The organism is Streptomyces sp. NBC_01591 (genome assembly GCF_035918155.1).
Lineage (GTDB): Bacteria > Actinomycetota > Actinomycetes > Streptomycetales > Streptomycetaceae > Streptomyces.
This window is the reverse complement of the sequence record NZ_CP109327.1, coordinates 5,889,712-6,118,649: the sequence shown is the minus strand read 5'-3', so window position 1 is coordinate 6,118,649 and position 228,938 is coordinate 5,889,712. Positions and strand designations below refer to the sequence as shown.

General features: G+C 70.7%; 202 protein-coding genes, 2 tRNA genes and 6 pseudogenes (2 of these 210 only partly in view). 92 read left to right on the top strand and 118 right to left on the bottom strand.

The genetic code is table 11. The features are described from left to right. The 4 genes from OG978_RS28385 to glgB form a co-directional block, all read left to right on the top strand. Positions 1–1,443, top strand: partial view of an alpha-1,4-glucan--maltose-1-phosphate maltosyltransferase gene (locus OG978_RS28385; protein WP_326767925.1) — the 3' portion only. The gene continues 597 nt to the left of window position 1, outside the view; only the last 1,443 of its 2,040 coding nucleotides appear in the window; its start codon lies off the left edge, out of view; it ends in the stop codon at positions 1,441–1,443. Next, positions 1,440–3,146 carry a maltose alpha-D-glucosyltransferase gene (treS, locus tag OG978_RS28380; RefSeq protein WP_326767924.1) on the top strand — a complete coding sequence of 569 codons (1,707 nt, stop codon included), beginning with the start codon at positions 1,440–1,442 and terminating at the stop codon, positions 3,144–3,146. Before OG978_RS28385 ends, treS begins: the two co-directional genes overlap by 4 nt. Before the next feature lie 241 nt (positions 3,147–3,387). After that, positions 3,388–4,788 carry a maltokinase N-terminal cap-like domain-containing protein gene (locus OG978_RS28375; RefSeq protein WP_326767923.1) on the top strand — a complete coding sequence of 467 codons (1,401 nt, stop codon included), beginning with the start codon at positions 3,388–3,390 and terminating at the stop codon, positions 4,786–4,788. A gap of 66 nt (positions 4,789–4,854) precedes the next feature. After that, the gene (gene glgB, locus OG978_RS28370) at positions 4,855–7,251 is read left to right on the top strand and encodes a 1,4-alpha-glucan branching enzyme (RefSeq protein WP_326767922.1); all 2,397 of its coding nucleotides are present in this window, start codon (positions 4,855–4,857) and stop codon (positions 7,249–7,251) included. 51 nt (positions 7,252–7,302) lie between these two features. Here glgB and OG978_RS48375 read toward each other — a convergent pair whose 3' ends face one another. The 4 genes and pseudogenes from OG978_RS48375 to OG978_RS28355 all read right to left on the bottom strand — a co-directional run. Then, positions 7,303–7,542 (bottom strand): DUF7848 domain-containing protein, encoded by a 240-nt coding sequence (locus OG978_RS48375; protein WP_442817755.1) that lies wholly within the window; start codon positions 7,540–7,542, stop codon positions 7,303–7,305. Next, on the bottom strand, positions 7,539–7,769 hold the full coding sequence (locus OG978_RS28365) for a hypothetical protein (RefSeq protein WP_326767921.1): 231 nt from the start codon (positions 7,767–7,769) through the stop codon (positions 7,539–7,541). The genes OG978_RS48375 and OG978_RS28365 overlap by 4 nt, the downstream gene beginning before the upstream one ends. Positions 7,770–7,863: 94 nt before the next feature. Then, positions 7,864–9,069: pseudogene (locus OG978_RS28360) on the bottom strand (helix-turn-helix domain-containing protein); the annotation flags it as partial. 60 nt (positions 9,070–9,129) lie between these two features. After that, a pseudogene (locus OG978_RS28355) lies at positions 9,130–9,477 on the bottom strand (helix-turn-helix domain-containing protein); the annotation flags it as partial. 231 nt (positions 9,478–9,708) lie between these two features. Here OG978_RS28355 and OG978_RS28350 point away from each other — a divergent pair. Next, positions 9,709–12,393, top strand: a complete 2,685-nt coding sequence (locus OG978_RS28350; RefSeq protein WP_326767920.1) for an NACHT domain-containing protein — start codon at positions 9,709–9,711, stop codon at positions 12,391–12,393. A 118-nt stretch (positions 12,394–12,511) separates the two neighbouring features. On the opposite strand, the gene OG978_RS28345 is transcribed toward OG978_RS28350, so the two are convergent. After that, positions 12,512–12,787 (bottom strand): hypothetical protein, encoded by a 276-nt coding sequence (locus OG978_RS28345; protein ID WP_326767919.1) that lies wholly within the window; start codon positions 12,785–12,787, stop codon positions 12,512–12,514. 168 nt (positions 12,788–12,955) lie between these two features. Here OG978_RS28345 and OG978_RS28340 point away from each other — a divergent pair, with 168 nt between their 5' ends. The 3 genes from OG978_RS28340 to OG978_RS28330 all read left to right on the top strand — a co-directional run bounded on the left by OG978_RS28340 (position 12,956) and on the right by OG978_RS28330 (position 15,901). After that, positions 12,956–13,705, top strand: coding sequence for a transposase family protein (locus tag OG978_RS28340; protein ID WP_326767918.1), 750 nt, complete (start codon positions 12,956–12,958; stop codon positions 13,703–13,705). Positions 13,706–14,145: 440 nt separating this feature from the next. Further along, positions 14,146–15,201 (top strand): MarR family transcriptional regulator, encoded by a 1,056-nt coding sequence (locus OG978_RS28335; RefSeq protein ID WP_326767916.1) that lies wholly within the window; start codon positions 14,146–14,148, stop codon positions 15,199–15,201. 346 nt (positions 15,202–15,547) lie between these two features. Continuing rightward, positions 15,548–15,901, top strand: a complete 354-nt coding sequence (locus tag OG978_RS28330) for a beta/gamma crystallin domain-containing protein (protein ID WP_326767915.1) — start codon at positions 15,548–15,550, stop codon at positions 15,899–15,901. A 182-nt stretch (positions 15,902–16,083) separates the two neighbouring features. Here the strand turns inward: OG978_RS28330 and trxA are convergent, their stop codons facing one another. From trxA to OG978_RS28315, 3 genes are all read right to left on the bottom strand, one after another. Then, positions 16,084–16,425: a thioredoxin gene (gene trxA / locus OG978_RS28325; RefSeq protein ID WP_326767914.1), complete on the bottom strand. Its 342-nt coding sequence runs from the start codon at positions 16,423–16,425 to the stop codon at positions 16,084–16,086. A gap of 3 nt (positions 16,426–16,428) precedes the next feature. Continuing rightward, a complete protein-coding gene (locus OG978_RS28320; protein WP_326767913.1) occupies positions 16,429–16,833 on the bottom strand; it encodes a MerR family transcriptional regulator in 405 nt (134 codons plus the stop codon). Between the two features lie 97 nt (positions 16,834–16,930). Next, complete coding sequence (locus OG978_RS28315; RefSeq protein WP_326767912.1) at positions 16,931–18,289, bottom strand: cation:dicarboxylate symporter family transporter; 1,359 nt, start codon at positions 18,287–18,289, stop codon at positions 16,931–16,933. A 168-nt stretch (positions 18,290–18,457) separates the two neighbouring features. On the opposite strand from OG978_RS28315, the gene OG978_RS28310 reads away from it, so the two are divergent. Together OG978_RS28310 and OG978_RS28305 are read left to right on the top strand one after the other, a co-directional pair. Continuing rightward, positions 18,458–20,161: a sensor histidine kinase gene (locus tag OG978_RS28310; RefSeq protein WP_326767911.1), complete on the top strand. Its 1,704-nt coding sequence runs from the start codon at positions 18,458–18,460 to the stop codon at positions 20,159–20,161. Next, positions 20,158–20,832: a response regulator gene (locus tag OG978_RS28305; RefSeq protein ID WP_326767910.1), complete on the top strand. Its 675-nt coding sequence runs from the start codon at positions 20,158–20,160 to the stop codon at positions 20,830–20,832. The genes OG978_RS28310 and OG978_RS28305 overlap by 4 nt, the downstream gene beginning before the upstream one ends. 80 nt (positions 20,833–20,912) lie before the next feature. Here OG978_RS28305 and OG978_RS28300 read toward each other — a convergent pair whose 3' ends face one another. Continuing rightward, the gene (locus OG978_RS28300) at positions 20,913–22,172 is read right to left on the bottom strand and encodes a vanadium-dependent haloperoxidase (RefSeq protein ID WP_326767909.1); all 1,260 of its coding nucleotides are present in this window, start codon (positions 22,170–22,172) and stop codon (positions 20,913–20,915) included. A gap of 313 nt (positions 22,173–22,485) precedes the next feature. Further along, entirely contained in the window at positions 22,486–23,181 is a 696-nt protein-coding gene (locus OG978_RS28295) for a hypothetical protein (RefSeq protein ID WP_326767908.1), read from the bottom strand. Between the two features lie 503 nt (positions 23,182–23,684). Here OG978_RS28295 and OG978_RS28290 point away from each other — a divergent pair. Both OG978_RS28290 and OG978_RS28285 read left to right on the top strand, forming a co-directional pair. Further along, positions 23,685–24,194: a sigma-70 family RNA polymerase sigma factor gene (locus tag OG978_RS28290; RefSeq protein ID WP_326767907.1), complete on the top strand. Its 510-nt coding sequence runs from the start codon at positions 23,685–23,687 to the stop codon at positions 24,192–24,194. Beyond that, on the top strand, positions 24,191–24,883 hold the full coding sequence (locus tag OG978_RS28285; RefSeq protein ID WP_326767906.1) for an anti-sigma factor family protein: 693 nt from the start codon (positions 24,191–24,193) through the stop codon (positions 24,881–24,883). Before OG978_RS28290 ends, OG978_RS28285 begins: the two co-directional genes overlap by 4 nt. Positions 24,884–25,293: 410 nt before the next feature. Here the strand turns inward: OG978_RS28285 and OG978_RS28280 are convergent, their stop codons facing one another. From OG978_RS28280 to OG978_RS28270, 3 genes are all read right to left on the bottom strand, one after another. Further along, positions 25,294–26,628: a Dyp-type peroxidase gene (locus OG978_RS28280; protein WP_326767905.1), complete on the bottom strand. Its 1,335-nt coding sequence runs from the start codon at positions 26,626–26,628 to the stop codon at positions 25,294–25,296. Positions 26,629–26,648: 20 nt separating this feature from the next. Next, positions 26,649–27,662, bottom strand: a complete 1,014-nt coding sequence (locus tag OG978_RS28275; RefSeq protein ID WP_326767904.1) for a hypothetical protein — start codon at positions 27,660–27,662, stop codon at positions 26,649–26,651. A gap of 65 nt (positions 27,663–27,727) precedes the next feature. Beyond that, on the bottom strand, positions 27,728–28,258 hold the full coding sequence (locus tag OG978_RS28270; protein WP_326767903.1) for a hypothetical protein: 531 nt from the start codon (positions 28,256–28,258) through the stop codon (positions 27,728–27,730). Between the two features lie 278 nt (positions 28,259–28,536). Here OG978_RS28270 and OG978_RS28265 point away from each other — a divergent pair, with 278 nt between their 5' ends. Next, positions 28,537–29,175, top strand: coding sequence for a helix-turn-helix domain-containing protein (locus tag OG978_RS28265; RefSeq protein WP_326770193.1), 639 nt, complete (start codon positions 28,537–28,539; stop codon positions 29,173–29,175). A gap of 52 nt (positions 29,176–29,227) precedes the next feature. Here the strand turns inward: OG978_RS28265 and OG978_RS28260 are convergent, their stop codons facing one another. Together OG978_RS28260 and OG978_RS28255 are read right to left on the bottom strand one after the other, a co-directional pair. Further along, a complete protein-coding gene (locus tag OG978_RS28260) occupies positions 29,228–30,268 on the bottom strand; it encodes a helix-turn-helix domain-containing protein (RefSeq protein WP_326767902.1) in 1,041 nt (346 codons plus the stop codon). A 225-nt stretch (positions 30,269–30,493) separates the two neighbouring features. Next, on the bottom strand, positions 30,494–31,519 hold the full coding sequence (locus tag OG978_RS28255) for an ATP-dependent 6-phosphofructokinase (RefSeq protein WP_266729632.1): 1,026 nt from the start codon (positions 31,517–31,519) through the stop codon (positions 30,494–30,496). A 219-nt stretch (positions 31,520–31,738) separates the two neighbouring features. On the opposite strand from OG978_RS28255, the gene pta reads away from it, so the two are divergent. The 3 genes from pta to pyk all read left to right on the top strand — a co-directional run bounded on the left by pta (position 31,739) and on the right by pyk (position 36,613). After that, positions 31,739–33,811 (top strand): phosphate acetyltransferase, encoded by a 2,073-nt coding sequence (pta, locus tag OG978_RS28250; RefSeq protein ID WP_326767901.1) that lies wholly within the window; start codon positions 31,739–31,741, stop codon positions 33,809–33,811. A gap of 4 nt (positions 33,812–33,815) precedes the next feature. After that, positions 33,816–35,108 carry an acetate kinase gene (locus OG978_RS28245; protein ID WP_326767900.1) on the top strand — a complete coding sequence of 431 codons (1,293 nt, stop codon included), beginning with the start codon at positions 33,816–33,818 and terminating at the stop codon, positions 35,106–35,108. A gap of 74 nt (positions 35,109–35,182) precedes the next feature. Further along, a complete protein-coding gene (pyk, locus tag OG978_RS28240) occupies positions 35,183–36,613 on the top strand; it encodes a pyruvate kinase (protein WP_326767899.1) in 1,431 nt (476 codons plus the stop codon). A 102-nt stretch (positions 36,614–36,715) separates the two neighbouring features. Here pyk and OG978_RS28235 read toward each other — a convergent pair whose 3' ends face one another. The 4 genes from OG978_RS28235 to OG978_RS28220 form a co-directional block, all read right to left on the bottom strand. Then, positions 36,716–37,990 (bottom strand): hypothetical protein, encoded by a 1,275-nt coding sequence (locus tag OG978_RS28235; protein WP_326767898.1) that lies wholly within the window; start codon positions 37,988–37,990, stop codon positions 36,716–36,718. Continuing rightward, positions 37,980–38,546 (bottom strand): DUF6114 domain-containing protein, encoded by a 567-nt coding sequence (locus tag OG978_RS28230; RefSeq protein WP_326767897.1) that lies wholly within the window; start codon positions 38,544–38,546, stop codon positions 37,980–37,982. Before OG978_RS28230 ends, OG978_RS28235 begins: the two co-directional genes overlap by 11 nt. A gap of 95 nt (positions 38,547–38,641) precedes the next feature. Then, positions 38,642–39,283, bottom strand: a complete 642-nt coding sequence (locus OG978_RS28225; RefSeq protein WP_326767896.1) for a DUF6230 family protein — start codon at positions 39,281–39,283, stop codon at positions 38,642–38,644. Between the two features lie 599 nt (positions 39,284–39,882). Continuing rightward, positions 39,883–40,860 (bottom strand): tetratricopeptide repeat protein, encoded by a 978-nt coding sequence (locus OG978_RS28220; RefSeq protein ID WP_326767895.1) that lies wholly within the window; start codon positions 40,858–40,860, stop codon positions 39,883–39,885. A 396-nt stretch (positions 40,861–41,256) separates the two neighbouring features. Here OG978_RS28220 and OG978_RS28215 point away from each other — a divergent pair, with 396 nt between their 5' ends. Continuing rightward, complete coding sequence (locus OG978_RS28215; RefSeq protein WP_442817754.1) at positions 41,257–41,883, top strand: TetR/AcrR family transcriptional regulator; 627 nt, start codon at positions 41,257–41,259, stop codon at positions 41,881–41,883. On the opposite strand, the gene OG978_RS28210 is transcribed toward OG978_RS28215, so the two are convergent. Together OG978_RS28210 and OG978_RS28205 are read right to left on the bottom strand one after the other, a co-directional pair. Then, the gene (locus OG978_RS28210) at positions 41,874–42,893 is read right to left on the bottom strand and encodes a GDP-mannose 4,6-dehydratase (RefSeq protein ID WP_326767894.1); all 1,020 of its coding nucleotides are present in this window, start codon (positions 42,891–42,893) and stop codon (positions 41,874–41,876) included. The genes OG978_RS28215 and OG978_RS28210 overlap by 10 nt on opposite strands. Positions 42,894–42,921: 28 nt before the next feature. Continuing rightward, positions 42,922–44,049 carry a UDP-N-acetylglucosamine--N-acetylmuramyl-(pentapeptide) pyrophosphoryl-undecaprenol N-acetylglucosamine transferase gene (locus OG978_RS28205; RefSeq protein WP_326767893.1) on the bottom strand — a complete coding sequence of 376 codons (1,128 nt, stop codon included), beginning with the start codon at positions 44,047–44,049 and terminating at the stop codon, positions 42,922–42,924. Between the two features lie 64 nt (positions 44,050–44,113). On the opposite strand from OG978_RS28205, the gene OG978_RS28200 reads away from it, so the two are divergent. Next, positions 44,114–44,794 (top strand): response regulator transcription factor, encoded by a 681-nt coding sequence (locus OG978_RS28200; RefSeq protein ID WP_326767892.1) that lies wholly within the window; start codon positions 44,114–44,116, stop codon positions 44,792–44,794. Next, complete coding sequence (locus tag OG978_RS28195; RefSeq protein WP_326767891.1) at positions 44,791–46,245, top strand: sensor histidine kinase; 1,455 nt, start codon at positions 44,791–44,793, stop codon at positions 46,243–46,245. Before OG978_RS28200 ends, OG978_RS28195 begins: the two co-directional genes overlap by 4 nt. Here OG978_RS28195 and OG978_RS28190 read toward each other — a convergent pair. The 4 genes from OG978_RS28190 to OG978_RS28175 all read right to left on the bottom strand — a co-directional run bounded on the left by OG978_RS28190 (position 46,221) and on the right by OG978_RS28175 (position 50,325). Next, positions 46,221–47,921, bottom strand: coding sequence for an acyl-CoA mutase large subunit family protein (locus OG978_RS28190; RefSeq protein ID WP_326767890.1), 1,701 nt, complete (start codon positions 47,919–47,921; stop codon positions 46,221–46,223). The two genes, OG978_RS28195 and OG978_RS28190, sit on opposite strands and share 25 nt — an antisense overlap. A gap of 143 nt (positions 47,922–48,064) precedes the next feature. Beyond that, the gene (locus OG978_RS28185) at positions 48,065–48,397 is read right to left on the bottom strand and encodes a DUF3817 domain-containing protein (protein WP_326767889.1); all 333 of its coding nucleotides are present in this window, start codon (positions 48,395–48,397) and stop codon (positions 48,065–48,067) included. 88 nt (positions 48,398–48,485) lie between these two features. Continuing rightward, a complete protein-coding gene (locus OG978_RS28180) occupies positions 48,486–48,995 on the bottom strand; it encodes a MarR family winged helix-turn-helix transcriptional regulator (protein ID WP_326767888.1) in 510 nt (169 codons plus the stop codon). Between the two features lie 10 nt (positions 48,996–49,005). Beyond that, positions 49,006–50,325: an MFS transporter gene (locus OG978_RS28175; protein WP_326767887.1), complete on the bottom strand. Its 1,320-nt coding sequence runs from the start codon at positions 50,323–50,325 to the stop codon at positions 49,006–49,008. Between the two features lie 77 nt (positions 50,326–50,402). Between OG978_RS28175 and OG978_RS28170 the strand changes: the two genes are divergently transcribed. Then, a complete protein-coding gene (locus OG978_RS28170; RefSeq protein ID WP_326767886.1) occupies positions 50,403–51,401 on the top strand; it encodes an ArsR/SmtB family transcription factor in 999 nt (332 codons plus the stop codon). 55 nt (positions 51,402–51,456) lie between these two features. On the opposite strand, the pseudogene OG978_RS28165 reads toward OG978_RS28170, so the two are convergent. Both OG978_RS28165 and OG978_RS28160 read right to left on the bottom strand, forming a co-directional pair. Continuing rightward, positions 51,457–51,820: pseudogene (locus OG978_RS28165) on the bottom strand (thiamine-binding protein). Further along, a complete protein-coding gene (locus OG978_RS28160) occupies positions 51,817–52,167 on the bottom strand; it encodes a DUF3817 domain-containing protein (RefSeq protein ID WP_093544066.1) in 351 nt (116 codons plus the stop codon). Before OG978_RS28160 ends, OG978_RS28165 begins: the two are co-directional and overlap by 4 nt. Before the next feature lie 279 nt (positions 52,168–52,446). Between OG978_RS28160 and OG978_RS28155 the strand changes: the two genes are divergently transcribed. The 4 genes from OG978_RS28155 to OG978_RS28140 all read left to right on the top strand — a co-directional run bounded on the left by OG978_RS28155 (position 52,447) and on the right by OG978_RS28140 (position 55,092). Beyond that, positions 52,447–53,079, top strand: a complete 633-nt coding sequence (locus tag OG978_RS28155; RefSeq protein ID WP_326770191.1) for an AIM24 family protein — start codon at positions 52,447–52,449, stop codon at positions 53,077–53,079. Then, a complete protein-coding gene (locus OG978_RS28150) occupies positions 53,079–53,729 on the top strand; it encodes an AIM24 family protein (RefSeq protein ID WP_326767885.1) in 651 nt (216 codons plus the stop codon). The genes OG978_RS28155 and OG978_RS28150 overlap by 1 nt, the downstream gene beginning before the upstream one ends. After that, positions 53,726–54,490: an AIM24 family protein gene (locus OG978_RS28145; RefSeq protein ID WP_326767884.1), complete on the top strand. Its 765-nt coding sequence runs from the start codon at positions 53,726–53,728 to the stop codon at positions 54,488–54,490. Before OG978_RS28150 ends, OG978_RS28145 begins: the two co-directional genes overlap by 4 nt. A gap of 125 nt (positions 54,491–54,615) precedes the next feature. Then, complete coding sequence (locus tag OG978_RS28140; protein WP_326767883.1) at positions 54,616–55,092, top strand: MarR family winged helix-turn-helix transcriptional regulator; 477 nt, start codon at positions 54,616–54,618, stop codon at positions 55,090–55,092. Between the two features lie 64 nt (positions 55,093–55,156). Here OG978_RS28140 and OG978_RS28135 read toward each other — a convergent pair whose 3' ends face one another. Continuing rightward, positions 55,157–56,632: a sensor histidine kinase gene (locus OG978_RS28135; RefSeq protein ID WP_326767882.1), complete on the bottom strand. Its 1,476-nt coding sequence runs from the start codon at positions 56,630–56,632 to the stop codon at positions 55,157–55,159. Continuing rightward, positions 56,629–57,291, bottom strand: a complete 663-nt coding sequence (locus OG978_RS28130) for a response regulator transcription factor (protein WP_326767881.1) — start codon at positions 57,289–57,291, stop codon at positions 56,629–56,631. The genes OG978_RS28135 and OG978_RS28130 overlap by 4 nt, the downstream gene beginning before the upstream one ends. A 119-nt stretch (positions 57,292–57,410) precedes the next feature. Between OG978_RS28130 and OG978_RS28125 the strand changes: the two genes are divergently transcribed. Next, a complete protein-coding gene (locus tag OG978_RS28125; RefSeq protein ID WP_326767880.1) occupies positions 57,411–58,028 on the top strand; it encodes a PepSY domain-containing protein in 618 nt (205 codons plus the stop codon). Between the two features lie 20 nt (positions 58,029–58,048). Here OG978_RS28125 and OG978_RS28120 read toward each other — a convergent pair whose 3' ends face one another. The 4 genes from OG978_RS28120 to OG978_RS28105 form a co-directional block, all read right to left on the bottom strand. Next, positions 58,049–60,358: a protein kinase domain-containing protein gene (locus OG978_RS28120; protein ID WP_326767879.1), complete on the bottom strand. Its 2,310-nt coding sequence runs from the start codon at positions 60,356–60,358 to the stop codon at positions 58,049–58,051. 28 nt (positions 60,359–60,386) lie between these two features. Further along, positions 60,387–62,897 carry a protein kinase domain-containing protein gene (locus tag OG978_RS28115; protein WP_326767878.1) on the bottom strand — a complete coding sequence of 837 codons (2,511 nt, stop codon included), beginning with the start codon at positions 62,895–62,897 and terminating at the stop codon, positions 60,387–60,389. Positions 62,898–63,126: 229 nt separating this feature from the next. Continuing rightward, entirely contained in the window at positions 63,127–64,086 is a 960-nt protein-coding gene (gene meaB, locus OG978_RS28110) for a methylmalonyl Co-A mutase-associated GTPase MeaB (protein WP_326767877.1), read from the bottom strand. 61 nt (positions 64,087–64,147) lie between these two features. Next, entirely contained in the window at positions 64,148–65,350 is a 1,203-nt protein-coding gene (locus OG978_RS28105) for an acetyl-CoA C-acetyltransferase (protein WP_326767876.1), read from the bottom strand. Positions 65,351–65,484: 134 nt separating this feature from the next. Between OG978_RS28105 and mce the strand changes: the two genes are divergently transcribed. From mce to OG978_RS28070, 7 genes are all read left to right on the top strand, one after another. Beyond that, positions 65,485–65,913, top strand: a complete 429-nt coding sequence (gene mce / locus OG978_RS28100) for a methylmalonyl-CoA epimerase (protein ID WP_326767875.1) — start codon at positions 65,485–65,487, stop codon at positions 65,911–65,913. Positions 65,914–66,077: 164 nt separating this feature from the next. After that, on the top strand, positions 66,078–69,938 hold the full coding sequence (scy, locus tag OG978_RS28095; RefSeq protein ID WP_326767874.1) for a polarized growth protein Scy: 3,861 nt from the start codon (positions 66,078–66,080) through the stop codon (positions 69,936–69,938). A gap of 184 nt (positions 69,939–70,122) precedes the next feature. After that, on the top strand, positions 70,123–71,061 hold the full coding sequence (locus OG978_RS28090) for a cellulose-binding protein (RefSeq protein WP_317865633.1): 939 nt from the start codon (positions 70,123–70,125) through the stop codon (positions 71,059–71,061). A gap of 107 nt (positions 71,062–71,168) precedes the next feature. Continuing rightward, entirely contained in the window at positions 71,169–72,179 is a 1,011-nt protein-coding gene (locus tag OG978_RS28085) for an ABC transporter ATP-binding protein (RefSeq protein WP_326767873.1), read from the top strand. A 5-nt stretch (positions 72,180–72,184) separates the two neighbouring features. Continuing rightward, complete coding sequence (locus OG978_RS28080; RefSeq protein WP_326767872.1) at positions 72,185–72,964, top strand: ABC transporter permease subunit; 780 nt, start codon at positions 72,185–72,187, stop codon at positions 72,962–72,964. A 177-nt stretch (positions 72,965–73,141) separates the two neighbouring features. Then, positions 73,142–74,269 carry an ABC transporter ATP-binding protein gene (locus tag OG978_RS28075; protein ID WP_326767871.1) on the top strand — a complete coding sequence of 376 codons (1,128 nt, stop codon included), beginning with the start codon at positions 73,142–73,144 and terminating at the stop codon, positions 74,267–74,269. After that, the gene (locus tag OG978_RS28070; RefSeq protein WP_326767870.1) at positions 74,266–75,138 is read left to right on the top strand and encodes an ABC transporter permease subunit; all 873 of its coding nucleotides are present in this window, start codon (positions 74,266–74,268) and stop codon (positions 75,136–75,138) included. The genes OG978_RS28075 and OG978_RS28070 overlap by 4 nt, the downstream gene beginning before the upstream one ends. 21 nt (positions 75,139–75,159) lie before the next feature. Here the strand turns inward: OG978_RS28070 and OG978_RS28065 are convergent, their stop codons facing one another. Continuing rightward, positions 75,160–75,489: an ATP/GTP-binding protein gene (locus tag OG978_RS28065; protein WP_326767869.1), complete on the bottom strand. Its 330-nt coding sequence runs from the start codon at positions 75,487–75,489 to the stop codon at positions 75,160–75,162. A 211-nt stretch (positions 75,490–75,700) separates the two neighbouring features. On the opposite strand from OG978_RS28065, the gene OG978_RS28060 reads away from it, so the two are divergent. Then, positions 75,701–76,744, top strand: a complete 1,044-nt coding sequence (locus OG978_RS28060; protein WP_326767868.1) for an LLM class flavin-dependent oxidoreductase — start codon at positions 75,701–75,703, stop codon at positions 76,742–76,744. Positions 76,745–76,819: 75 nt separating this feature from the next. Here the strand turns inward: OG978_RS28060 and OG978_RS28055 are convergent, their stop codons facing one another. Beyond that, positions 76,820–77,212, bottom strand: a complete 393-nt coding sequence (locus tag OG978_RS28055; RefSeq protein ID WP_326767867.1) for an SCO5389 family protein — start codon at positions 77,210–77,212, stop codon at positions 76,820–76,822. A gap of 270 nt (positions 77,213–77,482) precedes the next feature. Between OG978_RS28055 and nucS the strand changes: the two genes are divergently transcribed. Next, positions 77,483–78,154, top strand: a complete 672-nt coding sequence (gene nucS / locus OG978_RS28050; protein ID WP_148020753.1) for an endonuclease NucS — start codon at positions 77,483–77,485, stop codon at positions 78,152–78,154. Positions 78,155–78,241: 87 nt separating this feature from the next. Here the strand turns inward: nucS and OG978_RS28045 are convergent, their stop codons facing one another. From OG978_RS28045 to OG978_RS28030, 4 genes are all read right to left on the bottom strand, one after another. After that, positions 78,242–80,737 (bottom strand): ATP-binding protein, encoded by a 2,496-nt coding sequence (locus tag OG978_RS28045; protein ID WP_326767866.1) that lies wholly within the window; start codon positions 80,735–80,737, stop codon positions 78,242–78,244. A gap of 216 nt (positions 80,738–80,953) precedes the next feature. After that, entirely contained in the window at positions 80,954–81,277 is a 324-nt protein-coding gene (locus OG978_RS28040) for an STAS domain-containing protein (protein WP_072486732.1), read from the bottom strand. A gap of 236 nt (positions 81,278–81,513) precedes the next feature. Continuing rightward, positions 81,514–82,362: a 3-hydroxyacyl-CoA dehydrogenase family protein gene (locus tag OG978_RS28035; RefSeq protein WP_326767865.1), complete on the bottom strand. Its 849-nt coding sequence runs from the start codon at positions 82,360–82,362 to the stop codon at positions 81,514–81,516. A 165-nt stretch (positions 82,363–82,527) separates the two neighbouring features. Further along, the gene (locus tag OG978_RS28030; protein ID WP_326767864.1) at positions 82,528–83,169 is read right to left on the bottom strand and encodes a TetR/AcrR family transcriptional regulator; all 642 of its coding nucleotides are present in this window, start codon (positions 83,167–83,169) and stop codon (positions 82,528–82,530) included. 83 nt (positions 83,170–83,252) lie between these two features. Between OG978_RS28030 and OG978_RS28025 the strand changes: the two genes are divergently transcribed. From OG978_RS28025 to OG978_RS28015, 3 genes are read left to right on the top strand one after another with little or no spacing between them, the layout of a single operon-like run. Further along, on the top strand, positions 83,253–84,044 hold the full coding sequence (locus OG978_RS28025) for an ABC transporter ATP-binding protein (protein ID WP_326767863.1): 792 nt from the start codon (positions 83,253–83,255) through the stop codon (positions 84,042–84,044). Beyond that, positions 84,044–84,793: an ABC transporter permease gene (locus OG978_RS28020; RefSeq protein ID WP_326767862.1), complete on the top strand. Its 750-nt coding sequence runs from the start codon at positions 84,044–84,046 to the stop codon at positions 84,791–84,793. The genes OG978_RS28025 and OG978_RS28020 overlap by 1 nt, the downstream gene beginning before the upstream one ends. Before the next feature lie 9 nt (positions 84,794–84,802). Next, on the top strand, positions 84,803–85,390 hold the full coding sequence (locus OG978_RS28015) for a cob(I)yrinic acid a,c-diamide adenosyltransferase (RefSeq protein WP_326767861.1): 588 nt from the start codon (positions 84,803–84,805) through the stop codon (positions 85,388–85,390). A gap of 33 nt (positions 85,391–85,423) precedes the next feature. On the opposite strand, the gene OG978_RS28010 is transcribed toward OG978_RS28015, so the two are convergent. Further along, positions 85,424–85,969: a hypothetical protein gene (locus tag OG978_RS28010; protein WP_326767860.1), complete on the bottom strand. Its 546-nt coding sequence runs from the start codon at positions 85,967–85,969 to the stop codon at positions 85,424–85,426. 151 nt (positions 85,970–86,120) lie between these two features. Between OG978_RS28010 and OG978_RS28005 the strand changes: the two genes are divergently transcribed. Next, positions 86,121–87,317: a sensor histidine kinase gene (locus OG978_RS28005; RefSeq protein ID WP_326770190.1), complete on the top strand. Its 1,197-nt coding sequence runs from the start codon at positions 86,121–86,123 to the stop codon at positions 87,315–87,317. Next, a complete protein-coding gene (locus OG978_RS28000) occupies positions 87,314–87,964 on the top strand; it encodes a response regulator transcription factor (RefSeq protein ID WP_326767859.1) in 651 nt (216 codons plus the stop codon). The genes OG978_RS28005 and OG978_RS28000 overlap by 4 nt, the downstream gene beginning before the upstream one ends. A gap of 140 nt (positions 87,965–88,104) precedes the next feature. On the opposite strand, the gene OG978_RS27995 is transcribed toward OG978_RS28000, so the two are convergent. The 26 genes from OG978_RS27995 to OG978_RS27870 all read right to left on the bottom strand — a co-directional run bounded on the left by OG978_RS27995 (position 88,105) and on the right by OG978_RS27870 (position 115,928). Beyond that, a complete protein-coding gene (locus tag OG978_RS27995; RefSeq protein WP_326770189.1) occupies positions 88,105–89,733 on the bottom strand; it encodes a transposase in 1,629 nt (542 codons plus the stop codon). A 292-nt stretch (positions 89,734–90,025) separates the two neighbouring features. Further along, a complete protein-coding gene (locus OG978_RS27990) occupies positions 90,026–90,472 on the bottom strand; it encodes a DUF2550 domain-containing protein (protein WP_326770188.1) in 447 nt (148 codons plus the stop codon). A 141-nt stretch (positions 90,473–90,613) separates the two neighbouring features. Next, complete coding sequence (locus OG978_RS27985; RefSeq protein WP_093898532.1) at positions 90,614–90,988, bottom strand: F0F1 ATP synthase subunit epsilon; 375 nt, start codon at positions 90,986–90,988, stop codon at positions 90,614–90,616. Positions 90,989–91,098: 110 nt separating this feature from the next. Next, on the bottom strand, positions 91,099–92,541 hold the full coding sequence (atpD, locus tag OG978_RS27980; RefSeq protein WP_326767858.1) for a F0F1 ATP synthase subunit beta: 1,443 nt from the start codon (positions 92,539–92,541) through the stop codon (positions 91,099–91,101). Further along, a complete protein-coding gene (locus tag OG978_RS27975) occupies positions 92,541–93,455 on the bottom strand; it encodes a F0F1 ATP synthase subunit gamma (RefSeq protein WP_326767857.1) in 915 nt (304 codons plus the stop codon). Before OG978_RS27975 ends, atpD begins: the two co-directional genes overlap by 1 nt. Before the next feature lie 3 nt (positions 93,456–93,458). Next, positions 93,459–95,030 (bottom strand): F0F1 ATP synthase subunit alpha, encoded by a 1,572-nt coding sequence (atpA, locus tag OG978_RS27970; protein WP_326767856.1) that lies wholly within the window; start codon positions 95,028–95,030, stop codon positions 93,459–93,461. Positions 95,031–95,168: 138 nt separating this feature from the next. Further along, the gene (locus tag OG978_RS27965) at positions 95,169–95,984 is read right to left on the bottom strand and encodes a F0F1 ATP synthase subunit delta (RefSeq protein WP_326767855.1); all 816 of its coding nucleotides are present in this window, start codon (positions 95,982–95,984) and stop codon (positions 95,169–95,171) included. Beyond that, the gene (locus OG978_RS27960; RefSeq protein WP_072483719.1) at positions 95,981–96,526 is read right to left on the bottom strand and encodes a F0F1 ATP synthase subunit B; all 546 of its coding nucleotides are present in this window, start codon (positions 96,524–96,526) and stop codon (positions 95,981–95,983) included. Before OG978_RS27960 ends, OG978_RS27965 begins: the two co-directional genes overlap by 4 nt. A gap of 37 nt (positions 96,527–96,563) precedes the next feature. Beyond that, positions 96,564–96,797, bottom strand: a complete 234-nt coding sequence (locus OG978_RS27955; protein WP_072483720.1) for a F0F1 ATP synthase subunit C — start codon at positions 96,795–96,797, stop codon at positions 96,564–96,566. A 72-nt stretch (positions 96,798–96,869) separates the two neighbouring features. After that, positions 96,870–97,706: a F0F1 ATP synthase subunit A gene (atpB, locus tag OG978_RS27950; RefSeq protein WP_326770187.1), complete on the bottom strand. Its 837-nt coding sequence runs from the start codon at positions 97,704–97,706 to the stop codon at positions 96,870–96,872. Positions 97,707–97,916: 210 nt separating this feature from the next. Further along, positions 97,917–98,354, bottom strand: coding sequence for a hypothetical protein (locus OG978_RS27945; protein WP_326767854.1), 438 nt, complete (start codon positions 98,352–98,354; stop codon positions 97,917–97,919). 262 nt (positions 98,355–98,616) lie between these two features. Next, complete coding sequence (locus tag OG978_RS27940) at positions 98,617–99,990, bottom strand: MraY family glycosyltransferase (protein ID WP_326767853.1); 1,374 nt, start codon at positions 99,988–99,990, stop codon at positions 98,617–98,619. Between the two features lie 120 nt (positions 99,991–100,110). After that, positions 100,111–101,376 carry a serine hydroxymethyltransferase gene (glyA, locus tag OG978_RS27935; RefSeq protein WP_326767852.1) on the bottom strand — a complete coding sequence of 422 codons (1,266 nt, stop codon included), beginning with the start codon at positions 101,374–101,376 and terminating at the stop codon, positions 100,111–100,113. Positions 101,377–101,547: 171 nt separating this feature from the next. Continuing rightward, a complete protein-coding gene (locus tag OG978_RS27930; protein WP_326767851.1) occupies positions 101,548–102,189 on the bottom strand; it encodes an arsenate reductase/protein-tyrosine-phosphatase family protein in 642 nt (213 codons plus the stop codon). Then, positions 102,186–102,833, bottom strand: coding sequence for an L-threonylcarbamoyladenylate synthase (locus tag OG978_RS27925; protein WP_326767850.1), 648 nt, complete (start codon positions 102,831–102,833; stop codon positions 102,186–102,188). The genes OG978_RS27930 and OG978_RS27925 overlap by 4 nt, the downstream gene beginning before the upstream one ends. Positions 102,834–102,897: 64 nt before the next feature. Beyond that, positions 102,898–103,743, bottom strand: a complete 846-nt coding sequence (gene prmC / locus OG978_RS27920) for a peptide chain release factor N(5)-glutamine methyltransferase (protein WP_326767849.1) — start codon at positions 103,741–103,743, stop codon at positions 102,898–102,900. A 40-nt stretch (positions 103,744–103,783) separates the two neighbouring features. Next, positions 103,784–104,860 (bottom strand): peptide chain release factor 1, encoded by a 1,077-nt coding sequence (prfA, locus tag OG978_RS27915; protein ID WP_326770186.1) that lies wholly within the window; start codon positions 104,858–104,860, stop codon positions 103,784–103,786. Between the two features lie 155 nt (positions 104,861–105,015). Continuing rightward, positions 105,016–105,240 (bottom strand): 50S ribosomal protein L31, encoded by a 225-nt coding sequence (rpmE, locus tag OG978_RS27910; RefSeq protein WP_326767848.1) that lies wholly within the window; start codon positions 105,238–105,240, stop codon positions 105,016–105,018. Positions 105,241–105,382: 142 nt separating this feature from the next. Then, positions 105,383–106,486, bottom strand: coding sequence for an LCP family protein (locus tag OG978_RS27905; RefSeq protein WP_326767847.1), 1,104 nt, complete (start codon positions 106,484–106,486; stop codon positions 105,383–105,385). A gap of 375 nt (positions 106,487–106,861) precedes the next feature. Beyond that, the gene (gene rho, locus OG978_RS27900) at positions 106,862–108,898 is read right to left on the bottom strand and encodes a transcription termination factor Rho (RefSeq protein ID WP_326767846.1); all 2,037 of its coding nucleotides are present in this window, start codon (positions 108,896–108,898) and stop codon (positions 106,862–106,864) included. A 384-nt stretch (positions 108,899–109,282) separates the two neighbouring features. Beyond that, on the bottom strand, positions 109,283–110,200 hold the full coding sequence (thrB, locus tag OG978_RS27895) for a homoserine kinase (protein WP_326767845.1): 918 nt from the start codon (positions 110,198–110,200) through the stop codon (positions 109,283–109,285). A 320-nt stretch (positions 110,201–110,520) separates the two neighbouring features. Next, a complete protein-coding gene (gene thrC / locus OG978_RS27890) occupies positions 110,521–111,591 on the bottom strand; it encodes a threonine synthase (RefSeq protein ID WP_326767844.1) in 1,071 nt (356 codons plus the stop codon). 6 nt (positions 111,592–111,597) lie between these two features. Then, positions 111,598–112,947 (bottom strand): homoserine dehydrogenase, encoded by a 1,350-nt coding sequence (locus OG978_RS27885; RefSeq protein ID WP_326767843.1) that lies wholly within the window; start codon positions 112,945–112,947, stop codon positions 111,598–111,600. 95 nt (positions 112,948–113,042) lie between these two features. Beyond that, positions 113,043–114,434: a diaminopimelate decarboxylase gene (gene lysA / locus OG978_RS27880; RefSeq protein ID WP_326767842.1), complete on the bottom strand. Its 1,392-nt coding sequence runs from the start codon at positions 114,432–114,434 to the stop codon at positions 113,043–113,045. A 26-nt stretch (positions 114,435–114,460) separates the two neighbouring features. Continuing rightward, complete coding sequence (nrtL, locus tag OG978_RS27875; RefSeq protein ID WP_326767841.1) at positions 114,461–115,459, bottom strand: ArgS-related anticodon-binding protein NrtL; 999 nt, start codon at positions 115,457–115,459, stop codon at positions 114,461–114,463. Between the two features lie 55 nt (positions 115,460–115,514). Next, the gene (locus OG978_RS27870; protein ID WP_326767840.1) at positions 115,515–115,928 is read right to left on the bottom strand and encodes a response regulator; all 414 of its coding nucleotides are present in this window, start codon (positions 115,926–115,928) and stop codon (positions 115,515–115,517) included. Positions 115,929–116,168: 240 nt separating this feature from the next. Between OG978_RS27870 and OG978_RS27865 the strand changes: the two genes are divergently transcribed. After that, positions 116,169–116,240 (top strand) — tRNA-Arg (locus tag OG978_RS27865). A gap of 214 nt (positions 116,241–116,454) precedes the next feature. Here the strand turns inward: OG978_RS27865 and OG978_RS27860 are convergent. After that, positions 116,455–116,718 carry a hypothetical protein gene (locus OG978_RS27860; RefSeq protein ID WP_326767839.1) on the bottom strand — a complete coding sequence of 88 codons (264 nt, stop codon included), beginning with the start codon at positions 116,716–116,718 and terminating at the stop codon, positions 116,455–116,457. Between OG978_RS27860 and OG978_RS27855 the strand changes: the two genes are divergently transcribed. Next, entirely contained in the window at positions 116,717–116,992 is a 276-nt protein-coding gene (locus OG978_RS27855) for a hypothetical protein (RefSeq protein ID WP_326767838.1), read from the top strand. The two genes, OG978_RS27860 and OG978_RS27855, sit on opposite strands and share 2 nt — an antisense overlap. Before the next feature lie 46 nt (positions 116,993–117,038). Here the strand turns inward: OG978_RS27855 and OG978_RS27850 are convergent, their stop codons facing one another. After that, positions 117,039–117,416 (bottom strand): hypothetical protein, encoded by a 378-nt coding sequence (locus tag OG978_RS27850; RefSeq protein ID WP_326767837.1) that lies wholly within the window; start codon positions 117,414–117,416, stop codon positions 117,039–117,041. 182 nt (positions 117,417–117,598) lie between these two features. Next, complete coding sequence (locus OG978_RS27845) at positions 117,599–118,015, bottom strand: ATP-binding protein (RefSeq protein WP_326767836.1); 417 nt, start codon at positions 118,013–118,015, stop codon at positions 117,599–117,601. Between the two features lie 199 nt (positions 118,016–118,214). Here OG978_RS27845 and OG978_RS27840 point away from each other — a divergent pair, with 199 nt between their 5' ends. The 3 genes from OG978_RS27840 to OG978_RS27830 all read left to right on the top strand — a co-directional run bounded on the left by OG978_RS27840 (position 118,215) and on the right by OG978_RS27830 (position 121,669). After that, positions 118,215–119,099, top strand: coding sequence for a helix-turn-helix domain-containing protein (locus OG978_RS27840; protein ID WP_326767835.1), 885 nt, complete (start codon positions 118,215–118,217; stop codon positions 119,097–119,099). Next, a complete protein-coding gene (locus OG978_RS27835; RefSeq protein WP_326767834.1) occupies positions 119,096–119,302 on the top strand; it encodes a DUF397 domain-containing protein in 207 nt (68 codons plus the stop codon). Before OG978_RS27840 ends, OG978_RS27835 begins: the two co-directional genes overlap by 4 nt. Before the next feature lie 165 nt (positions 119,303–119,467). Continuing rightward, the gene (locus OG978_RS27830) at positions 119,468–121,669 is read left to right on the top strand and encodes an eCIS core domain-containing protein (protein WP_442817753.1); all 2,202 of its coding nucleotides are present in this window, start codon (positions 119,468–119,470) and stop codon (positions 121,667–121,669) included. Between the two features lie 75 nt (positions 121,670–121,744). Here OG978_RS27830 and ku read toward each other — a convergent pair whose 3' ends face one another. Continuing rightward, positions 121,745–122,860: a non-homologous end joining protein Ku gene (gene ku / locus OG978_RS27825; RefSeq protein ID WP_326767833.1), complete on the bottom strand. Its 1,116-nt coding sequence runs from the start codon at positions 122,858–122,860 to the stop codon at positions 121,745–121,747. Positions 122,861–122,921: 61 nt separating this feature from the next. Here ku and ligD point away from each other — a divergent pair, with 61 nt between their 5' ends. The 8 genes from ligD to OG978_RS27785 all read left to right on the top strand — a co-directional run bounded on the left by ligD (position 122,922) and on the right by OG978_RS27785 (position 132,871). Then, positions 122,922–123,818 (top strand): non-homologous end-joining DNA ligase, encoded by an 897-nt coding sequence (gene ligD / locus OG978_RS27820; RefSeq protein WP_326767832.1) that lies wholly within the window; start codon positions 122,922–122,924, stop codon positions 123,816–123,818. Positions 123,819–124,036: 218 nt separating this feature from the next. Beyond that, positions 124,037–126,226, top strand: a complete 2,190-nt coding sequence (locus OG978_RS27815) for a HEAT repeat domain-containing protein (protein ID WP_326767831.1) — start codon at positions 124,037–124,039, stop codon at positions 126,224–126,226. Further along, entirely contained in the window at positions 126,223–126,546 is a 324-nt protein-coding gene (locus OG978_RS27810) for a zinc-ribbon domain-containing protein (RefSeq protein ID WP_326767830.1), read from the top strand. The genes OG978_RS27815 and OG978_RS27810 overlap by 4 nt, the downstream gene beginning before the upstream one ends. Before the next feature lie 154 nt (positions 126,547–126,700). Further along, positions 126,701–127,495, top strand: coding sequence for a hypothetical protein (locus OG978_RS27805; protein ID WP_326767829.1), 795 nt, complete (start codon positions 126,701–126,703; stop codon positions 127,493–127,495). Further along, positions 127,492–128,865: a HAMP domain-containing sensor histidine kinase gene (locus tag OG978_RS27800; RefSeq protein WP_326767828.1), complete on the top strand. Its 1,374-nt coding sequence runs from the start codon at positions 127,492–127,494 to the stop codon at positions 128,863–128,865. The genes OG978_RS27805 and OG978_RS27800 overlap by 4 nt, the downstream gene beginning before the upstream one ends. A 100-nt stretch (positions 128,866–128,965) precedes the next feature. Further along, positions 128,966–130,345 (top strand): FtsW/RodA/SpoVE family cell cycle protein, encoded by a 1,380-nt coding sequence (locus tag OG978_RS27795; RefSeq protein WP_326767827.1) that lies wholly within the window; start codon positions 128,966–128,968, stop codon positions 130,343–130,345. Continuing rightward, positions 130,342–131,799, top strand: a complete 1,458-nt coding sequence (locus OG978_RS27790; RefSeq protein ID WP_326767826.1) for a penicillin-binding transpeptidase domain-containing protein — start codon at positions 130,342–130,344, stop codon at positions 131,797–131,799. Before OG978_RS27795 ends, OG978_RS27790 begins: the two co-directional genes overlap by 4 nt. A 4-nt stretch (positions 131,800–131,803) precedes the next feature. After that, a complete protein-coding gene (locus OG978_RS27785) occupies positions 131,804–132,871 on the top strand; it encodes an amidase (RefSeq protein ID WP_326767825.1) in 1,068 nt (355 codons plus the stop codon). A gap of 101 nt (positions 132,872–132,972) precedes the next feature. On the opposite strand, the gene OG978_RS27780 is transcribed toward OG978_RS27785, so the two are convergent. Next, positions 132,973–134,082 carry a ferritin-like domain-containing protein gene (locus OG978_RS27780; RefSeq protein WP_326767824.1) on the bottom strand — a complete coding sequence of 370 codons (1,110 nt, stop codon included), beginning with the start codon at positions 134,080–134,082 and terminating at the stop codon, positions 132,973–132,975. A 178-nt stretch (positions 134,083–134,260) separates the two neighbouring features. Here OG978_RS27780 and OG978_RS27775 point away from each other — a divergent pair, with 178 nt between their 5' ends. The 5 genes from OG978_RS27775 to OG978_RS27755 all read left to right on the top strand — a co-directional run bounded on the left by OG978_RS27775 (position 134,261) and on the right by OG978_RS27755 (position 140,516). Further along, positions 134,261–135,196 carry an AurF N-oxygenase family protein gene (locus OG978_RS27775; protein WP_326767823.1) on the top strand — a complete coding sequence of 312 codons (936 nt, stop codon included), beginning with the start codon at positions 134,261–134,263 and terminating at the stop codon, positions 135,194–135,196. Between the two features lie 39 nt (positions 135,197–135,235). Further along, positions 135,236–135,988, top strand: coding sequence for a TetR/AcrR family transcriptional regulator (locus tag OG978_RS27770; protein WP_326767822.1), 753 nt, complete (start codon positions 135,236–135,238; stop codon positions 135,986–135,988). A gap of 17 nt (positions 135,989–136,005) precedes the next feature. Then, on the top strand, positions 136,006–136,272 hold the full coding sequence (locus OG978_RS27765) for a hypothetical protein (protein ID WP_326767821.1): 267 nt from the start codon (positions 136,006–136,008) through the stop codon (positions 136,270–136,272). 246 nt (positions 136,273–136,518) lie between these two features. Continuing rightward, on the top strand, positions 136,519–139,176 hold the full coding sequence (locus OG978_RS27760) for an outer membrane protein assembly factor BamB family protein (RefSeq protein WP_326767820.1): 2,658 nt from the start codon (positions 136,519–136,521) through the stop codon (positions 139,174–139,176). Positions 139,177–139,331: 155 nt separating this feature from the next. After that, positions 139,332–140,516, top strand: coding sequence for a C40 family peptidase (locus OG978_RS27755; protein WP_326767819.1), 1,185 nt, complete (start codon positions 139,332–139,334; stop codon positions 140,514–140,516). Positions 140,517–140,588: 72 nt separating this feature from the next. Here OG978_RS27755 and OG978_RS27750 read toward each other — a convergent pair whose 3' ends face one another. Genes OG978_RS27750 through OG978_RS27730 form a run of 5 tightly spaced genes read right to left on the bottom strand, consistent with a single transcriptional unit; the run spans position 140,589 to position 146,280 of the window. Beyond that, positions 140,589–141,836 (bottom strand): styrene monooxygenase/indole monooxygenase family protein, encoded by a 1,248-nt coding sequence (locus OG978_RS27750; protein WP_326767818.1) that lies wholly within the window; start codon positions 141,834–141,836, stop codon positions 140,589–140,591. Positions 141,837–141,859: 23 nt separating this feature from the next. Further along, positions 141,860–142,510, bottom strand: a complete 651-nt coding sequence (locus tag OG978_RS27745; protein WP_326767817.1) for a GTP-binding protein — start codon at positions 142,508–142,510, stop codon at positions 141,860–141,862. Next, on the bottom strand, positions 142,491–142,904 hold the full coding sequence (locus OG978_RS27740) for a DUF742 domain-containing protein (protein WP_326767816.1): 414 nt from the start codon (positions 142,902–142,904) through the stop codon (positions 142,491–142,493). Before OG978_RS27740 ends, OG978_RS27745 begins: the two co-directional genes overlap by 20 nt. After that, positions 142,901–143,380: a roadblock/LC7 domain-containing protein gene (locus OG978_RS27735; RefSeq protein ID WP_326767815.1), complete on the bottom strand. Its 480-nt coding sequence runs from the start codon at positions 143,378–143,380 to the stop codon at positions 142,901–142,903. Before OG978_RS27735 ends, OG978_RS27740 begins: the two co-directional genes overlap by 4 nt. After that, entirely contained in the window at positions 143,377–146,280 is a 2,904-nt protein-coding gene (locus OG978_RS27730; RefSeq protein WP_326767814.1) for a sensor histidine kinase, read from the bottom strand. The genes OG978_RS27735 and OG978_RS27730 overlap by 4 nt, the downstream gene beginning before the upstream one ends. A 365-nt stretch (positions 146,281–146,645) precedes the next feature. On the opposite strand from OG978_RS27730, the gene OG978_RS27725 reads away from it, so the two are divergent. Then, the gene (locus OG978_RS27725; RefSeq protein ID WP_326767813.1) at positions 146,646–147,431 is read left to right on the top strand and encodes a hypothetical protein; all 786 of its coding nucleotides are present in this window, start codon (positions 146,646–146,648) and stop codon (positions 147,429–147,431) included. A gap of 93 nt (positions 147,432–147,524) precedes the next feature. Here OG978_RS27725 and OG978_RS27720 read toward each other — a convergent pair whose 3' ends face one another. After that, positions 147,525–148,007 carry a MarR family winged helix-turn-helix transcriptional regulator gene (locus tag OG978_RS27720; RefSeq protein WP_326767812.1) on the bottom strand — a complete coding sequence of 161 codons (483 nt, stop codon included), beginning with the start codon at positions 148,005–148,007 and terminating at the stop codon, positions 147,525–147,527. 243 nt (positions 148,008–148,250) lie between these two features. Here OG978_RS27720 and OG978_RS27715 point away from each other — a divergent pair, with 243 nt between their 5' ends. Both OG978_RS27715 and OG978_RS27710 read left to right on the top strand, forming a co-directional pair. Then, positions 148,251–149,108 (top strand): lysozyme, encoded by an 858-nt coding sequence (locus tag OG978_RS27715; protein WP_326767811.1) that lies wholly within the window; start codon positions 148,251–148,253, stop codon positions 149,106–149,108. A gap of 215 nt (positions 149,109–149,323) precedes the next feature. Then, positions 149,324–150,082: a polysaccharide deacetylase family protein gene (locus tag OG978_RS27710; protein WP_326770184.1), complete on the top strand. Its 759-nt coding sequence runs from the start codon at positions 149,324–149,326 to the stop codon at positions 150,080–150,082. A gap of 72 nt (positions 150,083–150,154) precedes the next feature. On the opposite strand, the gene lon is transcribed toward OG978_RS27710, so the two are convergent. Then, positions 150,155–152,575, bottom strand: coding sequence for an endopeptidase La (gene lon / locus OG978_RS27705; RefSeq protein ID WP_326767810.1), 2,421 nt, complete (start codon positions 152,573–152,575; stop codon positions 150,155–150,157). A 184-nt stretch (positions 152,576–152,759) separates the two neighbouring features. Between lon and OG978_RS27700 the strand changes: the two genes are divergently transcribed. Next, on the top strand, positions 152,760–153,596 hold the full coding sequence (locus OG978_RS27700) for a nucleotidyltransferase (RefSeq protein WP_326767809.1): 837 nt from the start codon (positions 152,760–152,762) through the stop codon (positions 153,594–153,596). Here the strand turns inward: OG978_RS27700 and OG978_RS27695 are convergent. Next, positions 153,523–154,335, bottom strand: a complete 813-nt coding sequence (locus OG978_RS27695; RefSeq protein ID WP_326767808.1) for a rhomboid-like protein — start codon at positions 154,333–154,335, stop codon at positions 153,523–153,525. The genes OG978_RS27700 and OG978_RS27695 overlap by 74 nt on opposite strands. Before the next feature lie 136 nt (positions 154,336–154,471). Here OG978_RS27695 and OG978_RS27690 point away from each other — a divergent pair, with 136 nt between their 5' ends. The 9 genes from OG978_RS27690 to OG978_RS27650 all read left to right on the top strand — a co-directional run bounded on the left by OG978_RS27690 (position 154,472) and on the right by OG978_RS27650 (position 165,723). Then, the gene (locus OG978_RS27690; protein WP_326767807.1) at positions 154,472–155,077 is read left to right on the top strand and encodes an RNA polymerase sigma factor; all 606 of its coding nucleotides are present in this window, start codon (positions 154,472–154,474) and stop codon (positions 155,075–155,077) included. Beyond that, positions 155,074–156,027 (top strand): zf-HC2 domain-containing protein, encoded by a 954-nt coding sequence (locus tag OG978_RS27685; protein ID WP_326767806.1) that lies wholly within the window; start codon positions 155,074–155,076, stop codon positions 156,025–156,027. Before OG978_RS27690 ends, OG978_RS27685 begins: the two co-directional genes overlap by 4 nt. Positions 156,028–156,037: 10 nt before the next feature. Further along, positions 156,038–156,841 (top strand): ABC transporter ATP-binding protein, encoded by an 804-nt coding sequence (locus OG978_RS27680; RefSeq protein ID WP_326767805.1) that lies wholly within the window; start codon positions 156,038–156,040, stop codon positions 156,839–156,841. Continuing rightward, a complete protein-coding gene (locus OG978_RS27675; protein WP_326767804.1) occupies positions 156,838–158,142 on the top strand; it encodes a hypothetical protein in 1,305 nt (434 codons plus the stop codon). Before OG978_RS27680 ends, OG978_RS27675 begins: the two co-directional genes overlap by 4 nt. Then, complete coding sequence (locus OG978_RS27670; RefSeq protein WP_326767803.1) at positions 158,139–158,762, top strand: hypothetical protein; 624 nt, start codon at positions 158,139–158,141, stop codon at positions 158,760–158,762. The genes OG978_RS27675 and OG978_RS27670 overlap by 4 nt, the downstream gene beginning before the upstream one ends. A 122-nt stretch (positions 158,763–158,884) precedes the next feature. Next, positions 158,885–159,568 (top strand): spermidine synthase, encoded by a 684-nt coding sequence (locus OG978_RS27665; RefSeq protein ID WP_326767802.1) that lies wholly within the window; start codon positions 158,885–158,887, stop codon positions 159,566–159,568. A 223-nt stretch (positions 159,569–159,791) separates the two neighbouring features. Continuing rightward, on the top strand, positions 159,792–160,529 hold the full coding sequence (locus OG978_RS27660) for a response regulator transcription factor (RefSeq protein WP_014154105.1): 738 nt from the start codon (positions 159,792–159,794) through the stop codon (positions 160,527–160,529). Continuing rightward, complete coding sequence (locus OG978_RS27655) at positions 160,526–161,602, top strand: HAMP domain-containing sensor histidine kinase (RefSeq protein ID WP_326767801.1); 1,077 nt, start codon at positions 160,526–160,528, stop codon at positions 161,600–161,602. Before OG978_RS27660 ends, OG978_RS27655 begins: the two co-directional genes overlap by 4 nt. 257 nt (positions 161,603–161,859) lie before the next feature. Beyond that, a complete protein-coding gene (locus OG978_RS27650) occupies positions 161,860–165,723 on the top strand; it encodes a multifunctional oxoglutarate decarboxylase/oxoglutarate dehydrogenase thiamine pyrophosphate-binding subunit/dihydrolipoyllysine-residue succinyltransferase subunit (protein WP_326767800.1) in 3,864 nt (1,287 codons plus the stop codon). 88 nt (positions 165,724–165,811) lie between these two features. On the opposite strand, the gene fxsT (OG978_RS27645) is transcribed toward OG978_RS27650, so the two are convergent. The 13 genes from fxsT (OG978_RS27645) to OG978_RS27585 form a co-directional block, all read right to left on the bottom strand. Next, positions 165,812–169,309 (bottom strand): FxSxx-COOH system tetratricopeptide repeat protein, encoded by a 3,498-nt coding sequence (gene fxsT / locus OG978_RS27645; RefSeq protein WP_326767799.1) that lies wholly within the window; start codon positions 169,307–169,309, stop codon positions 165,812–165,814. Continuing rightward, complete coding sequence (locus OG978_RS27640; protein ID WP_326767798.1) at positions 169,306–170,646, bottom strand: CHAT domain-containing protein; 1,341 nt, start codon at positions 170,644–170,646, stop codon at positions 169,306–169,308. Before OG978_RS27640 ends, fxsT (OG978_RS27645) begins: the two co-directional genes overlap by 4 nt. Next, positions 170,636–172,480 carry a hypothetical protein gene (locus tag OG978_RS27635; protein WP_326767797.1) on the bottom strand — a complete coding sequence of 615 codons (1,845 nt, stop codon included), beginning with the start codon at positions 172,478–172,480 and terminating at the stop codon, positions 170,636–170,638. Before OG978_RS27635 ends, OG978_RS27640 begins: the two co-directional genes overlap by 11 nt. Before the next feature lie 19 nt (positions 172,481–172,499). Beyond that, positions 172,500–173,459, bottom strand: a complete 960-nt coding sequence (locus OG978_RS27630; protein WP_326767796.1) for an ATP-binding protein — start codon at positions 173,457–173,459, stop codon at positions 172,500–172,502. Then, positions 173,456–173,869 (bottom strand): CU044_2847 family protein, encoded by a 414-nt coding sequence (locus OG978_RS27625; RefSeq protein WP_326767795.1) that lies wholly within the window; start codon positions 173,867–173,869, stop codon positions 173,456–173,458. Before OG978_RS27625 ends, OG978_RS27630 begins: the two co-directional genes overlap by 4 nt. An 84-nt stretch (positions 173,870–173,953) precedes the next feature. Continuing rightward, positions 173,954–176,947, bottom strand: a complete 2,994-nt coding sequence (gene fxsT / locus OG978_RS27620) for an FxSxx-COOH system tetratricopeptide repeat protein (protein ID WP_326767794.1) — start codon at positions 176,945–176,947, stop codon at positions 173,954–173,956. Positions 176,948–177,028: 81 nt separating this feature from the next. Continuing rightward, positions 177,029–178,438, bottom strand: a complete 1,410-nt coding sequence (locus tag OG978_RS27615) for an aKG-HExxH-type peptide beta-hydroxylase (protein ID WP_326767793.1) — start codon at positions 178,436–178,438, stop codon at positions 177,029–177,031. Beyond that, positions 178,435–179,586, bottom strand: coding sequence for an FxsB family cyclophane-forming radical SAM/SPASM peptide maturase (locus tag OG978_RS27610; protein WP_326770183.1), 1,152 nt, complete (start codon positions 179,584–179,586; stop codon positions 178,435–178,437). The genes OG978_RS27615 and OG978_RS27610 overlap by 4 nt, the downstream gene beginning before the upstream one ends. A gap of 186 nt (positions 179,587–179,772) precedes the next feature. Then, the gene (gene fxsA / locus OG978_RS27605) at positions 179,773–179,970 is read right to left on the bottom strand and encodes an FxSxx-COOH cyclophane-containing RiPP peptide (protein ID WP_326767792.1); all 198 of its coding nucleotides are present in this window, start codon (positions 179,968–179,970) and stop codon (positions 179,773–179,775) included. 207 nt (positions 179,971–180,177) lie between these two features. Further along, positions 180,178–183,654 (bottom strand): SAV_2336 N-terminal domain-related protein, encoded by a 3,477-nt coding sequence (locus OG978_RS27600; protein ID WP_326767791.1) that lies wholly within the window; start codon positions 183,652–183,654, stop codon positions 180,178–180,180. A gap of 7 nt (positions 183,655–183,661) precedes the next feature. Beyond that, complete coding sequence (locus OG978_RS27595; RefSeq protein WP_326767790.1) at positions 183,662–184,693, bottom strand: AAA family ATPase; 1,032 nt, start codon at positions 184,691–184,693, stop codon at positions 183,662–183,664. 88 nt (positions 184,694–184,781) lie between these two features. Then, positions 184,782–186,788 (bottom strand): VMAP-C domain-containing protein, encoded by a 2,007-nt coding sequence (locus OG978_RS27590; protein ID WP_326767789.1) that lies wholly within the window; start codon positions 186,786–186,788, stop codon positions 184,782–184,784. A 56-nt stretch (positions 186,789–186,844) separates the two neighbouring features. After that, the gene (locus OG978_RS27585) at positions 186,845–187,378 is read right to left on the bottom strand and encodes a CU044_2847 family protein (protein WP_326767788.1); all 534 of its coding nucleotides are present in this window, start codon (positions 187,376–187,378) and stop codon (positions 186,845–186,847) included. Between the two features lie 185 nt (positions 187,379–187,563). On the opposite strand from OG978_RS27585, the gene OG978_RS27580 reads away from it, so the two are divergent. Continuing rightward, on the top strand, positions 187,564–187,746 hold the full coding sequence (locus OG978_RS27580; protein WP_003961784.1) for a DUF6104 family protein: 183 nt from the start codon (positions 187,564–187,566) through the stop codon (positions 187,744–187,746). Here OG978_RS27580 and OG978_RS27575 read toward each other — a convergent pair. Continuing rightward, a pseudogene (locus OG978_RS27575) lies at positions 187,747–188,323 on the bottom strand (hypothetical protein). Between the two features lie 126 nt (positions 188,324–188,449). On the opposite strand from OG978_RS27575, the gene OG978_RS27570 reads away from it, so the two are divergent. After that, the gene (locus OG978_RS27570; RefSeq protein ID WP_326767787.1) at positions 188,450–189,307 is read left to right on the top strand and encodes a DUF4097 family beta strand repeat-containing protein; all 858 of its coding nucleotides are present in this window, start codon (positions 188,450–188,452) and stop codon (positions 189,305–189,307) included. A gap of 1 nt (position 189,308) precedes the next feature. Continuing rightward, positions 189,309–190,292: a PadR family transcriptional regulator gene (locus OG978_RS27565; protein ID WP_326767786.1), complete on the top strand. Its 984-nt coding sequence runs from the start codon at positions 189,309–189,311 to the stop codon at positions 190,290–190,292. Positions 190,293–190,337: 45 nt separating this feature from the next. Here the strand turns inward: OG978_RS27565 and OG978_RS27560 are convergent, their stop codons facing one another. The 5 genes from OG978_RS27560 to OG978_RS27540 form a co-directional block, all read right to left on the bottom strand. After that, the gene (locus tag OG978_RS27560; RefSeq protein ID WP_326767785.1) at positions 190,338–190,916 is read right to left on the bottom strand and encodes a Clp protease N-terminal domain-containing protein; all 579 of its coding nucleotides are present in this window, start codon (positions 190,914–190,916) and stop codon (positions 190,338–190,340) included. Next, positions 190,916–191,125, bottom strand: coding sequence for a sigma factor-like helix-turn-helix DNA-binding protein (locus OG978_RS27555; protein ID WP_014154112.1), 210 nt, complete (start codon positions 191,123–191,125; stop codon positions 190,916–190,918). The genes OG978_RS27560 and OG978_RS27555 overlap by 1 nt, the downstream gene beginning before the upstream one ends. Before the next feature lie 66 nt (positions 191,126–191,191). Further along, positions 191,192–192,604, bottom strand: coding sequence for a cellulase family glycosylhydrolase (locus OG978_RS27550; RefSeq protein WP_326767784.1), 1,413 nt, complete (start codon positions 192,602–192,604; stop codon positions 191,192–191,194). A gap of 32 nt (positions 192,605–192,636) precedes the next feature. After that, positions 192,637–193,602 carry a zinc-binding dehydrogenase gene (locus tag OG978_RS27545; RefSeq protein ID WP_326767783.1) on the bottom strand — a complete coding sequence of 322 codons (966 nt, stop codon included), beginning with the start codon at positions 193,600–193,602 and terminating at the stop codon, positions 192,637–192,639. A gap of 201 nt (positions 193,603–193,803) precedes the next feature. Beyond that, positions 193,804–195,015 carry an NAD(P)-dependent malic enzyme gene (locus OG978_RS27540; RefSeq protein WP_326767782.1) on the bottom strand — a complete coding sequence of 404 codons (1,212 nt, stop codon included), beginning with the start codon at positions 195,013–195,015 and terminating at the stop codon, positions 193,804–193,806. Between the two features lie 521 nt (positions 195,016–195,536). Here OG978_RS27540 and OG978_RS27535 point away from each other — a divergent pair. The 3 genes from OG978_RS27535 to OG978_RS27525 are packed head-to-tail and all read left to right on the top strand — an operon-like array spanning position 195,537 to position 198,231. Further along, positions 195,537–196,487, top strand: coding sequence for an ABC transporter substrate-binding protein (locus OG978_RS27535; RefSeq protein WP_326767781.1), 951 nt, complete (start codon positions 195,537–195,539; stop codon positions 196,485–196,487). A 29-nt stretch (positions 196,488–196,516) separates the two neighbouring features. Further along, positions 196,517–197,467 carry an amino acid ABC transporter permease gene (locus OG978_RS27530; RefSeq protein ID WP_326767780.1) on the top strand — a complete coding sequence of 317 codons (951 nt, stop codon included), beginning with the start codon at positions 196,517–196,519 and terminating at the stop codon, positions 197,465–197,467. Further along, positions 197,464–198,231 (top strand): amino acid ABC transporter ATP-binding protein, encoded by a 768-nt coding sequence (locus OG978_RS27525; protein WP_326767779.1) that lies wholly within the window; start codon positions 197,464–197,466, stop codon positions 198,229–198,231. Before OG978_RS27530 ends, OG978_RS27525 begins: the two co-directional genes overlap by 4 nt. 57 nt (positions 198,232–198,288) lie before the next feature. Here the strand turns inward: OG978_RS27525 and OG978_RS27520 are convergent, their stop codons facing one another. The 3 genes from OG978_RS27520 to OG978_RS27510 form a co-directional block, all read right to left on the bottom strand. Further along, positions 198,289–199,047 carry a hypothetical protein gene (locus OG978_RS27520; protein WP_326767778.1) on the bottom strand — a complete coding sequence of 253 codons (759 nt, stop codon included), beginning with the start codon at positions 199,045–199,047 and terminating at the stop codon, positions 198,289–198,291. Beyond that, positions 199,044–199,532: a SigE family RNA polymerase sigma factor gene (locus OG978_RS27515; RefSeq protein WP_326767777.1), complete on the bottom strand. Its 489-nt coding sequence runs from the start codon at positions 199,530–199,532 to the stop codon at positions 199,044–199,046. The genes OG978_RS27520 and OG978_RS27515 overlap by 4 nt, the downstream gene beginning before the upstream one ends. Positions 199,533–199,678: 146 nt before the next feature. Beyond that, entirely contained in the window at positions 199,679–200,440 is a 762-nt protein-coding gene (locus OG978_RS27510; protein WP_326767776.1) for a class I SAM-dependent methyltransferase, read from the bottom strand. A gap of 89 nt (positions 200,441–200,529) precedes the next feature. On the opposite strand from OG978_RS27510, the gene OG978_RS27505 reads away from it, so the two are divergent. Continuing rightward, positions 200,530–201,159: a CGNR zinc finger domain-containing protein gene (locus OG978_RS27505; protein ID WP_326767775.1), complete on the top strand. Its 630-nt coding sequence runs from the start codon at positions 200,530–200,532 to the stop codon at positions 201,157–201,159. On the opposite strand, the gene sodX is transcribed toward OG978_RS27505, so the two are convergent. Beyond that, positions 201,063–201,521: a nickel-type superoxide dismutase maturation protease gene (gene sodX / locus OG978_RS27500; RefSeq protein WP_326767774.1), complete on the bottom strand. Its 459-nt coding sequence runs from the start codon at positions 201,519–201,521 to the stop codon at positions 201,063–201,065. The genes OG978_RS27505 and sodX overlap by 97 nt on opposite strands. 180 nt (positions 201,522–201,701) lie before the next feature. Here sodX and sodN point away from each other — a divergent pair, with 180 nt between their 5' ends. Beyond that, positions 201,702–202,097 (top strand): superoxide dismutase, Ni, encoded by a 396-nt coding sequence (gene sodN, locus OG978_RS27495; protein WP_072483792.1) that lies wholly within the window; start codon positions 201,702–201,704, stop codon positions 202,095–202,097. A gap of 142 nt (positions 202,098–202,239) precedes the next feature. Here sodN and OG978_RS27490 read toward each other — a convergent pair. Beyond that, positions 202,240–202,356 (bottom strand) — tRNA-OTHER (locus OG978_RS27490). 279 nt (positions 202,357–202,635) lie between these two features. Here OG978_RS27490 and OG978_RS27485 point away from each other — a divergent pair. Further along, positions 202,636–203,115: a VOC family protein gene (locus tag OG978_RS27485; RefSeq protein ID WP_326767773.1), complete on the top strand. Its 480-nt coding sequence runs from the start codon at positions 202,636–202,638 to the stop codon at positions 203,113–203,115. On the opposite strand, the pseudogene OG978_RS27480 reads toward OG978_RS27485, so the two are convergent. Beyond that, positions 203,085–203,570, bottom strand: a pseudogene (locus OG978_RS27480) (MFS transporter); the annotation flags it as partial. The gene OG978_RS27485 and the pseudogene OG978_RS27480 sit on opposite strands and share 31 nt — an antisense overlap. 1 nt (position 203,571) lies before the next feature. Here OG978_RS27480 and OG978_RS27475 point away from each other — a divergent pair. Beyond that, positions 203,572–203,772: pseudogene (locus tag OG978_RS27475) on the top strand (TetR-like C-terminal domain-containing protein); the annotation flags it as partial. A 287-nt stretch (positions 203,773–204,059) separates the two neighbouring features. Here the strand turns inward: OG978_RS27475 and OG978_RS27465 are convergent. The 5 genes from OG978_RS27465 to OG978_RS27445 all read right to left on the bottom strand — a co-directional run bounded on the left by OG978_RS27465 (position 204,060) and on the right by OG978_RS27445 (position 208,266). Beyond that, on the bottom strand, positions 204,060–204,986 hold the full coding sequence (locus tag OG978_RS27465) for an NAD(P)H-binding protein (protein WP_326767772.1): 927 nt from the start codon (positions 204,984–204,986) through the stop codon (positions 204,060–204,062). Then, the gene (locus OG978_RS27460) at positions 204,983–205,342 is read right to left on the bottom strand and encodes a DUF952 domain-containing protein (RefSeq protein WP_326767771.1); all 360 of its coding nucleotides are present in this window, start codon (positions 205,340–205,342) and stop codon (positions 204,983–204,985) included. Before OG978_RS27460 ends, OG978_RS27465 begins: the two co-directional genes overlap by 4 nt. A 9-nt stretch (positions 205,343–205,351) precedes the next feature. Then, the gene (locus OG978_RS27455) at positions 205,352–205,786 is read right to left on the bottom strand and encodes a hypothetical protein (protein ID WP_326767770.1); all 435 of its coding nucleotides are present in this window, start codon (positions 205,784–205,786) and stop codon (positions 205,352–205,354) included. A 433-nt stretch (positions 205,787–206,219) separates the two neighbouring features. Further along, entirely contained in the window at positions 206,220–207,227 is a 1,008-nt protein-coding gene (locus OG978_RS27450; RefSeq protein WP_326770182.1) for a reductase, read from the bottom strand. A gap of 85 nt (positions 207,228–207,312) precedes the next feature. Next, positions 207,313–208,266, bottom strand: a complete 954-nt coding sequence (locus tag OG978_RS27445; RefSeq protein ID WP_326767769.1) for a LysR family transcriptional regulator — start codon at positions 208,264–208,266, stop codon at positions 207,313–207,315. A 244-nt stretch (positions 208,267–208,510) separates the two neighbouring features. Here OG978_RS27445 and snpA point away from each other — a divergent pair, with 244 nt between their 5' ends. Then, positions 208,511–209,188 carry a snapalysin gene (gene snpA / locus OG978_RS27440; RefSeq protein WP_326767768.1) on the top strand — a complete coding sequence of 226 codons (678 nt, stop codon included), beginning with the start codon at positions 208,511–208,513 and terminating at the stop codon, positions 209,186–209,188. 67 nt (positions 209,189–209,255) lie between these two features. Here snpA and OG978_RS27435 read toward each other — a convergent pair whose 3' ends face one another. Beyond that, positions 209,256–210,506, bottom strand: a complete 1,251-nt coding sequence (locus OG978_RS27435) for an MFS transporter (RefSeq protein WP_326767767.1) — start codon at positions 210,504–210,506, stop codon at positions 209,256–209,258. A gap of 149 nt (positions 210,507–210,655) precedes the next feature. On the opposite strand from OG978_RS27435, the gene OG978_RS27430 reads away from it, so the two are divergent. Then, positions 210,656–211,357 carry a FadR/GntR family transcriptional regulator gene (locus OG978_RS27430; protein ID WP_326767766.1) on the top strand — a complete coding sequence of 234 codons (702 nt, stop codon included), beginning with the start codon at positions 210,656–210,658 and terminating at the stop codon, positions 211,355–211,357. Positions 211,358–211,443: 86 nt separating this feature from the next. Here OG978_RS27430 and OG978_RS27425 read toward each other — a convergent pair whose 3' ends face one another. The 3 genes from OG978_RS27425 to OG978_RS27415 form a co-directional block, all read right to left on the bottom strand. Then, on the bottom strand, positions 211,444–212,118 hold the full coding sequence (locus OG978_RS27425; protein ID WP_326767765.1) for a DUF6304 family protein: 675 nt from the start codon (positions 212,116–212,118) through the stop codon (positions 211,444–211,446). A 180-nt stretch (positions 212,119–212,298) separates the two neighbouring features. Continuing rightward, entirely contained in the window at positions 212,299–213,294 is a 996-nt protein-coding gene (locus OG978_RS27420; RefSeq protein WP_326770181.1) for a family 2 encapsulin nanocompartment cargo protein polyprenyl transferase, read from the bottom strand. Positions 213,295–213,535: 241 nt separating this feature from the next. Beyond that, entirely contained in the window at positions 213,536–214,942 is a 1,407-nt protein-coding gene (locus tag OG978_RS27415; RefSeq protein ID WP_326767764.1) for a family 2B encapsulin nanocompartment shell protein, read from the bottom strand. Between the two features lie 177 nt (positions 214,943–215,119). Between OG978_RS27415 and OG978_RS27410 the strand changes: the two genes are divergently transcribed. From OG978_RS27410 to OG978_RS27395, 4 genes are all read left to right on the top strand, one after another. Further along, entirely contained in the window at positions 215,120–215,569 is a 450-nt protein-coding gene (locus OG978_RS27410) for an RrF2 family transcriptional regulator (RefSeq protein ID WP_326767763.1), read from the top strand. Positions 215,570–215,689: 120 nt separating this feature from the next. Then, complete coding sequence (locus OG978_RS27405; protein WP_326767762.1) at positions 215,690–216,886, top strand: globin domain-containing protein; 1,197 nt, start codon at positions 215,690–215,692, stop codon at positions 216,884–216,886. Between the two features lie 136 nt (positions 216,887–217,022). Further along, positions 217,023–217,613 carry an N-acetylmuramoyl-L-alanine amidase gene (locus OG978_RS27400; RefSeq protein WP_326767761.1) on the top strand — a complete coding sequence of 197 codons (591 nt, stop codon included), beginning with the start codon at positions 217,023–217,025 and terminating at the stop codon, positions 217,611–217,613. Positions 217,614–217,646: 33 nt separating this feature from the next. Then, positions 217,647–218,564 (top strand): 1-aminocyclopropane-1-carboxylate deaminase/D-cysteine desulfhydrase, encoded by a 918-nt coding sequence (locus OG978_RS27395; RefSeq protein ID WP_326767760.1) that lies wholly within the window; start codon positions 217,647–217,649, stop codon positions 218,562–218,564. On the opposite strand, the gene OG978_RS27390 is transcribed toward OG978_RS27395, so the two are convergent. Next, complete coding sequence (locus OG978_RS27390) at positions 218,537–220,141, bottom strand: Na+/H+ antiporter (RefSeq protein ID WP_326767759.1); 1,605 nt, start codon at positions 220,139–220,141, stop codon at positions 218,537–218,539. The two genes, OG978_RS27395 and OG978_RS27390, sit on opposite strands and share 28 nt — an antisense overlap. 57 nt (positions 220,142–220,198) lie before the next feature. Between OG978_RS27390 and OG978_RS27385 the strand changes: the two genes are divergently transcribed. From OG978_RS27385 to OG978_RS27375, 3 genes are all read left to right on the top strand, one after another. Next, complete coding sequence (locus OG978_RS27385) at positions 220,199–220,459, top strand: UBP-type zinc finger domain-containing protein (RefSeq protein WP_326767758.1); 261 nt, start codon at positions 220,199–220,201, stop codon at positions 220,457–220,459. 230 nt (positions 220,460–220,689) lie between these two features. Continuing rightward, entirely contained in the window at positions 220,690–221,103 is a 414-nt protein-coding gene (locus OG978_RS27380) for an anti-sigma regulatory factor (RefSeq protein WP_072483809.1), read from the top strand. After that, positions 221,100–222,044 carry an RNA polymerase sigma factor SigF gene (locus tag OG978_RS27375; protein ID WP_442817752.1) on the top strand — a complete coding sequence of 315 codons (945 nt, stop codon included), beginning with the start codon at positions 221,100–221,102 and terminating at the stop codon, positions 222,042–222,044. The genes OG978_RS27380 and OG978_RS27375 overlap by 4 nt, the downstream gene beginning before the upstream one ends. Before the next feature lie 86 nt (positions 222,045–222,130). Here OG978_RS27375 and OG978_RS27370 read toward each other — a convergent pair whose 3' ends face one another. Continuing rightward, positions 222,131–222,586: a hypothetical protein gene (locus OG978_RS27370; RefSeq protein WP_326767756.1), complete on the bottom strand. Its 456-nt coding sequence runs from the start codon at positions 222,584–222,586 to the stop codon at positions 222,131–222,133. A gap of 173 nt (positions 222,587–222,759) precedes the next feature. Here OG978_RS27370 and OG978_RS27365 point away from each other — a divergent pair, with 173 nt between their 5' ends. Together OG978_RS27365 and OG978_RS27360 are read left to right on the top strand one after the other, a co-directional pair. Then, the gene (locus tag OG978_RS27365) at positions 222,760–223,728 is read left to right on the top strand and encodes a diacylglycerol/lipid kinase family protein (protein ID WP_326767755.1); all 969 of its coding nucleotides are present in this window, start codon (positions 222,760–222,762) and stop codon (positions 223,726–223,728) included. Between the two features lie 319 nt (positions 223,729–224,047). Beyond that, entirely contained in the window at positions 224,048–224,305 is a 258-nt protein-coding gene (locus OG978_RS27360) for a WhiB family transcriptional regulator (RefSeq protein WP_003953983.1), read from the top strand. A gap of 208 nt (positions 224,306–224,513) precedes the next feature. On the opposite strand, the gene OG978_RS27355 is transcribed toward OG978_RS27360, so the two are convergent. Continuing rightward, positions 224,514–225,980, bottom strand: coding sequence for a histidine kinase N-terminal domain-containing protein (locus OG978_RS27355; RefSeq protein ID WP_326770180.1), 1,467 nt, complete (start codon positions 225,978–225,980; stop codon positions 224,514–224,516). Between the two features lie 363 nt (positions 225,981–226,343). Then, entirely contained in the window at positions 226,344–227,414 is a 1,071-nt protein-coding gene (locus OG978_RS27350; RefSeq protein ID WP_326767754.1) for an SIS domain-containing protein, read from the bottom strand. Between the two features lie 195 nt (positions 227,415–227,609). On the opposite strand from OG978_RS27350, the gene nagB reads away from it, so the two are divergent. Further along, positions 227,610–228,395, top strand: a complete 786-nt coding sequence (gene nagB / locus OG978_RS27345; RefSeq protein ID WP_326767753.1) for a glucosamine-6-phosphate deaminase — start codon at positions 227,610–227,612, stop codon at positions 228,393–228,395. 119 nt (positions 228,396–228,514) lie between these two features. Here nagB and OG978_RS27340 read toward each other — a convergent pair whose 3' ends face one another. Continuing rightward, positions 228,515–228,938: the 3' end of a glycoside hydrolase family 3 protein gene (locus OG978_RS27340; protein ID WP_326767752.1), read on the bottom strand. Its footprint extends 1,118 nt past the window's final position; the window shows 424 of its 1,542 coding nt (coding positions 1,119–1,542); its start codon lies beyond the right edge, outside the window — the gene reads right to left on this strand; it ends in the stop codon at positions 228,515–228,517.

Genomic DNA, 228,938 nt, shown 5'->3' with positions numbered 1-228,938 from the left:
GAGCTGTTCCCCCGCTCGGAGGGCGCCAGGGTCGAGAAGGCCGGTCCGCCCGCGAAGCGGAAGGGCAGGACGGGGAAGGCGGCGAAGGCGCCGGCGAGGATCATCAGCGGCACCTTCCGCACGGCCGCCGAGCGGCTTCCCGCGGTCGCCGCGATGGGCTTCGACGTGGTCTATCTCCCGCCCATCCACCCCATCGGAACCACCCACCGCAAGGGCCCCAACAACTCGCTCTCCCCCGCCCCCCATGACGTGGGAGTGCCGTGGGCGATCGGCTCGGCCGAGGGCGGTCACGACGCCGTCCATCCCGAGCTCGGCACCCTCGACGACTTCGATCATTTCGTCGCGGCCGCCCGCAATCTGCGCATGGAGATCGCACTCGATTTCGCGCTGCAGTGTTCTCCGGACCACCCCTGGGTGAAGAAACACCCGGAGTGGTTCCACCATCGCGCGGACGGCACGATCGCCTATGCCGAGAATCCGCCGAAGAAATACCAGGACATCTATCCGATCGCCTTCGACAAGGACCTGGGCGGACTGGTCGCCGAGACCGTGCGCATTCTGCGGTTCTGGATGGATCACGGGGTACGGATCTTCCGCGTCGACAATCCGCACACCAAACCGGTGATCTTCTGGGAGAAGGTGATCGCGGACATCAACCGGACCGACCCCGATGTGATCTTCCTGGCCGAGGCATTCACCCGGCCCGCGATGATGAAGACGCTCGCGGCAATCGGTTTCCAGCAGTCCTACACGTATTTCACCTGGCGCAACACCCGGCAGGAAATCACCGAATACGTCACGGAGCTGTCGGGCGAAACCGCTTCCTGCATGCGGCCGAACTTCTTCGTGAACACCCCGGACATCCTGTCCGGCTATCTCCAGGACGGAGGCCGCCCGGCCTTCGAGGCGCGGGCCGTCCTCGCCGCGACGCTCTCCCCTTCCTGGGGTGTGTACGCGGGCTACGAGCTGTGCGAGAACACCCCGGTCCGGCCCGGCAGTGAGGAGTACCTCGACTCGGAGAAGTACGAGATCCGGCCCAGGGACTGGGAGTCGGCGGAGCGCGAGGGCCGTTCGCTGGCCCCGCTCATCACCACGCTCAACCGCGTCAGACGCCGCAACCCGGCGTTGCAGCAGCTGCGCGACGTGCACTTCCACTCCACCGACAACGACGCGTTGATCGCGTACAGCAAGCGTTCGGGGTCGAACACCGTCCTGGTGGTCGTCAACCTCGACCCGCACCACACCCACGAGGCCACGGTCTCGTTGGACATGCCGCGACTCGGCCTCGACCGGCACGATCGCGTGCCGGTGCGCGACGAGCTCACCGGCGATACCTATCACTGGGGCAGGACCTTCTACGTGCGCCTAGAGCCGGGCGTCACGCCCGCGCACGTCGTCGTCCTGCGACCGTCCCCGCCGACCGGAGGGTCACCCACACCATGATCGTCAATGAGCCTGTCCACGACACGTTCGAGGACACCCCGGCCAAGGACCGCGATCCCGACTGGTTCAAGCGCGCCGTCTTCTACGAGGTCCTCGTCAGGTCCTTCCAGGACTCCAACGGCGACGGCATCGGCGACCTCAAGGGCATCACCGCCAAACTGGACTATCTGCAGTGGCTGGGCGTCGACTGCCTCTGGCTGCCGCCGTTCTTCAAGTCGCCGCTGCGCGACGGCGGCTACGACGTCTCCGACTACACCGCCGTGCTCCCGGAGTTCGGCGACCTGGCCGACTTCGTGGAGTTCGTCGACGCCTCGCACCAGCGCGGGATGCGCGTGATCATCGACTTCGTCATGAACCACACGAGCGATCAGCACGACTGGTTCCAGCAGTCCCGCACCGACCCTGAGGGTCCGTACGGCGACTACTACGTCTGGGCCGACGACGACAAGCAGTTCCCGGACGCCCGGATCATCTTCGTGGACACGGAGACGTCCAACTGGACCTTCGACCCGGTGCGCAAGCAGTACTACTGGCACCGGTTCTTCTCGCACCAGCCCGACCTCAACTACGAGAACCCGGCGGTGCAGGAGGAGATCATCTCCGCGCTCCGCTTCTGGCTGGACCTCGGCATCGACGGCTTCCGGGTGGACGCCGTGCCGTATCTCTACCAGCGGGAGGGCACCAACTGCGAGAACCTCCCGGAGACCCACGACTTCCTCAAGCGGGTCCGCAAGGAGATCGACGCGCACTACCCGGACACCGTGCTGCTCGCCGAGGCCAACCAGTGGCCGGAGGACGTCGTCGACTACTTCGGCGAGTACCAGGCCGGCGGCGACGAGTGCCACATGGCGTTCCACTTCCCCGTGATGCCGCGCATCTTCATGGCCGTGCGGCGCGAGAGCCGCTACCCGGTCTCCGAGATCCTGGCGAAGACACCGGCGATCCCGGAGAACTGCCAGTGGGGCATCTTCCTGCGCAACCACGACGAGCTCACCCTCGAAATGGTCACGGACGAAGAGCGCGACTACATGTACGCGGAGTACGCCAAGGATCCGCGCATGCGGGCCAACATCGGCATCCGGCGGCGGCTCGCGCCCCTGCTGGACAACGACCGCAACCAGATCGAGTTGTTCACCGCGCTGCTGCTGTCGCTGCCCGGCTCCCCGATCCTCTACTACGGGGACGAGATCGGGATGGGCGACAACATCTGGCTCGGCGACCGGGACGCCGTACGCACCCCGATGCAGTGGACGCCCGACCGCAACGCCGGTTTCTCCTCCAGCGACCCGGGGCGGCTCTACCTCCCCACCATCATGGATCCGGTCTACGGGTACCAAGTCACCAACGTCGAGGCGTCGATGGCGTCCCCGTCGTCGCTGCTGCACTGGACGCGGCGGATGATCGAGATCCGTAAGCAGAACCCCGCCTTCGGTCTCGGCTCGTACAACGAGCTGCCGTCGTCGAACCCGGCCGTGCTCGCCTTCACTCGTGAGCACGGGGACGATCTCGTGCTGTGCGTGCACAACTTCTCGCGGTTCGCACAGCCGACGGAGCTCGATCTGCGGTCGTTCGACGGGCGTCATCCGGTGGAGCTGATCGGCGGGGTGCGCTTCCCCGCCGTCGGTCATCTGCCCTACCTGCTGACTCTCGCCGGGCACGGTTTCTACTGGTTCCGGCTGCGCAAGGACGCGCCGCCGAGCTGACCGGACGACACAATCCCACCACCGACCGCGGGGCGGTTCCCGCCGCCCCGCACGGGGAGCACCCTCCCCCACATCGCACACGTACGGCCCCCTCCGGGCCCCATCTGGCGTTTCGATCCCATCGAGTCGAGTCCGTACGGACCATCCTGACCCGACACGTCCCGCACAGCCGGACGGCTATTGCCGCAATCCGGGACACTCTTCGCATCCTGTGGTGTGCCCGGGGAAAGGACGCGATGCCATGTCGGAGGCTGCATCCACTCGGGTCGCCCTGGCTGACAGCACAACCCTGCTCCCGTCGCTCGCCCCTCTGCTGCACGAATGGCTGCCCCGGCAGCGGTGGTTCGCGGGCAAGGGGCGGCCGGTCACCGCGTTCTCGCTGGTGTCGGCGACCGAAATACTGCCGGTTGGCACCGATTCCGTCGCCGCCGGAACCGGAACCGGGCTGCTCCATCTGCTGGTCCGGGTCCACCAGCCGTCCACGCCCGCGCAGTCGCCGGACGACTGCTACCAACTGCTGCTCGGCGTACGGGCCGCGCTGCCGCCCCGGCTGGCGCCCGCGCTCATCGGCCATGTGGCCGAAGGGCCGCTGGCCGGCCGCACCGTCTACGAGGGGCTGCACGACCCGCGCCTGGCCGAACTTCTGCTGGAACGATTCCGTACGCCCGGCCCCCTCGGCGCCCTGCGCTTCGACCGGAGCGGTCCGGCCATCGCCGCGGGGCTCGCACCGCGGCTGCTCGAAACCGAGCAGTCCAACACCTCGCTCGTCTACGGCGACGCCTACATCCTCAAGATCTTCCGCCGGATCTTCCCGGGCACCAACCCCGATCTGGAGCTTCCGCTCGCACTCGCGCGCGAGGGCTGCGGGCGGGTGCCCGCCCCCGTCGCCTGGTTCGAGGTCACCACGCCCCGGCCGCTCACCCTCGGCGTACTGCAGCCGTTCCTGAGCGGTGCGGAGGACGGCTGGCAGCTCGCCCTGCGCGCCCTGGCAGAGGGCCGGGACTTCACCGGCGAGGCCCGCGCGCTGGGCCGGGCCACCGCCGAGGTGCACACCGCGCTCGCCGCCGCCCTGCCGACGCCCGCCCTGCACCGCGCCCAGACCGAGCGCCTCGCCGCCTCGATGGTGCGCCGGCTGGAGGTCGCAGCCCAGGCGGTACCGGAGCTCCTGCCGTACGTCCCCGGGCTGCGCACCGCCTTCGACGCGGTGGCCGCGCTGGGGCACCGGGGACGCGACTGGGCGGCCCAGCGGGTGCACGGCGACCTCCATCTCGGCCAGACACTCCGCGCGGCCGACGGTTTCTGGTCGCTGATCGACTTCGAGGGCGAACCGGCCAGACCGCTGCCCGAGCGCCGCCGGCCGCAGCTCCCGGTGCGCGACATCGCCGGGATGCTCCGCTCCTTCGACTACGCGGCCCGCTCGCACCGCCCGTGGAACGCCGACTGGGCGGCCCGCTGCCGGACCGCCTACTGCGAGGGGTACGCCCGCGCCGCAGGCGTCGACCCGCGCAGCGAACCGGAGCTGCTGCGCGCCCATGAGACCGACAAGGCGGTGTACGAGGTGCTGTACGAGGCACGGCACCGGCCCGACTGGCTTCCGGTCCCGATGGCCGCGATCCACCGCCTGGCCGCCGCCGACGACTGACGGCCCGGCACGCGCTCCCGCCCCTCCCTCTCCCCCCCCTCAACACCCTCCGAGGAGGCTGTCCCCGTGACCGCCCGCAAGCCGTCCCGCAAGAAGCCCGCCCCCACCGAGGCCCCCCGAGTCGAGCCACCGGCACCCGACGGGGCGGCTTCCCCCGCGGCCCCGGCCGAGGCGGTGGCGGCATCGCCGTCGCCGGAACCGGCCGCCCCGGCCGGACGGAAGAAGCCGGCGGCCAAGCGGGCCGGCACCGGCAGCCAGGGCGTACGACAGGCCCGCCCCCTCGACGACTGCGACCGGGGCCGGCTGCTCGCCGGTGAGCACCACGCCCCGCACGACCTGCTCGGCGCCCACCCGGTCCGGGGTGGTGTGACCTTCCGGGTGCTGCGCCCGTACGCCCGCTCGGTGACCGTGCTCGCCAAGGGGCTGCGGGCGCAGCTGCACGACGACGGCGACGGCTTCTTCTCCGGGCTGCTGCCGATGCCCGCGCTGCCCGAGTACCGGCTGCTGGTCGCCTACGAGGACAACGAGATCGAGGTGCAGGATCCGTACCGCTTCCTGCCCGCGCTCGGCGATCTCGATCTGCATCTGATCGGCGAGGGGCGGCACGAGGAGCTGTGGACCGCCCTCGGCGCGCAGCCCATGGAGCACCAGGGCGTGGCGGGCACCCGGTTCACCCTCTGGGCACCCAACGCCCGCGGTGTGCGGGTCGTCGGGGACTTCAACTACTGGGACGGCACCGGCTTCCCGATGCGTTCGCTCGGCTCCACCGGGGTGTGGGAACTGTTCCTGCCCGCGATCGGGGAGGGCGCGCTCTACAAGTTCGACGTCTGCCGCCCGGACGGCTCGCACACGCTGCGCGCCGACCCGATGGCCCGGTGCACCGAGGTGCCGCCCGCCAACGCCTCGATCGTGACGGCCTCGCACCACGAATGGCGGGACCAGGAGTGGATGGCGCACCGCGGGGACGTCCCGGTGCACGAGGCGCCGCTGTCCGCCTACGAGGTGCATCTGCCGTCGTGGCGGCCGGGGCTCACCTACCGCCAGCTGGCCTCCCAACTCCCGGCGTACGTAAGGGATCTGGGGTTCACGCATGTGGAGCTGATGCCGATCTCCGAGCACCCCTTCGGCGGCTCCTGGGGGTATCAGGTCACCGGGTTCTACGCCCCGACGTCACGCATGGGCACACCCGACGACTTCCGTTTCCTCGTCGACTCCCTGCACCGGGCCGGGATCGGGGTGATCGTCGACTGGGTGCCCGCGCACTTCCCGCGCGACGACTGGGCGCTGGCGGAGTTCGACGGCCGGCCGCTGTACGAGCACTCGGACCCGTCGCGGGCGGCGCATCCCGACTGGGGCACGCTGGAGTTCGACTTCGGGCGCACCGAGGTGCGCAACTTCCTGGTGGCCAACGCCACTTACTGGTGCGAGGAGTTCCACATCGACGGGCTGCGGGTCGACGCCGTCGCCTCGATGCTCTATCTCGACTACTCGCGCGAGGAGGGCGAGTGGTCCCCGAACGAGCACGGCGGCCGGGAGAATCTGGACGCCGTCGCCTTCCTCCAGGAGATGAACGCCACCGTCTACCGTCGCAATCCGGGTGTCGTGACCATCGCCGAGGAGTCCACCGCCTGGGACGGTGTCACCCGCGCCACCCACCATGTCGGCCCCGGCGGCTTCGGGGGTCTCGGCTTCGGGCTGAAGTGGAACATGGGCTGGATGCACGACTCCCTGGAGTACGTGTCGAAGGAGCCGGTGCACCGCAAATACCACCACAACGAGATGACCTTCTCGATGGTGTACGCGTACAGCGAGAACTACGTCCTGCCGATCTCGCACGACGAGGTGGTGCACGGCAAGCGGTCGCTGGTCTCCAAGATGCCCGGCGACTGGTGGCAGCAGCGCGCCAACCACCGGGCCTACCTCGGCTTCATGTGGGCCCACCCGGGCAAGCAACTCCTGTTCATGGGCCAGGAGTTCGCCCAGGGGGCGGAGTGGTCGGAGGGGCACGGGCCGGACTGGTGGCTGCTCGACCCCTCGTACGCGGCGGAGAGCGACCACCGGGGCGTACGCACCCTGGTGGGCGACCTGAACACGGTGTACGCCGAGACCCCCGCGCTCTGGCAGCGCGACACCGTTCCGGAGGGCTTCGACTGGGTGGACGGCGGGGCGGCCGAGGACAACGTCTTCGCCTTCCTGCGCTACGACGCGCACGGCTCGCCGCTCCTGGCCGTCAGCAACTTCTCCCCGGTGGTGCGGCACGACTACCGGGTGGGGGTGCCGGATGTGCTCGGGGACCGGGTGTCATGGGCGGAGGTCCTCAACACCGACGCCGCGCGGTACGGCGGCAGCGATGTGGGTCATCCCGATCCGCTGAAGCCGCAGCCGGTGGCCGCACACGGCAGGCCCGGCAGCCTGCTGCTGACGCTGCCCCCGCTGGCGACGGTCTGGTTCCGGCCGGTCTGAGCCGGGGCACGGGGCGCGCGGCCCGGAAGTGGTCGCGCGCCCCGCGCCAGATCAAGAGTTCATCCAGGTTCGCCAGGGCCTGGTGGTCAGCTCTCGGTAGGTGCGGTGGGAGGGTTTACGCCCCGAGTGGGAAAGAGCCCAACCTTGCGGGGCGTCCCACTCCTCCGCCGCAGCGGAGGACTCTCCGCAGACAACACACAGCATGGTGTACGTCTGCGGTTCGGCATCCGGCTCCTGATTCGGCGCGAGCGTCCACCGGACGTGCCTCACGATGGCGCGGGGCGCGCTCATGTTCCGCGCCTGGATTCGGCATTGAGGGCAGCGAGGCGAACGGTCAACTCCTGGCGCGAGGAGAGCGCCTCGATGCCGTCCGGCGCGACTTCCCACGACAGTCCGCCGCTGACCGGGCGGAGCTGGATGAGCCCGCCGATGGTGGCCATCACAACACCGAAGCGGTTGCCCTTCAGGTCCTTGACTACCGCCCCGATCCGGGGTTCGGTCTGCTGGTTGTTCGCCATGCCGAAGACGGTACGTGCGGACAATGCACCGAACCAGACACGGAGCATGACACTCTCGCAGCTACCCGACGGAAAGTACCACGCCCCGTAGTTGCTACCCGGCGACGCCCAGGTGGACCGCCATGCCGCGCATGTCCTCGGTGAGGGTCCGCTTCCGGCCGGCCAGGATGTCGCTCATGATGTAGCGGGCCATTTGCTGGTGTTTGAGCCACTCGGGAGAGGCCCGCCTGATGGCGCTCAGCTCGTCCATCGCATCCTGGTGGGCGCCGATCTTCGCGTGGGCTCCGGCGACATCGAGACGGTGCCGGTCCCAGTTGTTCGCGCTCGGACGACCGAGCCTCTTCAGCGCCTTGCGGCTGAGGGCTCCCTCATCGGCCCGGCTGAGCACTCCGCGGGCATCACCGATGAGAGAGAGGTCTTCGATCGTCTTCATCTCTGCCGTGACAGGCCCGAAGGTGGACCAGTGCTCCCTGAAGTCCATGTGCTCGGCGCCCAGGGCCGAGGCTGCAGTCGCAGCCATGCGCCGGGCCTCCTTGGCGATCTCGGGGCGGTTGTTCCGCACAGCTGCGGCGGCTACGCGCTGGCAAAGCTCCCCCCAGACGGCAAGCTGGCCCGGCAAGGCGTTGGACATACGCGGCTCCACCTCGGCGGCCGTGACGGTGGCCAGGTCCTCGGCTTCGTCGAACCTGTCCTGTCGTAGAAGGAGCCAGCCCATGCCGACGACCCCGGTGGCGGCGAGGAGAGTCTGTCCGGTCTCACGGGCATCCCTGATGCCCTGCGAGAGGGCGTAATACGCCATGTCGTAGCGCCGGACCTGAGTGAGGTATTTGCCCGTCAGAAGGAAGGCACTGGCCCTGACGGTGGTGGCCCTCCGCCGCGATTCCCCCGCGTCGCTGAGCACGACGGCGGCCTCGGCGACGCTCAGGATGCCCGGCAAGCGCTTCGCGACGGAGTCGTAGCGGTCGGCTTGGTAAAGGGCATGGGTGTCGCCGATGTCCCGCTGGATGGAAGCCAGGCCGACTCCCCGCCCGGGTTCCACGAAAGTCTCGGACAGTCCGACAGGAGGCATGAGCGCGCGGCGCAGTTCCATGAGGCGGGCGCTGTCGCCTTCGTCTCCACGGACAGGCTCGGGAGCAGCGGTCTCGAAGAGACTGGATGTGGTGGTGCCGAGCGCCCTGGCCAGCATGTGAAGTGTCTCGACCCGCACGCTTCCGCCTTGTTCAGCTTTCCGAACAACACCCAGGGAAAGGCCCGCCTGCTCGGCGAGCTGTTCCTGGCTCAGGCCGACGCGGCGACGGAAGTTACGAATGTTCTCGGGTAGCGGCATGGGTTCACCTCCCTTCCAGAGTACGTCCGTTGGCGAGTAGTCGGCCCGGCCGTCGCCCACGCGGTCGCACTCGGCGAGCGTCCCGTCGAGCAGTACGTACTGCGGTTCGTGCTCGCGCAGGACCTTCAGCAGGCCGGGGGCCCGGGCAGCCAGGAGGTCGATCACTGCGGTGGTGTAGGCATGGGCGGTGCCGACCGAGATACCGAAGCCGGCGGCTATCTGTGCCAGGGTGTCGTGCTTGCGCAGGTACACCAGAGCGACGAGCGCGCGTTGGCGCGGCGGGAGCTTGCAGCGGCGGTCACCCTCGCGGGTGACGATGAGCAGGGCGACCCACTCGACCAGCGAATGAGGCAGGTCGAGTGCGGCAGGACAGAAGACCAACGAGGCACCTGTGCTGATGAGTTGAGACTTCGAACACCTCCCTCAACGGCACGGGTGCCTCGTGCGTTGCGCCCTCGCCGCCGTCACCCCATCGGTGGCCACTCTGAAAACGCTCAATGGCTCAAAAGCGAGCCTTCCCCTCGAATGCGAATTGGCAATTCCGCGCCGACGCGGACTATATGAAACCTCATGATGTGACGGGACCGCTCGCTGCACGATGGGGGAACAAGGATGACCACTGGCAAGTGGTACGGGCTACTCGTGGTTGTGGGGATTGCCGGCGGGGTGGTAGCGGCCCTGACCCTCCACGGGGACAAGATCGGGGTGGCGAGTGCCACCCTCCTGGCTCTCGCTCCCATGTATCTGGCGTGGATGGCTTACCGTCGTGAGCACGCCGGCGCAACCGATCTGGACGCGGCCGCGGACGAACTCGCGGCGGCGGTGGGACCGCAGTGGGAGAAGGAGGCCACCGGCCGCCAGATCAACGATTCGTACACACTGCCGGTGGCGTGGAGCAGCGTCGACGACACCCTGATGGAACCATGGCCCCACCTGGCCGACGTGGCACGCTCCTGGCCGGGTGGCGCGCCGGGTGACCCTGCCGAATGGCCCGCGGATGCTGCCGGTCTGGCGGGGGACGGTGCGCAGATCGGTGACGTATTCTCCCGGCGGATCCCCACGCGCCGGCTGGTCGTTCTCGGTGAACCGGGTTCCGGCAAGACGGTTCTGCTCATCCGGCTGCTGCTGGATCTGATCCAGCGCCGGCAGAGCGGTGACCCCGTGCCGGTGCTGTTCTCCCTGGCTTCATGGGACCCGGTCCAGCCCCTCAACGTATGGATGGTCGAACGGCTGCAGAGCGCATATCCCAACCTGCGCGCGCCGGCATCCCGCTCCAGGTCCGGGCCCAGTCTTGCGCAGTCCCTGCTGGAGGCGGGGCGCATCGTGCCGTTGCTGGACGGCTTCGACGAGCTGCCGCCCGCGCTGCACGCCGTCGCGCTGGACACGCTCAACCGATCCCTGCCCGCACGGCAGGCCGCCGTACTGACCAGCAGGACCGAGCCCTACCGCGCCGCGCTCAACGGGCCGGACGTCACTGTGCGGTTCAACAGCGCCGCCGTGGTCCGGCTGCTTCCGCTGAGTCCCGAGCTGGCCGCCGACTACTTGCAGCGGGGTGGCGGTGCTGCCGACGCCCCGGCCATGGAGCGCTGGCGCAACGTAGCTGCCCAGTTGGGCAGTGGTTCCGCGGTCGGGCAGTCGCTGAGCACCCCGCTCGGCCTGTTCCTTGCGCGAACCAGCTACAACCGCCGCCCTCAGGTCCGCACCTGGACCGCACCCGATCCGGCCCCTCACCCGGACCGGCTCTGCGACACGGCGGTCTACCCCACCCGTGCCGACCTCGACGCCCATCTGTTCAACGCCTATATTCCGGCTGCCTACGGCTGGGACGGCGCCGGTGAGCCCCGCTGGAACGCCGTCGAAGCCGGGCAGTACCTGGGCTTCCTGGCGCGACACCTGGAGGACAACCGCGGCGGCAGCCCGGACCTCGCCTGGTGGGAGCTGCACGAGGCCGTTCCGGCGTTCATCCGCCGGCTCTCAGCAGGGTGCATGGGTGGTCTCGCCATGGCTCTCGGCGGCGGGCTCCTGTACGGCAGTTTCGACCGCGTGCTGATGACATGGCCCATGTACTGGGCCATGTTCACGCTCATGTTCTCCATCCCCGCGACCATGCGTCCTACGCCCCTCGACCCCCGGCGCCCCTGGTCGCTCCGCACCTTCGGGATCGGTCTTGCGTACGCGATCACCTACGGAATCGCGCTCGCCGTTCTGGTCGCGGTAAAAACAGCGCCCGGACGCCTCGACCCGGATGACATCCCGGCCATGGCGGACGTCGAGCTCAACGGCGTGGAACTGGCCAACTTCGGGCTCCTGGCCGGGTTGACGGGCGGGATCCTGTTCGGAGTCATGGTTGCGGTTCCGCTACGGATGCGCCCCACAGCGGCTGCTTCGTCACGACGCCTGTCACCCCGTTTGTTCGGAATCGGAACTATTTATGGGGCCTTCTACGGTTTCGCCGGTGGAATCCTCGCAGCTTTCACAAGTGCATTGTTGCTCTACCTGCAGCCGGGGCGCCCGACGGCAGGTGGTGCTGTCCAGCCCACCGGCATCCCCCTGCTCCTCTTCGCTGTCCTGTACGGAATCGTCCTCAGCCTGGTGTGCGGGATCGCGTACGGAGTGGCATTCGGGATCCCCCGTCGCGTGCACCCACGAACCCCCAACGCAGGTATGCGCCTGTCATTCCGCTCATTTGTCGTCGGGTTCGCCATTGGTTTCGTCCCGTTCCTCGGCCTCTCGTTCCTGCCGGATGCCCCACGTTCGGGAGTGATCATTCTTGGTTGTCTGTGCGGAGTCATCAGCGGGCTCTTCGTCGGACTTGTGGACGGGCTGAGGGTGAGGAAGGCCGACCAGGCATCCGTGGTCGGACCGACAGCACTTCTCGCCCTGGACCGCCGGACCTTTTGGGTGTTCGAGACCGCCGGCGCCACCGTGTGCGGACTGGTATGCGGATTCATGGCCCTGTTCGCGAGCGTGAGCCCGGAGCTATCCGGATCCGAGGCCCTGGAGATCTTCCTGCCGTGGACAGGGTTCGGCACCTTCGTCGGGGTCCTGAGCGGGTTCAAACGCGCGGCCTGGGGAAGGTCGGCCATGGCACGGATCTATCTGGCGTCGAGGCGCCGAGTCCCGTTCCGCTTGATGGCGTTCCTGGAGGACGCGCATGAACGTGGCGTACTGCGCAAGGTCGGGGCGACGTACCAGTTCAGGCACATCGACCTGCAGCGCCACCTTGCGCAGCGACATGCCGCTGTTCCTTCCCCCCGGTCACCACACATCAACACGCCCTCGACAGTGGGGGGCTGACGGCCTGGACCCGATAGGCGGCGTCGCCTTGGTACGGCGCCTCCGTCCGCTCCTTGGAGCGCTGTGCACGGCCCGGCGTCGACGCGGTTGCGAGGAAGCCGCCGGACGCCACAGATGCTTACTGCGTGGTGGTTCCCGCACGCCGGTTGTTCTGGGCGCGTATATCCATCAGGGACACCGCGAGCGCGGCCAGGAGCAGCGGGAAGGCGACTGCGTTCGCGAACTGGGGGGTGCCGGCGGCCCGCAGCAGGCTGGCTGCGAGGGACAGCACGAGAAGGCCGAGGGGGAGGAACCTGCGCCACGTGGGCAGGTCGCTCATTTTCGCGACGTGCACCGAGCACCACAGGGTGACGCCCAGTATGGAGATTCCGATGATGGCGATGACAAACAGCATGAGGTGGTCTCCTGTGCCGGTCTGCGGGGGCGGCCGAGCCTTCGTCGGTCATTGAGCGTTTTCAGAGTGGCCACCGATGGGGTGACGGCGGCGAGGGCGCAACGCACGAGGCACCCGTGCCGTTGAGGGAGGTGTTCGAAGTCTCAACTCATCAGCGCAGGTGCCTCGTTGGCCTTCTGTCCTGCCGCACTCGACCTGCCTCATTCGCTGGTCGAGTGGGTCGCCCTGCTCATCGTCACCCGCGAGGGTAGCCGCCACTGCAAGCTCCCGCCGCGCCAACGCGCGCTCGTCGCTCTGGTGTACCTGCGCAAGCACGACACCCTGGCACAGATAGCCGCCGGCTTCGGTATCTCGGTCGGCACCGCCCATGCCTACACCACCGCAGTGATCGACCTCCTGGCTGCCCGGGCCCCCGGCCTGCTGAAGGTCCTGCGCGAGCACGAACCGCAGTACGTACTGCTCGACGGGACGCTCGCCGAGTGCGACCGCGTGGGCGACGGCCGGGCCGACTACTCGCACAAGCACGGCCGCCACGGCGTGAACGTGCAGGTCGTAACCGATTCAACCGGGCGGGTGCTGTGGATCTCGCCGGCCCTGCCGGGCCGGTGCCATGACCTGACGGCGGCCCGCACTCACCGGATCATCCGGATCTGCGAACGCCAAGGTGTCCCCGTCCTTGCCGACCGCGCCTACCAGGGCGGCGGCCCCTGGGTCACCACCGGGCGCAGACGGCCGCCCGGTGGGCAACTGCCCCCAACACAGCAGACGGTCAACCGGGCGCTGGCCGCATCCCGGGCACCCGTCGAACGCGGCATGGCACAACTGAAGTCCTGGCGCATCTTCCGAAGATCCCGGATCAGCCCCAACCGCATGACGTCAATCGCGAAGGCCGTCCTCACCCTGGAGAGGCAACGCTGAAAACGCTCAGCAAGACATCCATGAAGCATCACGCCCGGGTGGTTGCTGCTTCCAGCTCCGCCGACCGAGACAACGCCACCCCGCGGTCCGGAACCCGAGTTCCGGGCTTCGAGGGTCGGGGTTCGAGCTTCGAGACCGGCTGGTTCACTCTTTCGTGGGTGCGAGGAGGGAGCCGGGACCGGCGCTTGAGCTTCGGGATCCGGGCGTCGAAGTCCGAGGGCCGGGATTCGAGCGCTCTTGGTCAACCGGTAGGTGAAATAAGGGGGTTGAGGAAACCTCCCTGCCCTCCCCGACCCGTCACGGCCAGCAAGTACGACTAACCCGGACCGGCTTGCGGCGCGCTGTCGCGGCTGCTTACGGTGCCCTGGACCAAGCGACCCCGGACGCGGTGTTAGCGCACCGGCCGGGGTCTCACCCCAAGATCGACGGAGACCGATCCTGTGGCTAGTGGGAACTTTAGCCCCGCCCTGCGTACGCCCGCATCCTCGCGCCCGTACGCGAAGGCCAATCCCGGTTACGGCAAGCGATCCGCACCGGACCAACACCCGTCGCGTGCCGACGACTTCGTGCTGCTGCCCGAGCGTGAGCGCTACATCGCCGGGTATGTCGACCATCTGCCCGACGGCGCGGCCATGGACATCAAGTCGCTCGCCAAGAACATCCCCCTGTACGGACAGATGGCCGTCGGCAGCGCCCTCAGGGCGCTGGGAGTGGCCGGTCACCTGCGGCACGCCCAGTGCCGGATCGAGGTGCGCGGCCAGGTCCGCTGGGTCACCCGGACCTTCTGGTCCCGCACCGCCCGCGACAACGAATGGTGGGGCACCTTCCTGGACGCCGAGAACGGCCGAGCCGCCCAGGAGGGGATCGTTTCCCAGCCGCCCCGGGGTCCCGCGGAAGTCCCCGCTCCCCAGACCGAAGCACAACCGCCGGTCCCGGCCCCCGCGCCCCCGGCCGAGCCCGCGGCGCAGCCCGCCTCGTCCGCTCCCGCGCCCGCTCCCGCCGTACCGCAGCAGCGAAACCCCGAACCGGCCCCGGCGCCCCCCTCGCCCGCGTACCTCGCCCTGGCCCAACTGGGCCGAATCGAACCGCGCCTGGCCCTTTCCGCCGCCGACTGCGCCGTTCTGGAGCCCCTGGCCGCCCAGTGGTTCACCCGGGGCGTGGACACCGACTACCTCACCCACGCCCTCACCTCGGGCCTCCCCGCCCAGGTCGGCTCCCCTGTCGGCTTCGTGCGCCGCCGCCTCAACGACAAGATCCCGCCCCACCTGCCCACCGCCCCGACACCGGCCACACCAGGGACCCCCGTCCGCCGTCTGATGGTGGAATGCACCGAGTGCGGCACACCCGGCCCGCCCGAAGCACTCCCCGACGGCCTCTGCCGCACCTGCCGCAAGTCCGGGTCGGGCGCGGCCCCGACAGCCCCCGCCGACCCGACCGCCGAACGTGACATCCACGCACTGGTCGGCAACCTGCGCGACCTGATGAGAGCCCCCTGACGGCCGCCACCGCCACCCACCCCCGGGCCCGGACGACTGGCCGCCGGGCCCGAGCCCGGATCAATACCTGAGCACCACAATTTCGAAACGCCCCTGCGATGCAGTTGCCACCACTCGCGGGAATCGAACCAGAGGTTCGACGTATTAACTGTGTGATTCTTTACCCGAAATCGCAGGTTCATGGCCGCGTCGAGCCCCGGTGCATACGGTCAGGGATTCACGTTCAGGTGATTTCCCTTCGAGGCCCTCCTGGGTGGATGGATCGCTTCGTAAGATGCTTGTTCAGCACCGATGCCCACGATGGCGAAGTGGGCTCTTGGTTCCGCATTCGATTCAAGGGGAAAATATGATCTCAAGAACGAGGAACGTTGTGCGCACCATGGCTGCAGCGCTTGCCGCAGCCGCCGCGTTCACCCTGGCCGGGCTGGCCGGAACCGCTTCCGCCATCGATCACGTCACCTGTAACCCCGACGAGAATTTCTTGAAGATCTGGCCGCACGACGGCAGCGGGCGCGACAGCGTGGACTGCTATGCGAACCGCGGGAAAATCGACTTCGGCGGGTGGTGGGTCGACCAGATCTCCACGGGGAACAACGACGTGAAGTACTACGACGCCAATGGCGATGTAGTGAAAATCGCCCGGTGGTCGAATATTAAATATTCGAATGTACCGAAGGTCGATGCCATCGAAATCCTGTAAGGATTTCTTCCAGGGACGTCTCGAAGTCCCGGTGAGCATATGAGTCCGCAGGCCGTAGCAGGGCATTGAGTCCGCGCCTGCCTGTTATGGACGCAACGGGGCTCCGGTCGAACGGGGTGACCTTCCCAAGTCACCCTGAATCGCCGGAGCCCCTTCGTTCCGGTTCGGGCAGGCTCCCCGCCTCACACCGTCTCGAAAACGTCCTCCAGTTCCTGGAGCAGCCTGCGCTTGGGCCGGGCCCCCACCATGGACTTCACGGGTTCGCCGTTGCGGAAGACCATCAGGGTCGGCGCCGACAGCACCGCGTACCGGCTCGCGACGCCGGGGCTGGTGTCGATGTCCAGCTGGACGACCTCCATGCGCCCGGCCAGTTCGGTGGCGACGGCGCTGAGCACCGGGGCGAGCCGGCGGCAGGGGCCGCACCAGTCGGCGGTGAACTCGACCAGTACGGGAAGGTCCGCCGCGAGTACCTCGGTGTCGAAGGTGGTGTCGGTGACCTCGGCCACGCCCTCTGCATGAATCATCTGTCATCCTCCCAGTTCACAACGTGGTTCCGGACCGCCGGGGAGCGTCGCCCCGGCCTCCAGCTCGGCCCTCGCGAGCTCTGCGCCCACCTGGGCGCGGACCGCCTGGAGCTGCTCGATGAGCGCGTCGAGCTCGCCGACCTTGCGCCGGTACACGGCGAGCGAGGCGGGGCAGGCGTCACCGGCGGGGTGGCCGGCGCGCAGGCACTCGACGAACGGCCGGGTCTCCTCCAGTTCGAACCCGAAGTCCTGCAGGGTCCGGATCTGCTGGACCAGCCGCAGATCGTCCTCGTCGTACGCGCGGTAGCCGTTGTCGGCCCGCCGTGCGGGCAGCAGTCCGCGTGACTCGTAGTACCGCAGGGTCCGCGTGGTCGTCCCGGCCCGTTCGGCCAGCTCACCGATTCGCATGTCCTCGACGGTAGACCTTGACGCTGACGTCAAGGCAAGCGCGAAGGGCCGCCGCGGGAGTTCCCGCGGCGGCCCTTGCGATGGTGCTCCGTGGTGGCTACGCCTTCGCCATCGCGTGCTGCTCGTCGCCGTCGCGCGGCTCCGGGACGTTGTGCGCGTCGGCGTCCTGGTTGAGCATCTGCTCGTTCCACGGGAGCGCGCCGGTCAGGACCTTGTCCACCCGCTCCTTGTCGATCTCCTTGGTCCAGGTGCCGACCAGGACGGTGGCCACCGCGTTGCCCGCAAAGTTCGTCATGGCGCGGGCCTCGCTCATGAAGCGGTCGATGCCGACGATCAGGCCGACGCCGTCGACCAGCCCGGGGCGGTGCGACTGAAGGCCGCCCGCGAGGGTGGCCAGGCCCGCGCCGGTGACTCCGGCGGCGCCCTTCGAGGCGACGATCATGAAGAGCAGCAGCGAGACCTGCTCACCGGCGCTCAGCGGGTCGCCCATCGCGTTGGCGATGAAGAGCGAGGACATCGTGAGGTAGATCGCGGTGCCGTCGAGGTTGAAGGAGTAGCCGGTCGGCACGGTGATGCCGACGACCGGCCTGCTGACCCCGAGGTGCTCCATCTTCGCGATGAGCCGCGGCAGGGCGGACTCGGAGGAGGAGGTGGAGAGGATCAGCAGGAACTCGCGGCCCAGGTACTTCAGCAGAGCGATCAGATTGACCCCGGCGACCAGCCGCAGGATGGTGCCGAGCACCACGAAGACGAAGATCGCGCAGGTGAGGTAGAAGCCGACCATGATGATCGCGAGCGACTTCAGCGCGTCGACGCCGGTCTCGCCGACCACCGCCGCCATCGCGCCGAACGCGCCGACCGGGGCCACCCACATGATCATGGCGAGGATGCGGAAGACGAGGCGCTGGATGTGGCCGATGCCGCGCAGCACCGGCTCACCGGCCGAGCCCATGGCCTGGAGCGCGAAGCCCGCGAGCAGCGCGACGAGCAGGGTCTGGAGCACCTCGCCCTCGGTGAAGGCGGAGACGATCGTCGTCGGGATGATGCCGAGCAGGAAGTCGACGGTGGACTCGCTGGCCCCGGCCGCCTGCTTCTCACCGGCGGCGCGTACGGCTTCGGTGAGGTGGAGGCCCTGGCCGGGCTCCAGGAGATTGCCGACGAGCAGGCCGATGGCGAGCGCGACGGTCGACATCACCAGGAAGTAGCCGAGGGCGAGGCCACCGACCGCGCCGACCTTGGCGGCCTTGCGCACCGAGCCGACGCCCAGCACGATCGTGCAGAAGATGATGGGCGAGATCATCATCTTGATCAGGTTCACGAAGCCGGTGCCGATCGGCTTGAGCTCGACGGCGAAGTCCGGGGCCGCGAAGCCCACGAGGATGCCGAGGCCCACCGCCGCGATCACGGCGAGATACAGATAGTGCGTGCGGTCCCGCTTGGCTGCTGCCACTCCCACGGGGGTTCTCCTCGGCTCGTCCGGGTCACCCCCCGTCCCTGGGGGGTGCAAGGGCTGTCCGGCGGATCCGGGCCGGAAAAAACCCTTGGCGAATATCTCGTTCCCTGTGACGGCGGTCACCGTTGCGTGCATTTCGTTCATTTGTTTTCGGCCAGGCAGACTGTGGGCATGCGTCTCCCCCGCCCCCGTACCCGCCCGCGCAGCCTGGCCGGTCAGCTCTTCGCCATGCAGGTGGTGCTGGTGGCGGCCGTGGTGGCGGGCTGCGCGTTCTTCGCCTACGTCTCCGGCAGCGAGCAGGCGAAGGAGACCGCGACCCGGCAGGTGCGGGCGGCCGCGCTGGCGATCGCCGACTCGCCGTCCGTACGGGAGGCGATCCGTACCCCGGACCCGTCCACCGTGCTGCAGCCGTACGCGGAGCAGGTCCGCAGGGACACCGGGATCACCTTCGTCACGATCATGTCCCCGGACCGGGTCCGCTGGACGCACCCGGACACCGACCGGATCGGCGAGGAGTTCCTCGGGCACACCGCGCAGGCACTGCGCGGCGAGACGTTCACGGAGACGTACACCGGCACGCTCGGCCCCTCGATCCGGGTCGTCACACCGATCCGGGACGGCTCCCGGATCACCGGGCTGGTCAGCGCGGGCATCACGGTCGAACGGGTCTCCTCGCAGGTGCGGGCGCAGCTCGGGGCGCTGGGACTGGCGGCGGGCGGGGCGCTCGCGCTCGGCGGCATCGGCACGTACGTGATCAACGCCCGGCTGCGGCGGCACACGCACGGCATGAACGCCGCCGAGCTGAGCCGGATGCACGACTACCACCAGGCCACGCTGCACGCGGTGCGCGAGGGGCTGCTGATGCTCGACGGGCAGCGACGGATCGCGCTGATCAACGACGCGGGCCGGGAGCTGCTCGGTCTGGAGCCGGGTGCGGTCGGGCGCAGGGTCGCCGAGCTGGATCTGCCCGCGCCGCTGACCGGTGCGCTGCTCGCCTCCGAGGAGCGGGTCGACGAACTGCATCTGACGGCGGACCGGGTGATCGTGGTCAACACCCGTCCGGTGGTGGGCGGGGAGCAGCGCGGCACCGTCGTGACGCTGCGCGATCACACGGAACTCCAGGCGCTGTCCGGTGAGTTGGACTCCGAGCGGGGGTTCACCCAGGCGTTGCGCTCGCAGGCGCACGAGGCGGCGAACCGGCTGCACACCGTGGTCTCGCTGATCGAACTGGGCCGGGCCGACGAGGCGGTGGGCTTCGCCACCGCCGAGCTGGAGCTGGCCCAGGCCCTCACCGACCGGGTGGTGGGAGCGGTCGCCGAGCCGGTGCTGGCCGCACTGCTGCTCGGCAAGGCGGCGCAGGCGAACGAACGGGGGGTGGAGCTGGTGCTCGCGGACGACAGTCTGATCGACGACGGCGACCTGCCGGCCACGCTGCCGCACCGGGACCTGGTGACGATCCTCGGCAATCTGATCGACAACGCGGTGGACGCGGCATCGGAGGCGGTGACCGGCACCCCGGGACCCGGGTCCGTGCCCGCCCAGCGGGGAGCGGGAAGCGGGCGGGCCGCCCGCGCCCGGGTCACCGTCACCGCGCTGGCCGGAGAGGGCGAACTGCTGCTTCGGGTCGCCGACACCGGGGCCGGGATCGATCCGAAGGACGCCGCCGAGGTGTTCGGCCGGGGCTGGACGACGCACGGCGCCGGGCGGGGCATCGGGCTCGCCCTCGTGCAGCAGGCGGTGCACCGCAACGGCGGGACGGTGGCGCTGGACAGCGGCCCGGACGGCGGTGCGGACGGCGGTGCGCGCTTCACGGTGCGGCTGCCGCTGACCGCCGCCGGCCGCACGACGCACACCACGAAGGAGACCACGGCGTGATCCAGGTGCTGGTCGTCGAGGACGACCCCGTCGCCGCGGACGCCCATCGGCTGTACGTGGGCCGCGTCCCCGGATTCACGGTGGCGGCCGTAGCGCATTCGCGTGCGGAGGCAGTGCGGGCGCTGGAGCGTACGCCGGTCGATCTGCTGCTCCTGGACCTGTATCTGCCCGACGGGCACGGTCTGCAGCTGCTGCGCTCGCTGCGTGCGGCCGGACACTCGGCGGATGTCATCGCGGTGACGTCGGCCCGCGATCTGGCGGTGGTCCGGGAGGGGGTGTCGCTCGGGGTCGTCCAGTACGTGCTGAAGCCGTTCACCTTCGCCACCCTGCGCGACCGGCTCGTGCGCTACGCGGAGTTCCGCGCGGCGGCCGGTGAGGCGAGCGGCCAGGACGAGGTGGACCGGGCCCTCGGCGCCCTGCGCGCACCGCAGCCGGCCCGGCTGCCGAAGGGGCTGAGCGGCCCGACTCTGGAGGCCGTCACCCGTGTCGTGCGGGCCGCCCCGGAGGGGGTGACGGCAGCCTCGACCGGGGCGGAGCTGGGCATCTCGCGGATCACCGCGCGCCGCTATCTGGAGCATCTGGTGACGGTGGGGCACGTGGTGCGCAGCCCGCAGTACGGCCAGATCGGGCGTCCGGAGCTGCACTACCGGTGGGTGGCCCGCGACGGCTGACGGACCGACGGCACCCGGGCCCGCGTCCTCGCCGGCTCGACGCGGACGCCGACGCGGACGGCGGTGTTCGCCCGGGCGATTCAGTGCTCCTGGAACAACGACCGGGCGTGGTTCAGGCCGTACCTGGCGACATCGGTACCCAGTCCGACCCCGGCCTCGTCCGCGAGTCGGGTGTGGATGCCCAGCCAGACCCGCGCGTCCATGTTCTCCAGCGTGAGCTGGTGCCATGCGGTGTAGGTGCGGACAACGCCTGGTGCGGTGCCGCTGGTCAGGGTGAACGGGGCCGTGCGCGGTCCTACGAGGGCGGTGAGAACGGTTTCCGCCGCGCCTGCGTAGGTGTTGTGACCGCTGGGGTAGTCCGGGTGCGCCGGAGTGGTGTGCAGTGGGGTCCATGACGGGTCGGCAGGGATCTCGCCGACGCCTGTTCGGATCGCGGTGACGGGGCGCCACAGCGGGTAGGTGTACTTGCTGTCGGAGGTGGCGATCTGGGTGTCCACCAGCGTGGCGTGGGTCAGGGCGACGAGTTCGGCCTGCTTGAGCAGCGGCTGGTGGGAGGTGGCGGCGAGCGCGACGCGAATCGGCTTGGTCCACAGGGCCGGCGAGGAGTCGAACCAGAAGTTGGCCGTGTCGGTCTGCCGCGCGGTGCGCACGGTGCTGTTCAGCTCGCCGAAGTCTCGAACCTCCTTCAGGTCGGTCTGGTACCGCTTGGACGTCGGAGCGGGAGGCGCGGGCAGTCGGAACTGGCCGGCGCTTTTCAGCAGGAAGGGCCGGGCGAACCGGCTGCCGTTCTGGATGGCGGGGGCGAACGCGGGCGGGGTGGGCTGCCAGACGCCTGGCGCGGCCGGTGGCACGGTGAAGGGGGCGTTCACGGCGGCCGCATCGAGGCCGTCTCCCTCGCGGTCGTGCAGGATCTCCAGCGCCTGGCGTTCGCCGGCTGCGGCGCCCAAGGTCTCGGCCGGGCCGTCGGGAGTCTGATCCAGGGTCTGCTGCAGGGCGGCATCCAGCTCCGGGGCACGGGTGGGCACCAGCTCGACCAGGGCGCGGTGCACCGCGGCGGCCAGCGCCGCGTCCTGGTAGTCCCTGCGGTCGACCCCGGACGGCACATGCTGCAGGGCCCGCGCTGCTGCGATCCAACTGATCGCCCAGGTACGGCTGTTGGTCACCGCAGGGAGTGATGATCCGGCCGTCGCGATCGTGTCGGCCGTGGTGTCGTACCAGGCGAGCGCCACGGAGGTGCGGCCGTGCCCGGGCACAGGGGCGGCGACGCTCGGCGCTGCGCCGGAGGCGACCAGCAGTGCCGTGGAGGCCACCAGGGCCGCACGGGTCTTCGGGAAGTTCACGGGAGTAGCTCCTCATGGTGGGGTCGGGCGCCGGATGTCGGTTCGTCCGTCCGGCAGTCATGTGCGACGGGACGTAGAGATTCGAGGGCCTCGCACCGGCCGCAGCAGGTTCCCGGACGAAGCCGAGGGGCCTTGGCCCGGGAACCTGCGGAGCACGGTGCCGTGTCGGACCGGACGCCCTGCCCTCAGGGATGCCGCCGCAGGCAGGAGCGGTCTTTTCGTCGCTCCGTATCATCAGCGCCGGCGCACACACTGCGGCACACGCGCAGGTGTTCACGGGCCCGGCAGCGGCGCCCTCCTGACCTGGCGGGGTTCAGGCGGGGTCGGCGTTGATGTGGAAGGGGACGGTGACGATGTTGGAGGCGACACCCATCAGGTCCAGGTCCTTGGCGCCGATCCTCCCATCGCCGTCGAGGTCCTTCACGACGCCGGGTGCGTCGTTGTAGATGCCGTCGTGGTTGAGGTCGTCGACGACAGCCACGGTCAGGGTGGTGTCGACGTTCTGCCCCACGATGGGGGCGCCGACGATCCAGGTGTCCCACAGTTCGGTCTTGTGCGGGGTGCGGTCGGTGACGCCGGAGAGGTTGAACAGGTTGGCCAGGTTGGTGCCGGGCCCGGAGAAGCCGGGGAGGTTGCTGTTGGTGGTGGAGTCCAGCACGACCAGGCCAGGGATCTTTTCGTCCTGGCCGGTGGAGAACGTGCCTGGGAAGGGGGCGATGTTGTTGTGCGCGGCCGGGCCGGTGAGCTGGAGCCCGTTGTAGCCGGTCTGGGCCAGGGTCTTGCCCCGGAAGGAGAGCTTCAGGTCCACGATCCAGCCCTTGCCCTCCACTCCCGCGTTGTCCCCGCGCTTGGGCGCGACGACCTTCACCTTGACCGGGTGCGTCGCGGCGGAGGCGGACGTGTCCAGGTTCGACGCGTTCGCGCTGGACAGCCCGAAGGCCGTGGCGCCCAGGCCGAGGATCATGGCCGCACTCGCGCCGAGGGCCCAGCCGAGCTTCTTCTTGCTCATGACTTGTTCTCCTGAGTGTTGGGAGGCTTGCGGCCATGTGTACGACCGCCTGCGGCACCCGGTTCAATCCGCAGGTTGAACCGCTCCGGTTCCGTCAGGGCTGCGGGGGAGCGGGATGCCGTCCAGCGCGCCCGTGCCCGTGGTCTCGACGCCGGACCCGTGTCGGCACTCCCGTGCACACCCCTGCTACAAAGTGCGCCGACGGGCCTTCGCTCCGACGAGTGGCGAGAACCTGAGTTCGTCCGCTGTCTTCGGGTGAACCTGAACCCCCAGCTCGTCGTACACGTAGCCGCAAGGGCACACGATCAGTGCCTCAGAACACAAGAAGCCGCATGTCGCAGCCGTCCTCGAAGACGGCGCAGCCGGTGCGGTCATGTATGGAAGTGGGTCGGATGGATCGGATCTGGTTCCGCGCCTCCCCGGGGCGCGGACTGTCCACCGCCTGCAGTACGGGCCCGGCGATGCTCCAAGCGGCCCCAGCCTGCGAGATGAGGACATCGAGCGTGACGCCGGACGAGCAGTTGATGACTGCGTTGTACACCGAGCACCACGATGTGCTGCTCTCCTTCGTGCGCAGGTACGTGCGCAGTCCCGAGCAGGCGGAGGACGTCGTGCAGGAGACGCTGCTGCGGGCGTGGCGCAGCATCGACAAGATCGAGCCACGCCACGTCACCATCCGCTCCTATCTCTTCACGATCGCCCGCAACGTGCTCACCGACGGCTGGCGCGCTGAGCAGCGGCGTCCGGAACCGCTCTACGACGACGAGGCACTCGCGGCTGTACCTTCTGCCGATGATGTGGAGGCGGCGCTGGAGGGGCACGTGATCACCGCAGCGTTGGAACGCTTGTCCAGCGAGCATCGTGATGTGATCCAGGCGCTGTACTTCGAGGGGCTGACCGTCGCCGAGGCCGCGTCACGGCTCACGATCCCGGAGGGAACGGTCAAGTCCCGCGCCTACTACGCCGTACGCAACCTGCGCGCAGCCTTTGAAGAAATGGGAGTTCTGCGGTGAGCACCGACCACGATGACGTGCGCATGCTGATCGGCGCATATGTGCTGGGCGGTCTCAGCGAGACCGACCGCCGCGACCTGGAGTCCCACCTGCCCACGTGCCAGGAATGCCGTGACGAGCTCGCGCGCTCGGCCCCGCTGGCGGGACTGCTCCGCCGTGCCCCGGGCATGTCCGCGCCCCGTCCCCGGGCCGCACGCGAGGCCGGCACCGATGCGGCGGCGCCGGCTTCGCCGGCCGGGCTCGGCCGCCTGCTGGAGCAGGTCCGCGCCGCCGATGTCGCACGCAGGCGCCGGGCTCGTCGGCAGTGGCTGGCACTGGCTGCGGCCCTGATCGTGGTCGCCGGGCTCGGACTGTGGTCGATGCTGCCGCTCCGGCCCTCGACCGGCCCGGCCACGGCCTTCACCTCGGCCGCCGGGTACTCCGTGTCCGGCCGTGCCACGCTCACGGCCAAGCCCTGGGGCACTGCGGTGAGCGTCACCCTGGCCGACCTGCCCGCAGGAGCACCAGGACCCTTCGTCCTCCAGGTCTCCTCGGTGGACGGCCGCAAGGAGCAGGCGGCCACCTGGGCGATCACTCCCAACGGCAGCGCCGCCGTGACGGGGGCGAGTGCCCTGCACCTTCCCGACATCCGGTCCATCTCCGTGATGGACCACGCGGGACGCCTGGTCGCCACGACCCGACCACTCTGACCCACCTCGACCACCATCCCGCGGGCCTGGGTGGCGTTGCGTACTGCGGCGACGCTGCCCATGGCGGTGCGGCGCACCGGCGGGCCCGTGGCCAGCAGTGTGCCGAAGGCGTCGGAGGCGAGGACGAACCCCGCCAGGAGAGTGAGTGAGCCGAACAGTGCACCGATGCCCCGGCCGAGCAGCGGGATGACCACCATGCTGGCGAGCAGAGCCGGCGCCGGCAGCGGGATGTCGGTGAAGACGCTCCGCAGTGCCGGGATGGTGGCCCCCGGACCGGCAGTGAACATGGTGGCCGCGATGAAGATCACGGTGACGGCGTTGAACAAGAGGTGCAGGGCTTCCATGAGATGTGTCCCCTCGGGCGGCCGAGCGCCTCGGCGGGCCGGTGCCACGGCGCGCGTGACCGCATGTCAGTCCGGGAGATCACCGAGCCACCGCAAGGCGTTCAGGCCCGGCAGGAAGCAGTACTCGCCACCGCGGGTGACGACGAACCGCGGCAGTGGGGACAGGCGTCGTCGCAGCGGCCGCCGGGGAACGGTGAAGCCGGTGACGCCGTCGTGGGATCCGGTGACGGGATCTCTGGCGCTGCCCCCGCCGAAGAAGACGCCGTCGTTCATCCACTCGGACTGAACAAATTCGAACTGCCGCCCTGGGTGGGCTCCGATGAACGCGAACATCAGACCGCGGTCGGCCCCGTCGTCCTCCATGACTCCTTCGGGCAGCGGCGGACCGTAGACGGCGCCGCGTCTGATCATGCGGTGCAGCCGCACTTCACCCGCCACCGCCGCGTCGCGGGGATTGGCCCGCCGGATGTGGCAGCCGCTGGGCGTGGCGAATCCCGCCGGATCGTCCCGCGCGTACAGGAAAGTGTTGCGGCGGTGCGGGTCGGCGCCCAGATCGGGGTCGTCGTGCTCCGGGCTGAGTGCCAGCGGTGCCCCGCTGCGCCAGCGTCCCATGATCTTGGCTGCGAGCAGTTCCTCGTCCTCGGGGCTGGTGGCGTTGTCCCGCAGGTAGCGCCGGAACGCGGCGACCCGCTGGTGGAGTTTACGGAAGACCGCGTAGCTGCCGTTACGTCCCAGCACCTCCGGCTGCGGGGTCTGGGTGCCCCCGATCTCGTCCTGGTAGCCGAGCACGAACTCGCCCGCCTTCAAGGGCACCTCCAGCTCGTTCGACCCGGCGATACCGCTGCCCTCCACGGCCGGATGGCTGACGCCGTCGCGGTAGCCGAAATGCTCGGTCTCGGTGGGCAGCGCGTAGCAGTCCTGCCGCCAGATCGCGGTCACCCCGGGAAGCCGGTCGTAAGCAGGGCGGGCTCTGTCGATGGCCGCCTCCAACCGCGTGGCATCAGGGGCGATCGCCGCGAACACCACATGGACATCCGACGTGCCCAATGGCGCTTCCCAGTGCTCGGGGCCACTCTCGCCGACATCACCCAGCGCCTGGGCCCGGGCGGCCATCCCCTGCCGGAACTCCCAGGCGAACGTGTCCAGCGATGCCCGTGGCACACCCAGGACCTCCAGCCCGTGAAAGGTGACCGCGACGCTCACCCATGTCTCCCCCAGGGCACTGACCGCGTCGGCGGCAGGAGTCACCACCGCGCTCGCGCGCCGCATCAGCTCCCGCCCATGCGCCCGGTCATCGACACGGAACACCAGGTAGGTCGCCGTGTAGGGGGTCGGGCGGGGGCTGAGAACCCCGCTCTGAATGTCGTCCAGCTCCAACGCGGCCGGCGTGTGCACGCTCACGGCCTCGCCTCCTTACGGCACTACTTCGTGACGAGGTTCCGCCAGAAATTCCGCAGGCTCTCGTCGCCGCCGAACAACGTACTGAAAATCGTGGAGTCCGCCAGCAGCACATCGCCGGCCCGCTCACCGCTCGGGGGCATCCACAGGAACATGTTGAACTCGGTGTTGCCGGCCTCGATGAACGGATGCGGCCTGGAGGTGTCGACCGGCTGCCGGGCCAGCACACGTATGGCATCCGGCTCGTCGCTCGTCACGGCGTAATGCGGAAGATGCTGGTGGAAGTTGAAGTTCGTCACCCCGTCCAGCCACCCTTTCGTATCCGCATCCCTGACCGCGGAGAACGGGGCAATTCGGTTCGGCGCTTGTACGGCGGGGCGCAGTCCGTAGCGGTTCTCGACAGGTACCCCGAGGCCCTGCATCAGGCCCCGGACATAGCCGGCGAACCGCTGCTGGCGGGGAACCAGGGGATCGCCGTGATGGCGGTACTCCACCTCCCGCACCGTCAGATCGTCCGATGCCCCGACGTCGTGGTGAGGCCCCAGGACCAGGCGGGCGTCCTCCCGCGTGAGGAAAGCCCGCAGTGCCTCGACCTCCCCAGGCCCGGCCTCTTGTCCTGTGATCATGTGATCCAGCCCGAACACGAACAAGGTGTCGGTGTCAGCCAGTACCCGCTCGTCGAGTGGGGTACGGAAACCGGCCTGGTCGATGCGCTGGTACACGGGGACAGCGTGTCCGGAGATCTCCTCGACGAACTGCTGGAACGGCACCCAGGCCCGGAAGAACAACTCCAGTGAGCCGGCGATGCCCTGCTGAAAGTGCAACGGGTCGGACCACTTCGGGTCCTCGTAGGCGGGCCAGGCCACCCGGCGGACCTCGGTCATGGTGGAGAACCGGTTGTCCAACTCGGCCGGATTCCTGCCTGCCTCCGCGGGATAGCTCCACGCGACGTAGATGCTCACCCGTCGCCGGCCAGGTGTGTATTCGCGCGGGAGGTGGTTCTGGTTGTAGGTGCGTGCGGTCTGGATCTCGCTCATCTCGTCTCCGATCCACAACGGCCCCAACCGGACCGGACAGTGGGACGAGCGTGCGGCAGCGGTTCTCACTGCAGTTGGTCGAGCATCTCCGACAGGGCGCTCTTGATCCGCAGTGCCTTCTTGATCTCGTCAGCCGTGACGAACGGATACTCTCCGTACTCGATGAAGCTCGGACAATGGTGTTCGCGCACGAACCTGCCGAACGCCTCGGGGTTGGTCTTCCAGTCCTCGGGGAATCCTTCAAGATTCTCGAAAGCCGTGCTCACCTGCGCCTTACCGAAAAGGGCAATGGCGTCCTCGGTGTACTTGTCGAAATCGGTGTCGAAGATCCCCTGATACATGAAACGGGTGTCGTCGTCGAAGAGCACCCAGCGCAGGTAATGCAACTTCAGCGGCGCCAGAAGGTACGGATCCTTCTCCAGCGCCTCGGCCAGCACGTTGCCGTACTCGCGCATCGCCTCGGCCCGGCCCGGTTTGACCTTCGCGACGATGGTGAACCCGTAGCACGCCGGTGTCTTCGGGAAAACGGGGCCGTACTTGCCCTGTTCGAGGTCTGCTTCCTTGGGGAGGACGGCCGCCTGCGGCTTGATCTCCATCTCTGCTCCTCCCGCCACTACTGACCGGGAACCATCCCTTCCATCGTCCCACCCAGCCACTCGATCCGCCTTGTGAGCAGCACCGTCGTGATCCCGCGCCCCGCGTGCGGGCAGCACCGTCGGCAGCGTTCAGCAATCTTCTAGGACGTTCCTACGAGTTGTGGATATCGGTGGAACACACCGTAGTCATGCCATGTCTTGACTCCTACGGTGGGGCCGTGCACCCCTCCCCGCCGTTCAACGCCCCCGCCGCGCGCCGACTGCGCGAGGCCCTGGGGATGCTTCCCGGCCATGTCGCGTACGGTCTCGGGGCCCAGTACGGGCTCCGGGTCAGCACCGAGACGGTGGTCGCCTGGGAGCGCGGGCTCGCCGTGCCGAGCGAGTACGAACTCAAGGCGCTGGCCGGGGTGTTGTGGTGCTCGCCGGGCGAACTGCTCACCGCCGCACGCACCCTGCGGGAGCACCGGGTGGCCAGGGAGCTGGCCGTGGAGGAGCTGGCGCGGCTGCTGGGTCTGACCGCCTCCGCTTATCTGCGGATGGAGGAGTCGGGGCGCTGGCGCGGCAACGAACGCCAGTCCGCGGCGCTCGCCGAGGTGCTGGGGCTGACGGCCGCCGGGTTCGTGACGGTGTCCGGCCGGGACGAGGAACTGGCGGAGCTGCTGCGCGGCGCGGTGACCACGCGCTGGCAGGCCCATCTGCGGCCGGTGGCGAAGCTGGTGCCGCTGGAGCGCGGGTTCCTCCAGGACGTACTGGAACAACTGCACACCGACTACCAGGCGTTGATGGTGTCGACGCTGAGCTGGAGCAGCACGGGTACGGAACGGGCCGGGGCGACGGGCGACTCGGGACGGGTGTTCCTGGCGGAGATCCTGGAACGGTTCTGGCGGGCGGCGGGGGTGCCGGGGCCGGACGGGTAGAGGCTGTCGGTCACCCGACAGCCTCTACCCGTCCGGCCTCCGTCGTACGTTCTCAGCCGTCGGCGGCATCCGCGGCCACCGGGTCGAAGGAGAACAGGTTCCCCCGGTCCGCTCCGTCGCAGCTCGTCTGCACCATCTTGGCGCCGCGCTCCTTGCCGTTCCCCTCGGCACCGACGCACAGACGGGTGTGGGCGGGCTGGATCCGGTACCCCTCGACGGGGCGGCCCACGGACTCGATCAAGAACACCTCCGCGTCGCCGCGTTTGCCGCACCCCTGGTCCTGCAACCCGGCTCCGGCGTCCCGCATCCCGTCCCAGACGCCGGTGCAGCCCAGGTCGTAGTCCGGGTGATCGGTCACGATCCGCCAGGCGCCGCCGTCCAGCGGCTTGAGGGAGAAACTCGGGATCGTCTCCTCCTCGCACGACACCTGGTACAGCCGCCCGCTGTCACTGCCCCGCTCCTCGGAGAGGCAGAACCCGGAGTGCATGGACCGTATCTGCACCGTCCGCCCCGCCACGGGCCCGGTCGCACGACGGGATTCCGGCCGGTCGTCGTCCCGTACGAGAAGGACGACGGTCACCGCCCCTGCGGCGAGCACGGCCAGTGAGACGACGGCCGCCAGGACGGTCCTGGACCGGCGACGACGGGCGGGGGACGGTTCGGGAAACGGGACGGTGGGCGGCTCGGACGAGAGCTCATCGGACTGCCCCGGGGAGCGCCCGGCCGCCTCGTCCCGTGCCGTCCCGGAAGCCTCCCCTCCCCCTTCCCCGGCCCGCCGCCCGTGCACGGCGAGTTCCTTGCGTACGGCGAGCCAGTCCGCCACCTCCGTGGGCCCGCAGCCGCAGGCCCGTACGAAGGCGGCGAGGAGTTCCTCGCGCGGGACCGACGTACGCCCCAGCATGTTGGCGATCGTGGAGCGCGGGAGCACGTCCCCGACCGCTTCGGCCCGCTGGGCCAGTTCGCGGTACGTCAGACCCGACGCTTCCTTGAGCACCCCCAACAGGGCGATGAACTCGGACGCGCTGTGCGCCTCACGAGGATCCGGAGCTCTGCCCTCGACGACCATCGGCTGTGCCTCTCCCCTGGATTCCACGCTCGGACAAGGTTGGGACATGTCCGGGACAGGGACAAGCCTTGTTGATCCGGTCCGTCGGCTCAAGAGTTGTTTCCGGCACCGCGGCCCGTCCGGATCCGACCATCCGGAACGGCCCCGGGCGCCGGGGGAACGGCAAGCGGCCCTGACCGTCCACGGGGGGACAGTCAGTGCCGCCGGGCCGTTCCGGTCGGGCCGCTGCCGCGCGGCCGGGGTCAGCCGGGGTCAGAAGACCGACTCGGCCTCGTCCATCCGGTCCTTGGGCACCGTCTTGAGCTGTGTGATCGCGTCGGCGAGCGGAACCATCTCGATGTCGGTGCCGCGCAGCGCCGTCATCCTGCCGAAGTCGCCCCGGTGCGCCGCCTCGACCGCGTGCCAGCCGAAGCGGGTGGCGAGCACCCGGTCGTACGCGGTCGGCGTGCCGCCTCGCTGCACATGGCCGAGAATGACCGGCCGGGCCTCCTTGCCGAGCCGGGTCTCCAGCTCGATGGCCAGCCGGTTGCCGATGCCCTGGAAGCGCTCGTGGCCGTACTGGTCGATCTCGCCCTTGGCGTACGGCATGGAGCCCTCGGCCGGGTGTGCGCCCTCGGCCACGCAGATGACCGCGAACTTCTTGCCGCGCGCGAAGCGTTCCTCGACCATCTTCACCAGGTCCTCGACCTGGAAGCGACGCTCGGGGAGGCAGATGCCGTGCGCGCCGCCCGCCATTCCGGACTCCAGCGCGATCCAGCCCGCGTGCCGGCCCATCACCTCGACGACCATGACCCGCTGGTGCGATTCGGCGGTGGTCTTGAGGCGGTCTATGGCATCGGTGGCGACGCCCACCGCGGTGTCGAAGCCGAAGGTCCGGTCGGTGGCGGAGATGTCGTTGTCGATGGTCTTGGGGACGCCGACGACGGGCATGCCCGCGTCCGACAGCATCCGGGCGGCGGTGAGGGTGCCCTCGCCGCCGATCGGGATGAGGGCGTCCATGCCGTAACGGCGACTCAGCTCGGCACAGTTCTCGGCGGCCTCGCGCAGCCGGTCGCGCTCCAGCCGGGCCGAGCCGAGAATGGTGCCGCCACGGGCGAGGATGCCGCTGACCGCGTTGAGGTCGAGGGGGCGGAAGTGGCCGTCGAGGAGTCCCTTGAACCCGTCCTCGAAGCCGATGACTTCATCGCCGTGCCCCACCACGGCGCGGTGCACGACCGACCGGATCACTGCGTTCAGGCCTGGGCAGTCGCCGCCTGCGGTGAGAATTCCGATGCGCATCGTGCCTTGTCTCCTGCTCGCTAGTGCCGTGCATTTCGGGGGTCGTCCACTGAATCCCCCGTACCGTGAGCCACAACGATTGTCCCACGTCAGGTCTCGACCTCGCGCTCGCCTCAGCCCCGGTACGGGGTCTTCGCCCGGCGGGCGACGCCTCGGACCCCGCGGGTATCGTCAACATGGCAATACCATCCCAAACCGCAATTCGACGGGAGAACACGCGTGACGCGCAGCGTGTACGTGACCGGGATCGACCGGGGAGACGGCCGGCAGGTCGTCGATCTGGGAGTCATGGAGCTCCTGACGCGTCAGGTGGACCGGGTCGGGGTGTTCCGCCCGCTCGTCCACGACGGACCCGACCGCCTGTTCGAACTGCTGCGGGCCCGCTACCGGCTCCCCCAGGACCCCGAGTCGGCCTACGGGCTGGACTACCACGAGGCGTCCGCGCTCCAGGCGGAACAGGGCACGGACGAGCTGGTCTCCCGGCTCGTCGAGCAGTTCCATCAGGTGGCCCAGAAGTACGAGGTGGTGCTGGTGCTCGGCACCGACTTCGCCGCCACCCAGCTGCCCGACGAGCTGGCGCTCAACGCACGCCTGGCCAATGAGTTCGGCGCCTCGGTGATCGCGGTGGTCGGCGGCAAGGGCCAGACCGCGGAGTCGGTGCGGGCCGAGACCCGCAATGCCTACCGCGCGTACGCCGGACTGGGCTGCGACGTCGTCGCGGTGATCGTGAACCGGGTGGCGTCCGAGGACCGTGACGCCATCGCGGAGCGGCTGGCGGCCAGGCTGCCCGTCCCCTGTTCGGTCCTGCCCGACGACGCGGCGCTCTCCGCACCGACCGTCGCCCAGATCACCGCGGCACTCGGCGGCACGGTCCTGCTGGGCGACGACTCCGGGCTGGCGCGGGACGCGCTGGACTTCGTCTTCGGCGGTGCGATGCTGCCGAACATGCTGAACGCGCTGACGCCGGGCTGCCTGGTGGTCACGCCCGGGGACCGGGCGGACCTGGTGGTCGGCTCGCTGGCCGCGCACAGCGCCGGGACGCCGCCCATCGCGGGGGTGCTGCTGACCCTGGACGAGCGCCCCGGCGAGGAGATACTCAGGCTGGCCGCGCGACTCGCACCGGGCACCCCGGTCGTGTCGGTGGCCGGCGGATCCTTCCCCACCGCGGCCCGGCTCTTCGCCCTCGAAGGCAAGTTGAACGCCGCGACGCCCCGCAAGGCGGAGACCGCGCTGGGTCTCTTCGAGCGCCATGTGGACACCGGCGCTCTGCTGGAGCGGATCTCGGTGGCCCGCAGCGGCCGCGTCACCCCGATGATGTTCGAGCACGAGCTGCTGGAGCAGGCCCGCGCCGACCGGCGCCGGGTCGTCCTGCCGGAAGGCACCGAGGACCGGGTGCTGCGCGCCGCCGACGTACTGCTGCGCCGCGACGTCTGCGACCTCACCCTGCTCGGCGACCCCGACGTCATCCGCAAGAAGGCCGCCGACCTCGGCATCGACCTCGCCGGCACACAGCTCATCGACCCGCAGACCTCCGAGCTGCGCCAGACGTTCGCCGAGCGGTACGCGCAGGTGCGGGCCCACCGCGGGGTCACGGTGGAGCTGGCGTACGACGTCGTCGCGGACGTCAACTACTTCGGCACCCTGATGGTCCAGGAGGGGCTCGCGGACGGCATGGTCTCCGGAGCCGTGCACTCCACGGCGGCGACGATCCGTCCGGCGTTCGAGATCATCAAGACCAAGCCTGACGCCTCGATCGTCTCCTCCGTCTTCTTCATGTGCCTCGCCGACAAGGTGCTGGTGTACGGCGACTGCGCGGTCAATCCGGACCCGGACGCGGAGCAGCTCGCCGACATCGCGGTGCAGTCGGCCGCCACCGCCGCCCGCTTCGGCGTGGATCCGCGGATCGCGATGCTGTCGTACTCGACGGGCACCTCCGGCTCGGGCGCCGATGTCGACAAGGTGCGCGAGGCGACGGACCGGGTCCGCGCGAGCAGGCCGGACCTCAGGATCGAGGGCCCGATCCAGTACGACGCCGCGGTGGAGCCGAGCGTCGCCGCGACGAAGCTGCCCGGCTCCGAGGTGGCGGGCCAGGCGACGGTGCTGATCTTCCCGGACCTGAACACCGGCAACAACACCTACAAGGCCGTGCAGCGCTCGGCGGGCGCGGTGGCCGTCGGACCGGTGCTCCAGGGGCTGCGGAAGCCCGTCAACGACCTGTCCCGCGGCGCACTCGTCCAGGACATCGTCAATACCGTGGCCATCACGGCGATCCAGGCGCAGGGCAAGGAGTGAACGGATGACCATCCCGACCACCGAGGGCACCGCCGGGACGGGCGCATACCGCGTGCTGGTCCTCAACTCGGGCTCCTCGTCGGTGAAGTACCAGCTGCTGGACATGAGCGACCGCACCCGGCTCGCGGTGGGCCTGGTCGAGCGGATCGGCGAGGAGACCTCCCGCCTGGTGCACACCCCGCTGGTCGGCGGGGGCGCCGAGCAGCGCGAGCGCGTCGGCCCGATCGCCGACCACGAGGCGGCGCTGAAGGCGGCGGCGGAGGAACTGGCGGCCGACGGGCTCGGCCTGGACTCCCCGCAGCTGGCGGCGATCGGCCACCGGGTGGTGCACGGCGGGCTGCGGTTCACCGAGCCCGTGGTGATCGACGACGAGGTGCTGAAGGAGATCGAGCGCCTGGTCCCGGTGGCCCCGCTGCACAACCCGGCGAACATCACCGGTATCCGTACCGCCCGGGCCCTGCGACCGGACCTTCCGCAGGTGGCGGTCTTCGACACGGCCTTCCACACGACGATGCCGGAGTACGTGGCGCGGTACGCGATCGACACGGAGACCGCCGACGCGCACCGCATCCGGCGCTACGGATTCCACGGCACCTCGCACGCGTACGTCTCCCGCAAGGCCGCCGAGCTCCTGGGACGCACCCCCGAGGAGGTCAATGTCATCGTGCTGCACCTGGGCAACGGCGCCTCGGCCTCGGCGGTGGCCGGCGGCCGGTGCGTGGAGACCTCGATGGGGCTGACCCCCTTGGAGGGGCTGGTGATGGGCACCCGCTCCGGGGACATCGATCCGGCCGTCACCTTCCACCTCATGCGGGTCGCGGGGATGTCGGCGGACGAGGTCGACGCGCTGCTCAACAAGAAGAGCGGTCTGGTCGGCCTCTGCGGCGACAACGACATGCGGGAGATCCGGCGCCGGATCGACGAGGGCGACGAGCGTGCGGCGCTGGCCTTCGACATCTATGTGCACCGGCTGAAGAAGTACATCGGCGCCTATTCGGCGGTCCTCGGCCGGGTGGATGCCGTGGTGTTCACGGCGGGGGTCGGGGAGAACTCGGCACCGGTGCGGGAGGCTGCCATCGCCGGTCTCGAGGAGCTCGGCCTGGCGGTTGACGCGGATCTGAACGCCGTACGGTCCGGCGAGCCCCGGCTGATCTCGCCGAACTACGCGCGGGTCGCGGTCGCCGTGGTGCCGACGGACGAGGAACTGGAGATCGCCGTCCAGACCTTCGCGCTCGTCGGACAGGCCCACGGCGTGGCCGGCCGGGCCCACGACGCCGTCGGACAAGCCCACAACTGAGCACCCCCTCGCCCCTTTGTACCTTCCACCAGACGGAATATTCCGTAGCGAAACAAACCGATAGGATCCGCCTCATGCGCCGTTCCAAAATCGTCTGCACACTCGGTCCCGCCGTCGACTCCCACGAGCAGCTCGTCGCTCTGATCGAGGCCGGCATGAGCGTGGCCCGCTTCAACTTCAGTCACGGCAGCCACGAGGAGCACCAGGGTCGTTACGACCGGGTCCGCCGGGCCGCCGCCGAGACCGGTCGTGCGATCGGTGTGCTCGCCGACCTCCAGGGCCCGAAGATCCGCCTGGCGAAGTTCGCCGAGGGCCCCGTCGAGCTGGTCCGCGGGGACGAGTTCACCATCACCGCGGAGGACGTCCCCGGTGACAAGTCGATCTGCGGTACGACCTACAAGGGCCTGCCGGGCGACGTCGCCAAGGGCGACCCGATCCTGATCAACGACGGCAACGTCGAGCTGAAGGTCGTCGCGGTCGAGGGCCCCCGGGTGAGGACCATCGTCATCGAGGGCGGTGTCATCTCCGACCACAAGGGCATCAACCTGCCCGGCGCGGCGGTCAACGTCCCGGCCCTGTCCGAGAAGGACGTCGACGACCTGCGGTTCGCCCTGCGGATGGGCTGCGACCTGGTGGCGCTCTCCTTCGTGCGGGACGCCGACGACGTCAAGGACGTCCACAAGGTGATGGACGAGGAGGGCCGCCGGGTCCCCGTCATCGCCAAGGTCGAGAAGCCGCAGGCCGTCGAGCACATGGAGGGCGTCGTCATGGCGTTCGACGGTGTGATGGTCGCCCGTGGTGACCTGGCCGTCGAGTATCCCCTGGAGAAGGTCCCGATGGTGCAGAAGCGCCTGGTGGAGCTCTGCCGGCGGAACGCCAAGCCGGTGATCGTCGCGACCCAGATGATGGAGTCGATGATCACCAACTCGCGGCCGACCCGCGCCGAGGCGTCCGACGTCGCCAACGCGATCCTGGACGGCGCGGACGCGGTCATGCTGTCCGCCGAGTCCAGCGTGGGCGCGTACCCGATCGAGACGGTCAAGACGATGTCGAAGATCGTCGTCGCCGCCGAGGAGGAGCTGCTCTCCAAGGGCCTGCAGCCGCTGGTGCCGGGCAAGAAGCCCCGTACCCAGGGCGGTTCGGTGGCCCGTGCGGCCTGCGAGATCGCGGACTTCCTGAACGGCAGGGCGCTGGTCGCCTTCACCAAGTCCGGTGACACGGCCCGCCGCCTCTCCCGCTACCGCGCGGCACAGCCCATCCTGGCCTTCACCACGGACGAGTCCACCCGCAACCAGCTCGCGCTGAGCTGGGGCGTCGAGGCCCACGTCGTGCCGCACGTGGACAACACGGACGCGATGGTCGACCTGGTCGACGGCGAGCTGCTGAAGCTGGGCCGCTACAACGAGGGCGACACGATGGTCATCACGGCCGGCTCGCCCCCCGGCATCCCGGGCACGACCAACATGGTCCGGGTGCACCACGTCGGCGGCGGCGCGCGCGACTGACGCGTCCGGCACCCGTGAGCACGACCGTGGGCCGCACTCCCTGAGGAGTGCGGCCCACGGTGCTGTGCGGCTCCCGAACGGGTCAGGTACCGCTGAGAGGCCCTAGCTGTTGCCGCCGGTGAAGTAGTTGTGCAGCCCGGGGACCTTGAGCGAGCCGCCGAACTGACCGGCCTGCGTCACCTTGACCTTGGTGAAGAAGGCGAAGGGTACGTTCAGCGGAGGCGGTGTCTCCGGGCTGAACGTGACCGGGATGAGGCCGAAGAGGTTGCCCTTCAGCTCCTCCGTGTACATGGTCACCGTGCCGTTGCGGATGGTGGACTTGGAGCCCTTCCGCGCCTCGACATGGCCCGTCGTACCGGCCGGACCGACCGTCTTCTGGTGGAGGTTGTCGATGTCGATGGAGCTCGCGGTGAACTTCAGCGCCTTCTTGACCGTGCCGTCGTACGTCTTCACCTCGACGATGCCCTTGTAGTCGAGCCCGTTGAGGGTGAGCATCGAGCTCTCCAGGATCCACGGGTCGGTCGGGAGCAGCGGGATACCCGTCTCCAGATCGGCCGCGGCCAGCGCCTTGGGGTCGGCAGTCGGACACGGGAAGCGCTCCTTGGCGCCGTCCGGAATGTCCTCGTCCTTCTTGGCGTCGAGCCCCTTGGCGCTGTCGTCGAGCTCCTTGACCGTCTTGCCGGCCTTGCCCGCGGCTTCGCGGATGGCGGCGGCGGTCTTGTCGGCCGTCTCCTTCGCGGCGTCCGTGGCCTTCTCGACGGGCTTCTCGACGGGCTTCTCGGCGGTGTTGGTCTCCGACGGCTCCGGGGACGCGGTGCTCGCGCTCGGGGACGGGCTCGCCGTCTCCTCGTCCGGTCCGTCGAAGAGGTCCCTGAGCGCGTCGCCGACGCCCAGCGGGTCGAGCGGGTTCGTCGACTTCGTGGGTGTGGGCGAGGCACTCGGCGTGGCGGCGGGTGCCTCGGCCGCTTCGGCCTTCGGCTTCGCCGCGTCGCTCGCGGACGGGGTCGTCGAGGGCTTCGGGGTCGCCGTGTCGCCCTTGTCGCCGGAGCCGGAGCCGGTGGCGGAGGAGGACGGGGACGGCGACGGCGATGTGGACTGCGACGCGGACGGGGACGGCGACTCGCTCGGCTCGTCGGAGCGGGTCACGCAGGGGCCGGGCGCGAAGGGAATGTCGGAGTTGTCGTCGGCCAGCGCGAGCTTGGGGGTGAGCCCCATGCCCACGAAGACGGCCGTCGGCATCGCGGCGAGCGCGAACGCCTTGCCCGCGGGAATGTGCAGCTTCGTCAGCAAGGACTTCTTCGGGGCCGCGTGGCGCGGTCCGCTTCTCGTCCCGAGGTCATCCCCGGTCGAGTTCAGCTGCCTCTCGTCACCCCGCACGATGCCTCCCGCCGTCGACCTCAACTGTCGTGTCGTACTGCTCCGGCTGCTGCTGGGGCACCGCTGCCGAGCTGTGGAACTCGCTTCCGGACTCCTGCCCGGGGCCGCTCGGCACCGACTTCTCCCCCGCCGCTCCGACCGGCACGAGGTCGGGCTTCGGCTCGCCCGGGGCCCAGGAGACGGAGAGCGCTCCACCCAGCAGGGCGAACAGGAAGCCGACCAGGAATCCGCCGATGTTGGCGACCGGTATCGAGATCAGCGCCAGCAGGATCGCGGCGACTCCGGCGAACACCCTCACGATGTGGTGGAACCACATGGTGAGGCCCAGCGTGACGAGCAGGATCCCGATGATCAGGGATCCGGCACCGGCGGTGGTGGACATCGCCAGTGTGACGTTGCCGAGGTGCATGTTGGCGTACGGAAAGTACGCGATGGGTAGACCACCCATCATCGTGAACAGGCCCGCCCAGAACGGCCGGTTACCCCGCCAGGTGCGGAATCTCCGCCAGAAGACGCGGAGGTAGTGCTCGTTCTGCCCTGTGGACTCGGGGCTCATGGAAAACAGCTCCCTGGAACCGGTACTGCTGTGAGAAGAGAAAAGGTGGGCGGCCGGAGTCCCCTCAGGAGCGCTCCGGCCACCCGGGCGGGTGCTTAGTAGCACTCCTTGACGCCACTGTGCAGCCGCAGGCTCAGGTTGCTGAGCTTGAAGGTGCCGGCGGTGGTCGCCCATGCCGTCTGCTTCACGTTGGTCAGCGTCGCCGTCTCGGCGCGCTGCGCGAAGCCGTTCGGGTTGACCTTCTTCTCGGTACCGGACTGGATGCCGGGCTTGCCGACGTCTCCCGCGGCGACACCGATGTCGATGTGCTCGAAGTACGCGTCGGCGTCGAGCTCGGAGATGTCGAGGTACAGGTTGGTCGCCTCGACCGGCTTCTCCGGGTCCGTACCCGCCTTCAGCACCAGCGTGACGTTGCCGAGGCCGAACGGAAGGTTCGGAGTGACCACCGACTGGCACATGTTGGTGATCGTGGCATCGCTGAAGCCGGACACGGCCACGGCGTGCGCCGCGTCGTCGCCCTTGAGGTCCTTGCCGGTAGCAATGCTGCCGTACTGGACGAAGTCATGGCCGACGAGCTTGTCGGTGCGGACCTTGAAGCTCTGGCCGGACACGCTGAACGACGCCGCGAGGGCGCCCTGCGCGAGACCGACACCCACCGCCGCGGTCGCGACGACGCTCGGCACCATGACCAGAGCGAAACGCTTCCATCTGGTGCCGCCACGAATCTGGGAACTCATACTTTTTCCTCCTTCTCGGACGTACATCTCCGGTCCGGGCCTGGGCCCGTCCTGGGATGGGAGAAGTGCTACGTCCTCGGCAAGGAGAGCGCCTACGGACGGAGGCATGAACCGCGTCCGAATCACCGGCGATCACCCCCGAGCGACAACCACTGGCCACGCATTCGCGCAACCTGTTCGGACAGGCCCTGCCGGACGACAGGAACCCCCCTGTCCGGAGCCGGCGCCACTGCCGCCGACCCACTCGGTGGGGACCCAACGGGGCCGCCGCACCGACTGGCAGCCGGGCTGGCGTTATTGGACCGAGCGTGGCCGATCGTGGTGCATTCCCGCCCGTGACACAAGGGGGTTCGTTACTCGCTAGTAACGGCCCGATAACCGATGCGCGACCGGCTGGTACCGCCCGGCCACACAGGGTGGCGCCGAACTGAAGGACGAAAGGGGGATCGGTGCGCCAATACGGACAGATCCCAGGGCTTGATTTACTGCGAGTAACAGGCCCTTGCTTTATCAAGATTTGGTAAAGCAGAGGCGTCTCTTATCGCCCGATCGCGAAAGCGGCCGCGGTCCCCCGAAGGGCACCGCGGCCGCTTGTCACATCAGAACAAGACCCGCGCCAGCGCGGCACGCGCGGCGCCGACCCGTGGATCGTCGGGGCCGATCACCTCGAACAGCTCCAGCAGCCGCACCCGCGCGGTGTCCCGGTCGTCACCGAAGTTGCGCCGCACCGTCTCGACGAGCCGGCCGAAGGCGTCCTCGACATGACCGCCGACCAGATCCAGATCGGCGGCGGCGAGCTGCGCCGTGACATCGGCCGGGTTCGCGGCGGCCTCCTCGCGGACCCGCTGCGCGTCCATGTCCTTGACCCGGGAGAGGAGTTCGGCCTGGGCGAGGCCGAGCTTGGCCTCCATGTTGGCCGGATCTTCGGACAGGACGTTCTTGTACGCCTGGACGGCACCGGCGAAGTCGTCGGCGTCCAGGGCCTGTACGGCGGATTCGAGCAGGGCGTCGTACGGCCCCGCGGGCGCCTCGGCCGGAGCCCGGTCGGCGGCCTCGGCGGCGGCGTCCTGGTCGACCACGATCCCGGTGAGCCCGAACCGCTCCTCGCCGACCTGGATCAGCTGGTCCAGCGTCTGCCGGATCTGGGCCTCGGGGGCCGCGCCCTGGAAGAGCGGGAGGGCCTGCCCGGCGACGACGGCGAAGACCGCCGGGATGCCCTGGATACCGAACTGCTGCATCAGCATCTGGTTGGCGTCGACATCGACCTTGGCCAGCACGAAGCGACCGTTGTACTCATGGGCCAGGCGCTCCAGGAGCGGGCCCAACTGCTTGCACGGCTCGCACCACTCGGCCCAGAAGTCGATGACGACCGGGACCTCGGCGGAACGCTGCAGGACATCGCTCTCGAAGCCCGCCTCATCGACATCGATCACCAGGGCGGACGGCGGTACGGCACCGCCGCCACCCTGCCGGGAGGCCTCGGTACGGGCCTGCTCCGCCTTCACCTTGGCCTCGCCGGCCGCCTTCACCGCGGCGAGGTCGACGACGCCGCTCATGGACATGTTCCTAGGCTGCATACGTACATCCTCCCCCCTTGGCGCACCGATCCGGAAAGCGATACGGGAACCGTGCCCGTCCGCAGCCCCCGCCGGTGTGCGGGGTGCACGGACAGACACGGTTCCGGGCCCCGCGAAAGACCCCGGAAGGGGCCGAAAAGAACCCCCGGTGGCCCCTGAAAGACCCCAGTTCGGCAGCCGGACCCCCGCCCAGTGCCTGGTGCGGCTCCGGGTCCCCACCCGGTGCCTGTGGTTGTCGCTCGTTCGTGGCGCGAGACACGGCGCCCTGGCCGCCTTCCTTACGCTACGACCCGTAGCGTAACTGCCGATGGGCTCTCTCGAACAGATGATCTCGGTGATCTGTCTCACGGACACCGGGACCGCTCCGTTCTTGCTACTGACCGGTATGGTCACCGCATGCTGAGCCACAGCGACCAAACCCCCTCCCGGACAGGACGTCCGCGCAGTACCGCGGCCGATGCCGCAATCCTCGAAGCGACCCGGGCGTCCCTGGTCGATCTCGGCTGGTCGAAGCTGACCATGGGTGATGTGGCGACCCGGGCGGGGGTCGCGAAGACAACCCTCTATCGGCGCTGGGCAGGCAAGAACGAGCTGGTCGTTGACGCGGTCGCGGTCCTCTTCGACGAGCTGGAGCTCCCCGACCGGGGCAGCCTGGCGGCCGATGTGCAGGGCGTCGTGCTCCAGTTCGCCGCGTTGCTGGAGCGGCCGGAGACCCGCACCGCGCTGATGGCGGTGGTCGCGGAGTCCACCCGGGACGATTCGCTTCGACTGCGGATCCGGTCGGCCATCGTGGACCGGCAGAAGCGCCTGGTCGTCCTCGGCCGGGAGCGCGCCCAGGCCCGCGGCGAGCTGTCGTACGAGGACGATGCCGAGACGGCGGCCCGCAACGCGGACCTGATCTTCGATGTGATCGCCGGTGCCGTGGTGCACCGGACACTGGTGAGCGCCGAGCCGGTGGACGCCGAGTGGGCGCGCAGCTTCACCTCTCTGCTGCTGCTCGGGCTGGCCGAGGCTCAGACCTGATAGCGCCCCGGCGCGAAGAGGTGGAGGTGCTTCTCCACCCAGGCGGAGGTCCGCTCCAGGCCCTCCTCCAGGGAGACTTCGGGCCGCCAGCCCGCCCACTCGCGGGCCCTGGTGTTGTCGGACAGCAGTCGCTGGACCTCGCTGCCGGAGGGCCGCAGCCGCGCCGGGTCCACCACCACCTCCGCGTCCCGACCGGACGCGGTGATCAGGGCTTTCGCCAGGTCCCCGACCGAAATCTCCCGGCCGGTGCCGAGGTTGACGCTCTCGCCCAGGGCCCGGTCACAGCCGGCCAGCGCCAGGAATCCGGCCGCGGTGTCGGTGACGTACGTGAAGTCCCGGGTGGGGGCCAGTGAGCCAAGGCGGATCTCCCGTGCGCCCGCGTGCAGTTGGGCCAGGATCGTGGGAATCACCGCTCGGGCGGACTGGCGCGGGCCGTAGGTGTTGAACGGGCGGACGACGGTCACCGGAAGCTCGAAGGCGTGCCAGTGCGAGAGCGCCATCATGTCGGCGCCGATCTTCGAGGCGGAGTATGGGGACTGCGGCTGGAGCGGGTGACTCTCGCTGATCGGGGCGGTCAGCGCGCTCCCGTACACCTCGCTGGTTGAGGTGTGCAGCAGGCGGCGCACCGAGTGGCGGCGGCACGCCTCGGCGATGTTCTCGGTGCCGACGACGTTCGTGCGGACGTACGCGGCCGGCGCGTCGTAGCTGTACGGGATGCCGATGAGCGCGGCAAGGTGGAAGACCGTGTCGCAGCCCGCGACCGCGTCCATCACACGGCCCGCGTCACCGATGTCCCCGGCGATCATCTCGACGGGGCTGTGCGGGTCGTCGAGGTAGCGGGCGAGGTGCCCCTTCTCGGCGTACGGCTTGTAGTGGACGAACGCGCGGACGTGCGCGCCGCGTTCGACGAGCAGGTCCACGAGGGTGGAGCCGATGAAGCCCTCGGCGCCGGTGACGAGGACCGTGCGGCCCTTCCAGTCGATGCTGCGGCCGTTGCGGTTGGTGCTCATGCGGTGAATTCCTTTGCGGTGGGCGGGGTTACGGGGCGGTGACGAGGCGGATGACGGTGGCAGCGAGCAGGTCGGCAGCCTGCGCATGGTTGCCGGGATCGGCGGCGCGGCCCATCGCGGCGAGCCTGCTGGGGTCGGTGAGCAGCGGCTCGACAACAGCGGCGAGCCGGTCGGCGGTGGTTTCGGCGTCCGGCACGAGGTGTGCGGCACCCACCTCGGACAGCACCCGGGCGTTGTGGGTCTGGTGGTCGCCGGGGGCGTGCGGGTACGGCACGAGGACGGCGGGCACCCCGGTGGTCGCGAGTTCGGCGATCGTGGCGGACCCGGCCCGGCAGACCACCAGATCGGCCACGGCGTAGGCGAGGTCCATCCGGTCCAGGTAGGGGACGGCCTGCGCGACCGGGCCCGCGCCCGTGTCGGCGAGCCGCTGTCGGGTCTCCGCGAGCGCCGCCGGACCCGTCTTGATCAGGAGGTGGACGTCCCGGCGGTCGCGCCAGCGGGCGGCGAGGCCGACCGCGGCCGCGGTGAGCCGGGCCGCGCCGAGGCTGCCGCCGTTGAAGAGGACGACGCGGGCTCCGGCGGGTATTCCGAAGGCGCCCCGGGCCTCGTCGCGGAGCGCGGGGCGGTCCAGGGCGGCCAGCGAGGCGGCGATCGGCATGCCGACGGTCCGGGCCCGCTCTCCGCCCGCCAGGTGCGGGCGGCTGCCGTCGAAGGCGACCGTGAGGTGTTCGGTGAGCCGGGCAGCAAACTGGTTGGCGCGGCCGGGGACGGCGTTGGACTCGTGGATGACGCTGGGCAGCCCGGCCATCCGGGCCCCGAGGACGGCGGGGGCGCTCGGGTAGCCGCCCATGCCGACGACGACCTGGGCCCGCTGGGTGCGCAGGATGGACCGGCACTGGGCGCCGGAGCGCAGGAGGGCGGCCGGGAGCAGGAAGCGCTTGGCTCCCAGCGCGGGGTCGAAGGGGATCATGTCGACGGTGTGCAGCCGGTATCCGGCCGCCGGGATCAGGGTCGTCTCCAGGCCCCGCTCGGTCCCGACGAAGGAGATGACCGCGTCCGGGTCGGCGCGGCGCAGGGCCTCGGCAAGCGCGAGCCCGGGGTAGATGTGGCCGCCGGTGCCGCCCGCACCGATCACGACGGAGAGTGGTGTGCGCATGGCCGCCACTCTCGGGAAGCGGCTTAAGAAGGTTCTAAGAGTCCGCTTTGGCATTCTTCGGGGTATGAACAGGATTCTGGTGGCTGACGACGAGCCGGAAGTTCGGGCCGCCGTCGAGGACGGGTTGAGCGTAGAGGGGTACGAGGTACGAGGGGTCGGCGACGGCCTGGCCGCGCTCTCGGCGGTGGCGTCCTGGCAGCCCGACGCGCTCGTCCTGGACGTGATGATGCCGGTCCTGGACGGGCTCGCGGTGTGCCGTCGGCTGCGCGCGATGGAGGACAGGACCCCGGTCCTGGTCCTCACCGCCCTGGCCTCCGTCAGCGAGCGCGTCGACGGCCTGGACGCGGGCGCCGACGACTATCTGGTGAAGCCGTTCGCGCTGGACGAACTGGTGGCCCGGGTCAGAGCGCTGCTGCGGCGGGCCGCCCCGCCCGCGGCGGACGGGGCGGAACTGTCCTTCGCGGACCTGACGCTGGATCCGGTGGCCCGCACGGGGCGACGAGCGGGCCGCCCGCTGGAGTTCAGCCGCACCGAGGCCGCCCTGCTGGAACTGCTCCTGCGCCACCCGGGCCAGGTGCTCCCCCGCGCGATGATCCTGGAGCGCGTCTGGGGGCAGGACTTCGGGCCGGACTCCAACTCGCTAGCGGTGTACGTGGGTTACCTGCGCCGCAAACTGGAGGTGGGCGGCGAACCGCGGCTCGTCCACACGGTGCACGGTCTCGGCTACCGGCTTGACGTGGCATGAGCGGGGTACGTCGGCTGGGCGCCCGGTGGCGGCGTCGGCGCCCGGTGCGTACGCGGCTGGCGCTGGCGGCCTCTGCGGCGGTGGCACTGGTCGCGGTCGGGGTGTGCACGGCCGCCTTCTTCGTGATCCGCTACGAGCTGCTGCACCAGCTGGACCTGAATCTGACGCAGTCCGCGACGCGGGTGATCCAGGAGAACCGGGGCGGCGGCCCACGGGTACTGGCCGGCGAGTGCCGGTACCTCTCCGCGCCCGCTTGCGCGCAGGTGGTCCCGGCCGCCCCGGCGGCGGACCCGGGCGAGGCGTATCCGCTGCCGGTCTCCGCTCCGGTACGAGAGGTGGCGGCGGGCGACCGGGCCCCGTACTTCAGCAACGTCACCCGCTTCGGGCGGCCCCTGCGGATGCTCACGACTCGCTTCGGTGACGGGCGGGCGCTCCAGGTGGCGCTGCGCTCGGACCCGGTGGAGAAGGGCGTCCGGCAAGCTGCCGTACTGCTGGCGGCGGTCGGCGGGGCGGGCGTCCTGCTGGCGGCGGCGCTCGGTTACGGGGTCTCCCGCACCGGCCTGGCACCCGTGGCCCGGCTGACCTCGACCGCCGAGCGGATCGCAGCCACACGGGACCCGCGCCACCGCATCGAGCTGCCGCCGGGGCCGCCGGGTCGCCAGGACGAAGTGACCCGGCTGGCGGCCAGCTTCAATACGATGCTCGGGGAGCTGGAGCAGTCGGTGACCGCCCAGCGCCGACTGGTCGCGGACGCCTCGCACGAGCTGCGGACCCCGCTGACCGCGCTGCGCACCAACGCGGAGCTGCTGGCCCGGGCCGACCGGCTGACGCCCGCGCAGCGCGACCGGGCGGCGAAGGCGCTGGGCCGGCAGATCCGCGAGGTGGCCGGCCTGGTGAACGACCTGATCGAGCTGGCCAGGGACGAGGAGCCGCTGCCGCTGCTGGAGGAGGTACGCATCGCGGACCTGGCCGGGCATGCGGTGACCACGGCCCGTGCGCACTGGCCGGAGACCCGCTTCCTGCTGGAGATCGCGCCCCCGGCGGCGGAGGTGACCCGGCCCGGCGTGCCCGCCCGCCTGAGTCGGCTGCTGACCAATCTGCTGGACAACGCGGCCAAGTTCAGCCCGCCGGACGCCCCGGTGGAGATCGGTCTGACCGCGTTCGGGGGCGGGCTGGAGGTGACGGTCCGCGACCACGGTCCCGGGATCTCGGCGGCGGACCTCCCGTACGTCTTCGACCGCTTCTACCGCGCTGACGCGGCCCGTGCGCTGCCGGGCTCGGGGCTGGGACTGGCCATGGCCCGGCAGATCGCCCGGGCTCATGGCGCGGACCTGACGGCACGGGCGGCGCCGGGCGGCGGAGCGCTGTTCACGCTGACGTTCGAGGGCGGGGACCCGCCGGGCGGCGGGTCCCTCCTCCGCGCCCGTCAGAAGCCGGGCGGCTCCGTGTAGATGCCCCACTCGTCGCGCAGGACGCCGCAGATCTCACCGAGCGTCGCCTCGGCCCGCACGGCGTCGAGCATCGGCGCGATCATGTTGGAGCCGTCGCGGGCGGCGGCCAGCATCGCGTCCAGCGCCGACTTGACCCGGGCGTCGTCGCGGGCGTCCTTGCGGCTGCCGAGCACCCGGACCTGCTCGCGCTCGACCTCGTGGCTGACCCGCAGGATCTCCAGGTCGCCGGTGACCGAGCCGTGGTGGACGTTGACGCCGACGACCCGCTTGTCGCCCTTCTCCAGCGACTGCTGGTAGCGGAAGGCGGACTCGGCGATCTCGCCGGTGAACCAGCCGTCCTCGATGCCACGCAGGATGCCGGAGGTGATGGGCCCGATGGGGTGCTGGCCGTCCGGGTGGGCGCGGGCGCCGCGCTCCTTGATCCGGTCGAAGATCTTCTCGGCGTCGGCCTCGATCCGGTCGGTGAGCTGCTCGACGTACCAGGAACCGCCCAGCGGGTCGGCCACGTTGGCGACGCCGGTCTCCTCCATCAGCACCTGCTGGGTGCGCAGCGCGATCTCGGCGGCCTGCTCGGAGGGGAGCGCGAGGGTCTCGTCGAGGGCGTTGGTGTGCAGCGAGTTGGTGCCGCCGAGGACCGCGGAGAGCGCCTCGACGGCCGTCCGCACGACGTTGTTGTACGGCTGCTGGGCGGTGAGCGAGACACCGGCGGTCTGGGTGTGGAAGCGGAGCCACTGCGCCTTGTCGGTCTTCGCTCCGTAGGTCTCCTTCATCCAGCGGGCCCAGATCCGGCGGGCCGCACGGAACTTGGCGATCTCCTCGAAGAAGTCGAGGTGCGCGTCGAAGAAGAAGGAGAGACCGGGCGCGAAGGTGTCGACGTCCAGACCGCGGGAAAGGCCGAGCTCCACGTAGCCGAAGCCGTCGGCGAGGGTGTACGCGAGCTCCTGCGCGGCCGTCGCCCCGGCCTCGCGGATGTGGTAGCCGGAGACGGAGAGCGGCTTGTAGGCGGGGATGTCGCGGGCGCAGTGCTCCATCAGGTCGCCGATGAGGCGCAGATGGGGTTCGGGCTGGAAGAGCCACTCCTTCTGCGCGATGTACTCCTTGAAGATGTCGGTCTGGAGCGTGCCGTTGAGCACGCCCGGGTCGACGCCCTGGCGCTCGGCCGCGACCAGGTACATGCAGAAGACCGGGACGGCGGGTCCGCTGATCGTCATGGACGTCGTGACGTCGCCGAGCGGGATGTCCTTGAAGAGGACCTCCATGTCGGCGGCGGAGTCGATGGCCACACCGCAGTGCCCGACCTCGCCGAGCGAACGGGGGTCGTCGGAGTCGCGGCCCATCAGCGTCGGCATGTCGAAGGCGACGCTGAGCCCGCCGCCGCCCGCGGCGAGGATCATCTTGTAGCGCTCGTTGGTCTGCTCGGCGTTGCCGAAGCCGGCGAACTGGCGGATGGTCCAGGTCCGGCCGCGGTAGCCGGTCGGGTAGAGCCCCCGGGTGAAGGGGTACTCACCGGGCCAGCCGATCCGCTCGAACCCCTCGTACGTGTCCCCGGGGCGGGGGCCGTACGCGGGCTCCACCGGATCCCCGGAGAGTGTGGTGAAGTCCGCGTCTCGCTTGCGGGCCTTGTCGTAACGGGCCTGCCAGCGGCGGCGGCCTTCCTCGATCGCGTCAGCGTCCATACCATCGAATTTACTAGGACGTCCTAGTAAATGTCGATGGCAAACCGCCCGGTGCTTCGCACGGGGCGGTTCGGGCGGCGCGGACCAGGGCCTTTCGTTTGGATCCGGCCTGATCCAAACGAAAGGCCCTGAGGTCAGGCCGGTCAGGCCTTGGCGGTCGCGGGGGCGCCGTCGACGATCAGCGGCTCGACCTCGCGGACGACCTTGCGCTCGACGAAGAACGCGGCCGTCGGGATGGTGCCGGAGACCAGCACCCAGAGCAGCTTGCCCATCGGCCACTTCGCCTTGGAGCCGAGGTCGAAGGCGAAGATCAGGTAGATGATGTAGAGCACACCGTGGATTTGGGAGACGACGAGCGTCAGGCCCTCGCCCGTCTCGAAGCCGTACTTGAAAACCATGCAGGTGCAGAGCACCAGCAACATGACGGCGGTGACGTAGGCCATCACCCGGTACCGGGTCAGCACACTGCGTTTCATGGCATCGAGCGTAACCGGACGGCCGGGGCGATCTTGCAGCGGGCCGGGCTCTCGAAACGCCGTTCTACGCCCCCCCGTTCCTCGTCCGCTACGCCTCTTCGAAATCCTGGGCGGCGATCCGCAGCGGGCGCAGCATGGCGAAGATCTCCGCGCACTCCTCGGCGTCGTACGCACCGAGCCCGAACTCCATGTCGACCAGGTCCTTGGTAGCCGCCTCGACGACCTCGCGGCCCTTCCCCGTGATGGAGGCGAGGGTGCCGCGACCGTCGTTGGGGTTGGGGCGCTTGGCGACCAGGCCGGAGCGCACCAGCCGGTCCACGGTGTTGGTGACGGAGGTGGGGTGGACCATGAGCCGCTCACCGATCTTGGACATCGGCAGCTCACCGGCCTTGGAGAAGGTGAGCAGCACCAGCGCCTCGTAGCGGGCGAAGGTCAGTCCGTACGGCTTGACGACCGCGTCGACCTCGGCGAGCAGGATCTGCTGGGCGCGCATGATCGAGGTGATCGCCCCCATCGAGGGCACGGGGCCCCAGCGCTGCTGCCAGAGTTCGTCGGCGCGGGCGATGGGATCGAAGGGGAGACTGAGCGGCTTCGGCACGTCATCGACCTTACCCACTGGCCATATGCTGGTCAGCCCCGTCTCGAACTTCGGTCCGAATACGGTCGGCGGGGGCGGTCCTCCGGACCTCCAGGACGAGCAGCAGCACGCAGAGGGCGCCGACCGCGCCGGCTCCGGCGATCACCTGATGTACGGGGAGGAATTCGGCGGCGAGTCCGGCGAGGGCCATGCCGACCCCCTGGAGCGTCATCATTCCGGCGGTGAGCAGGGTCATGGCCCTGCCGCGCAGAGACTCCGGAACGGCTTCGACGAACCACTGGTCGAGGCCGATGACGTACGCCCCGCCCGCCCCGGCGAGCACCAGTGCGAGCGCGGTCGCGACGGTGCCGGGGCGGAATCCGTACACCATCAGCGGCAGCAGTCCCGCGGCGGCGGCCGGCAGCACGATCAGGGAGCGCAGGTGCGGGGTCAGCGCCGTACCCACGTACAGTTCGGCGGCGATCTGTCCGACCGGCATCGCACACATCAGCAGTCCCAGCGCGACCGGTCCCACGCCGATCTCGTCCGCGTACGGTGCGGCGAGCGCCTCCGGTGCGACGACGAACATCGGGGGCAGCCAGAACAGCAGCAGCAGTCCGCGGATCCTCCGGTCGGTGAGGACGGTACGGGCTCCGGAGAGCGATTCCCTGAGCAGGGCGCCACGGCCGTCCCCGTCGGACCTGGCCGGCCGGTCACGGGTGCCGAAGCGGAGCAGGGCGGCCGAGCAGAGGAAGGTCACCGCGGTGATCGTGATCGCTCCGCGCGGGGACAGTACGGCGAGCAGCACCCCACCCGCGCCGAAGCCGGCGAGCAGCGCGCTCTGCGAGACGATCCGGAGCAGCGAACGCCCGAGTACGAAGAGATCGCCCTCGCCCAGGATGTCGGTGAGCGCGGCCATCCTGGTCCCGGTGAAGACGGGCGACACGGCGGCGACCAGGCAGCGCAGCGCGAGCAGTCCGCCGACCGGTATGCCCGGCAGCACCATCACGGTGACGCAGCCCGCGCAGATCAGGTCGCAGGTGACGAGGACCCGGCGAGCGGGGTACCGGTCGGCGACCCCGGCGAAGAGGGTGCCTCCCACGAGGTACGGGAGGAGGCCGAGCGCGAAGGTGAGGGCGCTGAGCAGGGGCGAGCCGGTGAGTCCGTACACCAGGACGGTGAGGGCGAGCTCGCTGACGACGACGCCGAGGAGGGAGAGCAGGTGAGCGGCGAAGACCGCCCGGAACTCCCGTACGGCGAAGACGGGGCCGTAGCCACGGGAGGCGGGCGGGGGTGGGGTGTCCGTTGCGTCGCGGGGACGGTCCGCGGGGTTCGGGGTGTCGGTCGGCATGGGCGCAGCCTGCTGGGCCGCAGCGGTTCTCCGTAGACTTTCGGCCCACGCCGAAAGTCAGCGGGGGAGGTCCACGCTTGCCGTTCCATCTGCACCTCGACGAGAGCGATCTGCTCCGCTGCCGGTTCGCGCTCTCACCGCTCGGCGAGACCCAGGCCGCCGTGCGCGTCCTGGCCCAGCCCGAGCGGCACGGGTACCACCTGCCGTGGCTCCGGCTGATCCGCGACGCGGCCGGCGGACTCGAACTCGGGCCGCTGTGGCTGCTGATGGCGCGGCACGGGCACAGTCCCGACTTCTTCAGCCCGCCGCCGCCCGGTCCGGTCACCACTTTCGAGGAGGAGATCGCGGGGGTACGGTCCGTCGATCCGGATGTCGCCCGCCAGGACATCGCGCTGGCGCTGGCGAACCGGCCGGAGCTGCTGCGCTCCCCCACCGGGCAGGCGATGCTCGCCGATCCCGTCCGGACCGCCCGGGACCTGGCCGACCTGCTGGAACAGGCCTGGCGGGTGCTGATCGAGCCGCACTGGCCCCGGTTGCGCGCCCTGCTGGAGGCGGACATCGCCTACCACTCGCGAAGGCTCGCCGCGGTCGGCTTCGAGCGGCTGCTGGGGGAGCTGAGCCCCCAGCTGAGCTGGTCGGGTTCGACGCTCACCATCGTCGGGATGCGCGGCCGGCACACCCGGGTGCTCGGCGGGCAGGGGCTGGTCCTGATCCCCAGCGTCTTCTGCTGGCCGGACGCGGTCAGCGGCTTCGAACCGCCGTGGCAGCCCGCGATCATCTATCCGGCGCGCGGCATCGGCGGGCTGTGGACGGAGCCCGCCGACCGCACCCCGCAGGTTCTCGCCCGGCTGCTGGGACGCGGCCGGGCCGATGTCCTGTGCGCGCTCGACGAACCGGCCGGCCCGAGCGCGCTCGCGCACCGGCTGGGCCTCGCGGTGTCCTCCGTGTCGGAGCATCTGTCGGTGCTGCGCGCGGCGGGGCTGCTGACTTCCCGCCGGTACGGACACCAGGTGCTGTACGAGCGGACTCCGCTCGGGATCGCCCTGGCCGTGCCGGAGCACGGCGGGCAGGAATGAGACGAGCCCCCGGCCGGGGCCGGGGGCTCGTCGTCGGGTACGGGGCGGACGGGCGTCAGTCCGCGAGGTACCGCTCGACCGTCTCGACCTTGGAGGTCAGGCCGTCGGTGACGCCGGGGCGGATGTCGGCCTTCAGCACGAGGGAGACGCGTCCGGCGCGGGCCTCGACAGCGGCGACGGCCCGCTTGACGACGTCCATGACCTCGTCCCATTCGCCCGAACGTGACAAGGCTTGAGTACATGGGATGCCGGGCATTGCTATGCCCACTCCCACAGACTCATTACCCCTCGATGGAGGTGAACATGGCGTCCGTGCGGTTGGGCAGCCCGGACTCGCGGACGACCCGGACGGCGTCGGCGACGTACTCACCGACGTCCTCACCGACGCCCAGCGGGCTGACCGAGAACGCGACGATCATGCGCTGACCACGCCTTCGCGGCGGGCGCGGGCGGCGATGACGCCGTCGGCCTCGTAGCGCTTGAGCAGCTTGTCGCCGTACAGCCCGCCGAACGGCAGCAGCGCGAGCAGGAAGAAGAGCGCGACGCGCTTCAGCGGCCACTTGGTCTTGGCCCAGACGTCGAGCAGCAGAACGGCGTAGATCACGAAGAGCACACCGTGCAGGATGCCGAGTGGCATCATCAGGAAGTCGATGTCGGAGACCCGGCTGAGGACCGAGCCGAAGATGATCAACGCCGGGAAGGAGAGCGCCTCGGGAATCGAGATGAGGCGCAGCCGGTGCAGGGCGGTAGCGGTCTTGATGTCCACGAGGGCACCTTCGGTGGGAGGACGGTGACAGCTTGTGAATACAGGCACAAGCTCGCCCCATTGTGGCATCGCGCGGACGGTGCTCGGCGCCGGGGGCCGTATGGGCCGGGTGAAGATGCGTATGTGCCGGGTAGGGGATGCGTCCGCACCGGGCGCTGGATACGTCCCGGTTGCGTACGGGTCCCGTACCGGATGCGTATCAGGGGCGATTCAGGGGGCCGGATCCTCCCTCGGACCCTGTCCCGGCCGGAGGCCTGCCGTTAACGTCGCTCCGTGGCAATGTTCCGACTCCAAGGCAGCAGAACGCTCGCCGTCGACCTGGCCGGCGACGCCGTCAAGGCGAAGAACGGCTCGATGGTCGCCTACGACGGCCGGATGACGTTCAAGAAGATGACCGGCGGCGGTGACGGGCTGCGCGGCATGGTGACCCGGCGCCTGACCGGCGAGCAGATGACCGTGATGGAGGTGACCGGCCAGGGCACCTGTTACTTCGCGGACCGCGCCAGCGAGATCAACCTCGTCTCGCTGCACGGCGACAAGCTCTACGTCGAGGCGAGCAATCTGCTCTGCACCGACGCCGGGCTGCGCACCGGCACCACCTTCACCGGCCTGCGCGGCGGGGCGAGCGGCAACGGCCTGTTCACCACCACCGTCGAGGGCACCGGCCAGGTGGCGATCATGTCGCACGGCTCGGCGGTGGCGCTGCGGGTCTCGGCCCAGTACCCGCTGTTCGTCGACCCGGGCGCCTACATCGCCCACCAGGGCAATCTGCAGCAGCACTTCCAGTCCGGCGTGAACTTCCGGACGCTGATCGGCGAGGGTTCCGGGGAGTCCTTCCAGATCCGGTTCGAGGGCGAGGGCCTCGTCTACGTCCAGCCGAGCGAGCGGAACACCATCGGGGGCGATGTCTGATGCCGTTCCGCGAGATCAACTCGAAGATGGTCGAGGCGACGGTGGTTCCCGGCCAGAAGATGTACAGCCAGCGGGGCGCGATGCTCGCCTACCGCGGCGAGGTGTCGTTCACGCCGAGCATCCAGGGCGGCCAGGGCGGCGTGATGTCGATGATCGGCCGGCGGGTGGCCAACGAGGCGACCCCGCTGATGACGGTCGAGGGGAGCGGAACGGTGATGTTCGGCCACGGCGGCCATCACATCCAGGTGATCAACCTGGCCGGGGACACCCTGTACGTGGAGGCCGACCGGCTGCTCGCCTTCGACGGGACGCTCCAGCAGGGCACGATGTTCATGGGCTCGCAGGGCGGCGTGATGGGCATGGTGCGCGGCCAGGTGACCGGGCAGGGCCTGTTCACCACCACGCTCAAGGGCCATGGCGCGGTTGCGGTGATGGCCCACGGCGGGGTGATCGAGCTGCCGATCACTCCCGGCCGCGATGTGCATGTGGACCCGCAGGCGTATGTCGCGCACCACGGCGACGTACGGAACAAGCTCTCGACCGCGCTCGGCTGGCGCGACATGGTGGGGCGCGGCTCCGGCGAGGCGTTCCAGCTGGAGCTGAGCGGCAGTGGTGCGGTGTACGTCCAGGCCTCGGAGGAGAAGCTGTGAGCACGCCCGTGGTCTTCGACCCGATGACGCTGCCGTCGGACGACAACGTCAACGCGTACACCTTCTGTGTGGAGCTCAAGGGGAGCCAGTGGTTCCTGCAGAAGGGCAAGATGATCGCCTATTACGGGCGGATCGATTTCAACGGCGTCGGTCACGGCCGCTTCGAGCGGCTGATCCGTACGAGCTTCCACTCGCCGCTGCACGCGAGCGACTGGGTGGTGGCCGAGGGCAGCGGCAAGATGCTGCTCGCGGACCGGGCCTTCGATGTGAACTCGTACGACCTGGAGGACGGGAATCTGACGATCCGGTCGGGCAATCTCCTCGCCTACCAGCCGACCCTGGCACTCAAGCAGTCGATCGTGCCGGGTTTTCTGACCCTGATCGGTACGGGGAAGTTCGTGGCCGCCTCCAACGGTCCGGTGGTCTTCATGGAGCCGCCGCTGCGGGTCGACCCGCAGGCCCTGGTGGGCTGGGCGGACTGCCCCTCGCCGTGCCACCACTACGACCACGGCTACATGACGGGCGTACTGGGCGGGCTGCGGTCGCTGACGGGCCTCGGGGGCACCTCGGGCGAGGAACACCAGTTCGAGTTCGTCGGTGCGGGCACCGTGCTGCTCCAGTCCACCGAGATCCTGATGGCCGAACAGCCGACGGGCGCGGTGCCGGGTCAGGCGGGGGTCCCGGGCGGCGCGAGTCAACCTGGCGCCTCACCCCGTACGCCCGGTCAGCTCGGGGACCTCCAGCGTCGCTTCGGTTTGTGAACGGTAGTCTGCGGAGTGTGACGTCGAACGTCCGCACCCCGCACCCGGACCCGCCTCCGGACGGGTGCCGACCGTCACACTCTCCCACTTCGTCCGGCTTTCAACTTCTTAGGTAGAATCCATATATGGAGACCGAGACGGCCACCCGCTGGCTGAACGACGCGGAGCAGTGCGCCTGGCGCACCCACCTGGACGTCAGCAGGCTGCTGATGCACCAACTGGAGAAGGATCTCCAGCCGTTCGGCCTGACCAACAACGACTACGAGATCCTGGTCAACCTCTCGGAGTCGGACGACCAGCGCATGCGGATGAGCGACCTCGCCGCCGCGACGCTGCAGTCCAAGAGCAGGCTCTCGCACCAGATCACCCGCATGGAGAACGCGGGCCTGGTCCGCAGGGAGAACTGCGAGTCCGACCGGCGCGGCCTGTACGCGGTCCTCACCGAGGACGGCGCGGAGACGATGCGCAAGGTGGCGCCGCACCACGTGGCGTCGGTCCGCAAGCACTTCATGGACCTGCTGACGCCGGAGGCGCTGGCGAACCTGCACGCGGCGCTGACCCCGGTCGCGGACCATCTGCGGGGACGACGCGGCAAGGCGTGATCAGCGGCGGGGCGGCGTTCGGCACCGGTGACGCACACCGCGCGTGACCCCGGCGGGGCGGCGTTCAGCCGGCGCCGGGCAGCCAGAGCTCGAACCGGGCGCCGCCCTCCGGCGCACCGTCGACCGTCAGCCGGCCCCCGTGCCGGGCGGCGACGTCCCGGGCGATGGCCAGGCCCAGGCCCGCGCCGCCGTCGTCCCGGGTACGGGCGTCGTCGAGCCGTACGAAACGTTCGAAGATCCGCTCGCGCTCGTCCGGCGGCACTCCCGCCCCGTCGTCGGTGACGGCGACGACCACGCCGCCCCGTTCCGCCGCACGCACCGAGACCGTCACCGCGCTCCGTGCATGACGCTCCGCGTTGTCCAGCAGATTGCCGATCACCCGCGCCAACTGCCCACGCGATCCGGCCACTTCGAACTGCCCTGAGTCCGGCCCTGAGTCCGGCACGGACACCGTCACCGCGATCCGGTCACCACTGCGCTGCGAGACCTCCTCGCGGACCAGCGCGCCCAGGTCCAGCGCCGTACGGCCCGGCCGCTCCCCCGCGTCCAGCCTGGCCAGCAGCAGGAGATCGGCGGCCAGCGCCTGGAGCCGTACGGTGTCGGCGACCGCGCCCGGCACGTCCAGCAACTCCGGATGAGCCGCGCCCACCTCCAACTGGGTGCGCAGGGAGGCGATCGGGCTGCGCAGTTCGTGCGAGGCGTCCGCGACGAACCGCCGCTGCCGGTCGACGGAGGCCTCCAGAGCGGTGAGCGTCTCATTGGTCGTACGGGCCAGCCGGGCGATCTCGTCGCGCGAGCCGGGCTCCGGTACCCGCCGGCTCAGGTCCTCGGACGCGGTGATCGCGGCCATCTCGCGCCGGATGCCCTCGACCGGGCGCAGCGCCCGCCGGGTCACCAGCCAGGTCACCCCGGCGACGACGAGCAGCATCAGCGGCAGCCCGATGAGCATCGCTCCGCGCACCGTGCCCACGGCCTCCTGCTCGGCGGCCAGCGGGGCGCCCGCGTGGACGGTCAGGGTCACCCCGTCGGGAGTCGTCGCCCGGACGGACGCGAAGCGGTAGTCGGCCGTGTCGCCGTCGACGTCGGCCGTGCCGTTGCCGAAGTCCGGTTCGTCGGAGTCGACTTCGCCCCGGCCGGGGGTGCCGCGACCGTCGTCGTCATCCCCTCCGTCGTCGTCGCTCCCGTCGTCGTCGCCGCTCCCGCCGTCGGACTGCCCGGCGGTCGGTGACGGGACCGGCGTGACCCGGTCCGTGCCGGTGCCGGAGATCGCCCGGAGGTCCTTGGAGACGGCGACCACGCGCCCTTCCTCGTCGGTCACCTGGACCGGGTGGTCCTCCTCGTCGCGCATCTCCAGCCGGTCGTACGGCACGCCGAGGGCCAGCTGTCCGGCCACTTCCCGGGCCACCACCTCGGCCTGCAGCCCCGCCTGGTCGGTGAGGTTGGCGCGCAGGACGAGGAGCACGGAGAGCCCGGCACCGATCAGCGCGAGGGCGACCACCACGGTGGCACCCAGCGCGGCCCTGGCCCGTACCGACCTCACAGCGCCTCCAGCCGGTACCCGGCGCCGCGCACCGTGCGGATGGCGGCCGCGCCGAGCTTGCGCCGCAGCGTGCTCACGTACACCTCGACGATGTTCGGGTCGCCGTCGTAGGCGAAGTCCCAGACGTGTTCGAGGATGTCCGCCTTGCTCACCACCTGTCCGGAGCGCAGCGCGAGCTGTTCCAGCACCGCGAACTCCTTGGTGGTGAGGGTGATCTCGGCCCCGTCGAGGTGGACGCGCCGGGCGGCGGTGTCCATGCGCAGGGCGCCGACGGTGACCACCGGCGAGCCGGTGCCGCCTCCCCGGCGCCGCAGCAGCGCCCGGATCCTGGCCACCAGGACGACGTACGAGAAGGGCTTGGTCAGGTAGTCGTCGGCCCCGGTGTCGAGGCCCTCCGCCTCGTCGTACTCCCCGTCCTTCGCCGTCAGCATCAGGATGGGCGTCTCGTGTCCGGCGGCGCGCAGGGCGGCGCAGACGCGGTAGCCGTTCATCCCGGGCAGCATGATGTCGAGGACGACGAGGTCGTACGCCCCCTCGGCGGCCCGGTGCAGCCCTTCGAGGCCGTCGTGCACCACGTCCACGGCGAAGCCCTCGGCGGTGAGCCCCGCGGCCAGGGCCGTCGCGAGCCGCTTCTCGTCCTCCACGATCAACAGGCGCATACGCACAGGGTCGCAAACCGAACCTGAAGACGGCTTCAGGTGGCTTCAGGCTGCGTTCAGCATCACCCGGGCAATGTGGTCCTCGTCGAAACCGGCCACCCGATCGGGGAGGAACCCTCATGAAGCGCAAGATCGTCATCGCCGCAGTCACCGCGGCCGTGCTCGTCGGCGGCGGAGCCGCCACGGCGGTCGCCTTCGCGGACGACGACGGCCACGACCGCGGGACCCGGTCCAGCGCGACGAGCGGCAGCACCGCCCGCGTCGACGTCGGCGACGCCGCCTCGGCCGCCGTGAAGGCCGTCCCGGGCACGGTCACCGAGGCCGAGCTGGACGACGAGGACGGCGGGCTCGTCTGGGAGCTCGATGTCTACGGCTCCGACAAGGCCTGGCACGACGTGACGGTGGACGCGGGCAACGCCAAGGTGCTCGGCAAGCACGTCTCCGACGATGACGACGACCGCGACCGGCACGCGCCCCGGTCGGCCCGGGTGTCGCTGGACGCGGCCGTCGACGCCGCGCTGAAGGCGAACCCCGGGACCGTGACGTCGATCGACCTGGACGACCACGACGGCCGGAACGGCGGGGCGCTGCACTGGGAGGTCGACGTCCGGGGCAAGGACGGAAAGCAGCACGAGCTGAACGTCGACGCGAACACGGGCAAGGTGACGGCGGACCACGTAGACGACGACAGCCACGACCGCGACGGTCACGACAGCGATGGTCGCGACGACGACTAGGCCGGACGCGGCCCAGGAACTCAGGGAGCGTTGCCCGAGAGGACCGTGCCATCGGCAAAGCCCATGAACAGGGCATCGCCCTGGGCGATCAGCGAGACCGTCGCCGGATCGAGCGGATCGCCCGGGGGCGCGGGCCAGCCCGTGTACAGCTTGGCGCCCGAGCTCTCCACGTTCCCCGTGTCGGGCGGCTTCAGGTCGAGGGCCTCCGTGCCATATCCCGCGACGAGGACGACCCGGTCCCCTGCCAGGACCGGGGCGCCCTCGGTCTCCAGCCCCTCGGACGCCTCGGTCGTCGACCAGACCAGCTGGCCGTCGGAGAGCCGGAGCGTGTACACCTGCTTCTTGTCGCTGATCACGATCGTGCCGTCCCGTGACACGGTGGGTCGGTAGGCGATGTCCACGCCGGGGGCGTACGACCGGCGGCTGCCGGGGTCCGTCACATCGACGACGGTCAGTCCGTCCGGGCCCGAGCAGAGGAGGTCCTTGCCCTTCAGGACGGGGGTGCGGCAGGTGACGTCATCGGCGGCGACGTTGGCCAGCGGGGTGCCGTCTGTGCTCTTCAGGACGGTGATGCCCGCTCCGACCGCGACGAGCCGGCCGTCGGCGAGGGCGAGTTGCGCCGTGGCGGCCCGGTCGCTCCACGGCTTGTCCCAGACGCCGGCGTGACTGCCGGTGAGCCGGTGGGCGAGGAGCCGGGACGCGCCCGTGCCGGTGGCCTTCGTGGCGTAGTACAGGACTCCGTCCGACTGGACCGAGTCGGTCACCTGCGTCCCTTCGGGCAGCGGCTCCCGCCACTTCCGCGCGCCGTCGTCCAGGCCGAGCGCCACCAGGGCACCGTCCTGGAAGGCGTAGACGGTGGTGCCGATGACGGCGGCCACCGAGGCCGGCCCACTGCCCGCCCGGCCCGGCTCGGTCCGCCAGCGCTGTTCGCCGTTCGCGGCGTCCAGCACGGTGACGCGCTGGGGGCCGCCGCAGACCAGGGACGTGTCCGCCAGCACGCACTCCACCGGTCCGTTCTCGATCCTGGCCTTCCACGCCTTCCAGCCCGCCGGTTTCCTGGAGACGTCGGTGGCGGCCGCCCCGAAGTCCCCGGTGTGGCCCGCGTCCGCGCCCGGAACGACCGCCGGTCCCGCCTTCGTCCGCACGGCGTCCGAGGCGGATGCGGTCGGCCCCGCGCCGCCACCGGTTCCGCCCGCGTTGTCGTCGCTCCCGCCGTCCCCCTCGAAGAGTCCCGGCAGCAGCACCGCACCCAGCACCACGCACACCACCGTGGCCGCCGCCGCCAACGCGATCCACAGCCGCTTGTTGCCCTGCCGGTCACCCGGTACGGCCACCGGCACGACCGGCGTCGGGGCGAAGGCGGGTCCGCCGGGGTGCGGGGCGCCGGACGGGGCCGGCGGTGCGGCGGCGGCCGGGGCGGCCGCCTCGGCGGCGGCGCGCGCCCCCACCGCGTGCGCGGCGAGCTGCCCTCGTACCGCTTCCGTCCAGGGGAATGCCCCTGGGGTCGCCCGGCCCGGCAGCAGCATCTCGGCCAGCTGATGGGGCGTCGGCCGGGCCTCGGCCTCGCTGCGCAGACACTCCTCGATCACCGCGCGCAACTGCGGTGGTACGCCGGAGAGTTCGGCCTCGCCCTGGGCGATCCGGAAGATCACGGCAGCCATGTCGGAGTCGTCGAACGGGCCCCGGCCGGTCGCCGCGAAGGCGAGCACCGCACCGAGGCAGAAGACGTCCGACGCGGGTACGAGCGCGCGTGAACCGTTGACGTGCTCCGGCGAGATGTAGCCGGGGCTGCCGACGACCACACCGGTCCGGGTCAGCTGGGTGGCATCGAAGGCCTGGGCGATCCCGAAGTCGATCACCTTCGGGCCGTCGGCGCCGAGCAGCACGTTGCCCGGCTTGAGGTCGCGGTGGAGTACGCGTACGGCGTGCATGTCGGCGAGCGCGCGGGCGAGACCGGCGCCCATCTCGCGCACCACCGGCTCGGGCATCGGCCCGCCGCGGATCACCGCCTCGGCCAGCGAGGGGCCGGGGACGTACTCGGTCGCCAGCCAAGGCAGCCGGCCGCCCGCATCGCCGCCGACGAGAGCCGCGGTGTGCGGACTGCGCACGGCCCCCGCCGCGTCGATCTCACGCCGGAAGCGGATCCGGAAGCCGTCGTCGAGGTCGAGATCGGCGCGTACGGTCTTCAGCGCGACCAGCCCGGCGAGCGGGTCCGGCGCACCGGCGGGCCGGGCGAGATACACCTCGCCCATGCCGCCGGCGCCCAGCAGTCCGAGAAGCTGGTACGGGCCGATCAGCCGGGCTCTGCCGGGTGGAAGCGGCTCGATCACTGCGCGGTCCCCTCAAGCGGTTCGTCGTTCATCCGGGCAGCGGTACGGAGACCGTGGTGCCGTCGTCGTACACGGTGTGCACGACGCCGCCGACCGGCAGCACCTGCGGGTCGAGCAGTTCCTGCTCCAGATCGATGCCGTTGGTGACGGAGTCGTACGTCGGCGTCCTGGTCCGGCCCGGAGCGCCCGGAATCCGGGTCCTGACAAGTGGGCCCAGGCTGCCATCGGGGCGCATCGGAACCGTGTACAGCGTCGTGCTGTCCGCCCACACCACCGTGTCCGCGTCGATCATGGGGTCGGAGACCGGGTTGCTCATGCCTTGTGCCACCTTCCGACCGAGCGGGAACCGACCGAGCGGTCGGCCGCTGTCACGGCCCACGACGACGACCTCGTCGGGCACGCTCTCGGCGTACTCGTCGCCCCGGCGGATCGTGATCACCCGGTCGTCGAGCGCGGTCAGCTTCGCCCCGGCGACGAGCGAGGAATCGACCGACACCCGGCCCTGCGTCCGGAGCGTCCCCGTCGCGAACCGCAGCACGACCATGTCATCGCCGAAGCCGGAAGGATCGTCGTTGATGACGTATGTCGTACAGAAGGCGAAAGGTCCTCGCGCCCGGAGCGATCCGCACCCCGAGTTCGTCCCGTCGCCGGCTCCCTGGACGGCCTCACCGCCGGCCGTTCCCAGCACCGTGCCGTCCTTCGGCCGGAACGCCTTCGGTGCGTCCTCGCCGACGGCGTACACCACCTTGCCGTCGGTGGCGACCGGCCAGAAGTTGCCCTTCTGCGCGTGGGAGATGTCCTGCGGAGCCAACTGCTCGCGCCACTTTTCGACGCCGGTCCTCAGGTCGTACGCGGCAAGCTCCGCTCCCTCGGGAGCCGCTGTGGTGGCGGCGAAGACCAGGCCGTCGACGACGACCGGCGCGCTGTCCAGATTGTGCGCGCCGCCCGACCGGGTCTCCCAACGGACCTTGCCGGTCCTGGCGTCCAGTGACCGCAGCCGGTCGCCCGCAGCGAGGAGGACGGTGTCGTCGTACACGGTGGGGCGGGTGGCACCGGCCGGCATGAAGAACTGGCCGCGGGGCCCGTAACCCGCGGTCCGTCCGGACTCTCCGGAGTCGAACGTCCACATCCGGTGCCCGTCGGCGGCCGACAACGCCTCGTACGTGCCGTCCACCATCCGGCAGACCACCACATCCCGGCCCGCCGAACAACCGATCGGCGACCCCGTGAACTTCCCCTTCCAGGACTTCTTCCACCCCGCCGGCCGGACATCGCGACCGTACGGGACCGTGCCCGAGGCGTCGGGACCGCCGTTCTCGTCCACGCCCGCCACGATCTTGACGGGCGAGGCCGAACTTCCCTCGGGCGCAGCCTTGTTGGGCGCTTCACCGCCGTTGCGCCAGGCCAGGATTCCCCCCGTGGCCGCGCCCAGCACGATCAGGGCGGCGAGGGCGGCGCCCAGGGCGCGACGGGAGCGGCGCGGCGGCGGGGTTTGGGTGGTGCCCCCGGCGGGCGGGGCGACACCGGGGCCCTGAGTAGGTGCGGCATGCAGGCCCGGGGTGAAGTCGGCCCCCTGGGTAGGCAGTTGGTGGAGGCCCGGTCGGCCTCCGGCAGCCACCTCGGTCGGCGTGTACCCCGGCAGCAGCGGGCCGCCCAGCGCCATGACCCGGGCCAGTTCGCGCCCGTGCTCGGCGATGTGCTGCGCCACCGGGTCCGGCCACCGCTGTGCCGCGCCGGGGTCGAGCAGCTCCGCGAGTTCGGCGGCGGCCGGGCGGGCGGCCGGGTCGGCCACCAGGCAGCGTTCCAGTACGGCACGCAGCGCGTCGGGCACGTCGTCGAGGTCGGCCTCGACGTACTTGACCCGGTAGAGCACGGCGGCGACCGGGCCGTCCCCGAAGGGATCGCGTCCGGTGGCGGCGTAACAGAGCACGGTGGCGAGGCAGAAGACGTCCGAGGCGGAGACGACGCGTCCGCTGCCCGCCACATGCTCCGGGGACATGAAGGCCGGGCTGCCGACCATGCGGCTGGTGGTGGTGAGCGGGGTCGCGCCGGAGTCGCGGGCGATCCCGAAGTCGATCAGGCTCGGACCGTCCGCCGCGAGCATCACGTTGCCGGGCTTCACATCGCGGTGGACGATCCCGGCCGCGTGGACGGCCGCCAGGGCGCGGGCGAGTCCGGCGCCGAGCATCCGTACCTCGGCCTCGTCCATCGCGCCCGCCCGGCGGACGGCGGCGGACAGGGTCGGCCCCGCCACGTATCCGGTGGCGAGCCAGGGCACTTCGGCGTCGGCGTCCCCGTCGAGCAACAGGGCGAGATGGGGGCCGGCGACGGACCGGGCGACGGTGATCTCGCGGCGGAAGCGGCTGCGGAAGCCGGGGTCCTGGGCCACGTCCCGGCGGACGGTCTTGACGGCGACGGGCTCGCCGCCGTCGTCCCGGACGCCGAGGAAGACCTCACCCATGCCGCCCGCGCCGAGCCGGGCCCGTATCCCGTACGGACCGATCCGTCTCGGCGAGTCCTCCCGCAGCGGACCCAACATGCGCCACTCCCCCCGTCGGTACGCATGAACCAGCGGACACCCCGTGCACGTATCCGGCGGTAATCCTGCCACGGACACGTCATCTGCCGCAGCGCCGGACCGCACGAAACTCGCACGCCGGGGACACAACTGACGCACGCTCAGCAGCGAAGGCCGGACGAACGCGACCGGGCGGGACCGGGAGCGGCCCGCACGCCGCCCCCGGACCCCGCCCGGTCGTCCCGTCGGATCACACCTCGCCGGTGAGCCCCGCCACCAGCTCGTCCGCCGCCGCGTACGGGTCGAGGCTGCCCGCCACGATGCGTTCGGCGAGCGCGCCGAGGTGGCGGTCGCCGTGCAGGTCGCCGATGCGCTCGCGCAGCCGGGTGACGGCGATGGTCTCGACCTCGCGGGCAGCGCGCGCCGTGCGCCGCTCGGCGAGCACTCCGCGCTCCTCCATCCACGCCCGGTGCTTCTCCAGCGCCTCGACGACCTCGTCGATGCCCTCGCTCCGGGCGGCGACCGTCTTCACGATCGGCGGCCGCCAGTCGCCGGGGCCCCGCGACTCGCCGAGGCCCAGCATGTGGTTGAGCTCGCGCGCGGTGGCGTCCGCGCCGTCCCGGTCGGCCTTGTTGACGACGTAGACATCGCCGATCTCCAGGATTCCGGCCTTCGCCGCCTGGATGCCGTCCCCCATGCCGGGTGCCAGCAGGACGACGGAGGTGTCGGCCTGGGAGGCGATCTCCACCTCCGACTGGCCGACGCCGACCGTCTCCACCAGGATCACCTCGCAGCCCGCCGCGTCCAGCACCCGGATCGCCTGCGGTGCCGACCAGGCGAGACCGCCCAGATGTCCGCGGGTGGCCATGGAGCGGATGTAGACGCCCGGGTCGGAGGCGTGCTCCGACATCCGGACCCGGTCGCCGAGGAGCGCCCCGCCCGAGAACGGCGAGGACGGGTCGACGGCCAGGACGCCGACCCGCTTGCCGGCCCGCCGGTACGCCGTGACGAGCGCCGACGTCGATGTCGACTTGCCGACACCGGGTGAACCGGTCAGGCCGACGACGTACGCGTTGCCGGTCAGCGGCGCCAGGGCCGCCATCACCTCGCGCAGCTGCGGCGACGCCCCCTCCACCAGGGAGATGAGCCGGGCCACGGCCCGCGGCCGGCCCGCACGTGCCTGCTCGACCAGGGTGGGGACGTCCACCATCACCGCTCCGTTCACTCGCTGCGTGCTCTACGTGTACCGCGTACCGCTTGCCCGGAACGTACTACTTGCCCGGAACGCGGATGATCAGCGCGTCGCCCTGGCCGCCGCCGCCGCACAGCGCCGCCGCACCGGTGCCGCCGCCGCGCCGCTTCAGCTCCAGCGCCAGGTGCAGCACCACACGGGCGCCGGACATGCCGATCGGGTGGCCCAGCGCGATGGCGCCGCCGTTGACGTTCACCTTGTCCGGGGTGACGCCGAGGTCCTTCATCGACTGGACGGCGACCGCGGCGAACGCCTCGTTGATCTCGATGAGGTCGAGGTCCGCCACCTCCAGGCCGTCCTTCTTGAGGGCGTGCTTGATGGCGTTGGAGGGCTGCGACTGGAGCGAGTTGTCCGGGCCCGCCACATTGCCGTGGGCGCCGATCTCGGCGATCCAGTCCAGGCCCAGCTCCTCGGCCTTGGCCTTGCTCATGACGACGACCGCGGCCGCGCCGTCGGAGATCTGCGAGGAGGTGCCCGCGGTGATCGTGCCGTCCTTGGCGAATGCGGGGCGCAGCTTGCCGAGCGACTCCACGGTGGTCTCCGGGCGGATGCCCTCGTCCTTGGCGAAGAGGACCGGGTCGCCCTTGCGCTGCGGGATCTCGACCGGGGTGATCTCGGCCTCGAAGAGGCCGTTCTTCTGGGCCGCGGCGGCGCGCTGGTGCGAGAGGGCACCGATCTCGTCCTGGTCGGCGCGGCCCAGGCCGAGGCGGGAGTTGTGCTTCTCGGTGGACTCGCCCATCGGGATGTTCTCGTAGGCGTCGGTCAGACCGTCGTACGCCATGGAGTCGAGCATCTCGATCGCGCCGTACTTGTGGCCCTCGCGGGACTTCGGGAGCAGGTGCGGGGCGTTCGTCATGGACTCCTGGCCACCGGCGACGACTACGTCGAACTCACCGGCGCGGATGAGCTGGTCGGCGAGGGCGATCGCGTCGAGCCCGGACAGACACACCTTGTTCACGGTGAGCGCGGGAACGTTCATCGGGATGCCCGCCTTGACCGCGGCCTGACGGGCCGGGATCTGGCCCGCACCGGCCTGCAGCACCTGGCCCATGATCACGTACTCGACCTGGTCGCCGCCGATGCCGGCCCGGTCCAGCGCGGCCTTGATGGCGAAACCGCCGAGGTCGGAGCCGGAGAAGCTCTTCAGCGAGCCGAGGAGGCGGCCCATGGGCGTACGCGCGCCCGCGACGATCACTGAGGTGGTACCGGTCGTTCCAGACATGAGGGGCGCCCCTTGGGATGAGGAGTGAACGAGGGTTTACTTGAATGTACTGAGCGGTACCTCGCCCGTCATCCGGCAGCGGGTGTGACGGCGCGCACGTTGCGTAACCATCCGTGTGGCGTTGCACTGGTTCCATGCTGACGCGAATCGATCACATCGGGATCGCCTGTTTCGACCTCGACAAGACCGTCGAGTTCTACCGCTCGACCTACGGGTTCGAGGTGTTCCATTCCGAGATCAACGAGGAGCAGGGCGTACGGGAGGCCATGCTCAAGATCAACGATACGTCCGACGGCGGCGCTTCCTACCTCCAGCTGCTGGAGCCGACCCGGGAGGACTCGGCCGTGGGCAAGTGGCTGGCGAAGAACGGGGAGGGTGTCCACCACATCGCCTTCGGCACCCCGGATGTCGACGCCGATTCCGCGGACATCCGGGAGAAGGGGGTCAGGGTGCTGTACGAGGAGCCGAGGACAGGGTCCATGGGCTCCCGGATCACCTTCCTGCACCCCAAGGACTGCCATGGCGTCCTCACCGAACTGGTCACGTCCGCAGCGGAGCACTGACCTCCGGATACCCGGCCCGGTAGAGTGGGCTGTTCCGGGCCGGGGCCGGGTCGGGGCCGCGCCGCGTCCCCAGCCGTTGATCTGTCACCATTCCCCGGGAGACCGTTCACCGGTGAACGGTACTCGTTGGAGAGTTGCGACCAGGGGACGGATGGGACCGCGCAGTGCGGGGCTACGAACGCCAGGAGAGCCACCGAGCTGACGACGACCATCTCTCGCGGTTCGAAGCCGAGATGGACCGGCTGAAGACCGACCGGGAGAAGGCCGTCCAGCACGCCGAGGACCTCGGTTACCAGGTCGAGGTCTTGCGCGCCAAGCTGCACGAGGCTCGGCGCAATCTCGCGACCCGTCCCGCGTACGACAGCGCGGACATCGGCTACCAGGCCGATCAGTTGCTCCGTAATGCCCAGATCCAGGCGGATCAGCTGCGGACCGACGCCGAGCGGGAGCTCCGCGACGCCCGTGCGCAGACACAGCGGATCCTCCAGGAGCACGCCGAGCACCAGGCACGGCTCCAGGCCGAGTTGCACAACGAGGCGGTGCAGCGGCGCCAGCGGCTCGATCAGGAACTGGCGGAGCGCCGCCAGACCGTCGAGTCCCACGTCAACGAGAACGTCGCCTGGGCCGAGCAGCTCAGGGCCAGGACGGAGTCCCAGGCCCGGCGGCTGCTGGAGGAGTCGCGGGCCGAGGCCGAGCAGTCCCTGACGGCCGCGCGCACCGAGGCGAGCCGGCTGGCGGAGGAGACCCGCCAGCGGCTCGGTTCCGAGGCGGAGACGGCCCGGACCGAGGCCGAGGCGATCCTGCTGCGCGCCCGCAAGGACGCCGAACGGCTGCTGGACGCCGCCTCCAGCCAGGCGCAGGAGGCCACCAGCCACGCCGAGCAGCTGCGTACGTCGACGTCGGCCGAGACCGAGCAGACCCGGCAGCAGACCGCCGAGCTGAACCGGGCCGCCGAACAGCGCATGCAGGAGGCCGAGACCCAGCTGCGCGAGGCCCGACTGGAAGCCGAGAAGGTCACCTCCGAGGCGAAGGAGGCCGCGGTCAAGCGGCTGGCCGCCGCCGAGTCGCAGAACGAGCAGCGCACCCGTACGGCCAAGTCGGAGATCGCCCGGCTGGTCGGCGAGGCGACCAAGGACGCCGAGACGCTCAAGGCGGAGGCCGAGCAGGCGCTCGCCGACGCCCGGGCCGAGGCGGACCGGCTGAAGTCCGAGGCGTCCGAGAGGGCCCGCACGGCGGCCGCCGAGGACACCGCGGCCCAGCTCGCCAAGGCCGCCAGGAGCGCCGAGGAGGTGCTGACCAAGGCGTCCGAGGACGCGCAGTCCACCACCAGGGCGGCGAGCGAGGAGGCCGACCGGATCCGCCGCGAGGCGGAGGCCGAGGCGGACCGCCTTCGCGGCGAGGCCGCCGAGCAGGCCGATCAGCTCAAGGGCGCGGCCAAGGACGACACCAAGGAGTACCGGGCCAAGACGGTCGAGCTGCAGGAGGAGGCGCGCAGGCTGCGCGGCGAGGCCGAGCAGCTGCGCTCCGAGGCGGTCGCCGAGGGCGAGCGGATCCGCGGCGAGGCCCGCCGCGAGGCCGTCCAGCAGATCGAGGAGGGCGCCAAGACCGCCGAGGAGCTGCTGGCCAAGGCGAAGGCGGACGCGGAGGAGCTGCGCGGCGCCGCGGGCACCGAGAGCGAGCGGGTCCGCACCGAGGCCACCGAGCGGGCCGGCGCGCTGCGCAAGCAGGCCGAGGAGGCCCTGGAGCGAGCCCGCGCCGAGGCCGAGCAGCTGCGTACCGAGTCCGAGGAGCAGGCCGGCTCGACCACCACCGCGGCCGAGCGGGCGGCGGCGGAGCTGCGCGAGGAGACCGAGCGTGCGGTCGCGGCCCGGCAGGCGGAGGCGGCCGAGGAGCTGGCCCGGCTGCATGCCGGGGCCGAGACCAGGGTCGCCACCGCCGAGCAGGCGCTCACGGACGCGCGCGCCGAGGCGGAGCGCCTGAGGCGCGAGACGAACGAGGAGTCCGAGCGGCTGCGCGCGGAGGCCGCCGAGCGGATCCGGACGCTGCGGGAGCAGGCGGAGACCGAGGCGGAGCGGCTGCGTGACGAGGCCGTGGCGGATGCGTCGCAGTCGCGCGCGGAGGGCGAGTCCGTCGCCGTACGGCTGCGCTCCGAGGCCGCCGCCGAGGCCGAGCGGCTCAAGTCCGAGGCGCAGGAGAGCGCCGACCGGGTGAGGTCCGAGGCCGCCGCCGCCGCGGAGCGGGTGGGCACGGAGGCCGCCGAGGCGCTGGCCGCCGCCCAGGAGGAGGCCAACCGGCGCCGCCGGGAGGCCGAGGAGACCCTCGACGCGGCGCGCACCGAGGCGAACCAGGAGCGCGAGCGGGCCCGCGAGCAGAGCGAGGAGCTGCTCGCCTCCGCCCGCAAGCGGGTCGAGCAGGCGCAGGCCGAGGCGCAGCGTCTGGTCGAGGAGGCGGACAGCCGGGCGACCGAGCTGGTCTCCGCGGCCGAGCAGACCGCCCAGCAGGTACGGGATTCGGTCAGCGGGCTGCAGGAGCAGGCCGAGGCGGAGATCGCCGGGCTGCGCTCGACCGCCGAGCACGTCGCGGAGCGGACGAAGTCCGAGGCGCAGGAGGAGGCGGACCGGGTCCGCACCGACGCGCACGCCGAGCGGGAGCGGGCCGGCGAGGACGCGTCCCGGATCCGCCGGGAGGCGCAGGAGGAGTCCGAGGCCGCGAAGGCGATGGCCGAGCGGACCGTCGCCGACGCGATCGCCGAGTCGGAGCGGCTGCGGGCGGACACCGCCGAGTACAGCCAGCGGATGCGTACCGAGGCCTCCGACGCGCTGGCCTCGGCCGAGCAGGACGCCTCGCGCAGCCGCGCCGAGGCCCGCGAGGACGCCAACCGGATGCGTTCCGATGCCGCGACCCAGGCCGACCGGCTGGTGGGCGAGGCGACGAGCGAGGCCGAGCGGATCGGCGCGGAGTCGACGCAGCAGGCCACCCAGCTCGTGGAAGAGGCGACCCAGCAGGCCACCACGCTGGTCGACGACGCGAAGCAGCAGGCGGCCCGGCTGTCGGACGAGGCCGCGGACGAGGCCGAGCGGCTGCGTGCGGAGGCGGCGGCCACCGTCGGCTCGGCGCAGGAGCACGCGGCCCGCACCCGCGAAGAGTCGGAGCGGGTGCGCGCCGACGCGGAGTCGGCGGCCGAGCAGATGCGCGCGGAGGCCCGCCAGGAGGCGGACCGGCTGCTCGACGAGGCGCGGGAGGCCGCGGCGAAGCGCCGGGCCGATGCCGCCGAGCAGGCCGACCAGCTCATCAACAAGGCCCAGGAGGAGGCGCTGCGCGCCGCCACCGAGGCCGAGGAGCAGGCCGACACGATGGTCGGCGCGGCCCGCAAGGAGGCCGTGCGGATCACCTCGGAGGCCACCGTCGAGGGCAACTCCCTGGTGGAGCGGGCCCGTACGGACGCGGACGAGCTGCTGGTCGGCGCGCGCCGGGACGCCACGGCGATCCGGGAGCGGGCCGAGGAGCTGCGGACCCGGATCGAGGGCGAGATCGAGGAGCTGCACGACCGGGCCCGGCGGGAGACCTCCGAGCAGATGAAGACGGCGGGCGAGCGCGTCGACAACCTGATGAAGGCGGCGACGGAGCAGCGCGACGATGCGGCGGCCAAGGCCAAGGAGCTGCTGGCGGACGCCAATTCGGAGGCGAGCAAGGTCCGGATCGCCGCGGTGAAGCGGGCCGAGTCGCTGCTGAAGGAGGCCGAGCAGAAGAAGGCCACGCTGGTCCGCGAGGCCGAGAAGCTGCGGGCCGACGCCGAGGCCGAGGCGAAGCGCACGGTCGACGAGGGCAAGCGCGAGCTCGATCTGCTGGTGCGTCGGCGCGAGGACATCAACACCGAGATCTCCCGTGTCCAGGACGTGCTGGAGGCGTTGGAGTCCTTCGAGACGCCGACGGGTGGCGGCAAGGGCGGGAGCGGCTCCAGCGGCAACGTCAAAGCCGGGGCCTCGGCGGGCACTCGATCGAGTGGCAAGTCGTCCGAGGGGTAGTCGCCTTGTCAGCTCCCGTGCTCCGTAAGGAACGTTCAACCCTCCGAGTGGCAAGAGTTGCGGGGGTCAGCCACTCAAAAGAGGTGTCATTCTCCAGACCAAAAGGGCATCCGCTCGGTGACACGCCGTCCGGGCCCATAGGATTCCCTCTAACACCTCACCGGTCTCATTCGACAGGAACCCCATGAGCGACCCTTCCTCCCCCTTCGGCTTCGAGCTCGTGCGACGTGGATACGACCGCGGTCAGGTGGATGACCGCATTACCAAGCTCGTCGCCGACCGTGATAGTGCCCTGACCCGCATCACGTCTCTGGAAAAGCGCATCGAGGAGCTCCACCTCGAAACGCAGAACGCCCAGGCCCAGGTGAACGACGCGGAGCCGTCGTACGCCGGTCTCGGTGCCCGCGTAGAGAAGATCCTCCGCCTGGCCGAGGAGGAGGCGAAGGACCTGCGTGAGGAGGCCCGTCGCGCCGCCGAGCAGCACCGTGAGCTCGCCGAGTCGGCCGCCCAGCAGGTGCGCAACGACGCCGAGACGTTCGCCGCCGAGCGCAAGGCGAAGGCCGAGGACGAGGGTGTCCGTATCGTCGAGAAGGCCAAGAGTGAGGCCGGCTCGCTGCGTACGGAGGCGCAGAAGGACGCCGCGCAGAAGCGCGAGGAGGCGGACGCCCTCTTCGAGGAGACCCGCGCCAAGGCCGCCCAGGCCGCCGCGGACTTCGAGACCAACCTGGCCAAGCGCCGCGACCAGTCGGAGCGCGACCTCGCGTCCCGTCAGGCCAAGGCCGAGAAGCGTCTCGCCGAGATCGAGCACCGCGCCGAGCAGCTCCGCCTGGAGGCCGAGAAGCTCCGTACGGACGCCGAGCGCCGGGCCCGTCAGACGGTGGAGACCGCGCAGCGCCAGTCCGAGGACATCGTGGCCGACGCGAACGCCAAGGCCGACCGGATCCGCAGCGAATCGGAGCGCGAGCTGGCGGCGCTCACCAACCGCCGCGACTCGATCAACGCCCAGCTGACCAACGTCCGCGAGATGCTGGCCACGCTGACCGGTGCCGCGGTCGCCGCCGCCGGCACCCCCGCCGACGACGAGCCGGTCACCCGTGGTGTCCCGGCTCAGCAGGGCCGCTGACCCCGAGTACTTCAGCTGTACCCCAGGAGGACACTGAAGATCCTCCTCACGCGCCCGGTTCCGCCCCTGTGGTGGCGCCGGGCGCGCGGCCGTTCTAGCGTGAACGCATGATCGAGCTCGATGGCCTCACCAAGCGCTTTGGCAACAAGGTTGCCGTCGACCGGCTCTCCTGCCAGGTCAGACCCGGAATGGTGACGGGTTTTCTGGGGCCCAACGGGGCGGGCAAATCCACCACGATGCGGATGATGCTCGATCTCGACAACCCGACCAGCGGTTCGGTGCGCATCGACGGCAAGCACTACCGTGACCTGGAAGAACCCCTCAAGTACATCGGGGCGCTGCTGGACGCGAAGTCGATGCACGGCGGGCGCAGCGCGTACAACAATCTGCTCTGTCTCGCGCAGAGCAATCGCATCCCGGAGAGCCGGGTCGCGGAGGTTCTGGACACCGTCGGTCTGACCGCGGTGGCGAAGAAGAAGTCGAAGGGGTTCTCCCTCGGCATGGGTCAGCGGCTCGGCATCGCGGCGGCGCTGCTCGGCGACCCGCAGGTGCTCCTCTTCGATGAACCGGTCAACGGCCTGGACCCCGAGGGCATTCACTGGATCCGCAATCTGATGAAGGCGCTCGCCGCGGAAGGCCGGACCATCTTCGTCTCCTCGCACCTGATGAGCGAAATGGCCCTCACCGCCGACCACTTGATCGTGATCGGCCAGGGCAGGCTGCTCGCCGACACATCGATGGCCGACTTCATCCATCAGAACTCCCGCAGCTACGTACGGCTGCGCTCGCCGCAGCAGGAGCGGCTGCGCGATGTGCTGCACGGGGCGGGCCTGATCGTGGTCGAGACGGGGGGCGGCACGCTGGAGATCGACGGCGCCACGACCGAGGCGCTGGGCGAGCTCGCCGCGCAGCACCAGATCGTGCTGCACGAACTGAGTACCCAGCGGGCCTCCCTGGAGGAAGCGTTCATGCAGATGACGGCGGACTCCGTGGAGTACCACGCGCATTCGGACCACGCCGCGGCACCACCGCCCACAGGCCCGCAGTGGGGCGATCAGTGGAACCAGCAGACCGGTGGCGGCCCGGCCGGCACCACCGGCACCGGCAAGGGGGTGTGACGACGATGGCATCGGTACCCGCGGTCCTGACCTCCGAGTGGACCAAGATCCGTACGGTCTCCTCGACCGTCTGGACGCTGATCTCCGCGTTCGTCGTCACCGTCGCGATGAGCGCGGCGCTCTGCGCCCTGATGAACTCCCAGTTCGACGACCTCCCGGAGATGGAGCGGGCCACCTTCGACCCGACCCTGATCAGCTTCTCCGGCATGGTCCTCGGTCAGCTGGCCATGGTCGTCTTCGGTGTGCTGGTGGTCGGTACGGAGTACAGCTCCGGCATGATCCGCACCTCGCTGGCGGCCGTGCCCCAGCGCGGTTCGTTCCTGTTCAGCAAGATCACGGTGGCCGGGGTGCTGGCGCTGGTGGTCGGCGTCGCGACCAGCTTCGTCTCGTTCTTCCTCGGACAGGCCCTGCTGGGCGACCACCACACGGACATCGGTGCGGACAACGTCCTGCGCGCGGTCGTCGGCGGCGGCATCTACATGGGTCTGATCGGGATCTTCTCCATGGGTGTGGCGACGATGCTGCGCAGCTCCATGCTGTCGCTCGGCATCCTGATGCCGTTCTTCTTCCTGGTCTCCCAGATCCTGTCGGCGGTGCCGGGGGCGAAGAAGGTCGCCCGGTACTTCCCCGACCAGGCCGGGTCCAAGATCATGCAGGTGGTTCCCGACGCCATGAACAGCGACCCGGCTCCCTACGGGCCGTGGGGAGGGCTCGGCATTCTGCTCGCCTGGGTGGCGGCCGCGCTGATCGGCGGCTACCTCGTGCTCAAGAAGCGGGACGCATGACCGTTCGCGGGGCCGGGACCTGCCCGGAAGCTCTCCGTCCGCCCGGTCCGGAGCGACGCGCGTCCGCAACGGCTTGGGCGGAACCGTCAATGCCTGGATATCCTCCTAACTCTTACGGGGGCGTGCGGCCGCTCGGCCTGGGCCCCGACGACACATGTGAGTCGATGGGGCTGGAGCATGATCGAGGCAGTCGGCCTGACAAAGCGCTACGGCGCGAAGACGGCCGTGTACAACCTTTCCTTCCAGGTGCGGCCGGGCGCCGTCACCGGATTCCTCGGTCCCAACGGGTCGGGCAAATCCACCACCATGCGCATGATCCTGGGCCTGGATCAGCCGACTTCCGGCCATGTGACGATCGGCGGCCACCCCTTCCGCAGCCTGCCGAACGCACCGCGCCAGGTGGGCGCGCTGCTGGACGCCAAGGCCGTGCACGGCGGGCGCAGCGCCCGTAACCACCTTCTCTCGCTCGCCCAGCTCGCCGGCATCCCGGCCGCCCGGGTCGACGAGGTGCTCGGAGTCGTCGGTCTCCAGGACGTCGCGCGGAAGCGGTCCAAGGGCTTCTCGCTCGGCATGGGCCAGCGGCTCGGCATCGCGGCGGCGCTGCTCGGCGACCCGCAGGTGCTGCTCTTCGACGAGCCGGTCAACGGTCTGGACCCCGAGGGCATCCTCTGGGTCCGCAATCTGATGAAGATGCTGGCGTCCGAGGGCCGTACGGTCTTCGTCTCCAGCCATCTGATGAGCGAGATGGCGCTCACCGCCGACCATCTGATCGTGATCGGCCGGGGGCAGCTGCTCTCCGACATGAGCGTCAAGGACTTCATCTCGGCCAACTCGGCCGACTTCGCCCGGGTGCGGGTCGCGGACGGCCCCGCGGAGCGGCGCGAGAAGCTGACCGCCTCGCTCACCGAGGCGGGCGGCCAGGTCATGTCCGAGCCGGACGGGGCCCTGCGGGTCACCGGGCTACGGCTGCCGCGGATCAGCGATGTGGCGCACGAGGCGGATGTCCGGCTGTGGGAGCTCTCGCCGCACCAGGCCTCGCTGGAGGAGGCCTACATGCGGATGACGCAGGGCGCCGTGGACTACCGCTCGACGGCGGACCAGAAGGCAGGTCTGCAGCAGCCGGTGGACCACGGGTACGCGCAGCCGGGGTACGGAGCGCCGCAGCCACCGGCCCCGGAGATGCCGCAGCAGAACTGGTACGCCCCGCCGCCGCCCGGACAGAACCCGTACGCGGGAGCCCCGGCCGGGCCCGCCGGGCCCGCCGCAGACCTGACCAAGCGCGAAACCAGCGAGGACGCCCGATGACAACGCCGCCGACCCCGCAGGCGCCGTACCAGCAGCAGGCCCCGGCCCCGCAGCAGAGCCCGCAGGCCGCGCCGGCCGGTCTCTACACCTCTCCGATCCCGGTGCGCCGGGCCACTCTCGGCGACGCTATCGCCTCCGAGTGGACCAAGATCCGCTCGGTGCGCTCCACGATGTGGACGCTCGGCGTCATGATCGTGCTGCTGCTCGGGATCGGGCTGCTGGCCGCGGTCACGGTCAACGCCGCCGATACCGATCTCGGCACGACGCCGGTGCTCAGCCTCGGCTTCTTCGGGGTGCTGCTGGGCTCGATCTGTGTGATCACGCTCGGTGTGATGACCATCGCGTCGGAGTACGGCACGGGCATGATCCGTACGACGCTGACCGCCTGCCCCAGCCGTGCGCGGGTGCTGAGCGCGAAGGCGATCGTCTTCTTCCTGCTCACCTTCGTGATCACGACCGTGACGACCGCGCTGGTCGCGGTGTTGCAGACTGCGTTCATCGACAGCGCGGCGCCCAGTGGCGGCGACTGGCTGCGCGCGACGGTCGGTGTGGGCCTCTACATCGCGACGCTGGGCCTGCTCTCGCTCGCGATCGGCGCTCTCATCCGGCACTCCGCCGGGGCGATCACGATCATGATCGGAGTGGTGCTGCTGCCGCTCGTGCTGGCCATGTTCATGTTCGCGGAGTCGCTCTCCGACCTGCAGCTGGCGCTCTTCCAGTACTCGATCCCCAGCCAGCTCAGCGCCTTCTACTCCACCTCGGTCGCCGATTCGGGGCCGACCGGCTGGGACCCGCTGTGGATCATGCTCGGCGTCACGGCCGTGGCCATGGTCTGCGCGTTCGCCACTCTGGACCGCCGGGACGTCTGACCCGCCCCCGCCCGGAGGGGCTCAGTAGCGAGGCGCGTTCCTGGACCGCTGCACCTGTGTGGTGCGGCGGTCCTTCGCGTTCCAGCACGCCTTGTGCCAGTGCCTGCGGTCGTCGATCCCGCCGTACTCGGACCAGGCCACCAGATGCGGGACGCCGGACGGGATCTCCTGGTCGCAGCCTGGGCAGCGGTACCGCTTGCCCGCCGCGCTCGCGCCGCTCACCGGGCGGACCGACCACTGCTCGCCCTGCCACTCCTCGGCACGCCCGCCGCCGCCGTACCTGGCCCCCGGCTCCGCTGTGCTGTCGTGGGGACTCTCGCCGCCTCGGGGGCGGTTGCGGCGCGGGGACACGTGGCACCTCACAGGGTGGTCTGGGCAGTTCCCGTCCAGCGTAGGGCCATTTGGCCGACGCGGGCGTCCGGCGCCTCGCGGGACGGCGCCCCGGACGGGGTGAGTTACCGGAAAATCGCAACAACTTGCCGGTGGACCGTGCCTTTGGCACGTGTCAGACGTTGTTGCTCCATAGGGGAGAGCCGCGTCGGCCGCAAGGAGGCAATTGGCGATGCGTGTGGGAACGTTCGTACTGGCAGCCCAGTTTCCGGGGCAGGGGCCGGGAGAAGCGCTGCACCGCGCGATCCGGTCCACCGAGGTCGCGGAGGAATCCGGGCTCGACTCGGTCTGGCTGGCAGAGCATCATTTCGTGCCGTACGGGGTCTGCCCGTCCGCCGTCACCCTGGCCGCGCTGCTGCTCGGCCGGACCCGCAGAATCCGGGTGGGCACGGCGGTGAGCGTGCTGCCGACCCAGCATCCGGTGGCGCTCGGTGAACAGGCTGCGCTGCTCCATCTCACCAGCGGCGGCCGATTCACCCTCGGCGTCGGCCGGGGCGGCCCCTGGGTGGATCTGGAGGTGTTCGGAGGTGGCCTCGATGCGTACGAGAAGGGCTTCCCGGAGTCCCTGGAGCTGCTGCTCGACTGGCTGGGCAAGCCGCGGGTGGCCGGGCGCGGGGAGCGGTACGGCTTCCGCGAGGTCGCCGTGGTCCCCCGGGCCGACGAGCTGCTCGCCGGGGACGGCGGCGAAAACCCCGGCAGCCCCGAGGTGGTCGTCGCGTGCACCTCTCCGAAGACGGTGAAACTCGCCGCGGAGAAGGGGCTGCCGATGCTGCTCGGGATGCACTGCGGGGACCAGGAGAAGGCGGACATGGTCGCCCTGTGGCGCTCCACCGCGTTCGCCGCGGGCCGCTCGCCCGAGAGCGTCCACGAGGCCGGACACGTGTCCGCGGGGGTGGCCCAGATCGCCGACCGCCCCGAGGATGCGGTGGAGACGCTCGTGAAGGCGATGCCGGGCTGGCTGCGACAGGGACTGGATGCCCATGTGACCGTCGACGGCCGGCACCGGGTGATGCGCGATCCGGTCGCGTACACGGAACTGCTGTGCGGCCTTCATCCGGTGGGCCCGCCCCGGCTCGCCGCAGACCGGCTCGCCGCCACCGCCGAGCGGACAGGCATCACCCGCTTCGCGCTCCTGGTGGAGGGTTCGGGAGAGCTGACGGCCACGGAGGAGAACGTAGCGCGGCTGGGCACCGAAGTGCTCCCGCTGCTCACCTGACAAGTCGTAAGAAGTACGGGCGCTGCCGCCCCGGAGCCAGTTGCACCGATCGCGGTCCGGAACGGCAGCAGGCGTTTAGCAGTCCCGTAGTTCGGGCGACTGATTGAGCAACTGGCCCCTCACCGAGGTGAAGCGGGCCAGACGCTCGTCGACCGAGGAGTCCAGCGGGAACACCGCGACGCGGTGGCAGTTCTGGAATGCCAGGCGCACCCCGAAGTGCCGCTGCAGCGCGCCGCGTATCGCATCACTCGCGAGCGCGCGCAGCAGCTGACCACGTGCCTGTTCGTTGGGCGGCGGCGTCTGGTTGTCGGCGAACTCCCCGCCGTCGACCTTCAGCTGAGCCACCAACGAGCTGATCATCTCCCATGCGTAGGGCAGGGAGGTCCGGACGCAGTCGACGAAGTCGGCTTCGTCGACCTCGCCTCGCTCGGCCTGTTCCAACAGGGCCGGTGAGACGTCGAGCGACATGGGTTCTCCTCTCGCGACCCCGACGCCGGGCCGGGGCCTTACGGGCAGGGAAGGAGGACGGCGACGCAGCGTACACGGACGGCGACCTCCTGCTTACACGGTAAGGGCGCAGTCCTGGCCGCACCAGGAGATTGGGAACACAACCGGCCAATAACGAAGGGGCGCAAAGAGGGGCAAGCCCGAGCGGCACCCCTTGAACGCAAGCAGGGTGACGGGTGAGGCAGGGGGAGAATCGCGTGGAGTACCTCTCGTCGAGTAGCGTTGCCGACCATGCGTCTCGTCATCGCCCGCTGCTCCGTGGACTACGCCGGCCGGCTCACGGCCCACCTGCCCTCCGCTCCCCGTCTGATCCTCGTGAAGGCGGACGGGAGCGTGTCGATCCACGCCGACGACAGGGCGTACAAACCCCTCAACTGGATGTCACCGCCCTGCACCCTCAAGGAGGGCACCGACGACACCGCGGGCGTCTGGACCGTGGTGAACAAAGCGGGCGAGAAACTGATCATCACGATGGAGGAGATCCTCCATGACTCGTCCCATGAGCTGGGTGTCGACCCCGGTCTCATCAAGGACGGCGTCGAAGCGCATCTGCAGGAACTGCTCGCCGACCGGATCGAGACACTCGGCGAGGGCTACACCCTGATCCGCCGCGAGTACTTCACCGCCATCGGACCGGTCGACATCCTGTGCCGGGACGCCGACGGCCAGACCGTCGCCGTGGAGCTGAAGCGGCGCGGCGACATCGACGGCGTGGAGCAGCTGACCCGCTATCTGGAACTGCTCAACCGCGATCCGCACCTCGCCCCGGTGAAGGGCATCTTCGCGGCCCAGGAGATCAAGCCGCAGGCGCGGGTGCTGGCGACGGACCGCGGGATCGGCTGTGTCGTTCTCGACTACGACGCGATGCGCGGCATCGAGGACGACAAGCTGCGGCTGTTCTGACCCTTCCCGCTCCCCTCCCGTTCTCCTCTGCTCCCGAACGCCGGACGTGTGTGTCACGCGTCCGGCGTTCGCTGCTTCCGGGGCGGCTCAGGCCACCGTCGGGCTGCTGTCCGCACTCGCCGCCGCCGATGACGAGGAGGAGGAGGAGGGCCCGCTCGCCGAGTCGGAGGTGTCGGGCGAGGACGGCTCGGGCTCGGTGGCCGTGTCCGTCGGGGTCGGGGATCCGGTGTCCGTCGGACTCGCGGTCGGGCTGGGCGACTTCGTCGACGTGGGCGACTTCGTCGGGCTCGGCGACTTGGTCGGCTTGTCCGACGTCGGCCTGCCGCTGGACGGCGTGTCCGACGACGGGGTGCCGCTCGGTCCCGAGGGGTCCGAGGACGGCGTACCGCTGCCGCTCGGCGTGATCTCGCTGCCCGACGGGCCGGGCGTCGCCGCGCTGGAGCCGGGTGCCGTGTCGCCGGGCGTCGAACCTTCCTCCGGGCTGTCGGCCGGGACCTCGTCCTCGCCGCCGTCCTGGCTCTGCGACTGCTCGGTGGTGACGTCCTGGTTCCCCTGGACGTCGTCGTCGCCGGAGGTGAGTCCCAGCGCCACCACCGTGCCGAGCACGCCGGTCAGGAGTACGCCCGCTGCCGTCGCGACCAGGTTGCGCCGGGCCCCGGCGAGCGCCGAGAAGCGGCCTCCCCGTGCGCCCCCGGCGGCCTTGGGGGCGCTCTGCCGCGATATCACCGCGGTGGCGCCCTCGTACGACCCCGACAGCGTCTGCGTCACGGACGGCGCCGCGCGGGTGGGCGATGTCGGCGGCTCCTCGGTCCGCGGGACCGGCAGCTCGTCTCCCGGCGGGGTGAGGACGACGGGCAACGGGCCGCCGGTACGGTCCGCGACCAGCGCGAGGGCGCGCCGTCCGGCCACCGCGCCGGACTTGTCGGCGAGCGCCCCGCGCATGCCGATCGAGGTCTCCAGTTCGGCCCTGGCCCGGTCCGGATTGCCGGCGAGGAGCGCGAGAACGCCCAACTCATGGTGGAAGTACGCCTCTTCGGCGACCTCCCCGGCGATCCTGGCGGCCTCCTGGCCGATCCGCAGTGCCTTCTCCCAGGCTCCCCAGTGCAGGCCCGCCGCGAAGGCCGGAGAGGCGCTGCGGGCCAGCAGGACGGCCACGCTGGTCTGCCCCGCCCCGTCGCCGGGCACCAGCTGCGCCATCGCCGCGATGACGGCGTCGCCCTCGGCCGTCACCCGCTCGGGGGTGACCGAGGGGTGACCGGCCCACCAGGCGTAGTGCTGGGCCGCGGTCCGGGCCCGGTCGGTGGTGTCCTCGCCGTATCCGGCGGCTTCCAGCTGGGTGACGACACCGGCGGCCAGCCGGTAGCGGGAACCGGCCGGGGAGAGCAGCCCGCAGCCGGCCAGCTCACCGAGCGCGGCGTCCGCGTGGGTGTCCCCGATGAGCGCCGGCAGATGCGCCTGGTGCGGCACCTCGCCGCCGAGGGCCACCGCGAAGCGCAGGGTGTCGCGGGCGGGACCGCTCAGCCGTGAGGCGAGCAGTGCGGCGGGTGCCGCGCCCTCCCCGAGGCTGGGCAGCGGTACGTGGACGCCGTCGACGGCCTGGTCGTGCCCGAAGGGGATGTCCGCGGGCATGCCGTCGCGGCCGCCGTACTCGCCGTACGCCTCGGGGTCGGTGCGCAGCACGTCGCGCTGGCGCAGCAGGGCGCCCGCCTGGACGAAGCGCAGCGGCAGTCCCTCGGACTCGAACCAGAGGTCTCCCGCCCAGTTCGCCTCCTCGTCGGTGAGCGGACGCTCGACGGCCCGCTCCAGCAGCTCGACCGCGGCGCTGCGGCCGAGGCCCGCGAGGAAGACCTCTTCGAGGTGCGAGTCCGTGGTGGGTGCGGCGACGTCCGGAACCGTCGCGAACAGGAAGGCGCACTCCGGTGTCGCGTCGAGCAGCTCCTCCAGCGCGGCCCCGCCGAACTCCAGGTCGTCGAGCAGGACGACGGCGCCGATGCTCCGGACCTTGTCGAGCAGACCGGCGCGGTCGGGTCGGTGCAGCGGCGCGTCGTGGACGGCCTCGAAGAGCCCGTACAGCAGGTCGGCGGCGGTGCGCTTGTAGCCGTTGAGCCGTACGACTCCGTCCGGTGCGAGGTCGGCGCAGTCGGCCGCGACGGCGTCCAGCAGTGCCGTACGGCCGGATCCGGCCGGTCCCGTGAGCCGCACCGAGCGGCCCTGGGCCAGCAGGCGCACCAGCCGTTCGCGCTCCTGCGCACGCTCCAGGAGCGGCAGTTGGGGGGCGGGCGGGCCCGGCGGTACGGGCGGCGCGGTGGCGCGTTCGCGGTCGGCGCGCCCGGTCGCGGTGCGCCGGGCCGGAGGACCGGGCTGCTCCCCCGGCGGGCACAGCTCGACCTCGCTGCCGTCGACCGGGTTGACGGTGAGGAGGTAGTCGCCCGATATGAGCCGGACGACGCGCGCCTGTGCCGGCGTCGGCTGACCGGGATCCGGGGTCAGCTGGTCACGGGCCGGCCGTCTGCGGCCGGGCCCCTCGCCGAAGCTGTCGTTGTCCCGGCCGTACTGTTCCGGTCCCCGGTGTGTCGGGTCCATCGCCAAAGCCCCCAGACGCGTCGCGCACGATTGCCCCTCCCGGCCTCGCACGCCCCGCTGTCGCTTCTGGTCCGGTGTCCGCCAGGTGGGTTCGTCAATCGGCGGACGGGCCGAACCCTAGACCGTCGCACGGGGTCCCCGCACAGTCGGGGGGTCACGCCGTCCGAAGCGCGCGTTCTCGTGCGGATTGCGCGCTTTCGGTCGCGGCGCACGCCGCTACACGCGCGGCAGCGAGTCCGCGGCGATTCCGCCCTCGATGGCCAGGATGCGGTGCAGCCGGGTCGCCACCAGCAGGCGCTGCATCTGCGGCGGCACGCCGCGGAGCACCAGCCGCCGCCCGGCCCGTCCGGCCCGGCGGTGTGCGCCCATGATGACGCCGAGTCCGGTGGCGTCCCAGGAATCCAGCTCGGTCAGGTCGAGCACCAGGTCGCCGACACCGTCGTCGAGGGCCGAGTGCAGGGCCGTACGGGCGTCCGCCGCGCTTCGGACGTCGAGGCGGCCCCCGACGACCAGCTCGGCGTGGTCGCCCCTGATGTGCATATGCGCTCCCCTGGAATGCTCCGTGGCATGGTTCGTCTGTCTGTTCTGTCTCTCCCACAACTGACTGCGACAGAGACAGGGAAGTTTCCGTCTGTAAGCGAACCGATACCGAATTCACTCCGTGGAGTGACTGAGGCGCGGCGAGGGCCCGCTCGGACCCACTGATTCCGGGAGACTCCCCCCGGACCTCCAGGCCTGACCGACGGCAGATCAGGCAACCGGAGGACCGAAAACGATCAGTACGTGTAGAAGCCCTGCCCGCTCTTGCGGCCGATGTCACCTGCATCCACCATCCGGCGCATCAGCTCCGGCGCGGCGAACTTCTCGTCCTGCGACTCGGTGTAGATATTGCTCGTGGCGTGCAGCAGGATGTCGACGCCGGTCAGGTCGGCCGTGGCGAGCGGGCCCATGGCGTGGCCGAAGCCCAGCTTGCAGGCGATGTCGATGTCCTCGGCCGAGGCGACGCCCGACTCGTACAGCTTGGCGGCCTCGACGACGAGTGCCGAGATCAGCCGGGTGGTGACGAAGCCGGCGACGTCGCGGTTGACGACGATGCAGGTCTTGCCGACGGACTCGGCGAACTCCCGTGCGGTGGCGAGGGTTTCGTCGCTGGTCTTGTAGCCGCGTACGAGTTCGCAGAGCTGCATCATCGGGACCGGCGAGAAGAAGTGCACACCGACGACGCGCTCGGGGCGCTCCGTCACGGCCGCGATCTTGGTGATCGGGATGGCGGAGGTGTTGGAGGCGAGGACGGCGTCGTCCCGGACGATCTTGTCGAGTGCCCGGAAGATCTCGTGCTTGACCTCCAGCTTCTCGAAGACGGCCTCGACGACGACATCCGCGTCGGCGACCGCATCGAGGTCGGTGGTGGTCGTGATGCGGGCGAGCGCGGCCTCGGCGTCGGCCGCTTCCAGCTTGCCCTTGGAGACGAACTTGTCGTACGAGGCCTTGATTCCGTCACGTCCACGGGCCAGGGCCTCGTCGGTGACGTCGCGCAGCACCACGTCCCAGCCCGCCTGGGCGGAGACCTGCGCGATGCCGGACCCCATGAGTCCGGCTCCGATGACGGCGAGCTTCCTGGCCACGTCTGCACCCCTTGGTTTCTGTTCGCCTCTGCAGCTGGTCCCTGCACGGCCGGTCTCAACGGTTTTTCATATGCTCTCCGGCGGAGATTAGTACCCGTGAGGGGCGCTGGGGCCGTGAAGAGATGCGCGTCACGTCTCACATGACGGACATCACACCGGGACACCTCATTCGGCGGCGCGCCGGGCGTAGTTGAGGACCTTTTCGCCGAGAAGGTCCTCGATCTCGTCGAGCAGGACGAGCGCGTCGCGCGAGACCTCGGCCGCCTTGCGCCCGGCCAGCATCTCCTGGCTGATGTGGCCGACGAGGGCCCCCTCGATCCAGGCGAGCTGACCACCCACCAGGCCCGGCAGCGGATCGTCCGCCGTCGCGCCCACCTCCTCACGGAGGGTCGTGACGACGGCGTCCAGCACCTCCTGCTGGAGGCGGCCGAGGCGGGCCTGGAGCGTGGGCGCCTCCTCGATGACCCGCATGAAGTCGGCGAAGCCGTCCATCAGTCCGAGTTCCGGCGACACCGCGACGACCAGGGCCCGCAGCTCCCGCAGCACCGCCTCGGCCGCCGACTCCCCCTTGTCACGGGCGCGGACGAAGCGGGCCACCCGCTGGGTGACGCCCTTCATCCGGTCGAGGAAGAGGTCCTCCTTGGCGGGGAAGTAGTTGTAGACGGTGTTGACGGAGACGTCCGCCAGCTCGGCGATCTCGGCGACGGTCACCGTGACGAAACCGCGCTCCAGGAACAGCCCGGTCGCGAGGTCCGAGATGTGCTGCCTGGCCTGGCGCTTCTTGCGTTCCCTGAGTCCCTCAGCCATCCGCCCATCGTAGGGCCGGTGCGTGAGCCGATGAAAAATTGGTGTCATTGCATTTTTCAAGCGACTCTGTTTTTGTGGTCACTATGCCAATCATCAGTACGGCCGGGCTCGCCCGGACCTTCGACAGCGGGAACGGGCCGGTCCACGCCGTGCGGTCCGTCGACCTGACGGTCGCCGCGGGCGAGATCGTCGGCCTCCTCGGCCCCAACGGGGCGGGCAAGACCACGACTCTGCGGATGCTGACCACCCTGCTCGCCCCCACCGGCGGCACGGCCACCGTCGCCGGGCACGACCTGGCCGACAACCCGGCCGGGGTGCGCGCCAAGTGCGGACACGTCGCCCAGTCCGGCGGTGTCGACCCCCACCTCACCGTGCGGGAGGAGCTGGTCACCCAGGGGCGGCTGTACCGGCTGAGCAGGGCGGACGCGACCGCGCGGGCCGCGGAACTGGCCCGCGGGCTCGGCCTCGACGATCTGCTCGACCGGAAGGCGGTCACGCTCTCGGGCGGTCAGCGCCGCCGCCTGGACATCGCGATGGGCATCGTCCACCGCCCGCCCGTCCTCTTCCTCGACGAGCCCACCACCGGACTCGACCCGGGCAGCCGCACCGATCTGTGGGACCTGGTGCGCGGGCTGCGCGACGAATTCGGCACGACGGTCGTACTCACCACCCACTACCTCGACGAGGCGGACGCGCTCGCCGACCGGCTGATCGTGATCGACCGGGGCGTGGTCGTGGCCGAGGGCACCCCGGCCGCCCTGAGGGCCGAGCACGCCGGCTCCCCCGCCGCCTCGCTCCAGGACACCTTCCTCGCGATCACCGGCCGCGCCGCCGCGCCCGCCGATGCCGCACCCCTCTCCGTACAGGGGCTTTGATGCTTCTCCATGACATCGCGCTCGTCTTCGGGCGCTACGCCCGCCAGACCCTGCGCTCCCGCTTCCAGATGCTCTTCGGCGTACTGATGCCGCTGCTGTACCTGCTCTTCTTCGGCCCGCTCCTCGACGGTCTGCCGCTCGGCTCGTCCGGCGACTCCTGGCAGGTCCTGATCCCCGGACTGCTGCTTCAACTCGCCCTGTTCGGTGCCTCGTTCGCCGGATTCTCGATCATCGTCGAGAAGTCCACGGGGGTCGTGGAGCGGATGCGGGTGACGCCGGTCAGCAGACTGGCGCTGCTGCTGGGCCGGGTCCTGCGGGACGCCCTGCTCTTCATGCTCCAGGCGGTGCTGCTGGTGCTGGCCGCCCTGCTCATGGGCCTGCGCGCGCCCCTGCCCGGGGTGCTGATCGGTTTCGCGTTCGTCGGTCTGCTCACGGTCGCGCTGGCCTCGCTGTCCTACGCGCTGGCCATGAAGGTGGCGACGCCGCAGGAGTTCGGACCCGTCATCAACGCGGTGACCATGCCGGCGATGCTGCTCTCCGGCCTGATGCTGCCGATGACTCTGGGACCGGCGTGGCTGGACATCACGTCGCGCTTCACACCGTTGCGCTATCTCGTGGACGCGGTGCGGGACGCGTACGTGGGCTCGTACGCCACCTCGCACATGCTGTACGGGGCAGTGATGGCGGTCGTCTTCGCGGTCGCGGCCGTGGCGGTGGGTGCCCGGGTCTTCCGCCGGGTGGGGCACTAGCCTGACGGCATGGTCAATCTGACACGTATCTACACGCGCACCGGCGACCAGGGCACCACCGCCCTCGGCGACATGAGCCGGACCGCCAAGACCGATCTGCGGATCTCCGCGTACGCCGACACCAACGAGGCCAATGCCGTCATCGGTACCGCGATCGCGCTCGGGCAGCTCTCCGAGGAGGTCGTGAAGGTCCTCGTCCGTGTGCAGAACGACCTGTTCGACGTGGGCGCGGATCTGTCGACCCCGGTCGTCGAGGACCCGGCGCTGCTAAAAAAAATGGCCCCACCGTTGCGGGTGGAACAGAGCTACATCGACAGCCTGGAGGCGGACTGCGACCACTTCCTGGAGCAGCTGGAGAAGCTGCGCAGCTTCATCCTGCCCGGTGGTACGCCGGGGGCGGCGCTGCTCCACCAGGCGTGCACGGTGGTCCGGCGCGCGGAGCGGTCCACCTGGACGGCGCTGGAGGTGCACGGCGAGGTGATGAACGCGCTGACCGCGACGTATCTCAACCGCCTCTCCGACCTGCTGTTCATCCTCGCGAGGACGGCGAACAAGGAGGTCGGCGACGTGCTGTGGGTTCCGGGCGGCGAGCGGTAGCCGTCCCGGTCCGCGAACCGGGACGGGCCGGGGTCAGCGCGACGGCCCCGGCGCCGCCTTCGGGAACAACGTGTAGCTGCCCGCGATGACCACGTTGAGCCCGATCACGAACAGCATCTTCTGCTGCCACGCCTGCAACGACGACACATCGCCGTCCCCGCCCACGTACCAGACGGCCGCCTGGAGCAGCGCCATCGCGGTCACCGCCGCGACCGTCCACCGCGCCGCGACCTTCCACTCGTGCGCCGCGCGTGCCATGCCGTACTTCGGCGGTTTCACCGGCGGCGGTCCGCCCGCGAAGCGGTGCGCCACCCGGGCGTCGACCCAGCGGATCGTGGAGTGGCCGAGCCCCACCGTGAAACCGATGTAGACCGCGGCGAGCCCGTGCTTCCAGTCGGGCTGCGCCCCGTTCTTCAGGTCGATGGCGGTCACCACCAGCAGCACGACCTCCAGCAGCGGCTCGCACAGCAGCACGGCCGCGCCCAGCCTCGGCTTCTTCGCCGGGTACCTCAGCGCGAGCCCCACGGCCAGCAGCACCCAGAAGGCGACTTCGCAGAGCACGATCAGCGTGACGATCACGTCACTTCTCCTTCCCCTCACCTCCAGCCTTCCGGCCGCGCCGCCCGGATTCGTCGTCGGCAGTGACGAACCGCGACTGCATCCTTCGATGTACTCGCGCCTCACCCCCGGTACGGAGGTCCGGGCGCGGGCCGCCGTGTTGGATGGGAGGGTGTTCTCCATCGCCCGGCCGCACCGCCACGACGTGCTCATGGCCGCCATCGGACTCTTCGGCGGCCTCGTCCTGTGGGCGCTCGGCCTGCACATACAGGGCGAGCGGGCCTTCATCGCCCCGTGGGTCTCCCTGGTGCCGCTCGCCGTCGTCTCGGGGCTCGAACTGGTACGCAGGACCGCCCCGCAGGCGGCCCTGGTCATCGGCACCATCGCACTGGTCGCGGACCAGTTCACGGTCGGGAACCTCGCTACGGTCCTGATGTTCACGGATCTCATGTACGCGGCCGTGCTGTACGGAAAACCGTCCGCCGCCCGCCGCATCCCGGTGACCACGTTCCTGATCACGGTCGGGATCACCATCGGGTTCCTGGCGTGGTTCCGCAACCCCCAGGCGCTGCTCATCGGCGTCGTCACCGGCATGGTCTCGTTCCTGCCCGCCATCACCGGGGTCAGCGTCCGCAACCACCGGGACGCCGCCGAGGCAGCCCGGCTGCGCGCCGACCAGACCGCGCTGCTGGCCGAGATGGACCGGACCCAGGCGGTGACCGCCGAGCGCACCCGGATGGCCCGCGAACTGCACGACATGGTGGCCAACCACCTCTCGGCGATCGCCATCCACTCCACCGCCGCGCTCTCCATCGACGACCCGGACACCTCGCGCGACGCGCTCGGAGTGATCCGGGAGAACAGCGTCGACGGCCTCGCCGAGATGCGCCGGCTGATCGGGCTGCTGCGCACCGGCGGGGCCGACTCGGCTCCCGCCGCCTCGCCGACGCTCGCCTCGCTGGACGCACTGGTCGACCAGGCCCGTACGAGTGCCGCGTCGAGCGGCCTGACCTGCACGTTCGAGGAGACCCGGGACGAACGTGGCCCGCTCGCCGCGCCGGTCGAGCTGGCCGCGTACCGGATCGTCCAGGAGTCCCTGACGAACGCGCTCAAGCATGCCGCGCCCGGCCCGGTCGTGGTGCGGCTCGGGCAGTCCGGCAAGCTGCTCACGGTGGAGGTCAGCAGTGTGATCGGGGACCGCCCCGGGCCGCGCGCACCCGGCTCGGGGGCCGGCCTGGTGGGAATGCGGGAACGGGTGGCGCTGCTGGGCGGTGCGATCGAGGCCGGTCCGTCCTCCGACGGCGACGGTACGAAGATCTGGCGGGTACGGGCCGAACTGCCCGTGGAGGAAGGGGCGTCGAGGACATGACGATCCGGGTTGTGGTCGCCGAGGACCAGTCGGCGGTACGGGCGGGACTGGTGCTCATTCTGCGCAGCGCGCCCGACATCGAGGTCGTGGGCGAGGCCGGGGACGGCGAGGAGGCGGTGCGCCTGGCCCGCGAACTCCGGCCGGATCTGGTGCTGATGGACGTGTCGATGCCGCGGCTGGACGGGGTGTCGGCGACCGGGCAGGTGGTGGCCGAACAGCTCGCGGACGTACTGGTGCTGACGACGTTCGATCTGGACGAGTACGTCTTCGGGGCACTGCGGGCGGGGGCCGCGGGGTTCCTGCTGAAGAACACCGACGCGCGCGATCTGCTCGAAGCCGTACGCACGGTGGCCCGGGGCGAGGGGCTGATCGCCCCGGCCGTGACGCGCCGTCTGATCGCCGAGTTCGCCGGGACCGCTCCCGTACGGCCGGCGAACGCGCCCGACCCCTCGGTGCTCGACGCGCTCACCCGGCGGGAGCGGGAGGTTCTGGGCTGTCTCGGCGAGGGGTTGTCGAACGCCGAGATCGCGGTCCGGCTCTCCATGGCGGAGGCGACGGTGAAGACACATGTGAGCAGGTTGCTGGGCAAGCTGAAGCTGCGCAGCCGGGTCCAGGCAGCCGTACTCGCACAGGAGTTGGGCATCTGAGGTTTAGCCGCGAACTTTGGTCCAGACCTCTTGACGATTGGTCCAGACCTTCCTAATCTCACCGAGCACACTGCGGTGAGCACGCCATGACAGGGCGGGCTCAGGGCGGCGCAGGGTTTGCAGTCCACGGACCACCGTTCCTAGCCAGTGTGCATGAGTGAGTCTTGGACCCACCGATGTGTACTGGGCGCATCCCGAACGGTTTTGGATGCGCTGGGTTGCCGCTTTCTCGTCCCGTTCGGCGGCACGTCTCTGGGGGCGTGGTCCGTTGCGGGTGGGCGGGTTCCCTCACGCCCTCGGACACCTGGCCCGGCCTGGGCGGTCCGATGCCCCGCACGATCACTCCGGTCGTGTGGGGGCGGTGCCGTCCGACGCCGGACCGGGTGTCCGAGGGCGCGTCGTCCGATCGCGATACCGGCGGCATCATGACGGGACATTCTGCGGTGCGGGGTGGCCAGCGGTTTCTGCCAGTGCTGGGCACCCCACAGGGAGGTGTAGGCGGGGTCGACCGCGACAATGCCCAGGCCCTGTTCGGCTGCCATGGAGACCAGCCGGGCCTTGAGTCTGCCGGTCGGAATGCCCGAGATCAGCTGCCGGAACCGCTTCCTGCGGCCGTGCTTCTCGCGGGTCTTCTCGGCGGTGAAGTCGAGGTCTTCGATGGCGATCGCGGCGACACCGGCCTGCTTGGCCCAGTTGATCAGCCGGGTCAGGGCGTGGCGGATCTGTGCGTCGCGGTGATCGGCGGTGCCGGACAGGTCGTAGCCGAAGCGGTGCGGGTCGCCGACCGGATTGCCGTGCCGGTCGAGGCGGTAGGCGGCGAAGTGGTCGGCGTTGGTGTCGACACCGATCATGCCCCGGGCGCGGGCGGTGGCCAGCGGCATGGTCTGCACGACGGGGCGTTGCCAGGACGCGGTGAGGTACCAGCGGCGGCGGTCCACGTCGAGGTGGATGCGGTAGGCGACGGCCCGGTTCGCGGTGATGCGGTCGGCCCACTCCTGGCCCCGGTGCGCGAACGCCACGGTCGAGGTGAGGGTGTACCGGCCGTGCTTGGCGTCGGCCAAGTGCGCGAGCGGGGCAGGCAGTTTGATGCTCACCTCGCCGTCCGGGGTGACGCGGATCGTTTCGTTCCCGAACCGCTTCCCCGACTCGCCATCCGCAGCGATGAACCAGCGCTCCGCCTCCCAGCGCTCCCGCCACTGCTCTTGGGTGAGGTGGGCGTCGACGAGGTGGTGACGGGTGTTGAGGAGACGTTTGCCTCCGCGTACGACCCGGACGCGTCCGGCCTGCCGGTCACGGACCGCGGCATCGTGCCGGGCTTCCAGCACCGCGAGGCGTCGGGACTTGTGGAACCACTCGCCTTTGGAGCGGTAGCCACCGGCTGCCCGCTTCGTGCCCCTCGCGCCGATGGGGAGGGACAGTCGATGCCGCAGCGTCCCGATCCCGGCTTCCAGATTCCGGATGTGCGCCGCCTGACAACGCCGGGCCAGCGCCCACTGATCGTGTGTGGCTTTGGTGATCGCACCGGCGATCCGCGACGACGACTGGGCGGTCAGGTCCCGCTTACGCGACGCCCAGGTGCCCGCGCTGTGCTCCAGACCATCCGCACAACGGGCCCTGAGATCACGGGAAGCGAGCGCGCCTTGGTGCACACCGACCGCACGCAAAACCATCTCGTCCTGCGGGGTGAGGTGCTTGAGACGGTCCCGGACCGCCACCCCGCACGGCGCGGGCGCCACGAAGGGTGCCGTCAACTCCCGCACACCACCCACCACAACACCCTCTCCCCCAGACTGGAAACCTGCCACCTGCCCAACGAGCAGCAGACGCCAGGGTCACCCATTCGATCCCAGAACGTCCGTTCCCGCCCCGCGAAGCCGCCGACAGGACTCACTCCTGCCCACTACAACGCACTTCAGCTCAGCAAACCGACAGCAGCTCACCACCCCCACTCAGTACCGCGCACGCCCCCGGAAAGCAGCCGGGGAGACAGGTCCGCCCCCTGTCTCCCCGGTATTTCGTCGGCTGCCGTACGGGCGAGGCCACGTCGTACGGACCTCGGGCTCAGGCCACGTTGACCCGCTGGCCGGGCGGAGCCGCCTCCAGCCAGGCGAGGAATCCGGTCAGCGCGTCCTCGCTCATGGCCAGCTCCAGGCGGGTCTCCCGGTGGAGACAGCCGAGCACCACGGCGTCGGACAGGAGCGCCAGCTCCTCCTCGCCCTCGGGCAGCCGCCGGGCGACCACCTCGATCGAGGAACGCTCCAGGACCCGGCGCGGGCGAGGAGCGTAGGAGAAGACCCGGAACCAGTCGATCCGGTCCTCGCTGTACCGGGCGACCCCGTACACCCAGCCCTTGCCCGAAATATCGGGCTCTTCCGGAACGTTCCATCGCAGGCTGCAGTCGAAGGTCCCGCCGGAACGCTGAATCAGCCGCCGGCGCAGACCGAAGACGAAGAGTCCAATCAGGACCAGTGCGACGACCAGCCCGCCCACCCACAGCGCGAGGAACATCTCCACCGACCTCCTCGCGTCGTCGAGTAACGGATACCGCCAGAACTACAACCGCACCTGCATCGCCTCAGCCGCGGCACGGTCTGGAGTGGTCTCCAGCTCGGGCCGCGGCTGAGGGTAAAGCTACGTGGTCGCGGGGCGCTAGCGCACCGCCACCGCACGCAGTCGCACTTCGGCGCGCCGCTCGGAGGCAGCGTCCGTGTCCGACTTCGCGCGCTCCAGCGCACGCTCGGCGCGCTGGACATCGATCTCGTCCGCCAGCTCCGCGATCTCCGCGAGCAGCGAGAGCTTGTCGTCCGCGAACGAGATGAAACCGCCGTGCACAGCGGCGACCACGGTGCCGCCATCGCTCGTACGGATCGTCACCGGGCCCGATTCCAGCACACCCAGAAGCGGCTGGTGACCGGGCATGACGCCGATGTCGCCGGACGTGGTGCGCGCGACGACCAGGGTGGCCTCGCCGGACCAGACACTGCGGTCCGCGGCGACCAGCTCGACGTGCAGCTCAGCAGCCAAGGGTGGCTCCTCGGGTCACCACCCGGCCGTTCGAGCCGGGTGTTGGGTCAATTCTACGGGGCGTGGTGAGGGGGACGGGACACACCCGTCCCCCTCGGTGAGCCATGGGCTCAGGAGACGCCGAGCTCCTTGGCGTTGGCCTTGAGGTCCTCGATGCCACCGCACATGAAGAACGCCTGCTCGGGGAAGTGGTCGTACTCACCGTCGCAGATCGCGTTGAACGCGGCGATCGACTCGTCGAGCGGAACGTCCGAACCGTCCACGCCGGTGAACTGCTTGGCGACGTGGGTGTTCTGCGACAGGAAGCGCTCGACACGACGGGCACGGTGGACAACGAGCTTGTCCTCCTCGCCCAGCTCGTCGATACCGAGGATCGCGATGATGTCCTGGAGGTCCTTGTACTTCTGGAGGATCCCCTTGACACGCATGGCGGCCTCGTAGTGGTCCGCCGCGATGTAACGCGGGTCCAGGATCCGGGACGTGGAGTCCAGCGGGTCCACGGCCGGGTAGATGCCCTTCTCGGAGATCGGACGGGAGAGAACCGTCGTCGCGTCGAGGTGGGCGAAGGTGGTGGCCGGGGCCGGGTCGGTCAGGTCGTCCGCGGGGACGTAGATCGCCTGCATCGAGGTGATCGAGTGACCACGGGTCGACGTGATGCGCTCCTGCAGCAGACCCATCTCGTCGGCCAGGTTCGGCTGGTAACCCACCGCGGACGGCATACGGCCGAGCAGGGTGGACACCTCGGAGCCGGCCTGGGTGTACCGGAAGATGTTGTCGATGAAGAAGAGCACGTCCTGCTTCTGCACATCGCGGAAGTACTCCGCCATGGTCAGACCGGCCAGCGCGACGCGAAGACGCGTGCCCGGCGGCTCGTCCATCTGACCGAAGACAAGCGCCGTCTTGTCGATGACGCCCGAGTCGGCCATTTCCTCGATGAGGTCGTTGCCCTCACGGGTACGCTCGCCGACACCGGCGAACACCGACACACCGTCGTGGTTGTTGGCCACGCGGTAGATCATTTCCTGGATCAGAACGGTCTTGCCGACACCGGCACCACCGAACAGACCGATCTTTCCACCCTTGACGTACGGGGTGAGAAGGTCGATGACCTTGACGCCGGTCTCGAACATCTCGGTCTTCGACTCGAGCTGGTCGAAGTTGGGCGCCTTGCGGTGGATCGGCCAGCGCTCGGTGACCTCGGCCTCGGCCTCGGGCTTGTTCAGGATCTCACCAAGGGTGTTGAACACCTTGCCCTTGGTCATCTCGCCGACCGGCACCGTGATGCCGGTGCCCGTGTCGGTCACCGCGGCCTGGCGGACCAGACCGTCGGTGGGCTGCATCGAGATCGCGCGGACCACGCCGTCGCCGAGGTGCTGGGCGACCTCGAGGGTCAGCTTCTTGAGCTTGCCGTCCTCGGCCGGGTCGGCCACCTGGACAGTCAGCGCGTTGTAGATCTCCGGCATCGCGTCGACGGGGAACTCCACGTCGACGACCGGGCCGATGACCCGGGCGACGCGGCCCGTGGCAACGGCCGTCTCAACTGTGGTGGTCATTACTTGTCACTCCCCGCGGTCGCGTCGGCCAGCGCACTGGCGCCACCGACGATCTCGCTGATTTCCTGGGTGATTTCGGCCTGGCGGGCCGCGTTGGCAAGCCGGGAGAGCGTCTTGATGAGCTCACCGGCGTTGTCGGTGGCCGACTTCATCGCACGGCGGCGGGCAGCGTGCTCGGAAGCAGCGGCCTGCAGCAGCGCGTTGTAGATCCGGCTCTCGACGTACCGCGGAAGCAGGGCGTCGAGGACGTCCTCCGCCGACGGCTCGAAGTCGAACAGCGGCAGGATCTCGCCCTTGCCGACCTCGTCCTTCGTGGCATCGAGACTGAGCGGCAGCATCCGGTCGTCGACCGGGTTCTGCGTCATCATCGACACGAACTCCGTGAAGACGATGTGCAGCTCGTCCACGCCGCCCTCGGCGGTCTCCTGGGTGACCGCTTCGATCAGCGGGCCGGCAGCCCGCTTCGCATCCGCGTACGTCGGGCTGTCGGTGAAGCCGGTCCACGAATCCGCGATCTTGCGCTCGCGGAAGCCGTAGTAGGCGACACCCTTGCGGCCGATCACATACGTGACGACCTCCTTGCCCTCGCCCCGGAGCCGTTCGGTCAGTCGCTCCGCGGCCTTGATGGCGTTGGAGGAGTAACCGCCGGCCAGACCGCGGTCGCTCGTGATGAGCAGGATCGCGGCCCGTGCCGGGGTGTCGGCCTCGGTGGTCAGCGGGTGCTTGGTGGTGGAGCCGGTCGCCACCGCGGTCACCGCACGGGTGAGCTCGGTCGCGTACGGCGTCGACGCCGCCACCTGGCGCTGCGCCTTGACGATGCGCGAAGCGGCGATCATCTCCATCGCCTTGGTGATCTTCTTCGTGGCGGTGACGGAGCGAATGCGGCGCTTGTAAACGCGAAGCTGAGCGCCCATCGATCAGCCCTCGCCCAGGAGCTTGCCGTCCGAGGTCTCGAACTGCTGCTTGAAGGCGGCGACCGCGTCGGCGACCGACTGCAGCGTGTCGTCGGACATCTTGGCGCCCTCGGCGATGCTGGTCAGGAGGTCCTTGCGCTCACGGCGCAGGTACTCCAGCAGCTCACTCTCGAAGCGACGGATGTCCTCGACCGGGACGTCGTCCATCTTGCCGGTGGTGCCGGCCCAGATGGAGACGACCTGCTCCTCGACCGGGTACGGAGAGTACTGCGGCTGCTTCAGCAGTTCGACCATGCGCTTACCGCGCTCCAGCGACGCCTTCGAGGCCGCGTCCAGGTCGGAACCGAAGGCGGCGAACGCCTCCAGCTCGCGGTACTGGGCGAGGTCGACACGGAGACGGCCGGAGACCTGGCGCATCGCCTTGTGCTGGGCGGAACCACCGACACGGGAGACCGAGATACCGACGTTCAGGGCCGGACGCTGACCGGCGTTGAACAGGTCGGACTCCAGGAAGCACTGGCCGTCGGTGATGGAGATGACGTTGGTCGGGATGAACGCCGACACGTCGTTCGCCTTGGTCTCGACGATCGGGAGGCCCGTCATCGAACCGGCGCCCATCTCGTCGGAGAGCTTCGCGCAGCGCTCCAGCAGACGCGAGTGGAGGTAGAAGACGTCGCCCGGGTAGGCCTCACGGCCCGGCGGACGGCGCAGCAGAAGCGACACGGCGCGGTAGGCGTCGGCCTGCTTCGAGAGGTCGTCGAAGATAATCAGGACGTGCTTGCCCTGGTACATCCAGTGCTGGCCGATGGCCGAACCGGTGTACGGCGCCAGGTACTTGAAGCCGGCCGGGTCGGACGCCGGGGCGGCGACGATGGTCGTGTACTCGAGCGCGCCGGCCTCTTCGAGGGCACCGCGCACGGAGGCGATGGTGGAGCCCTTCTGACCGATGGCGACGTAGATGCAGCGCACCTGCTTGTTCACGTCGCCCGTGCGCCAGTTGTCGCGCTGGTTGATGATCGTGTCGACGGCCAGAGCGGTCTTACCCGTCTGACGGTCACCAATGATCAGCTGACGCTGGCCGCGGCCGATCGGCACCATGGCGTCGACGGCCTTGTAGCCGGTCTGCATCGGCTCGTGCACCGACTTACGGACCATGACGCCAGGGGCCTGCAGCTCGAGGGCGCGGCGGCTGTCGGTCGCGATCTCGCCGAGACCGTCGATCGGGTTGCCGAGCGGGTCGACGACGCGGCCGAGGTAACCCTCGCCGACGCCGACGGAGAGCACCTCACCGGTGCGCTGCACCGGCTGGCCCTCTTCGATGCCGCTGAACTCGCCGAGGACGATCGCACCGATCTCGCGCTCCTCGAGGTTGAGGGCGAGACCGAGGGTGCCGTCCTCGAACTTCAGCAGCTCGTTCGCCATGGCCGAGGGAAGACCCTCGACCTTTGCGATGCCGTCGCCGGCAACGCTGACCGTACCGACCTCCTCGCGCGAGGCCGCGTCCGGCTTGTACGACTGGACAAAGTTCTCCAGCGCGTCCCGGATCTCCTCCGGCCGGATCGTGAGCTCCGCCATCTGGGTTCCCTGCTCTCCTTGTTGGGCCCGAAGTTTCTTAAGGGGGTCTGGGGGCCGACCCCCAGGAATCTTCTGCAATTTCTGCACGGCCCAACCGGGCCGCTGGTCTTGCTCTGTTCTGTTGCTGCGTTGCGCTGGTCAGCCGGCCATGCGACGGGTCGCCTCTTCGAGGCGCTCCGAGATGGTGCCGTTGATGACCTCGTCGCCGACCCGCACCACGATCCCGCCGAGGACCGTGGGGTCCACATCGAGATTCAGGTGCATCGGGCGGCCGTAGATCTTCGCCAGTGCGGCGCCGAGGCGCTGCTTCTGCTGATCGCTCAGCGGCACTGCCGAGGTGACCACGGCGACCATGCGGTCCCGGCGCTCCGCGGCAAGCTTGGAGAGGGACTCGAGTCCCGCTTCCAGGCTACGTCCACGCGGCTGGGTGACAAGCCGCGTGACGACGCGCTCGGTGGTGGGCCGCGCCTTGCCGCCGAGCAGGCTGCGCAGCAGCTGCCCCTTGGCGGCGGTGGACGCGGACCGGCTGGTGAGCGCGGCGCGCAGCTCCTTGTCGGAGGCGACGATCCGGCCGAACCGGAACAGCTCGTCCTCGACGTCGTCGAGGTCTCCGCTGCGCTGGGCGGCGGTGAGGTCCGCGGTGTTCGCCAGTTCCTCGACCGAGTCGACCAGGTCACGCGACTGCGACCAGCGGGAGCGGACCATGCCGGAGATCAGGTCGACGGTCTCGCCGCCCACCTGACCGCGCAGCAGTCGTCCGGCCAGCTCCGCCCTGGCCTCGCCGGCCTGCGACGGGTCGGTCAGGACCCGCCGCAGTGAGACCTCGCGCTGGAGCAGCGCCGTTACGGCGGCCAGCTCCTCGGCGAGCTTCGCCGCGTCGACCGACGTGTTGTCGGTCAGCGCGTCGAGCGACTCACGTGCGGCAGCCAGTGCCTCGCGGCTCGCGCCGTTCATCGGACGGCCTCGGCCTTCGCCTCGAGCTCGTCGAGGAAACGGTCGACGGTGCCGCTCTGCCGGGCGTGGTCCTCAAGGGACTCGCCGACGAGCTTGCCGGCCAGGTCGGTGGCGAGCTTGCCCACGTCCTGACGCAGCGCGGAGGCCGCGGCCTTGCGGTCGGCCTCGATCTGGGCGTGGCCGGCAGCGATGATCTCCTCGCGCTGCCGCTGGCCTTCCGCCCGCATCTCCTGCAGGATCACAGCGCCCTGCTCCTGCGCCTCCTGGCGCAGGCGCGCGGCTTCGTGGCGGGCCTCGGCGAGCTGAGCCTTGTACTGCTCAAGCACGCTCTGGGCCTCGGTCTGGGCCGCATCGGCCTTTTCGATACCGCCTTCGATGGCCTCGCGGCGCTCTTCCAGAACCTTGTTGATGTTCGGGAGGAGCTTCTTGGCGAGGAAACCGAAGACGATGACAAAGGCGATGAAGCCAATGACGAGCTCAGGGATCGGCGGGACAAGCGGGTTTTCCGGCTTCTCCGCCGCGAGCTGAACCAGAGGGTTCACGTCAGTGCCTTCCGTCGAATGGTCTGTTCGCGACCAGTCAGGAGGTCGGGTAGACGAACGGCATGACCAGACCGATCAGGGCGAGCGCCTCACAGAAGGCGAAGCCGAGGATCTGGTTGGCGCGGATCAGGCCGGCAGCCTCGGGCTGACGGGCGAGAGCCTGGGTGCCGTTACCGAAGATGATGCCGACGCCGACGCCGGGGCCGATGGCGGACAGGCCATAACCGACGGAGCTGAGGGAACCGGTGACGGCGGCAAGGGTCTGGGACATGCCAGTTCTTCCTTCTCTTTCACGGACCGGCGGGGGTTGGCCACCGGACGACTGGGGGTATGGGAGGCGCGATCAGTGGTGCTCGGCGACAGCGCCCTGGATGAAGGTGCACGCCAGAAGCACGAAGACGTACGCCTGAACGGCCTGGATGAACAGCTCGAAGGCGGTCATCACGATGACCATCACGAACGACACACCCGCGTAGGCGATACCGATGCCGTTGAGCAGGTACCAGCTGGCGATGGTGAAGAGCAGCAGCAGCGTGTGACCCGCGAACATGTTCGCGAAGAGTCGGACCGCGTGCGTGAACGGGCGGACCAGGACGTTCGAGAAAAACTCGATGACCATGATCAGCGGCAGAACCCCACCGAGCGACTTGTCGTAGCCCGTCAGGTTCTTCAAGCCACCGACGAAGCCGTGCCTCTTGAAGGTGACGCTCATCCAGAGGACGTAGACGATCAAGGCCAGAGCAGCCGGGTACGCGATGATCGACGTCACCGGGAACTGGGCGAGCGGGATGATCGACCAGAGGTTCATCATCCACACGAAGAAGAAGATCGAGACCATCAGCGGGACGTACTTCTCGCCCTCGCGCTTGCCCAGCGTCTCGTAGACGATGCCGCGGCGTACGAAGTCGTAGCCGGCCTCGGCGACCATCTGCAGCTTGCCCGGAACGACCTTCGGCTTACGGAAGGCGGCCCAGAAGAAGCCGACGATGATGACCGTACCGAGGAGCGCCAACAGCATCGTCTTGTTGAAGTAGATGTTGCTGTCCGCGTCACCGAAGATCGGCTCGAACAGAAAAGAGTGCAAGCCAGGACCCGGGAAACCACAACCGTCGAAGATGTGGCAATCGGTCTCGAAGGCGAGCACCTGTGTCGGGTCAGCACTCACCGCGGGCTCCTTCAGCGTGGCGCATAGGTACGGCAACCTCGTTGTGTCGGCGCGGCGCGCAGCCGCGGTTCGGCACTGGACTGGTGTTACGGATGTGTGAGCGGCAGTCAGGCATTGAGCCTCGCGATCGAGCAGGCGTCAGCTCACATGCCCGCGCCCGCAGTGCCGCAGTTGGAACCGGACGATAGCAGGGTCTTGGACCCGCACTTATCCCGCCCCTACCCTTCACGACTTCGAGCCCGTGTTCTTGGGCTTTTCCGCCTTGTCGGACTCGGGTTCGACGTAAAGGATCTTGGCCTTCATGTGTGCACGCGTCTGTGCGCCGATCCACACGAGGGTCGTCGCGACCAGCGTGATCGCGAAAGCCCTCGGGTTGAACATCGTCGTGTCCTTGAAGGCGGCGACGAAGATGAACATCAGGAGAAGCTGAGCCGCATAGAGCATCAGCCCCATTGCCTGGAACAGGTGAGGCAGGGACCGTGCGGTCCGCTGCAGGACCACGAGTCCGATCCCCATGAAGACGATCACCACGATCGTCGCAACGGCCGCACCCACGGCTCCCTTGCCGCCGGCCACGCCAGCGCTGACGGCGGTGGCAACAGCACCGGCGACAGCGGTGGGTACAGCGGCTTGAAGGAGAGTCCGGGCGTCGTTGGACGGCATGGCGGCAGCTCCGCTTGCAGGGGGTGGGCAGTGTGTCGTCATGGACGAGCGTAGGCCCGGTCCGAGTCGATGCCTCGGGCCAATGGACCGTGCTACTCAGGTCCTTCGGCTCCGTCACCGGGCTTCGTGAACGGTATCACAAACTATTTGATGAGGTCTTTACCAAGAAAGTGTGCTTACTGTCACACGTGAGAGTGAATTCGCCCATGTGAGCAAGGCAACGAAATTTATTGTGTGCTATTGCCCCTTGGTGCCCGAATTCTCAATGTGCGGATTCAGCCCTGTCTCTGTCCGAAAAACGCGAACGGGGGCCGATGGCGGTCGCCCCGTTGACGCCGGAGACTCCCACGACGACCGGCGTGCGCTCCTGTGACTCGGGCCCCGTCTGCCCCATCCGGCTTTCCAGGGGCCCCTGTTGGGCCTCCGCCGACTCGGTCCCGGGCTCCTCGTCCCGCCGCCTATGGCGATAGCGCGGCGGTACGAAGCGTTCCGCCCAGTACGGCGCCCGCGGGGTGAAGCGGGGCATCAGCAGCAGTACGAGGCCCAGCGTGCTCATCCCCATGATCACCAGCACGATCCACAGGGACGCCGAGTGCACGGAGTAGCCGACCGCTCCGAAGGCGATCAGGGCCGACCAGAAGTACATGATCAGCACGGACCTGCTGTGCGAATGGCCGATCTCCAGCAGGCGGTGGTGCAGATGGCCGCGGTCCGCCGCGAACGGCGACTGGCCGTTCCAGGTCCGGCGCACGATCGCCAGCACCAGGTCGGCGGCCGGGACCGCGATGATCGTCAGCGGCAGCAGCAACGGGATGAAGACCGGCAGCATCGCCTGGGTGGCCTCGCGCTCGCTGCCCGCGAAGAGCTTCATCGTGTCCGGGTCTACCCGGCCCGTCACGGAGATCGCGCCGGCCGCGAGCACCAGCCCGATCAGCATCGAACCCGAGTCGCCCATGAAGATCCGCGCGGGATGCATGTTGTGCGGCAGGAAGCCCAGGCACATGCCCATCAGGATCGCCATGAAGAGCGTCGCCGGGGCCGCCGCCTCGATCATGTGCCCGTACCAGAGCCGGTACGTGTACAGGAAGAACGCAGCGGCGGCGATGCACACCATGCCCGCCGCGAGGCCGTCCAGACCGTCGACGAAGTTGACCGCGTTGATGGTGATGACGACCAGGGCGACCGTGAGCAGCGTGCCCTGCCATTGGGTGAGCGCGACGGTGCCGACGCCGGGGATCGGCAGCCACAGGATCGTCAGACCCTGGATGACCATGACCGCGGCGGCGATCATCTGCCCGCCGAGCTTGATCAGGGCGTCGATCTCGAACTTGTCGTCCAGGACACCGATCAGCCAGATCAGCGCGGCGCCGGAGAGCAGCGCCCGCGGCTCGGTGGAGAGCTGGAAGACCCAGTCGAGGTTATGGAGATGGGCCGCGACGATCAGTCCGGCGCACAGCCCGCCGAACATGGCGATGCCACCGAGCCTCGGTGTCGGTTCTCGGTGGACGTCACGCGCACGGATCGCGGGCATCGCCCCGATCGCGATGGCGAACTTACGCACCGGACCGGTCAGCAGATAGGTCACCGCGGCCGTGACACAGAGCGTCAGCAGGTAATCACGCACGGGCTGCCCCATAGATTTCGCCGGCCATCTCAGCCCACACCCTAAACCGTCCGGCAATCACCGACGGCCGCGCTGCACGGGCCTCATGACCGAGGACACAGTGCGCAGGCCGTTCGGTTCCGCACCGGACGCCTACCCCGGGTAGGGCGGATACCGCTCCGCCAGTTCCCGCACTTCCGCGCGGATGTCGCCGTCCTCACGCACCGCCGTCCCGAAGAGCACCGCGAGCCGGGCCATGTCGGTGTCGTCCATGCCCTGGGTGGTGACGGCCGCGGTGCCGAGCCTGATGCCCCGGGCGTCCCCGTACGGCAGCGCGCAGGTGTCCAGCACCAGGCCCGCCTCCGCCAGCCGGGTGCGGGCCGTCCGTCCGTCGACGCCCAACGGGGCCGGGTCCGCGACGATCAGGTGGGTGTCCGTGCCGCCCGTGGTGACCTCGAAGCCCTCCGCCTCCAGACCGGCCACCAGCACCCGGGCATGGGCCACCACCCGGTGCGCGTACGTCGTGAACGCCGGGGTGGACGCCTCCCCGAACGCGACGGCCTTCGCGGCGACCGTGTGCATCTGCGCACCGCCCTGGGTGAACGGGAAGACCGCCCGGTCGATCCGCTCCGCCAGCTCCGCACCGCACAGGATCATTCCGCCGCGCGGCCCGCGCAGCACCTTGTGCGTGGTCGCGCAGACCACATCGGCGTACGGCACCGGGTTCGGTGCCGCTCCCCCGGCGATCAGCCCCATCGGGTGCGCGGAATCGGCGATGAGATACGCGCCCACCTCGTCGGCGATCTCCCGGAACAGCTCGTAATCGGGGTGACGGGGGTACGAGATCGAGCCGCTCACGATCGCCTTGGGGCGGTGGGCACGGGCCAGGGCGCGCACCTGCTCGTAGTCGATCAGACCGCTCTCGGAGTCCACCCCGTAGCCGACGAACTCGAACCAGCGGCCGGAGAAGTTGGCGGGCGAACCATGGGTGAGATGTCCGCCGTACGGGAGCCCCATCGCGAGCACCGTGTCCCCGGGGCGGAGCAGGGCGGCGTACGCGGCCAGGACCGCGGAGGAGCCGGAGTGCGCCTGGACGTTGGCGTGCTCGGCGCCGAAGAGCGAGGTGGCGCGGCGGCAGGCGATGCGTTCGGCGGCGTCGGCCTGCTCGCAGCCGCCGTGGTGGCGGGCGCCGGGATAGCCCTCGGCGTACTTGTTGGCGAGCGGTGAGCCGAGGGCGGCGAGGACCGCGGGCGAGGTGAAGTTCTCGGCGGCGGTCAGCTGCAGGGTGCTGGACTGGCGGTGCAGCTCCCCCAGCAGCACGGCGGCGATCTCCGGATCCTCCCGGAGCAGGGCGTCGAAGTCCTGCGGCAGGGCGGTCCCGGGGGCGGAGGGCGGTGCGGCTGGAGTGGTGACCGGCATCGATGGGCTCCGGACCTGGGGAGGGGTGCGCTGGCGTCAGGTCCAATGTAGGCCCGCGACGGGCCTCCTGCCTGCTGTGCGGCGCCGTCGTGCACCCGTTGGGCCCTCCCCTGCCCGGACGGTGCGTACGCCCGTCAGAGTGGCGCGGACGCGATGTTGCAGGCACGCCCGTCAGTGCGGTGCGGGTACGCCTGTCAGCGCCGTGACGACCGGGTCGAGGGCCTGGTTGATCTCGTCGCCGACCGAACGGAAGAACGTGATCGGGGCGCCGTACGGGTCGTACACCTCGTCCGCCTCGGCGGTGGGGGCCAGCAGCCAGCCGCGCAGCGCGGCCGCGGCGCGGACCAGTGCGCGGGCGCGCTCGACGACGCCCTCGTCCCGCGGGTCGGGCAGCGTGGCGGGGTCTATCGCCCGGACCAGCCGGGTGAATTCCTTGAGGGTGAAGGTGCGCAGGCCGGCCGAGTGACCCATCGAGATCACCTGCGCGCGGTGGTCGCGGGTGGCGGTGAGCACCAGGTCGGCGCGGATCACGTGCTCGTCGAGCAGTTCCCGGCCGACGAAGCCGTTGGTGTCGGCGCCGAAGTCGGCGAGGACGGTCTCGGCGTTGGCCTCCATGGGGGCGCCTTCATGGCCCCAGGTGCCCGCGCTCTCCACGATCAGTCCGCCGCCGAGCGGATCGCCGAGGCGGTCCACCAGGGCATGGCGGGTCAGCCGCTCGGTGATCGGTGAGCGGCAGACGTTGCCGGTGCTGACGTGGAGGATGCGGAAAGAGTCGGCCCGCCCCGCTATGCCACGCCCCTCAGGGGCGGTCAATTGGCCACCTCGAGGTCGGGTACCACCTTGCGGAGCTCCTCGACGGAGAGCGCGCCGGCACGCAGCAGCACGGGGACCTTGCCGGTCACGTCGACGATCGACGAGGGCACGATGCCGGGCGTCGGGCCGCCGTCCAGGTAGACGGAGACGGAGTCGCCGAGCATCTCCTGGGCCGAGTCGCAGTCCTCTGGGGCGGGGTGGCCGGTGAGGTTGGCGCTGGAGACGGCCATCGGGCCGACCTCCGTGAGCAGTTCGATGGCGACGGGGTGCAGCGGCATCCGGATGGCGACGGTGCCGCGGGTGTCCCCGAGGTCCCACTGGAGCGACGGCTGGTGCTTGGCGACGAGCGTGAGGGCGCCGGGCCAGAAGGCGTCGACGAGCTCCCAGGCCTGCTCGGAGAAGTCGGTGACCAGGCCGTGCAGGGTGTTCGGGGAGCCGATCAGGACGGGGGTCGGCATGTTGCGGCCGCGGCCCTTGGCGTCCAGCAGATCGGCGACGCCCTCGGAACTGAAGGCGTCCGCACCGATGCCGTACACGGTGTCGGTGGGCAGCACGACCAGTTCGCCGCGGCGGACGGCCGACGCGGCCTCACGCAGACCCGTCGTACGGTCGGTCGCGTCGTTGCAGTCGTATCGCCGTGCCATCAGCCGGCCTCCTCAAGCGTGTACGGGTGTCGCGGGTACGGGTCGTGCGGGTGCTGGCCGCCGCTCACGGCATGGCCTTGCGGGCCGTGGCGAACCGGGGCCGGTTGTTCAGGTCGGGGTGGTCGGCCGCGTCCGCCCAGCCGCGCTCCTCGGTGAAGATCCACGGCACCTGGCCGCCCTGGGTGTCGGCGTGCTCGATGACGACGAGGCCGCCGGGGCGCAGCAGGCGGTGTGCGGTGCGTTCGATGCCGCGGATGGTGTCGAGGCCGTCCTCGCCGGAGAAGAGGGCCATCTCCGGGTCGTGGTCGCGGGCCTCGGGTGCCACGTACTCCCATTCGGTGAGCGGGATGTACGGCGGGTTGGAGATGACCAGGTCGACCTGGCCGTCCAGCTCGGGGAGGGCGGTCAGCGCGTCTCCCTGGTGGACGGTGACCCTGGAGCCGTCGGCGTTCTTCCTGGTCCACTCGATGGCGTCGTCGGAGAGCTCGACCGCGTGCACGCGCGAGCGCGGCACCTCCTGGGCCATGGCCAGGGCGATGGCGCCCGATCCGCTGCACAGGTCGACGACGGTCGGTTCGACGACGTCCATCGCGCGCACGGCGTCTATCGCCCAGCCGACGACCGATTCGGTCTCCGGGCGGGGGACGAAGACACCGGGTCCGACCTGGAGCTCCAGGTAGCGGAAGAAGGCGCGGCCGGTGATGTGCTGGAGCGGTTCGCGGGCCTCGCGGCGGGCGATGGCCTCCCAGTAACGGGCATCGAAGTCCGCGTCCGGCACCCGGTGCAGCTCGCCCCGCTTGACGCCGTGCACGAATGCGGCGAGTTCCTCCGCGTCGAATCGCGGCGAGGGCACACCGGCGTCGGCCAGCCGCTGGGTGGCCTGGGCCACCTCGGCGAGCAGCAGGTTCATCGCGGTTCTCCGTACGGTTTACGGGTGGGGCGGGCTTTGCTCACGCAGCGGCGAGCTTGGCGGCGGAGTCGGCGTCGACACACGCCTGGATCACGGAATCCAGGTCGCCGTCGAGCACCTGGTCCAAGTTGTACGCCTTGAAGCCGACGCGGTGGTCCGAGATCCGGTTTTCCGGGAAGTTGTACGTACGGATCTTCTCGGAACGGTCGACCGTACGCACCTGGCTGCGGCGTACGTCCGAAGCCTCCTGCTCGGCGGCTTCCTGGGCGGCCGCGAGCAGTCGCGAACGCAGGATACGCATGGCCTGCTCCTTGTTCTGGAGCTGGCTCTTCTCGTTCTGGCAGGAGGCGACGACACCGGTCGGCAGATGGGTGATGCGGACCGCCGAGTCCGTGGTGTTGACGGACTGGCCGCCGGGGCCCGAGGAGCGGTAGACGTCGATACGGAGATCGTTGGCGTGGATCTCGACGTCGACCTCCTCGGCCTCGGGCGTGACGAGCACACCGGCGGCGGAGGTGTGGATGCGGCCCTGCGACTCGGTGGACGGCACCCGCTGCACGCGGTGTACCCCGCCCTCGTACTTCATCCGGGCCCACACGCCCTGGCCGGGCTCGGTGGCCCCGTTGCCGCCCTTGGTCTTCACGGCGACCTGGACGTCCTTGTAGCCGCCGAGCTCGGACTCGGTGGAGTCGATGATCTCGGTCTTCCAGCCGACGCGCTCGGCGTAGCGCAGGTACATGCGCAGCAGATCGCCGGCGAACAGGGCGGACTCGTCGCCGCCCGCGCCCGCCTTGATCTCCAGGAGCACGTCCTTGTCGTCGCTGGGGTCGCGCGGGACCAGGAGGAGGCGGAGCTTCTCGGTGAGCTCTTCGCGCTGCTTCTCCAGCTCCTTGACCTCGGCGGCGAAGTCGGGGTCGTCGGCGGCGAACTCGCGGGCCGTCTCGATGTCGTCGCCGGTCTGCTTCCAGGAGCGGTACGTCGCGACGATCGGGGTCAGCTCGGCGTAGCGCTTGTTGAGCTTGCGCGCGTTGGCCTGGTCGGCGTGGACCGCCGGGTCCGCGAGCTTCTTCTCGAGATCGGTCTGTTCGCCGATCAGTTCCTCGACCGCCTCGAACATCTTCGGGCTCCTGGTTTCTTCACTCATACGTGCCTGCTGGACGGCGTGATGCCGGCCGGGCGGGGATACGGAACGGGGCCGCGTACCCCCGGCCGGAAAAAACGCCGGTCCCGACGCCCCCGGAAGAGGGCGCCAGGAACCGGCGCAGTGGCTCGCTACTTGCTGGCGGAGCCGGCAGCCTTGCCGAAGCGGGCCTCGAAGCGGGCCACGCGGCCACCGGTGTCGAGGATCTTCTGCTTGCCCGTGTAGAACGGGTGGCACTCGGAGCAGACGTCGGCGCGGATGGTGCCGCCGCCGATGGTGCTCCGGGTCGTGAACGACGCGCCACAGGTGCAGCTGACCTGCGTCTCGACGTACTCGGGGTGGATGTCGCGCTTCAAGGGTTTCTCCTAGGTTCGGGAGGGCGCCGGGTCGTACGCGCGGATTGCGCGTCCGTGAACCGGGGCCGACGTACCAGTCTGCCAGGACCGGCCGTATCTCCCAAAACCGGGGGCGGGCCGCAACTATTCCCGGCCCGCCCGGTCACCGCACGACACTGCCCGCGGTGCCCTTGTCGCCCGCCGACTTCTCGGTGGCGGAGGCGGGGATGGCCTTGTCCTGCGCGAGCGCGGACCAGACCTGCTGCGCGGACTCCTCCAGCGGTATGACGCGGTTCGGGTCGGCCGGGTCGTACTCCACGGGCAGCGTGACCATGTGGACGTCCTTCGAGTCGAGCCCCTTGAGGCCGTTCGCGAAGGCGGTGAGCTCCGGGACCGAGCCCAGGTCGGAGTCGGTGGTGATGATCTTGGTGGCCGTGTCCGCGAGGTCGAACAGGGTCTTCGGGTTCGAGAACACCCCGACGCTCTTGGCCTGTTCCATCAGCGCCTTCATGAATGCCTGCTGGAGCTGGATGCGGCCGAGGTCGCTGCCGTCGCCGACGCTCTTGCGGGTACGGACCAGGCCCAGCGACTGCTCTCCGTCGAGGGTGTGGGTGCCGGGTTCGAGCTTCAGATGGCTCTTGGGGTCGTCGATCGCCGCGGTGGTGGTGATCTCGACGCCGCCCAGCTCGTCGATGAGCTTCTTGAAGCCGGTGAAGTCGACTTCGAGGTAGTGGTCCATGCGGATGCCGGACATGGACTCGACGGTCTTGACCGCGCAGGCCGGTCCGCCGACCTCGTACGCCGTGTTGAACATCGCGCGCTGCAGGCCGGCGACGGTCTGCCCGGTCGTGTCGCTGGTGCAGTCGGGGCGGGTGATGAGGGTGTCGCGCGGGATGGAGACGACGGAGGCAGTCTTGTGGCCCTTGTTGATGTGCACGACCATCGCGGTGTCGGAGCGGGCCGTGCCCTCGTCGGCACCGTACTCGGAGTTCGCGCCGGACCGGGAGTCCGAGCCGAGCACGAGGATGTCCTGGGAGCCGTTGTCGACGTTGTCGGGGCGGTCCTTGCCGAGCGCGGCGTTGATGTCGACGGCCTTGAGATTGCCGTTGAGCTTGAAGTAGGCGTATCCCAGTCCGGCACCGCCGACGACCACGACACCGGCCAGGCTCCAGGCGATGATCGCCTTCGCCCTGCGGCGACGGGAGGGCTTCTTCCGGCGCTTGCCGGTGGGGCGTATTCGGCCCCCGCTCCCGTTCTGCTCGGTCATGGGTCTCCTTCGGTCGTCAGCTGTCCCCGGCTACCCCAGCAGCGGTGTTCGGGCACGGGAACGTCGACTTGTCGGTACTGCGTACGACGCCGTGGCTCGAAGAAGGGTTGCACAGCCACCTGTTGTTTCCGCGTGAGGACGAAACGGACACCCGGCATTGATGAACAGCCGGTGATACCGCGCTCACCTGCGGTTTCTTGTCCGATACAGCCATCACTGCGGCGCCCGTGGCGGGTCCGGCATGTGGCAAAGGTCTCGGAACGGCTACGGGGACCGAGTCGCCTGCGTCACATTCCGCGCGGCCCACGACACAGGGCCGCCCCCGTCACCGAAGTGACGGGGGCGGCCCTGTGGTTCAGCCGATCCGGTACGACGTCAGTCGTTGCCGTTGCCCGGGGCCGGCGTCGTCTTCTGGATCTGGAGCAGGAACTCCGCGTTGGACTGGGTCTTCTTCATCCGGTCCAGGAGGAGCTCGATCGCCTGCTGCTGGTCGAGCGCGTGCAGCACCCGGCGCAGCTTCCAGACGATCGCCAACTCGTCGCTGCCCAGCAGGATTTCCTCCTTGCGGGTGCTGGACGCGTCGACGTCCACCGCCGGGAAGATGCGCTTGTCCGAGAGCTTCCGGTCGAGCTTGAGCTCCATGTTGCCGGTGCCCTTGAACTCCTCGAAGATCACCTCGTCCATGCGCGAGCCGGTCTCGACGAGCGCGGTGGCCAGGATGGTCAGCGAACCGCCGTCCTCGATGTTGCGCGCGGCACCGAAGAAGCGCTTCGGCGGGTACAGCGCGGTCGAGTCGACACCACCGGACAGAATGCGGCCGGAGGCGGGGGCCGCGAGGTTGTACGCGCGCCCCAGGCGGGTGATGGAGTCCAGCAGGACGACCACGTCGTGACCCAGCTCGACGAGACGCTTGGCGCGCTCGATGGCCAGCTCGGCAACGGTGGTGTGGTCCTCGGCGGGACGGTCGAAGGTCGAGGAGATGACCTCGCCCTTCACCGACCGCTGCATGTCGGTGACCTCTTCCGGACGCTCGTCGACCAGGACGACCATCAGGTGGCACTCGGGGCTGTTGACGGTGATCGCGTTGGCGATCGCCTGCAGGATCATGGTCTTGCCGGTCTTCGGCGGGGCCACGATCAGGCCTCGCTGGCCCTTGCCGATCGGGGCGACCAGATCGATGATCCGCGTCGTCAGGACGTTGGAGTCGGTCTCCAGGCGGAGCCGGTCCTGCGGGTAGAGCGGGGTCAGCTTCTGGAACTCCGGGCGGCCACGGCCGGTTTCGGGCGCCATGCCGTTCACCGAGTCGAGGCGGACCAGGGCGTTGAACTTCTCCCGGCGCTCGCCGTCCTTGGGCTGGCGCACCGCACCGGTGACGTGGTCACCCTTGCGCAGGCCGTTCTTGCGGACCTGGGCGAGCGAGACGTACACGTCGTTCGGGCCCGGCAGGTAACCGGAGGTCCGGATGAACGCGTAGTTGTCGAGGATGTCCAGGATGCCCGCGACGGGGATCAGGACGTCGTCGTCGGAGACGGGGACCTCACTGGCGAAGTCCTCGCGGCCACGGCGGCCACGACGGTCGCGGTAGCGGCCACGACGACCGCGACGGCCGCCCGCCTCGTCGTCGTACCCGTCGTCCTGCGGGCCGCCGCTCTGCTGCTGGCCCTGGCGCTGCTGACGCTGGCCGCCCTGCTGGCCCTGGCCACCGCCCTGCTCGTCGCCCTTGCCCCTGCGGTCGCGCTGGCGGTCACGGCGCTCGCCGCGCTCGCCCCGCTCCTGGCGGTCGCCCCGGTCGCCGCGCTGACCGCGGTCCTGACGGTCGCCGCGGCGGCCCTCGGCCGTGTCCGCGGCGGCTTCGGCCTTGGCGTCGGCGCGGTCGTCGCCCTTGGGCTCGGCCTGCGTGTCCGCCTTGGCCTCGGCGGCCTTGCCCTCCGCCTTGCCCTCCGCCTTGGTCTCCGGGCTGCCCGCCTGCGCGGTCGCACGGCGCCGACGGCGCTCGCCCGCGGGCTGGTCGTCGCTGGCCGGCTGGCCGGGGATGTCGATCTGCTGCTGGGCCGCGGCCTTCTCGGCGGGCGCGGCGGCCGCGGGCTCGTCCCCGGTGCGCGTCTTGGAGGTGGCGCGGCGCTTCGGCTTGGTCTCGGACGCCGCGGCGGGCGCGGCGGCCTTGGGCGCAGCGGAGCTACCGGCCTGCGCCTCCTTGATGACCTCGATCAGCTGGCCCTTGCGCATCCGCGCAGTGCCCTTGATGCCGAGGCCGGACGCGACCTGCTGCAGCTCGGCCAGGACCATGCCGTCAAGGCCGGTGCCGGAGCGGCGGCGCCGTGCGGTGGTGCCAGTGGCAGCACCTTCGGCGGGCGCGGCGCTGTCGACGCTCTTGTCGGCAGTCACGCCCATCAGATCGGTGGTGTCGCTCACGAAGGGTCCTTCCCTGGAGCGGACGTCGGCCTTCTGGCTCGGCGACCGGTTGTGCTGTCCGACTGCGGTCTTTTCTTGCGGACCGTGCCGGGGCGGTGGTCCGCCGGGTACGGCGGAGAGATGAAGGTGTGCAAGGGCCCGGCGCGAGCATCCCCCTGCTCGGCCCACTCCTGGACAAGCGAGGGGTGTCGTGCCGGTTCCGGAGCGTGCACGAAACTGCTCAGGCAGGCTGCTCAGGCAGTTGGGGAGGCTCCCGGAAGAATTGGTGGTCCCGGAAAGGGACACGAAGCAACGCGCCACATAGACGTCGGTTGCAGACTTGAGGTTAACACTACCGGCTCCAACAAACATTCCCCCTCTCACTCACCGGCAATCACTTCTCGGCTACGGGGCGAGCGGCAGCACACTCGCGCCCGGGGCGTCGAGAGTGAGGCGGTTGGCCGCCCATCCCTCGCCCGCCAGCTGTGCGACCTTGTCGGCCGCACCGTCCTCGGCCAGTGCGAGCACGGTCGGCCCGGCACCGGAGATGACCGCGGGGACGCCGTCCGCGCGCAGTCGGTTGACAAGTTCCACGCTCTGCGGCATCGCCGGGGCGCGGTACTCCTGGTGCAGCCGGTCCTCGGTGGCGGTGAGCAGCAGCTCGGGGCGCCTGGTCAGGGCCTCGACGAGGAGTGCGGCACGGCCGGCGTTGAAGGCGGCGTCGACATGCGGGACCGTACGCGGGAGCAGTCCGCGGGCGGTCTCGGTGAGGACCGGCTTGCCGGGTACGAAAACCACCGGAACGATGGATTCTGCGGGATCCATCCTGATCGCGCGCGCCGACCCGCCGTCCATCCACGCGAGGGTGAATCCGCCGAGCAGACAGGCCGCGACATTGTCGGGGTGGCCCTCGATCTCGGTGGCGAGTTCCAGCAGCGCCGCTTCGTCGAGCCGGGCGTCACCACCGGTCGTCACGGCGCGGGCGGCGACGATTCCGGCGCAGATGGCGGCGGAGGAGGAGCCGAGGCCGCGTCCGTGCGGGATGCGGTTGGCGCAGACGATCTCCAGGCCCCGGGGCTGACCGCCGAGCAGGTCGAAGGCCGTGCGCAGGGAGCGTACGAGGAGGTGGCGCTCGTCGCGGGGCAGCGTGTCCGCACCCTCACCCGCGATGTCGATGTGCAGTCCGGAGTCGGCGACGCGGACGACGACGTCGTCGTACAGCCCCAGCGACAGGCCGAAGGCGTCGAAACCCGGGCCCAGGTTGGCGCTGGTCGCGGGGACGCGCACCCGGACGGCGGCGGCTCGGAAGGCGGGACCGGCCATCGGTTGGAGGACTCTCCTTGTGAGGCAGCGGGGGGTGGTGAAGCGCTTTCGTGGCGGCGGGAAGGTCGTGGCGGCGGGGAGTGGTGTTCCGGGGAACCCGACGGCCACAACGGCCCATGCACCGCGGCAGATGCGGCGGGGCGGGTTGAGTACAGCTTATCGAAGGAAGGTTCTGTCGCGACATAGGGCGCACAGGAGGCGCACGATGCGTGTCGCACGCCTCCTATGCGCTCTCCGCCCCGAAAAGGGGCGGTTGAGCTGGTTTCTTGCCGACGGGGGAACGCGGTTCCCCGGGCCCGGGGAGGTCCGGGCGAGAGCCCTTAGACGAGGCCCAGCTTCTCGGCGGCGGTGGCCGCGTCGACGGGGACCGTGACCGGCTGCGGTGCGCCGGCGACGGCCCAGTCGGGGTCCTTCAGGCCGTTGCCGGTGACCGTGCAGACGATCTTCTGGCCGCGGTCGACCTTGCCCTCTTCGGCAGCCTTCAGCAGGCCGGCGACGGAGGCGGCCGACGCGGGCTCGACGAAGACGCCCTCCTGGGAGGCCAACAGCCGGTAGGCGGCCAGGATCTGGCGGTCCGTCACCTCATCGATGAAACCGCCCGATTCGTCCCGGGCGTCCAGCGCGTACTGCCAGGAGGCCGGGTTGCCGATCCGGATCGCGGTGGCGATGGTCGACGGGTCCTTGACGATCTCGCCGCGGACGATGGGCGCGGAGCCGGAGGCCTGGAAGCCCCACATGCGCGGGGTGTGCGTGGACATGTTGTCCCCCGCGTACTCCTTGTAGCCCTTCCAGTACGCGGTGATGTTGCCCGCGTTGCCGACCGGGAGGACATGGATGTCCGGGGCGTCGCCGAGCGCGTCGACGATCTCGAACGCGGCGGTCTTCTGGCCCTCGATACGGACCGGGTTGACCGAATTGACCAGTGCCACCGGGTAGTTGTCCGAGAGCGAGCGGGCCAGCGTCAGGCAGTCGTCGAAGTTGCCGTCGACCTGGAGGATCCTGGCGCCGTGCACCAGCGCCTGGCCCATCTTGCCGAGCGCGATCTTGCCCTGCGGCACGAGGACGGCGCAGACCATGCCGGCGCGCACCGCGTACGCGGCGGCGGAGGCGGAGGTGTTGCCGGTGGAGGCGCAGATGACGGCCTTCGCACCCTCCTCCTTGGCCCGGGTGATGGCCATCGTCATGCCGCGGTCCTTGAAGGACCCGGTGGGGTTGGCGCCCTCGACCTTGAGGTGGACCTCGCAGCCCGTGCGCTCAGAGAGGACCTGGGCGGGTACGAGCGGCGTACCGCCCTCACGAAGCGTGACGACCGGCGTCGTGCTCGTGACCGGAAGGCGGTCCCGGTACTCCTCGATGATGCCGCGCCACTGGTGGGTGCCCTTGCTGGTCATGGGTCCTTACTCCCCTTCAACACGCATGATGCTGGCGACACCGCGCACGGTGTCGAGCTTGCGCAGCGCCTCGACGGTCGCCGAGAGGGCGGCGTCGGACGCGCGGTGGGTGACGACGACGAGAGATGCCTCGCCGCCCACCCGTCGCCCGCCGCCACTCTGCTCGATGGCGACTTCGTCGCCGCTGCCCGGATTTCTTCCCTGCTGGCGGACGGTATCGATCGATACGCCCTGTTCGGCGAAGACCGTCGCGACCTGGGCGAGTACGCCAGGCTTGTCGGCCACGTCGAGACTGATGTGGTACCGCGTGACGACGTCGCCCATGGGGCTGACCGGCAGGCGCGTGTACGCGGACTCACCGGGGCCGGTGGCCTCGTTGAGTTTGTTGCGGCAGACCGCGACCAGGTCGCCGAGGACCGCGGACGCGGTCGGCGAGCCACCGGCGCCGGGGCCGTAGAACATGAGCTGTCCGGCCGCCTCCGCCTCGACGAAGACCGCGTTGTACGCCTCGCGGACGGAGGCGAGCGGGTGGCTCAGCGGGATCATCGCCGGGTGCACCCGGGCGGTGACCGACTGCCCGTCGGCGGCGCGCTCGCAGATGGCGAGGAGCTTGACGGTGCAGCCCATGCGGCGGGCGGACGCGATGTCGGCGGCGGTGACCTCGGTGATGCCCTCGCGGTGCACATCGCCGATCTTCACCCGGGTGTGGAAGGCGATGCCGGCCAGGATGGCGGCCTTGGCGGCGGCGTCGAAGCCCTCCACGTCGGCGGTCGGGTCGGCCTCGGCGTATCCGAGGGCGGTGGCCTCGTCGAGCGCCTCGGAGTACCCGGCTCCGCTCGTGTCCATCTTGTCGAGGATGAAGTTGGTCGTGCCGTTCACGATGCCGAGGACCCGGTTGACCTTGTCACCCGCGAGGGACTCGCGCAGCGGCCGTACGAGCGGGATGGCACCGGCCACGGCGGCCTCGTAGTAGAGGTCCCGGCCGTGCTGCTCGGCGGCGGCGTGCAGCGCGGCGCCGTCCTCGGCCAGCAGCGCCTTGTTGGCGGAGACGACGCTCGCGCCGTGTTCGAAGGCGGTGGTGATGAGCGTGCGGGCGGGCTCGATGCCCCCGATGACCTCGACGACGACGTCGATGTCGCCCCGTTTGACCAGGGCTGTCGCATCGGTGGTGATCAGCGCGGGGTCGATTCCCTCGCGCACCTTGGAGGGCCGGCGCACGGCGACACCGGCGAGCTCGACCGGCGCGCCGATGCGCGCGGCGAGGTCGTCGGCGTGCGTCGTCATGATGCGCGCCACCTCTGAGCCGACCACTCCACAGCCCAGCAGCGCCACCTTCAGCGGACGCGTACGCATCATCCGACCTCGTTTCCTTTACATCTGATGTGTGGACCAGTCTCACTCACCGGACGGGAGTTTCTGCCACTCGTCCGGATCCTGAGACATCTATTTCATCAGCCGACATCGAGACGCAGGAGATCTTCCTCCGTCTCGCGCCTGACGATGACACGCGCCTCTCCATCGCGCACGGCGACGACCGGCGGACGCAGGGCGTGGTTGTAGTTGCTCGCCATGGAACGGCAGTACGCACCGGTGGCGGGCACGGCGATCAGGTCGCCGGGGGCGAGGTCGGACGGCAGGAACGCGTCCTTGACCACGATGTCGCCGCTCTCGCAGTGCTTGCCGACGACGCGGACGAGCATCGGCTCGGCGTCGGAGGTGCGCGAGGCGAGCGCGACGCTGTACTCGGCGTCGTACAGCGCGGTGCGGATGTTGTCCGACATGCCGCCGTCGACGCTGACGTACGTACGCAGCCCCTCCAGGGGCTTGATGGTGCCGACCTCGTACAGCGTGAAGGCGGTCGGGCCGACGATGGCGCGGCCCGGCTCGACGGAGATCCGCGGGGTGGCGAGCCCGGCCGCCTCGCACTCGCGGGTCACGATGTCGCCGAGCGCCTTGGCGATCTCGTGCGGCTCGCGCGGGTCGTCCTCGGAGGTGTACGCGATGCCGAGCCCGCCGCCCAGGTCGATCTCGGGCAGCTCCACCCCGTGCTCGTCGCGCACCTCGGCGAGCAGCTGGACCACGCGCCGGGCGGAGACCTCGAAGCCGGCCATGTCAAAGATCTGCGAGCCGATGTGCGAGTGGATGCCGACGAGCTCGAGACCGTCGAGGGTGAGCGCCCGGCGCACCGCCTCGGCGGCCTGTCCCCCGGCCAGCGCGATCCCGAACTTCTGGTCCTCGTGCGCGGTGGCGATGAACTCGTGGGTGTGCGCCTCGACACCGACGGTCACCCGGATCTGTACGCGCTGCCGCCTGCCGAGCCGCTGCGCGACGTGCGCGACCCGGGCGATCTCCTGGAAGGAGTCGAGCACGATACGCCCGACGCCGACCTCGACGGCCCGCTCGATCTCCGCGACGCTCTTGTTGTTGCCGTGGAAGGCGATGCGCTCGGCCGGCATCCCGGCGTCCAGCGCGGTGGTCAGCTCGCCGCCGGAGCAGACATCGAGGTTGAGCCCCTCCTCCTGGAGCCAGCGCACGACGGCACGCGACAGGAAGGCCTTTCCGGCGTAGAACACGTCGGCGTCGCGGCCGAAGGCGTCGGCCCAGGCGCGGCAGCGGGCCCGGAAGTCGCTCTCGTCGAGGAAGTAGGCGGGGGTGCCGAACTCCTCGGCCAGCCGCGTCACTTCGATCCCGCCGACGGCGACCGCACCGTCCTCGTTGCGGGAGACGGTACGGGCCCAGACCTTCTCGTCCAGGGCGTTGAGATCGGCGGGCGGGGCAGTGTAGTGCCCCTCCGTCATGACATCGGCGTGACGGGGCCCGGCGGGGTGTGCGGATCGGCTCATGGTGCTGCTCTGCTCTCTCGGGTCTCTCAGAGGACTTCGGGTGCGCTGATGCCGAGCAGGGACAGGCCGCCTGCCAGCACCGTCCCGGCGGCTTCGGCAAGAGCGAGCCGGGAACGGTGGGCGGCCAAGGGTTTCTCGTCACCGACGGGGAGCGGCGAAGCGCTGTCGTGGAAGTCGAAGAAGGCCTGTGCGAGGGCTTCCAGCTGCCGGGCGACCCGGTCGGGCTCGCGGTACCGGGCGGCGGCGGCGAGCACCCCGGGGTGGTCGGCGAGAAGCGCACCGAGCACGGGCGCGTCCACGCTCTCCTCGTACGCCGCACCGAACCCGAGCTGCCGGGCGTTCCTGCTCAGTGCACGGGTCCGGGCGTACGCGTACCGCACCCGGAACAACGGATTGCTCTCCTGCTGCACGAGGAACTCGCCGCTCCCCGTGCCCCGGGGCCGGTCGTGCGGAGCGGCCCGCAGCAGCGACCACCGCGCGGCGTCGCTCCCCAGCCGCTCGAAGAGATCACGGTCGGCGGCCGGCACCGGCATCACATGCAGCGCCTCCCCGCCCGCCGTCCGCTCCCCGACCTCGGCCCCCTGGGCCCGGAGCAGCCGCTCGACGGCCCCGGTGACGATCCTGGCGCGGAGCTCCTCGACGGGTGCGAACGAGACCGCCGCCCCGGCGAGGGCGTCCCCGTGCCCGTACGCCGTACCGCGCGCTCCGACGGCCCGGACCAGCGCGTCGAGGCCGCGCGCACCGGCTTGCAGCGTGAAGTTCAGAAATCCCGGTCCGGTGACCTCGACGTCCCCGATCCCCGGCGCCTCCAGTACCCGTTCCCGGAGGATCTCGGCCACGTCCCTGGCCGGCAGCGCGGCGGGCCCGGCCAGCTGGAGGGCGACGGCACAGGCGTAGTCCCCACGCCCGCCGGGCCTGGTCCGCTCCACCCGCACACGCGCGGGCACGGGCGCGCGTAGGACATCCTCGTCGACCGCGCGGCGCACGGCGTGCAGCACGGTCCTGGAGAGATCGGCGGGGGTCACAGGACAAGCGTATGGGAGGAAGGGGGGCACCCCGCGACCCGGTTTCGCCATGCGATCACCCCGCGGCACGCTCCGCGGTCCCGGCGCTCCGCCTGCCGTCGAGCGACGGCGGGTCCTCCCGCTCCATCAACTGCCGTACGAGCCGCACCAACTCGGTCGGCTCGAAGGGCTTCGCGAGGAAGGCATCGACCCCTGCGGCGACCCCGCTGTCCACCTCGTACGGAGTACAGGCACTGATGATCGCCACGGGCAGATGTCTGGTCCGCGGATCGGAGCGCAGTCTGGTGGCGGTCTGCAGACCGTCCAGCCTGGGCATGACGACATCGAGCGTGATCACATCGGGACGGACCCGATGCACCAGATCAAGACACTCGACACCATCGGCCGCGGTCACGACCTCGAAGCCCTCAAGCTCGAGATTGACCCTGATCAAATGCCGGATGACCTTGTTGTCGTCGACAACAAGCACGCGGCCACACGCCCCTGACACACTCCGAGAGTAGGGGCGACCCCGTGGCTGCGTCCGGGTTTTACCCACTTCCGCCCCCGGACGAGTGGCGCAAGGGATGGCCGGATGCATCCGGAACACACCGCACGCCCCCTCCGTCCGGCCCCCCACCGCACCTCCGGCGAGCCGGGAAATACCTGTTCACGGACACCCCGCGGAAGCTGGTAGTGTTTCACCCGTCGCCGAGCAACACAGCGATACGCCCTCGTAGCTCAGGGGATAGAGCATCGGCCTCCGGAGCCGTGTGCGCAGGTTCGAATCCTGCCGAGGGCACCTCAAATAGACCCTCCGACCAGCGGAAACGCTGAGCGGAGGGTCTTTTTCATCGCACTGGCGATCATCTACGCGCGCCGACGTGGAGCGCTGGGCGGACAAGGCCTGCCAGGGCCCCGGCCGCAACATCCGCATACGGCTCCGGGGCCGTCGGCTCCACACCCGTCGCCGGACAGTCCGTCCTGATCCCCCTCTCGGCATGGCCTACCGGTGCTCACCCGCCGGCGTCGGTCGACACCTCGCTCCTGCGGCCCTCCAGCCCGCGGTCTTCTTCGTCGTCTCCGCCACGCGCGGGGCGGTGCTCCAGCGCGTACGGCGGTGGGTCCCGCTGGGCGTCGGCACCGCGCCCTGCGCCGCGGGGTGTGCGGGTTTCGCGCTGCTGGGCGTCTCGTACGGGCCCGGTGCCGCTCGTGCCGTCGCTCCTGCTGACCGGGATCGGTGCGGGCATGGTGTCGCCGGTGCTTCCGTCCGCGGCCATGCGGGACGCAGACCCGTCCCGCGCGGGCACGGCCGCGGCCGTGGCCAACACCGCCCGCCAGGTGGGTCTCGCGCTGGGCACCGCGGTATGCGGCGGGTTGTTCATCGGTGTCTCCGCTCCCGGGCGGCGGGAGTACACGACGGCGGTCGGCGAGGCCGGTGCCGTCGCGGCGCTGGTCGCGCTCGCCGCGGCGGTGTCGGCGGTCGTCCTGCTGCGGCGCGCGGACAAGGGTGCGCCGAGCCCCGGTTCCCGGCCGGGCGTCACCGAGCCGTAGGCCGGCTGCTGCCGGCCGCCGGCCCGGGGACGCTCGTCCGTACTGGCTACGCCCCCTCGTCATCCGGCCCGTCGGAGCCGATCTGTTCGGCCCGCAGTGCCAGGTCCTGGAGCACATCGGCGGAGGTCACATCCGTCTGCCCGGAGTCGTGCACCTGGGCCAGCATCGCGAAGGCCAGGGTGAACGCGCCGACGAGCTGCTCCACCGCGGCACCGACCTCACGGCCGACGAGCGTCGCGACCTCCTCGATCGAGGCGTCCTCGGGGACGGAGATCCGGGGCATCGTCTCGTTGAGGAGCACGGTCACCACGCTGGGATCGGTTTCCAGGTCGTCGCGGTCGACATTCTCTTCGAGGAGCCGACGGATCTCGCCCGCCTCCGTGAGGATGCCCACCACCCGCTTCACCACTTCGCTCTGCTCCATCCGGCGAGCATAGGCGGGAAGCCCTGCGGTCGGTGATCAATCGGTGTTCCTGCCGCCATCCCGATGTGTCGGCGCCGGTCCACCCAGCGGGTTCGGACCAGCATGATCCCGGGGTCGTACCGCCCTGCCCTCGGCCCGCACGGTCATGGGCTCCGACGTGGCCTCCGCCCCGTCGGGCCGGGTTACGGGAGTGGCCCCGAGGCCAGCAGCTCCGCCCAGACCGTCTTCCCGATCCCGCCCCACCGCTCGTCCACGCCCCACCGGTCCGCCAAGGCGTCGACGAGTTGGAGGCCGCGGCCGGTCGTCTCGAACGCGCCGGGGCGCCGAATCCGTGGCCGCCCCTCCCCCGCGTCGCTCACCTCCAGCCGGAGCAGTGCCCCGCGCTCACGGCAGACGATGCGTACGCCGACCATCCGGTCGCCGGGCGCGGGTGCGCGCAGGGCGTTGGTGACCAGCTCGGAGAGAATCAACTCGCCGGATTCGGCGGTGTCTTGGCGTGCCCGCCATTCGCCGAGTCTGGCGCGGAGCACGGCTCGGGCCCGGGGCACGCTGCCGCGATCACGAGGCAGCTTGAAACTCACTTCACACGGTTCACGCATGGCAGCTCCCAGAAAGTCGGCCTTCGCTCGGAATCCCGCGCCAGAGAACGCTGTTCGCGCTGCCGGGTTCCTCGGCCTCACGAGCAGAATGAACGGGCACGACGTGTGATTGCAACGTTGCCGATTGATGTGGTGCCCTTTTTCCCTCTTTCGGGTAACCGTGCCTCACTGAAGCTGCCGGTTCGGTAAAGCTGTTCGCATGTACGCAAAGAGCACCAGCGCGACCCCGTCGACCGTCCTCGGGCGACAACTGGGCGACGAGTTGAGGCGGTTGAGGGAGACTTCGGGGCTGACCACCGCGCAGGCCGCCGACGCGCTCGACTGCACCAAGGGCAAGATCAGCCGCATCGAGAACGGACGCGTGGCAGTTCGGCTCCCCGACCTGACGGCGATGCTGCACGCGTATCAGGTCTCGGAGCACGAGACCCGCGAGCGACTGAGTTCCCTTGCGCGCAAGGCCAATCGCAGGCGCAGAGAGGGGTGGTGGAACCAGTACGGCGACGTACTCGCCGACACCTACCGGGACTACATCTCCCTGGAGGACATGGCGGCGTCGATCCGCACGTTCCAGGCGCAGTTGATCCCCGGCCTGCTCCAGACCCCCGAGTACATCAGGGCGGTCACCGTGGCCTCACGGCAGTGGCAGACGGCGGACGAGATCGAGAAGTTCGTCCAGGTACGCCTCGCGCGCCAGGAGAGGCTTCTGTCCGACAACCCGCTGCGGCTCTGGGCCGTGCTCTCGGAGTCGGTGCTTCTGCAGCAGGTGGGCGGTGCCCAAGTGATGGGCGCGCAGCTGACGCACCTGCTGGCCAGCTCCGAGCGCCCCAATGTGACCGTTCAAGTACTGCCGTTCTCCCGCGGAGCCCATGCGAGTATGTTCGGCCCGTACGTAGTACTGGGATTTCCCGAGGAGGGGGCGCTCGACGTGGTCCTGGCGGACAATCCGTCCGGCTCCATGTGGCTGGAGCGGCAGACGGACGTCTCGCGCTATCAGGACCTGTTCGACGCCGCGCGCACTTCAGCGCTCTCTCCGACCGAGTCCCGCGCTGTCATCCACCGCAGGGCCAAGGAGCATCAACCATGAAGAGCGCACACCGCAGCACGCCGGACCTGTCGGGCGCGATGTGGCGCATCAGTTCGTACAGCGGTGGCAACAACGAGTGCGTCGAGGCCGCCACCAACCTCCCCCACCTCGTCCCCGTCCGCGACAGTAAGCGCCCCGCCGGACCCGTGATCACCTTCAGCCCCAACGCCTGGCGCACGTTCCTCGGTAGCCGACCGAGCTGAGTCCGCGAGGCGCCCGCTGTCGTCGTCCACCTCCCGGACACCTGTCCCGGAGAGCCCAGGCGTTGCCCCGTCCGGTCACACCACACTGCCCCTGGATACCTGGACCAGCACGCGCTCAGCGCGTATCCAGGAAGGGTTGGACACCCCACGCCGGAAGAAGTTCCCTTGCGCGATCACGAGATCCACCGAACCACCGGAGCCGACAGCGGGCGCATCACCTCCTTCAAGCCTGCGGCCACGCCGCATTCGGTCCCTCTCGGCCTGCTCGCTCTTCAGGCCGACGTCGGGAACGCCGCCGTCGTCCAGATGCTCCGTCAGGCCGGTCATGTCCCGGCGCAATCCGACCAGCACCAACACGGCCCCGACTGCGGACACCAGGAAGGCCGGGCGACGGAACGACCCGCGGTGCAGCGCTCCGCGGTGCACGAGGTCCTGCGCACCAGAGGCCGGCCGTTGGACAAGGCGACCCGCACCGACATGGAAGCCCGGCTCGACGCGGACTTCTCCGACGTCCGCATTCACAACGACAGCACGGCGAAGGCGTCCGCGGCCGAGATCGGCGCCCGCGCCTACACCTCCGGTAACCACATCGTCCTCGGCGACGGCGGCGGCACCAAGCACACCTTGGCCCACGAACTGACCCATGTCATTCAGCAACGTCAAGGCCCCGTCACCGGGACCGACAACGGTGCGGGACTGAAGGTCTCCGACCCCTCCGACCGGTTTGAACGCGAGGCCGAAGCAAACGCCACACGGCTGATGAGCGCCCCCAGCCCACAGGGTGGACGCCTGGACGACGGACAGAACCAGGCGGACCGATCGGCCGGGAGCGGGGAACCCACCGTCCAACGAGCGATCGGGCTGGAGATCGAGGTCGACCGTCCCGTCGTCCGGGGCAACGGTGAAAACGTCATGAACGGTAACAGCACCGGATTCACCTTGGCGGAAAATCAGCAGCGCGGCATCAAGGTTGTCTCGGATGCGCGCTGGCTCCCGGACAAATCGGGGCTCTACACGAATGCAGAAATCGTATCCGGGCCCGCTTCAGTACTGCCTGGCGAGGAGTTCTCTCCCCTCAGTGAAACCCTCGATCATCTTGAGGATGCTCACAGTCGGCTCTACAGACCGACCGCGGGCTCCCCGAATTCCGAGAAGCAGATGAAGGCTCTCTTTGCCGACGAGGGCTACGTTCCCAAAGAGGGGTTCAAGACGGCCAGGGTGGCACCTGAGAACCCCCACGTGGAGCGCGGCGGACCAGACGGTGGCGGGCTGTTCGTCCATGAGACCGTGGGAGTTCCCCTGCATGGCATGGCAGGGTTCTTCACCAATGCGCTCAACGAACCCGATGCCAGAACGAACTCAGGGAACAAGATCCGCAGCACGAAGAACCATTCAGAGCGACACCTAGCCAAGTCACTCGAATTCGGTGCGGCTCTGGCTGAAATGTATGCAACCAGCATGTTTGCGGACGATCAGGCGATGCATGTGGATCGCGAGGAATTGCGCGGGTTCGGCACCTTGTACTACACCCAGGTGGCCGCCCTGGCCGACAAGGGACGCAAGGAAAACCCCGACCTCTCCGGCGGCCAGATAAAGAACAAGACCGCCGCACTGTCCCGCGTCGGTCTCGATTCGGTACGGACCACTCTTTCCGGAAGTGCTCAAGAATTCCTGCGGGAGAGCTCCGAAGAAATCGACGATATTTTTTGGAGACACTACCGGGAAGTCAACCCGATGAAGGAAGGCGAGCGCATAGCCACCGAGGACGAAGCGATCTTGAGAACTTACACCAAGTCCGCCCTCCAGGGCGATCAACCCATCAAACCCGGATATCAGGCCCACGCCTTCGGCGGCATGACGGAGCTGCCGGGTCCGGACTTCGTCCAGGGCGTCCCTGTAATTCCCCTGGAAATGCGCTCGTTCGGCCCCTCGCTCACGAACTTTCCGGACTTGCGAGAAGACGTCGGGCTGCTGGAGAAATGGTCTCGGGAAGCATTTGACGGCGCCCTCGCGGCACGCAATGGAACGACTGACCCGTCGGCGCAACAGCAACAAGGCGGCCAGCCGGCCGTCACCTGGGAAGCTTTCGCCGGACAGGCGATCAAGGAAGTCACTGACCTCTACTACAAGGACCCGAGCCCTCAACACCAAATGGTGGCCACGCTGGTCCAGGTCGCCGCGCGCATTGCCACCTCTCCCGAATCGCAGAATGAGGCCGCGGAGTGCATCAATCGCCTCATACGAATCCTCAAGAATGAGCTGGCTTTTCATGAGGTTCGAGGAATAACGAATGCCCTGACTCGGATGGCCCCGGCGGATACCCTACTGACAACGATCACACGACGGTTGACAGCGCTCGGAGTGTGATCGCGGTGAGTGTTCCCCCGCCGTGCGCATGGGGACGGCAGCGCCTGCGACAGCCCGTACGCGCCCGTCCCCGTCTCAGGCAGAGGCGCGCTTGCGGGGGGCCGCCTTCTTCGCCGTCGGCTTCGAGTCCGACTGCGAGTGCGTCTTCGAGTCCGATTTCGCGGTGGTCTTCTTCGCCGTCGTCGTGGCGGCTCGCTCGGTGGTCGTCTTGGCGGTGGACTTCTTCGTCGAGCGTGCGGCGGTCTTCTTGGCGGGCGCCCTGCTCGATGCGGACTTCTTCGCCGAGGCCGTCTTCTTGGTGGCCGCCGTGGCCTTCTTCTTCGCCCCGGTTCCGCCGGACTTCTTGCGGCCAGCGAGCGAGGTGACCTTGGCCACCGGGGCGCCCGCCGGCTCCTCCGCGGTCTCCGGCTCCTCGCCGCGGGCCTCCTTCGCCGCGCGGACGCTGCTCTCCAGGGCCGCGATCAGGTCGATGACCTTGCCGCCGGAGTCGTCCGCCTCCGCCGGCTCCAGGGTCCGGCCCTCCGCCTTCGCGGCGATGAGCTCCTCGACCGCCTCGCGGTAGTCGTCGTGGAGCGAATCCATGTCGACCTCGCCGAGGGTGTCCATCAGCGCGTCGGCCAGGTCGAGTTCGGTGTCGCGGACCTTGACCTCGGTCTCCGGGGCGACGCCCTCGGGGCTGCGGATCTCGTCCGGCCAGAGCAGGCCGTGCATGGCGATCACGTCGTCGACCACCCGCAGCATGCCGAGCCGCTCGCGGCCGCGCAGCGCGTACTTCGCCACCGCTACCTTCTGGCTCCGCTTCAGCGCCTCACGGAGCAACGTGTACGGCTTGGCCGCCGGGACTCCGTTGGCGGAGAGGTAGTACGCCGCGTCCATCTGGAGCGGGTCGATCGAGGCGGCCGGCACGAAGGCGACGATCTCGATCGTCTTGGCCGTGGGCAGGGGAAGCGAGCCGAGGTCCTCGTCGGTGATCGGGATCACCGAACCGTCGGCCTCCTCGTACGCCTTCCCGATCTCTCCGGCGGAGACCTCCTGCTCGTCGATCTCGCAGACCTTCCGGTATCGGATCCGGCCACCGTCGGCGAGGTGGATCTGGCGGAAGGAGATCGAGTGGCTCTCGGTGGCGTTGACCAGCTTGATGGGGATGCTGACCAGCCCGAAGGAGATGGCGCCGTTCCATATGGACCTCACCGTTCACCCCTTGTGTCCGTGCAGATACCTATAGGTCCGTGAATCATGTGATTCTTATCGTATGACGCCGATCACAGAGGTGGAGGGGCGGCGGCTGGCACTCAGCAATCTCGACAAGGTGCTGTATCCGGCCACCGGAACCACCAAGGGCGAGGTGCTGCACTACTACGCGGCCACTGCCGCGGGGGTCCTGCTCACGCATCTGCGCGACCGGCCCGTGTCCTTTCTGCGCTATCCGGACGGGCCGGACGGGCAGCGCTTCTTCACCAAGAATCCGCCGCCGGGTACGCCGTCCTGGGTACGGACCACCCCCGTGCCGCACCATGAGGACAGGAAGGCCAGGCAGGTGGTCGTGCAGGATCTGGCCTCGCTGATGTGGGCGGCCAATCTGGTGGTGGAGTTCCACACCCCACAGTGGCGGGCCGATGCTCCGGGGATCGCCGACCGGATGGTGTTCGACCTGGACCCGGGCGCGCCCGCGACCGTCGTGGAGTGCTGCGCGGTGGCACTGTGGCTGCGCGAGCGGCTGGCGGCGGACGGGTTGCGGGCGTACGGGAAGACCTCCGGGTCGAAGGGGCTGCATCTGCTCGTACCGCTGGAGCCGACCCCCTCCGATCGGGTGTCGGCCTACGCGAAAGGGCTGGCCGTCCAGGCGGAGCAGGAGCTTCCGGACCTGGTCGTGCACCGGATGAAGCGGGCGCTGCGGCCGGGGAAGGTGTTCGTCGACTTCAGCCAGAACGCGGCGGCGAAGACCACCGCCACCCCGTACACGCTGCGCGCCCGGCCCGAACCGACCGTCTCGGCGCCCGTCACCTGGGCGGAGGTCGAGAAGTGCCGGACCCCCGGGGAGCTGGTCTTCCTGGCGGGCGGGATGGGGGCACGACTGGAGCGGTACGGGGATCTGCTCGGGCCGCTGGCCGATCCGGACGGGGCCGGACGACTGCCGGACGCGCGGTAGGTGTGTCCGGCCCGCTGATGGGCGACACGGGCGCGCAGGAGCCCTTCTGTCATCCGTCACCGGAAGTGGCTGTTTCTCGCCGGTCCACCAATAACGCATGGCATGGACCTTTGTCATGCTCGCCAGGAAAAGACCGCATGTGGCGGGCGGATCATCCGACCCGTGGTGCACACTCCTCGCAGACACTGCTTCGTTGAAATGCGTGGGGAGGCGATGGGGTGTTCGCAGGAATCGACGAGGTCGACTGGGCCTCGATGGAGCATGCCTACGGGCCGGCCGGTGATGTGCCTGCGATGCTGCGGGGTCTCGCGTCCGCCGATCCGGCGGAGCGCGAGCAGGCGCTGGACGGGATGTACGGCGCGGTTCACCATCAGGGTGACGTGTACGCCTGCACGCTGGCGAGCATTCCTTTTCTCTTCGAGCTGGTCGTGGACCCGGGCGTCCAGGACCGAGGCAGCATCGTGGAGCTGCTCACCAGCATCGGCGGTATCGACCTGGACGAGGACGACCAGGACGAGATGGACGAGGACGAGATCGAGGGCGCGGCCAACTACGCGATGGCGGCGACCGCCGTCACCGCGGACGCCGGGGTCTTCTTCGAGCTGATTGCCGACGAGGACCCGGGGGTACGGCTCAACGCGCCCCTGGCGCTCGCCGCGCTCCACGGCCATCCGGACAGGGTTCTCGCGCTGCTGCGGGAACGTCTGCCGATCGAGCCGGACGAGGAGGTGCGGCTCGCCCTGGTCGAGGCCGCGGGGCGGGTCGCCCTGCGTCACCGGATGCTGGCCGGGCAGGCGGCGGCGTGGCTGAGCCGCTTGGCGGGCGAGGGCTTCCCGGCGGGGCTGCGGCTGGCCGCGCTGGCACAGCTGGCGCGGTGCGCACCGGACGCGTTGCCGGGCGATGTCGTGCGGGTGGTGACGGGGCTGCTGCGGCAGCTGCGCTCGACGCCCGGACACCGGCCCGGGCCGGCCCCCGCGGTCGATGCGCAGGCCGGTGCGACCGAGGCGGTCGCGGCCGTCGAGGCGTACCCCGACGCGGCCGGGGCCGGGGCCGGGGCCGGGGAGCCGCCCGCCGAGGAGCGGGTCGTGCCGGTGACCCTGGTGGGCCAGTTGCGGGCGCTGTCCGACGAGGAGGCTCCGGCGCCCACCGCCCCTTGGACGGCGGATCTGCTGCGCACGCTGCACGTGGGGCTGGACGACCGGGTCGCCGAGCGGACGGCGCTGCTGACGGATCAGCTGCGCAGCCCGGACCGCCGGCAACGGATCGACGCGCTCCGGATGAGCAGCGGGCTGATCCGGGTCTGGCGGGGCTCGTACGAGGAGCTGGTCCGGCTGGTCGGTGAGCAGCTCGCCACACCTGATCCACGGCTGGCCGAGGCCGCCTCGCACGTGCTGGAGGAGCTCTTCGGGCTCGCCGCGCCCGCCGCCGACGCGCTGGCGGCGCGGGTGGCGGCGGATCCCGGGGCCTGGGTGCGGGAGTGGCCGAGCGGACCTCCGGCGCTCGGCAGTGCGGTGAAGGCGCTGGCCAGGTTGGGCGACGCCCGTGCCGTGCCCGCGCTGGCCGCCGCGCTGGAGCGGTCCGAGGTGCCGCACGACGCGGGGTTCGCCATCGGCTGTCTGGGGGCGGCGGCGGCCCCGCTGGCCGAGGTGCTGCGCCGCCGGCTCGGCGAGGTCCCGCTCGACGAGCGGGCGCACGACCGGGCGGGCCCGCTGCTCACCGGGCTGGCCGCGCTGCGGGCGGACGAGGCGCTGCCGGAGGCGCTACGGGTGCTGCGCGGCGTGCCGGAGTACCGGGGCGAGTGGGTGCGTACCGCGGCGCTGCGGGCGCTCGGCTCGTTCGGGCCCGCGGCGCGCGGTGCAATACCGGAGCTGCGGGCGCTGCTGCGGAGTCCCGGGGCGACTTCGGCGACCGAGGTCGCGAAGGCCCTGTGGGCGGTGGACGGGGATGCCGATGCCGTGCTGCCGGTGCTGATCGAGGGCCTGCGGGCGGAGCGCGTCCACGAGGTCCGGTCCGCGGTGAACGCGCTGGGCGGGCTCGGGGCGAGGGCCGCGGTGGTCGCGCCGCGGCTGCGCGCGCTGCTGTGGCACGAGGAGCTGTGGCTGCGGGTGGACGCGGCGGTGGCGCTGTGGGAGGTGTCCGGGCGGGCCGAGGAGTCCGTGCCGGTGCTCCTGGCGGCCTGGGAGGAGAATCGTCATGTTCGCGTCCGGGTGACGGAAGGCCTGGCGCGAATGGGTGCCGCTGGTGCAGGGTCGGATGCGGCACATGTGCTGCGCGCCGAACTCATCTCCGTACGCCGTCACAACGCGATGGACGGCGGGTACGGCAGCCACGACACATACGAGGACGAAAAGCTGCTGGCGCTCTGCCGGCAGGCGCTTCTGGGAAATACGGGGAAGGAACCAACATGATCATTTTTGGTACGCGAGGCTATCTGTACCAACTGGCCATACTGACGCTGGTCTGCGGCTGGTGCGGCAACCCGGCCGCGCACACGCTGCGCAAGAGGGTCACCAAGTTCACGCTGTTCTTCGTGCCGCTCTTCCCGTTCTCCACGAAGTTCGCGACCCAGTGCACGTTCTGCGGCGGGGAGCAGCAGATCCCCAAGGAGCAGGCCGAGCAGTTGCTGGCGCAGCACGCGGCCTCGCAGCAGGGCAATCCGTACGGGCAGCAGCAGGGGCAGGCGGGGTACGCGCCGAACGGACAGGGACAGAACCCCTACCAGAGCTGATCGGCACTGCTTGTCGGCACCGATACATGCCTGCCGGGCACGGAAGCATTCCCGCCGGGTGCCGAAACGAACGCCCTCATCCGTACTAAATAGACATAACGGACTTCCTTCCGAATAGGGTCATGGGACATGGGCCTCCGGAAGGGAGGGAGTCATGCGTCCGCATCGCCGTGTGCAGTGGCGCACGGCGGCGGCCCTCGGGGCCGCCGCCGGCCTGGCGCTGCTGACCGGCTGCGGCAACGGCGGCGGGCTGCGGAGCGCCGGACCGACCCCGACCGCCGTCGGGCCCGCCCGGCTCTGGCCCGGCCTGCCACCCGCCTCCGCCGCCCCGTACGACTACGGCGAGGGCGAGACCGCGCGCATCCCGGGGATCGCGGTGCCGGACGGCGATGTGCACCGGCTGGATCCGGTGACGGTGGTGCAGGCGGGCCTGGCGGCCCGGCCCAACCGGTCCAGCGGCGCGGCCGACCTCTCCGCCGACACCGTCCGGAAGATCAACGCCTGCCGGGCCGAACCGGCTTCCTGCCCCGTGCTCCGGCCGTACTTCCGTGATCTGACGGGTGACGGCAGGGACGAGATGGTGCTCGGCATCCGGCTGGCCGACCACCAGCTCTCCGTGCGGGTCTACATGCCGGACGCGGGCGGACTGACCCGGATCCTGTCCACCGCGGACGCCGTGATCAGCGTCGAGCTGGCCGGACGGGACCTGATCATGCGGGTGCCGTCCGCGATCACGGGGTACCAGTACCGCACCGCCTGGTCCTGGGACGCCCGGCAGCGCGCGATGCTGCCGACGCAGGACGAGATCCAGCGGATCCCGTCGTCCCGGGCACCGCGTCCACGGCCCACGGCCACCCGGCCGGCCACCGCGCCCGCCGCCACGCCCACCACCACACCCACCGGCCCCACCGCGGCACCGTCCGCCGGCGTCTCCGCGGAGCGCCGATGAGGCGGCCCGGAACGAGCGGGCCCGGCACGAGCGGGCGCGGAACGGGACGGCGCCGGCCGCGGGTGCCTTCCTGGGCCGCGACACTCACCTGGAAGTCGGCCGTCTTCATCACGGTGATGTGCTGCGTGCTCGCCGCGCTGCTGGGTGTGCTGGTCCACACCGAGGTGACCCGCCAGACCGTGGGCCGGGCCCGCGAGAAGGCCCTGGACCGGCTGGCGGACGTCACCACCGCGTACGAGACGGGCGAGGCGCTGCCGCCCGGTTCCGGGATCGATCCCCCGGGGCTGCCCGCTGCCCTGCGCACCCTGGCCACGAGCGGCGAACGCGGCACGCTCGTCGGCGATCACGACGGGCGTCCGGCCATGTGGGCAGCGGCTCCGGCCGACGGCCGCGCACTGGCCACGCAGGTGGACTACAGCCTGAGCACCCGCACCATCGAGAGTCTCGACGGGGCGATCGTCGGCTCCTCCCTGCTGGCCATCGGCGCCACCCTGCTGGTCGGCGCGTTCGCGGTCACCCGGGTCACCCGGCGGCTGCACCTGACGGCCCAGGTGGCCCGCCGGATCAGCGCCGGGGACCTCGACGCCCGCGTCCGCGACCCGCGTACGGCGGACCCCTCGCGCCCGCAGGACGAGGTCGCTGTCGTCGCCGGTGCGCTGGACACCATGGCGTCCACGCTCCAGCGCAAACTACAGACCGAGCAGCGCTTCACCGCCGATGTGGCGCACGAACTCCGCACCCCGCTGACCGGTCTCTCGGCCGCCGCCGAGCTGCTGCCGCCGGGGCGGCCGTCCGAGCTGGTGCGGGACCGGGTCCGGGCGATGCGGGCGCTGACGGAGGATCTGCTGGAGATCTCCCGGCTCGACGCCCGTACGGAAGCGGTCGATCTCGACGGGTACGAACTGGTGCCGCTCGTCGAGCGGGTGGTGCGCGCGTCCGGGACGCGGACCGAGATCCGGATCGAGCGGCCGGAGAAATCCGCACACGTACGCGTCGAGACCGACAGGCGGCGCCTGGAGCGGGTGCTGGGCAATCTGATCACCAATGCGCACCGGCACGGCCGGCCCCCGGTGGTACTGACGGTCGACGGACCGGTGGTGACCGTGCGCGACCACGGCCCCGGGTTCCCGGACTATCTGCTGGACGACGGCCCGCAGCGGTTCCGTACCGAGGGCGGCGGCAAGGGGCACGGTCTCGGGCTCACCATCGCCGCCGGGCAGGCCGCGGTGATCGGCGCCGGGCTCGCGTTCCGCAACGCCCCGGACGGCGGGGCGGTGGCCCGGGTGACACTGCCCGAGTACACGGGAGCGGACGACGGGGCGTCAGAATCCGGGACCGGCACGAAGTCCGGGCCCCGTAACGGGGAGTGACGGAGCATCGGGCAACGGGAAGAAGCCGGCGGCCAGGCCCTCGGACATACCTACTACGACATAAGGGAAATACACACCAGCTCTTGCTACGTTGCCTGGCATGACCGCAACGACGGCGGACGCACCCCCGCCCGATCTACGCCTGCCCAAGCGGCGCGGAGTCGAGCTGCTGCTCCTCATCGGGGCCGTCCTCATCTCCGTCTACGGCTACGCCGCCGTCGGCCTGGCCAAGAACGACGCGGTCCCGCCCGATGTGGCCGGCTACGGCGCGGGCCTGGGGCTGCTCGCCCTCCTCGCCCATCTCGCGGTCCGTTTCCGCGCCCCGTACGCCGATCCGCTGCTGCTGCCCATCGCCGTACTGCTCAACGGGCTAGGTCTGGTGCTGATCTACCGGCTCGACCTGGAGACGCCGAAGGACCAGGCGGCGCCCACCCAGCTGATCTGGTCCACGCTCGGTGTGGCGCTGTTCACCACGGTGGTCGTCTTCCTGCGCGACCACCGGGTGCTCCAGCGGTACGCGTACCTCTCGGTCGCCACCGCGCTGGTCCTGATGATCGTGCCGATCTTCTTCCCCGCGGTGAACGGCGCCAAGATCTGGATCCGGGTCGGCGGACTCTCCTTCCAGCCGGGCGAGTTCGCCAAGATCCTGCTCGCCGTGTTCTTCGCCGCGTATCTCGCCGCGAACCGCAACGCGCTCGCCTACACCGGCCGCCGGATCTGGAAGCTCCAGCTCCCCACCGGCCGGGTGCTCGGTCCGATCGTGGCGATCTGGCTGCTCAGCGTCGGTGTGCTGGTCCTGGAACGCGATCTGGGCACCTCGCTGCTCTTCTTCGGCCTCTTCGTGATCATGCTGTACGTCGCCACCGGCCGGACCGGGTGGATCGCGGTGGGTCTGGTGCTCGCCGCGGTCGGCGCGTTCGTCGTCGGCTCCTTCGAACCGCACGTGCACAGCCGGGTCGAGGACTGGCTCGATCCGTTCGCCTCCATCGATGCCGGTCAGGGCCCCAGCCAGCTGGCCCAGTCGCTGTTCGCGTTCGCCGCGGGCGGGATGCTCGGCACGGGGCTCGGCCTCGGCCACTCCATCCTCATCGGCTTCGCCGCCAAGTCCGACTTCATCCTGGCGACGGCGGGCGAGGAGCTCGGGCTGGCCGGGCTGACCGCGATCTTCCTGCTGTACGCGCTGCTGGTGGCCCGCGGCTACCGGGCCGGCCTCGCCCTGCGCGACCCCTTCGGGCGGCTGCTCGCGATCGGTCTCGCCTCGATCCTGGCGCTCCAGGTGTTCGTGATCGCGGGCGGGGTGATGGGACTGATCCCGCTGACCGGCATGGCGATGCCGTTCCTCGCCCAGGGCGGTTCGTCCGTCGTCACCAACTGGATCATCGTGGCACTGCTGATCCGGGTCAGCGACCAGGCCCGCAGACCGCAGCCCGGCCATGCGGAGACCGGGATCATCGCGCCGATCACGGAGGACGAGCGGTGATCCGCTACATCCGGCGGGCCGCCGCGCTTCTTCTCCTGCTGCTCGTGGCGCTGCTGCTGAACGCCGCCCGTATCCAGGTCTTCGAAGCCGACAGCCTGGACAACAATCCCGCCAACCGCCGCCTCACGATCGCCCGTTACGGCCAGCCACGCGGCAACATCCTGGTCGGCGGCAAGTCGGTGACCGGTTCGAAGAACACCGGCGAGCAGCTCAAGTACGAGCGCACGTACCGCGACGGCCCGCTGTACGCGCCGGTGACCGGCTACGCCTCGCAGACGTACGGCACGACCCTGATCGAGAACGCCGAGGACGGCATCCTCTCCGGCACCGACTCGATGCTCGCCCCGCTCCCGCTGTGGAACGAGATCACCCGCAGTCAGCAGCCCGGCGGCAACGTCGTCACGACCGTCAAGGACTCGATGCAGCGCGCCGCGTACCAAGGGCTCGGCGGCCGGCGGGGCGCGGTCGCCGCCGTCGAACCGTCCACCGGGAAGATCCTGGCGCTGGTCTCGACCCCCTCGTACGATCCCGGGCAGCTCTCGGGCACCGGTTCGTCCGTCACCGACGCCTGGGCGCGGCTGAACGCGTCGAAGAGCCAGCCGATGCTCAACCGGGCGATCCGGCAGACCTATCCGCCGGGCTCCACCTTCAAGATCGTGACGGCGGCGGCGGCGCTCGACGCGGACGTCGTCACCGATCCCGACGCGGAGACCGACACCCCGTCCCCGTATGTGCTGCCGGGTACGTCGACCACGCTGCCCAACGAGGCACGGGGCTGCGAGAATGCCTCGCTCGCGGAGGCGATCCGGGTCTCCTGCAACACCGTGATGGCGGATCTGGGGGTGCGGGTCGGGCTCGACGGGATGGTGGAGGCGGTGCGGAAGTTCGGCTTCAACGACACCGGGCTGAAGATCCCCTCGGGGGTGGTGAAGAGCAACTTCGACACCGAGATGACCGACGACCAGCTGGCGCTGTCGTCGATCGGGCAGTTCGACACGACGGCGACACCGCTCCAGATGGCGATGGTGGCGTCCGCCGTGGCCAACGGCGGTGACCTCAAGTCCCCGTATCTGGTGGACCGTACGACCACGCACGACGGCACGACCGTCCACCGGAACGGCTCGCACACCTACCACCAGGCGATGAACCCGCGGACGGCGATGCAGCTGCGGGAGATGATGGTCGACGTCGTGGAGAACGGCACCGGGTCCAACGCCGCGATCGACGGGGTGACGGTCGGCGGCAAGACCGGCACCGCACAGCACGGCATCGACAACTCGGGCAGGCCGTACGCCTGGTTCATCTCCTGGGCCCAGTCGCCGGACTCGGGACAGCCGGCCGTCGCGGTCGCCGTGGTCGTCGAGGACGCCGCGGCGAACCGGGCGGACATCAGTGGCGGCGGCAGCGCGGCCCCGATCGCCCGTTCCGTCATGGAGGCGGCCCTGCGAGACTGACCGGGTGGCAGACGTGAGCGGGGTGGGCCGGGCGCTGGAACGCATCGGGCGGGAGGATCCCCGCCTGTCCGCGTTCATCGAGGTGTGGCACGAGCCGGCGCTCGCCGACACGGAGCGGGCCGGTGGGCTCCCGCTGGCCGGAATGCCGTTCGCGGTCAAGGGACGCACCGGAATCCGTTCGTACGCGGCCCGGCGGCTGATAGCGGCCGGTGGGGTCGCGGTGGGTGCGACCTCGGTGCCCGGCGCCGGCACCTACTGGCAGACCTGGGGGCTGGGCGCCCACGGCCGTACGGTCAACCCGTGGCGCCCCGACCGCACGCCGGGCGGCTCCTCGGCGGGCTCGGCGGTCGCCGTCGCGGCGGACCTCGTGGGGCTGGCGACCGGCAGCGACGGGGCGGGGTCGGTGCGGATCCCGGCGGCGTGGTGCGGGGTGTTCGGCCTGAAGACGACGAACGGCCTGCTGCCCTCCCCCGACCGCTCCGGGCTGGCCTCCGCCGGGGTGCTGACCCGGTCGGCCGCCGGGGCTGCGACGTACCTGCGCTGCGTCCTGGACGCCTACGAGCCGGAGCCGCCCGTCCTTCCCGTACCGGCCGTCTTCAGCCCCGACCTGGGGTACGCCGAGGTCGACCCGGAGGTCGCGGCGGTCGTCGGGCGTGCGGTGGGGCGGCTGGTGGCGGCGGGGGTGGTGCGGCTCGTGGACCGTACGTGCGAGCTGCTCGACCCGTGGGAGGCTTGGCAGGCGGTCCGGGGCGGGTCGCCGTCCCCGCGCGCCACGGAGATCCGGCGCGCGAACGACACCGCGCTCGACGCCCTGTTCGCCCGTACGCCTCTGCTGCTCACGCCGACCACCCCCAACCGCCCGCACGGCCACGACGGTCCGGGCGAGCTCTTCTCGACCGCGCTGACCTGGGCGTTCAACCTGAGTGGGCATCCGGCCGCCAGTGTGCCCGCCGGATTCACGGCGGACGGCTGCCCGGTCGGGCTCCAGCTGGTCGCGGAGCGCGGGGCCGATGTCTCGCTGCTCGGAACGGCCTGTGCGGTGGAGGACGCGCTGATTACTGTGCGGCCATGACGCACAACGGCCCGCAGGCCGGCCAGGCGGGCGGTCGCCCGCCCGGTGATCGTCCGCCGCCCTGCCTCGGCCCAGCGGCTCGCGGCGTGCGCCGCTTCCCGTCACTCTCCCGGTGCGCCCTGCGCGATCGCCTCCTCGACCTCGGCGACCCTGGCCAGTTCCTCCGCCTCGAAACGGTCCCGGTCGAGCTGCTCGGCTATCTCCTCGTCCTGGGCCATCAGCAGGTCCAGGCTGGAGTCGCCGAGCTCGAAGACGCCCATGTCGACGTAGGCCTTCTGGAGCCGTTCGCCCCACAGGCCGATGTCCTTGACACACGGCACTATCCGGCTGAACAGCAGCTTGCGGAAGAGCTGCAGGAACTCCGAGTGTTCGGAGAGGTCCTTGGCCTCCTGCTTGCCGATGCCGAAGTTCTCCAGCACCTCGACGCCGCTGAGCCGGTCCCGCATCAGGTAGCAGCCCTCGATGACGAACTCCTCGCGCTCACGCAGTTCGGCGTCGCTCAGCTGCTTGTAGTAGTCACGCAGCGCCATCCGCCCGAACGCGACGTGCCGGGCCTCGTCCTGCATGACGTACGCGAGGATCTGCTTGGGCAGCGGCTTGGTCGTCGTGTCCCGGATCATGCCGAACGCGGCCAGGGCGAGCCCCTCGATGAGGACCTGCATGCCGAGATAGGGCATGTCCCAGCGGGAGTCGCGCAGGGTGTCGCCGAGCAGTCCCTGGAGGTTGTCGTTGATCGGGTAGAGCATCCCGACCTTCTCGTGCAGGAACCGGCCGTATATCTCCGCGTGCCGGGCCTCGTCCATGGTCTGGGTCGCGGAGTAGAACTTCGCGTCCAGGTCGGGGACGGACTCCACGATCCTGGCCGCGCAGACCATGGCGCCCTGCTCGCCGTGGAGGAACTGGCTGAACTGCCAGGAGGTGTAGTGCTTGCGCAGCTCACCCCGGTCCTTGTCGGTCATCTTCGCCCAGTGCGGGGTGCCGTACAGGGTGAGGGCCTCGTCAGGGGTGCCGAGCGGGTCGGCGGGGTCGACCTCCAGGGACCAGTCGATGCGCTTGTTGCCGTCCCACTGCTTGTCCTTGCCCTTCTGGTAGAGGGCGAGCAGGCGTTCGCGACCGTCGTCGTAGTCCCAGCTGAAGCGGGCGGCGCCGGAGGCGGGTACCTGCCACAACGGCGCTTCGGGGGCAGTGGTGTAGAGGTCGTGTGTCGACACGGACAACTCCTTCGCCTGGCGTGCTTCGGCAATTCCCTTGGCAGTTGCGTCAGTTGGCAGGTTCACACGTTGGTAGACGCCGGGTCAACAAGTCGTGCGCAAGGGATTGACGGCCTTACTGACTAGGAGTCTCATAAGGAGTGACCGCCGGTAACCCCATGTGTGAGGTGCCTCCAGCATGACCCCAGTGACCGAACGCGACGTCCAGCTGCTTCGCGACGCACTCGGCCCGCTCCGGGACCGCGAACAGATCGCCGAGCGGCTGCTCGACTCCTCGGCCAAGCACTCCTTCGACCCGGACAAGGAGCTCGACTGGGACGCGGCGATCGAGGAAGGCAAGTGGTTCTGGCCGCCCGAGCTCGTCTCGCTCTACGACACCCCGCTGTGGCGGAAGATGTCCGAGGAACAGCGGATGGACCTCTCCCGGCACGAGGCGGCGTCGCTCGCCTCGCTGGGCATCTGGTTCGAGATCATCCTCATGCAGCTGCTGGTCCGGCACATCTACGACCGCCCGGTGACCAGCAACCACGTCCGCTACGCGCTCACCGAGATAGCCGACGAGTGCCGGCACTCGATGATGTTCGGCCGCATGATCAAGTGGGGCGGCTCGCCCGACTACCCCGTGCCGCGCGTCTATCACAACCTCGCGCGGGTGCTGAAGACCGTCTCTACCACCCCCGGTTCGTTCGCCGCGACCCTGCTCGGCGAGGAGATCCTCGACTGGATGCAGCGGCTGACGTTCCCGGACGAGCGCGTCCAGACGCTGGTGCGCGGCGTGACCCGCATCCATGTGGTCGAGGAGGCACGGCACGTCCGCTACGCCCGCGAGGAGCTGCGCCGCCAGATGGTGACCGCCCCGCGCTGGGAGCGCGAGCTGACCCGGCTGAGCTGCGGCGAGGCGGCCCGCGTCTTCTCCGTCTGCTTCATCAACCCGCAGGTGTACGCGAACGTCGGCCTGGACCGCCACGAGGCCGTCGCCCAGGTGAAGGCGAGCGGCCACCGGGCGGAGGTCATGCAGTCGGGCGCGAAGCGGCTGACGGACTTCTTCGACGACATCGGGGTGTTGAACGGGGTGGGACGCAGGCTGTGGAAGCGCTCCGGCCTGCTGGCCTGAGCCGACGTGATCCGGACGGGAGGCCCTAGGCTTCGGCGTATGACCCCTGCTGCCGCCACCGCGCCGCCGGCCCGCGCGTACCGAAGGCTCGGCGTCGAGGAGCGCCGCGCCCAGCTCCTCGGTGCGGCCCTGACCCTCTTCGCCCACCGGGCCCCCGACGAGGTCTCGCTCGACGAGGTCGCGACGGTCGCCGGGGTGTCCCGCCCGCTCGTCTACCGCTACTTCCCGGGCGGGCGGCAGCAGTTGTACGAGGCGGCGCTGAGATCCGCCGCCGAGCAGCTGATCCTGTGCTTCGGCGAGCCGCCCGTGGGACCGCCCACCGAGCGGGTGACGCGGGTGCTCGACCGCTACCTCGCCTTCGTCGACGAGCACGACACCGGTTTCAGCGCGCTGCTGCGCGGCGGCTGTGTCGTCGAGACCTCCCGTACGTCGGCGATCGTCGACGAGGTACGGCGGGCGGCGGCCGAGCAGATCCTGCTGCACCTGGGCAGTGGCGCGGCGGCCGGCCCGAGGCTGCGCATGATGGTGCGCACCTGGATCGCGGCTGTCGAGGCGGCGTCCCTGATCTGGCTGGACGAGGGGAAGCAGCCCGCCGCGGCAGAGCTGCGCGACTGGCTGATGGACCAGTTGATCGTGCTGCTGGCCGCCACGGCGGCGACGGATCCGGAGACCGCGTCGGCGGTGGCGGCGCTGCTTCCGCTGGAGACCGCCGCGGGTCCGGCCGGACGGCTGGCGGAGCGGCTGATCCCGGTGCTCGGCGAGGCGGCCCATCTGCTGCCCCAGGACGGCTGATCGGTCAGACTGGGGCGGTGCGAAGCGAGAACACCGCCTTCACCGGCGGCCCCCTGGACGGGCGGGTACTGCCCGTCCTCGTCGGCCCGACCGGTCATCCGCCCAAGTGGTACGAGGTCCCGGTACCGGCCTCCGACGGCGGTCCCGCCACCGTGTACGCGTACCGCAGGGTGCCGGCCGGTCACAGCAAGCGGCTGGGGCTGCCGCGCGGCTGGGTGTACGAGTACGCCCCCGGTGGCCGTGAGCGGCACAGCCCCAAGTGGCCCTGGTCGAAGCCGGACTGAGGGGACGGGGCCCGATGGGGTGACGGGCACTCGGTCCGAGACCGGCCGGTAATTGGGGGGTGGGAGAAGGAGCGGTGCTGGGTGCGTGCAGCTGCAAGGCGGAGGATTGAGGCAACGCGGAGCGTTGTTGATTGACGACAACGCGGCAGATGCGCGTGCCCAGCACCGCGACGCCGCCCCCCAATTGCCGGTCGGTCTAAGATCGACGCTCCGGTGCTCAGGCACGGTCAGCGAGGGGGGTGCGCCATGGAGGCGCTGCGTCAGGACGATCCACGCCGCTTCGGCCCGTACACCGTGCTGGCGCGGTTGCGTGGGACCGCGAGCACCGTGCAGTACCTCGCGCGCGGCGCGGCCTCCGAGGACGCGGTGGTGATCACCGCCGCCCGCCCCGAACTCGCCGCGCTGCCCGCCTTCCGGCGCCGTTTCCAGGCGGAGGCCCGCACCGCGGACCGGCTGACCGGCGGCTGGGCCCAGCTGCAACTGGGCGGCCCTGACACCGCGGACGAAGAACCGCTGTGGACGGCAGGCCCGTACGTACCGGCGCTGACGCTCGCCGAGGCGATCGAGCTCACCGGGCCGCTTCCCGAGCGTGCCGTGCGGATACTGGGCGCGGGCCTCGCCGAGACCCTCTCCCGGGTGCACGCCACCGGTGCCGTGCTCCAGGGCCTGGCTCCCCGGACGGTACTGCTGGCCGAGGACGGGCCGCGGCTCACCGCGTTCGGCCCGTTGGGCGCCGCGGCCGCCGCGGAGGCCCGTCCGGGCGGGCAGTTGTCCGTACGGCTCGGCTATCTGACCCCGGAACAGGTCGCGGGCGAGGAACCCGGACCGGCTTCCGATCTCTTCGTGCTGGGCCTGCTGCTGGCGTACGCGGCAACCGGCACGACCCCGCTCGCCGACGGCCCGGCCGCCGAGGGCGCCGAGCGGATCGCCCGCACCGCCCCCGAACTCGGCGCGGTTCCGGAGGAGTTGCGCGACCTGATCGCCCGCTGCCTGGAGAAGGACCCGGCCGACAGGCCGAGCGCCGGGACGGTGGCGGCCGAGCTCGCCCTGGAGGGAGCTGCGAGCCTGGCGAAGGGCGGCTGGCTGCCGGAGGTGTTGGCGGCCGCGGTGGCGGAGCAGGGGGCGCGGGCACGGGAGGCGGTCGCGGCCGGTACGCCGGTTACCGGGCCGGTGCCCGGTTCCGCCGAAGGCCCGGTCGACGGGCCGGTTGCCGGATCCACCGAAGACCCGGTCGACACCCCGGCCGACGCCCCGCCCCGCGAGCCGGTCGACACACCGCCGGGTGCACCGGCCGACGCAGCCGCCCCCGGGGCCGCCGCCGTCGAGCCGCTCCCGATCCCGGACACGCAGACCGCCCAGTTCGGGAACCTCGGGCGCCAGGACCCCACGACCGACCGGCCGACGACCCAGCTGTCCGTCCCGCCCGAGCTGACCGGACGTCCGGCTGCCGGCCCCGCCCCGGCGGCTCTCCCCGCCGGACCCGCCGCGGCCCTGCCCGGCGGGGTGCCCGCCGTGCCCCCGCCGATGGTTCCGCCGGTCCCGCTGCCGGTCCCCGCAGGGCGCGCCGCAGCGAGGCCCGCCTCCCCCGCCGCCGACCGGCGCACTCTGCTCATCGGGCTCGCCGCCGGGGCCGCCGGGCTGGTCGTCGGCGGAGGCGGCGCCCTCGTCCTGGGCAGCGGCGACGGGACGACCGACGACCCCAAGCCCGTGCCGAGCCGCAGCGGTCCCACCGTCGCGGGACTGCCGCCGCAACCCCGCTGGGTGTACACGCACCCGGCGGCGGAACCGGCACCGCTCACCGCCGCCGTCTGGAACGAGCGACTGCTGGTGCTGACCGGCAAGAACGGCGCGACCGCCGTAGACCTGCGCACCGGACGCCGCCTCTGGGAGAACGCGGACGCCACCGAGGGGCGCGCCGCCCTCCCCGCCGGGAAGGACCTCTGCTTCATCGCCGCCCCCTCCGGATTCCTCTGGCTGTCGCCGAAGGACGGAAAGACCGCGCACCGGGTGGACCACGCGGAACTGTCCGCCGAAACTCCGAAGCTCTCGGCGCCGGAGATCGTCGGCTCGTCCGGGCCGGTGATCTGGTTCACCGGCTCCGAGAAGGTCACCGTCAAGGCCCCGCCGCCGAAGAAGGGCAAGAAGCGCGGCAAGGACAAGCAGGTCGTCAGGGCCTATCTCTTCGCGTACGACATCGTGCGCCGCGAGCAGCTGTGGCGGGCCCCCGTACCGGCCGGGCGCGGCCCCGGCGCCCCCGTCCACCGGCTGATCGCGGTCCGGCAGAACGACCTGGTGGTACGTCAGAGCCCGGCCACCCTCGCCCCCGGCGATGTCAGGGCCGCCAAGGGCAAGGCCGTCTTCCGGAGCTTCGACCGCAAGACCGGCAAGGCGCTGTGGAGCAAGCAGTTCGGCACGGTCGCCCCGGACGCGGCGGCCATGGGCGACGAGCAGGGCCTGCTGTACGCGGCGGTGGGCGACGACCTCCAGGCGTTCGAGACCCCGGCCGGCAAGCCGAAATGGACGCTGAACGGCACCGGCGGGACCCCGTTCGGCACCCCCGTCGCCACCGGCACCGTGCTGCACACCACCAACCGCAACCAGGAGGTGGGCACGGTCGAGCGGGAGACCGGGCGGCTGCGCTGGCGACGCTCGACGGAGGCGGCGATCGGCACCGCCGCGCCCGCCGTCACCCTCAGCACGACCGGCAAGACGCTGCTGGCCGCGGACGGATCCCAGGTCACCGCGTTCGCCGCCGAGGACGGGCGGCGACTGTGGAAGTTCCAGGACATCGGCGCCCAGGACCCGAAGGGGGCCACGGTCACCGCCCCCTACCGGGTGCTGGCGGCCGGGCGGACGGCCGTCGTACAACGCGACCGGATCTTCTACGCGTTCCCGGTCGCCTAGCGAACGGCGGGTTCGCCCACCACGGCCTTCCGGGCGAACCCGCCTGCCGCCACACCGCGCGGTTCTTGCATCTCCCGACACCGAGTGACCGTATTGTCACGTTGCGCTCACTCATGGGGTAGTCCCGTGATCGCCCCGTCACCGGAGGTGATGTCGTGTCAGGCGGAGTCTTGCGTACGGTCTGCACCGCCGCCCTGGCCGCGCTCGTCGTGACCTCGCCGGCGGCCGCCGCGCCCGTGGCCCCGGACCCCGCCGCGGGCAGCACGGCGAAGGCGCCTGCCGCGCCCACGGGGGCGAACAGCAGCGTCCCCCAGCTCCTGTCCGAGCTGCGGAAGCTGTACCAGCAGGCCGAGGAGGCCACCGAGACGTACAACGGGACCGCCGCGGAGCTGAAGAAGCGCGCGGCACAGGCGAAGAAGCTCGATGTCGAACTCGTCGCCGCCCGGACCGCGCTGGCCGACGGCCGCGACGAGGCCGGGCGGCTGGCCCGGGAGCAGTATCAGGGCCGGTCCGACTTCTCCGCGTACATGCGGCTCCTGTTGTCCCGGGACCCCGAACATCTGCTGAACCAGGAGCATGTGATCCGGCATGCGGCGGCCGGACGGGCGGCGACGGTGAAGCGGCTCACCGGTGCCGAGAAGCGCGCTGACGAGCTGGCGACCGAGTCCCGCAAGGTGCTCGACCGGCAGCGGGTCCTGGCCGCGAAGCAGAAGAAGCAGCGGGACACGGTCCGGTCGCGGCTGAAGGCCGTCGAGACGAAGCTGGCCACGCTCTCCGGCGCACAGCTCACCGAGCTGTCGCGGCTGGAGCAGCGGGACGTGGAGAAGGCACAGGGCGCCCTGGCCGCCTCGGGGGCGCTCTCCTCGACGAGGCGGCCGTCCGAGGCGGGCGGCGAGGCGGTGAAGTACGCGATCAAGCAGGTCGGCAAGCCGTACGTGTGGGGAGCGGAGGGGCCGGACTCCTTCGACTGCTCGGGGCTCACCTCGCAGGCCTGGGCGAAGGCGGGCCGGGTCATTCCGCGGACGTCGCAGGAGCAGTGGCGGCAGCTGCGGAAGGTAGCGGTGAACGCGCTGCGCCCGGGCGACCTGGTGATCTACTTCCCGAAGGCCACACATGTGGCGCTGTACATCGGCAACGGCCTGGTGGTGCAGGCCCCCCGGCCGGGCTCGCGCGTGAAGGTCTCGCCGGTGGCGTCGAATCCGCTGCTCGGCGCCGTACGGCCTGACCCGCAGGGCTCGTCACTGTCCACGTACAAGCCGCCGGAGCTCCCGCAGGGGGCCTCCTCGGGCTCGGACGCGGGGTACAGCTCGTCGTCGGCCCCCTCGGCCTCCGGGGAGTAGGTGGCGGGGAACGGAAGCCGGCAGGGCCGGGGCCGGTCGGATGCCTGACGGGACCCGGCCCTGCCGCGCTGCTCAGGCGGTCTGCGCCGCCCCGGAGACCTCGGCGAGGTACGCGTTGGTCTTCTCCGGGTCGAAGAAGAAGTTGTCGAAGTCCGCCGGGTCGTTGAAGCCGTTGGCGAAGCGGTTGGCGACCGGCTGGAGCTGACCGGCGGCGCCGATCAGGTTCAGTACGTGCTCCGGCGGTACGCCGAGCATCGCGTTGGTCCACTTCACGACGTGCTGCGCGGTGTCCCAGTATCGGTCGAACGTCGCCTGCATCCACTCCGCGTCGAACTCCCGGTCACCGCGCTCGATGATCGAGTCCAGGTACGCGTTGGCGCACTTGGAGGCCGAGTTGGAGCCCTGGCCGGTGACCGGGTCGTTGGCGACGACGACGTCCGCGACGCCGAGCACCAGACCGCCGCCGGGCAGCCGGCCGATCGGCTTGCGGACGGTCGGGGCGTAGCGGCCCGCCAGGGTGCCGTTGGCGTCGGTCAGTTCGACCTTGGTGGCGCGGGCGTACTCCCACGGCGTGAACCGCTCCATGAGCTCCAGCGTCTTCGCCAGGTGCTCGGAGGGGTCCTTGATGCCCTGGAACACGTCGAGCGGGCCGCCCGGGACGCCTTCCCAGAACAGGATGTCGGCGCGGCCGGACGTGGTCAGGGTCGGCATCACGAAGAGCTCGCCGACGCCGGGGACCAGGTTGCAGCGGACCGCGTCGTAGTCGGGGTGCTCCGGGCGCGGGCCCATGCCGTGGACGTACGCGACGGCCAGGGCGCGCTGCGGGGCGTCGAACGGCGAACGGGAGGCGTCCCGGCCGAACATGGAGACCAGCTCGCCCTTGCCCGCGGAGACCATCACCAGGTCGTAGGTGCGGGAGAAGTAGTCCAGGTCGGAGACGGCCGCGCCATGGATCACAAGCTGTCCGCCGCGCTGGGCGAACGTCTCCATCCAGCCGGCCATCTTCACGCGCTGGTCGACGGACTGGGCGAAGCCGTCCAGCTTGCCGACCCAGTCGACGGCGCGCGAGGAGTCCGGCGCCGCGACGGAGACGCCGAGGCCCTCGATGCGCGGGGCCTGGGACTCCCAGAAGTTGAGCTGGTAGTCACGCTCGTGCTGGAGCGCGGTGTGGAACATGCACTGCGTCGACATGACCCGGCCGGAGCGGACCTCGTCGGCGGTGCGGTTGGACATCAGGGTGACTTCGTACCCGCGGGACTGCAGCCCGAGGGCCAGCTGGAGACCGGACTGACCGGCTCCGACTATGAGTATCTTCCGCATCGCGGTTCTCCGTTGTGTGTGATCTATGCGGGGGTGGCGTCGAGGGCGTGGCCGACCAGGGCCAGCAGCGCCTCGACGACGGTGATCCTGTTACGCGCGTCCATGATCACAACAGGCACGTGCGGGGGTACGGTCAGGGCCTCCCGGACGTCTTCGGCCTCGAACCCGGGTGTTCCCTCGAAGTGGTTGACGGCCACGATGTACGGCAGCCCGCAGCTCTCGAAGTAGTCGAGGGCGGGGAAGCAGTCGGCGAGCCGGCGGGTGTCGGCCATCACGACCGCGCCGATCGCGCCGCGCACCAGGTCGTCCCACATGAACCAGAAGCGCTGCTGGCCCGGTGTGCCGAACACGTACAGCACGAGGTCGTCGTCGAGCGTGAGCCGGCCGAAGTCCATCGCGACGGTCGTGGTGACCTTGTCGGGCGTCGCGGAGAGATCGTCGGTCTCCTCGCTGGCCTGGGTCATCATCGCTTCGGTCTTCAGCGGGGTGATCTCGGAGACCGACCCCACGAAGGTCGTCTTGCCCACGCCGAACCCACCGGCGACCACGATCTTCGTGGCGATCGGGGCCCTGGTGTGGTCCAGCTGCCAGGCCTGCAGCGATTCCTCGGCCTGGTCCTTGGCGCCCGGCTGACGCGGGGCGAAGAGCGGCGACTCAGAGACGGCGGAGTCCATTGAGCACCCTTTCGAGCAGTACGCGGTCGGGCTGGCCGGTGCCGTGACCGGTCCCGTACACGCGGATCTTTCCTTGGTCGGCCAAGTCGCTGAGCAGCACCCGGACCACGCCGAGCGGCATCTTCAACAGGGCCGAGATCTCCGCGACCGTACGCATCCGGCGGCAGATTTCGACGATGGCCTGGAGCTCCGGCATGAGGCGGCCGGCCAGGTTGCCGTTGGTGAGCTCGCGGCGCTCCTCGGGCGCTTCGAGCGCGGCGACGAACGTCTCGACGAGCAGGACGTGCCCGAAGCGGGTACGTCCGCCGGTGAGGGAGTACGGACGGACCCGGGCGGGCCTTCGGTCGGCCCCGCGGACGGGAAGCCTGTGGGCGGTTTCAGCAGCGGGCTTCACTGGGTGCTCTCCATCGATTTGCGCAGTTCACTGCGGAGTTCGGGGGTGAGTACGTGTCCGGCTCGGCCGACGAAGAGCGCCATGTGGTAGGCGATGACGCTCATGTCGCAGTCCGGGGTGGCGTGCACACCGAGCAGCGAGCCGTCGCTGATCGACATGACGAAGACGCTGCCCTCGTCCATGGCGACCATCGTCTGCTTGACGCCGCCGCCGTCCATCAGCTTGGCGGCGCCGATGGTGAGGCTGCCGATGCCGGAGACGATGGTCGCCAGGTCGGCGCTGGAGCCCCTGGGGCCGCCCTGTCCGCCGCCGGTCCGAGTGATCAGATGGCCGGGGTCGGAGGAGAGCAGCATCAGTCCGTCGGACGAGACGACGGTGACCGAGTGGACCCCTGGCACCTCCTCCACCAGATTGCTCAGCAACCAGTGAAGGTTACGGGCCTCGGTACTCAGCCCGAATGTGCTGGGCGCAGTCAACTGCGTGCCTCCTCGACTGTGTCCCCCGTCTCATCCGCCTGATCGGTACGTGCGGGGCGTCCACCTGGTGCGGTGGCTCCCGGGAGCGACTGGGTGGTCGTGATCTCGGCGATCTCCGCCTCGACGTCCCGGCGGCCCTCCTTCGCACCCTGGTGGAAGCCGCCGAGCCGACGGCGCAGCGCCTCCTTGTCCAGGCTGCCCTTGCGCTCGGTGGTGGGTGCCGTGGTGGGCTTGACGACCTTGGGGGTGCGCTTGGGCAGCCCCTTGTCCGTGATGCGTTCGGCCTGCTGGGGCTGAGCGTGGGGCTGCGGCTGCTGCTCCGGCTGCCTGGGGCCGGGCAGTGCGTCGGCCACGGGCGTGGGGGCAGGGGGGGCGGCGGTGTGCGGCTCCCGGGCCTCGTCCGCGGTGCGCTCATGGCGGTCGGGGCCGATGGCGTACGGGTCGGGCGCCTTGATCTCGGGGGCGTCCGCGAACTCCGGCACCACCGGGAGCCGGACCTGCATCGTGACCTCGGACTCCACCTCGGCCGGGGCCTGCGCCTCGGCCGGGGCGGGCTCGGGGACGACGGCGGGCTCGGGAACGACGGCGGGCTCGGGAACGACGGCGGGTGCCGACTCGGCGCCCGACTCGCGGATCGTCTGCTCGGCAGCCGCGATCAGCGGGTCACCGGGCATGGCGAGCGTACGGCCCGGCAGCGCGTTGGAGTTGGCTTCGGCGACCGAGCCCGGCAGGTTCAGCGCGGGCGCGTCCCCGGAGATCTTCACCGGCGGCGGAGTCGCGGCCGGGGGCGCCTTCGGCAGCAGGGCCTGGGGCAGGACGACGACCGCCGTGATCCCGCTGCCCTTGTGGTCGCGCAGCTGGACCCGTACGCCGTGGCGCGCGGCCAGCAGGGAGGTGACCTGAAGGCCGAGACCGGCCCCGTCCGCACTCTGCTCGCCCGCCTCGAACAGAGCAGGGTCGCCGAGCCGGGTGTTGAGCTCGCCCATCCGTACGGCCGACATCCCGATGCCCTCGTCCTGGACGGAAAGCATCACCTCGCCGCTCTCCAGCAGCCAGCCGGAGAGCTGGACGTGGGAGTCCGGCGGCGAGAAGGAGGTGGCGTTCTCCAGGAGTTCGGCGACGAGGTGGCTGAGGTCGTCGGCGGCGAAACCGGCGATCTGGGCGTGCGGCGGCAGGGACTGGATGGTGACCCGCTCGTACCGCTCGATCTCCGACACGGCCGCACGCAACACGTCGACCAGCGGGATCGGTCCCGCGTGCCCGTGGCCGTGCTCGGCGCCCGCGAGGACCAGCATGTTCTCGCTGTGCCTGCGCATGACGGTGGCCATGTGGTCGAGCTTGAAGAGGGTGGCGAGCCGCTCCGGGTCGTGCTCCCGCTCCTCCAGGCTCTCGATGACGCCGAGCTGGCGCTCGACGAGGCCGAGGGTGCGCAGCGAGAGATTGACGAAGGTGTGGTGGACCGTGTTCTTCAGCCGCTCCAGCTGGGCGGTGAGGTCGGAGGCCAGCACCTGGAGCTCGGCGCGCTGGAGGGTGAGGGCCTCGCGCCCGGCGATCAGCTCGCCGCGCTCGGCCTGCAGGCTCTCGAAGCGGCCGTTGAACTCGTGGAGGAGCCCCTGGAGCTTGCCGTGCAGGCTGTTGAGAGACCGTACGACCTGGGCGAACTCGTCGTTGCGGCCGGTGTAGCGGACCGGTTCGGCGGTGTCGGGCTCCGTGGCGAGGCGGGCGGCGCCGATCCGCAGGACGGCGAGCGGCTGGGTGAGGGTGCGGGCCACGGCGGTGGAGACGCCGACGGCGATCAGCAGGCAGCCGCCCAGCAGCGCGATGCGCAGTTCGAGCGCAGTGACGTCGTCGTCGCGCAGCTGCTCCAGGCGCTGGATCTGTTCGGTGCCGAGGGCGGACTCGACGCTCCGCATCCGGTCGATCCGGGCGGAGAGCGCCGCATCGGCCTTCTTGCTGCTGGTCCGCTGGTCGGAGTCCGACAGCTCGGGGCGGTCGGTGAGGGAGTTGAGGTACTTCTCCGCGCTGTTGACCTCGGGTCCGGTGACCGTGGACGACAGCTTGTCGCGGGCGGTGGAGCCCGCGGCCTGGTCGAAGTCGGCGAGCGAGCCGAGTTCGCGGACCCGGGCCTGCTGGGCGGCGGCGCTCAGCTCGTCACGGGTGCGGTCGTCCTTGTCGCTGCCGCCGTCCTGGGTCTGCACCGGCAGTCCGGTCACCGGGTCGAGCTGCGGGACCGAGACCTTGCGGGGTACCGAGAGCGCGGCGATCAGCAGCCCGCGGGTGGCAGAGGCCTGCTCGGTGGCCTGCCCGATGGCGAGCGGGGCGCGGGTGGCCTCGGCCGCGCGCGGCGGGGTCTTCTCGGCGAGTTCGTCGGCGAGTTCGTGGAGCTTGGCGATGACCTCGGAGTAGGCCTGGTGGGCCTCCAGCGCCGTGCCCTTGCCGCTGAGTGCGTCGCGGCGCAGGGACGGGATGGTGGAGAGGTCACGGCGCAGTGCGGCCGGGGCCGTGGACCGGATCTCGTCGACCTGTTGGTCGACGCGGGCGCTCCGGCCGCGGGAGTCGTCCTTGTCGTCCGTCGCGCCGGACGCCTCGTCACGTCCGGCGGCGATCCGGGCGGTGACCTCGTCGCGCTCGTCCGCGAGGGCGTGGGCGAGGGCGATGGCCTGCTGGTTGAGCTCGGCGAGGGTGACCAGCCGTTGCGATTCGTTCAGTTCGGAGGAGGCGGCGAGGATCGCGGGCGTGCCCGCGGCGATGACGGTGATACCGACCACCGCGACACCGGCCACCAGCCGGCTCCGCACCCGCACGGTGCGCCGGGTGCCCTCGCTCTCGACAGGTGCCGGTGGCGTCACCCCGGAACCGCGCTGCTTGCTGCCCTTGCTCCGAGGCCGCTTCTTCTGCACCGGTGCTCGCAATCTTGACTCGTCCGCCCTTGAAGCAGAGGTGACGCACGGTCACATGTAATGAGCGCCCCGACCCCTGGTACGGCTTCTGACCATTCCAGTGCTTTTGAGAGGGGGGCGCGCATCAACCACTCCGCCACCTGAACGAGTGAACATCACTCCAGAGTTGGCGAACAAGTTTTCCCCGGGGGGCCCTCGGTCACACCTGGCCCGTCGGCTGGAACTTCCGCGCAGGCTTTGGCAGGATGCCCGCCCGCACGCCCCACGGAGTCATTCCTTCCGCTCCGGGCACTCTTCTGACCTGCCGGTGCAGGCCAATTCCGGGCGAGTGCAGGGCTCGTGAAGGCGTCGTGCAGACTGGCCGTATGCGCATCGAACTGGCCACCGTCGCCGGCAGCCCGGAACGCCCGAACGAGGACTGGGCCGCCACCGCACTTCCCGCTTCCGGCCAAGGCGGGGCGCTGATCCTGCTCGACGGGGTGACCCCGCCCCGGGGCGACGACGGTTGTGTGCACTCGGTCCCCTGGTTCACCGCCCGACTGGGCGGCGCACTGGTCGAACTGTCCAGTTCGCGGAAGGATCTGACCCTTCAGGAGATCCTGGCAGGTTCCATCCGGCGCACCGCCGACACGCACCGTTCCCTGTGTGACCTTTCTCACGTACGGACACCTCAGGCGACGGTCGCCATGGCGCGTTGGGACGACTGCGAGGTCGAGCATCTGGTGCTCTCCGATTCCGTACTGCTGTTCGAGGCGCACGACGGAAGTGTGCGCCCCCTGCTCGACGACCGGCTCGACCGCCTGCCGCCCGGCTCGCTGAGCACCGAGGCGATCACCGACGCCCGGGTACGGAACAAGGAGGGCGGCTTCTTCACCGCCGCCGCCGACCCCTCCGTGGCGGCCCGTGCGGTCACCGGGCGCACCCCGATCGGCCAGGTGCGGGCGATTGCCGCGCTGACCGACGGGGCGGCCCGCTGGACCCAGATGTTCCACGAGGGCGACTGGGCGGACTGCCTCGGGGTCCTCCACAAGGAGGGGACGCAGGCGCTGATCGACCGGGTCAGGGCCCTGGAGGACGCCGACACGGAGCGCAGGCAGCTGCGCCGCAGCAAGACCCACGACGACGCGACGGCGGTCTACGCGGTGCTGTGACGGCGCAGCGGGAGGGGCCGACGCAGCGGGGGCGACGCTGCGTCGGCCGGCGCAACGAAGGGCCGGCGCAACGGAAGGCCGGCCCGGCGGGCGTCAGTCCTCGGCGCGGGCGTTCAAGTGATGCAGCAGCCGGGCCAGTTCGGCCACCTCGGCCCGGTCCCAGTCGTCGAGCTTGCGGACATAGCGCTCGCGGCGGGCGTCGCGCACACTCCGGTAGCGGGCCAGCCCCTCGGCAGTGAGGCGGACGAGGAAGGCCCGTCCGTCGGCCGGATCGGGTTCACGGGCCACCAGTCCGAGGCCCTCCAGAGCGCGCAGTTGACGGCTCATGGTCGCCTTGCCCACCCCGAAGTAGGCTGCGAGATCGGTGGCCCGCTGCTGCCCGGCCGACTCCAGCCGGACGAGAAGTCCGTACGCGGCGGCCTCCAGTTCCGGGTGGACCTCGCGCGCCATCTCCCCGGAATTGGCCCGTGCCCGGCGCAGAAAGACGGCCAACTCCCGCTCCAGGGCAAGGAATGCGTGGTCCACACCACTCCCCCCGGTCGCGCCGGGTTCACTACCGCTTTCGCTCCCGTGCACGTCAACACCCCTCGTGAGCTTTCCTGTCGCTGAAAATTTCTTTCGCCGCTGGTCATCACCGCAGCTCCGCCAGTATTTCGCAGGCGTAGACCAACGGCAGCGACCAGGCCCCCTTCCGCAGCACGGGTCTACGTGCGTAGCGTCATGCATGGCATGTTCACACCATTACATGTCTGCAGGGGTGCGCCCAGCGCCCCCCTGGGATCAGCACGTCCCCCCACCACGTCCTCGGAGGCATTCCCCATGCCGGTGCTCAGATCCACTTCCAAGACGTCCCGCCGCTCACGCTTCGCGGCGGCCGGAACCCTGCTCGCAGCCCTCTCGCTCCTCCTCACCCTGCCCGGCGCGGCGAGCGCCGCCGGCACTCATGACGCAGCGGCAGCCGCCAAGAAGCCCGCCCGCGGCACCGCCACGATGGGCATGGGCGTCATCGCCCATGACGGACAGGGCGGACTGCCGCGGGACACCCGCGCCGTCCAGACCGAAGGCGTGGACGTCTCCGGCCACCAGGGCAACGTCGCCTGGTCGACGCTCTGGAACAGCGGGGTGAAGTGGGCCTACACCAAGGCCACCGAGGGCACGTACTACAAGAACGAGTACTTCGCCCAGCAGTACAACGGCTCCTACAACGTGGGCATGATCCGGGGCGCGTACCACTTCGCCACCCCGAACACCACGAGCGGCGCCACCCAGGCCAACTACTTCGTGGACAACGGGGGCGGCTGGTCGCGGGACGGCAAGACGCTGCCCGGCGTGCTCGACATCGAGTGGAACCCGTACGGCGACCAGTGCTTCGGCAAGACCGCGGCCGGCATGGTCTCGTGGATCCGCGACTTCGTGAACACGTACAAGGCGCGCACCGGACGCGACGCGGTCATCTACACCGCGACCAGCTGGTGGAAGACCTGTACCGGCAACAACGCGAGCTTCGGCGCGACCAACCCGCTGTGGGTGGCCCGCTACGCCTCCACGGTCGGCGAGCTCCCGGCCGGCTGGGGCTTCTACACGATATGGCAGTACACCTCGTCCGGCCCCACCGTCGGCGACCACGACCGTTTCAACGGCGCCCTCGACCGCGTACAGGCCCTCGCCAACGGCTGAGTCCGCCCGCCGCACCCCCGCGGCCCATCGCTTCACCCAGCAGGGCCCCGGTGACCCGCCGGGGCTCTCTCCATTTCACGCCCCCGACCAGGGACTTCGCCCTCCGGGCCGACAGCGGACCCCCTATGCACTCGATGTATACACGCTGTGTATAGTCCTTCTCTGTCGCACGTCGTGCGCCCTGTTCAGCTACGGAGGAGTGACCCGTCTTGCCCATGAAGATGAAGTCGATCGGTACGGGGTTGGCCGCCACCCTTGTGACAGTGCTCACCCTGACGCTGAGCGGCTGCTCCATGCAGACCACCGCGCCCGCCTCGGCCCGCGGTGACGCGGGCTCCGACTCCAAGGGCTCCTTCGGCCCGGTGGACTGCCGCAAGGCGAAGTGCATAGCGCTGACCTTCGACGCGGGGCCGGGCGAGGACACCCCGCACCTGCTGGACATCCTCAAGGAGAAGAAGGTGCACGCGACCTTCTTCCTGCTGGGCAAGAACCACGTCAAGAAGTACCCGGACACCGTGCGCAGGCTGGCCGCCGAGGGGCACGAGGTGGCCAACCACACCTGGACCCACGAGATCCTGACGGACCGGAAGCCGGCCGAGATACGCGCCGAGCTGGCGAAGACGCAGGACGCGATAGCGGAGATAACCGGCAAGAAGCCGCGCCTGATGCGTCCGCCGCAGGGCCGCACCGACGACACCGTCTCGGACATCAGCAAAGACCTGGGGCTCTCCCAGATCCTGTGGAGCACCACCGCCAAGGACTACTCCACGACCGACTCGGCGCTGATCAAGAAGCGCACCCTGGAGCAGGCGGACAAGGACGGCATCATCCTGCTCCACGACATCTACAAGGGCACGGTGCCCGCGGTGCCGGGCATCATCGACGAACTGAAGAAGCGGGGCTACACCTTCGTCACCGTCCCGCAGCTGATGGCGCCCGCCGAGCCGGTCCCGGGGACCATCTACCGCCCCTGAGCCAAGGGCGGGAAACCCGAGGACCCCCGGCGCCGATGCGCCGGGGGTCCCGCGTACGTGGTGCCACGCCCGTCACGCCGCGGCCGGGATCCTCTCCCCGGTCCTGGCCCCGGCCGGGGCCAGGGCGATCTCCAGGACCTGGCGGACATCGGTCACCGGGTGGACCTCCAGCGTGTCCAGGACCTCGGCGGGGACGTCGTCCAGGTCGGCCTCGTTCCGCTTCGGGATCACCACGGTGGTGATTCCGGCGCGGTGCGCGGCCAGCAGTTTCTGCTTCAGTCCGCCGATCGGCAGCACCCGTCCGGTCAGCGAGACCTCACCGGTCATCGCCACGTCCGTACGGACCAGCCGTCCGGAGAGCAGCGAGGCCAGTGCCGTCGTCATGGTGATTCCGGCGCTCGGGCCGTCCTTCGGGACCGCGCCCGCCGGGAAGTGGATGTGCACGCCGCGGTCCTTCAGGTCCGCGACCGGCAGCTCCAGCTCCGCGCCGTGCGACTGCAGGAAGCTCAGCGCGATCTGCGCGGACTCCTTCATGACGTCGCCGAGCTGGCCGGTGAGGGTCAGTCCGGACGCCCCGGTCTCCGGGTCGGCCAGCGACGCCTCCACGAACAGCACGTCGCCGCCCGCGCCGGTCACCGCGAGTCCGGTGGCCACACCGGGCACCGAGGTGCGGCGCTCGGCCGGGTCCTGGGCGGACTCGGGGACGTGGTGCGGCCGTCCGATCAGAGCGCGCAGGTCCTCGTCGCCGACCGTGAACGGGAGCTCCCGGTCGCCCAGTTCGTGCTGGGCGGCGACCTTGCGGAGCAGCCGGGCGACGGCCCGTTCCAGGTTCCGCACGCCCGCTTCACGGGTGTACTCGCCGGCCAGCTTGCGCAGCGCGGACTCGTCGAGCGTCACCTCGTCCTTCTCCAGGCCGGCCCGCTCCAGCTGACGCGGGAGCAGGTGGTCCCGGGCGATGACGACCTTCTCGTCCTCGGTGTAGCCGTCGAGCCTGACCAGCTCCATGCGGTCGAGCAGGGCCTCCGGGATGGCTTCGAGCACGTTGGCCGTCGCCAGGAAGACAACGTCGCTGAGGTCGAGCTCGACCTCCAGGTAGTGGTCGCGGAAGGTGTGGTTCTGCGCCGGGTCGAGGACTTCGAGGAGGGCGGCCGCCGGGTCGCCCCGGAAGTCGGAGCCGACCTTGTCGATCTCGTCGAGCAGGACGACCGGGTTCATCGAACCGGCCTCCTTGATGGCCCGGACGATACGGCCCGGCAGGGCGCCGACGTATGTACGCCGGTGGCCCCGGATCTCCGCCTCGTCGCGCACACCGCCGAGCGCGACGCGGACGAACTTGCGGCCCATGGCGTGCGCGACGGATTCACCGAGGGAGGTCTTGCCCACGCCCGGAGGCCCCACCAGCGCCAGCACGGCACCGCCGCGCCGCCCGCCGACGATCCCCAGGCCGCGGTCGGAACGCCGCTTGCGGACGGCCAGGTACTCGGTGATGCGCTCCTTCACGTCCTGCAGGCCCGCGTGCTCGGCGTCCAGGATCCGCTGGGCGCCCCGGATGTCGTAGGCGTCCTCGGTCCGCTCGGTCCACGGCAGTTCGAGAACGGTGTCGAGCCAGGTCCTGATCCAGGAGCCCTCGGGGCTCTGGTCGGAGGAGCGCTCCAGCTTGTCGACCTCCTTGAGCGCGGCCTCGCGGACGTGCTCGGGAAGCTCGGCGGCCTCGACGCGCGCCCGGTAGTCGTCGGACTCGTCCTCCGGGTCGCCGTTGAGCTCGGAGAGCTCCTTGCGCACGGCGTCGAGCTGGCGCCGCAGCAGGAATTCGCGCTGCTGCTTGTCGACGCCCTCCTGGACGTCCTTGGCGATGGACTCGGCGACGTCCTGCTCGGCGAGGTGTTCGCCGAGCCACTGGATGGCGAGCTTCAGCCGGGCGACCGGGTCGGCGGTCTCCAGGAGCTGCACCTTCTGGGCGGTGGTGAGGAAGGGCGAGTAACCGGAATTGTCGGCGAGCGCGGAGATGTCCTCGATCTGCTGGACCCGGTCCACGACCTGCCAGGCGCCGCGCTTCTTCAGCCAGCTGGTGGCGAGTGCCTTGTACTCCTTGACCAGCTCGGCGGCGGCTCCGGGAAGAGGGTCGGGGACGATCGTGTCGACCCGGGTCCCCTCCACCCAGAGCGCTCCACCCGGCCCGCTGGTCCCGGCCCCGATCCGCACCCGGCCCCGGCCGCGGATGAGCGCGCCCGGATCCCCGTCCGAAAGCCGTCCGACCTGCTCGACGGTGCCGATGACACCGGTGCCGGTGTACATACCGTCGATCCGCGGCACCAGAAGCACTTCGGGCTTGCCGCCGCCGTCACGGGCCGCGGCCTGTGCGGCCTCCACGGCGGCACGTACATCGGTGTCGGACAGGTCCAGAGGCACCACCATCCCGGGCAGCACGACCTCGTCGTCGAGCGGCAGCACGGGCAGGGCGAGCGGAGTGACCGCATTGGAATCGATAGCCATGATCTCCCCTTCGGCAGTCAAGTTGAGCTATGCAGACTCAATGCTTCTGAGCCGCCCCGTTGTTCCCCGGGGCATGTTCGCTGTGAGCGATCACCCGGTCGCGCTCGCGGTCCGGGCCGGTCGCGGCCGTGACGGGCCGGATAAATCATTCGGCCCGTCACGGAAATGCGGGCACAGTGCCCGCATGAACGACGACAGCGGCGACAGCGGCAGCCGAGGGCTGAACCACGACGGGACGATCCGGCGGGAGGGCTCGCTGAGCCGCGTGCCCGCTCCGTTCGCCCCCGTGGTGGCGGCGGCCCGGTCCCGGATCACCGAGGCGTTCGACGGCACACGGCTGCACAGCGCGTACATCTACGGCAGCATTCCGCGCGGCACGGCCCTTCCCGGTGTCTCCGATCTGGATCTGCTGCTGGCGCTGCACAGCGCGCCCACGGCCGCCGACGAAGCGGCGGTCCGTGCCATGGAGGCCGACCTGAACGCCTCGTTCGGCCAGATCGACGGCGTCGGCATCCTGCTGTCCGCTGCCGCCACCCTCACCAGCGAGCTCGAACGCCACGACCTCGGCTTCTTCCTCGCCTGTCTCTGCACCCCGCTGCTGGGCGACGACCTGGCCGAGCAGCTGCCGCACTACCGCCCGACCCCGCTGCTCGCCCGCGAGACCAACGGGGACCTGGTTCTCTCGCTGCCCCGCTGGCGGCGCAGGGCCGCCGAGGCGGCCACCGACGCCGAACGCCGCAGCCTCAGCCGCGGCGCCGCCCGCCGGATCGTCCGGTCCGGCTTCACCCTGGTCATGCCGCAGTGGCGCGGCTGGACCAGCGACCTGGCCGAGTCCGCCGAGGTGTTCGCCCGTTACTACCCGGACCACCCGGAGCGGATCGAGCAGATGAGGCTGGCCGCGCACACCGGCCGCAATCCCTCCGCCGACCCGGCCGTCCTCGCGACGCTCATCGAGGACCTGGCACCTTGGCTGGCGGCCGAGTACCTCGCGGTGCACGGCGAGAAGGCGCCACGCCCCTGACCACCGGTTCCCCGACCGCACCGGCCCGGCGCAGCAGCGGCCGGCAGGCCACGCCGAACAGCAGCGCCAGTGGATGGCCCCAGTCGGTCAGCGGGTTGCTCAGACGGACCAGATCGAGCACCAGCATCACGCCCATCCCGCCGAGCACCAGCACCCGCAGCAGCGGGGTGAACAGCCCGGTGAGCGCGCCCACGCTCGCCATCAGCCCGAAGCTGATGCCGTAGTCGAGGCGGTGCAGCGACGACTCCGGCAGATGCCCGGCGACCACGGAGAGCCCGACCGGGATCTCCGTGGCGAGCGTCGCCACGACATGACCGAGCACGAACACCGCGGCGGCCCGCAGGCCCCCGATGCGGCGCTCCAGTGCGGTCAGTACGAGAGCGAAGAAAAAGACGTGCGGGGAGGTGAGCCCGCCGACGACCCACAGGGCGCTGGCGGCCAGGACGAGGAACGGGGTCTCGCCGAGGTGCGCGACGTCCGTGCTCGACTCGCGCAGCACGGCGGCGACGGTGTCGGGATCGGCGTACTCCATGAACAGGGACGTGGCGACCAGCACCAGCAGGTACCCAAAAGTGAACGGGGTACCAGTGGGTGCCGGCAGCAGCCGCAGCCATCGGCGGGCCCCACGGACCGGGGGCTGGGCCGCGGCACGGCCCGTGCGGCTCTGGCGCGGGATGGCGTCGAGCAGCGGAGCCGCGAAGGGTTCTTCGTGGACCGCCCTGTCCGTACGCTGATGCACCGCGTGAGGCCCCTCTCCCGTGACGAGCCCCCCGAAGCAACGTCCCACCCTCTGTGATCTTCCCCTGCTCCGTCTATGGCGTGAGCCACACACGCCGCCCGTGAACCGGTCCGGGTCCGTCGCCCGATAGAGAGGTGTGAAGCTGTTGCGCCCCTCGGGGGAGGACCCGAACGACGACGACGCCCTGCTGCGTGCCGTCGCGCAGGGGGATACGGAGGCCCTGGCGACGCTCTACGACCGGCACGCCGGCTGGCTGCTGGCCCGGCTGAGCAGGCGGTGCGCGGATGCCGAGACCGTATGGGAGGTCCTGCAGGACACCTTCGTGACGGTCTGGCGCTCCGCCGGTTCGCACCGCGGGGCCAGGGTCGGCGGCTGGCTCTGGGTGATCGCCTCGCGTCGGCTGGTGGACGCCCAGCGGGTCCATGCCCGTACCGATCTCGCCGCCCGGGCCGAGCGGACCGGAAGCAACGAGTGGGCCGCCACCGCGCCGTCCGCCGAGGAGCGGGTGCTCGCCGGGCTGGAGTACGGGGATGTGGGCGCCGCGCTCGACCGGATCTCGCCCGAGCTGCGGGAGGTCCTGCGCGCCACGGTCATCGACGGACTGACGACCCGCGAGACGGCCCGGCTCCTCGGCATACCCGAAGGCACGGTCAAGACCAGGGCGATGCGGGCCAGACGCGAGCTGCGCGCCGCACTGGAACTGTCGGCTCCGCAGTCCGGACCGCTGGGAGGAACGGCATGACCAGGACGGGAGGTGACGGCATGCCCCACTGGCACGTGAGCGAGGAGCTGGCCGGGCGGTACGCCGCCGGTTCGGTGACGGAGACGGACGCGTGGTCCGTGGAGAAGCACGTGGAGGCGTGCGGGGGATGTGCGGCACGGATCTCCGCGGCGGTACGGGCACGGCCGGAGGCCGGGGCGGTGCTGGACGGGGTGCGCGCGGGGGTGCTGGCCGCGGTGGCGGCGGAGGGGGCACCGGCGAGGGCGCCCGCCCGCGGCGTCCGGCGCCGCTTCCCGGGGGTCGCCACCCGGGCCGCCCGCGGCCGCTCCCCCGGGGCCGCCACCCGCACCGGGCGGTTGCTGTGGGCCGCCGGGCCCGCGCTGCGGGGTCCGTGGCTGCTGGCGCTGGTGCTGGTGGCCGTCGGGGCCCTCGCGCTGGCGTACGGGGCCGGGGCCGACGACGCCATCCGCCCGCTGCTCCTCGTCGTCGCGCCGGTGCTGCCGCTCGCCGGGGTCGCCCTCTCGTACGGCCGGCACGCGGACCCGATGCATGAGATCACCGCCGCCACCCCGTCCGGCGGGCTGCGGCTGCTGCTGACCAGAACCGCCGCGGTGCTCGCCGTGAGCATCCCGACGCTCACGCTCGCCGGGGCGGTGCTGCCCCCGTCCGCCGGGTGGCCCGGCGCGGCGGCATGGCTGCTGCCCGGACTCGCGATGACGCTGGCGGCGCTCGCCCTCGGCTCGTACGTCGGCTGCCGCACCGGGGCCACGTCCATCGCCGCGGCCTGGGCGGCCGCCGTCGTCCTGCCCGCCTTCGCCGCATCGCCCCCGGGGGCCGCCGAGGCGGCGGCCGCGGCCGCACGGTACTTCGCCGGGCCCGCCGCACAGGCCGGCTGGGCGGCGGGCGCGCTGGTGTGCGCCGCGCTGCTCGCCGTACGCCGTAGATCCTTCGACCATCTGGAGACGTTGTGAGCGTGAACGCATGAACGGCACCGAGGCCGTGAACACGGTCGAGGTCAGGGCACTGACCGTCCGGCACCGCAGGACGACCGCGCTGGACGCCGTCGATCTCGACTTCGCGCCCGGTGTGCACGGGCTGCTCGGACCGAACGGGGCGGGCAAGACCTCGCTGATCCGGGTGCTCGCCACCGTCGCCGCGCCCTCCGGCGGCCGGGTGGAGCTGCTCGGCAGCGAGGTCGGCGCCGGGTCGGACCACCGCAGCCGGGCGGCGGTCCGGCGCAGGCTCGGTTATCTGCCGCAGGAGTTCGGCCACTACCCGGGATTCACGGTCCGCGAGTTCGTCTCCTACGTGGCCTGGCTCAAGGAGATGGACGCGTCGGCGGTCCCGGCGGCCGTGGAACGCGCGGTCGACCGGGTGGGTCTGGCGGACCGGATCGACGCCCGGGTGAAGACCCTGTCGGGCGGCATGGTGCGGCGCGTCGGCATCGCCCAGGCGATCGTCAACGATCCGGACCTGCTGCTGCTCGACGAGCCGACCGCCGGTCTCGACCCGGAGCAGCGGGTCGAATTCCGGGCGCTGATACGGGAGCTGGGCCGCACCACCACCGTGATCGTCTCGACCCACCTGGTCGAGGACGTCGCCGCGGCCTGCACCGATGTCACGCTGATCGAAGCGGGCCGGATCGCGTACCGGGGTACGACGCGGGAGCTGACGGAGCTCGGCGGCACCGCGGACGGCGGAGCGGAGCGACCGGACGGCAACCCGATCGAGCGCGGCTACACCTCCGCGCTGCGGGCGCACCGGGCGGCGGTGGCGAACCGATGACAGCCTCCGCCTCGTCCGTGAAGAATCCGGCCCGCACCGTCCTGCGGACCGAACTCCGGCGCGGGATCGCCCCGTGGACGGGTCTCGCCGTCGCCCTCACCCTCCTCGTTCCGCTGTGGAGCAAGGCGTCCGAGTGGCAGGGGAGCTGGGGCGAGACTCAGTCCCAACTGCACGCGGCGACGGCACTGCTCGGCGGCCCGCTCGTCGCCGCGGCCGCCTGCTGGCAGGGCGGCCGGGAGCACCGCCGGCGCACCGCCGAGCTGCTGCTCTCGGTCCCGCGCAGCCGGCTCGCTCAGGTGACGACGGCCGCGACGCCGATCGTGCTGTGGGCGGCGGCCGGGTATCTGCTCGCGCTGGGCGTGGTGTTCGCGGCGACGGCTCCGTACACCGGGGCCGGCGGTCCGTCGCTCTCGATCGTCGCGACGGATCTCGGTCTCCTGCTGTCCATCGGCTTCGTCGGCTTCGTGGTCGGGCGGCTGGTGCGGTGGCGGCTGATCGCTCCGGTGCTCGCGGCCGCTTTCTACGTGCTCCTGGGGGTCCCGAGCTATATGGAATCGGATGCCCGGTTCCTGAGCCCCGCCGAGCAGTACATGCTCGAAGGGTCCGTCCCGGTGTGGTGGTTCGCGCCGGTCCTGCTGGCCTGGACGGGCGGCATCGCCGCCACCGTGCTGCTCGCGCACGCGGCCCGGCGGCGTCTGCTGGCCGTCGTGCCGCTCGCGCTGGCGGTCGCGGCCGGGGCGGTGATCGTGCCGACGGGCGAGAACCTGTTCCGGGACGACCCGGCCACGACGCGCAGGGTCTGCTCGGCGCCGGCGCCCGGCACGCCGCAGCTCTGTGTGCAGGCGTCCGACGCCCCGGTGCTGCCCAGTGTGTCCGAGGCCCTGGCGGGAATGTTCTCGCGGCTGGCGGGGGTTCCGGGGGCGCCGGTCAGATACGTGAGCACGGAGTCGGATCCGAAGGACGGCGAAGCAGCCCTCGCCCACGCCATGCGCGGCTGGGGCACCACGCGGAACGAGCTGACCGATCCTCAGGCGTACGCCTCGGAAACCGCCCTGAGCCTGACATCGCGCGACTGCTCGGCCGTTTCGCACTGGGACAAGCGCGAAGGGGCGAAACGGGTGGGTCTCACGGACGACGCCGTACGCAGCTGGCTGGCCGGCAATGACGCCACCTGGGACCCGGAAGCGCGCCCCCTCGTCACCCGTCTCGAGGCCATGCCCGACGCCGGCCGCAAGGCCTGGCTCGGCCGCTACCTGGCCACCCTGAAGAGCTGCGCTCCCGCGGAGGTGCCGGCCCTGTGAGCGCTCAGCCGGCCCACGCCGCCCTCCCCCTCCTCTACGTCCGCTCCCGCGCCCTCCCCCTCACCATCGCCACCCTGACCTGCATTGCGCTCGTCGCCGCCTGGGCCGCCCACTGGCTGCAGGCCCAGCCGCACTTCGACCACACCGCCCGCGTCCCGGTCGTCGTGCTGGCCCCGCTGCTCGCCTCTGCGGCGATCGGCACCAGCCTGCACTCGCACACCGAGGAGCTGGACCGGACCGCCGTACGCCGCTGGTGGCCGGGCCGGCTGCTGCATCTGCTGGCGCTGACCGCGGTGACGGCCGGGGCGCTCGCGGCAGCGGTCCCGGGGCACCCGGAGGAGTTCGGTGTACCGGCCATGGTGCGCAACGTGCTCGGCGCGACGGGGGTGGCCGCGGCCTCCGTCGCCCTGCTCGGTGCCCGGCTGAGCTGGCTGCCGATGACGGTCTACGGCGGCGCCGTCTACCTGGCGGCGCCCCGCACCCCGGGCGGCGCGGCGGCGGTGTGGGCCTGGCCGATGCAGCCGGGCCCGCAGGGTGCGGCGTGGGCGGTGGCCGTGACGGCGTACGTGGCCGGGGCGGCACTCCTCGCGGTGCGCGGCGCACGCCCGGAGCGCGGGTAGCTGCCGTTGCCCTCCCGGCACTTGGGGCGGATCCGGCAATCCGCTGGCACCGGGCCGCGCCGACCGGACAGGATGGCGGGGACCCTGTCCGCCACCCACCGGAGACCCGCACCATGCCCGACATGCACCACTCCGACGCCCTCGCCCCCGTCACGCTCGACCGCCGCGAAGGCCCGTACGGCGAGGTCGTTCTGCGGGAGCGGGGGGACGATTTCGAGATCATCGCCAACGGGTGCTTCCTGATGGACACTTCGGACGGGCGCTCCGAGCGGCTGCTGATCGACGCGGCACTGGCCGCTCTGCCCGCCGGCCGGCCCGCCCCGTCCGTGCTCATCGGGGGTCTCGGCGTCGGTTTCTCGCTCGTCCGGGCCGCCGCCGAGCCGCGGTGGGGGCGGATCGTCGTGGCCGAGCGGGAGCAGGCGATCGTGGACTGGCATCTGGAGGGGCCGCTGGCCGCGATCTCCGGTGCGGCGCTCGCCGATCCGCGGACCGGGATCCTGACGACGGATCTCGTCGCGTACCTGAATACGACTACGGACCGTTACGACGCTCTGTGTCTGGACATCGACAACGGACCGGACTGGACCGTCACCGAGGACAACACGAGCCTGTACTCCCCCGCCGGTCTGGCGGACTGCCGGGAGCGGCTGACGCCGGGTGGCGTTCTCGCAGTATGGTCCGCACAGCCGTCCGCCGACTTCGAACAGGCCTTGCGGAATGCCGGATTCGGTGGGGTAAGAACCGAAGAGGTCAGTGTTGCCCGAGGTGTTCCCGACGTGGTCCATCTCGCACTTCGGACAGACTGAGATCCCCCACCGGGTACCCCCGACCCCCGGAAGTCCGGGGGCCAAGCGCCATAAGACCGACACTCCGCCACTTCCTCGCGTCCGCGGCGTTACACCCTGCGTAGCCGAGAACAGTCCGCTGCCTTTACGCTGCTGACCGGTAACGGGATCACCCACGAAATCCACAAGCGAAGACCGTGCGTCCGGGGGAATGGCCCCCGTGAGGACGGGCAGGGGCGGGGCGATGGAACAGACACACACCACCCACAACGGTGTCGCGGCCACCCCGGGCGCGCAGCGCCGGGTGCTGGTGGTCGAGGACGACGCCACGATCGTCGATGCCATTTCCGCCCGGCTGCGGGCCGAGGGCTTTCTGGTGCAGACCGCACTCGACGGCCCCGCGGCGGTGGACGCGGCCGAGGCGTGGCAGCCCGATCTGATGGTGCTCGACATCATGCTTCCCGGCTTCGACGGCCTGGAGGTCTGCCGCCGCGTGCAGGCCCAGCGGCCGGTGCCGGTGCTGATGCTGACCGCCAGGGACGACGAGACGGACATGCTGGTCGGTCTCGGGGTCGGCGCCGACGACTACATGACCAAACCGTTCTCGATGCGCGAGCTGGCGGCCCGGGTCCATGTCCTGCTGCGCCGGGTCGAGCGCGCGGCGCTGGCCGCGGTGACGCCGCGCAGCGGGATACTGCGCCTCGGCGAGCTGGAGATCGACCACGCGCAGCGCCGGGTCCGGGTGCGCGCCGACGACGTCCACCTCACGCCGACCGAGTTCGATCTGCTGGTCTGTCTGGCCAATACGCCGCGAGCGGTGCTCTCCCGGGAGCAGCTGCTGGCCGAGGTCTGGGACTGGGCGGACGCCTCCGGCACCCGTACGGTCGACAGCCACATCAAGGCACTGCGCCGGAAGATCGGCGCGGAGCGGATCCGTACCGTGCACGGTGTCGGCTACGCCCTGGAGACCCCGGCGCCATGACCCGGCCCGGTTCCGGACTGCGTCCCTTCTCGGTCAAGGCCAAGATGAGCACGCTCGTCGTGGTCTCGGTCTTCATCACCACCGGTCTGCTGATGGTGGCCGTGCGCACCAGGACCGAGCTTCGGTTCATCACGGTGTTCTCGGTTATCGCGACCCTGCTGATCACCCAGTTCGTGGCGCACGGTCTGACCGCGCCGCTGGACGAGATGACGACCGTGGCCCGGTCGATATCGCACGGCGACTACACCAGACGCGTGAGCGGCGCCGACCGGCGCGACGAGCTCGGCGACCTGGCCCAGACGATCAACCGCATGGCGGACGATCTGGAGGCCGTGGACCGGCATCGCAAGGAGCTGGTCGCCAACGTCTCGCATGAGCTGCGAACACCCATCGCGGCGCTGAGAGCCGTGCTGGAGAACGTCGTGGACGGGGTGTCCTCGGCCGATCCCGAGACGATGCGCACGGCGCTGAAGCAGACCGAGCGGCTCGGCAGGCTGGTGGAGACGCTGCTGGACCTGTCCCGCCTGGACAACGGGGTCGTCACGCTCAAGGCCCGCCGTTTCGAGGTGTGGCCGTATCTGTCGGGCGTGCTGAAGGAGGCGAACCTCGCCGCCTCGCACCGCCGGCTGTCGTCCGGTTCCGGGAACCACACCCGCAAGGACGTGCATCTGCATCTGGACGTGTCGCCGCCGGAGCTGACCGCGCACGCGGACGCGGAACGCCTTCACCAGGTGGTGGCCAATCTGATCGATAACGCTGTCAAGCACAGCCCGCCGCACGGCCGGGTCACCGTGCTGGCCCGGCGGGGGCCCAAACCCGAGTCCCTGACGCTGGAGGTCCTGGACGAGGGGCCGGGCATTCCGGAGTCCGAGCGGCACCGGGTCTTCGAGCGCTTCAACCGCGGCGAGGTGCCCTCTCCGCACGGTCCGGGCAGCGACGGCGGCACGGGCCTCGGGCTGGCGATCGCCCGCTGGGCGGTGGATCTGCACGGCGGACGCATCGGCGTGGCCGAATCCGTTCGCGGCTGCCGCATTCAGGTCACTCTTCCGGGGATCCCTCAACCGCGAGGTTGACATAGGGTTCGAACCGGAAGGGCACGTTCTGCGTGTTCCGTTCATGGGGTACGGCCCAGGGGGCCGTAGCCGCGGTTCCACATACCCAAATCAAAGCGGAACTGAGCTTGTTTCCCGCCAATTCCCGTACCGAAACCCGCCTTCCGATGTGACTTGCGCGACGAAGACCGGCCCGGCCTGCGTGGAACGGCTGGGGAGGCGTAGCCTTGATTTCCGCTGTCCATCACCTTGTGAAGCGGAAGAGGGCGGTTGCCGCCGTGTCGTCTCAGTCCCCCAGTAACTCGAGCATCTCGACCGACCAAGCCAGCCCGGGTTCGAACCCGGCCGCTGCTTTCGGGCCCAATGAGTGGCTCGTCGACGAGATCTACCAGCAGTACCTCCAGGATCCCAATTCGGTCGATCGCGCCTGGTGGGACTTCTTCGCCGACTACAAGCCGGGTACGTCCGGCACGGCGGACAAGCCCGTTCCCGGCGCCCCGGCCGCAGGGGCTGCGGTGACCCCGGCCCCGGCCGCACCCGCACAGGCCACCCCGGCACAGGCCCCGGCTCCGGCCGCACCCGCCCCGGCCCCGGCGGCCCCGGCGGCTCCGGCGGCTCCGGCGCCCGCACAGGCCGCCCCCGCCGCCGCTGCTCCGGCAGCCCCGGCGAAGGCCGCCCCGGCTCCGGCCGCGAAGGCAGCCGCGCCCGCACCGGCCAAGGCCGCGCCCGCCCCGGCCAAGGCCGCGGCCGCACCGGCCACCGAGGCCCCGGCCGGCGCGGAGTACGTGACGCTGCGCGGCCCGTCGGCCGCCGTCGCGAAGAACATGAACGCCTCGCTGGAGCTGCCGACGGCCACGTCCGTCCGCGCCGTCCCGGTGAAGCTGCTCTTCGACAACCGCATCGTCATCAACAACCACCTCAAGCGCGCCCGGGGCGGGAAGATCTCCTTCACGCACCTCATCGGGTACGCGATGGTGCAGGCCCTCAAGGCCATGCCGGCGATGAACCACTCCTTCGCGCTGAAGGACGGCAAGCCGACCCTGGTCAAGCCGGAGCACGTCAACCTCGGTCTCGCCATCGACCTGGTGAAGCCGAACGGCGACCGCCAGCTGGTCGTCGCGGCCATCAAGAAGGCCGAGACGCTCAACTTCTTCGAGTTCTGGCAGGCCTACGAGGACATCGTCCGCCGCGCCCGCAACGGCAAGCTCGGCATGGACGACTTCACCGGGGTCACCGCCTCGCTGACCAACCCCGGCGGCATCGGCACCGTCCACTCGGTGCCCCGCCTGATGCCCGGACAGGGCCTCATCATGGGCGTCGGCGCGATGGACTACCCGGCCGAGTTCCAGGGCACCTCGCAGGACACCCTGAACAAGCTGGGCATCTCCAAGGTCATGACGCTGACCTCGACGTACGACCACCGGGTCATCCAGGGCGCCGCCTCCGGCGAGTTCCTGCGGATCGTCGCCCAACTCCTGCTCGGCGAGAACGAGTTCTACGACGAGATCTTCAAGTCGCTGCGCATCCCGTACGAGCCGGTCCGCTGGCTCACGGACATCGACGCCTCGCACGACAACGACGTGACCAAGGCCGCGCGGGTCTTCGAGCTGATCCACTCCTACCGGGTCCGCGGCCACGTCATGGCCGACACCGACCCGCTGGAGTACCGCCAGCGCAAGCACCCCGACCTGGACATCACCGAGCACGGCCTCACCCTGTGGGACCTGGAGCGGGACTTCGCGGTCGGCGGTTTCGCCGGCAAGTCGATGATGAAGCTCCGCGACATCCTCGGTGTGCTGCGTGAGTCGTACTGCCGCACCACCGGCATCGAGTTCATGCACATCCAGGACCCGAAGCAGCGCAAGTGGCTCCAGGACCGGGTGGAGCGCCCGCGCGCCCAGCAGCCCGAGCGCGAGGAGCAGTTGCGCATCCTGCGCCGGCTGAACGCCGCCGAGGCGTTCGAGACCTTCCTGCAGACCAAGTACGTCGGCCAGAAGCGGTTCTCGCTGGAGGGCGGCGAGTCCGTCATCCCGCTGCTCGACGCGGTCATCGACTCCGCCGCCGAGGCCCGCCTCGACGAGGTCGTCATCGGCATGGCCCACCGCGGCCGGCTCAACGTCCTCGCCAACATCGTGGGCAAGTCGTACGCGCAGATCTTCCGCGAGTTCGAGGGCAACCTCGACCCCCGGTCGATGCACGGCTCCGGCGACGTGAAGTACCACCTGGGCGCCGAGGGCACCTTCACCGGTCTGGACGGCGAGCAGATCAAGGTCTCGCTGGCCGCCAACCCCTCGCACCTGGAGGCGGTCGACCCGGTCCTGGAGGGCATCGCCCGCGCCAAGCAGGACATCATCAACAAGGGCGGCACGGACTTCACGGTCCTGCCCGTCGCGCTCCACGGCGACGCGGCCTTCGCGGGCCAGGGCGTCGTCGCCGAGACGCTCAACATGTCGCAGCTGCGCGGCTACCGCACCGGCGGCACCGTGCACGTGGTGATCAACAACCAGGTCGGCTTCACCGCCGCCCCGGAGTCCTCGCGCTCCTCGATGTACGCCACCGACGTGGCGCGCATGATCGAGGCGCCGATCATCCACGTCAACGGCGACGACCCCGAGGCCGTCGTCCGCGTCGCGCGGCTCGCCTTCGAGTTCCGGCAGGCGTTCAACAAGGACGTCGTGATCGACCTCATCTGCTACCGCCGCCGCGGTCACAACGAGGGCGACAACCCGGAGTTCACCAACCCGCAGATGTACACCCTGATCGACAAGAAGCGCTCGGTGCGCAAGCTCTACACCGAGTCCCTCATCGGTCGCGGCGACATCACGCTGGAAGAGGCGGAGCAGGCGCTCCAGGACTTCCAGGGCCAGCTGGAGAAGGTCTTCGCGGAGGTCCGCGAGGCCACCTCGCTGCCGGCCCCGGCGCACACCCCCGAGGTCCAGCCCGAGTTCCCGGTCTCCGTGACCACCGCGATCTCCCCGGAGGTCGTCAAGGTCATCGCGGAGTCCCAGGTCAACATCCCCGACCGGATCACCGTCCACCCCCGCCTGATGCCGCAGATGCAGCGCCGCGCGGCCTCGGTGGAGAACGGCACGATCGACTGGGGCATGGGCGAGACCCTGGCCATCGGTTCACTGCTGATGGAGGGCACCCCGGTCCGGCTCGCCGGCCAGGACACCCGCCGCGGCACCTTCGGCCAGCGGCACGCGGTCCTCGTCGACCAGGTGACCGGCGAGGACCACACCCCGCTGCTCTACCTCTCCGACGAGCAGGCCCGTTACAACGTCTACGACTCGCTGCTCAGCGAGTACGCGGCGATGGGCTTCGAGTACGGCTACTCGCTGGCCCGTCCCGAGTCGCTGGTCGTCTGGGAGGCCCAGTTCGGTGACTTCGTCAACGGCGCGCAGACCGTCGTCGACGAGTTCATCTCCTCGGCCGAGCAGAAGTGGGGCCAGACCTCCGGCGTCACGCTGCTGCTGCCGCACGGCTACGAGGGCCAGGGCCCGGACCACTCGTCCGCCCGCCCGGAGCGCTTCCTCACGCTGTGCGCGCAGAACAACATGACGGTCGCCATGCCGACCCTGCCGTCGAACTACTTCCACCTCCTGCGGTGGCAGGTGCACAACCCGCACCACAAGCCGCTGATCGTCTTCACCCCGAAGTCGATGCTCCGCCTCAAGGCGGCCGCGTCGAAGGTCGAGGAGTTCACCACCGGCGGCTTCCGCCCGGTGATCGGCGACGAATCGGTGAACCCGGCCGACGTCCGCAAGGTCGTCTTCTGCGCCGGCAAGGTCTACTACGACCTGGAGGCCGAGCGTACGAAGCGCGGCGTCACGGACACCGCGATCATCCGTCTGGAGCGCCTGTACCCGCTGCCGGGTGCCGAGCTCCAGGCCGAGATCGCCAAGTACCCGAACGCCGAGAAGTACCTCTGGACCCAGGAGGAGCCGGCCAACCAGGGCGCCTGGCCGTTCATCGCCCTGAACCTGATCGACCACCTGGACCTGGCCGTCGGCGCCGACGTCCCGCACGGTGAGCGCCTGCGCCGCATCTCGCGTCCGCACAGCTCGTCCCCGGCGGTCGGCTCGGCCAAGCGCCACCAGGCCGAGCAGGCACAGCTGGTCGCCGAGGTCTTCGAGGCCTGACCGGTCGCTGTACACAACCCGAAGGGCCCGGCCCCGCGAGCTGATCGCGGGGCCGGGCCCTTCGGCGTACGGGCGGGGCGCAGCCCGTTCAGACGATCTGGGGTTCGAAGTCCCAGAAGTCCAGGCGTTCGACACGTTCCGGGTCCTCCGCCTGCCGGTAGGCCGCGGTGAGCGGGTGGTCCGTTCCCAGCAGGGCCGCCGCCCGCGGGCCGTTCGCCCGGCCCAGCTCGTACGCCTCGTCGGCCCGTCCGCTCCTCATCCGGGCGATCATCGCGTTCAACGTGCATCCGATCGCCCAGGGATGGCCTTCCCCCACCGTCCCGGCCATCAGGGAGCCGGCCCGCTCGATCTCGTGGCTCGCGACGTCCTGCTCCCCCAGCGTCCAGCGCATCAGTCCGAGGTTGCCCTCCGTACCGATGGTGTACGGGTGTTCGTGGCCCAGCATCGACCGGTACCCCGCCACCACCTGCTCGTGCAGCAGCAGCGCCCGGTCCGGGTCTCCCGCCCGCCGCTCCGCGCAGGCCACGCTCGCCGTGATCAGCAGGGTGAGCGGGTGGTGCTCGCCGAGGAGCCGCAGACAGTCCCGCCGCACCCTGGCGAGGGCGGGCCGGGCGGCGGCCGGGTCCCCGGTGAGGTAGCGGCACAGCGCGAGGTTGTGCTGGGCGCGCAGGGTCTGCGGATTGTTGGCGCCGACCGCCGCCAGATGCCTGCGGACCGTCTGTCCCAGGGCCTTCTCGGCTTCGCGGTGGTGCCCGAGCAGCCGAAGGTCGATGGCGCAGTTGAGTTCCGAGTACAGGGTGGCGGGGGCCTGCCCGCCCAGCACGGATCGCCGCAGGGCCAGAGTCCGCCGGTCCTGCTCCAGCGCCTCGCCGTACAGGCCGAGCAGCCGCAGCGACACCGCGAGGTTGTTGTCCGCGTTCAGTGTGCGGTAGTCCTCCTGGCCGAGGGCGGTGAGGTAGCGGTCCCTGATCGAGGCGGAGAGCCCCAGCGCCTCGTCGTAGCGGCCGAGGCCCCGCAGGTCGGCGGCGAGGCCGCCCGCCGCCCGCAGATGCTCCAGGTCCTGTTCGCCGCGTTCGGCCCCGAGGTAGTCGGCGGCCGCCCGCTCGACGCGTTCGCTCGTGCGGTAGTCGCCGAGGGCCCGGAGCAGATTGGCGTAGTGGTGGCCGAGGTCCCAGATCCGGGGGTGGGTCTCGCCGAGCAGGGCCCGCCAGGAGGTCATGGCCGGTCCGGCGAGCCGGACGCCACTGCCGTACTCGCCCGAGAGGTACATGTAGCGCAGGCAGTCGAGGACGAGGTCCTGCACCGCGGTTTCGGTGCTCTCCAGTACCTCCGCCCACTTCAGGTGCGGGGTGATCGCGGCGTACGTGGTCCACATCCGGGCGTCGGAGGGCTGCCCCCGGTCGACGGCGGCCAGTGCGCCACGGGCCGCGTCGGCGTAGGTCGCGCGGTCGGCCGTCGTCAGTTCGCCCCGCACCATGCGGTGGATCATGCGGTGCATGTGGAGAGCCCTGCCCGGCTCTGCCGACCCGGTGATCGGCGGGCCCGTCGCCTCCAGCCTGACGACCGAGTAGCGCAGCAAATGCTGGACCGCCCGGTCGAGCACGTCCGGGTTCGTGAATGCCTCCAGGCCGCCGACGGTGTCCCAGGCGACCCTGTTCAGCAGGTGCAGGGGGATGGAATCGGGTGCGAAGAAGCTGCACAGGCGCAGCAGATCGACGGATTCCGGGACGGTCTCCTTGAGCTTGTTCAGCAGTATCGACCAGGCCGTGCGGAAGGTCAGCGGGAAGTCCATGGAGACCTTGACGACGTCCTGGTCGATGCCGCCCTCGAGGAGTTCGATGTACTCCTCGACGGACATGTCGGAGTCGTTGAGCCAGCCCGCCGTCTGGGCGAGGAGGAGCGGAAGGTCTTCGAGGGCCTCCGCCAGCTGGTCGGCGTCGTTCGGGGTCAGGCGTGGTACGCGACGGCGGATGAAGGCCACGGACTCGTCGCGTTCGTAGACCGGGACCTCGACGAGGCTGCTGTTGTACTCGCCCCATCCCGGGTTGCGGGAGGTGATCAGCACATGCCCGGGGCCGGTCGGCACCAGGTCCCAGATGTGCTCGGGCTCGTCCGCGCCGTCCAGGATCAACAGCCAGTGCGCATACGGTTCGCCGCGGCGCAGCGCGTCCCGCACGGCCCGCAGCCGCTCCCCGTACTCGGCGCCTGTGGACAGGCCGAGTTCGGGGGCGAGTTCGGCGAGTTTCTGGCGGTAGAGGGCGCGGCGGTCGGCGGGCACCCACCACACGACGTCGTACTCCGAGCCGAACCGGTAGACGTACTCCGCCGCCAGTTGGGTCTTGCCCACACCGGACATGCCGTGCAGGGTCACGACCCCGGCACCGGGGTGCGCATCGTGCAATGCCTCGTACGTCGCCGCGAGCAGCTCCTCGCGGCCGGTGAACCGGCGGCTGCGGCGCGGCACTCCGCCCCACACCTCGGGAATGCCGGCCGGATACCGGGGACCCTGCCTGGGCCCGACCGGATCGGGCAGGGGGTCGGTGGGCAGGCCCAGGCGGACGAGGAGCCGCCGCTCGGCCTCGTCGGCGCCGACGTCGGTCAGGTCGGCCGCGCCGAAGGCCGAGGTGGCGCCCGGGAACACCGAGGTCGCGACGCGGACCGCGGCGAAGCGGTCGGGGTCGGGGGCGACGACCTCGCGCAGCGCCCTGTTCCACTCGTCGTGACCGCGCGGACCGAGCTGGAAGTACCAGTCGCTGAGGACTGCCAGAACCTGGCCCCGGGAGAGCGCCAGCTCACCCAGCGACTCCGCCAGCGGAACCTCCGCCGGCGGGTCCCAGCGCTGCTGGACCACCGTCACCCCGCGCCGCTCCAGACGGTCCCCGATCCACGCCGCCCAGGCCCGGTTGAAACCGGCGAAACTGATGGTGATGTGGTCCACCGGGCCGGGCGTGGTGCGCGGGACCGGGGGCGCTTCGGAGGGCACGAGGTCCTCGGCGTCCTCCCCCGGGTCCTCCGTGTCATCGCCGCCGGCCGCCGCCTGTTCCTCCTCCGGCCCGGTCTCCTCGGCCTCTTCCGTCTCCTCCGCTCGGCGTGCCAACCAGAGCGCGTCCGCCGGATCGGTCTCCGGGTCCACGGCGGACGGTCCGTACGGCTCGGAGGCGGGTGGCTGGGCGGGGACGTATCCGACGACCTCAGCGGTCTGTCCCGACTGCGTGATCGTGCAGGGCAGAGCGGCCTTGCGGACCGGCATCCCCCACTGGTTGGTGATGGTGAGCCAGAGTTCGGCGGGCCCGGTGGCCCGGCCCGCCGTGACGACGAACCGGGCCGGGCCGTACGTGCCCCCGTAGCGGTGCAGTACGAGCGCGGGGTCGTCGAGCACCTCGCAGACGAAGTGCCGGCCCCCGTCCAGTGCGACGGTGAAGGTCAGTTCCTCGTCCTGGTACGGCCAGGCCTCCGGGTCCTCCTCGCCCTGCGGCCCGAGCGGACCGCACAGGTCGACGGTGACGAGATAGGCGCATCCCGCCTCGGCCTCACGGGGCCGGCTGACGACGGGTTCGATGAGCAGGGGCGGTCCGTCACCGTTCACCGTGTGCCCCCTTCCCCGCTCGTCGCTCTGCCGGGGCGTGGTCCGCTCAGGCTGAGCGTGCTGAGCGGATGCCCGTAGTACTGGAACATGAGGCTGTACAGCAGACGCAGGACCGGCCTCTGCCCGTCCACGTTCAACCGCCCTTCGTGCCGGGCGCGCGGCAGGTTCGTCAAGGGGCCGAACTCCTCCAGCGCGCGGGCCCGGAAGAGGCGCAGCGAGTCGGCGACCGGCCGCCAGGGTTCGGCTGCCAGGGTGCCGACGAGTTGCCGGATGAGTTCGTGTGCCTCGCTGTCGCCGACCTGTCCGGCCGCGACGACGCAGCCTCCGGCGCCCTTGCGGAGGAAGAGTTCGGTGAATCCCCGCAGGTCCGTCTCCCCCAGCCCGGTGTTGCGGACGAATCTGGCCGAGTGGCAGGCGTTGAGACAGACCATCGAGTGGTCCTTGTCGAGCACCGTCATCGGGCGGTCGTCGTACTCGGCCCAGGTCACCTCGGCGAGGGTGAGCGTGTTGACCCGATCGTCGTAGGTGCCGTGGGCCGCCATGTAGACGAGACCGACGGGATCGGTCGGACATGCGTCGAGTTCGTCGAGGAAGCCGTCGATCGTCACGTGCGGGCGGTGCGCATACCCCTGGAAGACCGCCATGTCGGCCCGCATGTCATGGATGTGCCGTGCTCCGTCGCGGTGCGGGCGGGCCGGGCGCGCGTCGTGGAAGTAGTAGCCGAGCACATCGCCCGCGGCCGACACGGACGCTTCGGGCAGCACCAGGTCGGCGCTGCGGATGGTGAGCCACCGCGTGACCGCGACCAGTGCGCCGAGCAGTCCTTCGTCCAGCCCGTTCGCCGGGTCGGCCGGCAGCCACAACGCCTCCCAGGGGATCTCGTAACCGGTGTCGTCGTGGATGGTGACCTGGAGTTCGTCGCCGTGCGCCGCGCGAGCCCTGTTGATCCAGGCGGCGAGCGGCTGCTGGTTGCGGGACCAGTGCCTGATGTCGCGGAGCAGTTGAGAGGGGGCGGGGCCGTCGCCGAGTGCGTTGCCGAGGCCGATGTCGGTGGGACGCAGCTGGGTCGGGCCGGTGGTGTACGGGAGCGCGGGCACGCCCTCGCACCAGGCGCTCACGCCGAACATCTGGGGGCCGCCCTGGCAGTTGTGGTGCGGAACGACCGTGATCCGGGCGGCGTGCGCCGGGGGCCGGCTGTCGGCGGCGGCCTCCGTGAGCCCGAGCCGTTCGCGCAGTCCCGTGCGCACGCCGACCGGTACGGGGGTCCTGGCCAGTCGCCGGCCCGTCGCCACGGAGTTGTCCAGCAGCCGGCGGAGCCTCGCGGAGTCACCGCCCACGGTCGGCCGCCTCGTGCTCCGGCCTGCCCGCGACCACGCTGCCGTCGAGGGCCTCGGCCAGCAGATGCGGAAGTTCCGGGTACGGCTGTCGTCCCGGGTCGACCACCACGCTGTGCAACCGGGTGCGGTCCATGCCGCTGATCCGGCCCGCCGCGGCGAGCGCGTCGTCGATGCCGGTGCGGCCCACGGCGCCGCGTCCGGCCCGGCCGCGGTGGCTCGCGGCGAGCGGTACGTTGCCGCGTCCGTCGGTCACCACGACCAGCAGCGCTTCCACCAGGCCCGCGCGGTGGTGCTGGAAGGCCCGGCGCAGGGTCTGTTCGGCCAGGTTCAGTCCGTGGGCGAGCGGGGTGGCCCGGCCGGGCGGCCGGTCCAGGGCCGCGGTGATCCGCGGGGATCGGGTGGACAGCGCGGTGAAGAACTCGGCCCGTAACTCGTTCGGTGCCCCGCGTCCGCCCACTTCGACCACGTGTACCGGGGCGCGGGTGACATAGGCCCATTGCAGGAACGGGTCGAGCGCCGCGTGCCAGTCCCAGTCCTCGCGGCAGGTGTGGTCCAGGACGAGGGTGAGCATCCGGACGGGTTCCGGGGCCCGGACGTACCCGCGCAGATCGCGCGGCAGGATCACCAGACGGTCTCTCCGGTCCCGTACCGCCCGGTACTTGGCCGCTTCCATCGCCGTGCGTACGGGCGCCAGGTCCCAGAGGTCCCGGGCGGCGCGTACGCCGACGACGGGGCCGCGTGCGGCCCGGGGGCCGGTGGTGCGCCGGGCCGGGGTGCGCAGGGCCGCGTCCTCCGGCGGCGGTCCGGCGGTGTCTTCCGGATACGGGGTGTCGGTGGTCGGCCAGGGGCCGGCCGCCGGCCCGGACCCGATGTGCTCGGCGGGTCCGGGTTCCAGGACGGGCGTACCGGGCGAGGGAGGTCGGTCGGTGCCGGGCCGGGGTTCGGGGAGGACGCGGGGAGCGCCCCGTGCGGTGTCCACGGCGCCGGGCTCGGGAGGGGGCTCGGCGGACGGGCGCCGGGCGCCGCGCAGGCGGATGAGGCGGGCGGCCGCTTCGGCGTGGTCGGCCGTGATCCGTTCGGCGCCGTCGAGCCGGGCCAGCGCGCGGGCGGTCCGGGCCAGGGCGAGGGGCCTGCGCTGCCCGGTGCCGTCCTGGTCGTCGAGGAGTTCCAGTACCCGGGACGCGAAGTCGGCGGCGGGGTGGAGGGGCGGTCGGGGGGCGGTGGAGCGGGCCCGGTCCAGGGCCGGGGCCCAGGCGGCCGGGAGCGGACCGAGCGGGGCGTCGCCCTGCCGGACGCACAGCTCCGGGACGGTGAGGCGGAGCGGGAAGCGGTCCAGGAGGTGCGGGGAGACGCGCTCGACGTCCTCCGTGCGGCAGACGGCCAGCCAGCGGGCTCCAGGCCGCCACCGGCGTCGCAGCCCGGCGTGTTCGACAGTGGCGGCATCGGCGCCGAGGAGCTGTACGGCAGCCCGTTTCCCCGGCAGGCTGAGCCTGGCGAGGTCGGGGACGACGACGAGAGAGGGGCCGGGCACGGGTTCGGTGAGCGGTCCGGGGTCCAGGGCGAAGTCGATGCCGTTCGGGCCGCGGCTCACCCGGGGCCGTAACCACAGGTCCTCGTCGGTGGTGGCGGCGGTGAGGGTGGTACGGGGAACGGGCGTGCCGGTGGGCCCGGCGAGCAGCCGGTCGAACACGCCGGCGACGGTGGCAAGGTGCGCGTCGGGAAGGTCGAACAGCAGCACCCCGGACAGTTTCGGCTCGACGGCGGCGCAGACCAGTGCGGTGAGCAGCCGCCGGGGAAGTTCGTCGGCGTCCGCGGCGGGCACGGGCCTTGGCACGGATACGGGCATCGGCGCCTCAGCCGAAGAGGGCGCTGACGCGGTCGTTCTCGTCCGGTCCCCAGGTGACGGCGGCGCCGTGGGCGGAGTCCGGCCTGCGATGGCGCAGGGCGAGGGGCAGCACACGGCGGACGTGGTCCGGTTCGACCTGCCGGTACCCGTCCCGTGCGGCCAGCGCACGGGCGGTCTTCGCCACCAGGAGATCGCCGCGCTGCCCGACCGCGCCCATCAGTTCCGCCGCCTCGGCGCAGAGCCGGCTCACGCTGTCGTCGAGCCGGACGTCCTTCAGCCGGTCCCTCGCCGCCAGGAGCGCGGTACGCAGAGTGTCGTTCTCGTCCTGTGCGGCGCGTAACCAGGCGGAGTCCTCGGCCTCCGCCTCTTCCTCGAAGGTCAGCACGGTGGTGATCATCCGTTGGCGGTCCGCCAGGTCCAGCTCGGCGGCCGTCACCATCAGCCCGAAGCGGTCGAGCAGTTGGGCCCGCAGGCTGCCCTCCTCGGGGTTCATGGTGCCGACGAGCCCGAAGGACAGCTGCCTGGCCATGTCGATGCCCTCGCGCTGGACGGAGAGCACACCGGTGGAGACGACGTCCAGGATGATGTTGACGAGATGGTCGTCCAGCAGGTTGACCTCGTCGATGTACAACAGCCCTTTTCTGTCCGCCTCTTCGAGCAGGCCGGGCTGGGGCTTCGCCACGCCCCGCATCAGCGAGTCCAGTTCCCAGCCTCCGACGACCCGGTCGTCGGTCGCGTTGATCGGCAGCGTGACGGGCAGTTCGCCGCCGGACATCAGCGCGAAGGCACGGACGACGGTGGACTTGGCGGTGCCACGCTGCCCGGCGATCAGCACGCCGCCGATCCTCGGGGAGATGAAGTTGAGTTCCAGGGCCAGCTTGAGTTCGTCCTGCCCGACGATCCGGCTGTACGGGAGAATCGACACCCGGGCCGCCGGGTCGGCGGACCTGGCGGGTGACTCGCTCATGAGGGTGTCGCCGCGGTGGTGGCCTGCCCCTCGTTGCCGGGTTGCCAGCGGAAGGTGACCTGGATCTGCGCCTCGGCACCGGCCTTCACCACGGCCGCCATGCCGGCCTCGAAGGTGATCCCGACCTGGAGTTCGATCTCGTCGGGCCGCATCCCCTCACCGAGGTCCCCGAGCCTGCGCATCGCCTGGGTGGCGCAACGTCGCGCCAGATCGAGTCCGTCGCCGTACAGATCACGGGCGCCGCTCAGGGCACGCCGGGCGGCGTCCGCGCCGCCCCTGGTCTCCCCGGAGCTGTAGAAGGACTCGTCCTCCCCGGTCGACGCCGGTTCCGCCGCGAAGGCCTCGGCATCCACGACGACCGGGATCGGGTCGCCCTCCCCCGGTTCCGTGGACCCGACGATGACCGTCATCCGCTCCCCCGTTGCATCGCAACTGACGTGTCCCGAAAGGATACTGACGGTCATTCATTTATTGAGACGCTTTCCTGAAACGAATCAGATCATCTGCGGCTCGAAGTCCCAGTACGGACGGTTGCGGGAGCGGGCCGACACCGTGTGGACGTGCTGGGCGCCCAGCGTCGCGACCAGATCGCCCAATGCCTCCCGCTCGATCTTCTCCGCGCGCTCGCGGTCACGGATGCCGCGCAGGTCCGCGGCGTGCGCGATCCGGGCGGAGAGGGTCAGCGGATGGGTCCGGCCGAGGACCTCGGTGGCCCTGGTGATGACCGCGTCCGTCAGCGCGGCCGCGGATTCGGGGTCACCCACCAGATTGCGCAGGGCCGAGGCGTTCACCGCGCAGCCCAGGGTCCAGGGGTGGTGCTCGCCCACGGCTCGCGTCATGTCAGCGAGTGCCTCCTCCAACAGGGCGTGCGCATGGTCGCGTTCACCCACGTTGCGGAGGATCAGGGCGTGGTTGGCCCGGGTTCCCGCCACGTACGGGTGTTCCTCGCCGAGCATGTCCACATAGCCGTCGACCACCTTCTCGCTTATGGCCCTGGCCTGGTCGATGTCGGCGTGCTCACGGGCGAAGAAGCTCTGGCTGGCCGCGAACATCATCGTCAGCGGGTCGTTCTCGCCGAGCACCCGCTCGCTTCGTTCGAGAACCCGGGTGAACAACGTCGCGGCCTTGGCACGCTCCCCCGAGCGGTACTGGCACAGCGCGAGGTTGTGCTCGGCACGCAGGGTCTGCGGGTTGTCAGGCGTCATGACCAGCCGATGCACCCGGACGCTCTGGTTCTGGAGCGAGAAGGCGTCGCTGTAGCGGCCGAGCAGACGCAGGTCGGTGGCGTAGTTGATCTCGGAGTAGAGCGTCCAGCCGTGTCGTGGCCGCAGCAGCTGGCGGCGGGCCTCCAGAGTGCGGCGGTTGAGTTCGAGTGCTTCCTCGTACCGTCCCAGCAGGCGCAACGACGTACCCAGGTTGTTCTGCGCATTGAGCGTGCGCGAATCCTGGTCGCCCAGCAGTTCGCGGTATGCCGCGAGGATCCAGGTCGACATCTCCAGTGCCTCGTCGTACCGACCGAGGCCCCGCAGGTCGGCGGCGAGGCCGCCGGCGGCGCGCAGGTGTTCCAGGTCCTGTGCGCCGCGCTCGGCACGGAGGTGGTCGACGGCGGCGCGTTCGATGGCTTCCGTGCCGGCGTAGTTGCCGACGGCCCGCAGCAGGTTCGCGTAGTTGTAGCTGAGGTCCCAGACCCTGGGGTGGTCCTCGCCGAGGAGCTCCCGCCAGGCCTTCATGGCGCGTTCGCCCAGCTTGATGCCGGCCCGGTACTCGCCGGAGAGGTACATGTAGCGCAGGCAGTTGAGCACCAGCGTGTGCACGGCCGGGTCGGTGCTCCGGAGTACGTCGGCCCACTTCAGGTGCGGGGTGATCTCGGCGTAGGCGGGCCACAGCCGGGTGTCGGTGGGGCGGCCGGGGTCCGCGGCGGCGAGGGCCCTGCGGACCACGTCGATGAACTCGTGGCGGTCGCGTTCCGGCATGTCCTTGCCGACGATCTGGTGGACCATGCGGTGCATGTAGAGCGATTCGCCGGACGAGGCCTCCTCGCCGGCCACCTCGTGGGACTCCAGGCGGACCACGGAGTACTGACGGAGCTGGCCGATCGCCTTGTTCCACAGCAGCGGGTCGTTCATCAGGCCGGAGAGCTGTTCCGGCAGTTCGCCGGGGGGCATTTCCCTCAGCAGCCGCACGGGGATGGAGCCGGGTGCGAAGAAGCTGCACAGCCGCAGCAGGTCGACGGATTCCGGGACGGTCTCCTTGAGCTTGTTCAGCAGTATCGACCAGGCGGTCTGGAAGGCGAGCGGGAAGTCGGCGGAGACCTTGACGACGTCCTGGTCGATGCCGCCTTCGAGGAGTTCGATGTACTCCTCGACGGACATGTCGGAGTCGTTGAGCCAGCCCGCCGTCTGGTCGAGGAGGAGCGGGAGGTCTTCGAGGGCCTCGGCCAGCTGGTCGGCGTCGTTCGGGGTCAGGCGTGGTGCGCGGCGGCGGATGAAGGCGACGGACTCGTCGCGTTCGTAGACCGGGACCTCGACGAGGTTGCTGTTGTGTTCGCTCCACTCCGGGTTGCGGGAGGTGATCAGCACATGCCCGGGGCCGGTCGGCACCAGGTCCCAGATGTGCTCGGGCTCGTCCGCGCCGTCCAGGACGAGGAGCCAGTGGGAGTGCGGTTCGCCGCGGCGCAGTGCGTCCCGGACCGCGCGCAGCCGTTCGCCGTACTCGGCGCCTGTGGACAGGCCGAGTTCGGGGGCGAGTTCGGCGAGTTTCTGGCGGTAGAGGGCGCGGCGGTCGGCGGGCACCCACCACACGACGTCGTACTCGGAGCCGAACCGGTAGACGTACTCCGCGGCCAGCTGGGTCTTGCCCACGCCGGACATGCCGTGCAGGGCCACCACCCCGGCACCGGGGCCGGCGTCCTGGAGGGCCTGGTACGCCTTGCTGAGCAGCTCCTCGCGGCCGGTGAACCGGGTGTTGCGGCGCGGTACGCCGCCCCACACCTCGGGGGTGTCGGCCGGATACCGGGGCCCCGGCCTGGCCTCGACGGGCTCGGGCAGGGGGTCGGTGGGCAGGCCCAGGCGGACGAGGAGCCGCCGCTCGGCCTCGTCGGCGCCGACATTGGTCAGGTCGGCCGCGCCGAAGGCCGAGGTGGCGCCGGGCAGCGCGGATGTGGTGACGCAGACGGCGGTGAAGCGGTCGGGGTCGGGGGCGACGACCTCGCGCAGCGCCCTGTTCCACTCGTCGTGGCTGCGCGGGCCGAGCTGGAAGTACCAGTCGCTGAGGATCACCAGGACGCGGCCCCGGGAGAGCGTCAGATCGCGCAGCGACTCCGCCAGCGGAACCTCCACCGGGGGGTCCCAGCGCTGCGGGACGACCGTCACTCCGCGCCGCTCCAGACGGTCCCCGATCCACGTCGCCCAGGCCCGGTTGAAACCGGCGAAACTGATGGTGACGGTTTGCGCCCCGGTTGCTCCAACTTGCCTATGCGTTCCGGGCATTCAACCGTCTCCCTGCCTCGATTCGAGCCTTGTCAACATACACCGGAGCCTGGTCGTTCCGGCGGACAATCCCGGGGGTTCTCACGGCCTGTGCTGGCCGTTCCTCTGCTGCCATATCACCTTCGTGGTGGCCACGTATGCCTCCGCACGCGCGAGGTGCCCCGTAGGAGGCGGGCAATCGTCCAGATGGTGGTAGAGCGTGATCATCTCGTTGACCAGCACCCGGCCCTCGCGAGTCAGTGCCGCCGATCCGGCCAGCACGGGCAGTACCGCTCCGACCTGTTCGCGGCAGCGGGCGTGCTCGGCCCAGGCCAGGTCGCGGTGGGTGACGCGCCGCGCGGAGAGCGCGAACCGCTGCCAGTAGTCGGCGAGCGCGATGTGCGAGTAGGCGCCCTGGAGGAGACCGTCGAAGGGGCGGGGGTCGGAGCGCCACGGTGCGAAGTGGCGTGCTTCCGGGCCCTCGTGGTGCAGGGGTACGAGGGCGGCGAGCGCGGCGAGTTTGGTGTGCTGGAGTTCGTGGACGAGGGTGGAGGCGAAGTAGGCGGGGGTGGCCGGTTTGCTGCTGAGGACGGCGCCGAACGCCTCGCGCCTGGTGCCGCTGCAATGTGCCGCGCTCTCGCCGGTGGGCCCGGAGCCGGGCGGCGGGCCGAGCGGGACGAGGCAGCGCAGCAGGACCGTCGCCTCGGTGAGGCGGTGTTCGCCGCCGATGCGGAGCAGTGGCGCCACACCGGCCCAGGACTCGGCCCACGCCTTGCGTTCGTGGTCGTCGATATGGGTGGCGGCGCTCAGCCCGTGCCGCTGGAGTCCGCTGCCGTCGGTGCGGTACGGGTCGACGTCGTCCAGGGGCACGGGTCCGATGCCGGACTGTACGGCGGGCAGGGCGAGCACCGGCAGCCAGCGCGGGTCTGCCGAGCCGGTCGTGCCGTCCGGCTGCGTGTGTGCCGATATGGATTCACAACCGCTCTCACGCATCGTCAGTTCGCCGTCGGAGAAGGCGATGTCGACCGGGCCGGATACTTCGGATGCCGTGCGCAGGGCGCCCAGGGTGGGCAGGGACAGGAGCCCGCCGTGCGCGGTGAGCCGGGTCGTGAACGGGATTCCGGCACGGATCGCGGCCGCGGCGGCCAGGGCGCTCAAGTGGTCGAGGTCGGCCCGGAGTTCGGGTCCGGGGCCGGTGGCGGGTCCGGGGCCGGAGAGGCCGCGCAGGCAGCGCTGCGCCCACGGGCCGGTGAGGGGGTGGAGCAGGACGGTGCGTACGGCAGTCCGGTCGGCGCGCTCGGCCGTCTCCAGCAGCGCCCAGTCCTGGCGCAGGCGGTCGAGCGCCCGGGGCGGGCAGACCGCCGCGGGGGCCGCCTCGGCCGCGTCGAGCAGGGCCCGCAGCAGCAGGAGCCTGCGGGTGTCCTGATCGCGTACGAGGACGCGGAGGGTGTCGGCGTCGCCCTCGGTGCGGCCGAGCCGGCGCAGCATGTGGTCCGGGAGTGGGGGGATCATCGGCGTTCTCCTGCGGTTGCGTCGGACAGCCGGGCGGCGACATGGCGTACCAGCCGTTCGAGGTCGGCGCAGTAGACGGACGGGTTGGCGAAGCCGTTCTCTGCGCGGTAGCGGTGTGCGTAGTGACCGCCCCCGCAGACGGTCAGCAGGGGGCAGGCTCGGCAGCCTGCGGCGAGTGCGTCGGCGCCTGCCCGGCGGGCGGCGACGCCGGGGTGGCGCAGGGCGTCGTCGAAGGTGTGGCGGAAGACGTCGAGCCCGGTGGCGGCGGCCGTGTCGTAGGCGGACTTGAGGGAGTCGACCTGTTCGATCGCCCCGTCCGTCTCGATCACGATCGCGTTGACGGGGTCGAGGCCGAGGGACTCGGTGGCGCCGGGCAGGCCCAGCAGCAGGGCGATGCACTCCTCGAAGAGCCGCACCCGGGTCTCCCGCCGTCCGGTGCGCCACCAGCGGTCGAAGACAGTGGTGAGCCAGTCGCCGTACGGGGTCGGGCGGCCGGGGCCGGTACGCGGCAGTCCCGGTGGCGGGTTCGTCCAGTTGCCGTGCGGCAGCAGCAGGTCCAGGGCCGGGGGGCGCAGTTCGAGCAGCGACTCGTACATCTCGATGGGGTCGGTGTCCGGGTCGACGACGGTGAGAATGCCCGCGTACGCATCGGGGTGCCGGTCGGCGAGGAGCCGGGCGCCGCGCGAGGCGGCGGGCCAGGAGGGGCGTCCGGCGTGGTCGGTGCGCCGGCTGTTGTGGGCGGGCCGGCCGCCGTCGAGGCTGATGCCGATGCGTATGCCGTGCCGCGCGAGGGTGGCGATGCGGGTCTCGGTGAGGAGGGTGGCGTTGGTCTGGACGGTGGTGTGGACGGTGCAGCCGTCGGGCGTCAGGTCGCGTACCCGGTCGGCGAAGGCGGCCAGCCGGCCGGCGCCCGCGAGAAGGGGTTCGCCGCCGTGCAGGACGAGCGCGACGTCCCGCAGTCCGTGGGTGGCCGCGTGTTCGGCGATACGGTGCGCGGTGCGGTCGAGGACGGCGGGCGCGGCGGCGGCCGGACGGTCGCGCCAGGTGTGGTCGGGGCCCTCGTAGAGGTAGCAGTAGTGGCAGGCGAGGTTGCAGCGGCCGTGCACCTTGACGATGAACTGCCCGAAGGAGAACGGAAGCCGGCCGATTTCGGCACCCGGGCGCGGTTTCGGCGTCGCCTGTCGAGACACTCCCGCACCCCCGCGCCGTTCACATCCGCCGGTACGGTCCCCGTTGCCGCCCCGAGGCGAGTATCCCTGGCCTGCCGTACGGGCAAACGTGTCCCTCACCACGATGTCCTGTTCAACCGTGCCCCGGACCGAAATCGTGCGGCCTCAAAAGGCGTTGGTGAACCCCCACAGCATCTCCCGCGGCTGCTCGGCCCGCCCGCGCAGATCCGCCACCACCTCGGCGAGCACCGGATGGTCCAGCGTCCGCAGCGACTCCAGATCGAGCCCCAGCAGGTCCGGCAGCGCGTCCGGTCCGCCGGACACGCTGCCGTCCGGTATGCCCTGGTGTGCTGTCTCGCTCATCGTTCCTCCCCGTAACACCGCATCGTGCTCGCGGTGGCGTGCTCGCCCTTGAGCGCACCCCGTCGAACCCGCGTCCCTGACCTGTGTACCGGCACGGGCCCCGCCCGCGCCGACCGCCCCTGTACGGATGCCCCGCACGACCGGGCCTACGCCTGGTGAAGCACTCACCGGCCGCACCGCACCGCCGAGCGCTCTCCGTCGAGCGGCTCAGCGTTCCAGTTCCGCCAGCCGCTCGGCGGTCGACTCGCCCGCCGCGCCGCCGCCGTCCGGCAGTTTGCGCCATTCCCGATGGGCCGCCCGGTACGCCTCGCGAGCGGCCCGGGGGCGACCCGCCCTCTCGTACGTCATACCCCGCCAGTGATTGGCTGTAGCACTCAACTCGACGGCCTGTCCGAGCTGTTGCGGACTGTCCAGCTCCGCCTCTGCCCGGCCGGCCGCCTCGGCCGCGTCCCGGAACGCCTCGGCCGCCTCGTCGAGCCGGGCCGGACGCTCCAGCACCCGGGAGGCGTCGAGGTGGGACCGGCCCAGCTCCAGCCAGCAGCGCGCCTCGGTCAGCGGGTCGGCCGCCTCCTGGGCCGCGAGGCCGAAGAGGTGCTCGGCCTCCCTGAGATCGACCCGGTCCTCGGTGGCCCGGTGCCGGAGCATCAGCGCCCGGCCCAGCATCAGCAGCCGTCCGGCCTGGCGGGCGCTCCCCGCCGCCGTTTCCGTACGGCAGTCGCGCAGCACCCGGATCGCGGCGCCGATGTGCGGGCGCCCGTCCGGCAGTTGGGCCCGGCGCAGCAGGGTGCCGCCCCATTCGGCGAGCAGGTCGGCATGGGCCCGCGAGTCGCGCGGTACTCCTCGGGCGGCGCGGGCGAACCAGTCGGCGGCGGCGACGAGTTCGTCCGGCTCACCGGTGTGCTCGTACCGTGCGACCCGGACCCGGCCGGCCCTGATCCGGAGCGAGGCCAGCAGCCGCTGATCGCCTACGGTCGCCAGGGCCTGCTCGATCAGGGTCGCGGCCTCGTCCGGTTCCTCGCCGGAGCCGAGCAGGGCGTCCACCAGGTCCAGCAGGATGCGCACCTCGGTGCCCAAGGTATGCCGGCCGCCGCCCTGTTCGAACGCGGTGCGCAGGGAGCGTGCGGCTTGGCCCGCGTACACCCGGGACTGTTCGGTGTCGGCGGTGGCCCCGGCCAGCTTCAGCAGGGTCCGGCCGTGCGCCAGGGGCAGGGTGGTGGGCCGGTTCTCCTGGTCGGGCCAGACGTCGGCGAACGCCTCCAGCATCCCGCACGCGGCCTGGAGCAGGGCGGTGTCGCCGTCGAGCCGCCACTGCGCCTCCAGGGCCCGGACCCGTTCCAGCGCCAGCCGGAGGGCTTCGGCGGGCGCCAGGCCGGGGGCCGAGCAGGCGGCCGTGTACTCGCGGTCGGCGCGGCGCAGCAGTTCCAGCGCGCCGCGCCGGTCGCCGCGCCGCCGCCGGTCGTCGGCCGCGGCGTGCAACACCTTGGCCAGTACGGCCCGTTCATGTACCGGCGCGGGGTCTGCGGCGGCGCGTTCGGCGGCGTACTCGGCCTCGCGGAGCAGTTCGGCGTCGCCCTGGACCTCCCACAGCCGCAGCACGCAGCGGGAGTACTCCGCCCACAGTCCGGGGTCGGCGCCCGGCTGCACCTCGCGCTCGGCGGCGCCTCGCAGCAGCTGCACGGCGTCGATGAGGTACTGCACCATGCCGTCGGACTCGAACTGCCGCAGGAGGGCGCGGGCGCTCTCCACCGCCGCGTTCGGGGTCTGGACGGGGCTCCGGTGGCCGCCCCGTCCGGTCTGCATCACGAACTGCTCGGGCAGGGGCATGAAACGCTCCAGTACGCGGACCGCGACCTCGGCGAAGGGATGGGGGACGCGCGACCCGCCGCTTGCGTCGCTCTCCCCGTTCTCGCCACCCTCTTCGCTCTCCCCGTCGGGCGCGCCGTTCTCCATGGGGCCCGTGCCGAGGACGGCCGACGGCGACACATGTCTGCGTTCGCCGAGCTGGGCGAAGGCCAGGGCCGGGAAGTTCGGCCCGCCCTTCCCGAACCGCTGCTCGATGTACTGCGAACAGTGCTTGAGCACCAGCAGCGCCTCGTCGCGGCCCAGCGGGCCGAGCAGCGCCTCCCGGACGCCGGGCACGAATTCGTACCACTGGCCGTCGTGCGCACCGCCGTCCTCGTGCGCACCGCCGCTGTCCTCGTACGCACCACCGTCGTCGTACGCACCGCGGTCCTCGCCCCTGATCCGGGTCAGCAGCCCGCTCAGCAGCACCTCGGCGAGTTCGGAGGGGCCCGAGTGGGGCAGCATCGTGCGCTGCACCAGCTGCATCACCGGCAGATGCAGCGGGGCCGCCGCGAGGTAGACGGCCAGCTGCCCGGCGGCCGGTGAGGCCGCCGAACGGAAGCGGCTGACCAGCTGGAGCGAGGAGAGTCCGCCGCCCGGGCGCTGCGCGGCCGCCGCCGGCTGGTCGGCCCGCACCCAGCCGACCGCGCCGGAGATCTGTCCGGAGCCGGTGCCGGAGAGCAGTCTCGCCCAGGCCGCCAGCGCCCCTTCGACCGGCGGGAGAACGGGCACGGCGAGGGCCCCCGGGTGCACGGCGGGGCCCGTACCCGGCTGCTCCACGACCTTGAGCACGGCGGCCCCGCCGGGTCCGTCGGCCCGGGACAGCGAACCGTAGGTCACCGGCAGCCTGGTCCGGTTCCACATCCGCTGCGGCAGCGGCTGGAGCACGGCGGCCGGGGCCTGTGCGGCCAGCTGGTGCAGCAGCCGGTGGGCCCGTCCGCTGTGCCAGAGCGGACCGGCGCAGTCGCTGACCAGGACGGTGACGCGGCGGCCGGTCGGATCGCTCAGCCGGTCCGCGGAGTTCAGTGGCGCCGCGGCCGGGTCGGGGCTGCGGCTCACCGCGGCCGCGCCGTCGGGCCCCTGGTGCAGATAGCGCACCTGGACATCCCGGAAGGCACCCAACTGGCCGAATATCTGCTGGAGTTCGCCGAACATCCGGTCCCACACCAGCATCGAGGACGAGGCGTCCATGACGCATTGCAGGACCGCCTCGCCCCGGGACACGCCACGGAACACCGGCATGATCAACCCGCCCGCGCGGGCGCTCAGTTCGGCGGTCGCCGTCTCGTCCAGGGTGCTGCGCAGCGGTGGCGAGGGCGGCTGGTAGCGCTGCAACGGCCGTAAGGCCCGCTGGAGTTCGAGGGCCGCGGGAAGCGCCGGGGCGGCGGGCACGCCGAAGGTGAGTGCGGTCGTGCGCCTCTCCCCGGCGGCACCCGGGCCCACCCCGGACGGGCCACCGGAACGAGCGCGGCCCGAGGGGCCGGTGCGCGGTACGGGGTAGAGGGTGATCCGCTGGTCCGCGTCCCCCGGGTCCGCCCGCGGCACGGGCTCGTCGCCCGGCACGTCGCGCGCGGGTCCCACGGCATCGGGCTCGGGGACGGCGGGCCGCCCGTCCACCCGCTCCGGGGGGAGGCGAACGGGCGGTACGTGCCCCGGCACCTCGTCCTCGGCCGCTGGTGCGTCCGGGTGGCGGGCCCAGCGGGCCAGCCAGAGCGCGTCGCGGAGCTGCTCGACGTCGGGGTCGAGCCCGGCCTCGCGCAGCCGTGCCACGAAGGCGGGATAGAGCCCTGCGTCGTCGGCGCCACGCTCATCGAAGGAGCCCTCGGGCCCCGCGCCCGCCATCAGCACATCACCTCGGCCGGTCGAGTCGCTGGATGAGCAGGTCGGCGAGGCGGTCGCGGCCGGCCGGGGCGGCGGCGTCGGTGAGGTAGATCGCGTTCAGCAGCTGGTCCGTGGCGAGCAGTTCACTGCGGGACCGCTCCAGGAAGTGGGCGATGAGGTCGTCCCCGGCGCGCGCCGCCTCGTCGCCGAGATGGGCGCGTACGAAGGTCGCGAGACGCTGGTGGTCGGGGCGCCCGAGCTCCAGATGGATGCAGCGGCGCATCAGGGGCGCCGGGAAGTCCCGCTCCCCGTTGCTGGTGAGCACCACGAACGGGAAGGACGTGCACTGCACGCGGCCGCCCCGCACCTTCACCTTGTTGCCGTCGTCGTCGAGGACCTCCGCCTCGCCGTCGGGCAGCCGGTCGGCGATCCGCTCCAGCTCGGGAATGCCGAACTCGCCCTCCTCCAACACGTTGAGCAGGTCGTTCGGCAGATCGATGTCGCTCTTGTCGAGCTCGTCGATGAGCAGCACCCGGGGCCGGTCCGAGGGAAGCAGCGCGGTGCCGAGCGGTCCGAGCCGGATGTAGCTGCCCACGCCGTCGGCGGCCTCGGCGCCGCCCGCGCCGGCCGCGGCGCTGTGCGCGGCGATCTGCACGTCCTGGAGCCGGGCGATCGCGTCGTAGTGGTAGAGCCCGTCCAGCAGCGTCGTCCGGCTCACGATCGGCCAGCGCAGGACCCGTCCGAGCCCGAGCTCATGGGCGACCGAGTGGGCCAGCGTGCTCTTTCCGGCGCCGGGGGTGCCGGTGACCAGCAGCGGACGCCGCAAATAGAGCGCGGCGTTGATCATTTCGAGCTCTTCGGCGCCCGGCCGGTGGAGTTCGGCGATGTGCCGGTGGCCGCCGAGGCGCCGGTCGGCCGAACCGTCCCCGTCCGGCGCCTCGGGGGCCGGGGCGCCGCGGCTCGCGAAGTCGCGCCAGGGCGGCGGCGGAGGCAACTGCTCGATGCCTTCGTGCGGTTCGCCGGCCCCTCGGTAGATGAGCCACTCGCTGGGTTCACTCATAACGTGTTCCTCGTCATCACTCGTCCGCCAGGGGCAGCAGTCGAACGTGGTTCACCGTAGCCATCCGGGACACCCCCCGTAAGAGGATTCACGGTGCCTGCAACAACGGGCCGGGCGGCGGCAGTTGCGGACCGCCGTAGACCAGGGCGATCCCATCCGACCAGAACATGTCGGTACGGCCCTCGCGCACCCCTTTTCTCAGCTCATGGATCTTCTGCGGAAGCCGGGCGGCCACGCCCGCCCCGTCGACCGTGTCGACGACACGGAGGTGGAACTCCGTGCAGGCCGCGGTCCGTTCGCCCCTCGGGCGCCGCCACAGGACCACGTCGAACCCGCTGTCGAGTACCCGCGCGAACCCCGCGATGCTCCGGGCGTCGGTCCGGCCGCCGTACCGGCAGAGCACCGGGACGGTCTCGTACGCCAGTCCGCGCAGCTCCGCCGTCACGGGCACGGGTACCCGCATACCGTCGTCGCAGTCGAGGACCGCGGCCCGCATCGGGCCGGTGTGGATGCGGTTCCAGCGCGCTTCGCGCTCGCGGACGACGTCGTCGGACAGGGCGGGGCGCTCGTCCGAGCAGCGGATGACCACCGGCCGCTGGACTCCGAGCGGCCGGCTGTCCGCGGGCAGCTGCCACTTCTCGACCTCCAGGTCGAACAGCGGCGGTTCCACCACCACCTGAAGGATGGCGGGGCTGTCCGGTTCGTCGCACATCCGGAACGCCTTCCCGAGGGCGGCGGCGAGCCTGGCCGGCAGTTCGTCGGCCCTGGTTCCCTGGTAGTTCTCGGTCACGGGCAGATCGTCGGCGGAAAGGCGGGCGACGACCCGCCAGTCGTAGTGGTCCGGCTGCCAGGCACGGGGCTCCAGATACAGCAGGACGTACGAGGGGGACCTCGGCGGCCGGACCGGTTCGCCGGCCGGCTCGGGGGTCCGCAGGTGTTCGGGGCCCCGGTCGTACCGGCCCTGGTACCGGAGCTGGGCCATCTCTCGGCGGAACGGCCGCCGGAGCCGGTCCTCCGCGGTCTCCTTCACCCAGTCCCACAGGGCGTCCTCGGCGAGCTTGGTGGACGGCACCACGTAGGGGCGCTCGGCGGCGATGGCGCTCATGCAGTAGCGCAGGATCCGCTCCAGCGCCTCGTCGCCCTCGCGTGCGTCGTACAGGACGCCCAGCCCGTCGCGCCAGCCGCGGGGGGCCGGGACGCCGACGGTCCGGTATCCGTACCCCAGGCCACCGAGGATGTCGAGAAGGCTGCGGGTACTGACCGGGGGCGGTAGCTTGGCGAGTCGCCCCAGCAGGTCGACGCGCTGCTGCGGGGTGAGCGCCGGGCCGGCCACGGAGCCCAGGTCCCGCTGGACGTCCGCCCAGGTCTCCTCGTCGTCGACGGGGTTGTTGTGCCGGTCGGCGTGGTAGCGGTCGTGGGCGTGGAACACGGCCTGGTACGGGTCGTCGGACTCGGCCGTGGCCGCCCGGACCGGCACGGGCAGCGTGCGCAGCCGCTCCACACCGATCGCCGTACCGCCGTTCGTATCGGTGGCGCGTGACTTGAGTACGCCGACGACCTCGCCCCGGGCCAGGTCGACGACGGGGCCGCCGGACATGCCCGCGTACAGCTGGCTCGCCTCGATCAGCACCTGTTCGTCGCCGTCGGCCCAGTCGTCGACAGTGCCCACCACCCGGCACTCCCGGCCGAGCCGCTTGAGCGATCCCGCGCCGCCGTCCGCCCAGCCCGCGAAGTAGTACGCGCCGCGGTTCATGCCCGTGGAACGCTCGCTGAGGTACACACAGGGGTGTTCGACCGGACGCAGCAGTTGGATGAGGGCGAGGTCGGGGGCCGGCCAGCCGCCCGTGCCGGGCCGTTCCTCGGGCAGGGCCGCCACGACCGTGCCCTCGACCCTGACGGCGTCGCCGCCGCGTGCGGTCTTGTACACCACGTTCACCTGACGCCCCCTCCCCTCCATCGCGACGTGCGCGCACGTGAGGACCCAGCTCGGGGCGATGAAGAATCCGCTCCCCAGGAAGTCGCCGTCGGATCCTTCAGGGGCATACCCGGGCTCCGGACGATGGATGCGCACCGTCGCGTCCTTCACGAGGCTCATCAGCGCGGATTCCGCGCCGTTCGGCCTCTGCCACGCGCCCCCGCCCGGCGGCTGCGTCACGATCCGCTGCCGTCGTCCGGCCCGGTGCCGCTCGCGTGCGCCGATGCGCCGGTGGGTGCCCCGGCGGAAGAAACGGAAGGAGAAACGGAGGGAGGAGTGGAGGGGGAAGCGGAGGGGGTGGCCCGCTGCCCCGACGCCTGCGCGGGCACCGGTGCGGGCGGCGGATCGACGGGCGGCCCGCCGCCGCTCCACGTCAGCGTGACCTTGATGGACCCCTTGGCCTCGCCGTCCGCGAGGAGCCCGACGACCTTGCCGGACTTCGCGGTGAGTTCGATGCCGAATTCGACGCTTACCTCGTCGGGCCGTACGGACCGCAGCGGCTCGGCGAGCGAACGCGCGACGCTGGTCACGACGCCCTGCAGGCTCTCGACCCGGGCCTGCACCCGATCCGCGAGGTTCCCCGCGCCGATGTCCGTGAACGACGGGCCCGATCCGGGTTGCGCCAGCTCCTCGGCACCGGAGATCCGCGCCCAGACCTCCGTACCGTCGGGCATCTCAATGCGCGTAATACGGGCGTCACTGTCACCCATGAAACCCCCCGTTCCCCAACTACCCGCAGGTTAACGGCAGTACGCGTCCGATGCGAGGTACATGGACCAGGACGCAGGGGTGGTGCGGGCCGGTTCTCGGCGGGGTCGCGCGGCCGCCGGGAGCCGCGGCCCGGGGACCCGCTCCCGGCCTTCGTGGGGCTGCCACCAGGCATTAGGCTTGCCGCATGTACTTCACCGACCGCGGTATCGAGGAGCTGGAGAAGCGGCGAGGCGAGGAAGAGGTCACTTTCGAGTGGCTCGCCGAGCAGCTCCGTACGTTCGTCGATCTCAATCCCGACTTCGAGGTGCCGGTCGAGCGCCTCGCGACCTGGCTGGCCCGCCTCGACGACGAGGACGAGGACGAGTAGTCAGTCGCGCCCGTACCCGTACCCGGGCCCTTCGGCGCCCCTCATCCGGTCGTGGGCGAGCCCGAGCGCCCCGTGCGCCAGCGGCAGCGTCCCCGCGAGCGCCCATCCGCCGCCGCGGCGGCGGAGCCCCCAGGTCCTGGGGCCGCACATCCAGGGGCCGAGGCGGCTGCTCCCGACCGCGTCGAGTTCCACCCTCACGGCCTCGCGCCAGCCGGTCCAGGCGACCGGTTCCGCTTCGGGCCGGCCGTCGGCCGCCGCGTACAGCCGGTCGCCGGGCGTGTCCGGGTCCAGGCCCTGTCGTCAAACTGCCGTCGCCGCGCGGCGTCTGGGCCGGGCGGGACGATGAGCCCGATCCGGGTCAGGACGGCGAGCAGCCCGCGCAGCCGGATGCGCGCGCCGGCATCCGGGTCCGGGCGGGTCAGCCCTCCGGCACGAGGACGGACCAGCCGTCCCCGGCGGGGGCGAGCAGCAGATGGGCCACCGGCCGTACGGTCTCCGGTTCGGCACGGCACAGCAGCAGCGCCCCCGCGGGGGATGTCGCGGTCACGCCCCACACGCTAGGGCAATTTGCCCACATTTGGCGCACTTTGATCACCCACCGACACCGTGTGACGCGCCTTGACTTCCCCGATCCGCGATATATCGTGTCCATCAAGAGACGCGATATGTTGCGTCATTCCGTGCTCCCCGGGAGGTCAGATCCATGCCTGCGTCGACATGGGCCATCGCCGAGCCCCAGAAGCTGACCTTCGACGACCCCGTGACGTCACTCAATGTGCGCATCGTCGGAGGCACCGTCAATGTCGTCGGCACCGAGGAGCCGACCGCCCGGCTGGAGGTCTCCGGGGTCGAGGGACCGCCGCTGATCGTGACCCTGGAGGACGGCACACTCACGGTCGCCTACGAGGACCTGCCCTGGCACGGCTTCCTCAACTGGCTCGACCGCAAGGGCTGGCACCGCAGCGCGGTCGTCTCGCTCGCCGTGCCCGCCGGGTCGGCGGTGGGGGTCGGCGTCGTCGGCGCGGGCGCCGTCGTGTCCGGAATCCGCGGGCGTACGGACGTACGGGGCGTCACTGGCGACACCACGCTCGTCGGGCTCGCGGGGCCGGTCCTGGCCGACACGGTCTCCGGCAGCGTGGAGGCCCAGTCGGTCACCGGCGAGCTCCGCTTCCACTCGGTCTCGGGCGATCTGACGGTCGTCGAGGGCGCCGGGGCCTCGGTACGGGCGGAATCGGTCAGCGGCAACATGGTGCTCGACCTGGACCCGACCGGGAAGCCCACGGACATCCGGCTGACCACGGTCTCCGGCGAGGTCGCCATCCGGCTGCCGCACCCGGCGGACGCGACGGTCGAGGCCAACACCGCGAGCGGCTCCGTCTCCAACGGGTTCGATGACCTGCGGGTCAGCGGCCAATGGGGAGCGAAGAAGATCACCGGCACGCTCGGTGCCGGGACCGGGAAGCTGAGGGCGACGACCGTCTCGGGATCGATCGCCCTGCTGCGCCGCCCGCCGGCCGAGGACGCCCCGTACGATGCCGAGCCGACCGGAAAGGTGCTCTGACATGCCCCCCGTATTCGCCCACGGCCGCCTCCGCCTCTACCTGCTGAAACTCCTCGACGAGGCCCCGCGCCACGGCTACGAGGTGATCCGGCTCCTGGAGGAGCGCTTCCACGGGCTGTACGCCCCCTCGGCGGGCACGGTCTATCCGCGCCTCGCCAAACTGGAGGCCGAGGGCCTCGTCACCCATGCCACCGAAGGCGGCCGCAAGGTCTACTCGATCACCGACGCGGGCCGCGCCGAACTGGCCGGCCGTACGGGCGAACTGGCCGATCTGGAACTGGAGATCCGGGATTCGGTCTCCGAGCTGGCCGCCGAGATACGGGACGACGTACGCGGCGCCGCCGGCAAGCTGCGCAGCGAGATGCGGGCCGCGGCGGACGAGACCAGGCACACGGGTTCCGGTTCCCGCCGCAAGGGCGACTGGGAGTCCGCCTTCGGCGACCTCGGGGACTTCGGCGACAAGGAGGCGTGGCGCGCCGCGAAGGAGGAGCTGCGCAAGGCCAAGCAGGAGTGGAAGGAGCAGGCCCGCCGGGCGAAGGACGAGTCCCGCCGCGCCCGCGAGGACGCCCAGCAGGCCCGCCGCCAGGCCAAGGAGGCCCAGGACCGGGCGCGCGAGCAGATGCAGAACGCCGCCCGCCAGGTCCAGGAGCACTTCGCCCGGGGCGACTGGCCCTCGGGCGTACGGGAGGGGCTGGCCGAGATCACCGGCCAGCTGGGCGGCTTCGCCAGGACGGGCGGGTGGCCCCCGTACATCAAGCCGGAGCCGGCCGACGCCGACCCCGACTGGGGCAAGGACACCGCCGGCACCGGCGACCCGGCCCGCGACCTGGACCGCCTGCTGGACCGCTTCCGCGACGACATCCGCGACGCGGCCCGGGACAGGGGTGTCACGGAGGAGCAGCTGACCCAGGCCCGCCGCCATCTGTCGACGGCGGCGGCCCACATCGGGGCGCTGCTGCGGAAGGGCGACGGCGGGGAGAAGTGACGGGGCGGGGGCGTGCCCGGGGCACGACCCGCCGGGCCCCGGGGCTCAGCCCGCCTTCCTGAACCGCCCCGCGTCCCCCTCCTCTCCCCCGTCCCCGTACAACGCGCGGTTCACCGTCCCGTACGTCGCGCCATGTGCGGCGAGTACGTCGGCGACCACGCCGGGGCAGGCGGTGAGCGCCAGGAAAAGGTGCTCGTCGCCGATGAAGCGGTCCTGGCGCCCCACCGCGATCCGCAGCGACTTCGTCAGGACGTCCTTCGCCCCACGGGTGAACGGGCGACGCCCCGTGCCACGCCGCCGGGCCCGGTCCAGCGCCCCCTCCCCGTGGGCCTCCTCGACGCGGGCGACGATCTCGGTCACATCGATGCCGAGGCCGGCGAGCGCGTCCGTATCGGCCCGGGTCAGCCCGCCGCGGCGGCGGGCCGCGGCCAGATCGGCCTCGACGGCCGTGCGACGGTCCGCGAGACCCAGCGAGGTGGCGGCGAAGGCGGCCCGGCCCTCCGGCCGGTCCAGCAGTGCGAGCAGCAGATGTTCCTCGGTGACCGATGCGGCATCGGTCCGTTCGGCGTGGCTCACGGCGCCGGTCACCACTCCCCGGGCGCTCCTGGTGAAGCGTTCGAACATCAATGCCTCCCGTACTTCTTGTGCACGGCCTGCCGGCTGACGCCCAGTTCGGCCGCGATCTCCTGCCACGACCAGCCCTGCACGCGGGCACTCCTGACCTGTACGGCTTCGAGCTGCTCCAGCAGCCGGCGCAGCGCGGCGACCGCCCGCAGCCCCACCCGGGGGTCGCGGTCACCGGCGCGCGCGGCAAGATCCGTTGCTTCCGTCATGACGTCAACCTACGTTGACACGCCCCATCCGTCAACCGTAGTTGACAGATGGGGTGTGCGGACCGCTCAGCCGCGTGCCGTCCCGGTCACCGTCACCGTGACACGCGCCCCCTTGCGGGCATGGACACGCACCTCTCCCCCGTGCCGGCGGGCCTCGGCGCGACCGTCCACCGAGACCCGCCACCGCCCGGCCGTCGGCGGCAGGGAGATCTCCGTGGCGCCGTGGCGGCCCGCCGTATAAGTGAGCCGGTAGACGCGGGCGTTGTCGTCATAGGTGTCGGAGTGGACGGTTCCGGCGACGGCGGGTGCGTACGGTGTGGCGGTCCGGTCCTTGTTGGCAGCGAAGACGCCGTTCTCGTCCAGGGCGCAGTAGCCGCCGCCGTAGCACCACACATAGCCCGCCCAGCCCGAGGTGTAGCGGCTCAGGGAGGTCATCGCGTCCCGGTAGAAACGGCCCATCAGCGGCAGCCTGTTGTTCAGCGGGCCCCACTCCCCGACCACGACCGGGATGTGCCGCTGCTCCGGGTACGCGGTGACGGCGGCCTCGTACGACTCGATCCAGCCTGCCGACGGGTCGTAGTCGGCACCCGCCTCCATCGCGGTGTTGTAGAAGTGCGGGGCGTAGACGGTCCGGTGGTCCCTGACCGCTCCCAGACCGGTGGGTACGCCCTCGCCGACGATCGGGGTCGGCTCTATGAACAGCCAGTTGCCGCGGTCGACCGAACGGACCGCGCGGGCCAGCCGGTTGTACATCGGGGTGAGCTGCCGGGCCTCGATGCGGCGGGCGGCAGTCGGCAGGTCCTCGCCCTGACCCATCTCCCCCATCGGCTCGTTGATCAGGTCGTAGCCGAGGACGGCGGGGTGATGCCGGAAGCGCTCGGCGACGACCTGCCACATCCGCGCCTGGGCGCGCTGGAGGTCGGGGTCCTCGTAGAGATGGGTGAACGCGCGCTGCACAGCCGGCTCGAAGTACTCCGCGAACCAGTCCTCGGGGTGCGGGGTGAAGGGCAGACCGTCGGTGCGGGTCGCCCAGGCCGGGATGCCCCGGTGGCCGAACGCCGGGCCGAACACGTCCTGATGGGCGTCGAGCAGCACCTGGATGTCGTACTTCCGCGCCCAGTCCAGGACCCGGTCGATCCGGCGCAGATACTCGGCGCTGTAGTGGCCCCGGCGCGGCTCCAGGTCGTCCCAGAAGATGAGCAGCCGGGCGAAGTTGAAGCCCTTGTCGCGCAGATCGCGGAAGTGCTTCTCGGTGATGGCGGTCAGTGCCTGGTCACCGCGGTTCGCCTTGTCCTCGACGTTCCATCCCCGCAGGGTGAGCGTGCGGCCCCGGTCGTCGGTGAGACGGGGGATGCCGGTCTGTTCCGGTGGTGCGGGGTGTGCGTCGGCGGCGGGGGCGAGCGCCCCCGCCGCGAGCACGAACGAAGTGACGATCGAGGTGAGTACGCTGCCCATCCGCATCCGCGTCCGTATTCGCATGGCGCAGATCAGAGCAGCTCACCCCGCACACCTCAAGAGCAGGTGAGCACAATCTTTCCGAACTGGTCGCCCGATTCCAGCCGTTCGAACCCCTCGCGGGCCCGCTCCAGCGGCAGCACCTCGTCGATGACGGGCCGCACACCGGTGGTCGCGCAGAACGCCAGCAGGTCCTCCAGCTCGTCCTTGGAGCCCATGGTCGAGCCGACGACCTTCAGCTCCAGGAAGAAGATCCGGGTCAGCTCGGCGTGCGAGGGCCGGTCGCCGCTGGTCGCACCGGAGATGACGAGCGTGCCGCCCGGGCGCAGCGACTTCACGGAGTGGGACCAGGTGGCCGCGCCGACCGTCTCGATGACCGCGTCGACGCGCTGCGGCAGCCGTGCGCCCGGCTCGAACGCCTCGATCGCGCCGAGTTCGACGGCGCGCTTGCGCTTGGCCTCGTCGCGGCTGGTGGCGTAGATCCGCAGCCCGGCCGCCCGGCCGAGCACGATCGCGGCGGTGGCGACGCCGCCACCCGCGCCCTGGACGAGGACCGAGTTGCCGGGGCGCACCCCGGCGTTGGTGAAGAGCATCCGGTACGCGGTGAGCCAGGCGGTCGGCAGACAGGCGGCCTGCTCGAAGGTGAGCTCCTTCGGCTTGGGCAGCACGTTCCAGCTGGGGACGGTGACCTGCTCGGCGAAGGTGCCCTGGTAGCGCTCGGTGAGGATGGAGCGGGGTTCCTTCGGGCCGACGCCGTGACCGGTCTGCCCGATGACGGAGTGCAGGACGACTTCGTTGCCGTCCTCGTCGATTCCGGCCGCGTCGCAGCCGAGGATCATCGGCAGCTTGTCCTCGGCGAGGCCGACGCCCCGCAGGGACCAGAGGTCGTGATGGTTGAGGGAGGCGGCCCGGACATTGACGGTGGTCCAGCCGGGTCGTGCCTCGGGGGCGGGGCGTTCACCCAGCTCAAGGCCGTTGAGGGGCTGGTCGCGGTCGATGCGGGATGCGTAGGCGGCGAACATGGCCCCGACGATAGGCCGGGGCGCGGCCGGGCGTAACCGGCCGCGGGTGTGACGCGCACCGCGCATTCCAGCCCCTCCGGCGATTGAGGAGCGGGGGTCCGGGAGCGGAGCCCCGGGTTACGGGAAGGGGCGGGGTGGGGAACAAGCCCGCCGCAGGCGCACCCCGCACCCGGGAACCCGTACCCCACCCACCCCACCGGCTCAGCGCCGGGCCACGCCTTCCGCCCGCGCGGCCGCCGCCACCGCGGCCGTGACGGCAGGCGCCACCCGCTCGTCGAACGGCGACGGGATCACGTAGTCCGCCGCGAGCTCCTCGCCCACGACGTCGGCCAGCGCGTTCGCGGCGGCGATCTTCATGCCCTCGGTGATCCGGGAGGCCCGGACCTGGAGGGCGCCCGCGAAGATGCCGGGGAAGGCCAGCACATTGTTGATCTGGTTCGGGTAGTCGGACCGCCCGGTCGCCACGACGGCCGCGTACTTGTGCGCGATGTCGGGGTGGACCTCGGGGTTCGGGTTCGCCATGGCGAAGACGAACGCGCCGGGCGCCATCGAGGCGACGGCCGCCTCGGGGACCGTACCGCCGGAGACGCCGATGAAGACATCGGCGCCGGCCAGCGCGGCCTCCAGCGGGCCGGAGATCCCGGCCCGGTTGGTGAGCTCGGCCAGCTCGCGCTTGACCTCGGTCAGGTCCTCGCGGTCCCGGCTCACGATGCCCTTGCGGTCGGCCACGGCGACATCGCCGAGCCCCGCCTCCAGCAGGAACTTCGCGATGGCGACGCCTGCGGCGCCGGCGCCGGAGATGACGGCGCGCAGATCGCCGAGGCTCCGGCCGGACAGCTTCGCGGCGTTCCGCAGGGCCGCGAGCGTCACGACGGCGGTGCCGTGCTGGTCGTCGTGGAAGACCGGGATGTCGAGCCGCTCCTGGAGCTTGCGCTCGATCTCGAAGCAGCGCGGCGCCGAGATGTCCTCCAGGTTCACGCCGCCGAAGGACGGCGCGAGCCGGACGACGGTCTCGACGATCTCGTCCGCGTCGGTGGTCGCGAGCGCGATCGGCACCGCGTCGACGCCGCCGAACTGCTTGAAGAGGATCGCCTTGCCCTCCATCACCGGGAGGGAGGCCTCGGGTCCGATGTCACCGAGGCCGAGCACCGCGGTGCCGTCCGTCACGACGGCGACGACCTGCGACTTCCAGGTGTAGTCGTGGACCAGCTCGGGGTTCTCCGCGATGGCGCTGCACACCTTGGCGACGCCGGGCGTGTACGCGAGGGACAGGTCGTCCTTGTCACGGATGGGAACGGTGGCCTGCACGGCCATCTTCCCCCCGCGGTGGAGAGCGAAGGCCGGATCGAACGGCTCATCGGTGGTGCTGTCAGTAGTGCTGTCGCTGCGAGGATTGACGATCTCCGCTGCCATGGTGTTGACCCCTTAAGTCTTCATCGTTTGAGGGTGGCCACTCCTGGTTGAGGAGGGGTGGGCGGGCACCGCGTACGTGCCCTGCGTCGGCGGTTGGCCCGCCCCAGCAGGGGGAAATACCTACGCGCGGGCGCGCCGCACACGCGCCCTGAGCCCCGGATGAGGGGTGTAAAGGTCTTTCTTACCCGACGGACCGCGTCATGGACGAGTCCATATCGACTCGGTGACGTGACTCATAGTCGAATATCTGGACAAGTCCGCCAAGCGACGAAAGCGTCCACCTGTCGAGACGCGCCGCAGATCTTCCGGCGTGAAGATGAAAACCCCACAGATGGTCCGGCCCTGTGTACCGGCCCCGTGAGGTTCGGGGATCACCCGTTATCCGATTTTGACACGATCGGCGACCAGTTTGAGCCAGTCCGAATGGCAAGATGCCCTAATCCCACAGGGGGGCGACATTCGAAGTCGTGTGTCCATACCGCCTGGTAACACCACCCTCACCTGCCGGAGGCAACCCGATCATGACCGCAAGCACCACACGTCGCACGGCCGCGAAATCCAGGATTGCAGCGGTCGGCGCCATCGCGGTCGCCGGCACCATGCTGCTGACCGCCTGTGGCGACCAGACCAAGAACGGGTCGACGAACAACCCGGCGTCGGCCAAGGCACCGCTCGCTGATCTCCTGCCGAAGGAGATCAGGGACAAGGGCGTCATCAAGGTCGGTTCGGACATCGCCTACCCGCCGGTCGAATTCAAGGACAAGTCCGGCAAGACGGTCGGCATCGACCCCGACATCGGCGCCGCGCTCGGCAAGCAGCTCGGCGTGACCTTCCAGTTCCAGAACGGCACGTTCGACACGCTGATCACCGGTCTGCGCTCCAAGCGCTACGACCTGGCGATGTCGTCGATGACCGACACCAAGGACCGCCAGCAGGGCATCGACTCCGAGACGAAGAAGAAGGTCGGCGAGGGCGTCGACTTCGTCGACTACTTCACCGCCGGCGTCTCGATCTACACCCGGAAGGGCGACGACCAGGGCATCAAGACCTGGGCCGACCTCTGCGGCAAGAAGATCGCCGTCCAGCGCGGCACCGTCTCGCACAACCTCGCCAAGTCCGAGTCGAAGAAGTGCGCGGGCGGCCAGAAGATCGCGATCGAGACCTTCGACAACGACCTGGAGGCCCAGACCCGGCTGCGCAGCGGTGGCGCCGCCGCCGGCTCCTCCGACTTCCCGGTGGCCGCGTACGCGGTGAAGACCTCGGGCGGCGGCAAGGACTTCCAGATCGTCGGCGAGCAGGTCGAGGCCGCCCCGTACGGCATCGCCGTCGCCAAGGGCAACGACCAGCTGACCAAGGCCGTTCAGGCGGCCCTGAACGCGATCATCAAGAACGGCGAGTACGACAAGATCATCTCCAAGTGGGGCGTGGAGGCCGGCGCGGTCACCGAGGCCAAGCTGAACGGCGGATCCTGAGAAGGCATCGGCGCTGAAAGGTTCTTTCTGTGACTGACATCAAGAAGTCGGGCCCGGCCGACCAGCCGCCCATACCCCCCACTCCACCGTCCGGACCCGAGGCGATCAGGGCCATTCCGGTCCGGCACTACGGCCGGTACGTCTCGGCGGTCGTCGCCATCGCGGCATTCGCCGCGATCGTCTACGCCTTCAGCCAGGGCAAGATCAACTGGGGTGCGGTCCCCGACTACTTCTTCGACGACCGCATCCTCAAGGGTGTTACCCAGACCCTGCTGCTGACCGCCCTGTCCATGGTCATCGGCATCGTCGGCGGCATCCTGCTGGCCGTGATGCGGCTGTCGAGGAACCCGGTGACCTCGTCGATCGCCTGGTTCTACATCTGGTTCTTCCGCGGCACCCCGGTCCTGGTCCAGCTGTTCGTCTGGTTCAACCTGGGCCTGGTCTTCGAGTACATCAACCTCATGCCGATCTACAAGGACTACTGGTCGAGCTTCATGACGCCGCTGCTGACGGCGCTGCTCGGCCTGGGTCTCAACGAGGCCGCCTACATGGCCGAGATCTGCCGTGCGGGGCTGCTCTCGGTCGACGAGGGCCAGACAGAGGCGTCGCACGCGCTGGGCATGAGTCACGGCAAGACCCTGCGCCGCGTCGTGATCCCGCAGGCGATGCGGGTGATCGTGCCGCCGACGGGCAACGAAGTGATCAACATGCTCAAGACGACGTCGCTGGTGGCGGCCGTGCAGTTCTACGAGCTGTTCAAGTACGCCCAGGACATCGGGCAGGGATCCGGAGCTCCGGTCGAGATGTACTTCCTGGCCGCGGCCTGGTACTTGATCATGACGTCGGTGCTGAGCATCGGCCAGTACTACCTGGAGCGGTACTACGCGCGGGGTTCGAGCCGCAGCCTGCCGCCCACCCCGTTCCAGAAGGTCAGGGCCAACCTGCTGTCCCTGGGCCGCCCGAAGGGAGGCATGGCATGACCGCCAACGCCATGGTGAAGGCCGAGGGTGTCCACAAGTCCTTCGGCGCCGCGCACATCCTCAAGGGCATCGACCTGGAGGTCGCCCCGAGGGAGGTCTTCTGCCTGATCGGCCCGTCCGGTTCCGGCAAGTCGACGTTCCTGAGGTGCATCAACCACCTGGAGCAGATCAACGCCGGCCGGCTGTACGTCGACGGCGAGCTGGTGGGCTACCGCCAGAAGGGCGACAAGCTCTACGAGCTCAAGGACAGCGAGGTCGCACTGAAGCGCCAGGACATCGGCATGGTCTTCCAGCGCTTCAACCTCTTCCCGCACATGACGGCGATCGAGAACGTCATGGAGGCCCCCGTCCAGGTCAGGCGCGAGTCCAAGGCCGTGGCGAGGGCCCGGGCCGAGCGGCTGCTGGACCGGGTCGGCCTCGGCGACAAGGCGAAGAACTACCCCTCCCAGCTCTCCGGCGGACAGCAGCAGCGGGTGGCCATCGCCCGTGCCCTGGCCATGGAGCCGAAGCTGATGCTCTTCGACGAGCCGACGTCGGCGCTCGACCCGGAGCTGGTGGGCGACGTCCTGGACGTCATGCGCGGGCTCGCGGAGGAGGGCATGACGATGGTCGTCGTGACCCATGAGATGGGCTTCGCCCGTGAGGTCGGCGACGCGCTGGTCTTCATGGACGACGGCGTGGTGGTCGAGTCGGGCCACCCGCGCGACGTGCTGACCAGCCCGCAGCACGACCGGACGAAGTCGTTCCTGTCGAAGGTGCTGTAGCAGCGCGGAAGGAGGGCGGTACGGAGGTCGCCTCCGTACCGCCCTCTCCCATACCCCCTACTTCTTGGGCAGCAGCTCCGGGCTGAGCAGCAGCTCCCGCAGCTGGGCGCGGGTCAGCGGCAGCGTCTTCAGGAGCGGGCCCTGCGCCCGCTCGCCCTTGAAGCCGGTGCTGTCACGGACGGCGAGCACCCCGCCGTCCTTCAGGGTGAGCCTGCCGACCAGCTCCTGCCCCCACGGCGGCGCCCCTTCGTAATTCATCGGGTCGCTCCAGGTCGTCAGCACCCGCCCGTCCGGCAGCTCCTCGTTCACGCAGTCCGCCAGACCCGGCTGCCCCTGGGCGGGCTTGCACGGATCGCCGTTCGGGTCCGCCGCGCCTGGCTTCCCGGTGTCCATGTAGCCAATGACCAGGTAGCCGACGCCGCCGTCCCGGCGTACGGAGAAGTGCCCGTCCAGCGGTCCCTCCAGGTGCGGCATTTCGCGCTGGGTGGTGTCGCCCTTGAGGATGACGGACAGCGAGACCTGCGCGACGGCTCCGACGTCCCTGGGCAGCACCTTCGCCAGTTCCTTCGCCCGGCCGCCGTTCCCCGCGAGCTCGACCGGGGCCGCCACCGAGGTCTCCTGCGTGTCCCCCTTCGGGGCCAGGTTCGGCGCGGCGACGGCTCCGGCCGCGACCACGGCGACCGCCGCGACCGAGACGGTGACCCGGCGCCGCAGCCGCACCCGGGCGACCCCTGCGTACACCGTCCGGGTGGAGGTGGCCGGCTGCCCCGCGTCCTCCGCGGCCCGCCCCAACAGCTCGTGCACGTCGTTGCTCATACCAATTCCTCCGCCATCTCGGCGCGCAGCGCCGCCAACCCCCGAGCCGCGTGGCTCTTGACCGTGTTCTCCCGCATCCCGAGCAGGCCGGCCGTGGCCTCGACGCTCAGGTCCTCCCAGTAGCGCAGCACCAGTACCGCTCGCTGCTTGTCCGTGAGCCGGGCGAGTGCCGCCCGCACCGCCAGGCCGGTGTCCGTGTCCGGCGTCTGGCCGGCGTGGTCGGGCAGTTCGCCATAGGACTGTTCGCGCCGCCAGAACCGGCGGCGGGATGCGATGAAGGTGTTGATCAACGTCTTGCGCGCGTACGCCTCGATGTTGTCGAGTCGTCCGTACCGCCGCCCCCCGAGCACCACCTTGACCAGCGTCGCCTGGACCAGGTCATCGGCTTCGTGCCGGTCGCCGCACAGCAGATACGCGCTGCGGAACAGCGCGGTACGTCTGCCTTCGACGAAGGCGTGCAGCGCGGCATCGTCATCGATCCGCATCGTCGGCGCCCCTCTCCGGGTCCGCGGGTGCGGACCGTCTCACCCTTCCAGTGCGGCGGGAGGCACAGCGGGTTGCAGCAGAAGACAGAAAAGGAGGGGCGGTACGGGCACCCGCCCCGTACCGCCCCTCCCCACACGTCCCTCCGCTACTTCACGGCGAGCACCAGGGTGTCCGAGGGCGAGGCCCAGACGGTCCGCGCCTCACCGAATCCGGCCGCGCGCAGGGTGTCGGTGTGCCACCGCACGGAGGGCATGTCGCCGTCCGCGTGCTCACCGTAGATCTTGTACCGCTCCGCGGTCGGTCCGGCGAGGACCGGGTCCTTGGCGGCCAGCGCCCACCAGTCGGCCCAGTCGAGTGCACCCGCGACCTTGGCACGGTCCATGGCGGCGTGCCGGTGGGCGCGTTCGGCCGCGTTGATCCGGGGCGTCGCGGTGTCGATCATGTGGTCCGCGTTCATGAACACCCCTCCTTCCCTGACGAGCCCGCCGATGTGCCCGTAGAGCGCGGTGAGCGGCTCGGTGTGCAGCCAGTGCAGGGCGGTGGCGGTGAGGACGGCGTCGTACGATTCGTACGGCAACTGCCCGGCCCACCCGGGGTCCTTGAGGTCCGCGGTGACGAAGGTGACGCGCTCGTCGCCGTCGAAGTAACCTCGCGCGATGGCGAGCAGCGCCGGGTCGAGGTCCACACCGGTACTGGTCGCTTCCGGGAACCGCTTGAGCAGCCGGTCCGTAATACTTCCAGTACCGCATGCGAGATCGAGCACCCTCGGCCGCGGCCCGACGAGGGCCTCGACCATGTCCAGCATCACCCGGAACCGCTCCTCGCGGTCGGGCATGTACCACTCCTGCTGACGGTCCCAGCTCTCCTGCCAGGCCCGCCAGTCCGTACCTGTCGATGTCTCCGCCACCGGGAACCTCCATGTAATACCCTGGACCCACAAAAGCCCATTACATCGTTCGCTGCACCGACCATAGACCGACGCCGTAAGGACTACAAGTGGAACTGGCCTATTACTCGGACTACGCCGTACGTCTGGTCAACACCGAGGAGCCGGCCCGCAACAAGGACTCCCTCACCTCCGTGGAGGCGGTCCGCGAACTGTTCGGCGCCAACGGCCAGGCGGCCCGGCGGGCGACCGACGCGGATGTGACCCGCTTCAGGTCGGTACGGGCGCGGCTGCGCTCGGTCTTCGAAGCGGCCGACGGCGGCGACGAGACGCTCGCCGTCGACCTGCTCAACTCACTGCTGCTGGAATTCCCGGTCAGCCCGCAGATCTCCGGGCACGACATCCGTGACGAGGACGGCAAACCGGACTGGCACATGCACCTGGCCGACCATCCGTCGAACGCGACGGCCGGGTACGCCGCCATCGCGGCGATGGGCCTCGCCTTCCATCTCACCTCGTACGGGGTCGACCGGCTCGGCCTGTGCGAGGCAGCGCCGTGCCGCAACGCCTATCTCGACACTTCCACCAACCGGTCCCGCCGCTACTGCTCGGACCGCTGCGCGACCCGCGCCAATGTGGCCGCCTACCGGGCCCGCAAGCGCCTGGAGACGGAACGGGCGGCCGACACCGGCCGCAGCGCACAGACCGCCCAGGCCACCACACCCCGCACCGACCGCTGATCCTTCTTCAGCGGCCGGTAGCGCGCCCGGACCCTGGCCAGTACGAACTCCTCGGGCACCGTCCCGTAGTCCGTGCTGTCCCCGCCCGCGAAGGTGTTGTCGGCCAGCACCCACCAGCCGCCCCGACGGCGCTCGGCGGCCCGCTTCACGACCAGCAGGTCCTGCTGGAACGGATGCCGCAGGATCACCACGTCACCGGGGCGCACCGTCGCCCCGTACTGCACGAGCAGCCAGTCCCCGTGATGGAGCGTCGGCACCATCGACGGCCCGGTCACCTCCACCACCTGGAACGGCACACGCGCCGCCAGCCCCCGCCCGGGCTGTTCCTGCGTCAGCTCAGGCACTTCCGGCACCTCCCGCATCTCTCCTGCACCTCCCCGGTCCGTCCAGTACACGTCCTGTTACAGCGTTCCGTACATTCGGCCACTGGTCCCATCCTCGCCCTGGACTTTTGGCCTAAGCCCATGGGGGCACCCACGAAAACACGTCTCTCACGGAGTAATGTCCCACCTGAGAAGACGATCACGAGGAAGGACAGCTCAATGCTTTCCCGCCTGTTTGCCCCCAAGGTGAAGGTCAGCGCCCACTGCGACCTGCCCTGCGGCGTGTACGACCCGGCCCAGGCCCGCATCGAGGCGGAGTCCGTCAAGGCCGTCCAGGAGAAGTACCAGGCCAACGAGGACCCGCACTTCCGGGCCCGCGCGGTGGTCATCAAGGAGCAGCGCGCCGAGCTCGCCAAGCACCACATCTCGGTGCTGTGGAGCGACTACTTCAAGCCCCCGCACTTCGAGAAGTACCCGGAGCTGCACCAGCTGGTCAACGACGCCCTCAAGGCGCTGTCGGCCGCGAAGGCTTCCACGGACCCGGCGACGGGCCAGAAGGCGCTGGACTACATCGCCCAGATCGACAAGATCTTCTGGGAGACCAAGAAGGCTTGATCCCCCGCCCCGACGGCCACGGCTCCGCCGCAGGCCGGACGGGCAAGTGGAAGGGCCCGACCGCTTCGAGCGGTCGGGCCCTTCCGCGTTTGCGGAGCTGTTCGGGAGGCAGATGGGAGACGCATCTGCCTGCGGTCGACTGCGGAGCCGACGGGATTCGAACCCGCGGACGGGGAGGGCAGGTCCGCCCTGTTCCCCTCAGTCGGCGTACGGGTGACCTCCGCACGCCGATCGCAATGGGCCGCTCTGCCACGGCACCGCAGTCTGCGGGACCGCGCGATCCCGCTCCGGTGATCGTAGGGGCAACTCCCCAGCGTGAGAAAGCCGTTTACGAAGGCGTTCGCGAAGCGGTTTGCCTGGAACGCGGCCGTGTCGCCGGCGTGTTTTCGCCCCTCCTGAGGGGACCATATGAAGTCGGCCGATGCCGGTCCCCCTGTCGATTCACTCCTGGTGCCACCGATGAGTTTTCGGGGCAGGATCAGTCGGTATGGGTGGACATGCGCAGACGACGGGGCTGCGTACACGAGGGGAGACAGCGATGACCACCGAGGGCTTCACCACATGTCTGTGGTTCGACGGACAGGCCGAGGAGGCGGCGGAGTACTACCTCTCGGTCTTCAAGAACTCCCGCCTCGGCAGGATCGGCCGCTACAACGAGGCGGGGCCGGGGCCCGCCGGTTCGGTGATGACGGTCGAGTTCGAGCTCAACGGCCAGAGGTTCGTCGGGGTGAACGGCGGGCCGGAGTTCACCTTCAACGAGGCCATCTCGTTCCAGATCGACTGCGCGGACCAGGCCGAGGTGGACTACTACTGGAGCAGCCTCACCGACGGCGGCGAAGAGGGGCCCTGCGGCTGGCTGAAGGACCGGTACGGCGTCTCCTGGCAGGTCGTGCCCGATGGCTTGATCGAACTGCTCCTCGACCCGGACGGGACGAAGGCCGCCAGGGCGACCGCGGCGATGATGACCATGAAGAAGCTGGACATCGCCGCGCTGCGGAAGGCGCACGACGAGGGCTGAGCCGCCCGGACGCGGGGATGCCGGAGGGTGGGTCCGACGGGAGTCGGTGGATCCGGCCTGGTCCAGCCGGACTCACCGGCCTGCGTCAGACCGTAGACGAGCAGCAGCAGTCCGCCGGTGACGGTCACGGCGCCGGGAACGTCGAGCCGGGGGCGCACGGCGGGCCGCGAGTCGGTGATGACGGCGGGGGCGAGGGCGAGCACCAGGGCGGCCACGGGCACGTTGATGAAGAACGCCCAGCGCCAGGAGAGCAGATCGGTGAGCAGGCCGCCGAGGATGGCACCAGCGGTGAATCCGGCGGACATCAGTGCCCCGTTGAGGCCCAGGGCGCGTCCCCGCAGTGGGCCCTCCTTGAAGGCGGTGGTCAGCAGCGCCAGTCCGGCCGGGGTGACGGCCGCCGTGGCGAGACCCTGCAACACCCTGGCCACGAGCAGCGCTTCGGGCGAGGTGGCGAGGGAGTGGTCCGGCTGCGTCACCGAGGCCGTCGAGCGCGGGGAGCTGCCTGCGGGCACGGACCCGGACGAGGTGATCCGCGCCGTTTCAGCACCGCTCTACTACCGGCTGCTGGCCAGCGGCGATCCGCTCGACGAGGCGGCGGCGGACCGTGCCGCCGAGGCTGCCGCGGCGGCGGCGCGGGCGGGCGCGTACGTCGGCTGACGGCCGGCCGTCCCGTCAGCCCGCCGGATGGGCGAGCAGGCGGACCGCCCACGGGTGCCCCGGCGCTCCGGGCGGAGCAGGAGTGCGTCGATGTCGCCGTGGTCCCGGAAGGCGTGGCCCACGGCGAATTCGACCGCGTGTCCCCCGGCGATCCACCAGGGGACACGTAACGGCGCGAAGAGACGGGCGGCCTCGTCCGGCGGGGGCTGGTCCCAGGGGCCCCACGGGGTTTCCGTACGCATGTTGCCGCAGGCCCCTTTACCCCTTCGATACCGCCCGTTGTGGAGTCAGTCCGTGTTCAGCAGGTGGCGGTAGCTGTCCGGATGCTCCCTCAGGAAGGTGGCCAGGCTCGTCGCCGGATGCCCGGTGAGGTCCGGCACGGCGTCCGAGACCGTGGCCATCTCACCGGTGGCGATGGCCTCGTACGAGGTCACCCAGCCGGCCACCTCCCAGTCCTCGGCACCGTACTGCGCCCGGGAGGCATAGGCCTCCTCACGGGTCTCCGGCAGGTAGGTGATGGTCCGGCCGGTGACCCTGCCGAGCTCCTCGGCCGCTTCGGCGAGGGTGAACGCCTCGGGACCCGTGAGGTCGTAGGTGATCCCGTCGTAGCGGGTGTCGGCGCTCTCGGTGTCGGCCAGCAGGACGGCGATCGCGACGTCCGCGATGTCGTCGTGCGCCACCGCCGCCACCCGGCCGTCGCCGGCGGGGCCGCGCAGCACCCCGTCGGCGCCGGTCATGGCCGGGATCCCGGCGAGGTACAGGCTGTCGCGCAGAAAGGTGTAGCGGACATCGGTGGCCCGGATGTGCGCCTCGGTGTGCCAGTGGTCCCGGGCGAAGGTGAACGTGGCGTCCGGCGCCGCACCCAGGAAGGAGACGTACACGATGCGTTCGACGCCCACGGCGACCGCCGCGTCCACGGCCGTCGTGTGCTCGCGCACCCGGTACGGGCTCTCGTGCGCCGAGACCAGGAACAGCGTGTGCGCCCCGGCCAGGGCGCGGCGCATGGCCTCCCCGTCGCCGTACGGGGCGGGCGGCGCGGCGACGGCGCCGGGCAGTTCGGGCAGCCGGGACGGGTCGCGCCCGAGCAACCGTACGGGCACGCCGGCGCGCGCCAGGCGCCGGGCGACACGGCCGCCGACAGCTCCGCTCGCGCCGGTGACGGCGACGATGGGGGCGCCCGGGTTCTCCGGGCCGGTGGGGGGTGGGTTGTTCATGCGGGGTCACCTTCCTTGAGCAGCCAGGGGCGCACCTCCACGACCGCGTCCACCGGGACGGGGCCGTAGATGTGCGGGAACTCCTCGCCGCCGGGCGCGACGGGCTCGTACCGTACGGGCACCGGGAGCCGGTCGGGATCGATGACGAGGACCACGAGTTCCTGGTCACCGGTCCCTGCCCCGCTCCCGGCGCCGTACAGCATCTCGGCCACGCCGGGGAGCTGGTGCGGCAGCGAGCAGTGGATGAAGCCCTCTTCGTGCAGGGTGCGGCCGCGGGTGGACATCTCATACGTCCCGATCCCGCGGGCCGCCTCCCACAGGGGGCCTTCGGTGAGGTGCAGCAGCAGTTCGGCCATGGGCCAAAACTAGCCGCGTCGACGCGCCCTCCGGGCCATCAGCGTGGCCGCCGATCCGGCCGCGAGCAGAACGGCGGCGATCCCGCCGAGAATCCACTCACCGCCGCGCGCACCCGTGTGCGGGAGCTCCCCTCCGGGATGGGGCTTGTGCGGCCAGGTACCGGGCTTGTCCGGCCCGTCGGGCTTGTGCGGCCAGGTGTGGGTCGGTGTGGGCTTCGGTCCCGGCGTGTGGGTGGGGGTGTCCGTCGGGGTCGGGGTCGGGGTCGGCGTGGGCAACGGCTCCTCGCCGCAGGCCGGCAGATCACCGTCGAAGGGATAGGCGTGCAGCTCCTGGCCGCCCGACAGGCCCGCCGAGGTGTGGGTCAGTGAACCGGCGGTGTAATAACGGCCGTTGGTGCCGCTCATGTCCAAGGTGGCCGTACTCGACTGCTGGCCGATCAGCACGCTCCCCTGCAACTGACCGGTGCCGTGCAGGCCGACCTCGGTGGCGTCCGGGAAGTTTCACGGCAGGCTCTCGCGGAGTCCGGCCTGCGGCAGCGAACCCATGAACGTGGTGATGTTTGCGGCTGCTCCCGTAGACATTGACGAGCACCGTCGCACCGTCCGGGATCGCGTTGAACGTGATGCCCTGCTGGCCGCCCTGGGCCGACGCCACATCGGCGTCCACGGCGATCGCTCTCGCCGACCCGCTGCCCGGCGGGCTCGGCCCGTGTCTGGGCAGCGACTGCCCGACCATAAGGGTCAATATGCAGGTTTACGTACCAAACGACACGAATGCCACACCCGGTTCGAGCCCGATGCACCCGGATACACGGAGCCTCGACCGGGCGCGCCCGTGCGAGCCGGCGCCACGCCCCGGGCCACCCCCGACGGTCCGTCAGGCCGAGGCCGCCAGGAGTTCGGCCTCCACGCGCGGGTCCAGGCCGACCGCGGGCCGGTCCGGGCGCTGCGGGACCTTCCCGCCCAGCTCCTCCAGCCACTTCCAGGTGTCGGCGACCGTCTCCTCGACCGGGCGGCAGTGCAGACCGGTCGCGTACGCCCTGCTGACGTCACCCCGGTGGATCGCGTCGTACGACTCGCCCGGCGGCAGCCAGACCGGCAGATCGGTCCATGGCTCCACGCCCGCCGCGAGGACCGTCTCCGCGGGCGTCCAGCGCAGTGCCGCGTCGGAGCCGGTGGCACGCACACAGGCGTCCAGCAGCTGCCCCATGGTGGCGTGACCCGAGCGGCTGACCAGGTTGTACGGCCCGTGCAGACCGCCGCCGGCCGCGTCCAGCAGCCAGTTCGCGAGGTCGCGGGCGTCGATGTACTGAAGCATCAGATCCGGTGTGCCCGGGGCCAGTACGGGCCCGCCGCGGGCGATCCGCAGCAGCCACCAGGGCAGTCTGCCGATGTTCTCCCAGGGGCCCAGGATCAGCCCCGCGCGGGCGAGGAGGGCCCGGTCGCCGAAGGCGTCGAGCGCGGCCAGTTCACCGCCGCGCTTGGCCAGGGGGTACGAGACGTCACCGCCCGCGTCGGGCGAGGCGCCGGCCACCAGCGGACCTTCCTCCGGCAGACCGGCGGGGGCCGGGTGGTCGTACACGGAGCGGCTGGAAACGTACGCGTACCGGGCGGCCCGGTCGGCCAGCAGACGGGCTGCGTCCCGCACGGCCGAGGGGGCGCCGCTCCAGGTGTCGACCACCAGGTCCCAGGCGTACCCGCCGCCGGGGCCCTTGCCGGTTCCGGCCAGGGCGGCGAGGCCGCCCTCCGTGGTGCGGTCGCCGAGGAGTTCCGTCACGCCCGGCGGAGGCGCGTGCCGACCACGGTGGAACACCGTGACGTCCCAGCCGCGCGCCAGCGCCGCCTCGGTGACGGCGCGCCCCACGAATTCCGTACCACCCAGTATCAGAAGCCTCATGGGACCGACTCTGCCCGCCGGGCGGCCCGGTGGGAACCGGTCCTCGCTCTCGGCGGAATCGGGAACCGGTCCTTCACGGTGTGCGGGCGAGCGGGCTGCGGTTGCGCAGCAGCCACTGGTGGTACCCGGCCGCGCGCCGGGCCGCCTCCCGGTAGGCCGCCTCCAGTTCCCCGTACACCGTCGCCATGTCGGCGCCCGGCCGGGACACCAGCAGCAGCCGTACGGCGAGGGGGTCGTCGCGCAGCGGGCGGATCGCCATGTCGTCGCGCGGCCCGGAGGTGGGCTGGCAGGGGGCGACCGCCTCGCCGAGCACGACGAGGGAGGCGGCGGTGAGGTAGTCGCCGTGCAGGACGGTCGGCGCGAGACCGGCCTCGCCGAACACCCGGCGCAGCCCGTCCCATTCGCCGTCCACCGTGGGGTCGACCATCCACCGGTCGGCGGCCAGATCGGCGAGGTCGACCACGGACCGGGCGGCGGCCGGGTGGTCCCTGGCCATGGAGATGAACTGAGGTTCGCGGTCCAGGAGTACGCGCTGTTCCAGGCCGTCGGGGACGGCCAGCGGGCATCCCTCGACCTCGTGCACGAAGGCGACGTCGAGCCCGCCCGCCCCGACGTCGCGGAGCAGTGCGCGGGCCGATACGTCCACCCGCAGCGAGATGTCCGTGTCGGGCAGCCGGAGCCGCAGCCTGCGCAGCCAGCCGCCGATGACCCGGCTCGCGGTGCAGCCGATGCGCAGCCGCGGCCCAGAGGCCCGGACCGCGTCGGCCTCCGCCTTCGCGTCGCTGACCAGGGCGGTCATTCCGTCGACCAGGGGGCGGGCCCGGCTGAGGACGGCGTGGCCGAGCAACGTCGGGCGGCAGCCGGTCCGTTCACGACGGAACAGCTCGGCGCCCAGGGTGTTCTCGATCCGGCGCAGCTGGGTGGTGAGGGAGGGCTGGCTCACGCCCAGCCTTCGGGCGGCTTGGTGCAGGCTGCCCGTGTCCGCGATGGCGCACAGCGCCCTGAGGTGCCTCACCTCAAGCTCCATACGGTCGAGCGTAGGGCGGCGGGCGACTGTCGCACCAGACTCCCCAATCGCACCAAAGGCCGTTAATTCACCTGGAGTTGGTGGACTCGTCGGCGGCGGTACCGGGGTTGGCGATAGCCCGGTGCTATCGCCGGTTGACATCATCCGCCACGGCTTCCGCTCCCCGACACTCTCTCCGTACCGCACCCGTCCGAGTCCGATCATCGGACGGGTTCATCGGACCGGTAACGGTAGGAGACCCCCCATGAGACACCCCAGGACCGTCATGTCGGCCGTCGTCGGCCTCGGCTTCGGCCTCGCGGCCGCGCTGGGCACGGCGCCCGCGATCGCCGCCTCCTCGGCCCCCGCCGCACCCGCCACCACCACGTCGGAGGCCCGGGCGGGCTACACCGCCTACGCCGGGTCGCACGAGAACGCCGCCGCGAACAAGGCGTTCTTCGAGGCGGTCGCCAAGTCCGTGGCGAAGAAGCGGGCGGCGAACCCCGGCGCCCAGTCGGTCACCGTCGTCTACAGCACCGCCAACGCGCCGAGCTTCCGTACCGAGATAGCCAACAGCGCGCAGATCTGGAACGGCTCCGTCTCCAGCGTCCGGCTGCAGGAGGGCTCGAACGCCGACTTCACCTACTACGAGGGCAATGACTCCAGGGGCTCGTACGCGAGCACCGACGGGCACGGCAACGGGTACATCTTCCTGGACTACGCGCAGAACCAGCAGTACGACTCGACCCGCGTCACCACGCACGAGACCGGGCATGTGCTCGGCCTCCCGGACCACTACTCCGGTCCGTGCAGCGAGTTGATGTCGGGTGGCGGCCCCGGCCCGTCCTGCACCAACCCGTATCCCGACGCGAACGAGCGCGGCCAGGTCAACTACCTGTGGCAGAACGGCTTCGCGGCCGCACTCGCGCGCAGCGCCTCCTGACCCCGGTCCGGACGCACCGCACCACCGGGGCCACCTCGTAGGACGGGGTGGCCCCTCCGGGCGCGGCCTACCGGTCCTCGAGTGCGGTACGGGTCAGGGTCAGGCGCAGTCCGACGAGCAGCTGGAGCGCGGCGAGCGCGAGCAGTACGACCAGGGGCAGCACCCAGCCACCGGTGGCCGAGCGCAGCAGCCCGATGCCGAAGGGGCCCGCCGAGGCGAGGAGATAGCCGGTGCTCTGGGAGAAGGTCGACAGCGCGGCGGTCTCCTGCGCGCTCCGGCCGCTCGCCCCGATGATGGCCAGGACCAGCGGAAACGCCCCCAGCCCGAAGCCGGTCAGCACGACCCAGAGGACGGGCAGAGCCAACGGGGCACAGAGCAGGCCGAGATAACCGGCCATCAGCGCGACACCGACCGCGACGAACGCCAGCCGCAGCCGCCCCGCCGTCCTGGTGAGCGGCATCAGGGCGAAGGTCGAGGGGACCCCCACGATCAGCGCCAGCCCCAGCATGAACCCGGCCCGGTCGGAACTCATCCCGTGGTCGGACAGGACGGTCGGCAGCCAGCCGATGACCGCGTAGCTGTTGAGGGACTGCAGGGCGAAGAACGCGGTCACCAGCAGCCCGAAGCGGGTGCGCCCGGCACTCCAGGCCGAGACCGTGCCACCGTCCGCACGCCACGCCGCGGCCCTCCAGGAACCCGGCCGCAGCCCCCACACCACCAGGGCGAGCACGGCGGGCAGGGCCCAGGCCGCCAGCCCCAGCGAAGGCTTCCCCAACAGGTCGGCGACCGGGACCGCCGCGGCCGCGGCGACGGCCGAGCCGAGCGCCATCGTGGTGGTGTAAACCCCGGTCAGCAGTGCGACCCGGGCGGGGAAGTGCGCCTTGACCACCGCGGGCAGCAGGACGTTGCACAGCGCCAGTCCCGCCGCGCCCAGCAGCGTGCCGGCCAGCAGCGCCCCGGTTCGGGGCACCGCGCGCACGGCGAGCCCCACGGTCAGCACCATCAGTGCCAGCAGGACGGCACGCTCGGTGCCCACGCGCCGGGCCAGCATGGCGCTGGTCGCGCCGACCGCGGCGAAGCACAGAGTCGGCAGCGCCGGGACCATGGACGCGACGAGCGGCCCGAACCCCAGCTGGGCCCGGAGCTGCTCCAGCAGCGCGGACGTGCTGCTGATGCTCAGCCGCAGGTTGAGGGCGATCAGGACGATGCCGATGGCGGTCAGCCAGGCCGCGGCGGCACGGGACATCGGACGGGCGGGGTTCGGGCGGGGGGTGTTCGGACGGGGGGCGGAGTTCGGGGGGCGGCGAGTGAGCAGCATGGAAGAAACATAAAACGTCTGACCTTTAACGTCCAACCTTTAGAGTACGATTGCCTCTGCACCACCTGCTCACCCGCCCATCAGACCCGCTCCCCGGGCAGATCCGCTCGCCGGACCAGGCCTGCGCCCCCGACCAGGAAGGACCCTCCGTGGCTCTCCCCTCCGTCCGCCGATCGGTGCTGGTCGACGACGTCATCCAGCGACTGCGCGACGAGATCACCTCGGGACGATGGCCGATGGGGGCCCGCATCCCGACCGAGACCGCACTCATCGAACAGCTCGGCATCGCACGCGGGACGCTTCGCGAGGCCACCCGTGCGCTCATCCACGCGGGGCTGTTGCAGGCACGTCAGGGCGACGGCACCTATGTGCGGGCCACCAGCGAGCTGTCCGGCGCCGTCCAGCGGCTCGACAGCGAGCTGGGCGAGGTGCTCGAAGTCCGCCAGGGGCTGGACGCCCAGGCCGCCCGCCTGGCCGCCGCCCGCATCACCCCCGAGGCACTGGACCGTCTCGGCGCGTTGCTGGCGCAGCGCGCCGCCGCCTGGCAGCAGCGCGACCGCGACGCGTGGATCCAGGCCGATCACGCCTTCCACCAGGCTGTTGCCGCCGGCGGCGGCAACAGCCTGCTGAACGACCTCTACGCCGCCCTCGGCCCGGCCCTGCGCCGTTCCATGGCAGCCCACTGGGAAGATCACGGCTTCGACGGCGCGGACCCCCGCGGGCACGAGGACCTCCTCGACGCCCTGCGCACCGGTGACGCCGATCGCGCGGCCCGCAGCGCCACTTCCAACATCGACGCCACCGGCGACTGGCACGGCACCACGCCGCCCTCCCGGCCCGGACCGAGCTGAGCCACGCCGCCCTCCCGGCCCGGACCGAGCTGAGCCACGCCGCCCTCCCGGCCCGGGCCGGGGCGATCAGGCGTTGTTCCGGACGATCAGGCGTGTTCCAGCGGGAAGGCGCCCCGGTGCCCGGTGCCCGCACCGGTGTCCGGACGGGGCTCGTACTCGCGGCAGCTCCAGACTTCCTGGACGAATCCGGTGCGCCGGTCCCACAGGTCCAGGACGTCGCCCTCGCCGGCCGCCCCGCGGTAGGCGTCCTTGGCACCCCGGAAGCAGGCGAGGCCGCCGGACAGTCCGCGCCCTGCGACCGGGGCCGGGAAGTAGTCCGAGAAGGCGCAGGCGATGCAGGTCTGGAGACGCACGTCGGGCGGCAGGGCGCGCTGGATCGTGGCGAGGGCGGACGCGAAGTCGCTCTCGGCGCGATGGGACGCGTAGGCCGCACCGCCGAACTGCAGCTCAAGACTGAGGTGCGAATCGGGGCGGCGCAGCGACAACAGGCAGCTGAGCGTGGCCTGGTGGACGGCTCCGTCCCAGACGACCGGGAGCGGCAGGTCCCACTCCAGGACGCAGTCGCTCAGCGCTCCGCCCACCAGGGCGAACCGGTCGTCGGCCGGTGGCGTGCCGACGACGGGGGTGAGGCCGTCGAAGCTCACGCCCTCGAAGTCGATGCCCCTTGTCCGGAGGCGTAGTTGCTGTCCGTCGGTGGTGAGGACGACGGCGTCGGAACCCTGTCGGTCCCGGTACCACCCTGCCCATGACTCATCTGTCATGGGCACGGACTGTAGCCCGTGCCCATGACAGTCGCCCGGTCGCCCTCCGTTTCCTGTCACGGGCCTTGTGACCTCGGCGCTTTGCTCCGCTCCCCTTGCCCCGTTCTCCCCCCTTGCCCCGTTCTCCGTTCTCCTTTCTGCGCACCCTTCACCGCGTACCGTTCCGCCTCCTCTCCGCGGTCAGTGCGTCCGGCGGGTGACGAACTCCGCCAGGGTCAGGAGGTCGCCTGCCCGGGCCAGGTCGGGGACCGCCCGGGACAGGTGGTGGACCGCGCGGGCCATCCGGTCGGCCGCGCAGATCTGCGCCCAGTCCCGGCCGCCGGCCCGGTCGACGGCGTCGGCGGCGCGGCTCACCTCGCCGGGTGTGTTCATCGATCCTCGGTAGAGCGCGGCGAGTTCGGCGCCCGCCGGGGTTCCGGAGGTCAGCGCGGACACGACGGGCAGGGACTTCTTGTGGGCAGTGAGATCCGCCCCGACCGGCTTCCCGGTCCGTGCCGGGTCCCCCCAGATGCCGATCAGGTCGTCGATGAGCTGGAAGGCGAGGCCCGCCTCCCGGCCGAATCCGTCCATCCCGCGGACCGCCCGCTCCTCCGCGCCCGCGTACAGCGCCCCCAGCGCGCAGGCGCAGCCGAGCAGGGCTCCGGTCTTGGCGGTGGCCATGGTCAGGCACTCGTCCAGCGTGACCTCTTCGGGGGCCCGGTCCTCGAAGGCGCAGTCGGCCTGCTGGCCCGCGCACAGCTCGATGACACAGGTCGAGAGCCGTGCCGAGGCGCGGGCCGCGGCCGGGGCCGGGTCCTCGGCGAGCAGCCGCTGGGCGAGGGCGAGCATGGCGTCGCCCGCGATGACCGCGTCGGGGATGCCGAAGACCGCCCAGGCCGTGGGCCGGTGCCGACGGGTCCGGTCCTCGTCGATGACGTCGTCGTGCAGCAGCGTGAAGTTGTGGGCCAGCTCCACGGCGACGGCTGCCCGTACCGCCTGTTCCGGGTCGCCGCCCAGCGCGCGGGCCGCGGCGAGGACCAGTGCGGGCCTGATCGCCTTGCCGGCCGAACCCGAGGACGGGGTGCCGTCGGCCTCCTGCCAGCCGAAGTGGTACATCGCGACGCGGCGGATCGACCCGGGCAGGGATTCGACGGCGGCGCGCAGTTGGGGATCGACGAGGGCCCGGGTCTGTTCCAGGAGGACCTCGGCCTCCTGGCCCTGTGTCGCGGGGACGGTCGGCTCCGCGGGGGTGGCCGGATCGTCGGCGCCCTGTGTCGCGGGGGTGGCCGGGGCGTTGTCGCCCGGGGCGCGGGGTGTGAGTGGTTGGGGTGCGTGGTGGGTCTTCACTCGGACGTCCTCCCGGGGCCGCCCCGGGCACGGCTGCCCGGTGGCGGAGGTTGGCGGGGGCCCGGACGCCGTCGTCCGAGCCCCCGAGGGGCTACCGCCAGCGGCTGACCTCGACGTTTTCCAGTACGCCCAGGGCGTCCGGCACGAGGATGGCCGCGGAGTAGTAGGCCGTCACCAGGTAGGAGATGATCGCCTGCTCGTCGATCCCCATGAAGCGGACCGAGAGGCTGGGCTCGATCTCGTCGGGGATGCCGGTCTGCTGGAGGCCGATGACGCCCTGCTCGGCCTCACCCGTCCTCATGCAGATGATCGACGTGGTCTGGGCGTCGGTGATCGGGATCTTGTTGGACGGGAAGATCGGTACGCCCCGCCAGGCCGGCACATGGTGTCCGCCGATGTCGACGCTCTCCGGCACCAGACCGCGCCTGTTGCACTCGCGGCCGAATGCGGCGATGGCCCTCGGGTGGGCGAGGAAGAGCTTCGATCCGCGGCGGCGCGAGAGCAGTTCGTCCATGTCGTCGGGGCTGGGCGCACCGTCGTGCGGCTGGAGGCGCTGCCCGTAGTCGCAGTTGTTGAGCAGCCCGAACTCGCGGTTGTTGATCAGCTCGTGCTCCTGGCGCTCGCGCAGCGCCTCGACCGTGAGCCGCAACTGCTGCTCGGTCTGGTTCATCGGCTGGTTGTAGAGGTCGGCGACCCGGCTGTGGACCTTCAGCACGGTCTGGGCGACGCTCAGTTCGTACTCGCGCGGCGCCGCGTCGTAGTCGACGTACGTGTGCGGTACGACGGCCTCGCCGACATGGCCGGCGGAGAGGTCGATCGCCGCCTCGCCGTACTTGTTGGTGCGCTGCTCCGGGATGCTGAGCAGTCCGGCGAGGTGGTCGCGGAGCGAGTCCGCGCGCTCGGCGAGGTTCAGCACGTCCGCCCGGCTCAGCCTGAGCACCGTACAAGCGGTGACGGCACGGGCCGTGTACTCCCAGACGGCCTCGCCGTCGACCAGGGACTGGTCCCCGAAGTAGGCCCCGTCGGCGTGGACTCCGAGCACCGTCTCGTCACCGTACGGGCCGGCGCCGATCTTCTCGACCTTGCCGTGCGCCAGCAGGTAGACGCTGTCCGCCGCGTCCCCCGACGCGGCCAGCACCTGTCCCGCCGCGATCTCGCGCTGTTCGCACCGCCGGGCGAGCTCGCCCAGCACCTCCTCGTCGTCGAAACCCCGCAGGGCGGGGAGCTCTCCGAGCTCGGCGGGGATGACCGCGACCCGGTCACCGGTCTGCACAAAGGTCACCCTGCCGTCCCCGACCGAGTAGCTCAGCCTGCGGTTCACCCGGTAGGTACCACCTTGCACCTGCACCCATGGCAGCATCTTCAGCAGCCACCGCGAGGTGATCTCCTGCATCTGCGGGGCGGACTTGGTGGTCGTCGCGAGGTTCCGCGCCGCTGCCGTCCCCAGACTCTGCTGCGGCGGCAACGACGCGTTCTGAACCTCTTCACCAACGGACATCTGTCGTCCTCTCGATTCTTCGGCTGACCTGCGAGAAGAAGCCTTCAGCACGGAGAGCGGTCACGCCATTACACAAAAGAGTGTGACTAATCGGCTTTGGGCTGGGCACGACGCTCAGCGATGTCCGCCGATCATTTTAAGTTGCATCCTCGATGCAACTTATCTACGCTGACTGCCATGCGGCTGACGAGATTCACCGACGTGGCGCTGCGCGTACTGATGCGCCTCGCCGTCGCGGAGAACGAGGACCCGCCGACCACCCGGGAGGTGGCGGCCACCATGCAGGTGCCGTACACCCACGCCGCGAAGGTCGTCGCCAGGCTCCAGCACCTCGGCCTCATCGAGGCGCGACGGGGCCGCGGCGGCGGGCTCAGCCTCACCGGAGCGGGCCGCTCCGCCTCGATCGGCGGGCTCGTCCGGGAGCTTGAGGGGCCCGGCGACGTCGTCGAGTGCGAGGGCAACACCCCCTGCCCCCTGCGCTCGGCCTGCCGGCTGCGCGGCGCCCTGCGCCACGCGGAGGAGGCCTTCTACGCCTCGCTCGATCCGCTCACCGTCACCGAACTCGTCGCGTCCCCCACCGGACCGCTGCTGATCGGTATCAGCAGCGGCCGCCCGGACACCGGCTGAGCCGCCGGCCGAGCCACCGCACACCACACCACAGGCCTTACCGCCCGGCTGCGCGCTGCCCGGTTTCACACCGCCCAAAAATACGAATCTCAAATACCAATTCAAACCCAAGGAGTCCCGATGCTCTCCGAGACGTCGACCGCCACCGTCCGTGCCACCCTCCCCGCCGTGGGCGCGGCCATCGGAGACATCGCCGATCTCTTCTACCGCAAGCTCTTCGACGCCCACCCCGAGCTGCTGCGCGACCTCTTCAACCGCGGCAACCAGGCGTCCGGCACCCAGCGGCAGGCCCTCGCGGGCTCCATCGCCGCCTTCGCGACCCAGCTGATCGAGCACCCGGACACCCGCCCCGACGTGATGCTCGGCCGGATCGCCCACAAGCACGCCTCGCTCGGCGTCACCGCCGCCCAGTACGACATCGTGCACACCCATCTGTTCGCCGCCATCGCCGAGGTGCTCGGCGACGCGGTCACCCCGGAGGTCGCCGCCGCCTGGGACGAGGTCTACTGGCTGATGGCGGGCGCCCTGATCTCGATCGAGGAGCGGCTGTACGCACAGCAGGGCGTCGTCGCCGGCGATGTGTGGCGCGAGTGGGAGGTGGCCGCCCGGATCGAGGAGACCGCCGACGTCGCCACCTTCCAGCTCCGCCCGGCCGACGGAGCGCCCGCGCCCGCCTTCCGGCCCGGCCAGTACGTCTCCGTACAGGTGGAACTCCCCGACGGGGCCCGCCAGATACGCCAGTACAGCCTCTCCTGCGCCCCCGGCTCGCGGCTCCGCTCGATCACCGTCAAGCGGGTGCACGGCGGCGGCTCGCCCGACGGCGAGGTCTCCAGCCATCTGCACACCGAGGTGGAGGCCGGTGACCTGCTGCGGGTCTCCGCCCCGTACGGCGATCTCGTACTCGACTCCACCGACGCACCGCTCCTGCTCGCCTCCGCGGGCATCGGCTGCACCCCGATGCTCTCGATGCTGGAGCACCTCGCGACGACCAGCCACCGCGCCCCGGTCACCGTCGTGCACGGCGACCGCTCCCCCGCCACCCATGCGATGCGCACCGACCACGCCCTGCTCACCGGCAAACTCCCCGACGCCGCCGCCCACTTCTGGTACGAGGACCCCGAGCCCGGCCACCCCGCCGACCGCACCGGCCAGGTCGATCTGAGCGACCTCGCCGTCGCCCCCGGCACCCACGCCTACCTCTGCGGCCCCCTGCCCTTCATGCGCGCCGTACGCACCCAGTTGCTGGCCAAGGGCGTCCCGGCGAACGACATCCACTACGAGGTGTTCGGCCCCGACATGTGGCTGGCACAGGGCTGAATCCGGCCCACAGCTCGCGGAGTTGACCGGTTCGGATCGCACACGGTTCGAACAACTACCGAAGGCATGGCCCGGAGAGCGACATTCCGGTACAAGCGGATCAAGGCTCGTTCCCCCACGCACGAAGGAGACGGCCATGTCCTCGCCCATGTCCGCGAGCAGGTTCCTGGAAGTCCTGATGAACGAGGGGCTCACCGTCGTCCAGGTCGGCGACTGGCGCACCCACAACCGCAACCACAAGGGCCCGTGGGGTCCGGTCAACGGCGTGATGATCCACCACACGGTCACCAAGGGCACCGCGTCCACCGTGCGCATCTGCCGTGACGGCTTCCCGGATCTGCCCGGCCCGCTCTGCCACGGCGTGATCGCCAAGGACGGCCGGGTCCACCTGGTCGGCTACGGCCGCGCCAACCATGCCGGACTCGGCGACGACGACGTACTGCGCGCCGTCGTCGCCGAGAAGCTCCTCCCGAGCGACAACGAGACCAATACCGACGGGAACAGACACTTCTACGGCTTCGAATGCGAGAACCTCGGCGACGGCAAGGACCCCTGGCCCGACGTCCAGCTCGAAGCCATCGAGAAGGCCGCCGCCGCGATCTGCCGTCACCACGACTGGAACTCCCGCTCGGTGATCGGCCACAAGGAGTGGCAGCCGGGCAAGATCGACCCGCGCGGCTTCACCATGGACTCGATGCGCAACCGGATCCACGAGCGCCTCAAATGACCGGCGCCCACCCGGTGCGGCGACAATTGCGGCATGCCCTCCGAAGCGCTCGACCTCTCCCGGCTGCAGCCGGTGCTCCCGTCGCCCCTGCAGCCGGTCGAGGACGGGCGCTTCGCGCGCCACGGCGTACGGCTGCTGCTCAAGCGCGACGATCTGATCCACCCCGATCTGCCCGGCAACAAATGGCGCAAGCTCTCCCTCAACCTGCGGGCCGCCGCCGGGCGCACCGTGCTGACCTTCGGCGGCGCGTACTCCAACCATCTGAGGGCCACCGCCGCGGCCGGGCGGCTGCTCGGTTTCCCCACCATCGGGGTGGTACGCGGTGACGAACTGGCCGGCCGCCCGCTGAACCCCTCGCTCGCCCGGTGCGCCGCCGACGGGATGACGCTGCACTTCATGGACCGCGCGACCTACCGCGCGAAGGGCGATCCAGAGGTCCTGGCGGGGCTGCTGAGCGCCTTCGGGGAGTGCTGTGTCATCCCGGAGGGTGGCAGCAACGTCCTGGCCGCACAGGGCTGTACAGAGCTGGGGCGCGAGCTGCACGGCCGGGCCGATGTGGTCGCGGTGGCCTGCGGCACCGGGGGCACCCTCGCCGGTCTCGCCGCCGGCCTCGCGCCGGGGCAGCGGGCTCTCGGCGTCCCGGTACTGCGCGGCGGTTTCCTCGGGGACGCGGTGCGGGAACTGCAGGAGGAGGCTTTCGGCGGCCCGGCCGGGTCCTGGTCCCTGGACGAACGCTTCCACTTCGGCGGCTACGCCCGTACTCCCCCGGCCCTGCACGCCTTCGCCGACGACTTCGAGCAGCGGCACGGCCTGCCCGTCGAGCGGCTCTACGTCGCCAAGCTGCTGTACGCGCTCACCGAACTGGCCGAGGAGGGTGCGTTCCTTCCGGGAACCACGGTCGCGGCGGTCGTCACGGGCAGCCCTCAGGAGGCGTCCGACTCCTCCCGGTAGGCCGCCGCCTCCTCCAGGTCGAGCCGTCTGAGCAGGGTCCGCAGCATCTCGTCGTCGATCCGCCGCTCGTCCCGCAGCGTCACGAAGACCGCGCGCTCGGCGTCGATCATTTCCCTGGCCAGGCGCCGGTAGGTGTCGTCCGCCGACTCCCCGGTCAGCGGATTGGCCGCGCCCAGCCGCTCCCACACGGCGTTGCGGCGGCGTTCCAGAACGGTGCGCAGCCGGTCGGCGAGGGGGCCCGGCAGCTGGTTGCGGCGATCGGCGAGCAGCTCGTCCAGCCGCGCCTCGGCGGCCGCGGAGGCCTCGCTCTGGGCCTGCGCCTCGGCCAGCGTCTCCGCCTTCGCGTCGCGCCCCGGGAGCTTCAGGACGCGCACCAGCAGCGGCAGGCTGAGCCCCTGGACGACCAGGGTGCCGATGACCGTGGTGAACGTCAGGAACAGCACCAGGTTGCGAGCCGGGAAAGGGCTCCCGTCGGACATGGCGAACGGGATGGAGAAGGCGATGGCGAGCGAGACGACACCGCGCATCCCGGCCCAGCCGACGATCAACGGCGCCGTCCAGTCGGTGTCGGGCTCACGTTCCCTGACCCGTTTCGACAGCCACCGGGGCAGATACGTCGCCGGATAGACCCAGATGAAGCGGACCACGACGACGGCGAGGAAGACGACCACCGCGTACTGGACCGCGTCGCCCACGGCGTACGAACCGAGCCCCTTCAGCACGAAGGGCAGCTGGAGCCCGATCAGCGCGAAGACCGCGGACTCCAGGATGAACGCGACCATCTTCCAGACGGCCTCCTCCTGGAGCCGGGTCGCGAAGTCCACCTGCCAGGACCGGTGCCCCAGATAGAGCGCCACCACGACCACGGCGAGCACCCCGGAGGCGTGTACGCGTTCGGCCGCCGCGTACGCCACGAAGGGGATCAGCAGCGACAGCGTGTTCTGCAGCAGCGCTTCCCTGAGGTGGGTACGGAGCCAGTGCAGCGGCACCATCAGCGCCAGGCCGACCACGACACCGCCGACCGCGGCGAGGAAGAACTCGCCGATCCCCGCGCCCCAGCTCATGCCCTCCCCCACGGCGGCGGCGATCGCCACCTTGTAGGCGGTGATCGCCGTGGCGTCGTTCACCAGGGACTCGCCCTGCAGGACCGTCGTGACCCGGCCGGGCAGTCCGACCCGGCGCGCGATCGCGGCGGCCGTGACCGCGTCCGGCGGAGCGACGACCGCGCCGAGCACCAGCGCGGCGGTGAGCGGCAGGTCGGGCACGAGGCGGTACGCCAGCCAGCCGACCGCGACGGTCGCGAACAGGACGTAACCGACCGAGAGCAGCGCGACCGGCCGGAGATTGGCCCGCAGATCGAGGTACGAGCTGTCGACGGCCGCCGTGTAGAGCAACGGCGGCAGCAGCAGCGGCAGCACGACGTGCGCGTCCAGGGTGTACGTGGGCACCCCGGGCAGATAGGAGGCGATCAGGCCCACGGCGACGAGCAGCAGCGGGGCCGGTACGGGGGTGCGGCGGGCCGCCCCCGCGACCGCCGCACTGGCCGCGACCAGTCCCACCAGCGGCAATGCGTCCATTCCAGCGTCCTCGCATCCGCATTTCACGGTCCACGCATCCGTCGTAACCTGACAATCATGAGTGACTGCCCCCACGTGTCCGGACTGCCGCGCCCCGAACCGGCCCCGCTCAGCGGGACGTGCCCCGGCTGCCTCGCGGCGGGCACCCACCCCGTGCAGCTGCGGCTCTGCCTGGTCTGCGGCCACGTCGGCTGCTGCGATTCGTCACCCCTGCAGCACGCCACGGCGCACTTCAAGGAGACCGGTCATCCGGTGATGCGGAGCTTCGAACCTGGCGAGAGCTGGCGCTGGTGCTTCGAGGACGGTTCGATCGTCTGACGCCTGGGTACGTCAAACCGGCGCCGGTTGTTCGTAATTGACCGCCGCAGGCCTCTACCCACCGTGCGTACTCGTGGGCTTACCATGAGTGACAGCCATGGGCTGGGGCTCTGGCGACACGGCATCATGGGTCGCGATAGCGTCGCGGACCAGAACCGAAGACGTACCACATGGCTCCGGGGCACCCTTCCCGGATCCTCGAAAGAGTTTGTGCCACCTTGGAGGTGAGGGTGTCCCAGATCGCAGGCGAGCCCGGGAATCAGGACTTCGTAGAGGTCCGGCTGCCCGCTGCGGGTGCCTACCTGTCGGTGCTGCGTACGGCCACGGCCGGTCTCGCAGCGCGCTTGGACTTCACTCTCGACGAGATCGAGGATCTTCGCATCGCGGTCGACGAGGCCTGCGCGATCCTGCTTCAGCAGGCCGTGCCGGGCTCCGTCCTCAGCTGCGTCTTCCGGCTCGTCGAGGATTCTCTCGAGGTGACGGTGGCCGCCCCGACGACGGACGGCCGGGCACCGGAGCGCGACACCTTCGCCTGGACGGTGCTCTCCGCACTGGCCGGCAAGGTCGACTCCTCGGTGGCCGACGACCGTACGGTCAGCATCAGCCTCTACAAACAGCGCGGCGCGGGACCCGGGCCGGCGTGAGCAACGGGAACGGGGACGGTCCTGTGCGGGACGAAACGATGCGACCAGGGGTGGTGCGCGCAGCAGGCATCCCGGAACAGCAGGCCCTGCCCCATCCGGCGGACGGGGCGGCGGGCCGTACGGTCGCGGTGGAGCAGTCGCAGGCGGAGCGGGCAGGCCAGATGAGCGAGCACGGGCACCACGATCCACACGACCGCAGCGGGGCGCGGGCGCTGTTCATCGAACTGCGCGCACTTCCCGACGGGTCGGCCGAGAAGGCGGAGCTGCGCAATCAGCTGGTGCGGATGCATCTGCCGCTCGTGGAGCATCTCGCCCGCCGGTTCCGCAACCGCGGCGAGCCGCTGGACGACCTGACCCAGGTCGCCACGATCGGCCTGATCAAATCGGTGGACCGGTTCGACCCGGACCGCGGCGTCGAGTTCTCGACGTACGCGACCCCGACGGTCGTCGGCGAGATCAAGCGCCACTTCCGTGACAAGGGCTGGGCGGTCCGGGTGCCGCGTCGGCTCCAGGAGCTGCGGCTCTCGCTGACCACGGCGACCGCCGAGCTCTCCCAGCAGCACGGCCGCTCGCCGACGGTCCACGAGCTGGCGGAGCGGCTGGGCATCTCCGAGGAAGAGGTCCTGGAGGGCCTGGAATCGGCCAATGCGTACAGCACGCTCTCGCTGGACGTGCCGGACACGGACGACGAGTCCCCCGCGGTCGCGGACACGCTGGGCTCCGAGGACGAGGCGCTGGAGGGCGTCGAGTACCGGGAGTCGCTGAAGCCGCTGCTGGAGGATCTGCCGCCGCGCGAGAAGCGGATTCTGCTGCTGCGCTTCTTCGGCAACATGACCCAGTCGCAGATCGCACAGGAGGTCGGCATCTCACAGATGCACGTCTCGCGGCTGCTGGCCCGCACGCTGGCGCAGCTGCGCGAGCGTCTGCTCGTCGAGGAGTAGCGGGCGGGGCCGCTCGCGGCGCGGGCCTGCCCGCGCCGTCGGCCGGTCCGATGCCCGCCGCCCCGCCCGGCATCGGACCGGCCGGCTCAGCCCTCCGGCGTGGTGCCCGGCCGGCGGATGCCGAGAGCCTCGACCGTCGTCGGCCTGACCAGCTGGTAGAACGCCGTCAGGGTCACCGCGGCGAGCACGATCCCGGCCGGGATCAGCACTCCTTGCGACCTCAGCAGCGTCCAGGCCACCGGGAGCGCGATGATCTGCGTGATGAGCGCGGGACCGCGGCTCCAGCTGCGACGCCGCAGCAGACCGCGGGCGGCGAACAACGGGATCAGGGCGAGCGCGATCAGCGTCAGCCCGCCCATCTCCGCCTGCTGCGGGCTCTCGGGGCGTCCGAGCAGGCCCATGACCAGCATGTAGATCCCGCCGATGGCGAGCGCCGCCCCTTCCAGGGCGGTGAGTGCGGCAACGAGAGTGATCCTGCTCGGCTTCGCCGGTTCGAGCCTCGGCGAGGGCGACGAGGAGGGCGTGTTCTGCTGAGTACTCACCCTTGCAGGTTGGCATCCCGGCGCCACGAAAGCGAAGCCGGGGTCGGAACGGGGTCGGAATCGGTACGGGAACGGACGACCGGACCCGCCCGCAGCACCTGGATCGTCACCGAGCGTGAAGGTCATGGGGCGGGACTTCAGAGTGATACCGCGCGGTAGGTAGTCTGGCGGTCATGCGCGCACTCCTCGTGGTCAATCCAGCTGCTACCACCACCAGTGCGCGGACCCGTGATGTGCTCATCCATGCGCTGGCCAGCGAGATGAAGCTGGAGGCCGTGACCACGGAGTACCGCGGTCACGCGCGGGACCTGGGGCGGCGGGCCGCGGACGCCGACGACATCGATCTCGTGGTCGCCCTGGGCGGCGACGGCACGGTCAACGAGGTCGTCAACGGGCTCCTGCACAACGGCCCCGACCTGGACAACCTGCCGAGCCTCGCGGTGGTTCCCGGCGGCTCCACCAATGTGTTCGCGCGCGCCCTGGGCCTGCCCAACGACGCGGTGGAGGCGACCGGAGCGATCCTGGACGCCCTCGCCAACCGGACCGAACGCACGGTCGGCCTCGGACTGGCGGCCGGCACCCCCGGCACCGAGGACGAGTCGGTCCCGGAGCGCTGGTTCACCTTCTGCGCCGGACTGGGATTCGACGCGGGCGTGGTCGGCCGGGTCGAACAGCAGCGCGAACGCGGCAAGCGTTCGACGCATGCGCTGTACGTACGCCAGGTGGTCCGGCAGTTCCTCGACGAGCCGCACCGCAGACAGGGCGTGATGACCCTGGAGACTCCCGGACATGACCCGGTCACCGACCTGGCACTGTCCATAATCTCCAACACCGCCCCCTGGTCCTACCTGGGCAATCGTCCGTTGTACGCGTCCCCGAAGGCCACCTTCGACACCGGCCTGGACGTGCTCGGCCTGAAGCGGCTCTCCACCCCGGCGGTCGCCCGGTACGGCACCCAGCTGCTCACTTCGAGCCCGGAGAAGGGCCCGTCCGGCAAGCACGCTGTTTCACTTCACGACCTCACGGACTTCACCTTGCATTCAAAGGTGCCACTGCCCTTCCAGATGGACGGCGACCACCTGGGAGTACGCACAAGTGTGACGTTCACAGGCGTACGCCGTGCACTGCGTGTGATTGTGTGAGTGGAAGGGACCAAAGTCCTTTAACTCGAACGTTTGGGCTGGGATCCACCCCATAGAAGTACGGCTGTGACCTAGTCGACACCGAGGAATCAAAAAAAAGTTTCCAGAAGGGGTTGTATCCGCCGCTGAGGTTTGCGAATCTCTACATGGCGATCGGGACGGCCCGCAACACCGGCCTCCACTGAGAGCCAGAACCCCTCCTCACTTCACAGGACCACAACCAGTTCATCTGGGCGTCGGCCCATCATCTGCGGGGGGATTCGTGAAAGCGTTCACATTCACAAGCACCAGTATGTAATACCAAGGAGAGGTAGCAGCCATGGACTGGCGTCACAACGCCGTTTGTCGTGAGGAAGACCCCGAGCTGTTCTTCCCCATCGGCAACACCGGTCCTGCGCTGCTGCAGATCGAGGAAGCCAAGGCCGTCTGCCGTCGCTGCCCCGTCATGGAGCAGTGCCTGCAGTGGGCGCTCGAGTCCGGCCAGGACTCCGGCGTCTGGGGTGGCCTCAGCGAGGATGAGCGCCGCGCGATGAAGCGCCGTGCCGCTCGCAACCGGGCGCGTAACGCCAGCGCCTGACCGACGCCACCGCTACGAGCCTCAGCCAGGCGGCGCGTACAGAGCGTACGCACAACCCCGCCCCCCGAGTCGCAGCGCGCAGTACCCCCGAAGCGTATGCATGAACAGTGAGCCCGGACCGTGACAACGGTCCGGGCTCACTGCTGTGTTCGTGTCCCGCCCGTCCGTCGCCCCGAAGAGCACCCGAAGAGCAGGCGGGCCGGCGGGGCTACTTCTCGGACCGGACCGGGATGTCGAGCACGACCTGGGTGCCGCGCTCGGGGGCCGGGACCATGCCGAAGGTTCCGCCCAACTCGCCTTCCACCAGCGTCCTGACGATCTGCAGCCCCAGATTGCCGGCGCGCTGCGGGTCGAACCCCTCGGGCAGACCGCACCCGTCGTCCTGGACCGTGATCAGCAGCCGCGTCTCGACGGAGGAACCGCCGCGCACCGCGGACACCTCCACCGTGCCGGACTCGGCGAGCGTGAAGGCGTGTTCCAGGGCGTTCTGCAGGACCTCCGTGAGCACCATCGCAAGCGGCGTGGCCACTTCGGCGTCGAGGATGCCGAAGCGTCCCGTCCGACGGCAGGTGACCTTGCCCGGCGAGATCTCGGCGACCATCGCGATGACGCGGTCGGCGATCTCGTCGAACTCCACCCGCTCGTCCAGATTCTGGGACAGCGTCTCATGAACGATGGCGATCGAACCGACGCGCCGTACCGCCTCGTTGAGCGCCTCGCGGCCCCGTACCGAGTCCATCCGCCGGGCCTGGAGCCGCAACAGGGCCGCAACGGTCTGAAGGTTGTTCTTCACCCGGTGGTGGATCTCCCGGATGGTGGCGTCCTTGGTGATCAACTCGCGTTCGCGGCGACGGAGTTCGGTGACGTCCCGGAGCAGGACCAGGGAGCCGATGCGGACGCCCTTGGGCTTGAGCGGGATCGCCCGGAGCTGGATCACCCCGCCCGCGCACTCGACTTCGAACTCCCGGGGCGCGTAGCCGCTGGCCAGTTTGACCAGGGCCTCGTCCACCGGACCCCGGGAGGGGGCGAGTTCGGCGGTGATCCCGCCCAGGTGCTGGCCGACCAGATCGGAGGCGAGGCCGAGCCGGTGATACGCGGAGAGGCCGTTGGGGCTGGCGTACTGGACGACTCCGTCGGCGTCGAGCCTGATCAGCCCGTCGCCGACGCGCGGCGATGCGTCCATGTCGACCTGCTGGCCGGGGAAGGGGAAGGACCCCGCGGCAATCATCTGGGCCAGGTCGGAGGCCGACTGGAGGTAGGTGAGCTCCAGCCTGGACGGGGTCCGGACGGTGAGGAGGTTGGTGTTGCGGGCGATGACCCCGAGGACCCGGCCCTCCCTGCGTACGGGGATCGACTCGACCCGTACCGGCACCTCCTCGCGCCACTCCGGGTCGCCCTCGCGCACGATCCGGCCCTCGTCCAGCGCCGCGTCCAGCAGCGGACGGCGGCCGCGCGGCACCAGGTGCCCGACCATGTCGTCCTGGTAGGAGGTGGGGCCGGTGTTGGGGCGCATCTGGGCCACGGACACATAGCGGGTGCCGTCGCGGGTAGGGACCCAGAGCACGAGGTCGGCGAAGGACAGGTCGGAGAGCAGCTGCCACTCCGAGACCAGCAGATGCAGCCACTCCAGGTCGGTGTCACTGAGGGCTGTGTGCTGGCGGACGAGGTCGTTCATGGAGGGCACGTGTGCGAGCGTACCCGCGGATGGACAATGGTTCCGAACCGAACGACCGGGCCGTGCGTGTAGGGATGGAGGCCGGAAAATTACGGCTCTCCTATGGATGGACACGGGCGAATGGTCTAGTCCACAATGCTATAGCCAGAACTTCCGCTCTCCCCGCACAGGAGGGCGGATCGAGGTACCCGCGCTCTCTGCCCTGACCGCGCCGGTACCTCTCCCCGGCCGGGGGCACCGCACACCGCCGGCCGAACAGACCGTCCGTGATGGCCGGTCTTACTCCGGGCTGCGGTGCCGGACGGGCCGAGGGTCCCGTCCCGGCGCCGTGGCCCGCGGGTGTTTCCGGGCCGTTCCCGGCGTTCAGCGGGTCTCGGTGACCTTGGCCAGGGCGCGGGGCGCGTCCGGATCCTGACCGCGGGCGATCGTCACCTCGTACGCCAGCATCTGCAGGGGCAGGATCTCCAGGACCGGCTGGAGCTCCTCGGCGACCCCGGCCGTCGGCAGCACGAAGCCCGCGGACGCCGCCGCGACCTGCGCCTCGGGGCCGACCACGAAGAGGTCCGCGCCGCGGCCGCGCAGCCGGTCCAGGACCGGCTGGAGCGCCGCGCCGCCCCGGCCGTCGGTGACCACGGCGATCACCGGGGAGATGTTGTCGACCATGGCGAGCGGGCCGTGCAGCAGGTCGGCGCCCGAGTACGAGAGAGCCGGGATGTAACTGGTCTCCATCAGCTTCAGGGCAGCTTCCTTGGCGGTGGGGTAGCCGTAACCGCGCGAGGTGATGACCATGCGCTCGGCGAAGCGGTAGCGCGACGCCAGGGCCTTGACCTCGTCCCTGCGGGCCAGGATCTCCTCGGCCCGCTCCGGCAGGACCGCGGCGGCCGAGCCGTCGCCGCCGGCCAGCCCCTCCACGAAGAGGTAGAGGGACAGCAGCGACGCGGTGTACGTCTTGGTGGCCGGAAGGGCCTTCTCCGGGCCGGCCAGGATGTCGATGTGGTGCTCGGAGACGGCGGCCAGCGGCGAGTCCCGGTTGTTGGTGACGGCCAGGGTGATCGCACCGGCCTCGCGCGCCGACCTGGTGGCCTCCACCAGGTCGGGCGAGCCGCCGGACTGGCTGACGGTGATGACGAGGACGTCCCTGAGGTCCGGCTTCGCGCCGTACGCGGTGGTGGTCGACATCGAGGCGAGACCGCAGGGCAGGCCGAGCCGGATCTCCAGCAGGTACTTGGCGTACAGCGCGGCGTTGTCCGAGGTGCCCCGGGCGGTGAGCAGGACGAAGCGCGGCTTCCTCGCCGCGATCGCGGCGGCCACCTCACGGATCCTGGGGGCGCCCTCGGCGAGGATGCGCCGGAGCATCGCGGGCTGCTCGGCCATCTCGCGGGACATGATCCGGCCCGGCTGCTCGCTCTCCTCGGCCGGAGAAGTGGCGGACATGTCGAGTGCCTCCCAGAGGGGTCCCGGTGCGTCGGCAACACCGTCCGGACCAGTCGACCACGGGGGGCCGGACAGCCGCCAGCGGGCTGCGGCGGGACGCGTACGTCCGCCGTGCCCGCGTTGCCGGGGTCTGCTAGATTGGAACCCGATTGGTCTATACCACCTGACTCCACTCTTCAGATCGGCAGGCCCCGCGTGGAAGTTGTCATCGTCCCGGACGCCAAGGCAGGCGGCGAACTCATCGCGGAGGCCATCGGCGCCCTGCTGAGCCGCAAGCCCGACGCCCTTCTCGGCGTTGCCACCGGCTCGACCCCGCTGCCCGTCTACCAGGCACTGGCGGCCAAGGTCCGCTCCGGTGCCGTCGACGCCTCGCGCGCCCGCATCTGCCAGCTCGACGAGTACGTGGGACTGCCGGCGGGTCACCCCGAGTCCTACCGCTCGGTGGTGCTGCGCGAGGTCGTCGAACCGCTCGGCCTGTCCGAGGCGTCCTTCATGGGCCCCGACGGCTCCGCCGAGGACGTCCAGGCGGCCTGCCAGGCGTACGACAAGGCGCTCGCCGAGGCCGGTGGCGTGGACCTGCAGCTCCTCGGCATCGGCACCGACGGGCACATCGGCTTCAACGAGCCGTGCTCCTCGCTCGCCTCCCGTACCCGGATCAAGACGCTCACCGAGCAGACCCGGGTCGACAACGCGCGCTTCTTCGACAACGACATCGCGCAGGTACCGCACCACGTGATCACCCAGGGCATCGGCACCATCCTGGATTCCCGCCACCCGATCCTGCTGGCCACCGGCGAGGGCAAGGCGGACGCCGTGGCGCAGACGGTGGAGGGGCCGGTCGCCTCGATCGTGCCCGCGTCGGCGCTGCAACTGCACCCGCACGCGACGGTGGTGGTGGACGAGGCCGCCGCGTCGAAGCTGAAGCTGGCGGACTACTTCCGCGCCACGTACGCGGCGAAGCCGCCGTGGCAGGGGCTGTAACGGTCCCGGACACGTCGAGAGGGCCGGGGGCACCCGCGGTGGGTGCCCCCGGCCCTCTCGTATGCCGTCGCGGGCCCGGTCGGGCGTGATGCCCCCCGGCCCCGCATCACGCCCGACGCTCAGGCCGTCGGGCCGTCCGTGCCCCTGACGATGAGCTCCGCCGCCGCGAGGCCGCAGACGCGGGCCGCGCCGTGGGTGGCGATGTGCAGGGCGCCCCTGGGGGCCGCCTGCGGGACGCCCATCTCGACCACGACCGTGTCGGGGCGCTGTGCCACCAGGGCGTCGAGCGCCTCGACCGTCCAGGCGTGGCGGTGGACGTCGCGGACGACGACGACGATGCGCCGCTCCCCCGCCGCCCGCAGCACCGCGGCGACGGGCGCCTCGGTCTCGCTGCTGTACGTGTCGGTCCGGGTGTCCGGCAGCAGCCGGGCCAGCTCCGCGGCGACGCCCCACGGGGTCTCGTCGCCGACGGCGATGTTCGCCGCGGAGGTGAACGCGGCGACGTACGCGGGCTCGGTCAGCGGAGCGGCGGAGCCGGTCGCC

What these genes read in the sequence shown, in the direction of transcription:
- lysA (WP_326767842.1), bottom strand. Translation starts at nt 114,434, where the DNA reads ATGAGCCGATCCGCACACCCCGCCGGGCCCCGTCACGCCGATGTCATG.
- OG978_RS27990 (WP_326770188.1), bottom strand. Translation starts at nt 90,472, where the DNA reads ATGTTCCTCGCGCTGTGGGTGGGCGGGCTGGTCGTCGCACTGGTCCTG.
- OG978_RS27390 (WP_326767759.1), bottom strand. Translation starts at nt 220,141, where the DNA reads ATGGACGCATTGCCGCTGGTGGGACTGGTCGCGGCCAGTGCGGCGGTC.
- OG978_RS28320 (WP_326767913.1), bottom strand. Translation starts at nt 16,833, where the DNA reads ATGCGAATCGGTGAGCTGGCCGAACGGGCCGGGACGACCACGCGGACC.
- OG978_RS27445 (WP_326767769.1), bottom strand. Translation starts at nt 208,266, where the DNA reads ATGGAGCTTGAGGTGAGGCACCTCAGGGCGCTGTGCGCCATCGCGGAC.
- OG978_RS27460 (WP_326767771.1), bottom strand. Translation starts at nt 205,342, where the DNA reads ATGGCCGAACTGCTGCTGCACCTCACCGAAGGCCCCCTGTGGGAGGCG.
- OG978_RS27855 (WP_326767838.1), top strand. Translation starts at nt 116,717, where the DNA reads ATGCGGGACGCAGACCCGTCCCGCGCGGGCACGGCCGCGGCCGTGGCC.
- OG978_RS27680 (WP_326767805.1), top strand. Translation starts at nt 156,038, where the DNA reads ATGAACGGCACCGAGGCCGTGAACACGGTCGAGGTCAGGGCACTGACC.
- atpD (WP_326767858.1), bottom strand. Translation starts at nt 92,541, where the DNA reads ATGACCACCACAGTTGAGACGGCCGTTGCCACGGGCCGCGTCGCCCGG.
- OG978_RS28200 (WP_326767892.1), top strand. Translation starts at nt 44,114, where the DNA reads ATGAACAGGATTCTGGTGGCTGACGACGAGCCGGAAGTTCGGGCCGCC.
- OG978_RS28265 (WP_326770193.1), top strand. Translation starts at nt 28,537, where the DNA reads ATGCTTCCCGGCCATGTCGCGTACGGTCTCGGGGCCCAGTACGGGCTC.
- OG978_RS28125 (WP_326767880.1), top strand. Translation starts at nt 57,411, where the DNA reads ATGAAGCGCAAGATCGTCATCGCCGCAGTCACCGCGGCCGTGCTCGTC.
- OG978_RS28345 (WP_326767919.1), bottom strand. Translation starts at nt 12,787, where the DNA reads ATGCTGTTTGTCATCGCCATCATCGGAATCTCCATACTGGGCGTCACC.
- OG978_RS27795 (WP_326767827.1), top strand. Translation starts at nt 128,966, where the DNA reads ATGACCGCAACGACGGCGGACGCACCCCCGCCCGATCTACGCCTGCCC.
- OG978_RS28055 (WP_326767867.1), bottom strand. Translation starts at nt 77,212, where the DNA reads ATGTCGCTCGACGTCTCACCGGCCCTGTTGGAACAGGCCGAGCGAGGC.
- OG978_RS28075 (WP_326767871.1), top strand. Translation starts at nt 73,142, where the DNA reads ATGATCGAGGCAGTCGGCCTGACAAAGCGCTACGGCGCGAAGACGGCC.
- OG978_RS28295 (WP_326767908.1), bottom strand. Translation starts at nt 23,181, where the DNA reads ATGAGCAAGAAGAAGCTCGGCTGGGCCCTCGGCGCGAGTGCGGCCATG.
- trxA (WP_326767914.1), bottom strand. Translation starts at nt 16,425, where the DNA reads ATGATTCATGCAGAGGGCGTGGCCGAGGTCACCGACACCACCTTCGAC.
- OG978_RS27770 (WP_326767822.1), top strand. Translation starts at nt 135,236, where the DNA reads ATGACCCCTGCTGCCGCCACCGCGCCGCCGGCCCGCGCGTACCGAAGG.
- OG978_RS28270 (WP_326767903.1), bottom strand. Translation starts at nt 28,258, where the DNA reads ATGGAGATCAAGCCGCAGGCGGCCGTCCTCCCCAAGGAAGCAGACCTC.
- OG978_RS28195 (WP_326767891.1), top strand. Translation starts at nt 44,791, where the DNA reads ATGAGCGGGGTACGTCGGCTGGGCGCCCGGTGGCGGCGTCGGCGCCCG.
- OG978_RS27750 (WP_326767818.1), bottom strand. Translation starts at nt 141,836, where the DNA reads ATGCGGAAGATACTCATAGTCGGAGCCGGTCAGTCCGGTCTCCAGCTG.
- OG978_RS28045 (WP_326767866.1), bottom strand. Translation starts at nt 80,737, where the DNA reads ATGGACCCGACACACCGGGGACCGGAACAGTACGGCCGGGACAACGAC.
- OG978_RS28105 (WP_326767876.1), bottom strand. Translation starts at nt 65,350, where the DNA reads ATGTCTGGAACGACCGGTACCACCTCAGTGATCGTCGCGGGCGCGCGT.
- OG978_RS27520 (WP_326767778.1), bottom strand. Translation starts at nt 199,047, where the DNA reads ATGAGCAACGACGTGCACGAGCTGTTGGGGCGGGCCGCGGAGGACGCG.
- OG978_RS28040 (WP_072486732.1), bottom strand. Translation starts at nt 81,277, where the DNA reads ATGCACATCAGGGGCGACCACGCCGAGCTGGTCGTCGGGGGCCGCCTC.
- snpA (WP_326767768.1), top strand. Translation starts at nt 208,511, where the DNA reads ATGAGACACCCCAGGACCGTCATGTCGGCCGTCGTCGGCCTCGGCTTC.
- OG978_RS28190 (WP_326767890.1), bottom strand. Translation starts at nt 47,921, where the DNA reads ATGGACGCTGACGCGATCGAGGAAGGCCGCCGCCGCTGGCAGGCCCGT.
- OG978_RS27840 (WP_326767835.1), top strand. Translation starts at nt 118,215, where the DNA reads ATGTACGCAAAGAGCACCAGCGCGACCCCGTCGACCGTCCTCGGGCGA.
- OG978_RS28220 (WP_326767895.1), bottom strand. Translation starts at nt 40,860, where the DNA reads ATGCAGCCTAGGAACATGTCCATGAGCGGCGTCGTCGACCTCGCCGCG.
- OG978_RS28070 (WP_326767870.1), top strand. Translation starts at nt 74,266, where the DNA reads ATGACAACGCCGCCGACCCCGCAGGCGCCGTACCAGCAGCAGGCCCCG.
- OG978_RS28080 (WP_326767872.1), top strand. Translation starts at nt 72,185, where the DNA reads ATGGCATCGGTACCCGCGGTCCTGACCTCCGAGTGGACCAAGATCCGT.
- OG978_RS28310 (WP_326767911.1), top strand. Translation starts at nt 18,458, where the DNA reads ATGCGTCTCCCCCGCCCCCGTACCCGCCCGCGCAGCCTGGCCGGTCAG.
- OG978_RS27355 (WP_326770180.1), bottom strand. Translation starts at nt 225,980, where the DNA reads ATGAACGACCTCGTCCGCCAGCACACAGCCCTCAGTGACACCGACCTG.
- OG978_RS27550 (WP_326767784.1), bottom strand. Translation starts at nt 192,604, where the DNA reads ATGCGAATACGGACGCGGATGCGGATGGGCAGCGTACTCACCTCGATC.
- OG978_RS27845 (WP_326767836.1), bottom strand. Translation starts at nt 118,015, where the DNA reads ATGCGTGAACCGTGTGAAGTGAGTTTCAAGCTGCCTCGTGATCGCGGC.
- OG978_RS27560 (WP_326767785.1), bottom strand. Translation starts at nt 190,916, where the DNA reads ATGTTCGAACGCTTCACCAGGAGCGCCCGGGGAGTGGTGACCGGCGCC.
- OG978_RS27965 (WP_326767855.1), bottom strand. Translation starts at nt 95,984, where the DNA reads ATGAACGGCGCGAGCCGCGAGGCACTGGCTGCCGCACGTGAGTCGCTC.
- prfA (WP_326770186.1), bottom strand. Translation starts at nt 104,860, where the DNA reads ATGTTCGAGGCGGTCGAGGAACTGATCGGCGAACAGACCGATCTCGAG.
- OG978_RS27595 (WP_326767790.1), bottom strand. Translation starts at nt 184,693, where the DNA reads ATGAGTGAACCCAGCGAGTGGCTCATCTACCGAGGGGCCGGCGAACCG.
- OG978_RS27835 (WP_326767834.1), top strand. Translation starts at nt 119,096, where the DNA reads ATGAAGAGCGCACACCGCAGCACGCCGGACCTGTCGGGCGCGATGTGG.
- OG978_RS27665 (WP_326767802.1), top strand. Translation starts at nt 158,885, where the DNA reads ATGCACCACTCCGACGCCCTCGCCCCCGTCACGCTCGACCGCCGCGAA.
- fxsT (WP_326767794.1), bottom strand. Translation starts at nt 176,947, where the DNA reads ATGCCCGGAACGCATAGGCAAGTTGGAGCAACCGGGGCGCAAACCGTC.
- OG978_RS27710 (WP_326770184.1), top strand. Translation starts at nt 149,324, where the DNA reads ATGAAGATGAAGTCGATCGGTACGGGGTTGGCCGCCACCCTTGTGACA.
- OG978_RS28205 (WP_326767893.1), bottom strand. Translation starts at nt 44,049, where the DNA reads ATGCGCACACCACTCTCCGTCGTGATCGGTGCGGGCGGCACCGGCGGC.
- OG978_RS48375 (WP_442817755.1), bottom strand. Translation starts at nt 7,542, where the DNA reads ATGAGCGCGCCCCGCGCCATCGTGAGGCACGTCCGGTGGACGCTCGCG.
- OG978_RS27365 (WP_326767755.1), top strand. Translation starts at nt 222,760, where the DNA reads ATGCGCGCACTCCTCGTGGTCAATCCAGCTGCTACCACCACCAGTGCG.
- meaB (WP_326767877.1), bottom strand. Translation starts at nt 64,086, where the DNA reads ATGGTGGACGTCCCCACCCTGGTCGAGCAGGCACGTGCGGGCCGGCCG.
- OG978_RS27590 (WP_326767789.1), bottom strand. Translation starts at nt 186,788, where the DNA reads ATGAGCCTCGTGAAGGACGCGACGGTGCGCATCCATCGTCCGGAGCCC.
- OG978_RS27725 (WP_326767813.1), top strand. Translation starts at nt 146,646, where the DNA reads ATGCGCATCGAACTGGCCACCGTCGCCGGCAGCCCGGAACGCCCGAAC.
- OG978_RS27805 (WP_326767829.1), top strand. Translation starts at nt 126,701, where the DNA reads ATGCGTCCGCATCGCCGTGTGCAGTGGCGCACGGCGGCGGCCCTCGGG.
- thrC (WP_326767844.1), bottom strand. Translation starts at nt 111,591, where the DNA reads ATGACCAGCAAGGGCACCCACCAGTGGCGCGGCATCATCGAGGAGTAC.
- OG978_RS28025 (WP_326767863.1), top strand. Translation starts at nt 83,253, where the DNA reads ATGCCAATCATCAGTACGGCCGGGCTCGCCCGGACCTTCGACAGCGGG.
- OG978_RS27435 (WP_326767767.1), bottom strand. Translation starts at nt 210,506, where the DNA reads ATGCTGCTCACTCGCCGCCCCCCGAACTCCGCCCCCCGTCCGAACACC.
- OG978_RS28085 (WP_326767873.1), top strand. Translation starts at nt 71,169, where the DNA reads ATGATCGAGCTCGATGGCCTCACCAAGCGCTTTGGCAACAAGGTTGCC.
- OG978_RS27465 (WP_326767772.1), bottom strand. Translation starts at nt 204,986, where the DNA reads ATGAACAACCCACCCCCCACCGGCCCGGAGAACCCGGGCGCCCCCATC.
- OG978_RS27545 (WP_326767783.1), bottom strand. Translation starts at nt 193,602, where the DNA reads ATGTTCGCCGCCTACGCATCCCGCATCGACCGCGACCAGCCCCTCAAC.
- OG978_RS28365 (WP_326767921.1), bottom strand. Translation starts at nt 7,769, where the DNA reads ATGGCGAACAACCAGCAGACCGAACCCCGGATCGGGGCGGTAGTCAAG.
- OG978_RS27675 (WP_326767804.1), top strand. Translation starts at nt 156,838, where the DNA reads ATGACAGCCTCCGCCTCGTCCGTGAAGAATCCGGCCCGCACCGTCCTG.
- OG978_RS28330 (WP_326767915.1), top strand. Translation starts at nt 15,548, where the DNA reads ATGATCTCAAGAACGAGGAACGTTGTGCGCACCATGGCTGCAGCGCTT.
- OG978_RS28350 (WP_326767920.1), top strand. Translation starts at nt 9,709, where the DNA reads ATGACCACTGGCAAGTGGTACGGGCTACTCGTGGTTGTGGGGATTGCC.
- OG978_RS27940 (WP_326767853.1), bottom strand. Translation starts at nt 99,990, where the DNA reads ATGGGGCAGCCCGTGCGTGATTACCTGCTGACGCTCTGTGTCACGGCC.
- OG978_RS27565 (WP_326767786.1), top strand. Translation starts at nt 189,309, where the DNA reads ATGCCCCCCGTATTCGCCCACGGCCGCCTCCGCCTCTACCTGCTGAAA.
- OG978_RS27410 (WP_326767763.1), top strand. Translation starts at nt 215,120, where the DNA reads ATGCGGCTGACGAGATTCACCGACGTGGCGCTGCGCGTACTGATGCGC.
- glyA (WP_326767852.1), bottom strand. Translation starts at nt 101,376, where the DNA reads ATGCCGGTCACCACTCCAGCCGCACCGCCCTCCGCCCCCGGGACCGCC.
- OG978_RS27525 (WP_326767779.1), top strand. Translation starts at nt 197,464, where the DNA reads ATGACCGCCAACGCCATGGTGAAGGCCGAGGGTGTCCACAAGTCCTTC.
- OG978_RS27885 (WP_326767843.1), bottom strand. Translation starts at nt 112,947, where the DNA reads ATGATGCGTACGCGTCCGCTGAAGGTGGCGCTGCTGGGCTGTGGAGTG.
- OG978_RS27905 (WP_326767847.1), bottom strand. Translation starts at nt 106,486, where the DNA reads ATGACCGAGCAGAACGGGAGCGGGGGCCGAATACGCCCCACCGGCAAG.
- OG978_RS27775 (WP_326767823.1), top strand. Translation starts at nt 134,261, where the DNA reads ATGACCCCAGTGACCGAACGCGACGTCCAGCTGCTTCGCGACGCACTC.
- OG978_RS27535 (WP_326767781.1), top strand. Translation starts at nt 195,537, where the DNA reads ATGACCGCAAGCACCACACGTCGCACGGCCGCGAAATCCAGGATTGCA.
- sodX (WP_326767774.1), bottom strand. Translation starts at nt 201,521, where the DNA reads ATGCGGGAGGTGCCGGAAGTGCCTGAGCTGACGCAGGAACAGCCCGGG.
- OG978_RS27625 (WP_326767795.1), bottom strand. Translation starts at nt 173,869, where the DNA reads ATGACGGTCATCGTCGGGTCCACGGAACCGGGGGAGGGCGACCCGATC.
- OG978_RS28090 (WP_317865633.1), top strand. Translation starts at nt 70,123, where the DNA reads ATGAGCGACCCTTCCTCCCCCTTCGGCTTCGAGCTCGTGCGACGTGGA.
- OG978_RS27515 (WP_326767777.1), bottom strand. Translation starts at nt 199,532, where the DNA reads ATGCGGATCGATGACGATGCCGCGCTGCACGCCTTCGTCGAAGGCAGA.
- OG978_RS28030 (WP_326767864.1), bottom strand. Translation starts at nt 83,169, where the DNA reads ATGGCTGAGGGACTCAGGGAACGCAAGAAGCGCCAGGCCAGGCAGCAC.
- thrB (WP_326767845.1), bottom strand. Translation starts at nt 110,200, where the DNA reads ATGGCCGGTCCCGCCTTCCGAGCCGCCGCCGTCCGGGTGCGCGTCCCC.
- OG978_RS28150 (WP_326767885.1), top strand. Translation starts at nt 53,079, where the DNA reads ATGCCGTTCCGCGAGATCAACTCGAAGATGGTCGAGGCGACGGTGGTT.
- ligD (WP_326767832.1), top strand. Translation starts at nt 122,922, where the DNA reads ATGACGCCGATCACAGAGGTGGAGGGGCGGCGGCTGGCACTCAGCAAT.
- OG978_RS27945 (WP_326767854.1), bottom strand. Translation starts at nt 98,354, where the DNA reads ATGCCGTCCAACGACGCCCGGACTCTCCTTCAAGCCGCTGTACCCACC.
- sodN (WP_072483792.1), top strand. Translation starts at nt 201,702, where the DNA reads ATGCTTTCCCGCCTGTTTGCCCCCAAGGTGAAGGTCAGCGCCCACTGC.
- OG978_RS27555 (WP_014154112.1), bottom strand. Translation starts at nt 191,125, where the DNA reads ATGACGGAAGCAACGGATCTTGCCGCGCGCGCCGGTGACCGCGACCCC.
- OG978_RS27570 (WP_326767787.1), top strand. Translation starts at nt 188,450, where the DNA reads ATGCCTGCGTCGACATGGGCCATCGCCGAGCCCCAGAAGCTGACCTTC.
- OG978_RS27955 (WP_072483720.1), bottom strand. Translation starts at nt 96,797, where the DNA reads ATGTCCCAGACCCTTGCCGCCGTCACCGGTTCCCTCAGCTCCGTCGGT.
- OG978_RS28375 (WP_326767923.1), top strand. Translation starts at nt 3,388, where the DNA reads ATGTCGGAGGCTGCATCCACTCGGGTCGCCCTGGCTGACAGCACAACC.
- OG978_RS28175 (WP_326767887.1), bottom strand. Translation starts at nt 50,325, where the DNA reads ATGCCGACCGACACCCCGAACCCCGCGGACCGTCCCCGCGACGCAACG.
- OG978_RS27715 (WP_326767811.1), top strand. Translation starts at nt 148,251, where the DNA reads ATGCCGGTGCTCAGATCCACTTCCAAGACGTCCCGCCGCTCACGCTTC.
- OG978_RS27615 (WP_326767793.1), bottom strand. Translation starts at nt 178,438, where the DNA reads ATGATCCCCCCACTCCCGGACCACATGCTGCGCCGGCTCGGCCGCACC.
- OG978_RS27655 (WP_326767801.1), top strand. Translation starts at nt 160,526, where the DNA reads ATGACCCGGCCCGGTTCCGGACTGCGTCCCTTCTCGGTCAAGGCCAAG.
- prmC (WP_326767849.1), bottom strand. Translation starts at nt 103,743, where the DNA reads ATGAACCTGCTGCTCGCCGAGGTGGCCCAGGCCACCCAGCGGCTGGCC.
- OG978_RS28020 (WP_326767862.1), top strand. Translation starts at nt 84,044, where the DNA reads ATGCTTCTCCATGACATCGCGCTCGTCTTCGGGCGCTACGCCCGCCAG.
- OG978_RS27385 (WP_326767758.1), top strand. Translation starts at nt 220,199, where the DNA reads ATGAGTGACTGCCCCCACGTGTCCGGACTGCCGCGCCCCGAACCGGCC.
- OG978_RS28245 (WP_326767900.1), top strand. Translation starts at nt 33,816, where the DNA reads ATGACCATCCCGACCACCGAGGGCACCGCCGGGACGGGCGCATACCGC.
- OG978_RS28210 (WP_326767894.1), bottom strand. Translation starts at nt 42,893, where the DNA reads ATGAGCACCAACCGCAACGGCCGCAGCATCGACTGGAAGGGCCGCACG.
- OG978_RS27580 (WP_003961784.1), top strand. Translation starts at nt 187,564, where the DNA reads ATGTACTTCACCGACCGCGGTATCGAGGAGCTGGAGAAGCGGCGAGGC.
- OG978_RS27745 (WP_326767817.1), bottom strand. Translation starts at nt 142,510, where the DNA reads ATGGACTCCGCCGTCTCTGAGTCGCCGCTCTTCGCCCCGCGTCAGCCG.
- OG978_RS27660 (WP_014154105.1), top strand. Translation starts at nt 159,792, where the DNA reads ATGGAACAGACACACACCACCCACAACGGTGTCGCGGCCACCCCGGGC.
- OG978_RS28225 (WP_326767896.1), bottom strand. Translation starts at nt 39,283, where the DNA reads ATGAGTTCCCAGATTCGTGGCGGCACCAGATGGAAGCGTTTCGCTCTG.
- mce (WP_326767875.1), top strand. Translation starts at nt 65,485, where the DNA reads ATGCTGACGCGAATCGATCACATCGGGATCGCCTGTTTCGACCTCGAC.
- OG978_RS27400 (WP_326767761.1), top strand. Translation starts at nt 217,023, where the DNA reads ATGTCCTCGCCCATGTCCGCGAGCAGGTTCCTGGAAGTCCTGATGAAC.
- OG978_RS27850 (WP_326767837.1), bottom strand. Translation starts at nt 117,416, where the DNA reads ATGGAGCAGAGCGAAGTGGTGAAGCGGGTGGTGGGCATCCTCACGGAG.
- OG978_RS27685 (WP_326767806.1), top strand. Translation starts at nt 155,074, where the DNA reads ATGACCAGGACGGGAGGTGACGGCATGCCCCACTGGCACGTGAGCGAG.
- OG978_RS28000 (WP_326767859.1), top strand. Translation starts at nt 87,314, where the DNA reads ATGACGATCCGGGTTGTGGTCGCCGAGGACCAGTCGGCGGTACGGGCG.
- OG978_RS27350 (WP_326767754.1), bottom strand. Translation starts at nt 227,414, where the DNA reads ATGTCCGCCACTTCTCCGGCCGAGGAGAGCGAGCAGCCGGGCCGGATC.
- OG978_RS27540 (WP_326767782.1), bottom strand. Translation starts at nt 195,015, where the DNA reads ATGGCAGCGGAGATCGTCAATCCTCGCAGCGACAGCACTACTGACAGC.
- OG978_RS27585 (WP_326767788.1), bottom strand. Translation starts at nt 187,378, where the DNA reads ATGGGTGACAGTGACGCCCGTATTACGCGCATTGAGATGCCCGACGGT.
- OG978_RS27485 (WP_326767773.1), top strand. Translation starts at nt 202,636, where the DNA reads ATGACCACCGAGGGCTTCACCACATGTCTGTGGTTCGACGGACAGGCC.
- OG978_RS28115 (WP_326767878.1), bottom strand. Translation starts at nt 62,897, where the DNA reads ATGTTGGGTCCGCTGCGGGAGGACTCGCCGAGACGGATCGGTCCGTAC.
- OG978_RS28255 (WP_266729632.1), bottom strand. Translation starts at nt 31,519, where the DNA reads ATGCGCATCGGAATTCTCACCGCAGGCGGCGACTGCCCAGGCCTGAAC.
- treS (WP_326767924.1), top strand. Translation starts at nt 1,440, where the DNA reads ATGATCGTCAATGAGCCTGTCCACGACACGTTCGAGGACACCCCGGCC.
- OG978_RS27425 (WP_326767765.1), bottom strand. Translation starts at nt 212,118, where the DNA reads ATGACAGATGAGTCATGGGCAGGGTGGTACCGGGACCGACAGGGTTCC.
- fxsA (WP_326767792.1), bottom strand. Translation starts at nt 179,970, where the DNA reads ATGAGCGAGACAGCACACCAGGGCATACCGGACGGCAGCGTGTCCGGC.
- OG978_RS28230 (WP_326767897.1), bottom strand. Translation starts at nt 38,546, where the DNA reads ATGAGCCCCGAGTCCACAGGGCAGAACGAGCACTACCTCCGCGTCTTC.
- OG978_RS27405 (WP_326767762.1), top strand. Translation starts at nt 215,690, where the DNA reads ATGCTCTCCGAGACGTCGACCGCCACCGTCCGTGCCACCCTCCCCGCC.
- atpA (WP_326767856.1), bottom strand. Translation starts at nt 95,030, where the DNA reads ATGGCGGAGCTCACGATCCGGCCGGAGGAGATCCGGGACGCGCTGGAG.
- OG978_RS27860 (WP_326767839.1), bottom strand. Translation starts at nt 116,718, where the DNA reads ATGGCCGCGGACGGAAGCACCGGCGACACCATGCCCGCACCGATCCCG.
- nucS (WP_148020753.1), top strand. Translation starts at nt 77,483, where the DNA reads ATGCGTCTCGTCATCGCCCGCTGCTCCGTGGACTACGCCGGCCGGCTC.
- OG978_RS28130 (WP_326767881.1), bottom strand. Translation starts at nt 57,291, where the DNA reads ATGCGCCTGTTGATCGTGGAGGACGAGAAGCGGCTCGCGACGGCCCTG.
- OG978_RS27360 (WP_003953983.1), top strand. Translation starts at nt 224,048, where the DNA reads ATGGACTGGCGTCACAACGCCGTTTGTCGTGAGGAAGACCCCGAGCTG.
- lon (WP_326767810.1), bottom strand. Translation starts at nt 152,575, where the DNA reads ATGGCTATCGATTCCAATGCGGTCACTCCGCTCGCCCTGCCCGTGCTG.
- OG978_RS27810 (WP_326767830.1), top strand. Translation starts at nt 126,223, where the DNA reads ATGATCATTTTTGGTACGCGAGGCTATCTGTACCAACTGGCCATACTG.
- OG978_RS28140 (WP_326767883.1), top strand. Translation starts at nt 54,616, where the DNA reads ATGGAGACCGAGACGGCCACCCGCTGGCTGAACGACGCGGAGCAGTGC.
- OG978_RS28015 (WP_326767861.1), top strand. Translation starts at nt 84,803, where the DNA reads ATGGTCAATCTGACACGTATCTACACGCGCACCGGCGACCAGGGCACC.
- OG978_RS27800 (WP_326767828.1), top strand. Translation starts at nt 127,492, where the DNA reads ATGAGGCGGCCCGGAACGAGCGGGCCCGGCACGAGCGGGCGCGGAACG.
- OG978_RS27630 (WP_326767796.1), bottom strand. Translation starts at nt 173,459, where the DNA reads ATGAGCGAGTCACCCGCCAGGTCCGCCGACCCGGCGGCCCGGGTGTCG.
- OG978_RS27700 (WP_326767809.1), top strand. Translation starts at nt 152,760, where the DNA reads ATGAACGACGACAGCGGCGACAGCGGCAGCCGAGGGCTGAACCACGAC.
- OG978_RS27925 (WP_326767850.1), bottom strand. Translation starts at nt 102,833, where the DNA reads ATGGCACGGCGATACGACTGCAACGACGCGACCGACCGTACGACGGGT.
- OG978_RS28215 (WP_442817754.1), top strand. Translation starts at nt 41,257, where the DNA reads ATGCTGAGCCACAGCGACCAAACCCCCTCCCGGACAGGACGTCCGCGC.
- OG978_RS27975 (WP_326767857.1), bottom strand. Translation starts at nt 93,455, where the DNA reads ATGGGCGCTCAGCTTCGCGTTTACAAGCGCCGCATTCGCTCCGTCACC.
- OG978_RS27760 (WP_326767820.1), top strand. Translation starts at nt 136,519, where the DNA reads ATGGAGGCGCTGCGTCAGGACGATCCACGCCGCTTCGGCCCGTACACC.
- OG978_RS28275 (WP_326767904.1), bottom strand. Translation starts at nt 27,662, where the DNA reads ATGAGCGAGATCCAGACCGCACGCACCTACAACCAGAACCACCTCCCG.
- pyk (WP_326767899.1), top strand. Translation starts at nt 35,183, where the DNA reads ATGCGCCGTTCCAAAATCGTCTGCACACTCGGTCCCGCCGTCGACTCC.
- OG978_RS27395 (WP_326767760.1), top strand. Translation starts at nt 217,647, where the DNA reads ATGCCCTCCGAAGCGCTCGACCTCTCCCGGCTGCAGCCGGTGCTCCCG.
- OG978_RS28185 (WP_326767889.1), bottom strand. Translation starts at nt 48,397, where the DNA reads ATGAAACGCAGTGTGCTGACCCGGTACCGGGTGATGGCCTACGTCACC.
- OG978_RS28060 (WP_326767868.1), top strand. Translation starts at nt 75,701, where the DNA reads ATGCGTGTGGGAACGTTCGTACTGGCAGCCCAGTTTCCGGGGCAGGGG.
- OG978_RS28155 (WP_326770191.1), top strand. Translation starts at nt 52,447, where the DNA reads ATGTTCCGACTCCAAGGCAGCAGAACGCTCGCCGTCGACCTGGCCGGC.
- OG978_RS27415 (WP_326767764.1), bottom strand. Translation starts at nt 214,942, where the DNA reads ATGTCCGTTGGTGAAGAGGTTCAGAACGCGTCGTTGCCGCCGCAGCAG.
- OG978_RS27600 (WP_326767791.1), bottom strand. Translation starts at nt 183,654, where the DNA reads ATGGCGGGCGCGGGGCCCGAGGGCTCCTTCGATGAGCGTGGCGCCGAC.